The organism is Pseudomonas azotoformans (genome assembly GCF_900103345.1).
Lineage (GTDB): Bacteria > Pseudomonadota > Gammaproteobacteria > Pseudomonadales > Pseudomonadaceae > Aquipseudomonas > Aquipseudomonas azotoformans.
Genome location: NZ_LT629702.1, coordinates 6130777 through 6360211, shown reverse-complemented (window position 1 = coordinate 6360211; position 229435 = coordinate 6130777). Strand labels below are relative to the sequence as shown.

Annotated in this window: 214 protein-coding genes, 1 tRNA gene and 2 pseudogenes (2 of these 217 running past the window's edge); 97 read left to right on the top strand and 120 right to left on the bottom strand. The window is 60.9% G+C overall.

Annotated elements, in window-relative coordinates:
- Window positions 1–472, bottom strand: partial view of a uracil-DNA glycosylase gene (gene ung / locus BLR69_RS28865; protein WP_071496813.1) — the 5' portion only. 221 nt of this gene lie to the left of the window's left edge; 472 of the gene's 693 nt are visible here — the first part of the coding sequence; it begins with the start codon at window positions 470–472; the stop codon falls past the left edge of the window.
- 136 nt (window positions 473–608) lie between these two features.
- Between ung and BLR69_RS28860 the strand changes: the two genes are divergently transcribed.
- Window positions 609–1721, top strand: a complete 1113-nt coding sequence (locus BLR69_RS28860) for an enoyl-CoA hydratase/isomerase family protein (protein WP_071496814.1) — start codon at window positions 609–611, stop codon at window positions 1719–1721.
- A 55-nt stretch (window positions 1722–1776) separates the two neighbouring features.
- Here the strand turns inward: BLR69_RS28860 and BLR69_RS28855 are convergent, their stop codons facing one another.
- On the bottom strand, window positions 1777–2142 hold the full coding sequence (locus tag BLR69_RS28855; protein ID WP_076955212.1) for a hypothetical protein: 366 nt from the start codon (window positions 2140–2142) through the stop codon (window positions 1777–1779).
- Window positions 2143–2404: 262 nt separating this feature from the next.
- On the opposite strand from BLR69_RS28855, the gene BLR69_RS28850 reads away from it, so the two are divergent.
- The 5 genes from BLR69_RS28850 to BLR69_RS28825 all read left to right on the top strand — a co-directional run bounded on the left by BLR69_RS28850 (window position 2405) and on the right by BLR69_RS28825 (window position 6485).
- Window positions 2405–4027 carry a methyl-accepting chemotaxis protein gene (locus BLR69_RS28850; protein WP_071496815.1) on the top strand — a complete coding sequence of 541 codons (1623 nt, stop codon included), beginning with the start codon at window positions 2405–2407 and terminating at the stop codon, window positions 4025–4027.
- A gap of 74 nt (window positions 4028–4101) precedes the next feature.
- Window positions 4102–4314: a cysteine-rich CWC family protein gene (locus BLR69_RS28845; protein ID WP_071496816.1), complete on the top strand. Its 213-nt coding sequence runs from the start codon at window positions 4102–4104 to the stop codon at window positions 4312–4314.
- Window positions 4314–5006 (top strand): 16S rRNA pseudouridine(516) synthase, encoded by a 693-nt coding sequence (locus tag BLR69_RS28840; protein ID WP_071496817.1) that lies wholly within the window; start codon window positions 4314–4316, stop codon window positions 5004–5006. The genes BLR69_RS28845 and BLR69_RS28840 overlap by 1 nt, the downstream gene beginning before the upstream one ends.
- 305 nt (window positions 5007–5311) lie before the next feature.
- Window positions 5312–6196 carry an alpha/beta fold hydrolase gene (locus tag BLR69_RS28835; protein WP_071496818.1) on the top strand — a complete coding sequence of 295 codons (885 nt, stop codon included), beginning with the start codon at window positions 5312–5314 and terminating at the stop codon, window positions 6194–6196.
- Between the two features lie 215 nt (window positions 6197–6411).
- Window positions 6412–6485 (top strand) — tRNA-Gly (locus tag BLR69_RS28825).
- Between the two features lie 279 nt (window positions 6486–6764).
- Here the strand turns inward: BLR69_RS28825 and BLR69_RS28820 are convergent.
- Both BLR69_RS28820 and BLR69_RS28815 read right to left on the bottom strand, forming a co-directional pair.
- On the bottom strand, window positions 6765–7952 hold the full coding sequence (locus tag BLR69_RS28820) for an MFS transporter (RefSeq protein WP_071496819.1): 1188 nt from the start codon (window positions 7950–7952) through the stop codon (window positions 6765–6767).
- Window positions 7949–9112, bottom strand: coding sequence for an MFS transporter (locus BLR69_RS28815; RefSeq protein WP_071496820.1), 1164 nt, complete (start codon window positions 9110–9112; stop codon window positions 7949–7951). The genes BLR69_RS28820 and BLR69_RS28815 overlap by 4 nt, the downstream gene beginning before the upstream one ends.
- 95 nt (window positions 9113–9207) lie before the next feature.
- On the opposite strand from BLR69_RS28815, the gene BLR69_RS28810 reads away from it, so the two are divergent.
- From BLR69_RS28810 to BLR69_RS28795, 4 genes are all read left to right on the top strand, one after another.
- A complete protein-coding gene (locus BLR69_RS28810) occupies window positions 9208–10101 on the top strand; it encodes a LysR family transcriptional regulator (protein WP_071496821.1) in 894 nt (297 codons plus the stop codon).
- Window positions 10102–10269: 168 nt separating this feature from the next.
- Window positions 10270–10452 carry a type II toxin-antitoxin system HicA family toxin gene (locus BLR69_RS28805; protein WP_003189411.1) on the top strand — a complete coding sequence of 61 codons (183 nt, stop codon included), beginning with the start codon at window positions 10270–10272 and terminating at the stop codon, window positions 10450–10452.
- A gap of 22 nt (window positions 10453–10474) precedes the next feature.
- Window positions 10475–10885 carry a type II toxin-antitoxin system HicB family antitoxin gene (locus BLR69_RS28800; RefSeq protein ID WP_071496822.1) on the top strand — a complete coding sequence of 137 codons (411 nt, stop codon included), beginning with the start codon at window positions 10475–10477 and terminating at the stop codon, window positions 10883–10885.
- A gap of 90 nt (window positions 10886–10975) precedes the next feature.
- The gene (locus BLR69_RS28795) at window positions 10976–11476 is read left to right on the top strand and encodes a methylated-DNA--[protein]-cysteine S-methyltransferase (protein WP_071496823.1); all 501 of its coding nucleotides are present in this window, start codon (window positions 10976–10978) and stop codon (window positions 11474–11476) included.
- A 67-nt stretch (window positions 11477–11543) separates the two neighbouring features.
- On the opposite strand, the gene BLR69_RS28790 is transcribed toward BLR69_RS28795, so the two are convergent.
- The 7 genes from BLR69_RS28790 to yiaY all read right to left on the bottom strand — a co-directional run bounded on the left by BLR69_RS28790 (window position 11544) and on the right by yiaY (window position 18730).
- A complete protein-coding gene (locus tag BLR69_RS28790) occupies window positions 11544–12071 on the bottom strand; it encodes a DUF4142 domain-containing protein (RefSeq protein WP_016975135.1) in 528 nt (175 codons plus the stop codon).
- A gap of 223 nt (window positions 12072–12294) precedes the next feature.
- Window positions 12295–13626 carry an MFS transporter gene (locus BLR69_RS28785; RefSeq protein ID WP_071496824.1) on the bottom strand — a complete coding sequence of 444 codons (1332 nt, stop codon included), beginning with the start codon at window positions 13624–13626 and terminating at the stop codon, window positions 12295–12297.
- Between the two features lie 59 nt (window positions 13627–13685).
- Window positions 13686–14627, bottom strand: coding sequence for a hydroxymethylglutaryl-CoA lyase (locus BLR69_RS28780; protein ID WP_071496825.1), 942 nt, complete (start codon window positions 14625–14627; stop codon window positions 13686–13688).
- Entirely contained in the window at window positions 14624–15817 is a 1194-nt protein-coding gene (locus BLR69_RS28775) for a CaiB/BaiF CoA transferase family protein (protein WP_071496826.1), read from the bottom strand. Before BLR69_RS28775 ends, BLR69_RS28780 begins: the two co-directional genes overlap by 4 nt.
- An 89-nt stretch (window positions 15818–15906) precedes the next feature.
- The gene (locus tag BLR69_RS28770) at window positions 15907–16815 is read right to left on the bottom strand and encodes a LysR family transcriptional regulator (protein ID WP_071496827.1); all 909 of its coding nucleotides are present in this window, start codon (window positions 16813–16815) and stop codon (window positions 15907–15909) included.
- Entirely contained in the window at window positions 16815–17489 is a 675-nt protein-coding gene (locus BLR69_RS28765) for an NAD(P)H-binding protein (RefSeq protein WP_071496828.1), read from the bottom strand. The genes BLR69_RS28770 and BLR69_RS28765 overlap by 1 nt, the downstream gene beginning before the upstream one ends.
- Window positions 17490–17581: 92 nt before the next feature.
- Window positions 17582–18730, bottom strand: a complete 1149-nt coding sequence (gene yiaY / locus BLR69_RS28760; protein ID WP_071496829.1) for an L-threonine dehydrogenase — start codon at window positions 18728–18730, stop codon at window positions 17582–17584.
- A gap of 123 nt (window positions 18731–18853) precedes the next feature.
- Here yiaY and BLR69_RS28755 point away from each other — a divergent pair, with 123 nt between their 5' ends.
- The gene (locus tag BLR69_RS28755) at window positions 18854–19870 is read left to right on the top strand and encodes a DUF4917 family protein (RefSeq protein ID WP_071496830.1); all 1017 of its coding nucleotides are present in this window, start codon (window positions 18854–18856) and stop codon (window positions 19868–19870) included.
- 123 nt (window positions 19871–19993) lie between these two features.
- Here the strand turns inward: BLR69_RS28755 and BLR69_RS28750 are convergent, their stop codons facing one another.
- Window positions 19994–20521: a helix-turn-helix domain-containing protein gene (locus BLR69_RS28750; protein ID WP_058425179.1), complete on the bottom strand. Its 528-nt coding sequence runs from the start codon at window positions 20519–20521 to the stop codon at window positions 19994–19996.
- Window positions 20522–20680: 159 nt separating this feature from the next.
- On the opposite strand from BLR69_RS28750, the gene BLR69_RS28745 reads away from it, so the two are divergent.
- From BLR69_RS28745 to BLR69_RS28720, 6 genes are all read left to right on the top strand, one after another.
- Window positions 20681–21463 carry an aldolase gene (locus BLR69_RS28745; protein WP_071496831.1) on the top strand — a complete coding sequence of 261 codons (783 nt, stop codon included), beginning with the start codon at window positions 20681–20683 and terminating at the stop codon, window positions 21461–21463.
- Window positions 21464–21491: 28 nt separating this feature from the next.
- Window positions 21492–22364, top strand: a complete 873-nt coding sequence (locus BLR69_RS28740; RefSeq protein ID WP_071496832.1) for a dihydrodipicolinate synthase family protein — start codon at window positions 21492–21494, stop codon at window positions 22362–22364.
- 200 nt (window positions 22365–22564) lie between these two features.
- Window positions 22565–23104, top strand: coding sequence for an RNA polymerase sigma factor (locus BLR69_RS28735; protein WP_071488898.1), 540 nt, complete (start codon window positions 22565–22567; stop codon window positions 23102–23104).
- Window positions 23101–24069, top strand: a complete 969-nt coding sequence (locus BLR69_RS28730) for a FecR family protein (protein WP_071496833.1) — start codon at window positions 23101–23103, stop codon at window positions 24067–24069. Before BLR69_RS28735 ends, BLR69_RS28730 begins: the two co-directional genes overlap by 4 nt.
- A gap of 128 nt (window positions 24070–24197) precedes the next feature.
- Window positions 24198–26750, top strand: coding sequence for a TonB-dependent receptor (locus BLR69_RS28725; protein WP_071496834.1), 2553 nt, complete (start codon window positions 24198–24200; stop codon window positions 26748–26750).
- Between the two features lie 100 nt (window positions 26751–26850).
- Window positions 26851–27750 (top strand): DMT family transporter, encoded by a 900-nt coding sequence (locus tag BLR69_RS28720; protein WP_071496835.1) that lies wholly within the window; start codon window positions 26851–26853, stop codon window positions 27748–27750.
- 101 nt (window positions 27751–27851) lie between these two features.
- On the opposite strand, the gene BLR69_RS28715 is transcribed toward BLR69_RS28720, so the two are convergent.
- The 4 genes from BLR69_RS28715 to BLR69_RS28700 all read right to left on the bottom strand — a co-directional run bounded on the left by BLR69_RS28715 (window position 27852) and on the right by BLR69_RS28700 (window position 31290).
- Window positions 27852–29054, bottom strand: a complete 1203-nt coding sequence (locus tag BLR69_RS28715; protein ID WP_071496836.1) for a class I SAM-dependent methyltransferase — start codon at window positions 29052–29054, stop codon at window positions 27852–27854.
- Between the two features lie 222 nt (window positions 29055–29276).
- On the bottom strand, window positions 29277–29894 hold the full coding sequence (locus tag BLR69_RS28710) for a TPM domain-containing protein (RefSeq protein ID WP_071496837.1): 618 nt from the start codon (window positions 29892–29894) through the stop codon (window positions 29277–29279).
- A 28-nt stretch (window positions 29895–29922) separates the two neighbouring features.
- Window positions 29923–30660: a TPM domain-containing protein gene (locus BLR69_RS28705; RefSeq protein WP_071496838.1), complete on the bottom strand. Its 738-nt coding sequence runs from the start codon at window positions 30658–30660 to the stop codon at window positions 29923–29925.
- Between the two features lie 18 nt (window positions 30661–30678).
- Window positions 30679–31290 carry a LemA family protein gene (locus BLR69_RS28700; protein WP_025855347.1) on the bottom strand — a complete coding sequence of 204 codons (612 nt, stop codon included), beginning with the start codon at window positions 31288–31290 and terminating at the stop codon, window positions 30679–30681.
- A gap of 225 nt (window positions 31291–31515) precedes the next feature.
- Here BLR69_RS28700 and bglX point away from each other — a divergent pair, with 225 nt between their 5' ends.
- A complete protein-coding gene (gene bglX, locus BLR69_RS28695) occupies window positions 31516–33807 on the top strand; it encodes a beta-glucosidase BglX (RefSeq protein WP_071496839.1) in 2292 nt (763 codons plus the stop codon).
- 113 nt (window positions 33808–33920) lie between these two features.
- On the opposite strand, the gene BLR69_RS28690 is transcribed toward bglX, so the two are convergent.
- The 8 genes from BLR69_RS28690 to BLR69_RS28655 form a co-directional block, all read right to left on the bottom strand.
- The gene (locus tag BLR69_RS28690) at window positions 33921–35078 is read right to left on the bottom strand and encodes a phospholipase D-like domain-containing protein (RefSeq protein ID WP_071496840.1); all 1158 of its coding nucleotides are present in this window, start codon (window positions 35076–35078) and stop codon (window positions 33921–33923) included.
- Window position 35079: 1 nt separating this feature from the next.
- The gene (locus BLR69_RS28685; protein ID WP_071496841.1) at window positions 35080–35670 is read right to left on the bottom strand and encodes a YceI family protein; all 591 of its coding nucleotides are present in this window, start codon (window positions 35668–35670) and stop codon (window positions 35080–35082) included.
- Window positions 35671–35722: 52 nt separating this feature from the next.
- Window positions 35723–36481 carry an IclR family transcriptional regulator gene (locus tag BLR69_RS28680; RefSeq protein ID WP_071496842.1) on the bottom strand — a complete coding sequence of 253 codons (759 nt, stop codon included), beginning with the start codon at window positions 36479–36481 and terminating at the stop codon, window positions 35723–35725.
- 64 nt (window positions 36482–36545) lie between these two features.
- The gene (locus BLR69_RS28675; RefSeq protein WP_071496843.1) at window positions 36546–37988 is read right to left on the bottom strand and encodes an amidase; all 1443 of its coding nucleotides are present in this window, start codon (window positions 37986–37988) and stop codon (window positions 36546–36548) included.
- Complete coding sequence (locus tag BLR69_RS28670; RefSeq protein WP_071496844.1) at window positions 37985–39295, bottom strand: citrate-proton symporter; 1311 nt, start codon at window positions 39293–39295, stop codon at window positions 37985–37987. The genes BLR69_RS28675 and BLR69_RS28670 overlap by 4 nt, the downstream gene beginning before the upstream one ends.
- 108 nt (window positions 39296–39403) lie before the next feature.
- Window positions 39404–40570 (bottom strand): M20 aminoacylase family protein, encoded by a 1167-nt coding sequence (locus BLR69_RS28665; RefSeq protein WP_071496845.1) that lies wholly within the window; start codon window positions 40568–40570, stop codon window positions 39404–39406.
- A gap of 108 nt (window positions 40571–40678) precedes the next feature.
- Window positions 40679–40993 (bottom strand): amidase, encoded by a 315-nt coding sequence (locus BLR69_RS28660; RefSeq protein WP_071496846.1) that lies wholly within the window; start codon window positions 40991–40993, stop codon window positions 40679–40681.
- Window positions 40990–42063 carry a serine hydrolase domain-containing protein gene (locus tag BLR69_RS28655; protein WP_071496847.1) on the bottom strand — a complete coding sequence of 358 codons (1074 nt, stop codon included), beginning with the start codon at window positions 42061–42063 and terminating at the stop codon, window positions 40990–40992. The genes BLR69_RS28660 and BLR69_RS28655 overlap by 4 nt, the downstream gene beginning before the upstream one ends.
- Window positions 42064–42248: 185 nt before the next feature.
- Here BLR69_RS28655 and olsB point away from each other — a divergent pair, with 185 nt between their 5' ends.
- Window positions 42249–43004 carry an L-ornithine N(alpha)-acyltransferase gene (gene olsB, locus BLR69_RS28650; RefSeq protein WP_003172415.1) on the top strand — a complete coding sequence of 252 codons (756 nt, stop codon included), beginning with the start codon at window positions 42249–42251 and terminating at the stop codon, window positions 43002–43004.
- Entirely contained in the window at window positions 43004–43795 is a 792-nt protein-coding gene (locus BLR69_RS28645; RefSeq protein WP_071496848.1) for a lysophospholipid acyltransferase family protein, read from the top strand. The genes olsB and BLR69_RS28645 overlap by 1 nt, the downstream gene beginning before the upstream one ends.
- A 119-nt stretch (window positions 43796–43914) precedes the next feature.
- Here BLR69_RS28645 and BLR69_RS28640 read toward each other — a convergent pair whose 3' ends face one another.
- Window positions 43915–44493 (bottom strand): acyl carrier protein phosphodiesterase, encoded by a 579-nt coding sequence (locus tag BLR69_RS28640; protein WP_071496849.1) that lies wholly within the window; start codon window positions 44491–44493, stop codon window positions 43915–43917.
- A 154-nt stretch (window positions 44494–44647) separates the two neighbouring features.
- Between BLR69_RS28640 and BLR69_RS28635 the strand changes: the two genes are divergently transcribed.
- Genes BLR69_RS28635 through BLR69_RS28625 form a run of 3 tightly spaced genes read left to right on the top strand, consistent with a single transcriptional unit; the run spans window position 44648 to window position 47240 of the window.
- Window positions 44648–44974: an ArsR/SmtB family transcription factor gene (locus tag BLR69_RS28635; protein ID WP_016975101.1), complete on the top strand. Its 327-nt coding sequence runs from the start codon at window positions 44648–44650 to the stop codon at window positions 44972–44974.
- 13 nt (window positions 44975–44987) lie between these two features.
- Window positions 44988–46154, top strand: a complete 1167-nt coding sequence (locus tag BLR69_RS28630) for an MFS transporter (protein ID WP_071496850.1) — start codon at window positions 44988–44990, stop codon at window positions 46152–46154.
- A gap of 30 nt (window positions 46155–46184) precedes the next feature.
- The gene (locus tag BLR69_RS28625) at window positions 46185–47240 is read left to right on the top strand and encodes an alkene reductase (protein WP_071496851.1); all 1056 of its coding nucleotides are present in this window, start codon (window positions 46185–46187) and stop codon (window positions 47238–47240) included.
- 314 nt (window positions 47241–47554) lie between these two features.
- On the opposite strand, the gene BLR69_RS28620 is transcribed toward BLR69_RS28625, so the two are convergent.
- Entirely contained in the window at window positions 47555–48187 is a 633-nt protein-coding gene (locus BLR69_RS28620) for a TetR family transcriptional regulator (RefSeq protein ID WP_010212311.1), read from the bottom strand.
- Between the two features lie 265 nt (window positions 48188–48452).
- Here BLR69_RS28620 and BLR69_RS28615 point away from each other — a divergent pair, with 265 nt between their 5' ends.
- The 6 genes from BLR69_RS28615 to BLR69_RS28590 all read left to right on the top strand — a co-directional run bounded on the left by BLR69_RS28615 (window position 48453) and on the right by BLR69_RS28590 (window position 58203).
- Window positions 48453–49601 carry an efflux RND transporter periplasmic adaptor subunit gene (locus tag BLR69_RS28615; protein WP_071496852.1) on the top strand — a complete coding sequence of 383 codons (1149 nt, stop codon included), beginning with the start codon at window positions 48453–48455 and terminating at the stop codon, window positions 49599–49601.
- Window positions 49602–49604: 3 nt separating this feature from the next.
- Entirely contained in the window at window positions 49605–52766 is a 3162-nt protein-coding gene (locus BLR69_RS28610; protein ID WP_071496853.1) for an efflux RND transporter permease subunit, read from the top strand.
- Window positions 52763–54220 (top strand): AdeC/AdeK/OprM family multidrug efflux complex outer membrane factor, encoded by a 1458-nt coding sequence (adeC, locus tag BLR69_RS28605; protein ID WP_071496854.1) that lies wholly within the window; start codon window positions 52763–52765, stop codon window positions 54218–54220. The genes BLR69_RS28610 and adeC overlap by 4 nt, the downstream gene beginning before the upstream one ends.
- 173 nt (window positions 54221–54393) lie before the next feature.
- The gene (locus tag BLR69_RS28600; RefSeq protein ID WP_071496855.1) at window positions 54394–55644 is read left to right on the top strand and encodes an OprD family porin; all 1251 of its coding nucleotides are present in this window, start codon (window positions 54394–54396) and stop codon (window positions 55642–55644) included.
- A gap of 92 nt (window positions 55645–55736) precedes the next feature.
- Complete coding sequence (locus BLR69_RS28595; protein WP_071496856.1) at window positions 55737–57185, top strand: M91 family zinc metallopeptidase; 1449 nt, start codon at window positions 55737–55739, stop codon at window positions 57183–57185.
- A gap of 118 nt (window positions 57186–57303) precedes the next feature.
- Complete coding sequence (locus BLR69_RS28590) at window positions 57304–58203, top strand: polysaccharide deacetylase family protein (RefSeq protein WP_071496857.1); 900 nt, start codon at window positions 57304–57306, stop codon at window positions 58201–58203.
- 3 nt (window positions 58204–58206) lie between these two features.
- On the opposite strand, the pseudogene BLR69_RS28585 reads toward BLR69_RS28590, so the two are convergent.
- Window positions 58207–58344: pseudogene (locus BLR69_RS28585) on the bottom strand (carboxymuconolactone decarboxylase family protein); the annotation flags it as partial.
- 139 nt (window positions 58345–58483) lie between these two features.
- Between BLR69_RS28585 and BLR69_RS28580 the strand changes: the two are divergent.
- The gene (locus BLR69_RS28580; RefSeq protein ID WP_083365834.1) at window positions 58484–60079 is read left to right on the top strand and encodes a M91 family zinc metallopeptidase; all 1596 of its coding nucleotides are present in this window, start codon (window positions 58484–58486) and stop codon (window positions 60077–60079) included.
- Between the two features lie 37 nt (window positions 60080–60116).
- On the opposite strand, the gene pcaC is transcribed toward BLR69_RS28580, so the two are convergent.
- From pcaC to pcaR, 11 genes are all read right to left on the bottom strand, one after another.
- The gene (gene pcaC / locus BLR69_RS28575) at window positions 60117–60509 is read right to left on the bottom strand and encodes a 4-carboxymuconolactone decarboxylase (RefSeq protein WP_071496859.1); all 393 of its coding nucleotides are present in this window, start codon (window positions 60507–60509) and stop codon (window positions 60117–60119) included.
- A 10-nt stretch (window positions 60510–60519) separates the two neighbouring features.
- Window positions 60520–61311 carry a 3-oxoadipate enol-lactonase gene (pcaD, locus tag BLR69_RS28570; protein ID WP_071496860.1) on the bottom strand — a complete coding sequence of 264 codons (792 nt, stop codon included), beginning with the start codon at window positions 61309–61311 and terminating at the stop codon, window positions 60520–60522.
- A 10-nt stretch (window positions 61312–61321) separates the two neighbouring features.
- Window positions 61322–62677, bottom strand: coding sequence for a 3-carboxy-cis,cis-muconate cycloisomerase (locus BLR69_RS28565; RefSeq protein WP_071496861.1), 1356 nt, complete (start codon window positions 62675–62677; stop codon window positions 61322–61324).
- A gap of 10 nt (window positions 62678–62687) precedes the next feature.
- Window positions 62688–63983: an MFS family transporter gene (locus BLR69_RS28560; protein ID WP_012722673.1), complete on the bottom strand. Its 1296-nt coding sequence runs from the start codon at window positions 63981–63983 to the stop codon at window positions 62688–62690.
- A 210-nt stretch (window positions 63984–64193) separates the two neighbouring features.
- Window positions 64194–64760, bottom strand: coding sequence for a protocatechuate 3,4-dioxygenase subunit alpha (gene pcaG / locus BLR69_RS28555; protein ID WP_071496862.1), 567 nt, complete (start codon window positions 64758–64760; stop codon window positions 64194–64196).
- 1 nt (window position 64761) lies between these two features.
- A complete protein-coding gene (gene pcaH, locus BLR69_RS28550; RefSeq protein ID WP_071496863.1) occupies window positions 64762–65466 on the bottom strand; it encodes a protocatechuate 3,4-dioxygenase subunit beta in 705 nt (234 codons plus the stop codon).
- A gap of 17 nt (window positions 65467–65483) precedes the next feature.
- Window positions 65484–66686 (bottom strand): 3-oxoadipyl-CoA thiolase, encoded by a 1203-nt coding sequence (gene pcaF / locus BLR69_RS28545; protein ID WP_172832169.1) that lies wholly within the window; start codon window positions 66684–66686, stop codon window positions 65484–65486.
- On the bottom strand, window positions 66683–67462 hold the full coding sequence (locus BLR69_RS28540) for a CoA-transferase subunit beta (RefSeq protein WP_071496865.1): 780 nt from the start codon (window positions 67460–67462) through the stop codon (window positions 66683–66685). The genes pcaF and BLR69_RS28540 overlap by 4 nt, the downstream gene beginning before the upstream one ends.
- Window positions 67462–68319: a CoA transferase subunit A gene (locus BLR69_RS28535; protein WP_071496866.1), complete on the bottom strand. Its 858-nt coding sequence runs from the start codon at window positions 68317–68319 to the stop codon at window positions 67462–67464. Before BLR69_RS28535 ends, BLR69_RS28540 begins: the two co-directional genes overlap by 1 nt.
- A 254-nt stretch (window positions 68320–68573) precedes the next feature.
- Window positions 68574–69914, bottom strand: coding sequence for an MFS transporter (locus tag BLR69_RS28530; protein ID WP_071496867.1), 1341 nt, complete (start codon window positions 69912–69914; stop codon window positions 68574–68576).
- 144 nt (window positions 69915–70058) lie between these two features.
- Window positions 70059–70901: a pca regulon transcriptional regulator PcaR gene (gene pcaR, locus BLR69_RS28525; protein ID WP_071488865.1), complete on the bottom strand. Its 843-nt coding sequence runs from the start codon at window positions 70899–70901 to the stop codon at window positions 70059–70061.
- 557 nt (window positions 70902–71458) lie between these two features.
- Here pcaR and BLR69_RS28520 point away from each other — a divergent pair.
- A complete protein-coding gene (locus BLR69_RS28520; RefSeq protein ID WP_071496868.1) occupies window positions 71459–71659 on the top strand; it encodes a hypothetical protein in 201 nt (66 codons plus the stop codon).
- 314 nt (window positions 71660–71973) lie between these two features.
- Window positions 71974–73449 (top strand): inorganic phosphate transporter, encoded by a 1476-nt coding sequence (locus tag BLR69_RS28515; protein WP_071496869.1) that lies wholly within the window; start codon window positions 71974–71976, stop codon window positions 73447–73449.
- 143 nt (window positions 73450–73592) lie between these two features.
- Here BLR69_RS28515 and ccoM read toward each other — a convergent pair whose 3' ends face one another.
- Window positions 73593–73709: a cytochrome c oxidase subunit CcoM gene (ccoM, locus tag BLR69_RS31385; protein ID WP_010212341.1), complete on the bottom strand. Its 117-nt coding sequence runs from the start codon at window positions 73707–73709 to the stop codon at window positions 73593–73595.
- Between the two features lie 143 nt (window positions 73710–73852).
- The gene (locus BLR69_RS30855) at window positions 73853–74047 is read right to left on the bottom strand and encodes a hypothetical protein (protein ID WP_134434970.1); all 195 of its coding nucleotides are present in this window, start codon (window positions 74045–74047) and stop codon (window positions 73853–73855) included.
- 97 nt (window positions 74048–74144) lie between these two features.
- Between BLR69_RS30855 and BLR69_RS28510 the strand changes: the two genes are divergently transcribed.
- The 3 genes from BLR69_RS28510 (at window position 74145) to BLR69_RS28500 (ending at window position 76750) form a co-directional block, all read left to right on the top strand.
- Window positions 74145–75011, top strand: coding sequence for a LysR substrate-binding domain-containing protein (locus BLR69_RS28510; protein ID WP_071496870.1), 867 nt, complete (start codon window positions 74145–74147; stop codon window positions 75009–75011).
- Between the two features lie 90 nt (window positions 75012–75101).
- On the top strand, window positions 75102–75572 hold the full coding sequence (locus tag BLR69_RS28505; protein ID WP_071496871.1) for a RidA family protein: 471 nt from the start codon (window positions 75102–75104) through the stop codon (window positions 75570–75572).
- Complete coding sequence (locus BLR69_RS28500; RefSeq protein ID WP_071496872.1) at window positions 75569–76750, top strand: aminotransferase class V-fold PLP-dependent enzyme; 1182 nt, start codon at window positions 75569–75571, stop codon at window positions 76748–76750. The genes BLR69_RS28505 and BLR69_RS28500 overlap by 4 nt, the downstream gene beginning before the upstream one ends.
- Here BLR69_RS28500 and BLR69_RS28495 read toward each other — a convergent pair.
- Window positions 76747–77088, bottom strand: a complete 342-nt coding sequence (locus BLR69_RS28495; RefSeq protein WP_058425221.1) for a hypothetical protein — start codon at window positions 77086–77088, stop codon at window positions 76747–76749. The two genes, BLR69_RS28500 and BLR69_RS28495, sit on opposite strands and share 4 nt — an antisense overlap.
- Before the next feature lie 219 nt (window positions 77089–77307).
- Between BLR69_RS28495 and rapA the strand changes: the two genes are divergently transcribed.
- A complete protein-coding gene (gene rapA / locus BLR69_RS28490; protein ID WP_071496873.1) occupies window positions 77308–80154 on the top strand; it encodes an RNA polymerase-associated protein RapA in 2847 nt (948 codons plus the stop codon).
- 167 nt (window positions 80155–80321) lie between these two features.
- Here rapA and BLR69_RS28485 read toward each other — a convergent pair whose 3' ends face one another.
- Window positions 80322–81668: a spinster family MFS transporter gene (locus BLR69_RS28485; RefSeq protein WP_071496874.1), complete on the bottom strand. Its 1347-nt coding sequence runs from the start codon at window positions 81666–81668 to the stop codon at window positions 80322–80324.
- Window positions 81669–81919: 251 nt separating this feature from the next.
- Here BLR69_RS28485 and BLR69_RS28475 point away from each other — a divergent pair, with 251 nt between their 5' ends.
- The 3 genes from BLR69_RS28475 to BLR69_RS28465 all read left to right on the top strand — a co-directional run bounded on the left by BLR69_RS28475 (window position 81920) and on the right by BLR69_RS28465 (window position 87071).
- Window positions 81920–82285 (top strand): YkgJ family cysteine cluster protein, encoded by a 366-nt coding sequence (locus BLR69_RS28475; RefSeq protein WP_071496876.1) that lies wholly within the window; start codon window positions 81920–81922, stop codon window positions 82283–82285.
- Window positions 82286–82424: 139 nt separating this feature from the next.
- Window positions 82425–84689 (top strand): putative bifunctional diguanylate cyclase/phosphodiesterase, encoded by a 2265-nt coding sequence (locus BLR69_RS28470; protein WP_071496877.1) that lies wholly within the window; start codon window positions 82425–82427, stop codon window positions 84687–84689.
- 204 nt (window positions 84690–84893) lie between these two features.
- Window positions 84894–87071: a hypothetical protein gene (locus BLR69_RS28465; RefSeq protein WP_071496878.1), complete on the top strand. Its 2178-nt coding sequence runs from the start codon at window positions 84894–84896 to the stop codon at window positions 87069–87071.
- A gap of 36 nt (window positions 87072–87107) precedes the next feature.
- Here the strand turns inward: BLR69_RS28465 and BLR69_RS28460 are convergent, their stop codons facing one another.
- A complete protein-coding gene (locus BLR69_RS28460) occupies window positions 87108–88199 on the bottom strand; it encodes a hypothetical protein (RefSeq protein ID WP_071496879.1) in 1092 nt (363 codons plus the stop codon).
- A 252-nt stretch (window positions 88200–88451) separates the two neighbouring features.
- On the bottom strand, window positions 88452–88763 hold the full coding sequence (locus tag BLR69_RS28455) for a DUF2288 domain-containing protein (RefSeq protein ID WP_071496880.1): 312 nt from the start codon (window positions 88761–88763) through the stop codon (window positions 88452–88454).
- Between the two features lie 341 nt (window positions 88764–89104).
- Between BLR69_RS28455 and BLR69_RS28450 the strand changes: the two genes are divergently transcribed.
- The 9 genes from BLR69_RS28450 (at window position 89105) to BLR69_RS28410 (ending at window position 96719) form a co-directional block, all read left to right on the top strand.
- Entirely contained in the window at window positions 89105–90232 is a 1128-nt protein-coding gene (locus tag BLR69_RS28450) for a branched-chain amino acid ABC transporter substrate-binding protein (RefSeq protein WP_071496881.1), read from the top strand.
- A 229-nt stretch (window positions 90233–90461) separates the two neighbouring features.
- Complete coding sequence (livH, locus tag BLR69_RS28445; protein ID WP_058425229.1) at window positions 90462–91385, top strand: high-affinity branched-chain amino acid ABC transporter permease LivH; 924 nt, start codon at window positions 90462–90464, stop codon at window positions 91383–91385.
- The gene (locus BLR69_RS28440; protein ID WP_071496882.1) at window positions 91382–92635 is read left to right on the top strand and encodes a high-affinity branched-chain amino acid ABC transporter permease LivM; all 1254 of its coding nucleotides are present in this window, start codon (window positions 91382–91384) and stop codon (window positions 92633–92635) included. The genes livH and BLR69_RS28440 overlap by 4 nt, the downstream gene beginning before the upstream one ends.
- Window positions 92632–93399 carry a high-affinity branched-chain amino acid ABC transporter ATP-binding protein LivG gene (gene livG, locus BLR69_RS28435; protein WP_058425231.1) on the top strand — a complete coding sequence of 256 codons (768 nt, stop codon included), beginning with the start codon at window positions 92632–92634 and terminating at the stop codon, window positions 93397–93399. Before BLR69_RS28440 ends, livG begins: the two co-directional genes overlap by 4 nt.
- Window position 93400: 1 nt before the next feature.
- Entirely contained in the window at window positions 93401–94102 is a 702-nt protein-coding gene (locus BLR69_RS28430; RefSeq protein WP_017844798.1) for an ABC transporter ATP-binding protein, read from the top strand.
- Between the two features lie 163 nt (window positions 94103–94265).
- A complete protein-coding gene (locus BLR69_RS28425; protein WP_071496883.1) occupies window positions 94266–94562 on the top strand; it encodes a BufA1 family periplasmic bufferin-type metallophore in 297 nt (98 codons plus the stop codon).
- A gap of 23 nt (window positions 94563–94585) precedes the next feature.
- Complete coding sequence (gene bufB, locus BLR69_RS28420; RefSeq protein ID WP_071496884.1) at window positions 94586–95464, top strand: MNIO family bufferin maturase; 879 nt, start codon at window positions 94586–94588, stop codon at window positions 95462–95464.
- The gene (locus BLR69_RS28415; protein WP_071496885.1) at window positions 95461–96237 is read left to right on the top strand and encodes an HvfC/BufC N-terminal domain-containing protein; all 777 of its coding nucleotides are present in this window, start codon (window positions 95461–95463) and stop codon (window positions 96235–96237) included. Before bufB ends, BLR69_RS28415 begins: the two co-directional genes overlap by 4 nt.
- On the top strand, window positions 96234–96719 hold the full coding sequence (locus tag BLR69_RS28410; protein WP_071496886.1) for a DoxX family protein: 486 nt from the start codon (window positions 96234–96236) through the stop codon (window positions 96717–96719). Before BLR69_RS28415 ends, BLR69_RS28410 begins: the two co-directional genes overlap by 4 nt.
- On the opposite strand, the gene BLR69_RS28405 is transcribed toward BLR69_RS28410, so the two are convergent.
- The gene (locus BLR69_RS28405) at window positions 96716–97624 is read right to left on the bottom strand and encodes a LysR family transcriptional regulator (protein WP_071496887.1); all 909 of its coding nucleotides are present in this window, start codon (window positions 97622–97624) and stop codon (window positions 96716–96718) included. The genes BLR69_RS28410 and BLR69_RS28405 overlap by 4 nt on opposite strands.
- Window positions 97625–97841: 217 nt before the next feature.
- Here BLR69_RS28405 and BLR69_RS28400 point away from each other — a divergent pair, with 217 nt between their 5' ends.
- Window positions 97842–98441: a short chain dehydrogenase gene (locus BLR69_RS28400; protein ID WP_071496888.1), complete on the top strand. Its 600-nt coding sequence runs from the start codon at window positions 97842–97844 to the stop codon at window positions 98439–98441.
- On the opposite strand, the gene BLR69_RS28395 is transcribed toward BLR69_RS28400, so the two are convergent.
- Complete coding sequence (locus tag BLR69_RS28395) at window positions 98426–98806, bottom strand: hypothetical protein (RefSeq protein ID WP_134434971.1); 381 nt, start codon at window positions 98804–98806, stop codon at window positions 98426–98428. The two genes, BLR69_RS28400 and BLR69_RS28395, sit on opposite strands and share 16 nt — an antisense overlap.
- A 181-nt stretch (window positions 98807–98987) precedes the next feature.
- Here BLR69_RS28395 and BLR69_RS28390 point away from each other — a divergent pair, with 181 nt between their 5' ends.
- Both BLR69_RS28390 and BLR69_RS28385 read left to right on the top strand, forming a co-directional pair.
- A complete protein-coding gene (locus tag BLR69_RS28390) occupies window positions 98988–99659 on the top strand; it encodes a COG3650 family protein (protein WP_071496889.1) in 672 nt (223 codons plus the stop codon).
- 106 nt (window positions 99660–99765) lie between these two features.
- On the top strand, window positions 99766–101379 hold the full coding sequence (locus BLR69_RS28385) for an NAD(P)/FAD-dependent oxidoreductase (RefSeq protein ID WP_071496890.1): 1614 nt from the start codon (window positions 99766–99768) through the stop codon (window positions 101377–101379).
- 66 nt (window positions 101380–101445) lie between these two features.
- Here the strand turns inward: BLR69_RS28385 and BLR69_RS28380 are convergent, their stop codons facing one another.
- On the bottom strand, window positions 101446–102540 hold the full coding sequence (locus tag BLR69_RS28380) for a PLP-dependent cysteine synthase family protein (RefSeq protein ID WP_071496891.1): 1095 nt from the start codon (window positions 102538–102540) through the stop codon (window positions 101446–101448).
- Between the two features lie 216 nt (window positions 102541–102756).
- On the opposite strand from BLR69_RS28380, the gene nhaA reads away from it, so the two are divergent.
- Window positions 102757–103932, top strand: a complete 1176-nt coding sequence (nhaA, locus tag BLR69_RS28375) for a Na+/H+ antiporter NhaA (RefSeq protein ID WP_058425241.1) — start codon at window positions 102757–102759, stop codon at window positions 103930–103932.
- 429 nt (window positions 103933–104361) lie between these two features.
- Here the strand turns inward: nhaA and BLR69_RS28370 are convergent, their stop codons facing one another.
- Entirely contained in the window at window positions 104362–104826 is a 465-nt protein-coding gene (locus BLR69_RS28370) for an outer membrane lipoprotein (RefSeq protein WP_003189251.1), read from the bottom strand.
- 157 nt (window positions 104827–104983) lie between these two features.
- Between BLR69_RS28370 and BLR69_RS28365 the strand changes: the two genes are divergently transcribed.
- Window positions 104984–105244 carry a hypothetical protein gene (locus BLR69_RS28365; RefSeq protein WP_071496892.1) on the top strand — a complete coding sequence of 87 codons (261 nt, stop codon included), beginning with the start codon at window positions 104984–104986 and terminating at the stop codon, window positions 105242–105244.
- Window positions 105245–105280: 36 nt separating this feature from the next.
- On the opposite strand, the gene pdxH is transcribed toward BLR69_RS28365, so the two are convergent.
- The 5 genes from pdxH to dinG all read right to left on the bottom strand — a co-directional run bounded on the left by pdxH (window position 105281) and on the right by dinG (window position 113012).
- Window positions 105281–105928, bottom strand: coding sequence for a pyridoxamine 5'-phosphate oxidase (gene pdxH, locus BLR69_RS28360; RefSeq protein ID WP_071496893.1), 648 nt, complete (start codon window positions 105926–105928; stop codon window positions 105281–105283).
- A 27-nt stretch (window positions 105929–105955) separates the two neighbouring features.
- Entirely contained in the window at window positions 105956–107110 is a 1155-nt protein-coding gene (locus BLR69_RS28355; RefSeq protein WP_076955214.1) for an OmpA family protein, read from the bottom strand.
- Window positions 107111–107252: 142 nt separating this feature from the next.
- Complete coding sequence (locus BLR69_RS28350; protein WP_071496982.1) at window positions 107253–108398, bottom strand: serine hydrolase domain-containing protein; 1146 nt, start codon at window positions 108396–108398, stop codon at window positions 107253–107255.
- An 82-nt stretch (window positions 108399–108480) separates the two neighbouring features.
- Window positions 108481–110778: a beta-galactosidase gene (locus BLR69_RS28345; protein WP_071496895.1), complete on the bottom strand. Its 2298-nt coding sequence runs from the start codon at window positions 110776–110778 to the stop codon at window positions 108481–108483.
- Window positions 110779–110867: 89 nt separating this feature from the next.
- Window positions 110868–113012 carry an ATP-dependent DNA helicase DinG gene (dinG, locus tag BLR69_RS28340; protein ID WP_028619241.1) on the bottom strand — a complete coding sequence of 715 codons (2145 nt, stop codon included), beginning with the start codon at window positions 113010–113012 and terminating at the stop codon, window positions 110868–110870.
- Between the two features lie 99 nt (window positions 113013–113111).
- On the opposite strand from dinG, the gene BLR69_RS28335 reads away from it, so the two are divergent.
- Window positions 113112–113576, top strand: a complete 465-nt coding sequence (locus BLR69_RS28335) for a CopD family protein (protein ID WP_071496896.1) — start codon at window positions 113112–113114, stop codon at window positions 113574–113576.
- Between the two features lie 102 nt (window positions 113577–113678).
- On the opposite strand, the gene BLR69_RS28330 is transcribed toward BLR69_RS28335, so the two are convergent.
- Window positions 113679–114437, bottom strand: a complete 759-nt coding sequence (locus tag BLR69_RS28330; RefSeq protein WP_071496983.1) for a collagen-like triple helix repeat-containing protein — start codon at window positions 114435–114437, stop codon at window positions 113679–113681.
- Window positions 114438–114597: 160 nt separating this feature from the next.
- A complete protein-coding gene (locus tag BLR69_RS28325) occupies window positions 114598–115293 on the bottom strand; it encodes an OmpA family protein (protein WP_071496897.1) in 696 nt (231 codons plus the stop codon).
- 190 nt (window positions 115294–115483) lie between these two features.
- On the opposite strand from BLR69_RS28325, the gene BLR69_RS28320 reads away from it, so the two are divergent.
- The 4 genes from BLR69_RS28320 to BLR69_RS28305 are packed head-to-tail and all read left to right on the top strand — an operon-like array spanning window position 115484 to window position 117161.
- The gene (locus BLR69_RS28320) at window positions 115484–115981 is read left to right on the top strand and encodes a DUF6231 family protein (protein ID WP_071496899.1); all 498 of its coding nucleotides are present in this window, start codon (window positions 115484–115486) and stop codon (window positions 115979–115981) included.
- A gap of 4 nt (window positions 115982–115985) precedes the next feature.
- Window positions 115986–116456 (top strand): YchJ family protein, encoded by a 471-nt coding sequence (locus tag BLR69_RS28315; protein ID WP_071496900.1) that lies wholly within the window; start codon window positions 115986–115988, stop codon window positions 116454–116456.
- Between the two features lie 19 nt (window positions 116457–116475).
- Window positions 116476–116958, top strand: coding sequence for an LEA type 2 family protein (locus tag BLR69_RS28310; protein WP_058425251.1), 483 nt, complete (start codon window positions 116476–116478; stop codon window positions 116956–116958).
- The gene (locus BLR69_RS28305; RefSeq protein WP_071496901.1) at window positions 116955–117161 is read left to right on the top strand and encodes an SEC-C metal-binding domain-containing protein; all 207 of its coding nucleotides are present in this window, start codon (window positions 116955–116957) and stop codon (window positions 117159–117161) included. Before BLR69_RS28310 ends, BLR69_RS28305 begins: the two co-directional genes overlap by 4 nt.
- A 15-nt stretch (window positions 117162–117176) precedes the next feature.
- On the opposite strand, the gene BLR69_RS28300 is transcribed toward BLR69_RS28305, so the two are convergent.
- On the bottom strand, window positions 117177–118580 hold the full coding sequence (locus BLR69_RS28300; protein WP_071496902.1) for an ATP-binding protein: 1404 nt from the start codon (window positions 118578–118580) through the stop codon (window positions 117177–117179).
- The gene (locus BLR69_RS28295) at window positions 118577–119287 is read right to left on the bottom strand and encodes a response regulator (protein ID WP_071496903.1); all 711 of its coding nucleotides are present in this window, start codon (window positions 119285–119287) and stop codon (window positions 118577–118579) included. The genes BLR69_RS28300 and BLR69_RS28295 overlap by 4 nt, the downstream gene beginning before the upstream one ends.
- Before the next feature lie 197 nt (window positions 119288–119484).
- On the opposite strand from BLR69_RS28295, the gene BLR69_RS28290 reads away from it, so the two are divergent.
- The 15 genes from BLR69_RS28290 to pdeM all read left to right on the top strand — a co-directional run bounded on the left by BLR69_RS28290 (window position 119485) and on the right by pdeM (window position 138817).
- Window positions 119485–121878, top strand: coding sequence for a TonB-dependent receptor (locus BLR69_RS28290; RefSeq protein ID WP_071496904.1), 2394 nt, complete (start codon window positions 119485–119487; stop codon window positions 121876–121878).
- An 86-nt stretch (window positions 121879–121964) separates the two neighbouring features.
- Window positions 121965–123077, top strand: coding sequence for an ABC transporter substrate-binding protein (locus BLR69_RS28285; RefSeq protein WP_071496905.1), 1113 nt, complete (start codon window positions 121965–121967; stop codon window positions 123075–123077).
- Window positions 123074–124132 (top strand): FecCD family ABC transporter permease, encoded by a 1059-nt coding sequence (locus BLR69_RS28280; protein WP_071496906.1) that lies wholly within the window; start codon window positions 123074–123076, stop codon window positions 124130–124132. Before BLR69_RS28285 ends, BLR69_RS28280 begins: the two co-directional genes overlap by 4 nt.
- On the top strand, window positions 124129–124914 hold the full coding sequence (locus BLR69_RS28275) for an ABC transporter ATP-binding protein (RefSeq protein ID WP_071496907.1): 786 nt from the start codon (window positions 124129–124131) through the stop codon (window positions 124912–124914). The genes BLR69_RS28280 and BLR69_RS28275 overlap by 4 nt, the downstream gene beginning before the upstream one ends.
- Window positions 124915–125019: 105 nt before the next feature.
- On the top strand, window positions 125020–125664 hold the full coding sequence (locus BLR69_RS28270) for a glutathione binding-like protein (RefSeq protein WP_071496908.1): 645 nt from the start codon (window positions 125020–125022) through the stop codon (window positions 125662–125664).
- 228 nt (window positions 125665–125892) lie between these two features.
- Window positions 125893–128334: a penicillin acylase family protein gene (locus tag BLR69_RS28265; protein ID WP_071496909.1), complete on the top strand. Its 2442-nt coding sequence runs from the start codon at window positions 125893–125895 to the stop codon at window positions 128332–128334.
- A 248-nt stretch (window positions 128335–128582) separates the two neighbouring features.
- Window positions 128583–129587: a ligase-associated DNA damage response exonuclease gene (locus tag BLR69_RS28260; protein ID WP_071496910.1), complete on the top strand. Its 1005-nt coding sequence runs from the start codon at window positions 128583–128585 to the stop codon at window positions 129585–129587.
- A complete protein-coding gene (locus tag BLR69_RS28255) occupies window positions 129584–131218 on the top strand; it encodes an ATP-dependent DNA ligase (protein ID WP_071496911.1) in 1635 nt (544 codons plus the stop codon). Before BLR69_RS28260 ends, BLR69_RS28255 begins: the two co-directional genes overlap by 4 nt.
- A gap of 233 nt (window positions 131219–131451) precedes the next feature.
- On the top strand, window positions 131452–132231 hold the full coding sequence (locus BLR69_RS28250; protein WP_071496912.1) for a transporter substrate-binding domain-containing protein: 780 nt from the start codon (window positions 131452–131454) through the stop codon (window positions 132229–132231).
- A 57-nt stretch (window positions 132232–132288) separates the two neighbouring features.
- On the top strand, window positions 132289–133017 hold the full coding sequence (locus BLR69_RS28245; protein WP_071496913.1) for an ABC transporter permease: 729 nt from the start codon (window positions 132289–132291) through the stop codon (window positions 133015–133017).
- A complete protein-coding gene (locus BLR69_RS28240; RefSeq protein WP_058425263.1) occupies window positions 133014–133724 on the top strand; it encodes an ABC transporter permease in 711 nt (236 codons plus the stop codon). The genes BLR69_RS28245 and BLR69_RS28240 overlap by 4 nt, the downstream gene beginning before the upstream one ends.
- Window positions 133725–133733: 9 nt before the next feature.
- On the top strand, window positions 133734–134852 hold the full coding sequence (locus tag BLR69_RS28235; protein WP_071496914.1) for a succinylglutamate desuccinylase/aspartoacylase family protein: 1119 nt from the start codon (window positions 133734–133736) through the stop codon (window positions 134850–134852).
- A 13-nt stretch (window positions 134853–134865) separates the two neighbouring features.
- A complete protein-coding gene (locus BLR69_RS28230; RefSeq protein WP_071496915.1) occupies window positions 134866–135630 on the top strand; it encodes an ABC transporter ATP-binding protein in 765 nt (254 codons plus the stop codon).
- Between the two features lie 56 nt (window positions 135631–135686).
- Entirely contained in the window at window positions 135687–138167 is a 2481-nt protein-coding gene (locus BLR69_RS28225; RefSeq protein ID WP_071496916.1) for a ligase-associated DNA damage response DEXH box helicase, read from the top strand.
- Entirely contained in the window at window positions 138167–138817 is a 651-nt protein-coding gene (gene pdeM, locus BLR69_RS28220) for a ligase-associated DNA damage response endonuclease PdeM (protein ID WP_071496917.1), read from the top strand. Before BLR69_RS28225 ends, pdeM begins: the two co-directional genes overlap by 1 nt.
- Window positions 138818–138820: 3 nt before the next feature.
- Here pdeM and BLR69_RS28215 read toward each other — a convergent pair whose 3' ends face one another.
- A complete protein-coding gene (locus tag BLR69_RS28215) occupies window positions 138821–139018 on the bottom strand; it encodes a hypothetical protein (protein ID WP_058425267.1) in 198 nt (65 codons plus the stop codon).
- Window positions 139019–139126: 108 nt separating this feature from the next.
- Window positions 139127–139693: a dCTP deaminase gene (gene dcd, locus BLR69_RS28210; RefSeq protein ID WP_010212421.1), complete on the bottom strand. Its 567-nt coding sequence runs from the start codon at window positions 139691–139693 to the stop codon at window positions 139127–139129.
- Between the two features lie 389 nt (window positions 139694–140082).
- Between dcd and BLR69_RS28205 the strand changes: the two genes are divergently transcribed.
- The gene (locus tag BLR69_RS28205; protein ID WP_002554837.1) at window positions 140083–140292 is read left to right on the top strand and encodes a cold-shock protein; all 210 of its coding nucleotides are present in this window, start codon (window positions 140083–140085) and stop codon (window positions 140290–140292) included.
- Between the two features lie 317 nt (window positions 140293–140609).
- Here the strand turns inward: BLR69_RS28205 and rpoS are convergent, their stop codons facing one another.
- The 8 genes from rpoS to BLR69_RS28160 all read right to left on the bottom strand — a co-directional run bounded on the left by rpoS (window position 140610) and on the right by BLR69_RS28160 (window position 147730).
- The gene (rpoS, locus tag BLR69_RS28195; RefSeq protein WP_025855149.1) at window positions 140610–141614 is read right to left on the bottom strand and encodes an RNA polymerase sigma factor RpoS; all 1005 of its coding nucleotides are present in this window, start codon (window positions 141612–141614) and stop codon (window positions 140610–140612) included.
- A gap of 106 nt (window positions 141615–141720) precedes the next feature.
- Window positions 141721–142557, bottom strand: a complete 837-nt coding sequence (locus tag BLR69_RS28190; RefSeq protein ID WP_071496918.1) for a peptidoglycan DD-metalloendopeptidase family protein — start codon at window positions 142555–142557, stop codon at window positions 141721–141723.
- Between the two features lie 209 nt (window positions 142558–142766).
- Window positions 142767–143402 (bottom strand): protein-L-isoaspartate(D-aspartate) O-methyltransferase, encoded by a 636-nt coding sequence (locus BLR69_RS28185; RefSeq protein ID WP_010563544.1) that lies wholly within the window; start codon window positions 143400–143402, stop codon window positions 142767–142769.
- Window positions 143403–143443: 41 nt separating this feature from the next.
- Entirely contained in the window at window positions 143444–144193 is a 750-nt protein-coding gene (gene surE, locus BLR69_RS28180) for a 5'/3'-nucleotidase SurE (protein WP_071496919.1), read from the bottom strand.
- The gene (truD, locus tag BLR69_RS28175; RefSeq protein WP_071496920.1) at window positions 144181–145239 is read right to left on the bottom strand and encodes a tRNA pseudouridine(13) synthase TruD; all 1059 of its coding nucleotides are present in this window, start codon (window positions 145237–145239) and stop codon (window positions 144181–144183) included. Before truD ends, surE begins: the two co-directional genes overlap by 13 nt.
- On the bottom strand, window positions 145236–145709 hold the full coding sequence (gene ispF, locus BLR69_RS28170) for a 2-C-methyl-D-erythritol 2,4-cyclodiphosphate synthase (RefSeq protein ID WP_071496921.1): 474 nt from the start codon (window positions 145707–145709) through the stop codon (window positions 145236–145238). Before ispF ends, truD begins: the two co-directional genes overlap by 4 nt.
- A gap of 54 nt (window positions 145710–145763) precedes the next feature.
- Window positions 145764–146609, bottom strand: coding sequence for an S-formylglutathione hydrolase (fghA, locus tag BLR69_RS28165; protein WP_071496922.1), 846 nt, complete (start codon window positions 146607–146609; stop codon window positions 145764–145766).
- Between the two features lie 8 nt (window positions 146610–146617).
- The gene (locus tag BLR69_RS28160; RefSeq protein ID WP_010212435.1) at window positions 146618–147730 is read right to left on the bottom strand and encodes an S-(hydroxymethyl)glutathione dehydrogenase/class III alcohol dehydrogenase; all 1113 of its coding nucleotides are present in this window, start codon (window positions 147728–147730) and stop codon (window positions 146618–146620) included.
- A gap of 110 nt (window positions 147731–147840) precedes the next feature.
- Here BLR69_RS28160 and BLR69_RS28155 point away from each other — a divergent pair, with 110 nt between their 5' ends.
- On the top strand, window positions 147841–148737 hold the full coding sequence (locus BLR69_RS28155; RefSeq protein ID WP_071496923.1) for a LysR substrate-binding domain-containing protein: 897 nt from the start codon (window positions 147841–147843) through the stop codon (window positions 148735–148737).
- A gap of 111 nt (window positions 148738–148848) precedes the next feature.
- On the opposite strand, the gene ispD is transcribed toward BLR69_RS28155, so the two are convergent.
- From ispD to rpsB, 23 genes are all read right to left on the bottom strand, one after another.
- A complete protein-coding gene (gene ispD, locus BLR69_RS28150; protein ID WP_071496924.1) occupies window positions 148849–149556 on the bottom strand; it encodes a 2-C-methyl-D-erythritol 4-phosphate cytidylyltransferase in 708 nt (235 codons plus the stop codon).
- The gene (gene ftsB / locus BLR69_RS28145; protein WP_003172294.1) at window positions 149553–149831 is read right to left on the bottom strand and encodes a cell division protein FtsB; all 279 of its coding nucleotides are present in this window, start codon (window positions 149829–149831) and stop codon (window positions 149553–149555) included. The genes ispD and ftsB overlap by 4 nt, the downstream gene beginning before the upstream one ends.
- 184 nt (window positions 149832–150015) lie before the next feature.
- Entirely contained in the window at window positions 150016–151305 is a 1290-nt protein-coding gene (gene eno, locus BLR69_RS28140) for a phosphopyruvate hydratase (protein WP_058425275.1), read from the bottom strand.
- Between the two features lie 157 nt (window positions 151306–151462).
- Window positions 151463–152308: a 3-deoxy-8-phosphooctulonate synthase gene (kdsA, locus tag BLR69_RS28135; protein WP_071496925.1), complete on the bottom strand. Its 846-nt coding sequence runs from the start codon at window positions 152306–152308 to the stop codon at window positions 151463–151465.
- 5 nt (window positions 152309–152313) lie between these two features.
- On the bottom strand, window positions 152314–153945 hold the full coding sequence (locus tag BLR69_RS28130) for a CTP synthase (protein ID WP_071496926.1): 1632 nt from the start codon (window positions 153943–153945) through the stop codon (window positions 152314–152316).
- Window positions 153946–154218: 273 nt separating this feature from the next.
- Complete coding sequence (gene tilS / locus BLR69_RS28125; RefSeq protein WP_071496927.1) at window positions 154219–155538, bottom strand: tRNA lysidine(34) synthetase TilS; 1320 nt, start codon at window positions 155536–155538, stop codon at window positions 154219–154221.
- 162 nt (window positions 155539–155700) lie between these two features.
- A complete protein-coding gene (locus BLR69_RS28120; RefSeq protein WP_058425278.1) occupies window positions 155701–156648 on the bottom strand; it encodes an acetyl-CoA carboxylase carboxyltransferase subunit alpha in 948 nt (315 codons plus the stop codon).
- 129 nt (window positions 156649–156777) lie between these two features.
- Entirely contained in the window at window positions 156778–160299 is a 3522-nt protein-coding gene (dnaE, locus tag BLR69_RS28115) for a DNA polymerase III subunit alpha (RefSeq protein ID WP_071496928.1), read from the bottom strand.
- 73 nt (window positions 160300–160372) lie between these two features.
- The gene (gene rnhB / locus BLR69_RS28110) at window positions 160373–161005 is read right to left on the bottom strand and encodes a ribonuclease HII (RefSeq protein WP_071496929.1); all 633 of its coding nucleotides are present in this window, start codon (window positions 161003–161005) and stop codon (window positions 160373–160375) included.
- Window positions 161002–162141 carry a lipid-A-disaccharide synthase gene (gene lpxB / locus BLR69_RS28105; protein WP_071496930.1) on the bottom strand — a complete coding sequence of 380 codons (1140 nt, stop codon included), beginning with the start codon at window positions 162139–162141 and terminating at the stop codon, window positions 161002–161004. Before lpxB ends, rnhB begins: the two co-directional genes overlap by 4 nt.
- Window positions 162142–162143: 2 nt before the next feature.
- On the bottom strand, window positions 162144–162920 hold the full coding sequence (gene lpxA, locus BLR69_RS28100) for an acyl-ACP--UDP-N-acetylglucosamine O-acyltransferase (protein WP_071496931.1): 777 nt from the start codon (window positions 162918–162920) through the stop codon (window positions 162144–162146).
- Complete coding sequence (gene fabZ, locus BLR69_RS28095) at window positions 162917–163357, bottom strand: 3-hydroxyacyl-ACP dehydratase FabZ (protein ID WP_003172281.1); 441 nt, start codon at window positions 163355–163357, stop codon at window positions 162917–162919. The genes lpxA and fabZ overlap by 4 nt, the downstream gene beginning before the upstream one ends.
- A 111-nt stretch (window positions 163358–163468) precedes the next feature.
- Window positions 163469–164524: a UDP-3-O-(3-hydroxymyristoyl)glucosamine N-acyltransferase gene (gene lpxD, locus BLR69_RS28090; RefSeq protein WP_071496932.1), complete on the bottom strand. Its 1056-nt coding sequence runs from the start codon at window positions 164522–164524 to the stop codon at window positions 163469–163471.
- Window positions 164525–164527: 3 nt separating this feature from the next.
- Entirely contained in the window at window positions 164528–165031 is a 504-nt protein-coding gene (locus BLR69_RS28085; RefSeq protein ID WP_003219314.1) for an OmpH family outer membrane protein, read from the bottom strand.
- A 45-nt stretch (window positions 165032–165076) separates the two neighbouring features.
- A complete protein-coding gene (bamA, locus tag BLR69_RS28080) occupies window positions 165077–167464 on the bottom strand; it encodes an outer membrane protein assembly factor BamA (protein WP_071496933.1) in 2388 nt (795 codons plus the stop codon).
- A 74-nt stretch (window positions 167465–167538) separates the two neighbouring features.
- A complete protein-coding gene (gene rseP, locus BLR69_RS28075) occupies window positions 167539–168891 on the bottom strand; it encodes a sigma E protease regulator RseP (protein ID WP_071496934.1) in 1353 nt (450 codons plus the stop codon).
- Between the two features lie 53 nt (window positions 168892–168944).
- On the bottom strand, window positions 168945–170135 hold the full coding sequence (gene ispC / locus BLR69_RS28070; protein WP_071496935.1) for a 1-deoxy-D-xylulose-5-phosphate reductoisomerase: 1191 nt from the start codon (window positions 170133–170135) through the stop codon (window positions 168945–168947).
- On the bottom strand, window positions 170132–170938 hold the full coding sequence (locus BLR69_RS28065; protein ID WP_071496936.1) for a phosphatidate cytidylyltransferase: 807 nt from the start codon (window positions 170936–170938) through the stop codon (window positions 170132–170134). Before BLR69_RS28065 ends, ispC begins: the two co-directional genes overlap by 4 nt.
- Window positions 170939–171694, bottom strand: coding sequence for a polyprenyl diphosphate synthase (uppS, locus tag BLR69_RS28060; protein WP_071487451.1), 756 nt, complete (start codon window positions 171692–171694; stop codon window positions 170939–170941). It abuts the gene before it with no gap.
- Window positions 171695–171711: 17 nt separating this feature from the next.
- Complete coding sequence (gene frr / locus BLR69_RS28055) at window positions 171712–172269, bottom strand: ribosome recycling factor (RefSeq protein WP_012722596.1); 558 nt, start codon at window positions 172267–172269, stop codon at window positions 171712–171714.
- Window positions 172266–173009 carry a UMP kinase gene (gene pyrH, locus BLR69_RS28050; protein WP_003189161.1) on the bottom strand — a complete coding sequence of 248 codons (744 nt, stop codon included), beginning with the start codon at window positions 173007–173009 and terminating at the stop codon, window positions 172266–172268. Before pyrH ends, frr begins: the two co-directional genes overlap by 4 nt.
- 212 nt (window positions 173010–173221) lie before the next feature.
- Complete coding sequence (gene tsf, locus BLR69_RS28045) at window positions 173222–174085, bottom strand: translation elongation factor Ts (protein WP_058425287.1); 864 nt, start codon at window positions 174083–174085, stop codon at window positions 173222–173224.
- Between the two features lie 191 nt (window positions 174086–174276).
- On the bottom strand, window positions 174277–175014 hold the full coding sequence (gene rpsB / locus BLR69_RS28040; protein ID WP_003189158.1) for a 30S ribosomal protein S2: 738 nt from the start codon (window positions 175012–175014) through the stop codon (window positions 174277–174279).
- Between the two features lie 387 nt (window positions 175015–175401).
- Between rpsB and map the strand changes: the two genes are divergently transcribed.
- The 4 genes from map to BLR69_RS28020 all read left to right on the top strand — a co-directional run bounded on the left by map (window position 175402) and on the right by BLR69_RS28020 (window position 181350).
- A complete protein-coding gene (gene map / locus BLR69_RS28035) occupies window positions 175402–176184 on the top strand; it encodes a type I methionyl aminopeptidase (protein WP_016975842.1) in 783 nt (260 codons plus the stop codon).
- Between the two features lie 65 nt (window positions 176185–176249).
- The gene (locus BLR69_RS28030; protein ID WP_071496937.1) at window positions 176250–178952 is read left to right on the top strand and encodes a [protein-PII] uridylyltransferase; all 2703 of its coding nucleotides are present in this window, start codon (window positions 176250–176252) and stop codon (window positions 178950–178952) included.
- Window positions 178953–179129: 177 nt separating this feature from the next.
- Complete coding sequence (gene dapC, locus BLR69_RS28025) at window positions 179130–180332, top strand: succinyldiaminopimelate transaminase (protein WP_071496938.1); 1203 nt, start codon at window positions 179130–179132, stop codon at window positions 180330–180332.
- 265 nt (window positions 180333–180597) lie between these two features.
- Window positions 180598–181350, top strand: coding sequence for a M12 family metallopeptidase (locus BLR69_RS28020; RefSeq protein WP_076955216.1), 753 nt, complete (start codon window positions 180598–180600; stop codon window positions 181348–181350).
- 37 nt (window positions 181351–181387) lie between these two features.
- Here the strand turns inward: BLR69_RS28020 and BLR69_RS28015 are convergent.
- Window positions 181388–181660 (bottom strand): annotated as a pseudogene (locus BLR69_RS28015) (Na+/H+ antiporter); the annotation flags it as partial.
- Between the two features lie 170 nt (window positions 181661–181830).
- On the opposite strand from BLR69_RS28015, the gene BLR69_RS28010 reads away from it, so the two are divergent.
- Entirely contained in the window at window positions 181831–182565 is a 735-nt protein-coding gene (locus tag BLR69_RS28010; RefSeq protein WP_071496941.1) for a zinc metalloprotease, read from the top strand.
- Here BLR69_RS28010 and BLR69_RS28005 read toward each other — a convergent pair.
- The gene (locus BLR69_RS28005) at window positions 182555–184198 is read right to left on the bottom strand and encodes a Na+/H+ antiporter (protein ID WP_071496942.1); all 1644 of its coding nucleotides are present in this window, start codon (window positions 184196–184198) and stop codon (window positions 182555–182557) included. The two genes, BLR69_RS28010 and BLR69_RS28005, sit on opposite strands and share 11 nt — an antisense overlap.
- A 268-nt stretch (window positions 184199–184466) precedes the next feature.
- Here BLR69_RS28005 and BLR69_RS28000 point away from each other — a divergent pair, with 268 nt between their 5' ends.
- The 4 genes from BLR69_RS28000 to BLR69_RS27985 all read left to right on the top strand — a co-directional run bounded on the left by BLR69_RS28000 (window position 184467) and on the right by BLR69_RS27985 (window position 187523).
- Window positions 184467–184775 carry an arsenate reductase gene (locus BLR69_RS28000; protein WP_232000998.1) on the top strand — a complete coding sequence of 103 codons (309 nt, stop codon included), beginning with the start codon at window positions 184467–184469 and terminating at the stop codon, window positions 184773–184775.
- A 33-nt stretch (window positions 184776–184808) separates the two neighbouring features.
- A complete protein-coding gene (dapD, locus tag BLR69_RS27995) occupies window positions 184809–185843 on the top strand; it encodes a 2,3,4,5-tetrahydropyridine-2,6-dicarboxylate N-succinyltransferase (RefSeq protein WP_071496944.1) in 1035 nt (344 codons plus the stop codon).
- A gap of 64 nt (window positions 185844–185907) precedes the next feature.
- The gene (locus BLR69_RS27990) at window positions 185908–187113 is read left to right on the top strand and encodes an aminotransferase class V-fold PLP-dependent enzyme (RefSeq protein WP_071496945.1); all 1206 of its coding nucleotides are present in this window, start codon (window positions 185908–185910) and stop codon (window positions 187111–187113) included.
- Window positions 187110–187523 carry a SufE family protein gene (locus tag BLR69_RS27985; protein ID WP_071496946.1) on the top strand — a complete coding sequence of 138 codons (414 nt, stop codon included), beginning with the start codon at window positions 187110–187112 and terminating at the stop codon, window positions 187521–187523. Before BLR69_RS27990 ends, BLR69_RS27985 begins: the two co-directional genes overlap by 4 nt.
- 116 nt (window positions 187524–187639) lie before the next feature.
- On the opposite strand, the gene tcdA is transcribed toward BLR69_RS27985, so the two are convergent.
- Window positions 187640–188449 (bottom strand): tRNA cyclic N6-threonylcarbamoyladenosine(37) synthase TcdA, encoded by an 810-nt coding sequence (gene tcdA / locus BLR69_RS27980; RefSeq protein WP_071496947.1) that lies wholly within the window; start codon window positions 188447–188449, stop codon window positions 187640–187642.
- Between the two features lie 218 nt (window positions 188450–188667).
- Between tcdA and BLR69_RS27975 the strand changes: the two genes are divergently transcribed.
- From BLR69_RS27975 to BLR69_RS27960, 4 genes are all read left to right on the top strand, one after another.
- Window positions 188668–191259 (top strand): glycosyltransferase, encoded by a 2592-nt coding sequence (locus BLR69_RS27975; RefSeq protein WP_071496948.1) that lies wholly within the window; start codon window positions 188668–188670, stop codon window positions 191257–191259.
- A gap of 258 nt (window positions 191260–191517) precedes the next feature.
- The gene (gene dapE, locus BLR69_RS27970; RefSeq protein ID WP_071496949.1) at window positions 191518–192669 is read left to right on the top strand and encodes a succinyl-diaminopimelate desuccinylase; all 1152 of its coding nucleotides are present in this window, start codon (window positions 191518–191520) and stop codon (window positions 192667–192669) included.
- Window positions 192669–193478, top strand: a complete 810-nt coding sequence (locus BLR69_RS27965; RefSeq protein WP_071496950.1) for a putative RNA methyltransferase — start codon at window positions 192669–192671, stop codon at window positions 193476–193478. The genes dapE and BLR69_RS27965 overlap by 1 nt, the downstream gene beginning before the upstream one ends.
- A gap of 54 nt (window positions 193479–193532) precedes the next feature.
- The gene (locus BLR69_RS27960) at window positions 193533–193910 is read left to right on the top strand and encodes a hypothetical protein (protein WP_058425300.1); all 378 of its coding nucleotides are present in this window, start codon (window positions 193533–193535) and stop codon (window positions 193908–193910) included.
- Window positions 193911–194041: 131 nt separating this feature from the next.
- Here the strand turns inward: BLR69_RS27960 and BLR69_RS27955 are convergent, their stop codons facing one another.
- Complete coding sequence (locus BLR69_RS27955) at window positions 194042–194251, bottom strand: cold-shock protein (RefSeq protein WP_003219353.1); 210 nt, start codon at window positions 194249–194251, stop codon at window positions 194042–194044.
- A gap of 182 nt (window positions 194252–194433) precedes the next feature.
- On the opposite strand from BLR69_RS27955, the gene plsB reads away from it, so the two are divergent.
- The 3 genes from plsB to BLR69_RS27940 are packed head-to-tail and all read left to right on the top strand — an operon-like array spanning window position 194434 to window position 198103.
- Window positions 194434–196938, top strand: a complete 2505-nt coding sequence (gene plsB / locus BLR69_RS27950; RefSeq protein ID WP_071496951.1) for a glycerol-3-phosphate 1-O-acyltransferase PlsB — start codon at window positions 194434–194436, stop codon at window positions 196936–196938.
- 51 nt (window positions 196939–196989) lie between these two features.
- Window positions 196990–197391 (top strand): YbaY family lipoprotein, encoded by a 402-nt coding sequence (locus tag BLR69_RS27945; protein ID WP_071496952.1) that lies wholly within the window; start codon window positions 196990–196992, stop codon window positions 197389–197391.
- Window positions 197392–197413: 22 nt separating this feature from the next.
- Entirely contained in the window at window positions 197414–198103 is a 690-nt protein-coding gene (locus tag BLR69_RS27940) for a DUF4197 domain-containing protein (RefSeq protein WP_071496953.1), read from the top strand.
- Window positions 198104–198141: 38 nt separating this feature from the next.
- Here the strand turns inward: BLR69_RS27940 and BLR69_RS27935 are convergent, their stop codons facing one another.
- From BLR69_RS27935 to BLR69_RS27920, 4 genes are read right to left on the bottom strand one after another with little or no spacing between them, the layout of a single operon-like run.
- Window positions 198142–198735 (bottom strand): LysE family translocator, encoded by a 594-nt coding sequence (locus BLR69_RS27935; protein WP_071496954.1) that lies wholly within the window; start codon window positions 198733–198735, stop codon window positions 198142–198144.
- Window positions 198736–198783: 48 nt separating this feature from the next.
- Window positions 198784–199401 (bottom strand): LysE family translocator, encoded by a 618-nt coding sequence (locus tag BLR69_RS27930; protein WP_071496955.1) that lies wholly within the window; start codon window positions 199399–199401, stop codon window positions 198784–198786.
- Window positions 199402–199423: 22 nt separating this feature from the next.
- On the bottom strand, window positions 199424–200740 hold the full coding sequence (locus BLR69_RS27925; RefSeq protein ID WP_083365832.1) for a serine hydroxymethyltransferase: 1317 nt from the start codon (window positions 200738–200740) through the stop codon (window positions 199424–199426).
- 45 nt (window positions 200741–200785) lie between these two features.
- Window positions 200786–201550, bottom strand: coding sequence for a HalD/BesD family halogenase (locus BLR69_RS27920; RefSeq protein ID WP_071496957.1), 765 nt, complete (start codon window positions 201548–201550; stop codon window positions 200786–200788).
- A 169-nt stretch (window positions 201551–201719) separates the two neighbouring features.
- Between BLR69_RS27920 and BLR69_RS27915 the strand changes: the two genes are divergently transcribed.
- Window positions 201720–202175: an Lrp/AsnC family transcriptional regulator gene (locus BLR69_RS27915; protein ID WP_071496958.1), complete on the top strand. Its 456-nt coding sequence runs from the start codon at window positions 201720–201722 to the stop codon at window positions 202173–202175.
- Window positions 202176–202287: 112 nt separating this feature from the next.
- On the opposite strand, the gene BLR69_RS27910 is transcribed toward BLR69_RS27915, so the two are convergent.
- Entirely contained in the window at window positions 202288–205353 is a 3066-nt protein-coding gene (locus BLR69_RS27910) for an efflux RND transporter permease subunit (RefSeq protein WP_071496959.1), read from the bottom strand.
- 6 nt (window positions 205354–205359) lie between these two features.
- Complete coding sequence (locus BLR69_RS27905) at window positions 205360–206460, bottom strand: efflux RND transporter periplasmic adaptor subunit (protein ID WP_071496960.1); 1101 nt, start codon at window positions 206458–206460, stop codon at window positions 205360–205362.
- Between the two features lie 93 nt (window positions 206461–206553).
- Between BLR69_RS27905 and BLR69_RS27900 the strand changes: the two genes are divergently transcribed.
- On the top strand, window positions 206554–207189 hold the full coding sequence (locus BLR69_RS27900) for a TetR/AcrR family transcriptional regulator (protein ID WP_071496961.1): 636 nt from the start codon (window positions 206554–206556) through the stop codon (window positions 207187–207189).
- Window positions 207190–207226: 37 nt separating this feature from the next.
- On the opposite strand, the gene BLR69_RS27895 is transcribed toward BLR69_RS27900, so the two are convergent.
- Entirely contained in the window at window positions 207227–208009 is a 783-nt protein-coding gene (locus tag BLR69_RS27895) for a class I SAM-dependent methyltransferase (protein WP_071496962.1), read from the bottom strand.
- A 96-nt stretch (window positions 208010–208105) separates the two neighbouring features.
- On the opposite strand from BLR69_RS27895, the gene BLR69_RS27890 reads away from it, so the two are divergent.
- Window positions 208106–208726: an energy transducer TonB gene (locus BLR69_RS27890; protein ID WP_071496963.1), complete on the top strand. Its 621-nt coding sequence runs from the start codon at window positions 208106–208108 to the stop codon at window positions 208724–208726.
- Between the two features lie 3 nt (window positions 208727–208729).
- Here BLR69_RS27890 and BLR69_RS27885 read toward each other — a convergent pair whose 3' ends face one another.
- The 7 genes from BLR69_RS27885 to ppc form a co-directional block, all read right to left on the bottom strand.
- Window positions 208730–209428, bottom strand: a complete 699-nt coding sequence (locus tag BLR69_RS27885; protein WP_071496964.1) for an extensin-like domain-containing protein — start codon at window positions 209426–209428, stop codon at window positions 208730–208732.
- A 3-nt stretch (window positions 209429–209431) separates the two neighbouring features.
- Window positions 209432–210259, bottom strand: a complete 828-nt coding sequence (locus BLR69_RS27880) for an isocitrate lyase/PEP mutase family protein (protein WP_071496965.1) — start codon at window positions 210257–210259, stop codon at window positions 209432–209434.
- A 27-nt stretch (window positions 210260–210286) separates the two neighbouring features.
- Complete coding sequence (locus tag BLR69_RS27875) at window positions 210287–211147, bottom strand: DUF72 domain-containing protein (protein ID WP_071496966.1); 861 nt, start codon at window positions 211145–211147, stop codon at window positions 210287–210289.
- Window positions 211147–211437 (bottom strand): hypothetical protein, encoded by a 291-nt coding sequence (locus BLR69_RS27870; RefSeq protein WP_071496967.1) that lies wholly within the window; start codon window positions 211435–211437, stop codon window positions 211147–211149. Before BLR69_RS27870 ends, BLR69_RS27875 begins: the two co-directional genes overlap by 1 nt.
- A gap of 160 nt (window positions 211438–211597) precedes the next feature.
- Window positions 211598–212284 (bottom strand): tRNA (adenosine(37)-N6)-threonylcarbamoyltransferase complex dimerization subunit type 1 TsaB, encoded by a 687-nt coding sequence (gene tsaB / locus BLR69_RS27865; protein WP_071496968.1) that lies wholly within the window; start codon window positions 212282–212284, stop codon window positions 211598–211600.
- Between the two features lie 89 nt (window positions 212285–212373).
- Window positions 212374–213021: an adenylate kinase gene (gene adk, locus BLR69_RS27860; protein ID WP_010212617.1), complete on the bottom strand. Its 648-nt coding sequence runs from the start codon at window positions 213019–213021 to the stop codon at window positions 212374–212376.
- A gap of 279 nt (window positions 213022–213300) precedes the next feature.
- A complete protein-coding gene (ppc, locus tag BLR69_RS27855; protein WP_071496969.1) occupies window positions 213301–215928 on the bottom strand; it encodes a phosphoenolpyruvate carboxylase in 2628 nt (875 codons plus the stop codon).
- Window positions 215929–216112: 184 nt separating this feature from the next.
- On the opposite strand from ppc, the gene BLR69_RS27850 reads away from it, so the two are divergent.
- From BLR69_RS27850 to BLR69_RS27840, 3 genes are all read left to right on the top strand, one after another.
- Window positions 216113–216457 carry a pilin assembly protein gene (locus BLR69_RS27850; RefSeq protein ID WP_071496970.1) on the top strand — a complete coding sequence of 115 codons (345 nt, stop codon included), beginning with the start codon at window positions 216113–216115 and terminating at the stop codon, window positions 216455–216457.
- 287 nt (window positions 216458–216744) lie between these two features.
- On the top strand, window positions 216745–217155 hold the full coding sequence (locus tag BLR69_RS27845) for a DUF4398 domain-containing protein (protein ID WP_172832141.1): 411 nt from the start codon (window positions 216745–216747) through the stop codon (window positions 217153–217155).
- A 55-nt stretch (window positions 217156–217210) separates the two neighbouring features.
- On the top strand, window positions 217211–217996 hold the full coding sequence (locus BLR69_RS27840) for an OmpA family protein (protein WP_058425322.1): 786 nt from the start codon (window positions 217211–217213) through the stop codon (window positions 217994–217996).
- A 29-nt stretch (window positions 217997–218025) separates the two neighbouring features.
- On the opposite strand, the gene BLR69_RS27835 is transcribed toward BLR69_RS27840, so the two are convergent.
- From BLR69_RS27835 to BLR69_RS27775, 12 genes are all read right to left on the bottom strand, one after another.
- Window positions 218026–218220 carry a hypothetical protein gene (locus BLR69_RS27835; RefSeq protein ID WP_071496972.1) on the bottom strand — a complete coding sequence of 65 codons (195 nt, stop codon included), beginning with the start codon at window positions 218218–218220 and terminating at the stop codon, window positions 218026–218028.
- Between the two features lie 185 nt (window positions 218221–218405).
- Window positions 218406–218726: a hypothetical protein gene (locus BLR69_RS27830; protein WP_169716634.1), complete on the bottom strand. Its 321-nt coding sequence runs from the start codon at window positions 218724–218726 to the stop codon at window positions 218406–218408.
- A 166-nt stretch (window positions 218727–218892) separates the two neighbouring features.
- On the bottom strand, window positions 218893–219219 hold the full coding sequence (locus BLR69_RS27825) for a hypothetical protein (RefSeq protein ID WP_071487485.1): 327 nt from the start codon (window positions 219217–219219) through the stop codon (window positions 218893–218895).
- Window positions 219216–220121 carry an alpha/beta hydrolase gene (locus tag BLR69_RS27820; protein WP_071496973.1) on the bottom strand — a complete coding sequence of 302 codons (906 nt, stop codon included), beginning with the start codon at window positions 220119–220121 and terminating at the stop codon, window positions 219216–219218. The genes BLR69_RS27825 and BLR69_RS27820 overlap by 4 nt, the downstream gene beginning before the upstream one ends.
- Before the next feature lie 146 nt (window positions 220122–220267).
- The gene (locus BLR69_RS27815) at window positions 220268–221545 is read right to left on the bottom strand and encodes a flavohemoglobin expression-modulating QEGLA motif protein (protein WP_071496974.1); all 1278 of its coding nucleotides are present in this window, start codon (window positions 221543–221545) and stop codon (window positions 220268–220270) included.
- A gap of 22 nt (window positions 221546–221567) precedes the next feature.
- Window positions 221568–222116: a hypothetical protein gene (locus tag BLR69_RS27810; RefSeq protein WP_071496975.1), complete on the bottom strand. Its 549-nt coding sequence runs from the start codon at window positions 222114–222116 to the stop codon at window positions 221568–221570.
- A 139-nt stretch (window positions 222117–222255) separates the two neighbouring features.
- Complete coding sequence (locus BLR69_RS27805; RefSeq protein ID WP_058425326.1) at window positions 222256–222972, bottom strand: TetR/AcrR family transcriptional regulator; 717 nt, start codon at window positions 222970–222972, stop codon at window positions 222256–222258.
- Between the two features lie 150 nt (window positions 222973–223122).
- A complete protein-coding gene (gene lysS, locus BLR69_RS27800) occupies window positions 223123–224625 on the bottom strand; it encodes a lysine--tRNA ligase (protein WP_058425327.1) in 1503 nt (500 codons plus the stop codon).
- 109 nt (window positions 224626–224734) lie between these two features.
- Window positions 224735–225830, bottom strand: a protein-coding gene (gene prfB / locus BLR69_RS27795; RefSeq protein WP_100215725.1) for a peptide chain release factor 2 whose coding sequence is annotated in 2 segments (ribosomal slippage) — window positions 224735–225757 and window positions 225759–225830 — 1095 coding nt in all. Because the reading frame shifts where the segments join, the coding sequence is not laid out codon by codon here.
- A 650-nt stretch (window positions 225831–226480) separates the two neighbouring features.
- On the bottom strand, window positions 226481–227482 hold the full coding sequence (locus BLR69_RS27785; protein ID WP_012722554.1) for a diguanylate cyclase: 1002 nt from the start codon (window positions 227480–227482) through the stop codon (window positions 226481–226483).
- A 51-nt stretch (window positions 227483–227533) separates the two neighbouring features.
- On the bottom strand, window positions 227534–228544 hold the full coding sequence (gene cheB, locus BLR69_RS27780) for a chemotaxis response regulator protein-glutamate methylesterase (RefSeq protein ID WP_071492630.1): 1011 nt from the start codon (window positions 228542–228544) through the stop codon (window positions 227534–227536).
- A protein-coding gene (locus BLR69_RS27775; protein ID WP_071492631.1) for a hybrid sensor histidine kinase/response regulator crosses the window boundary here: on the bottom strand, window positions 228541–229435 show its 3' end. The gene runs 1379 nt beyond the window's last position; the window shows 895 of its 2274 coding nt (coding positions 1380–2274); its start codon lies beyond the right edge, outside the window; it ends in the stop codon at window positions 228541–228543. Before BLR69_RS27775 ends, cheB begins: the two co-directional genes overlap by 4 nt.

Here is a 229435-nt window from a genome sequence, read left to right as displayed (position 1 = left end):
TGACCACTTCGATGATCCGATCAGTAAAGAACTGCCAGCCCTTGCCCGCATGGGCGTTGGCATTGGCGCGTTCGACGGTCATGGTGGTGTTCAACATCAGTACGCCCTGGTCGGCCCAGCTTTGCAGGCAGCCGTGGTTGGGGATGTCGATGTTGAGGTCGCGCTTGAGCTCTTTATAGATATTGAGCAGCGACGGCGGTGTCGGTATGCCCGGTTGCACCGAGAAGCACAGGCCGTGGGCCTGGCCGGGGCCGTGGTACGGGTCCTGGCCGAGGATCACCACCTTGACCTTGTCCAGCGGTGTGGAGTTGAGCGCGTTGAAAATCAGTGGGCCGGGCGGGTAGATCTCTTTACCGGCGGCGTGTTCCTGGCGCAGGAAGGCGCGCAACTGGGCCATGTACGGCAGCTCGAACTGATCCCGCAGGGCGTGTTTCCAGCTGGGTTCGAGTTTGATACGGTCGTCTTCGGTCATGGTTGAAGGGTCTTGTCAAAAAGAATGAGGCGAACCCTAGGAAAGCCGACCCCGCTTGTCAATTGATCTGACACACCACCCGCACTTTCCTGCGAAGCGATCATACTCATCCTTCACCTTCTCGATTGAGGTCACGATGAACCTGCACTTCGAAGAGCTGACCGGCAGCGACGGCGCCCGCATCGGCATCGCCAGCCTCGACGCTGAAAAGTCCCTCAATGCCCTTTCCCTGCCGATGATCCTCGCGTTGAGCGAACGCCTGGATACCTGGGCCAAAGATCCGAACATCGTCTGTGTGCTGCTGCGCGGCAACGGCCCCAAGGCGTTTTGCGCCGGTGGCGAAGTGCGCAGCCTGGCGCAGGCTTGCCGCGAACAGCCAGGCGTTGTGCCGGCGCTGGCGGCGCAGTTTTTTGCGGCGGAGTATCGCCTGGATTATCGCCTGCACACCTACCCGAAACCGGTGATCTGCTGGGGCCACGGCTACGTGCTGGGCGGCGGCATGGGCCTGTTGCAAAGTGCGGCGATCCGCATCGTCACGCCGAGCAGCCGGTTGGCCATGCCGGAGATCAGCATCGGCCTGTACCCGGACGTCGGCGCCAGTTGGTTCCTGTCGCGCCTGCCGGGCAAGCTCGGGTTGTTCCTCGGCCTGACCGGTGCGCATATTAACGGGCGTGACGCGTTGGACCTGGGCCTGGCCGACCGCTTCCTGCGTGACAACCAGCAGGACGAACTGCTCGATGGCCTGCTGCAACTGAACTGGCAGGAACAGACCCCGATGCAGCTCAACAGCCTGCTCAAGGCGTTGGCCCAGGAAGCCGTCGGTCAGCAACCCGAAGCGCAATGGCTGCGGCGCCGGGCACAGATCGACGATTGGCTGGATGTAGGCGACGTGCGGTGTGCCTGGCGCGCCTTGAGCCTGCTGAGTGAGCATGCCGATCCACTGTTCAGCCGTGCCGGCAAGGCGTTGAGCGAAGGCTGCCCACTGACCGCGCACCTGGTGTGGGAACAGATCCAGCGCGCACGGCACCTGTCGCTGGCCCAGGTGTTCCAGATGGAATACACCCTGAGCCTCAATTGCTGCCGTCATCCTGAATTCAGCGAAGGGGTGCGTGCGCGGTTGATCGACAAAGACCAGACGCCCCATTGGCATTGGCCGGATATCAACACCATCCCTGAGGCGGTGGTGCAGGCTCACTTCGAGAAGGCCTGGGAAGGTCGCCACCCGCTGGCAGACCTGTCCGAGTACTGACGGCTGCGCCCATAAAAAAAGCGGCGCTTCATGCGCCGCTTGCCGTACAGGCCCGTCAACGGTGACCGCCGCGGCCACCTCCATGGTCGGAACCGCGACCGTGCCCACCCCCATTACCCCAATGCCCTCCGCCCCAGCCCTGGTTCGGGTACGCCCGGTAACCGGCACGCGGCCCGTAGTAGCGTGGCGCTGGCTGGTAATAACGCGGGGCCGAGTAGTAACGCGATGGTGGTGCGTAGTAGCGCGGCGCGGGGTAGTAGTCACGGCGGTATTGATACGCCGAGCCACCCCCGTAGTAATACACCGGCGCCGGTGAGGTGTAGACCTCGGATCGATAGTAGCTCTGGCCTCCATCGTAGTAGGGCACACAAGCAGAAAGGGTCAGACCGAGTAAAGCGCTGAGCAGCAGTCGTCGATACATGGCGGCCTCCTGGACCGCGGAAGAGCACCTCCAGCGACGCTGGAGGGCGGCATTCAACTTTCATTGAATGACGAAATATCTGACATCAAAAACCGAATCTGGTGCGTTTTCGCAATAGCTTGAAACATCTACGCAAGCTTTATCGATTCAGTAAATTTATCTGGCTCGCAACTTTGTCAATTGCGATGATGTCACTATGATATCGCCGAGAGCCAGGGAGGCTCTAGCGTGCCACCTTCGCTACCCTGCCCGGACCTGACTCATGAAAATCTCAACCAAACTGCTGCTCTCATTCCTTCTGTGCGCGCTGGTCACCCTGGGGGTGGGCCTGCTGGGCATCAAAGGCGTGGTTCGCCTCTCCACGGCGTTGGAGTCGACGTTCTCCAACAACCTGGTCTCGGTAAGCACCACAGCCGCCACCCTCAACGGGCTGGTGGCCCATAACCGCGGCCTGTACCGCTTGCTGGACGCCAGCAACGGTGACGTTTCCGCCCAGGATCGCGAACGTGTGCGCCAGGATATCGCCCAGGAACTCAAACGCAGCCAGACCGCGTACGCCACCTACCGTGCAACCCCGCTGGAAGACGACGAACGGGCAGCCGGCGACAAACTCGACCAACTCTGGCCCACTTACATCAGCAGCTCGGACCGCATCATGGCGCTGCTCGATGGTGGCCAGCTCGATCAGGCCCGCACCCAGCTCAATACCACCAACAATGAGCTCTTCCGCCAGGCGCGCGAGCTGATCCGCGTGATGGTCGAATCCAATAACCGCCAGATCAAGGAAGGCGCCGCCGCCGCCGATGAGCTGCGCAGCAGCGCGTTGACCTGGATGATCAGCGGCATTGTGCTGGCCTTCATCATCGCCTTGACCATTGGCGTGTTGATCACCCGCCTGATCACCCGCCCCATCGCCCAGGCCGTGGCCAGCGCACAACGTATCGCCCAGGGTAACCTGACCCAAGCCATCATCACCGAACGCACCGACGAAGCCGGGCAACTGCTGATGGCGCTCTCGGATATGCAAGGCGGCTTGAAAAGCACTTTAGTGGAAATCGCCAATGCATCCGACCAGCTTGCATCGGCCGCCGAGGAACTGAGTGCGGTCACCGATGAAAGCAGCCGTGGCCTGACCCGCCAGAACGATGAAATCCAACAAGCGGCCACCGCCGTCAACCAGATGACCGCCGCCGTGGACGAAGTCGCCAGCAACGCCGTCTCGACCTCTGAAGCCTCGCGCCAGGCCACCACCGAAGCCGAAGAGGGCCGCCAGCAAGTGGAACAGGCGGTGTCCGGCATGAGCTCGATGGTGGTTGAGATCAACGACTCCACGCAGTCGGTGGCAGACCTTGCCGGGCAGGTGCGGGAGATCGGCAAGGTGATCGATGTGATCCGTGGCATCGCCGACCAGACCAACCTGCTGGCACTCAATGCGGCCATTGAAGCGGCCCGTGCGGGTGAGCAAGGTCGCGGTTTTGCGGTGGTCGCCGATGAAGTCCGCGCACTGGCCCATCGCACCCAGACGTCCACGGTCGATATCGAAAAGATGATTGGTGAAGTGCAGACCGGCGCCGACGATGCAGTCGCGGCGATGAACAAGAGCCTGACCTGGGCCAACAACACCCAGACCCTGGCGCAGAACGCCGGCGAAGCGCTGCAACGGATCACCACCAGCGTGGCGAAGATCAATGAACGTAACCTGGTGATCGCCTCGGCCTCCGAGGAGCAGGCCCAGGTGGCCCGTGAGGTGGACCGCAACCTGCTGAACATCCAGGACCTGTCCACCCAGACGGCGGCCGGCGCCCATCAGACCAACGCCTCCAGCCAGGACCTGTCGCGCCTGGCCACTTCGTTCAACGTGCTGGTCAGCAAGTTCCAGCTCTAAGTAGCCTGGGCGGGGACGGCCCTGTATCGTACAGGGCCTACCGGGATTATCCGCAACCTTGCCCGAACCTGCCCATGACCACACCCACCCTTTGTCCCGCCTGCGGTGCGCGCAACGACTGCAGCCTGGCTGACCCACGTACGGTCGACCAGGCCTGCTGGTGCTACAGCGTCACCATCGATCCGGCCGTGCTCCGGGCGCTGCCCGATGAACTGCGTAACCAGGCCTGCCTGTGCCCGCGTTGTGCCCAGGTCGATAAGCAGTTGCGTAGGGTTGAGCCGACATAATGCGGGTGGATCGTTTCCTCAGTAACCTGCCGCGTTTCAACCGCAAGCAAGTGCGCCTGCTGTTGGTTGAGCGGCGTGTGGTGGTGGACGGCGTGGCCGTCAGCGATCCCCATCATGAGGTGCGGGAATTCAGCCGAGTGAGCGTTGACGACGAGGTGCTACAGGCAGGCATACCGGCGCGTTACTTCATGCTGCACAAGCCCCGGGGGTGCGTGAGTGCCACGTCTGATCCGCAACATCCAACCGTTCTGGATTTACTCGATGAACCGGACAAAGGCGAATTGCACATTGCCGGCCGTCTGGATTTCAACACCACCGGCCTGATGCTGATCACCAACGATGGCCAATGGTCCAGACGCCTGACGCAACCACAGACCAAGTTGCCCAAGGTGTACCTCGTCGAGACTGAACAGGCTATCGGCCCTGAATACGCAACCACCTTTGCCGAAGGTATTTACTTCGCCTTCGAAGACTTGACCACCCAACCCGCCGAGTTGGAATTGCTCGGGCCGAGAAGCGCACGCCTGAGCATCATCGAAGGGCGTTATCATCAGGTGAAGCGCATGTTCGGGCACTTTGATAACAAGGTCATCGGCCTGCACCGCGAGCGCATGGGTCCCCTGATGCTGGATGCGGCCCTTGCACCGGGCCAGTATCGGGCGCTGACTGACGACGAAATCCGACAGGTCTGACGACCGTTCGGCCGGTGATGGCAAAAAACCGCCAGGTCACCTTGCGAGGTGCCGCCTCGACTGCTTGAATCAGGATCACCAGTTCAACTATGACTGGCGAGTCGCCTATAACCTCCAAGAAACACCTTGCCCCGCCCGCGCTTGATCTACGGGCCTTCCAGGCAAACAGCCCGCCACAACAACAGCCGTCGGCCAGCCGTCATCGGATCGACATGGGCCCTCCTTTTCCAGGCGTATGCCTACCTGTCACAAAGCTCGTGCAGAGTGATCTGCGCGCCCTACCCGCTTGCCAGGAGTCTTACGACATGAGGCCAGAAATCGCTGTGTTGGATATACAGGGTCAGTATCGGGTTTACACGGAGTTCTATCGCGCGGACGTTGCTGCAAAGACCATCATCCTGGTCAACGGCTCCATGGCCACCACGGCATCCTTCGCCCAAACCGTGAAAAGCCTGTACCCGCAGTTCAATGTGGTTTTGTACGATCAGCCCTACGCTGGCCGCTCCAAAATCCATAACCGCCATGAGCAGATGCTGACGAAGGAAGTCGAAGGCCAGATCCTGCTGGAACTCATCGACCACTTCGCCGCTGAACATGTGCTGTCGTTTTCCTGGGGCGGTGCCGCCACCCTGGTCGCCCTCGCCCACCGGCCACGTCGCGTGGAAAAAGCCGTGATCAGTTCGTTCTCGCCAGTGATCAATGCGCCCATGCGCGACTACCTGGAGCGCGGCGTCGACTACCTCGGCAACCTCGACCGCGACCGCGTCGGCCACCTGGTCAACAGCACCATCGGCAAACACCTGCCGTCGCTGTTCAAGCGCTTCAACTACAAGCACGTGAGCAGCCTGGCAGAACACGAGTATGGGCAGATGCACTTTCACATCAGCCATGTGCTCAACAGTGACCGCCTGTGCTACCTCAAGGCGGCCAAGCAGATCGACATTCCGGTGTTGTTTTTGAATGGCGAATGGGACGAGTACACCAGCGCCCAGGATGCCAAGCTGTTTGGCCAGCATGTGGCGAAGAGCAGCTTCAGCACGATCCAGGCCACGGGGCATTTCCTGGACATGGAGCACAAGGCAGCCTGCCGGGACAGCCGAGACGCGGTGGTGGGCTTCCTGAAACCAGAGCGCCAGGTCAGCCGATTGCGCTATCAAACCGGCCAGGCACACCATGCCTTTGCACTCTGAAACACGACCCCTTGTAGGAGCGGGCTTGCCCGCGAAGAACGTCAACGATAACGCTCGTCTCCTGAGAGAACGCGGCGCTCTTGAGTCTTTCGCGAGCAAGCTCGCTCCTACAGAGGGTTCACTTGTCGATGTACGAGACATCTGTAACCCACACATTTTTTTGAAGAAAAACTTCAAATCCCGGCGAACTTCTGGTACAAAGTCAGCCGCTCTGAGCGGGTATAGTTTAATGGTAGAACAGTAGCTTCCCAAGCTTCCGACGAGGGTTCGATTCCCTCTACCCGCTCCACTCAGATTCTCGTTCCGCGTCAGGTTGCTTTTGACGAGGGATGCAAAAAAACCGGTCCTTGGTGGCCGGTTTTTTTATGCGTTGAATTTGATGATGCGGGAGGGTGGCAACTGCACGCAGGCGAGTGAACCGGGTAGCTTTCGGGATACCGGCACACTCCAGGATGCTTTGCGTGCAGTTGCCATCAAGTGCCGATGTAGCGGCTGAGAAACCATAAATAGCCTCCCCATGGTGCACAACCCATCGCGTTCCGACGAGCGTGTAGGCAACTTCGCAAGATCAGACTTCAGCGGTCACCGCATCGCTTGAGTGAATCCCCCGCTGCACCCCCCACGCCAACGGCAACGTCATCCCCAACACCCCGGCCAGCAGCATCACCGCCACCGTCACCCCCAGCGCATCCCCCACCCCGCCGAACACCACGGGCGCCAGCGCCCCGCCACCAATCGTGCCGGTGTAGAACACGGCGAACGCCTGTTCGCGTTTCTCGGCTGGCGCCAGATCGGGCACCGCGCCGTACAGCACTGAAGACGTGCCATTGAGCACCAGCCCCAGCATCGGCAGCATCACCAGCAACCCGCTCAGCGGCAGGTACACCGCCGCCACGCTCAGCAGCGCCGTGCTGCCCTCCGTCAACCACACCGTCTTCAGCATGCCGATGCGTGCGCCCAGGTAGCCGCAGAATAATTTGCCGAACGCCCCGCCGATAAACAGCAGGGTCAGGGCCAGGCCAATACCGGCGGTGCCCGCCCCCTTGCCTTGCAGCAGAAACGGCAGGAAGGTGAGAAAGCCCATGCGCACAGCACTGTCGAGGGTGCCGGTGAGGATCAGTGCACGCAGGCCGGTGACGGAGCCTGTTCCAGTGAAGGATTTGGCTTTATTGGTCGAGGACGATTCGGATGTTTGCGCAGGAATAAGCCACCACAGCAACCCCGCCGCCGCCAACCCCAGCAACCCCAGCAACGTGGCACTGGCGCGCCAACTGATCACCGTGAGCAACAGGCCCACCAGGCCGGGGATCACGGTTTTGCCGATGTCGCCGCAGAAGTTGTACTGGGACAACGCCTGTTTGATTCCGCCACCCTCTTCATAGGCATCGCTGATCATCGAAGACGCCAGCGGGTGTTGACTACTGGCCCCCAGACCGCCGAGCAGCAGCGCCAGCAACAGCATCACCAGCCCGGTGGCCTGGCCCACCAACAGGTAAGCCGCGCCGGCGAGCGCGGTTCCGCCGACCAGCATCGGCACTCGGCCCCAGCGTTTCGCGGCGCGGCTGGCCATGAGCTGGAACACCGCCATCATCCCGGAATAGGCACCGCGCAACAGCCCGACCTGGGCGTAGGACAAGGCGAACTGTGTTTGCCAGATCGGCAGCAGCACGTAGATGACATCGGTCAGGCCATCATGCACGGCGTGGGCGCTGCAGCCGGCGATCAGCGTGCGACGGCGGTTTGCGATGGTGTTCATGGCGTCGGGATCAGTTGAGGTTTGGCGGGCTTCCAGCCGGTCAGGGCGATCAGCAAGGTCAACACCTGGAAGGTAATAATCAGCGCCACACACCCGGCCCAACCCCAGCGTTCCCAGATCAATGCCGGGACAATGGCGCCGCAACTGCCGCCCAGGTAGTAACACGTGAGATAAACGCCCACAGCACCCGTTTTGTTGTCGCGGGCCGTAGCGGTGGTGAACGCGTTGGCCGCCGACTGCGCGAGGAATACGCCGGTAGAACTAAGGGCCAGGCCCACCACGATGCACCACAAGGAAGGCACCAGCGTCAGCACCGAGCCGCTGATACCCAGCAGTGCAGCCACACTCAGCAGTTCGGCATGAGGCCGGGACTTGCTGAGGCGCCCGGCGATGGGGATCACGATCAGCGCCAGCAAAAACACCATATACAGCGTTCCCAACGCCGCGGGCCCCAGGTTGAACGGCGGTAATCCGAGGTACAACCCTGCGTAGGTAAACGCGGCAACCTGGGAGAACAGCACGCAAAATCCTACGGCGTAGGCAGCCAGCAAGGGCTTGCCAAAAACCGCCGAGAACGAGGGTTGAACCTGCTCTGATCGCACCCGACTCATCGGCAACAGAAACTGGATAAACCCACCCACCATCAGGCTCAGCACCGCCAGCCATTCAAAGGCTTCGCGCCAGCCGACATATTCAGTCACGACGCCGGTGACGAAACGCCCGGCAAACCCACCCAGCACGGTCCCTGCCACATACAGGCTGGTGACTTCCGTCACCGTGCCGCCACGCCAGCGGTCGCCGATATACGCCACGCTGGTGGCGAACACCACCGGGATCAACATTCCCGCCACACACCGCCACACCAACACTTCGGCAAAGCTGTCGGCCCAGGCAGTCATCAGCGCCGGCAGCGCCAGCAACAAGGCCGCCGCGCTGATCACCGTACGTGGCTCGAAGCGCCCGGTCAGGCGGCTGACAAACGGCGCAGTGATCGCCACCGCCAACGTCGTCACGGTGATGCTCCACCCCGCCGCCTTGGCACTGATGTGAAACTGCGCGGCAAAGGTCTGGAGAATGCTCTGGGTGGCATACAGGTTGAGGAACGCCGCGCAGCCACACAGGAACAGGGCAAGACGGGCACAATGCAGGCGCGGTTTCATGAAACCTCTCGTTTTATTTTGTGAGGTCTTTATAGAATGGCCGGCAGGTCTTGAACCAATACCGATTTCGGACCGATCGATACCCAAGGACCAGGATGCTCGACCTACGCAAGCTGCGTTACTTTCTGACCGTCGCCGAAGAATTGCACTTCGGCCGCGCCGCCATTCGCCTGCACCTGGCGCAGCCGCCGCTGACGCGACAGATCTCGGCGCTGGAAACCGAGCTGGGCTTCAAGCTGTTCGACCGCACCAGCCGCACGGTCACCCTCACCGCACAAGGCCGCTCATTCCTGCCCTATGCACGCGGCGTACTGGAGCAGGTGGAATTGGCACAGGTGATCGCCGGCAAACTCGCGGCAGGTACGGCCGGGCAACTGGCGTTGGGCTATGTCAGTTCGATCGCACTGTCGGACCTGTTCAGCCAGGCGATCCAGGCGTTTGCCCAACGCTTTCCCGATGTGCAATTGACCCTGGTGGAATGCGCCTCGGGCAGCCTGGGTGCGCAAGTGGCGGATGGGCGGCTGGATATCGGGCTGAGTCGCCTGTTGCCGCAGGACGAAGCGGTGCAAGCGCTGTCCCTGGGCGAAGAACCCTTGGTGGCCGCTGTGTCCAGCGACAGCCCGCTGGCCAATCAACCGGAGGTCAGCCTGGCGCAACTCAGTGCCTACCCGTTGATTCTATTTCCAGCGGATTATGGCTCGGGGCTCAACCAGTCCATCGAACAGTTGTACCGCCACCACGGCCAGCCGCTACGCCCCGGCCCGACCGGGCGGCAGATCACCTCGATCATTGCGCTGGTGGCCGCAGGGCAAGGCGTGGCGCTGGTGCCGGCGTGTACGCAGAGCCTGATGAATAAAGGCGTAACGTACAGGCCGTTGGTGGAAGCAGATGCGTGTGCGCAGTTGTTGGTGCTGACCCGTGCAGAAACAAAAAGTGTCCTGGTTGATGCGTTTCTCGCCGTCATTGCACAGACGCTACCGGCCCGGTAACGCCGCTGCAAAACCTCGCAATACCTCTGTGCAGCGCCATTCCGCCGCGCTCATACACTCCATTGACCACCTGCCGAATTGCCAGTCATCGACAAGTGGTAGGTAGAGTGTTGATAATTTCAATTCAGTGGTTATAGTCACCACCATCACACACCACAAGGAGGTGTTGTGGATAGCCGATATTTGATAGGTCACATCGTTGCGGACGGTTGGTATCTGGTACGCATCAGAGGCAGCCATCACCACTTCAAGCACCCGACAAAACCGGGACTGGTGACGATTCCCCATCCAAAGAAGGACCTGTTGGACAAGACCGCCAAGAGCATTTTGAAACAGGCTCTGCTGAGTTAACCGTCCTTGGAGGACAACAGACATGCTTTACCCGATTGCAATTTCAACCGGCGATGACGACCACGCCTGGGGCGTAGAAGTCCCGGATATTCCCGGCTGCTACTCCGCCGGCGATGACTTGGACGACGCCATGGCCATGGCCCGCGAAGCCATTGAAGGACATTTCGAAATCCTGGCGGAAGACGGTGCACCGATTCCCAGTGCGCAAAAGGTCACCTTGCACGCCGCCAACCCTCACTATGCAGGTTGCACCTGGGCGGTGGTGGACATTGATGTCACCAAGTACCTGGGCAAGGCGCAGAAGCTCAACATCACGCTGCCCGGTTATCTGTTGAACCGCATCGATGAATATGTGCTGCACCACCCGGAAGAAAAAAGCCGCTCCGGCTTTCTGGCCTCAGCGGCGCTTAAAGTGTTGCAGCAGGACCACTGAACAAACCGAATTCAATCGCAAGAAACGTAGTTTCCCGTTGGGCGGCGTGTTCTAGATTCAACGCTACCCCGCCCACCCAGGAGCCCGCTCATGTCCTACGAATACAAGCTCATGCCCTCCCCCGTCGGCGTACTCACCCTCGTGGCGCGTGCTGGCAAGCTCAGTGCCATCCTCTGGGAAGAAGAACGCGCCAACCGCGTGCGCCTGGGTGAGCTGCACGAGGCCAATGACAGCCCGGTGTTGCTGGAAACCGAACGCCAGTTGCACGAGTACTTTGCCGGCACCCGCAACCAGTTCGACCTGGAGCTGGAATTTATCGGCACCGATTTTCAGAAGCAGGTCTGGCAGGCGCTGCTCACCATTCCCTTTGGCGAAACCCGCAGCTACAGCCAGATTGCCCAGCAGATCGGCAACCCGAAGGCCGTCCGTGCAGTGGGCGCGGCCAACGGGCGCAACCCGATTTCGATCATTGCGCCGTGCCATCGGGTCATTGGTGCGTCAGGCGGCTTGACGGGCTTTGCCGGCGGGTTGGAAGCCAAGCAATACTTGCTCGCACTGGAAGGCAGCGGCCAGGCGGAAATGGCGTTCTAGCAAAGTCTGTAAAAAACGGCGGTTGGAGATGATCCAACCGCCGTTTTTTTCAATTCAAGTGACAGGTTCAACCGTCGCCTTGATGGCCTTTGCCATAGGTCGACGCCAAGGCACGAGCCTTTTGCAGACGCTCTTCCAGCTTGGGCAGCGTCTCATCGACCAGGGCTTTGATTTCCGGCACATCCGATGCCGCGCCTTCCTGCTTGAACAAGGCGATGGCGTCTTCATTTTCCTTCACCTGCTGTGCGGTGTAGGCCGCATCGAAGGAGTCGCCGTCCTTGAGTTCGGGCATCAGGGTTTCGGCTTTATCGACGATCTTCTCGCGCGGCGCCACGGGCAGGTCGAGCTTCTTGGCGATAGCCGCCAGGTGCTGGTTGGCCAGGGTGCGCTCGTTGATCACCTCGATGGTGTAGTCCTTGATTTCCTGGGACGAGGTCTTGGCGTGGGCCATGCGACTGGTTTCGATATCGGCCATGCCTTTGGCCGAAGCCTGCTCGATGAATTCAGCAGGCGATTGGGCGAAGGCATTGCTGGCGCCGAGGCCCAGCAGCATCGCGAAACTGGCGGTGCGTAACCGGATAGCCATGCGGCTCATGATGGGTTCCTCCTGGGCAAAAATAGGGGCCGGGGAATACACCCCGCCCTCATTTCGAATTTTCAGGGCCCTAAAGGTTTAGAAAAAACTTGTCAGTGCGACGAACGGTCGTCACCGAACCAGCCAGGTTTGCTGCCAAACACTGCGATAGGCAGAACAGGCGATAAGTCCCCTGTGGTGAGCGGCCTTGCCACCGTTGCAGTGTTCGCCCTTAATGGGCCGATCAACCTTTATCGAGGGTGCGCAACTTCTGCGGCAGTCCCCACAGCAACAGCGCCGCCGCCAACAGCGCACACACACCGATCACGTAAAGCGCCGGGGTGGTACTGCCGGTGAGGTCCTTGATCCGCCCCACCATCACCGGGCTGACAATGCCACCGAACTGCCCGAGGGTGTTGATCACCGCAATGCCCCCCGCCGCGCCGGCACCGGCGCCGGCCAGCAGCTTGGGCGGCAGGGTCCAGAAGGTCGGGATCGAGGCGATGATGCCGGCGCCCAACATGCCCAGGGCAATGATCAGGAAGGTGGTGTGGTCGGCGAAAATCCCGGCACTGAAGAAGCCTATCGCTCCCAGCACCACCAGGCCGCAGACAAACTTGCGCCGCTCACCAGTGGCATCCGACAGCCGTCCGACCACCACCATGCTGATGGCGCCGCACACGTAGGGAATCGCCGTGAGCAGGCCGATCATCACCGGGCTCTGGGTGCCGGCGCTGCGGATCAGTTGCGGCGCCCAGAAGTTGAGGCCGTAGGACGCCACCTGGATTAGGAAGTAGATAAAACCGAGCATCAGGAACCCAGGGATGCGGATCGCCGACAGCAGCGACCCACCGTGTTGGTTCGGCTCATGCTTGGCGATACGGCTCGACAACAACGCCTTCTCAGCCGGCGTCAGCCAATGGGCGTCTTCAATGCGATCCTTGAGCAACGTCAACACCAGGAACCCCAGGCCGATACAGGGCAAGCCGCCGAGCAGGAACAACCAGTGCCAGCCGCGCATTTGCAACACCCCGTCGAGGTGTTCCAGCACCAGCCCAGAAAACGGAGCGCCTACCAGGCCGGCAAACGCCGAGGCCAGGAACAGCATCGACGTAATGCGCCCGCGAAAGTGCTGCGGGAACCACAACGTCAGGTAATACAGCACGCCCGGCGCGAACCCCGCCTCCATCGCGCCGATGATGAAACGCAGCCCGTAGAACTGCCATTCGGCCGTGACAAATACCATGGCCGCCGTCGCCAGGCCCCACGACATCATGATCCGTGCAATCCAGCGCCGGGCGCCGACCTTGTACAGCATCATGTTGCTCGGCACTTCAAAGATCACATATCCCACCACGAACAATCCGGCACCCAGGCCATAGGCGGTGTCGCTCAGGCTCAGGTCCGCTTGCAGCTGGAACTTGGCAAAGCTGATGTTGATCCGGTCAAAAAACGCGAACAGGTAGCACACCATAATCAGCGGCATCAGGCGCCAGGCGACCTTGCTGACCAGGGCTTTTTCGGCATCGATTTCAGCGGCCGGGCGCACGCCAGCCTCCAACGTATTAGTGCTCATGGTTTCTCTCCAGCGGGCTGCTCAGCGGCGCCCGATTGTTTTTGTTGTCTGGTACGGCGTTACAGCGTGGCGATGTAGGCCGGTGGCGCATGCAGGTCGCCATTGCGCCCGGCCTTGGCCACCTGGCCAGGCAGCTCGTGGCCCAACAGGGCTGGCAAGCGGCGGGACAGGTGCAGCAGGTGCGGCAGGTCGATCCCGGTGTGAATCCCGACTTCTTCGCACAGGTTCACCAAGTCTTCCGTGCAGATATTGCCCGAAGCCCCCGGTGCAAACGGGCAGCCGCCCAAACCGCCGAGCGCCGCGTCAAAGCGACGGGCACCGGCCTCATAGGCAGCCAGCACATTGCACAGGCCCAAGCCGCGGGTGTTGTGAAAATGCAGGGTCAGGTCACGGGCGGATACGCGCTGCAGCACGCGCTTGACCAGGCGCTCCACCTGACGCGGATTAGCCATGCCTGTGGTGTCAGCCAGGCTGATGCCCTGGATGCCCAGCTCGAGATAAGCGTCAACGAGTTGCAGCACGCGGTCTTCATCGATCCGGCCCTCGAACGGGCAACCGAAGGTGGTGGCGATGCTGCCGTTGAGCGTCACCGGATGCTCGGCGGCAAACCGTGTGATATCGCCAAACGCCGCCAACGACGCTTCGCAACGCATACGCAGATTGGCCAGGTTGTGGGTCTGGCTGGCAGACATCACCAGGTTCAACTCATCGGCGCGGGACTCGATGGCGCGCTGGGCGCCCTTGAGGTTGGGGATCAGCGCGACGTAGATCACACCCGGCTTGCGCGCGATACCCTGGAACACTTGCTCGCCATCGCGCAACGCCGGGATGGCCTTGGGCGACACGAATGAACCGGCCTCGATCCGCGAAAAACCGGCGAGGGACAGTTGGTCGATCAAGGCGATCTTGTCCGCTGTTTCGACCCAGGTCGGCTCGATTTGCAAGCCGTCGCGCGGGGAGACTTCCTGCACGATCAGCGGGTCGCAATAGTCTGTAATCATTGCACCACTCCCGAGGTTTTCAGGCGTTGGATATCGGCGCCGGCCAGGCCCAGGCTGCCAAGAATTTCGTCGGTGTGTTGGCCCAGGGTCGGGCCTTGCCAGTTGACGCCGCCGGGGGTCTCCGAGAGTTTCGGCACGATGCCCGGCATCTTCACCGATACACCGCCGGGCAGCTCGGCATTGAGCAACATTTCACGCGCCTGGTAGTGCGGGTCGCTGACGATATCCGCCACGGAGTAGATGCGTCCGGCCGGCACTTCAGCGGCTTCCAGGGCGCTGAGCACCTGCTCGATAGGCAGGCTGCTGGTCCAGTGGGTGATCGCGGCGTCGAGCACGCCACTCTTGGCGGCGCGGCCATCGTTGTGGGCAAACTCGGGGGCTTCGGCCAGGTCGGCGCGGCCTATGGTGTGCATCAGGCGCTTGTAGATCGGGTCGCTGTTGCCGGCGATCACCACGTAGGCCCCGTCGGCGGTCAGGTAGGTGTTGGACGGCGCAATGCCCGGCAAGGCGCCGCCGCTGCGTTCACGCACATGGCCGAGCATGTCGTATTCCGGCACTAGGCTTTCCATGAGGTTGAACACGCTTTCGGCCAGCGACACATCGACAATCTGCCCATCGCCCTGACCGGTCTTGACCCGCAGCAGCGACATCAGCGCGCCGATCACGCCGTGCAGTGACGCCAACGAATCGCCCAGGCTTACGCCGACCCGCGCCGGTGGCGAGTCCGGGTTGCCGGTGGTGTAGCGGATGCCGCCCATGGCCTCGCCGATGGCACCGAAGCCGGGGCGGTCGCGATACGGGCCGGTCTGGCCATAGCCGGAGATCCGCACCAGGGTCAGCTTGGGATTGAGCGCATGCAGCACGTCCCAGCCGAGGCCGAGCTTTTCCAGGCCGCCGGGGCGCAGGTTTTCGATAAGCACGTCGGCGTCGCCGAGCAATTGCTTGATCAGGTCCAGGCCTTCCGGCGACTTGAGGTCCAGCGCCAGGGACTTCTTGTTGCGCGATTGCAGGTACCACCACAGCGACGTGCCTTCGTGCAGCTTTCGCCATTTGCGAAGTGGGTCGCCCTGGCCCATGGCTTCGATCTTGATCACCTCGGCACCAAACTCGGCCATCAGCCGGGCGGCGAACGGTGCGGCAATCAGGGTGCCGATCTCGATCACCTTGATACCGCTCAGGGGAGCCGTCATGGGGTGCACCTCTTATTCTTGGAATGTGCGGCCAAGACTAGAGGCCAGGTGCAGGAGAAATCCAACCGTCAGTTGGCAAGCAGCGTTCGCTAAACGCGAACGCTCAAATAATCGAACAACAATCGACTGACCGGTGACAGCTGGGTTTCATCACGCACCACCAGGATCAGGCTGCGATCCGACCAATCGTCCGTCAGCGGTACGGCATGCAAACCCAGTGCGCGACCAAATAATTCATAGGCTTTCTGCGGCAGGATGCCGATGCCCATATTGGCCTGCACCATCCGGCACATCGCATCAAACCCCGGCACATGAATGCGCAGGCGCAGCAGCTTGCCCGCCTCGCGTGCGGCGGCGTGGGTGCGCATGTTGATGGAGCTGGCGGCGTGCAGGCCGACGTAGTCGCTGTCGAGGGTTTCGACGAACGCCAGGCTTTCGCGCGTTGCCAGCGGGTGATCCTTCGGCATCAGCACCACCAGTTTGTCGTGGCGATAGGTCACGCTGGGCAGGCCTTTGGTGTCGGTGTCACTGGAGCAGATCCCCAGGTCCGCCACGCCATCCAATACGCCCTGAACTACGCCCTTGCTGGGGCGCTCTTCGAGGTCGGTTTTGACTTCGGGGTGTAGTTTGGAAAAGTCCCGCAGGTCTTCCGGCAGGAACTGAATGATCGCCGACAGATTGGCCAGCATCCGCACGTAGCCGCGCACACCGTGGATATGTTCGCCCAGTTCCAGGCCCATCTTTTCGACGTTGAACAGCATCTGCCGCGCATGGTGCAACAGGGTTTCACCGGCGGCCGTCAGGTCCATGCCCTTGGCGCGCCGCACGAACAGGCTCACGCCCAGCACCTGCTCCAGTTCCATCAGGCGCTTGCTGGCGGCGGACACGGCGATGGCTTCGCGGTTGGCGGCACGGGTCAGCGTGCCCTCCTCGAACACCGCGACGAACAGCTGCAGCGTGATCAGGTCCAGCCGACGCACCAGGCTCTTGTGCAGCATCAGCGACGCTCGCTGGCCAGCCGGTTGATCTCGGCCTGCTCCACCACTGGCTGCGGCGCGCCGTGGCTGGCTGCCTGCAACATCGCCCGGCCCACTGTCTCGGTGCTCACCACCCAACCCGGTTTCAGCCGCCGTACACACGACAACAGGGGGCCAAGCACCGAGTAGAAGGATTGGTAAAGCGGCGTCTTCGAACGCACGCCATGCAAGGGTTGGATGACGCCCGGACGGAACAGGTACACCGCCTTGAACGGCAGGCGCAGCAAGGCGTTCTCGGTCTTGCCCTTGACTCTTGCCCACATCGACTTGCCCGCCTCGGAACTGTCGGTTCCAGCGCCGGACACATAGATAAAGGTCATCTGCGGATTGAGCCGCGCCAGGGTGCTGGCGGCGACCAGGGTGAGGTCGTAGGTGAGGTGGGTGTACCGGGTTTCATTCATGCCCGCCGATGAAACGCCGAGGCAGAAGAAGCACGCATCAAAGCCTTGCAGCAGGTTTTCCAGGGGTTGGAAATCCAGCATGTCGCTGTGCAGCACCTGGTGCAGCTTGCCATGCTCCTGGGTCAGGGCCGTACGGCCGACGGCGACCACTTCCTGCACGTCGGCGGCCAGCAGGCACTCACGCAGCACGCCCTGGCCGACCATGCCGGTGGCGCCGAATAACAGAACTCTCATAAGGGGACCTCAGCGGCAAGCCGCAAGCTTCAAACGCAGGTTGAGCGCATCCAGCTTGTAGCTTACCGCTTGCAGCTCAAGGCTGCCCCTATTCAGAACGCGCTGCGAAAGATCTCCTCGATCTGCCGCTGGTCCGCGCGCCGTGGGTTGGTCAGGCCGCACGCATCCTTCAATGCGTTGGTCGCCAGCAGGGGAATGTCCTGCAACTTGGCGCCCAGTTCGCGCAACCCCGCCGGGATTTCGACGTCGTGGGCCAGGCTGCGAATCGCGGCGATGGCGGCCTGGGCGCCCTCTTCATCGGTGATGCCCTTGATGTCCGCGCCCAACGCTCGGCCTACGTCGCTCAGGCGTTTGGCGCTGACGCTGGCGTTGAAGCTTTGTACGTGGGGCAACAACACCGCGTTGCACACACCGTGGGGCAGGTCGTAGAAACCGCCCAGTTGGTGGGCCATGGCGTGTACGAAACCCAAGGACGCATTGTTGAACGCCATGCCCGCAAGGAACTGCGCGTAGGCCATGTTTTCCCGTGCGGCCTTGTCGGTGCCGTCGCGAACGGCCAGGCGCAGGTTGGCGCTGATCAGTTCGATGGCCTTGATCGCACAGGCGTCGGTGATCGGTGTGGCGGCGGTGGACACGTAGGCTTCGATGGCGTGGGTCAACGCATCCATGCCGGTGGCGGCGGTGAGGCCCTTGGGCATGCCGACCATCAGCGCCGGGTCGTTGACCGACAGCAGCGGCGTGACGTTGCGGTCGACGATGGCCATTTTCACGTGGCGGCTTTCGTCGGTGATGATGCAGAAGCGGGTCATCTCGCTGGCGGTGCCGGCGGTGGTGTTGATGGCCACCAGCGGCAGTTGCGGCTTGCTCGATTGGTCGACGCCTTCGTAGTCGCCGATATGCCCGCCGTTGGTGGCGCACAGGGCGATACCCTTGGCGCAGTCATGGGGCGAGCCGCCGCCGAGGGACACCACGAAGTCGCAGGCGCTCTGCTGCAACAGCGCCAGGCCTTTCTCGACGTTTTCCACATTGGGGTTGGGCTTGGCGCCGTCGTAGATCACGGAGTCGATGTCCTGCATCGCCAGTTTCTCGGCGATCATGCTGGCCACGCCGGCCTTGGCCAGGCCGGCGTCGGTGACGATCAGCGCCTTGCTGAAGCCGTAGTTACGGATGGCGGTCATGGCTTCGTCGAGGCAGTCGGTGCCCATGATGTTGACGGCGGGAATAAAGAAGGTGCTGCTCATGGTCAATCCTCAGAGGCTTTATGCCTACAGAATCAACCCGTGACGAATGGTGCATCTTGATCAGGATCAACGCCTCGCCGTGATAAAGTCACCGTCCAGCCGATTTCGAGTAGACCCGCCCCGATGAAGGATTTCCAGGATATAGACGCCCACCTTGAAGACTGGAGCGCACTGCGCGCGAGCCGCGACTTCAGTGGGATTCTGATCGGCAACGGCGCCAGCCGCACGATTTGGGAAGACTTTGCCTACGACTCACTGTTCGAAAACGCCCGCACCGTCGAAGAAAAGCCCCTGAGCCAATCCGAACTCAGCGTGTTCGATGCCCTGCAAACCCGCAGTTTCGAGCAGGCGCTGGGCGCATTGAAAACCACCAGCCGGGTCAACAAGGCGCTGGCGGTCAGCTCGGCAGCCCCGCGCAACCGCTATTACGCGATCAAGGAAGCGTTGATCAATACCATCCACGCCGTGCATATCCCGTGGCGCCTGGTGCAGCCGTCGACGCTGGCGACCCTCAACACTGAGTTGAAACAATACGCCACGGTATTCACCAGCAACTACGACTTGCTCAACTATTGGGCGATCCTGCACGCGCCGGGCATCGACGACCTGTTCCGCAGCGCCGATGCCAGCTTCGACCTGCGCAACACTCGCACCGACGCCACACGTATTTTGTACCTGCACGGCGGCCTGCACCTGGTGCGCAACCTCGACGGCACTGCGCGCAAACTGCCGACCACCGACAGCACCTTGCTCAGCAGTTTTGCGATCAACAACACCATCAAGACCCTGGATGATGTGCCGCTGTTCGTCAGCGAGGGCGCGGTTGCAGAGAAGCTCAAGACCATCCGCAGTTCGGATTACCTGTCGTTCTGTTATGAGCAGTTGCTGAGCCACGAGGGCGCACTGTGCATCTTTGGCCACGAACTGGGGGCACAGGATCAGCACTTGGTGGATGCGATTCGCCAGGCCAACGTGACGACGCTGGCGATCTCGGTGTCGGGACGCAGCGATGGGTTTATTCGCCAGCAGAAGCGGCGGTATTCGCAGTTGTTCGACGGGGCTGGAGTGGAGCTGAAGTTCTTTGCGGCGCGTACCCATCCACTGGGTAATCCGGCGCTGTCAGTCCCTGTCGAACGCTGATCAAATGTGGGAGCGGGCTTGCTCGCGAATGCGGTGGATCAGTTAACAAATCCGGTACTGACCCACCGCATTCGCGAGCAAGCCCGCTCCCACATTGGCCCTTATTTCAATCCTGCATCGTGGTCATTCTTCCGCGCTGTGCACTACCACCAATAGCTGCGCCTGCACCGGCCCCACCGAACGCAACCGATGGGGTTTCTGCGCATTGAAGTGCAATGCATCGCCCCGCTCCAGGATCACCCGTTCATTCATGAAGTCCACCTCCACCTGGCCTTCATGCACGAACAGAAACTCTTCCCCCATGTGTTCCTTGAAGGTCTTGTCGGTGAATTCCGCCGGCGGGTAGATGATGAACGGCAGCAGGCTGCGTTCACTGACCTGGTGGGCCAGGACCGCATAACCGGGGGAGGTGTCGGGCCGCTCATGGCTGCGCACCAGGCTGTAGCTGTCCAGGCTAACGCTGTCTTCGCTGAACAGTTCCTCGACCTTCACGTTCAATGCCTTGGCCAGTTTCAGCGCGGCGGCAATCGACGGCGTGTTGAGCCCGCGCTCGACCTTGGACAGGTAACTCTTGGTCATCCCGGACTTTTCGGCCAGGGCTTCCAAGGTGACGCCAAGTTTTTTTCTCAATAATTTCAAACGGATAGACATGCGCCGCGGTTAATCCATGCAGTAAGCGATGAGCTGTGCTTGCCAATGACACAAAGTGTCATATAGCATCTTTAGTGTCATTTGCCTTCACCCAACGACCTTGCGAGCAGCGGGAGACAGCAAATCCGACGTCCATTGAACCACCCAAAGGACACCGATATGGCCAAGACATTAGCACTCCCGAAAGACCAACTGGTCAAGCAAGCGCTGATCCAGATGCAAAACACCCTGGCGGATAATACGTGGACCGACCGGCAAAAGCTGGCGCTCACGTGTCGCATCCTGTTCGAGAACGGCCATGACTCCGGCCTGGCCGGGCAGATCACCGCGCGCGGGCCGGAACAGGGCACCTATTACACCCAGCAACTGGGCCTGGGGTTTGATGAGATCACCGCCAGCAACCTGTTGCTGGTGAATGAGGACCTTGAAGTCCTGGAAGGCCACGGCATTCCCAACCCGGCCAACCGTTTTCACAGCTGGGTGTACCGTGGGCGGCCGGATGTGAATTGCATCATCCACACGCACCCCACGCACATCGCCGCGTTGTCGATGCTGGAAGTGCCGCTACAGGTGTCCCATATGGACCTCTGCCCGCTGTACGAAGACTGCGCGTTCCTGGAGGCCTGGCCGGGGGTGCCGGTGGGCAACGAAGAAGGCGAAATCATCACCACGGCTTTGGGCGACAAACGCGCCATCCTGCTCTCGCACCACGGGCAGTTGTCCACTGGAGCGAGCATCGAGGAAGCCTGCGTGATCGCGCAGTTGATCGAGCGCGCAGCCAAGTTGCAGTTGCTGGCGATGGCGGCCGGCACCATCAAGCCGATCCTGCCGGAGCTGGGTCGCGAGGCCCATGACTGGATCTCCCGGCCCAAGCGCCACGGCGCCGCGTTCAACTACTACGCCCGGCAGAACCTGCGCCAACACGCCGATTGCCTGAACTGACTTGCCCTTTTTCGACCGGAGACTTTCCATGTCCAGCCCAACCATTCACGGCATCATCGGCTACACCATCACCCCGTTCAGCGCCGACGGCCAGCGCGTCGACCTCGATGCTTTAGGCCGCTCCATCGACCGCCTGATCGCCAGCGGCGTGCACGCCATCGCGCCATTGGGCAGCACCGGCGAAGGCGCGTATTTGAGCGACGCCGAGTGGGATGAAGTCAGCGCCTTCAGCCTGGCCAAGATTGCCCGGCGCGTACCGACCATCGTCAGCGTTTCCGACCTGACCACTGCCAAGGCCGTACGCCGTGCGCGCTACGCCGAGGCCAATGGCGCCGATGCGGTGATGGTGCTGCCAACGTCTTACTGGAAGCTCAGCGAAGCGGAAATCCTCGCTCACTATGCCGCAATCGGCGACAGCATCGGCGTGCCGATCATGCTCTACAACAACCCGGCCACCAGCGGCACGGACATGTCGGTGGAGCTGATCCTGCGCATCATCAAGCAGGTCGCCAACGTGACCATGGTCAAGGAGAGCACCGGGGATATCCAACGCATGCACCAGTTGCATCGCCACAGCGATGTGCCGTTCTACAACGGCTGCAACCCGCTGGCACTGGAAGCCTTCGTGGCGGGCGCCAGGGGCTGGTGCACGGCAGCGCCGAACCTGATCCCACAGCTCAACCTGGATTTGTATGAGGCGGTATTGAGCAATGATCTGACCCAGGCCCAGGCGCTGTTTTACCGCCAGTTGCCATTGCTGGAGTTCATCCTCAAGGGCGGGTTGCCTGCGACGATCAAGGCGGGATTACGTTTGACGGGGCTGGAAGCGGGTGATCCTCGGTTGCCAGTGTTCCCGCTGGGTGACGTGGGGATCGAACAACTGAAAGCATTACTGCGCTAACCCACGATCCCCTGTGGGAGCGGGCTTGCTCGCGAAAGCGGTGTGCCAGTCACCGGATAAATCGACTGACACACCGCTTTCGCGAGCAAGCCCGCTCCCACATTTTTTGCTGTGTACATCCGTAAAATAGAGACAAATGACAATGGTTCTCGATACCATTCACGACTTTTCCACGTCGTGCTTCGTCAAGAAGGTTATCCATGTCTCGTCCCAAGCCCGACCCGCTGTCGGCCGATGCCTTTCGCGGGTTTTATACAGATATCCTGTATTTCCTGCGCAAACGCACGGACAACGCCAGCGACGCGGCGGACATGACCCAGGATGTCTTTACTCAGTGGCTGGACTACCGCGACCGGGCCAAGGTCGAGCAGCCACGGGCGTTTCTGTTCCAGATGGCGCGCAACCTGCTGCGCGATCACTGGCGCAAACAGAAGGTACGGCACACCGTCCACTCTGATCAGGCCGAAATGGACGCGGAGCCTGTCACCGACGAGCAAAACGATCCCATGGCCGCCGCGCAACGCTTGCAACGCCTGGAACAGTTGAAAGAAGTCCTCGCCGAACTCTCGCCCCGCAGGCGAGAAGCCCTTATGCTGCACCGCTTCGAAGGCCTGAGCCAGGCGCAGATCGCCGAGCGCATGGGCATTTCGACCAGCATGGTGGAAAAGCACATCGCGTTTGCCCTGCTGCATTGCAAGCGACGCCTTCAACACGAACCCGGCACGGAGCAGCCAGAATGAACCGCCTGAGCGACACTGACGTGCTGGACATCGAAGACAGCGACGCCATCGATGCCCAAGCCGCCAGCTGGTTTGCGCGCAACCGCAGCGAAACCGGGCGTGCCGAGCGCAAGGCCTTTGCCGCCTGGCAGGCCGATCCCGCCCATGCCCGCGCCTACGCCGAATTCGAACAGCTGTGGGCAGACCTGGCCCAGTTGCAACAACTGAACAAACCCGTGGCGCTGCCCCAGCGCAAACCGTCGGTATGGCGCCCTGCCCTGGCCGTGGCCGCTGCTCTGCTGTGCGCGGTGTTGGCCACCCATATCGGCGCGCCCCGCGAGCTGTATCACACCCAGGTGGCGGCCCATGCCAAAGGCATGCGTACCCTCAACCTGCCCGATGGCAGCACTTTGTATGTGAATGCCAACACCCGCGTACGCGTGGATTTCACCGCGCACCAGCGCATCCTGCACCTGGACAAGGGCCAGCTGTACATTGAAGTGGCCGCCGACAAGGAACGGCCGCTGTTCGTGCAAGCCGGCGAAGCCAATGTGCGCGTGGTCGGCACCGGCTTCGATGTGCGCCGCAGCCAGCAGCAACTGGTGGTCAGCGTCGCCCATGGCCAGGTTGCCTTCGAGCCGGATGCAAAGAGCGCCGTGACCTTGCTGGGCGCTCGGCAACGTGCAATCTACAGCTACGCCAAGGGCACATTGCAGCAGCAGACCCTCACCGCCGAAGAGGTCGCCGACTGGCGCAGCGGTCACCTGTCATTTCGCAACCGAGAACTGGCCAGCCTGATCGATGAACTGAGCCTGTATCGCCCCCAGGCGCCGCTGCAGGTCAGCAACGCCGTGGCGCATTTGAAGGTGTCGGGCAATCTGGATGTGAATGATCCCGACGCCATGCTCAACGCCCTGCCTGCCCTGCTGCCGGTAAAAACCGTGGCGTCCGCCGACGGCATCATGCGCATCGAACCGAGCAAATAACTCCACCGGATTCTTATTTGAGAATATTTTGCATTCGCAGGTGTGGTTTTTTTTACCTGCCCCGTCTTCCTCCGGTCTGCACCTGATACGCACACCTTTTCGGCCATTTGGCCACACCGGGGGATTTCATGTTTCGCGCGCCTTGCCACGCTTCGCACCTGTTTCTTCGACCGACCCTGATCGCCACCTGCCTGGCATACAGCCTCAGCGCCCAGGCCGAAACATTCACGCTGCCTGCCCAGGCGCTGGCCACATCCCTGAGCCAGGTGGCGCAACAGGCGAAAATCCAGCTGCTGTTCGACGAAGCATTGCTCAAGAACGTGCATGCGCCGGCGCTCAACGGCGACTTCACGCCGGAAGTGGCGATTCGTACCCTGCTGAAAAACGGCGAGTTCACTCTGATCAAGGTCGGCAGCACTTATGTCGTGCGCCCCGATGAGGGCAAGACCACCAACAGCGGCGCAATCCAACTGGACGCCTTGAGCGTGATAGGCACTGGTACTGAGGTCGACTCCAGCACCGTAGGCCGCTCGACCCTGAGCCAGGAAGACATCGACCGCTACCAGTCCAACAACATCCCCAGCCTACTGCAGACCCTGCCCGGCGTGAGCCAGGGCGGTTCGCTGAAGCCTGGCGGCCAGACCATCAACATCCGTGGTTTTGGCGATGCCGAAGACGTGCCGCTGACCGTCGATGGCGCCACCAAGAGCGGCTTTGAGCGCTATCAACAAGGCACCGTATTCATCGAGCCCGAGCTGATCAAGAGCATTGAGGTGGAGAAAGGCCCCAACTCGCCATTCACTGGCAACGGCGGTTTCGGCGGCACGGTCAACATGACCACCAAGGACGCCCCCGACCTGCTCAAGGACGGCCGCAACAGCGGTGCGATGCTCAAATACGGTTACTCCAGCAACGACCACGAGCAGGTCTACAGCAGCGCCGTGTATGGTCGCACCGACGACGGACGCTTCGATGCCCTGGCTTACCTGACCCAACGCGACGGCGACGACATGAAGGTGGCCGCCAAATTACCCAACGAGAACAACCAATACCCGATCAACCCCCAGCGCCTGCCGAACTCCGCCCAGAACGTCGACGGCAAGCTGTTCAAGGTCAACGCCCACTTCACCGAAGAGCACGCCGTTGGCTTGTCCTACTCGCGTTCACACAGCGACCGTTGGACACCGTTTTCTGCCGCCAGCTATCCCACGCCGCCCACCCAGGCGAATATTGACCGCTATGGCTACGAAGCGGCACTCAAGCGTTTTCTGGCCCACCGCGACACCGTCGACACCACCTGGTCCGGCAAATATGAATACACCCCGCTGGACAACCCGCTGGTGGACCTGACCGTCAAGTACTCCCAGTCCAACACCGACCAGACCGACGAACGCGACGCCACGGCGTTTTTCCAATTGGCCACCGGCGGGCGCAAGATGGACACCGCCTACACCGACAAGAACCTCGACATACGCAACGTCAGCCTGTTTGATACAGGTCCCTTGCAGCATGCCGTCACGGTCGGCGGCCAAATCCGCAAGCACATCCGCGAAACCGAGATGTGGATGCCGGGTACCACGTACAACACCCCACGCTATAACTATGGGCATTTCCAGCCAGGCTTTATGCCCCATGGCAAGGTCGATACCAACAGTTTCTTCGTACAGGATGCCGTCACGCTGGGCGACGTCACCATCACGCCATCGATGCGCTACGACCATGTCCGCAACCGTGGCGAAGCCAACGATGCGCCGTACTACAGCAATCCCGCCCCGTCCGTCGGCCACGATTACAGCGACCGCACCTACACCGGCTGGTCGCCGCGCCTGGCGGTGTTTTGGACCGTCAACCCGAACCTGGGGCTATTCGCCAACTGGAGCAAGACCTGGCGTGCGCCGGTGATCGACGAGCAGTACGAAGTTCAAGGCCTGGGCAACCGCACCGCCACCAGCGTCGACCTCGACCCGGAACGCATCACCTCTATCAGCGTGGGCAGCGTCAGCAGCTTCGACAACCTGATCGCCCATGACGACAACCTGCAGCTGCGCACCACCTTCTTCCACAACAAAGTCGAAGACGAGATTTTCAAGGCTACGGGTGTCGGCTGCCAGAACCAGGCCATCAATGGCGGGACCATCTCTACCGCCTGCCCGCCGGGGGCCATGTCCAACTACCGCAACATCGGCGGGCTGACCATCAAGGGCTTCGAGCTCGAATCGTTCTACAACTCCACCTACCTGTTCGGCTCGGTATCGTTCGCTTATGCCAAGGGTGACCACGAAGGTGCGTACACCAACCCGTGGGGCCCGAACGTGGCCGCGCGCGATATTCCGCCGACCAAATGGGTGCTGGTGGTGGGCACCAATATTCCGGCGTGGGATGCCCAGGTCGGCTGGACGGGCCAGTTCATCGGGGCAACCACACGTTTGCCCAGTGATAAATACTCCGGCGGCCCTGGCAGTAGCGTGGGTGATCTGTTCTACGACCAGTACGGCAACAAGCGCTACAACACCCAGGGCCTGTTCGCCAAATGGAAACCCCAACAGGCTTATCTGAAAGGCACCGAGGTGAACTTCACCGTGGACAACCTGTTCAACAACAACTTCCGCCCGGCACTGAGCGGCGACCGCGCCTACACTAAGGGCCGTGATGCCAAAATCAGCATCACGCGCTTCTTCTGAAAAACTGTACGGATAAATCCGCACCCAGCTGTAGGCCCGCAACCGGCGGGGGATGTGGCTAGATGGGCTTCCCTTGAAGCCCTCTCGTTTTGGTTGCCCCATGAGCTCGCGCGAAAACACCGGCATGGCCCTCGGCCTGCTGGGCGTCATCATCTTCAGCCTGACCCTGCCCTTCACCCGCATCGTGGTGCAGGAAATCCATCCATTGCTCAACGGCCTGGGCCGCGCACTGTTTGCGGCGATTCCGGCGGCGGCTCTGTTGCTGTGGCGTCGCGAACGCTGGCCCACCTGGCGCCAGGTGCGCGGGCTGTGCCTGGTGATCGCGGGCGTGATTCTCGGTTTCCCGGTGCTGTCGGCCTGGGCCATGCAAACCTTGCCAGCATCCCACGGCGCGCTGGTCAACGGCCTGCAACCGTTGTGCGTGGCCCTGTACGCGGCGTGGTTGTCCCATGAACGGCCATCGAAAGCCTTCTGGGCCTGCGCGGCATTGGGCAGTGGCCTGGTGTTGAGTTACGCCTTGATCACCGGCGCCGGCAGTATCCAGGCCGGTGATCTGCTGATGCTCGGCGCGATTGCGGTGGGCGGCCTGGGGTATGCCGAAGGCGGACGATTGGCCAAGGAGATGGGCGGCTGGCAGGTGATCTGCTGGGCGCTGGTGCTGTCGACACCAGTGCTGATCGGCCCGGTGTGGTACCTGGCGGCACAGCATCAAGGCGCGATTTCGATGCGCGCATGGTGGGCATTTGGCTATGTGTCGCTGTTCTCGCAGTTCCTGGGGTTCTTTGCCTGGTACGCCGGGTTGGCCATGGGCGGGATTGCGCGGGTCAGCCAGATCCAGCTGTTGCAGATCTTCTTCACCATCGCGTTTTCGGCGTTGTTCTTTGGAGAACACATCGAGCCGATTACCTGGGTGTTTGCGTGCGGGGTGATCGTGACGGTGATGCTGGGGCGCAAGACGGCGGTGCAGCCTGCCCCAGCCCCCAAGCCAAGCACAGTCTAATGTGGGAGCGGGCTTGCTCGCGAAAGCGATGTGTCAGTCACCTCTATTCAGACTGATCTGACGCTCTCGCGAGCAAGCCCGCTCCCACAGGGGTGGTGTGGTCAACTTAAGAAGCCATCCGCGCGCAGCAGGGTTTCCAGGCAGTGTTCGGTGATGTGGTAGAACGCCTTCAGCTCCTGGATTTTTTCCAGCAACTGCGCATTGTCCAGCGGCTCGGCACGCTTCACGGCCAGAATCATCTTGTTCTTGTTGGTGTGCTCCAACGAGATGAACTCGAACACCTTGGTCTCATAACCACAGGCTTCCAGGAACAACGCACGCAAACTGTCGGTGACCATTTCCGCCTGCTGGCCCAGGTGCAGGCCGTATTGCAGCATCGGCTTGAGCAGCACCGGGCTCTGGATCTGCAGGCGGATCTGCTTGTGGCAGCACGGCGAGCACATGATGATCGACGCACCGGAGCGAATGCCGGTGTGAATCGCGTAGTCCGTGGCAATGTCGCAGGCATGCAGGGCGATCATCACATCCAGCTCACTGGGTGCCACACTGCGCACGTCGCCACATTTGAACACCAGCCCCGGGTGCTCCAGGCGGGCGGCGGCGGCGTTGCACAGGGTCACCATGTCTTCGCGCAATTCAACGCCGGTCACTTCGCCCTCGGCCTTGAGGGTGTTACGCAGGTAGTCGTGGATGGCGAACGTCAGGTAGCCCTTGCCCGAGCCGAAGTCGGCGACGCGCACCGGCTGGTCCAGCTTCAGCGGTGACGAGGTCAGCGCATGGCTGAACACTTCGATGAACTTGTTGATCTGCTTCCACTTGCGCGACATCGACGGGATCAGCGCCTGCTTGGCGTCGGTCACGCCCAGGTCGGCGAGGAACGGCCGGCTCAGGTCGAGGAAGCGGTTTTTCTCGCGGTTATGCTCAGCCGATGGCGCTTCGCGCAGTTGCTGCGGCTTGCTTTTGAACAGCGAGCTTTTGTTCTTCTTGCTGTATTCCAGCTGGGCTTCGTCGGTCAGTGACAGCAGGTGCGCGTTCTTGAACTGGGCCGGCAGCAACGCGGCAATCGCTGCCACACCCTCGGCCACCGGGAAGTTCTTGGTGATATCGCGGGTCTTGTAGCGATAGACGACGGACAGGCACGGCTGCTCCTTGACCGTTACCGGCTTGATGATCAGCCGCTGCAACTCGGCTTCATCGCCGACGTACTTGGCCAGCACCAGCTTGATAAACGCATTCTGCGCGAGGCTTGCGCTCAGCAGTTCGATGAACTGGGCATGATGATCCGGTTGAGCAGTGACAGACATGAACAAAAACGCCTCGGGCAGGGAATGCCGGGCATTTTAGGGGGGATAGTGATTCAGGGCACGGGGTTATTTGATCAGTGGTCATTGGATGGAACACCACAGAACCCAATGTGGGAGGGGGCTTGCCCCCGATGGCGGTGTGTCAGTACTCGATTTATTGGCTGATCCACCGCTATCGGGGGCAAGCCCCCTCCCACATTTTTTTGCCCAGTGTTGAGTTTTTTATTCGAGTACGACCAGGCGATTGGGCAGTTCATTGCGGGTTTGCGTCACCGGCACATGCACCTTCAACAACTCGCCACAGGCCTCGATACACGCCACAAACCCCGCCAACGTCTGCCCCTGTTTCACCTGCTGGGTAAACGCCTTGACGATTCCATCCCAGTTGCTGTCATCCAGGCGGCTGGAGATGCCGTCATCCACCAGGATCTCCACATACCGCTCGGCCTCACTGACAAAAATCAGCACACCGGTGCTGCCCAGGGTGTGGTGCAGGTTCTGCTCCAAAAACTGGCGCCGCGCCAGGTTGGACGCGCGCCAGTGGCGCACCGAACGCGGGATCAACCGTGTCGTCACCTTGGGCAAGCGGAACACCAGGCACAGCACAATGAAGGTCGCCCATTGCGCCAGCAGCAAGGTGTACATGGTCAGGTAGCCCGACAGGTAATGCACCACACCCGGCACTACCAGCGCGATCAGGCTGGCCCACAACAGCGGGATGTAGGCGTAGTCATCGGCGCGGGCGGCCAGCACGGTCACCAGCTCCGCGTCGGTGGTCTTTTCCACCCGGGCGATCGCTTGCGCGACCTGGCGCTGCTCGTGTTCAGTCAGTAATGCCATGGTTGTGCTTGCTCTCTCATTATTATCATCACCAGCCGCCTGAAGCCCCGCCACCGCCAAAGCCGCCACCGCCGCCACCGCCGCCGCGGAAACCACCGCCGCCGCCCCCGCCACCACCGCCACGGCCACTGCTGCTGAGAATTGCCAGCAGGATCGCGCCCACCGGCAGGCCCAGGCGGTTGCACAGCCACAACACGCCGATCAGCAGGATAAACAGACCGATAGAAAACCCGGGATTATCCTTGGCAAAGTTGGCGTCCGCCACATGGGCCGGCACGGCCAGGGGTTCGCCGCCCACCACCTGAATCATCGCCGCCACGCCGTCGCTGATGCCCTGGCTGAAGTTGCCGGCCTTGAACTTGGGTGCAATCACCTGGTTGATGATCACCCACGACTGCGCATCGGTGAGCACACCTTCCAGGCCGTAACCGACTTCGATGCGCAATTTGCGCTCATCGCGGGCGACGATCAACAGCGCGCCGTTGTCCTTGCCCTTCTGGCCGATGCCCCACTGACGGCCCAGCTGATAACCAAAGTCCTCAATCGGCACGCCTTGCAGGTCGGGCACGGTGACCACCACGATCTGGTCGCCGGAGGTCTGCTCCAGAGCCTGCAACTGCTGAGTGAGTTGCTGGCGCGTGGCCGGGTCGAGCATCTGGGCGTTGTCCACCACCCGCCCGGTCAGCGCCGGGAAGGTCAGCGCCGCCTGGGCCACGCCCACGCAGGCCAACAGCCACAGCGCCAGACCTATCCGTAATAAACGCATCGACACCTCAATGCAGCCTTATTTGAACTTCACTTGCGGCGCTTTATCGGCATCGGCACTGGTGGCTTCAAACGTGGCGCGGATCGGCAAGTCGCTGTACATCACGCTGTGCCACAGGCGGCCCGGGAACGTACGGATCTCGGTGTTGTAGGCCTGCACCGCCTGGATGAAATCGCGGCGGGCCACGGCGATACGGTTTTCGGTGCCTTCAAGCTGGGACTGCAGGGCCAGGAAGTTCTGGTTGGCCTTCAGGTCCGGGTAGCGCTCGGACACCACCATCAAACGGCTGAGTGCGCCGCTCAACCCGTCCTGGGCTTGCTGGAACTGCTTGAGTTTTTCCGGGTTGTCGAGGGTGCTGGCATCCACCTGGATCGAAGTGGCCTTGGCCCGCGCTTCGATCACGGCGGTGAGGGTGTCCTGCTCATGGGCGGCATAGCCCTTGACCACTTCCACCAGGTTGGGGATCAGGTCAGCGCGGCGCTGGTACTGGTTCTGCACCTGGCCCCAGGCAGCCTTGGCCTGTTCGTCCAGGGTCGGGATGTTGTTGATGCCGCAACCGCTGAGCACCGTGCCGATCAATAGCAGAACCGCGGCTTTCAAGCCCCAGCGATAACCTTGTGCTGCTTGCATGGTGTTTCTCCTGGCGAACCTTGATGGAATTGGGCACCGGTAAGGCATAATCCGTTGCCACGACTGGATTGCATCGAATCAATCAGCTAAAAAGATGCCCACCGCTAATAAGAGTTCCGAAGTGTGCGGCATTTGTCGGTATAACACTCGAACAACAACATACGTTCCCCACATTTTGGCAGAACAGCGCATTTTCGCTGTGCAGTGAGCCGAAAAAGGATATTCATGAAGAAGCTGTGTTTGCTCGGCCTTGTTGCCACGCTGGCCACCCACCCCGTCTGGGCAGAAACAAAGCCTGCTGCGCTCAAGGACAAGGACGCCTTCGTCAGCGACCTGCTCAAGCAGATGACCCTCGATGAGAAGATCGGCCAATTGCGCCTGATCAGCATCGGCCCCGAAATGCCCCGCGAGCTGATCCGCAAGGAAATCGCCGCCGGCCGCATCGGTGGCACGTTCAACTCCATCACCCGTCCGGAAAACCGTCCGATGCAGGACGCGGCCATGCGCAGCCGCTTGAAGATCCCGATGTTCTTCGCCTATGACGTAATCCACGGCCATCGCACCATCTTCCCGATCAGCCTGGCCCTGGCCTCCAGCTGGGATATGGACGCCATCGGCCGCTCCGGGCGCATCGCCGCCCAGGAAGCCGCCGCCGACAGCCTCGACATCACCTTCGCGCCGATGGTCGACATCTCCCGCGACCCGCGCTGGGGGCGTACCTCCGAAGGTTTCGGTGAAGACACCTACCTGGTCTCGCGCATTGCCGAAGTGATGGTCAAGGCCTTTCAGGGCGTCAGCCCCGCGAATGCCGACAGCATCATGGCCAGCGTCAAGCACTTCGCCCTGTATGGCGCAGTGGAAGGCGGCCGCGACTACAACGTGGTCGACATGAGCCCGGTCAAGATGTACCAGGATTACCTGCCGCCGTACCACGCGGCGATCAAGGCCGGTTCCGGCGGCGTGATGGTGGCGCTCAACTCGATCAACGGCGTGCCCGCCACCGCCAACACCTGGCTGATGAACGACCTGCTGCGCAAGGACTGGGGCTTCAAGGGCCTGGCCGTGAGCGACCATGGCGCGATCTTCGAGCTGATCAAGCACGGCGTGGCCAAGGACGGGCGTGAAGCCGCCAAGCTGGCGATCAAGGCCGGCATCGACATGAGCATGAACGACTCGCTGTACGGCAAGGAATTGCCCGGCCTGCTCAAGTCCGGTGAGATCGAACAAAGTGACATCGACAACGCCGTGCGCGAAGTGCTCGGCGCCAAGTACGACATGGGCCTGTTCAAGGACCCGTACCTGCGCATCGGCAAGGCCGAGGATGACCCGGCCGACACCTACGCCGAAAGCCGCCTGCATCGCAGCGACGCGCGCGATATTGCACGCCGCAGCTTGGTGTTGCTGAAAAACCAGGACAACACCCTGCCGCTGAAAAAATCCGCGACCATCGCCTTGGTCGGCCCGTTGGCCAAGGCGCCGATCGACATGATGGGCAGTTGGGCCGCCGCCGGTAAACCCGCGCAATCGGTGACCCTGCTCGACGGCATGAACGCGGTGATCGGCGAAAAAGGCAAGATCATCTATGCCCGTGGCGCCAACATCACCAACGACAAGGCGGTGGTGGACTACCTGAACTTCCTCAACTTCGATGCGCCGGAAGTGGTGGATGACACCCGCCCAGCCCAAGTGATGATCGACGAAGCGGTGAAAGCCGCCAAGGATGCCGATGTGGTGGTAGCCGCCGTGGGCGAGTCCCGTGGCATGTCCCACGAGTCGTCCAGCCGCACCGACCTGAACATCCCGCAAAGCCAGCGCGACCTGATCAAGGCCCTCAAAGCCACCGGCAAGCCGCTGGTATTGGTGCTGATGAACGGTCGCCCGCTGTCGATCCTGGAGGAGAACCAACAGGCCGACGCCATCCTGGAAACCTGGTTTGCCGGCACCGAAGGCGGCAACGCCATCGCCGACGTGCTCTTCGGTGACTACAACCCGTCGGGCAAGCTGCCGATCACCTTCCCACGTTCGGTAGGGCAGATTCCCACCTATTACAACCACCTGACCATCGGCCGGCCATTCACCCCAGGCAAGCCGGGCAACTACACGTCGCAGTATTTCGATGACACCACCGGTCCCCTGTTCCCGTTTGGCTATGGCTTGAGCTACACCACGTTCGGCCTGTCGGACATGGCGCTGTCTTCCACCACCCTGAACAAGACCGGCAAGCTGGACGCCAGCGTGACGCTGAAGAACACCGGCAAGGTGGATGGCGAAACGGTTGTGCAGCTGTATATCCAGGACGTGGCCGGTTCGATGATTCGCCCGATCAAGGAGTTGAAGAACTTCCAGAAGGTCATGCTCAAGGCGGGTGAAGAGCGCACCCTGCACTTCACCATCACCGAGGAAGACTTGAAGTTCTACAACACTCAGCTCAAGTACGCGGCGGAACCAGGCGAGTTCAATGTGCAGATCGGGTTGGATTCCCAGGACGTACAACAGCAAACCTTCGAGCTGCTGTAAACATGTGAGAGGGGGCTTGCCCCCGATAGCGGTGGTTCAGTCAATATTTTCAGTGACTGACACCCTGCAATCGGGGGCAAGCCCCCTCCCACATTTGCCTCCCAGTGAACTGGCTAGCCGCGTCGATCGAGCAAGTTCACCACCAGCCGATCAATCCACCCCCACACCCGCTGCTTCACCCGCCGCCACAAGGGCCGCGACTTCCACGCCTCCAGGCTCACCGCCAGGCTTTGCGCGAAATCCCGTTCGAAACTACCCGCCACCGCCTTCGTCAATTCAGGGTCCAACGCTTCCAGGTTGGCATCCAGGTTGAAGCGCAGGTTCCAGTGGTCGAAGTTGCACGAGCCCACGCTGACCCAGTCATCCACCAGCACCATCTTCAGGTGCAGGAAACACGGCTGATATTCAAAAATCTGCACGCCCGAGCGCAGCAAGCGCGGGTAATAGCGGTGCCCGGCATAGCGCACGGACGGGTGATCGGTGCGCGGGCCGGTGAGCAGCAAACGCACATCTACGCCACGCCCTGCGGCCCGACGTAGCGCACGGCGAACGCCCCAGGTGGGAAGAAAATACGGGGTTGCCAACCAGATCCGCTGTTGGCCGCTGTTCAATGCACGGATCAGCGATTGCAAAATGTCCCGGTGCTGGCGGGCATCGGCATAGGCGACGCGGCCCAGCCCCGGTCCGGTGGCGGGCATCCTGGGCAAGCGTGACAGGCCGAAATGGGTGGCGGGTTTCCACGCGCGACGCGCGTTGTTGGCGTGCCATTGGCGGTCGAACAATGCTTGCCAGTCCTGCACCAACGGGCCGCTGATCTGCACCATCACTTCGTGCCAGTCGGCGCTGTCGTTGCCCGGCGTCCAGAATTCATCGGTCACGCCGGTGCCGCCGACAAACGCGATGTCCTGGTCGATCAACAGCAGTTTGCGATGGTCGCGGTACAGGTTGCGCATCCAGCGGCGCCAGCGCAGGCGATTGTAGAAGCGCAGTTCCACACCGGCATCGATCAAGCGCCTGCGCAGCCCGAGGGTAAACGCCAGGCTGCCGTAATCATCGAACAGGCAGCGCACCTGCACGCCGCGTTCGGCGGCCAGCACCAGCGCCTGCACCATGGCCTCGGCGCAGGCGCCGGCTTCCACCAGGTACAACTCCAACTCGACTTGCCGCTCGGCACGGGCAATACCTACCAGCATCTGCGGAAAAAAATTCGGCCCGTCGATCAACAACTCGAAACGGTTGGCGCTGCGCCACGGGAACACCGCGCCACTCACGTCAGCGCGCCGTAAAGATCAGCACCGCACCCACCGGCACCGACAGACTGATCGACTTGAGCCCCGCCGCTTTACGCAGCACGGCCACACCCGGCGCCAGGTCGAAGTCCTCGGCATGCACCACCAGCGGCTCCAGGGTGACCACCTGGAAACGCCGGTCATCCAGGCGCGTGGCCAACAACTCGGCGCTGTAAGTCTGGGTCTTGCCGTGCAGCATCACGGATAACGGCAGGCGCAATTCAAGCTGCGCACCGGGCGCCAGGTCGTTGATGGGTTGCAGGTTGATTTGCGCGTTGATCAGCGCCTCGGGGAACGTCTTGAGCTCGAACAGCTGATTGCGCATGCGCTCATCGCGCAAAGGGATGCCGCTGTTGACCGACTCCAGCTCCACTTCCAGTTGCGCCGCGCCTTTGCTGTCGACCTTGCCGTGCAACACCAGGAAGCGCAGCACCTCGGCGACTTCGGTGTTCTTGGTGGTGACGAAGGACAGGCGCGAGGACTCGTTATCCAGGTACCAGTCGGCATGGGCGGGCACAGCCACGGCGGCCAACAGGGCGAAGGCCAGGGGTTTGATGACGCAAGCGTTGAACATTGAAGACTCGTGGGGCGAAAAACCTGAACGAACCTTAACCGGATCGCGAGGGTTACGCCAATGCGCGCTGCACTTCGCGCACCGTCTCTTCCAGGCTGGCCATGTGCAGGTTCAACACCCGCTCCACCGGCGCCTGATGCATCGGCCAATGCAACGCCATGCTGCCAACCAGGCGCCCATTGGCGCGCACCGGCAAGGCCACGGCACGAATCAGAAACGGCAGGCGCACCGGGTATTCCCAATAGCCCTCGGTGCGCTGGCCGAAGCCCTGATGCTGGGTTTGTTCGCAGGCCTGGTATTGCTCGTCCGCCGCCACCTGGTCGCGGCCCGCCAGGCGCTGCACTTCTTCAGCCGGTAACTGGGTCAGGCAGGCCTTACCCATCGCAGAATGAAACAGGCTGGCGTGCTGGCCGACGATCTGGCAATTGTTCGGGTAGAGTTTGCGCAACACACTGGGGATCGCGCTTTCCATGACCTCCAGGCGCTCGCCATCAAAGCAGGACAAATCCACCACCAACCCGGTGCGCTCGCTGAGTTCCAGCAGCCACGGCGCCGCGCTCTCCACCACTTGGCGTTTGAAGCGTTGCTGGGTGTCTCCGAACAGGCGCTGGGCGCGCAGGCGGTAACGGCGATCGCTCAAGCCGCGATAGACCCAACCCTGTTCCTGCAACGTCAGCAACATACGCGACACTGTGGCCTTGGGCAGGCGGGTGAGGTAATGCAACTCCTCCAGCCCCAGGGCCTGGTGCTCGCCCAGCAACTCGACGATTGCCAGTGCGCGCTCGACCGAGCGTACGGTGCCTGTCTCCATGTTCGATCTCCCTGTTGCCGATGGATGATCATTGTTCACAGCAAGATACAGGCCCGGTCGCGGCTCAACCCGTCGATTCAAGGCACGTCGGCGGCCGACGCTGCACCCATTGCGTCAGCTGTTCATGAGCATAGGCCAGTTGCAGCACTGCCCGATCCGCCTGGGCCGGGCCGATGATCTGCAGGCCCATGGGCAGGCCCTGGGGGTTGAAGCCCACCGGGATACTCATGCTCGGCAGCCCCGCCAGGGTCGGGCCTATCACCACTTCCATCCAACGGTGATAGGTGTCCATTTCGCGCCCGCCGACGAGGCGCGGCCAGGGTTGTTGTGCCTCGAAAGGGAACACTTGGGCCGTCGGTAACAGCAGGAAATCATAATGCTCAAACAGTTTGGCGAGGGCGCGATACCACTCACTGCGATCCACAGACGCCTGGTACACCTGCTGGGCCGTCAACCCCAGGCCGCCCTCCACCTCCCATTGCGCTTCAGGCTTGAGCAACGCACGCTTTTTCGGGTTGGCATAGGCCGCGCCGAGGTTGCCGTGCACCAGCCAGTGGCGATGCACCAACCAGCTGCGCCACAGCCGTGCCATGGAAAAGCCCGGCTGACAGCTTTCCACTGTGCACCCCAGCGCGGTGAAATCGCCAAGGGCCGATTCGCACAGGCTCAGTACACCGTCGTCCATCGGCAGATAACCGTTGTAATCCCCCAGCCAACCCAGGCGTGCGCCCTTGAAGTCACGCTGCAAGGGTTGATCGAACACTGCCGGATCTTCCTTGGACGACAACGGCACCCGAGGGTCGTAACCCGCCTGGATGCCCAGCAACCGCGCCACATCCATCACGCTGCGGCCCATCGGGCCTTCGGTACCCAACTGTTGTACGAACAGTTCAGGCATAGGCCCGTGAGGTACGCGGCCTTGCGACGGACGCAAGCCAAACACATTGTTGAACGCCGCCGGGTTGCGCAGCGAGCCCATCATGTCGCTGCCATCGGCCACCGGCAGCATACGCAGCGCCAGGGCCACCGCCGCCCCGCCACTGCTGCCGCCAGCGACCAGGCCGGGGTCATAGGCATTGCCGGTGGTACCGAACAGAGTGTTGTAGGTCTGCGAGCCCAAGCCGAATTCCGGCACATTGGTCTTGCCGATGATGATCGCGCCACTGGCCCGTACCCGCGCCACGCTGATGGCGTCTTCGGTGGGCACGTGCTCGGCGAACAAGGGCGACCCCAGCGTCGTACGCAAGCCTTTGGTCGCCGCCAGATCCTTTATCGCCTGGGGCATGCCGTGCATCCAGCCGCGGGACTTGCCTTGGTCCAACTCGCGATCACATACGCGCGCCTCAGCCAGCACGTCATCGGCATCACGCAGCGACACCAGCGCGTTCACACCTGGGTTGAAGCGCTGGATCTGCGCCAGGTACGCCTGCATCACTTCTTCGCACGACACCTCACGCCCATGAATCGCCCGCGACAGTTCGGTGGCATCCCAATCAACAATACTCAAGGCTTCACCTCTTTGGAAAACGGCAGCGGTTGCTTGGCCCGCGGTGCCTCATGCATGCAGTAAGTGCCCAGCAGCGTCAGCACGCAAGCGAACAAGACATAGAAGGATGGCGCGACTGGCGTGCCCAGTACTTTGGTCAGCCAAGTGACGATCAACGGCGCGAAACCGCCGAACACCATGACCGCCACGTTATAGGCGACCGATACACCGGTCGAGCGCACTTCGATGGGAAACTGCTCAGCCAATGCCGTCGGTGCCGGCCCGAAAAAACCACCGATAGCCGTACACAGCAGCACCTGCATCACCAGCAGCCGCTCGATGGACGGTGCGGCGGCGACCCACACGTACAGCGGATAAACCATGACGAAGAATGCGAGGGTGAATGCCATCAACACCGGCCGCCGCCCCAGGCGATCCGAGAGCAGCCCGGACAGCGGAATCACCACGGTCATCAGCGCCACCGCAAACATCTGCACCATCAATACCTGGTCCAGCGGCAAACCAAGGCTTTTGTGGGCGAAGGTCGGCATGTTCACCAGCACCACATAGAACGACACCGTCGCACCACAGGCCAGGCCCATGGATACGAGGATGCTGCGTCTGTGCTCGCGTACCACCTGCATCAGGCTCGGCGCCGGGCCGGTCGCCTGTTTGCGTGCCTCGATGAACTCCTCTGGATCTTCCATGTGCCGACGAATCCACAGGCCCACCGGGCCAATCAGCAAACCGAACACGAACGGCAGGCGCCACCCCCACAGGTCGAGGGTTTGCGGCGAAAAGAAATGCGTGACCGCCGCCACCATCGCTGCGCCGCCGAACACGGCCAGGCATTGCCCCACCAATTGCCAGGAGCCATATAAGCCCTTGCGATGGGCCGGCGCGCTTTCCACCAGAAACGCTGTGGCGCTCGCGTATTCACCGCCGGTGGCAAACCCTTGAAGCATGCGCGCCACCACGATCAACAACGGTGCGCCCATGCCGATGGCGGCGTAGTTGGGCGCGAACGCGATCAATGCGATGGACACGGTCATCAGCCGGATAATCAACTGCATCGCCGCCTTGCGACCTTTACGGTCGGCATAGATCCCCAACAGGATGCCACCCACCGGACGCATGAAAAAACCCACGCCAAAGGTGGCCAACGCCATCAGCAGCGAGGCGTACTCGTCATCTGAAGGAAAAAACTGCCGGGCAATGATGCTCGCCAGAAAGCCGTAGACAATGAAGTCATACCATTCCAGCGCATTGCCGATGACGGCCGCCACCACTTGGCGGGTGCGGGACACACCTGGTTTTGCAGTCTGCATGAGGAACACTCCTGTAGGAGCGAGCTTGCTCGCGAAAAACGAACAAGCGACGCGGGCTATCTGAAAGCGCTGCGTTATCGTTAACGACCTTCGCGAGCAAGCTCGCTCCTACAACCAGCTCTCGGCCAGCGCGCCCCAATAGGCGGCGCCCGTCAGCAGGATGTCGTCGTTGAAGTCATAGGCGGGGTTATGCACCATCGGCCGCGACACGCCGTTGCCGATGAACAGATAGCTGCCGGGGCAGCGTTGCAGCATCCAAGCGAAGTCTTCGCTGCCCATCAGCGTGCGGGTGTTACCGTCCACCGCATCGGCGCCGAGCAAGGCGACGCCGACCTGGCGGGCAAACTCGGTTTCTTTAGCGTGATTGACCAGCACCGGATAGGCCGGGCGGTGTTCGATCTGCACCGTGCAGCCAAAACTGGCGGCCTGGGTGTGGATGATGGCGAACACGCGTTCCAGCATCTGCTCACGCACCTTGGGGTTGAGCGCGCGCAGGCTCAAACGCAACAACGCCTGCTGGGGAATCACATTGGCCGCCTGGCCCGCCTGAAGGGCACCAACCGTGACCACGGCGGCTTCCTGGGTGTCGATATTGCGCGCCACCACGGTCTGCAACGCCATGACCAGGCTCGCCGCCGCCACCAGTGGGTCCACCGTCAGATGCGGCATGGAACCGTGGCCGCCGACGCCTTCGAGGGTCACGGTGAGCAAGTCCTGGGACGCCATCATCGGCCCGACTCTCAACCCCAGGTGTCCGGCCGGCAAGCCCGGCATATTGTGCATGCCGAACAGGGCATCACAGGGAAAACGCTCCAGCAAACCATCGGCCAACATGGCTTCGGCACCACCCTGGCCTTCTTCGGCGGGCTGGAAAATCAGGTTCAACGTACCGTCGAATTGCCGCGTGGCCGCCAGGTAGCGGGCGGCGCCGAGCAACATGGTGGTATGGCCGTCATGGCCGCAGGCGTGCATGCAACCGGCGTGCTGGCTGGTGTAGGCCGCTCCGGTATTTTCGATGATGGGCAACGCGTCCATATCTGCGCGGATGCCCAGGGTGCGTGAGCTGCTGCCATTGCGCATTACACCGACTACGCCCATCTTGCCGATGCCGGTGTGCACCTCGTAACCCCATTCCCTCAAGGACTGCGCAACCAGGGCCGAGGTACGGTTCTCTTCAAAACCGAGTTCAGGATGGGCGTGAATGTCATGGCGCACGGCGCGCAAGTCGCCGGCAACGTCGCTGAGCCAATCCAGTATGTGCTGGTGGGGGCGCATGGTGATTTTCCTCGCAGGCGGGTATTCCCGTTCTTGTTTGCTGCACATCGCCAGATAACCGCGAAGTGCGCAGGAGGACAATCAAAGGTGGTTCCACCCTGTGGAACCTCAGGGGGATAAGCGACAGCCTTGGCGGTCGCCAAGCCACCTCGCCGTGTGTGTGCGCCCCAGCCCACTCGCCGTCACCTCGCTACGCTCCGGGTTATCGCTGAACGCACTCGTCGGCACGTACTGCTTCACATACCCCAGGCAATACGCCGCCGGGTTGTTCTCTACATACCGGCACGAACAATATTCCTTGGCCGTGTACGCCGCGATGATGTCGGGGAAGGCTTGCAGGTTGACGCGCTCGTGCCAGATCCACCCCAGCAGGGCGAGCAACAGCAGCAGAAACAGGCTGGTAAACGGCCGACGGCGGATCATGGTTGCACCGCCGCCAGCACGCGCTTGAGCAGTTCGTTATGGCGATAGCTGCCGTCGCGATCATCGCCGTAGCGCACGATCACCAGGTGTTCATCGGGCATCACGTACAACGCCTGGCCCCAGTGGCCGAGGGCGGCGAAGGTGTCGGCGGGCGCGTCGGGCCAGGGCCGCGGTTCGCCTTTGTTAAGCCACCAATGACCACCCGGCACCGCTTCATCCTGACCGACCTTGTATTTGTCGAACGGCTGGCGGTTGAAGGCGACCCAGTCTTTAGGCAGCAACTGCTGATCGCCCCATCGCCCGTCCCGCGCCATCAGCAGGCCGACCCGTGCCAGGTCGCGGGTGGTGAGATAGGCGTAGGACGAGGCGACGAAGGTTTCGTCGGCGTCGGTTTCCCAGGTGGCGTTGCGAATACCCAACGGCTTGAACAGCGCATCCCACGGGTAACTCATATAGGCCTTGTGGCCGAGCATGCCTTTGAGGGCAGCGGACAGGATGTTGGTGTCGCCGCTGGAATACCGGAACGCCTGACCCGGCGCAGCAGCGGCCTCGGTGTCGGCGGCAAAGTCAGCCATATCGCCACGGCCTCGGGTGTAGAGCATCGCTACCACCGAGGATTTCAGCGGGGCGTATTCGTAGTTTTCCTGCCAGTCCAGGCCCGAGGCCCAGTGCAGCAAGTCAGCCATGGTTACCTTGGGGTGCTGTTTCATCGGCGGGTAAAAGCGTGCGGCGGGGTCGGTGAGTTTGAAGCGGTTTTCGCCATAGGCCACGCCGAGCACCGTGGCCATCAGGCTTTTGCTGACCGACCAGGTCAGGTGCGGCGTGCTGGCGGTGGTGGGAGCGCCGTAGCGTTCATAGATGATCACGCCATCGCGGATCACCAGCAGCGCGTCGGTGCGGATGCCTTTGCGGGTGGTGTCGTCACGCGGTGGGAAAGCGTAGGCATTGAGGGCGTCGACAGCCGGGCCTTCGAGCGGTGTGCCCTTGGCCCAGTCCTTGTCAGGCCAGGTGTCGGCATGGGCGGTGACGGTGACGAACAGCAGGGCAACACACAACAAGCCTCTGACCATGGACGCAGACTCAAGGGGGGCATTCGTGCCCGCGAGCCTAGCCGAGGGTGATGACAGATTTGCTACACAAGGCCTGTCATCCAAGCGTCACCATAACTTCATGGAGATGACACCGAGCCTACATAGCCTGAGTTTGGACAAACAAGTCGACCGGCCGAAAGGTGGCTGGCACTCGGAGATTCGCCATGACTCAGATCGCCCGCATCAGCGACACCGGCAATGAACGCCGTCTGCAAGCCGAACGCCTGGTTGGCGCGCAGGCGTTGCAGGAAGCCCAGGCCCTGCGGTTCAACGTGTTCAGCGGCGAGTTCAACGCCAAGCTGAAAGGCGCGGAACTGGGCCTGGACATGGATGACTATGATGTTCACTGCAGCCACATCGGTGTGCGGGACTTGAACAGCGGTCGACTGGTGGCCACCACCCGCTTGCTGGACCACCAGGCCGCCAGCACCCTGGGCCGGTTCTACAGCGAAGAAGAATTCAGCCTGCATGGCCTGCTGCACCTGCAGGGCCCGATCCTGGAGATCGGCCGCACCTGCGTCGACCCCGCCTACCGCAACGGCGGCACCATCGCGGTGCTGTGGGGCGAGTTGGCCGAGGTGCTCAACCAGGGTGGCTACAGCTACCTGATGGGCTGCGCGAGCATCCCGATGCACGACGGCGGGATCCAGGCCCACGCGATCATGCAGCGCCTGCGCGAGCGCTACCTGTGCAACGAACACCTGCGCGCCGAACCGAAAAAACCACTGCCGGCGCTGGACCTGCCGTCCAACGTGATCGCCGAGATGCCGCCATTGCTCAAGGCCTACATGCGCCTGGGTGCGAAGATCTGCGGCGAGCCGTGCTGGGATGAAGACTTCCAGGTGGCCGACGTGTTCATCCTGCTCAAGCGCGACGAACTGTGCCCGCGTTACGCGCGCCACTTCAAGGCTGCAATGTGATGAGCCGCCTGCGCGTGTACGGGCGCATTGCCCGGGTGCTGGTGGTGGTGGCGTTGGGTTTGAGCATGGCCAGTGTGTTTGGGGTGTTCGAGCGTTTGGGCATCGCCAATTCGATGGTACGGCGCCAACGTTGGTCGCGTTTTTTCATGGCGCGGCTGACCAACGCCCTGCCCTTTCGCGTGACGGTGCACGGTGAATTGCCGACGCAGCCGATGCTGTGGGTGAGCAATCACGTGTCCTGGACCGATATTCCGCTGCTCGGCGCCGTGGCGCCGATGTCATTCCTGTCCAAGGCCGAAGTGCGCACCTGGCCGGTGGCAGGTTGGTTGGCGGCCAAGGCCGGTAGCCTGTTTATCCGCCGTGGTTCGGGCGACAGCCAGTTGATCCGCAAGCAGATGACCCGTCACCTGGAGCAAGAGCATCCGTTGCTGATGTTCCCCGAAGGCACCACCACCGACGGGCGCAGCCTGCGCACCTTCCACGGGCGCCTGCTGGCCAGTGCGATTGATGCGGATGTGTCGCTGCAACCGGTGGCGATCCGTTACCTGCGTGAGGGGCAAGTGGACCCGCTGGCTCCCTTTATTGGCGATGATGATTTGCTCTCGCACCTGATGCGCTTGTTTGCCAATGACCAGGGCGATGTGGAAATCCACGTACTCAAGCCGATTGCCTGTGCCGGGCAGGAACGCGCGGCGCTGGCGTATCAGGCGCAGCAGGCGGTGCAGAAGGCGTTGTTTGGGCCGGTGCCGGAAGCGGAGCACGTGGATGCTCGACCAGCATTCGCTGCCTGAACTCAAGTGAACACCGTTCAAATGTGGGAGGGGGCTTGCCCCCGATTGGGGTGTGTCAGTCACTGCATGCTTTGACTGAACCATTGCTATCGGGGGCAAGCCCCCTCCCACATTCAGCTTTACCTTGTCAGTTGGATCTGTGCGAATGCTTGCAGCTCGGGGTAGAACCGTCGGAAATCTTCACTCAGCGGCTCGTACAACTCTCGCAACTCCTGCATGGCATGCCCCAGCTCCTCGGGCTGTGTCAGCCGACGCGAAATCCCCCGCAACACCTGCCCCATCACCGCAAATTCACGGTACGAACCCAACCAATCATCCGCTGCCATATACGGCGCAATCTGCGCGAGCCGGCCCGGCAATTGCGGTTCGGCCGCCAGCACGCGGTACACCTGCGAGGTGAAGTGCTCCAGCGGCTGGTCGGCATACAGCGCCCAGTCCCGCGCCAGACAGTGGTCGAAAAACACATCGAGGACGATCCCGGCATAACGCCTGCGGGTCAGGCTGAAGCGCGACAACGCCTCACCTACCAGCGGATGGCTGTCGGTGAAGCGGTCGATGGAACGATGCAACTGGATCGCCGCTTCGATTTGCGGGCTGAACTGGCCCTGCAGGCGGCCTTTGACAAAGTCGCCATACAGGCTGCCCAGCAGTTGCGCAGGAAGTTGGCCGCCCAGGTGCAGATGTGCGAGATAATTCATGGCGCGCAGTCTATCACTGCCGTCAACGTATCGTTATAACCCGATATACCGATTGAGCCTAGGCTCAGATCAAAATCATATTGGTATATCGGGATAGACCGATTTAAAGTTCGCCTCATCGCGATATAACGCTGCACGCAAACGAGCACCTGCCATGTCCATCGACCTCGACGAAATAATAAAAGCCCTGGCGCACCCAGTACGACGAGACATCCTCACCTGGCTGAAAGACCCGAAAGTGCAATTCCCCGAGCAACTGCACAACCACGAATACGGCATCTGCGCCGGGCAGATCGACCAGCGCTGCGGCTTGTCCCAGTCGACCGTGTCGGCCCACCTGGCCACCCTGCAACGCGCCGGGTTGATCAGCAGCCAAAAGGCCGGCCAGTGGCACTTTTTCAAACGCAACGAGGACACCATCCAGGCCTTCCTCGCAGCGCTCACCACCGAACTCAGCGCGCACGACAGCGCAGCGCTGTAACAAGGAACCACGAATGCCCCTCTCGCTACTCATACTGGCCCTCAGCGCCTTCGCCATCGGCACCACCGAGTTCGTCATCATGGGCTTGCTGCCCGATGTGGCGGCGGACTTGGGGGTGTCGATTCCCGGCGCCGGCTGGCTGGTCACCGGCTACGCCCTGGGCGTAGCGATCGGTGCGCCGTTCATGGCACTGGCCACTGCCAGGCTGCCACGCAAGGCGGCCCTGGTAGCGTTGATGGGGATCTTCATTGTCGGCAACCTTTTGTGCGCCCTGGCCAGTGACTACAACGTGCTGATGTTTGCCCGTGTGGTCACCGCGCTGTGCCACGGTGCGTTCTTTGGGATCGGTTCAGTGGTGGCGGCCAACCTGGTGCCGGCCAACAAGCGTGCTTCGGCCGTGGCCCTGATGTTCACCGGCCTGACCCTGGCCAATGTGCTCGGCGTGCCGCTGGGCACCGCACTGGGCCAGGCAGCCGGCTGGCGCTCGACATTCTGGGCGGTGACGGTGATTGGGGTAGTGGCGCTGATCGGCCTGATCCGCTTCCTGCCGGCCAAGCGTGATGAAGAAAAACTCGACATGCGCGCCGAACTGGCCGCCCTCAAGGGCGCCGGCATCTGGCTGTCGCTGAGCATGACCGCGCTGTTCGCCGCGTCCATGTTCACCCTCTTTACCTACGTCGCGCCGCTGCTGGGCGATGTCACCGGTGTGTCGCCCAAGGGCGTGACCTGGACCCTGCTGCTGATCGGCCTGGGCCTCACCGTGGGCAACATCATCGGCGGCAAGTTGGCGGACAAACGCCTGGCCGCCACCCTGGTCGGCGTGTTCATCAGCATGGCGGTGGTCTCCACGGCGCTGGCATGGACCAGCATCGCGGTGATCCCAACTGAAATCACCCTGTTCCTCTGGGCCACCGCCTCGTTTGCCGCCGTGCCGGCGTTGCAGATCAACGTGGTGACCTTCGGCAAGGCTGCACCGAACCTGGTGTCCACCCTGAACATCGGCGCTTTCAACATCGGCAACGCCCTGGGTGCCTGGGTCGGCGGCAGTGTGATTGCCCACGGTTTCGGCCTGACCAGCGTGCCCTTGGCCGCAGCCGCCCTGGCGATTCTCGCGCTGCTGGTGACGCTGATTACCTTCCGTCAGGGCGGCGATGCCGACCTGGCCCCCGCGACCCACTGATCAACCACTTAAAGAGAAAGGTGTTATCCCATGACGACTATTTTCGATCCAATCAAACTGGGCGACCTGGAACTGTCGAACCGCATCATCATGGCGCCGCTGACCCGCTGCCGTGCCGACGCCGGTCGCGTACCCAATGCGCTAATGGCCGAGTACTACGTGCAACGCGCTTCCGCCGGGCTGATCCTCAGCGAAGCCACCTCGGTGACGCCACTGGGCGTGGGCTACCCGGACACCCCGGGCATCTGGTCCAACGACCAGGTGCGCGGCTGGGCCAACGTGACCAAGGCCGTGCACGGCGCAGGCGGCAAGATCTTCCTGCAACTGTGGCACGTGGGCCGTATTTCCCATGAGTCGTACCTGAACGGCGAAACCCCGGTCGCACCGAGCGCGATCCAGCCCAAAGGCCACGTCAGCCTGGTTCGCCCGCTGGCCGACTACCCGACCCCACGCGCCTTGGAAACCGCTGAAATCGCCGACATCATCGACGCCTACCGCACCGGCGCCGAGAACGCCAAGGCCGCCGGTTTCGACGGCGTGGAAATCCATGGCGCCAACGGCTACCTGCTCGACCAGTTCCTGCAGAGCAGCACCAACCAGCGCACCGACCAGTACGGCGGCTCCCTGGAAAACCGTGCACGCCTGCTGCTGGAAGTGACCGACGCCGCCATCGAAGTCTGGGGTGCTGGCCGCGTGGGTGTGCACCTCGCACCGCGCGCCGACTCCCATGACATGGGCGACGACAACCTGGCGGAAACCTTCACCTACGTCGCCAGTGAACTGGGCAAGCGTGGCATCGCCTTCATCTGCTCCCGTGAGAAAGAAGGTGCGGACAGCCTTGGCCCGCAATTGAAGAAAGCCTTCGGCGGCACCTACATCGCCAACGAGCGCTTCACCAAGGACAGCGCCAACGCCTGGCTGGCCTCGGGCAAGGCGGATGCGGTGGCCTTTGGTGTGCCGTTCATTGCCAACCCGGACCTGCCGGCGCGCTTGAAGGCTGATGCGCCGCTGAACGAAGCGCATCCGGAAACCTTCTATGGCAAAGGCCCGGTCGGCTACATCGACTACCCGACCCTGGCGCTGTAATCGTTATTCCGAAGTAGTACGACTACCCAATGTGGGAGGGGGCTTGCCCCCGATAGCGGCGTGTCAGCCAATGAACCGGGTGACTGACACTGTGCTATCGGGGGCAAGCCCCCTCTCACATTTTGATTTGTAGCGTCCAGGAGGAAACATTCCTTCACAGCCCTGCAACAAAATCGCTACAAAATACTTAGGCGGCTACCTATCAACCGCCCGCCAGCCCGTATATAAAGTCACCCCACTAATCAGGCGTAAGGACGATTGACGGTCCTTGGGCTTTACTGTTGACACAACCTGATGCAATTACGCATTTTGTCTTAATTGCGCAGGCTTGGGCTCCAGCGCAGCATGTCCAGCCCGGCGTCCACCCAACGTTCGGCTTCCTGATGCAGTTGGAAGCTGTCGGGTACCAGTAGCCACTGGCCGATCAGCCCGTTGATGTAGGCGTGGATGCACACCGCGCCACGGGTGGTGTCGAGGTTTTCCGGAAGTTGCCCGCGATGGACCGCGTTACGCAATGTCAGGCCGATGCGCAGGTTGCATTCCAGGCTGTGGGTCTGGCGCTGGCGGCGCATGTCGCACATTTCATCGGTGAATTCGCACTTATGGAACAAGATCTCGTTGATGCGCCGGGTTTTCGGGTCCAGGGCCACTTGATGGAACAAATGAATCAACAACTTGCGCATACAGCCCAGCGGGTCGAGTTCATCCTCGCTTTCACTGGCCCTGGCCAACTCGTCCAGCGGCTCATGCAGCGTGTCGAGCAGTGCCTGCAGCAAATCGGATTTATTGCTGAAATGCCAGTAGATAGCACCCCGCGTCACACCGGCCAGCGCGGCGATATCCGCCAGCGTGGTCCGCGCAACGCCACGCTCATAGAAGGCTTGCTCGGCGGCTTGGAGAATCTGGCTGCGCGTTTCCTGAGCTTCCTCTTTGGTGCGACGAACCATGGCAGTAAAACCTCAATCGGGACACGGTGGGTGGTGGTTGGCCACCGTCTGAATACTTGTGGGACGACACCGTCATGGGCGCCGAACGTACTAAAATCGAGGCTTTGGACGTTGCTTTGTCAACATTCCGCGAAGCCTGTCAAGAGTTTACAAACAACCATGAACGTAAGTATATTGCGTAGCAAGCTACTTATCCACTCACAGCTTGTTTTTTACCCTTCCACACTTCTTGTGCGCACCCTGCGCGCCTGACCCGAGGATCTTCATGCAACTTAAGCCAGCTGTTACCGCTCTGGTCACTGCCGTCGCCCTGGCATCGCTGCTCAGCGGATGTAAAAAGGAAGAAGCGGCTCCGCCCGCCCAAACCCCTCAGGTCGGCGTGGTCACCATTCAACCGCAAGCCTATACCCTGACGACCGAGCTGCCAGGCCGCACCACCGCCTACCGCATTGCGGAAGTTCGCCCACAGGTCAACGGCATCATTCTCAAGCGCCTGTTCAAGGAAGGCGGCGACGTGAAGGAAGGGCAACAGCTCTACCAGATCGACCCGTCGGTGTATGACGCCACCCTGAAAAGCGCACAAGCCAGCCTGACCCAGACCAAGTCCATCTCCGACCGCTACAAGCAGTTGGTCGATGAGCAGGCCGTCAGCCGTCAGGAATACGACACCGCCGTTGCCAACCGCATGACCGCGGAAGCAAACGTTCAAACCGCCCAGATCAACGTGCGCTACACCAAAGTGTTCGCGCCGATCTCCGGGCGTATCGGCCGTTCTTCGGTGACCGAAGGTGCGCTGGTCAGCAACGGCCAGACCGATGCCATGGCCGTCATCCAGCAACTGGACCCGATCTACGTCGACGTCACGCAGTCCTCGGCTGAAATGCTGAAACTGCGCCGCGACCTGGAAAGCGGCCAGCTGGAAAAAGCCGGCGCCAACGCGGCCAAGGTCAAGCTGACCCTGGAAGACGGCACTGCTTATGGCCAGGACGGCAAGCTGGAATTCTCCGAAGTGTCGGTCGACCAGACCACTGGCTCCGTGACCCTGCGCGCCGTGTTCCCCAACCCTGACCACACCCTGCTGCCGGGCATGTTCGTGCACGCCCAATTGCAAGCCGGCGTGAACAGCAAGGCCATCCTGGCGCCACAACAAGGCGTGACCCGCGATATCAAAGGTATCCCGACCGCCATGGTGGTGAACAAGGACAACAAGGTCGAGCAGCGTCAACTGGTGGCCAACCGCACCGCCGGCGCCTACTGGCTGGTGGAAAAAGGCCTGGACGCCGGTGACCGCGTGATCACCGAAGGCCTGCAATTCATCAAGCCGGGCATCGAAGTCAAGGTCAAGGACGCCGACAACGCCAAGCCTGCCGGTTCTGCTCCAGCTCCTGCCGCAGCTGCTGGCCAGGGGGAGTAACCCATGTCGAAATTTTTTATCGACCGTCCCATTTTCGCCTGGGTAATTGCCCTGGTGATCATGCTGGTCGGGGCACTGTCGATCCTGAAGTTGCCCATCAACCAATACCCGGCCATCGCGCCAACCGCCATCGACATCCAGGTGACCTACCCAGGCGCGTCCGCACAAACCGTGCAGGACACCGTGGTGCAGGTGATCGAGCAGCAACTCAACGGTATCGACAACCTGCGTTATGTCGCCTCGGACAGTAACTCCGACGGCAGCATGACCATCACCGCGACGTTCAACCAGGGTACCAACCCGGACATCGCCCAGGTTCAGGTGCAGAACAAGCTGAACCTGGCGACCCCACTGCTGCCGCAAGAGGTGCAGCAGCAGGGTATCCGCGTGACCAAGTCGGTGAAGAACTTCCTGATGGTGATCGGTCTGGTGTCGGAAGACGGCAGCATGACCAAGGACGACCTGTCCAACTACATCGTGTCCAACATCCAGGACCCGATCTCGCGGACGGCAGGTGTAGGTGACTTCCAGGTGTTCGGTTCGCAGTACGCCATGCGTATCTGGCTCGACCCGGCCAAGTTGAACAACTTCCAGTTGACCCCGGTCGACGTCAGCAGCGCCATTGCGGCACAGAACGTCCAGGTGGCCACCGGCCAATTGGGCGGCCTACCTGCCCTGCCCGGCACCCAGCTGAACGCAACCATCATCGGCAAGACCCGCCTGCAGACCGCAGAAGAGTTCGGCAAGATCCTGATGAAGGTCAATACCGACGGCTCGCAGGTTCGCCTGCGTGACATCGCGCGGATCGAACTGGGCGGCCAGAACTACAGCATCAGTGCGCAGTTCAACGGCAAGCCGGCATCGGGTATGGCGATCAAGCTCGCCTCGGGCGCCAACGCCCTGGACACCGCCAAGGCCATCCGTGCCACCGTGGCGTCCCTGGAACCGTTCTTCCCGCCAGGCATGAAGGCGGTGGTGCCGTATGACACCACGCCGGTGGTGACCGAATCGATCTCCGGTGTAGTCCACACCCTGGTCGAAGCGATCGTGCTGGTGTTCCTGGTGATGTTCCTGTTCCTGCAGAACTTCCGCGCCACCATCATCACCACCATGACCGTACCGGTGGTATTGCTGGGGACCTTCGGGATCCTGGCCGCGTTCGGCTTCACCATCAACACCCTGACCATGTTCGGCATGATCCTGGCCATCGGCCTGCTGGTGGACGATGCCATCGTCGTGGTGGAAAACGTCGAGCGGGTAATGGCCGAGGAACACCTGTCGCCCAAAGAGGCGACGGTCAAGTCCATGGGCCAGATCCAAGGCGCACTGGTCGGTATTGCCCTGGTGCTGTCGGCGGTACTGTTGCCGATGGCATTCTTCGGCGGCTCCACCGGTGTGATCTACAAACAGTTCTCCATCACCATTGTTTCGGCCATGGCGTTGTCGGTACTGGTTGCCCTGATCTTCACCCCGGCCTTGTGCGCCACCATGCTCAAGCCGATCGACCCTGAGAAGCACGGCCAACCCAAGCGTGGTTTCTTCGGCTGGTTCAACCGCACCTTCGACCGTGGCGTACTGAGCTACGAGCGCGGCGTGGGCAACATGATCAAGCACAAGTTTCCTGCATTCTTCGTGTACCTGATCATCTTCGCCGGCATGATCTGGCTGTTCACCCGCATTCCGAGCGCGTTCCTGCCGGAAGAAGACCAGGGCGTAATCTTTGCCCAGGTGCAGACCCCGGTCGGCTCTTCAGCCGAACGTACGCAGAAAGTCATCGACGACATGCGTGCCTTCCTGCTCAACGACAAGGAAGGCGAGCCGGGCGAAGGCAAGGCGGTGAAATCGGTATTTACCGTTAACGGCTTCAACTTCGCCGGTCGTGGCCAGAGTTCGGGCCTGGCGTTCGTGATGCTCAAGCCGTGGGATGAACGGGATGCATCCACCTCGGTATTCGAAGTGGCCAAGCGTGCCCAGGGTTACTTCTTCGGTGCCTTCAAGGACGCCATGGTGTTCGCCATCGTGCCGCCTTCGGTACTGGAGTTGGGTAACGCCACCGGTTTCGACGTGTTCCTGCAAGACCAGGGCGGCGTTGGCCACCAGAAGCTGATGGATGCACGCAACCAGTTCCTCGGGGCTGCCGCGCAAAGCAAGATCCTCGCGGGTGTGCGCCCCAACGGCGTGAACGATGAGCCGCAGTACGAGCTTACCGTCGACGACGAGAAGGCCAGTGCCCAGGGCATTACGCTGTCGAGCATCAACCAGACCCTGGCGATTGCCCTGGGTGGCAGCTACGTCAACGACTTCATCGACCGTGGTCGGGTGAAGAAGGTGTACGTGCAAGGTGAAGCCGCTGGCCGGATGTCCCCTGAAGACCTGGACAAATGGTACGTGCGCAGCGACTCCGGGAAGATGGTGCCGATGTCGGCCATTTCCTCGGGCAAGTGGATCTACGGTTCGCCCAAGCTCTCGCGCTACAACGGTGTAGCGGCGATGGAAATCCTCGGTACCCCGGCCCCGGGCTACAGTACCGGTGACGCCATGGCCGAAGTCGAACGTATCGCCAAGCAACTGCCGGCCGGTATCGGCTACGCGTGGACGGGCCTGTCGTACGAAGAACGCCTGTCCGGCTCCCAGGCGCCTGCGCTGTACGCGTTGTCGCTGCTGGTGGTGTTCCTGTGCCTCGCGGCCCTGTACGAAAGCTGGTCGATCCCGATTGCGGTGGTGCTGGTAGTGCCACTGGGTGTGGTGGGTGCGTTGATCGCCACCAGCATGCGTGGGCTGTCCAACGACGTGTTCTTCCAGGTGGGCCTGTTGGTGACGGTGGGCCTGGCGGCGAAAAACGCCATCCTGATCGTGGAGTTCGCCAAAGAACTTCACGAACAGGGTAAGGGCATTGTCGAGTCGGCCATCGAGGCCTCGCGGATGCGTCTGCGCCCGATCATCATGACCTCCATGGCGTTCATCCTCGGCGTATTGCCGCTGGCGATCTCCTCGGGTGCAGGTTCGGGCAGCCAGCACGCCATCGGTACCGGTGTAATCGGCGGTATGATCACGGCCACTGTGCTGGCGATCTTCTGGGTGCCTCTGTTCTTCGCAACCGTATCCGCCGCCGGCGAACGTAAAAAGACTGACACAACTGAAACCCCTAAAGAGGCTGGCCAATGAGCAAGTCGCTACTTTCCCTAGCCGTCACCGCATTCGTGCTCAGTGGCTGCTCGCTGATACCTGACTATCAGCGCCCCGAAGCGCCGGTGGCCGCACAGTTCCCGCAGGGGCCGGCGTATTCGTCGGCCCAGGCGCCGAGCCAGGCCGCTGTCGAGCAGGGCTGGAAGCAGTTTTTCCATGACCCTGCCCTGCAACAGCTGATCCAGACCGCGCTGGTGAACAACCGTGACCTGCGTGTCGCGGCCCTGAACATCGACGCCTATGCCGCGCAGTACCAGATCCAGCGCGCCGACCTGTTCCCGGCCGTGTCGGCCACGGGCAGCGGCAGCCGCTCGCGTACTCCGGCCCGCTTGTCGCAGACCGGCGAATCGAGCATCAGCAGCCAATACTCGGCCGGTCTCGGGATCAGCTCGTATGAGCTGGACCTGTTCGGTCGCGTACGCAGCCTGAGCGAAGAAGCCCTGCAAAAGTACTTCGCCACCGAAGAAGCACGGCGCAGTACCCAGATCAGCCTGGTGGCCAGTGTGGCCAACGCCTACCTGACCTGGCAGGCCGACAAGGAACTGCTCAAGCTGACCCAGGACACCCTGGACGCGTACGAGCAAAGCTTCAAGCTCACCTCGCGCAGCAACGAAGTCGGCGTGGCCTCGGCCCTCGACCTGAGCCAATCGCGTACCTCGGTGGAAAACGCCCGGGTCGCCCTGGCGCGTTACACCCGCCAGGTGGCACAGGACGAAAACAGCCTGACCCTGCTGCTGGGCACCGGGCTGCCGGCGAATATCGCCAGCAAGCCGCTGTCGGATAACCTGCTCAGCGAAGTGCCGGCCGGCTTGCCATCGGACCTGCTGCAACGTCGTCCCGACATCATGCAAGCCGAGTACAACCTCAAGGCCGCCAACGCCAACATCGGTGCGGCCCGCGCAGCGTTCTTCCCGAGCATCAGCCTGACCGCCAGCGCCGGCACCGCGAGCCCTAACCTGGGCGGCCTGTTCAAAGGCGGTTCGGGCACCTGGTCGTTCGCCCCGCAGATCAACATCCCGATCTTCAACGCCGGTAGCCTGCGCGCCAGCCTGGACTACTCGAAGATCCAGAAAGAGATCAACGTGGCCAACTACGAGAAGGCGATCCAGACCGGCTTCCAGGAAGTCTCCGACGGCCTTGCCGCACGTGAGACCTACAAGCAGCAACTGGACGCCCAGCGTGGCTTCGTCGCGGCCAACCAGGATTACTACCGCCTGGCCGAGCGTCGCTACCGCATCGGTGTCGACAGCAACCTGACGTTCCTCGATGCCCAGCGCCAACTGTTCAGTGCCCAGCAATCGCTGATCACCGACCGCCTGGCGCAGCTCACCAGCGAGGTCAACCTGTACAAGGCCCTCGGCGGTGGCTGGAACGAGCAGACCGCGAAGAACGAGCCGTTGAAAGAAGAAGCACCGGCACTGAAGTTGTTCTGATAACAACCGCGTCAACGAAGCCCACCTTTTGGTGGGCTTTTTACTTTTCTGCACCGGTCAACTTGCGTTCGATCATCGCCCACAACCCGCTCTCCCCCACTTTCATCGCCCCCGCACTGCCCCGCACCATGGCCGCCACCTGCATAAACCCAATAACAACAGGTCCTTACGCCATGAGCACTCTCCACCCGCGCCGGCTCTTGCTGGCAACCGCTGTCGCCAGTCTTGCCCTGCCCGTCCTCGCCGAGGAACACGGCTTTGTCGAGGACGCCAGCGCCAACCTCAACCTGCGCAATTTCTTCTTCAACCGCAATTTCACCAACCCGACCAAGACCCAGGGCGGCGCGCAGGAGTGGACGCAGAGTTTCATCCTTGACGCCAAGTCTGGCTTTACCCAGGGCACGGTGGGCTTCGGCGTGGATGTGCTGGGGTTGTACTCGTTGAAGCTCGATGGCGGGCGTGGCACCGGGGGGACCCAACTGCTGCCGCTGGACCACGACGGCCGCCCGGCGGATGAATTCGGGCGCCTGGGCGTGGCGTTCAAGGCGCGGATCTCGAAGACGGAAGTGAAGGTCGGCGAATGGATGCCGGTGCTGCCGATCCTGCGCTCGGACGATGGCCGCTCCCTGCCGCAAACCCTGCGCGGCGGGCAGATCACCTCCAAGGAGATCGACGGCCTGACCCTCTACGGTGGCCAGTTCCGCGCCAACAGCCCGCGCGACGACAGCAGCATGAGCGACATGTCGATGTTCGGCAAAGCCGCGTTCACCTCGGACCGCTTCAACTTCCAGGGCGGCGAATACCTGTTCAACGACAAACGCACCCAGATCGGCCTGTGGAATGCCCAGCTCAAGGACATCTACAGCCAGCAGTTTGTCAACCTGACCCACAGCCAGCCGTTGGGCGACTGGACCCTGGGCGCCAACCTGGGCTTTTTCTACGGCAAGGACGATGGCAGCGCCCGCGCCGGCGAGCTGGACAACAAGACCTGGTCTGGCCTGTTCTCTGCCAAATACGGCGGCAACACCTTCTACGTCGGCCTGCAAAAGCTCACTGGCAACAGCGCCTGGATGCGCGTCAACGGCACCAGCGGCGGCACCCTGGCCAACGACAGTTACAACAGCAGCTACGACAATGCCCAGGAGAAGTCCTGGCAAGTGCGCCACGACTACAACTTCGCCGCCCTCGGCGTGCCCGGCCTGACCCTGATGAACCGCTATATCAGCGGCAGCAACGTACACACCGGCACCCTCACTGACGGCAAGGAATGGGGCCGCGAAAGCGAATTGGGCTACACCGTACAGAGCGGCAGCCTGAAGAACCTGACCGTGCGCTGGCGCAATTCCAGCATGCGTCGCGACTACAGCAACAACGAGTTCGACGAGAACCGGTTGATCGTCAGTTACCCGATCAGCCTGCTGTAAAGCCGCACAACATTTATCCTGGGAACGATTTAAAGCGTCCGGCCGACTTCACGAGACAGGGCCAATGCCTGGCTCTCCCACAGGGATCTCACATGGACGCTTTAAATCGTATTGCATGCTCCACGGTCTTCAGCAACAGTTGCTATACACCCGACACGCCTCCTCAACTGGCGTTCACGCCCGACAATCCGGTTCAAGCGCATCGGCATCCGTTTCTGGATGATGGAAATTTGAAGGCCGGCGGGCAATCAGTCTGGGACTTTGACAACAGCCTCAGCAACAGCCTGATCCTTGAAACCGGCGACAAAGCGGACCGGGTCCACATCAGCCAGACCCTGCCAGGCCAGTTGGACGTGAAGGTCAATGGCCGGTTGTATCGCTTTGACAGCCACGATAAAAACGGCGAGCCACTGACCTTTCACCTCAAGACCCACGGCGGTAACGACAACATCCGCATTGACGCCAACGTGACCCAGCCCATCACGGTGGATGCCGGGGACGGCAATGATCGGGTGCGCGCCGGCGGTGGCTACACCCGCCTGTTCGGCGGTCCTGGCAACGACGTACTTCACCTCGGCAGCGGCCTTGGCTACGCCGAAGGTAACGACGGCGATGACATGATCTTTGGCGGTAGCGGCGACAACGTGATCTATGGCAACAACGGCAATGACCGCCTTTACGCCGGTGCCGGGCCAAAAAGCAAAACCAGCTACCTGGATGGCGGCAACGGCAATGACCGCCTGTATGCCGGCAACGGCCATACCGTGCTGCATGGCGGCGCTGATAATGACCGCTTGATCGGCCACGACCGCAGTACGTTCTATACCGGCAGCGGTCGTGATGCAGTGGTTGCCAATCGCCCCGGCGACCTGATCTACGCTCAATCCGGCGATACGATCCGACACCTCAACGGCTCGAGATTAACCACCGTCACGCCTGACCACGCGCCACTTGAAGGGTTTGTCATAAAAGGCTCGGCCGACTTCATCCAACGGGTCGAAGACGATCTGGCCTTGCTGCGCAGCTCCCCTCAGGGCAAACAGATGCTTGCCGAAATGAACGCGATAGCCCGGCGCAACGGCGCACCGGTGACAGTGGTGGAGGACCTGCTCGACACAGGAAGCGGCTACACCTATGGCAGCCTGGAACTTAAAGACTTGTTGCAACACGAACGCCCGCCGGTGGACGGCGACGACCCCAAGTGGGGTTTCATGGTCGACGGCGTGCCAGGGTCGCGGGCTGACCGGGCTGAAATCTCCTACAACCGCTCAGCCCTGGAAGTACTGTCCGGCGTGACGTACTCACCTATCACCGTTCTCTATCACGAAATGGTCCACGCCTATGACGCCGGTAACGGCACTGCGCTGGCAGGCTCGACCGTGGAGACGTTCAAGGGTGAATCATTCGATGTCCCCAACAGCGAACGTCAAGCCGTAGGGTTGCCGACCACGCCCGAGTTTCCCCCCAACCCCAAACCTTTCACTGAAAATGCCTTGAACGAAGAGATGGGCAAGCCGCTGCGCACCCAATACGTCGGTTGAGCCTGAACCGCGCTCGTTGGTCAGGCGGTAACCTCACACCAACCATCTTGCTGTATCGTGCGCGCCTGCCGCTGCTGATCCACCCAGCAGCGGCCTCCTATTCGAGCCCGCGCCCACCATGAAACCCTTCGCCATCGCCTCCGCCGTGCTTGCCCTGGCCCTGAGCCTCAGCGGCTGTATTGGCGCGCCCATCGCCCTGACACCGCAGACCGAGCAGCGCCTGCAAAGCCAGGCGCCGATCCGCTTTCTGCTGACGTTCGACGACGGTCCCAGCGCGTCGGGCTACAACAACCCGAGCCGCTCAGTGGTGGCGGACCTGGCGCAAAACCCGGTACTGCCGGGGATCAAGGCGGTGTTCTTCCTGCAAACCGAAGCCTCGCGCTCCGGCGGCAGTTCAAGGGGCCGCAAGACCATGGAGCGCGAGTATGCGGCGGGCCACATCCTCGCCTTCCACACCGCCACGGCGTTTCACACCAACCATCGCTGGCTGAATGACGCCGAACTGGAACGCACCCTCACCCAGGGTGCCGCTGACATTGCGGCGATCACCGGCAACCCGCCGGTACTGGTCCGCCCGCCGTTCTGGAATTACGACCGCCGCACCTTCGCCGCCTACCAGCGTCACGGCATGCAGGTGCTGCTCACGGATTTGAGTGCCAATGACGGCAAGATCTGGGGCTTCAACGGCAGCCCACGGCGCCGGGCCAATTTGTATCGGCAACTGTCGGTGGTGCGCGAACACATTGCGCTGGGCGAGCTGCCAACGGTGGATGGCGTGATCCCTGTGGTGGTGACCTTCCACGACATCAATCGCTACACCGCACGGCATATGCAGGAGTACTTGCAGATCCTGCTGGACAGTGCACGGATCAACGGCATGAAGACCGCCGCTGAACCGTTCTACACCGATACGGCAGCTCTGCAACGTGCGGCACTGGCGCGCACGGTGAAGGATGTGAGTGAGCCGGTGCATCTGCCGGGCGTGTGGAATTGGGTATGGGATGCCGACTCCCACTGACGCCTATTCGCGCGATTCAACCCCCAACTCATCCCACACCGATTCAGCCAGGTGAAACGTCGCATTCGCCGCCGGAATCCCGCAGTAGATCGCGCTCTGCATCAGCACTTCCTTGATCTCGGCGCGGGTCACGCCATTGCTGGCGCCGAAGTGGAGGTACCTAACCGACCTGCATGCAATTGGATCGGGGATTCTGACTCTCGCTAAACTGAAAACGGAACTATTACGTAAAAAAAACCAATCAGGAGGTACCTCACGTTTTTAATTTAATGGTCAACCGATGATTAAAAATTACCCGACCCTGCCCTCACCCGCTGAAAAATATAAATTATCAGAGTCTACTGAAAACTCTGACACTCCTGTATTTATCAGCGGAGAACGCAACAGCTCAAGTGCGCATACTGAGCGACCAGGAACACCTCGTCCCACCATAGACCAAGAACCTTTATATACAACCATCATTCAACCAACCCTTGTGTATCAAGATGAAAATATAAAAGTCACTAGGGAAGAAACCATAACATCAATGAAAAACTACCCCTCCAATGGCGCTGAGCTAAAGTCCGACAACCTTATTATAGAAACCGGCAACAAAGCCGACTCTATTCGCGTGCGCAAAGGCAAAGATGAAACCCTCGACATCGTAGTTAACGAAAAGCGCTACACTGTACAGCCTAACCGTTACACGACAGGTGACGCTGTTCAAAAAATAACTATTCGAACTCACAGAGGAAACGACACCATCAAAGTCGACAAAGATGTATCAACTGAAATCATTATAGAAAGCGGAGACGGTGATGACGACATCACTGCACGCGGGGCCCGCTCCCGCATCTTTGGCGGAGGGGGTAATGACACAATAAGACTTGGTTCCGGAACTTATTATGTTGAAGGCAATGACGGCAACGATACCATACGTGCGGGCCGGGGCATAAGTTATCTATACGGCAATAAGGGTAACGACCGTATATTCGGAGCCAAGGCGAAAATGGTCTACATGAATGGAGGCCCTGGAGATGACAAACTTTATGGTAGTAAACGTGGACACACCGTGATGAACGGAGGCTTAGGTGACGACCTATTACAAGGTAAAGCTTTGACTACCTTCTATGCAGGTGCAGGCAATGACAAAATAGAATCAAACCATCGCTTTGATGCTATCTACGCGAAGCCAAGCGACTCAGTACAAAAACATCCAGACAATATTGTCAACCCTATTAACTACCTGCACGTCGGAGCCACAGGAATTAAAGTTGAAGGCTCGCCTGAATTTAAGCAGCGCGTCCAAGATGACTTGGAAATGCTGAGATCCTCGCCTACAGGTCAAAAAATGCTGCAGTTTCTAGATTCGAAAGCAGCAGTAAATGGTGTGCCACTAAAAATATTCGAAGTTGAATCCCAGGAAAGCAGCTATTACTACGGGCACAACCCAAACGAGATGAAACTCACAGAAGAAGGCAGAGCGTCCGAACACGCAGAAACATCAGATTTTGGTTTTATTCAAAATGGAAAAAGTGGCACACCCGACAGGGGAGGCGAAGTAGGCTACAATCGCTCCTTTATCGATTCCGAGCCCAACCCTGTCATTGGACCTCACAACTTCCTATATCATGAACTGTCGCATGCTTGGAACGGTATGAATGGTACAAAGCAACCCGACTACAACTCCGGCGAACAGAACATCGAACTTCAAGCCGTCGGCCTACCCACCAACAAACCCGACTTTGATTACGATAACGATCCAAAAACACCGCTCACTAATACCAACCCGGCCCCCTTCAATGAAAATGCTCTTCGTAAAGAGATGAGGGAGCCAAAGCGGGAAAGGTACGCACACGTTAGGGATTACAATGGCGATTACGATAGCGATGAATAAATCCAACCGGATATCACGTTTGTCTCAGGTCCCAAGCTTACGCTTGTGACTCGACCCCCAGCTCATCCCACACCGATTCAGCCAGGTGAAACGTCGCATTCGCCGCCGGAATCCCGCAGTAGATCGCGCTCTGCATCAGCACTTCCTTGATCTCGGCACGGGTCACGCCGTTGCTGGCGGCGGCGCGCAGGTGCAGCTTGAGTTCTTCGCTGCGGTTCATGCCGATCAGCATGGCGATGGTGATCAGGCTGCGGGTGTGCCGCGGCAGTCCCGGGCGGGTCCAGATGTCACCCCAGGCGTGACGGGTGATCATTTCCTGGAATTCGCTGTTGAACTCGGTCAGGGCATTGAGGCTGCGGTCGACATGAGCATCGCCCAGCACTTCGCGGCGCACTTGCAGGCCTTCGGCGTAACGTTGTTTCTCGTCCACAAACAGCTCCTCAGCGGGCCAGCAGGAATTCAATGACGCAGTCGCTGAACGCAGCGCCCGCCTGCACATTGGACAGGTGCGCCGCATAGAACTCGGCGTACTCGGCGCCCTGCACATGGTTCTGGATAAAGTGGCTGCCGGCCGGTGGGGTGACCGCATCGTCGGTGCCGGCAATCACTAACGTCGGCACTTTGATCACGGCCAGTTGCTCACGAAAATCCGCATCGCGCACCGCCGCGCAATTGGCGGCGTAACCTTCAGGCGAGGTCGCCGCGAGCATGTCGGTAATCTGCTTGGCCTGATGCGGGTTGGCCGCTGCGAAATCAGCCGTGAACCAGCGTGCAATCGATGCGTCACGCAGCGCCACCATCGCGTCGGCGCCGTCACGCAGAACCATCTCGATGCGTGGGTTCCACACCTCGGGCGTGCCGATCTTGGCGGCGGTGTTGCATACCACCAGGCGGTTCAGGCGCTCGCCTGCGTTGATCCCCAGCCATTGACCGATCAGGCCCCCCATGGACAAACCGCAGAAATGCGCGCGTTGGATATCCAGCGCATCCAGCAGCGCGATCACGTCGCGACCGAGCTGCTCGATGCTGTACGGCCCCGGAGTGACCAGGGATTTGCCATGGCCACGGGTGTCGAAACGCAGCACGCGAAAGTGCTGGGTGAAGGCCGGGATCTGGATGTCCCACATATGCAGGTCGGTGCCCAGTGAGTTGGACAGCACCAGCACAGGCGCATCCACAGGCCCGTCCAGTTGGTAATGCAGGTCGCCTTCGGCGAGGTGTACAAATGCCACGGTGGTCTCCTCAAGCAAAGTGTTCGGCTACGGCGCGGGTGACCCAGGTGCGGGCCTGGCCCAGGTAGTGGGCCGGGTCGAGCAGGCGGTCCAGTTCGGCCGCCGACAGCTCGGCGGTGACTTGCGGCTCATCCGCCAGTACCGCACGCAGATGCCGTTGCTCGGCAACCGCGCGTTTGCAGCAGTGTTCCAGCAGGTGATGCGCAGTCTCCCGGCCGAGGCGTTGGGCGAGCACGATGCTGACGGCTTCGGCCAGCACCAGGCCTTGGGTCAGGTCGAGGTTTTGGCCCATGCGCTCGGGGTCGACTTCCAACCCTTCGCTCACCAGCAGCGCCTGCTGCAACGCGCCGGAGACCAAGCAGCAGATCTGCGGCAGGGTTTCCCATTCGGCATGCCACAGACCCAGGCTGCGCTCGTGCTCCTGGGGCATGGCGCTGAACATCGTCGATACCAGGCCCGGCACGCGGGTCGCCGCGCTGATCAGCACGGCCGCGCCCACCGGGTTGCGCTTGTGCGGCATGGTGGACGAACCACCCTTGCCCGGTGCGGACGGCTCGAACACCTCCGCCGCTTCGGTCTGCATCAACAGGCTGATATCGCGGCCCAGTTTGCCGAGGCTGCCGGCGATCAAGCCAAGCACAGCGGCGAACTCCACCAGTCGATCACGCTGGGTGTGCCAAGGTTGTTCGGGCAGGGTCAGTTGCAGCTCGTTTGCCAAGGCTTCAGCCACCGGCATGGCCTGTTCGCCCAGCGCGGCCAAGGTGCCGGACGCGCCGCCGAACTGCAGCACCAGCAAACGCGGCTTCAGCTGCGCCAATCGTTGCCGACTGCGCGTGACCGCCCCCAGCCAACCGGCGATCTTCATCCCCAGGGTGACCGGCGTCGCGTGTTGCAACCAGGTGCGTCCAGCCAACGGCACGGCGGCGTAACGCTGGGCCTGGGCGGCCAGAATATCCCCCAGGCGCGCCAGGTCGGTTTCGATCAGCGCCAGCGCCCGTCGCAGCTGCAACACCAGGCCGGTGTCCATCACATCCTGGCTGGTCGCGCCCAAATGCACATAACGTTCGGCCCCGGCATCTTCACTGGCAATCAACTTGCCCAGCGCCTTTACCAACGGAATCGCCGAATTCCCCGCCGTGGCAATCGCCACGCCGAGGGCATCCACGTCGTACAGCGAGGCCAGGCAGGCCTGGGCAATCGGTGCGACAGCGGCCTGGGGAATCAACCCGACCCGGGCCTGGGCCCGAGCCAATCCGGCTTCGAAATCCAGCATGCCCTGCAGGCGTCCGCTGTCGCAGAACACCTCGGCCATGCTGTCGGCCGTGAAGTAAGCGTCGAACAATTGATTGCTCGTGCGCAGTGTCATAACGCGTCCCTTATAGATCGTGGTGCAAGTACTCCGCCTGTTTCGGCAGGCGCAAGCTGAACAGGAAGGCCACCGCCATCATGCCGGTGACGTACCAGTAGAAGGTGTTTTCCATGCCCATGGACTTGAGGCCCAGGGCCACGTATTCCGCCGAGCCACCGAAGATCGCGTTGGCCACTGCGTAGGCCAGGCCCACACCCAGGGCGCGGACGTGAGGCGGGAACATTTCCGCTTTCACCAGGCCGCTGATAGAGGTGTAGAAGCTGACGATGGCCAGGGCCAGGGAGATCAGCACGAAGGCCAGGAACGGGCTGGTCACGGTTTTCAGGGTCAGCAGGATCGGCACGGTGCACAAGGTGCCGAGGGCGCCGAACCAGAGCATCGAGTTACGACGGCCGATCTTGTCCGAGAGCATGCCGAACAGCGGCTGCATGCACATGTACACGAACAGTGCGCCAGTCATGATGTAACTGGCGGTCTTGGCGTGCATCCCGGCGGTGTTCACCAGGTACTTCTGCATGTAGGTGGTAAAGGTGTAGAAAATCAGCGAGCCGCCGGCGGTGTAGCCGAGCACCGTGATAAACGCCGCCTTGTGGTTGCGAAACAGCGCGGCGATGCTGCCGGCGTCCTTGTCCTGGCGCATTTCCTTGCTGGTGGTTTCCTTGAGGGTGCGCCGCAGCAGCAGAGAGATCACCGCCGCGATGGCGCCGATCACGAAGGGAATCCGCCAGCCCCAGGCGCGCAGTTCTTCTTCGGTCAGGATCTGTTGCAGGATCACCACCACCAGTACCGCCAGCAGTTGCCCGCCGATCAGGGTCACGTATTGGAACGAGGCGAAGAAACCGCGCTGGCCCTTGAGCGCAACTTCACTCATGTAGGTCGCCGTGGTGCCGTATTCGCCACCCACCGACAGGCCCTGGAACAATCGGGCGACCAGCAACAATGCCGGAGCCCAGGCTCCGATGTCTTTGTAAGTGGGCAGGAAGGCAATGACCAAGGAACCGGCACACATCATCAGCACCGAGATCATCATCGAGTTCTTGCGCCCGTGCTTGTCGGCCACCCGGCCAAACAGCCAGCCGCCGATAGGTCGCATCAGGAAGCCGGCGGCGAACACGCCAGCGGTGTTGAGCAGTTGCACCGTGGGGTCGTCCGACGGGAAAAACGCCGGGGCAAAGTAAATGGCGCAGAAGGCATAGACGTAGAAGTCGAACCATTCGACGAGGTTGCCGGAGGATGCCCCGACAATCGCAAAAATCCGTTTGCTGCGTTCTTCTCCGGTGTAGTGACTGGTTGTTGTTGTCATGTTTTTTTCACTCAGTGGGAACGGTTATAGCCTAGACATACTTTGCAACAACCATGTTCCGCAAGAAGACTTTTGGATGTGTGTTACCTGAAGCCTGATTCCTGTAGGAGCGAGCTTGCTCGCGAAAATCGCCAACGATGACGCGGGCAGCCTGAATGAATGCGGCGCTCTCAGGTTTTTCGCGAGCAAGCTCGCTCCTACAGGGCTGGGTCAATAATCGAAGAACACCGTCTCTTTATCCGTCCCCTGCAGAATCACATTCCACTGATACACCCCCGCCGCATCCTGCCGGGCGATCAAGGTACTGCGACGCTCTGCTGGCACACACGCCAGCAACGGGTCATCCCCATTCAGCGCCTCGCCCTCGAAATAAATCCGCGTAAGCAAGTGCTTCACCAACCCACGGGCAAACACCAGTACCACCAGGTGCGGCGCCTGGGTGGTGCCCTTCAGGCCCGGCACGGCGCCCGGCTTGATGGTGGTAAAGCGGAACCGCCCTTCGGCATCCACCGGCACCCGGCCGAAACCGTCGAAGTTCGGGTCAAGCGCTTTGTCCTGCTCATCTTCCGGGTGGTCATACTTGCCGGCGGCGTTGGCCTGCCAGACTTCGAGCATGGCGTCGTTGACGACATCGCCGTTGCCATCCACCACTTGCCCGCTGATCGCCACGCGCTCGCCAAGGGTGGCGGCCACGGTGAGGTCTTCGCGGTTCAGCCAGGTCAGGCCGATGTGGTAATACGGCCCGACGGTGTGGGACGTGGTCGCGTTGAGTGTCATCTCATTTCTCCATCGGCGTAGCGTCGCGGCCGCGCAGGACGATGTCCCAGCGGTAGCCGAGGGCATAGGAAGGAATGGTTTTTTCCAGGTCGAAGCGGGCGATCAAGCGTTCCTTGGCCGAAGTGTCCGGTACGCAGTTGTAGATCGGGTCGTACGCCAGCAGCGGGTCGCCGGGGAAGTACATCTGCGTGACCAGGCGCGTCAGCACGCTCGGGCCGAACAGCGAAAAGTGGATATGCGCCGGGCGCCACGCATTGTGGTGGTTGCCCCACGGGTAGGCGCCGGGCTTGATGGTCTGGAACTGGTACCAGCCATCAGCGTCGGTGACCGTGCGGCCGGTGCCGGTGAAGTTCGGGTCCAGCGGTGCGTCGTGCAGATCGCGCTTGTGGTTGTAGCGCCCGGCAGCGTTGGCTTGCCAGATCTCTACAAGAATGCCCGGCACCGGCAGACCGTTTTCATCGAGCACACGACCATGAATGATGATGCGTTCGCCCTGGGGCTCGCCTTCATGCTGGGCGGTGAGGTCGTTGTCCTTCTCGTTGACCCGCTCGGCACCGATGGTCGGGCCGGTGATTTCCGACAAGGAATGGGGCAGGAACACCAAAGGCTGCGACGGCGAACGCAGGTTCGTCGACTGGTAGGCCGGGTGCAGGTAATCCGGTTGAGTGCCCGCTTGCGGGCGCCGGTATCCGGGCTTGTCACTCATGGAGCAATCCTCTCTTGTTAGATGCGTTCAATCGCCAGGGCCAGGCCTTGGCCGACGCCCACACACATGGTCGCCAGGCCTTTGCGGCCGCCGGTTTTTTCCAGCTGGTGCAGCGCGGTCAGCACCAGCCGCGCGCCGCTCATGCCCAGCGGATGGCCGAGGGCGATGGCGCCGCCGTTCGGGTTGACCTGGGGTGCGTCGTCGGCAATGCCCAATTCACGCAACACCGCCAGGCCTTGGCTGGCGAAGGCTTCGTTGAGTTCGATCACGTCAAAGTCAGTGACCGCCAAGCCAAGGCGCTCGACCAGTTTGCGCACGGCCGGCACCGGGCCGATGCCCATTACCCGTGGCGCGACACCGGCGCTGGCCATGCCCAAGACGCGGGCGCGGGCGGTCAGGCCATGTTTCTTGACGGCTTCGGCGGAAGCCAGGATCAACGCTGCCGCGCCGTCGTTCACACCCGACGCATTGCCGGCGGTGACGGTCTTGTCGGGGCCATTGACTGGCTTGAGTTTGGCCAGGGCTTCCAGGGTGGTGTCCCGGGGATGCTCGTCCTGCTCTACCACGGTTTCGCCTTTTTTATGGGCGACCCGCACCGGCACGATTTCTTCAGCGAAGAAGCCGGCGGCTTGTGCGGCGGCAGTGCGTTGCTGGCTGCGTAGGGCAAAGGCGTCCTGGTCGGCACGGGACACCTGGTAATCGTCGGCGACGTTATCGGCGGTCTGCGGCATTGCATCCACGCCGTACTGCTCTTTCATCAACGGGTTGATAAAGCGCCAGCCGATGGTGGTGTCTTCCAGCTTCATGTTGCGCGAAAACGCCGCGTCGGCCTTGCCCATCACGAACGGCGCGCGGGACATCGACTCGACGCCACCGGCAATCGCCAGCTCCATTTCGCCGCAGGCAATCGCACGAAATGCGGTGCCGATCGCATCCATGCCCGAGGCACACAAGCGGTTGAGGGTCACCCCCGGAATGCTCTCCGGCAGACCTGCCAGCAACAGCGCCATGCGCGCCACATTGCGGTTGTCTTCACCGGCCTGGTTGGCGCAACCGAGGAACACCTCGTCGACGGCATTCCAATCCACCGACAGGTTGCGCTCGATCAGGGCCTTGATCGGCAGCGCGGCCAGGTCATCAGCCCGCACGGTGGACAGGCCACCGCCAAAACGGCCGATGGGGGTACGAATGGCGTCACAGATAAATACATCGCGCATCAGGCTTCTCCCGGTGCTTGGCCATGGGCGGCCGCGGTGCGTGCTTCAAGGTCACGCAGGGCGGTCAGCTCAACTTCAGTGGGTTCGGCGGTGGTGTCGACCTGCTCGGCAAACCGAATCGCCCAACCGGTGGCGGCCACCACTTGCTCACGGGTCACGCCCGGGTGCAGCGCGGTGACTACGAACTCATTCGTGCCCGCTTCCGGCTCCATGATGCACAGGTCGGTAATAATCCCTACAGGCCCTGCGCCCGGCAGGCCCAGGCGCTTACGCGAGTCGCCGCCTTCGCCGTGGCCGACCGAGGTGATGAAGTCCAGCTTGTCGACAAACGAACGCGCCGACTGCTTGAGGATGATCAGCACGCTTTTGGCGGAACCGGCGATCTCCGGCGCGCCACCGGCACCCGGCAGGCGCACTTTGGGCTGGTGGTAGTCACCCACCACAGTGGTGTTGATGTTGCCGAAGCGGTCGACCTGGGCGGCGCCGAGGAAGCCCACGTCGATACGCCCGCCCTGCAGCCAGTAGCGGAAGATCTCGCCGGTCGGCACCACGGTGTCAGCGGTTTCTGCCAGTTCGCCGTCACCGATGGACAGTGGCAGTACCGATGGCTTGGCGCCAATCGGGCCGGACTCGTAGATCAGCACCACATCCGGCGACGACGTCAGGCGCGCCAGGTTGGCCGCCTTGGACGGCAGGCCGATGCCAACGAAGCACACGGAGCCGTTCTTGAGGCGGCGCGCGGCGGCGACGGTCATCATTTCATTGGTCGAGTAAGCCATTACTTGGCCTCCTGCGCGGTGGCCAGCTTGGCCTGGAATTCGGTGAAGTCGGCGGTGCCGTGGATGTATTCGTTGATCCACGCGGTAAAGGTCCCACGGTCGCGGGCGATCGGGTCCCACGCCTGGTAGAAGCGGTTGTCACGCTCGTTGTAGCCGTGGGCGTAGGACGGGTGCGCGCCACCGGGCACATGGCACACCGCCGTCAGGGCCCAGGTCGGCAAGACGCAGCTGTTCATCGGCGCATTCAGGTCATCGACGACTTCTTCGACAGTGACAATGCAGCGCTTGGCCGCCAGGGCCGCTTCCTTCTGCACGCCGAGGATGCCCCACAGCAACACGTTGCCCTTGCGGTCGGCTTTTTGCGCGTGGATCACGGTGACGTCCGGACGCACCGAAGGCACCGCCGCCAGCACTTCGCCGGTGAATGGGCAGGTGACGGTCTTGATCAGCGGGTTGACCTTGGGCAGGTCGGAACCGGCGTAGGCACGCAGCACCGCGAACGGCAAGCCCGATGCGCCGGCGACGTAGGCATTGGCCAGGTCGGCGTGGCTGTGTTCTTCGATTTCCAGCGGTTGCGGCCATTGCTTTTCTACCGCGTCACGCAGGCGATGCAGGGAGCCCACGCCGGGGTTACCGCCCCAGGAGAAAATCAGCTTGCGGGCGCAACCGGCACCGATCAACTGGTCGTAGATCAGGTCAGGCGTCATACGCACCAGCGTCAGGTCTTTCTTGCCCTGACGAATGATTTCATGACCCGCTGCCGTAGGGATCAGATGGGTGAAGCCTTCGAGGGCGACGGTGTCGCCGTCGTGCACAAATTGCTTCACCGCGTCACGCAGCGCGAGGATTTCAGCCATGGGGTTCGGGCTCCCGGTGTGGATCGAAAAAGGCGCTGAGGTGGCGCCGAAGTGCTTGAAGATTAAGCCGGGGAAATGGGTCAAACAATCCGATAATCGACTCAGCGTTCGATTATCGAACGGATTGTTATCTACCTAACAATTTCTGCAGGAGCGAGCTTGCTCGCGAAAAACCGCAGTGCGCCACCGTGAATCAGGCACCCCGCGTTATCGTTAACGACCTTCGCGAGCAAGCTCGCTCCTACAAGGGTGGATCAGGTGGCGTCGGCATGGCTGACCATGCCCTTGATCACCACGGCCGTGGTGGCCAATGCGGCCGGGATCACCAACGCGGTGAGCACTTGCTCGAAGTTCCAGCCCAGGCCCAGCAAGGTCGCGCCCATCCACGCGCCGAGGATCGCGCCGAAACGGCCGATGCCGAGCATCCACGACACACCCGTGGCACGGCCCTGAGTGGGGTAGAAACGTGCGGCCAGGGACGGCATCGCCGATTGCGCACCGTTGACGCACATGCCGGCAATCAGCACCAGGGTCGCGAGCAAGGTGATATTGCCCAGGCTCTGCCCGACCGCGTAGGCAAACACCCCGGCCAGCAGGTAGAACGTGCCGATGACCTTGTGCGGATTGAACCGGTCCATCGCCCACCCCACGCCCACCGCGCTCAACACGCCACCGAACTGGAACAACGCGCCGATAAACGCCGCCTGCTCCATGCTCGCGCCGCTGTCGCGCATCAGGGTCGGCAGCCAGCTGGTGAGCAGGTACACGATCACCAGGCCCATGAAGTAGGTCAGCCACAGCAACAACGTGCCAGCGCTGTAGGTGCCGGAGAAGATCACCGCAAACACGTTGCGCGCCTTCACGGTTTTTTGCTCGGGCACGCTGAAACTGCTGGCTTGGGCGACGATGTTCGGCTCGATGGGTGACAGGGTTTTGCGCACCTTGTCGGTCCCCCGGTTGCGCACCACCAGGTAGCGCGCCGATTCCGGCAGCCACACCAGCAACACCAGTGCCAGGATCAACGGCAGGATGCCGCCGATCAGCAACAGACTGTGCCAACCAAACGCCGGAATCAGTTTGGCCGAGATAAACCCGCCGCCGGCCATGCCCAGGTTGAAACCGCAGAACATGCTGGTCACCAACAACGACTTGTGGCGTTCAGGGGTGTATTCGGACAGCAGCGTGGTGGCATTCGGCATGCCAGCACCCAGGCCGAGCCCGGTCAGGAAGCGCAGCACCAGCAGTTGATCGACGTTGCTGCTGTAGGCCGACGCCAGGCTGAACGCGCCAAACACCAGCACCGCACCCACCAGCACCACTTTGCGACCAAAGCGATCCGCCAGCGGGCCGGAACCGAGTGCGCCGAAGACCATGCCGATCAACGCGGCACTCATCACCGGGCCGAGGCTGGCGCGATCGATCCCCCAATCCTGGGACAGCGCCGGCGCGATAAAGCCCATGGCGGCAGTGTCGAGGCCGTCGAGAAAAACAATCAGGAAACACAGGATCACCACGCGCCACTGATAGCGCGACAGTGGCTGGGTGTTGATGAAGGACTGCACGTCCAAGGGGGTACCGACAGAGGGCTGATTCATTGTTTTTATTTCCACACCGATGGCGGGCTGACGACCTTGGGCCGTCGTTATTATTGCGCGCTCCCTAGAGCGCTGCCGCACAGTAATAAGCCAGGGAAAACAGCGCAATTGACCAAACCGGGATCTGTGCGGTCACCGAACAGCTTAGGCAAACAGTTGCGCACTCAACTCGCGGCTGGCGCTGAGCATGCTCGGCAGGAAGCGCTGCTCCAGCTCGCTGCGGCTGACCCGGCCGGCGTGGGTGCTGACGTTCAGCGCAGCCAGTACCTGGCCCGAGGCGTCATACACCGGCACCGCGATGGAGCGCAGGCCCTGCTCCAGTTCCTGGTCGACGATGCACCAGCCTTGCTGACGCACCTGTTGCAGGCAGTCGAACAGTGCGGCGGGCGTAGTCAGGGTGCGACTGGTCTTGGTCTGCAGGTCGGCGTGGTCGAGGTAATCCTGCAGCGAGGCGTCATCCAGCGCCGCGAGCAGGATGCGGCCCATGGAGGTGCAGTAGGCCGGCAGCCGTCCGCCCACCGACAGGTCCACCGAAATCAGACGCTGGGTCGTGGCCGAACGGGCGATGTAGAGAATGTCGTCGCCTTCGAGGGTCGCCATGTTGCAGGCTTCGTGGAGTTGCTCGCTCATGCGGTCCAGATAAGGCTGGGCCGACACCGCCAGTGGCGTGGACGACAGGTAGGCGTGGCCCAGGGTCAGGACCTTGGGCAACAGCGAATAAGTACGCCCGTCGGTGGTGGCGTAGCCAAGCTTGATCAAGGTGTGCAGGCACCGGCGCACGGCGGCGCGGGGGATTTCGGTGCGGTGGCTGATCTGGGCAATGGTGAGGTGGCGCTTGCGTTCCTGGAACGCCTGCACCACGGCCAGGCCACGGGCCAGGGAGGTCATGAAGTCCGGATCACCGGTAAACGCCTGGATACGCTTGGCCGGGGACGCAACGATCGGCGGCGCCACTGACGCGAAAGAGTTGCGCAATTGATCGTTCATGTCGGGATCCTTTGTCTTATTGTCAACCGAGGGGGAGGTTTTGCCACTATTACAAGCCGCGTCAGCCGAGATGCACAAGGCAGGGCCGACAACGTTGTGCGATTATCGGACGATCATTCGATTATCGCAATTTGCTCACAACCTCCCCCTCATCCACGGCGGATTGAAAAAAACCAGAGGCGTCTTATTAACGTCTGAAGTTTGGATGGATTCATGACACCCAATGTGTGCAATTACCAACCGGCGCGTGTAACAAAACACTCATACAAAGTTGACGGTTTTTAACTTTATACCGATAGTGTTGTTCAAATGCGCCGCTATAATGCACCCTGTGTACTGGTCCGCCCGGCTTCATTATCGCCAACGGAGCTGGCCACGTGATGCATAGGCCGTGCATCGTCGATAGCAACTACCTGCCTTGAATGACGGCACTAACAAGTGTTCACCCATGTCTGTTTCAAACTTGAACGCTACGGCGGTTCGACTTGAAACACCCCGAGGGCGCATTCCGGCATAACGCTGCAACGTATTTACACTCAACTCAATTAGGTAACGATGTGACAAAAGATGAACTGCGCGCGGAACTTGAGCGCCAGGAGCAACGTTACAAGGACGTTTACGGCGGGGAAGTCACCACCTACGCCGCCCAGCCTGAACCTGAACGCAAACCATGGCGCAAGCGCGCCAGCCTGCTCGACCAGGCATTTGCCCAGGAAATCCACAAGATTGAACAGGAACTCAAAACCGAAGAGCCCTGAGCGATTCGGTTTGAGCCTCGAGGTTTTGGCCCAGGTTGCTGGCACTTAGCTAGCAGCCAGAAATCTTGCACCCTACCAAGAACGGTAAAATTTCATACAAATGTTTCAGCCGTGACGTTTTTGTGACAATCCCCCGCTTCCGGCGCCCTCTGCTATATAAATCAAAGACTTGCCTAAGCCCCGAAAACCCTGGGATGCACGCCTTTTCCGGGATTTTTTTCAGGGAAGATTGTTACCGATGAGCAGCTAGTGCATCGATTACTGAGGTTTTCTGGCATAATCGCGCCCCCTTACGACCGGGTCAGAAAACCTTCATGATCGATTTATTCAGCGGACTGGATGCTTGGGTTCTCGTGAGCCTGTTGCTCGCCCTGGCCTTTGTCCTCGCCTTCGAGTTCATCAATGGCTTTCATGACACCGCTAACGCGGTGGCCACAGTCATCTATACCAAAGCCATGCCGCCACACCTGGCCGTGTTCTTCTCCGGGGTGTTCAACTTCCTCGGCGTGTTGCTCGGCGGTGTGGGTGTCGCCTACGCCATCGTGCACTTGCTGCCGGTGGAGTTGCTGATCAATGTGAACACCGGCCATGGCCTGGCGATGGTCTTCTCTTTATTGGCAGCAGCGATCACCTGGAACCTGGGCACCTGGTACTTCGGGATCCCGGCTTCCAGCTCCCACACGCTGATCGGCTCGATCCTCGGTGTCGGCCTGGCCAACGCCCTGATCAACGACATTCCCCTGGCTGACGGTGTGAACTGGCAGAAAGCAGTGGATATCGGTGCCTCCCTGATGTTCTCGCCGATGGCCGGTTTCCTCGTCGCAGCCCTGGTGCTGATCGGCCTGAAGTGGTGGCGTCCGCTGTCCAAGATGCACAAGACCCCGGACCAGCGCCGCAAGCTCGATGACAAGAAACACCCGCCGTTCTGGAACCGCCTGGTGCTGGTGATTTCCGCCATGGCCGTGAGTTTCGTGCACGGCTCCAACGATGGCCAGAAAGGCATCGGCCTGATCATGCTGGTGCTGATCGGTATCGTACCGGCGCAATTCGTGCTCGACCTGGGCAGCACCACCTACCAGATCGAACGGACCCGCGACGCCACCGTGCATTTGAGCCAGTTCTACCAGCGCAATAACGCCACGCTCGGCGAGTTCCTGGCCCTGGGCAAGAGCGTGCAGAACGACCTGCCAGGCAAGTTCCAGTGCAATCCACAGCAGACCGAGCCGACCATCAACGCGCTGGTCGACACGCTCAAAGGCGTGTCGGACTATCACTCGCTGACGGCTGACCAGCGTATTGAAGTGCGCCGCTATCTGCTCTGCCTGGACGACACCGCGAAGAAAGTCGGCAAGCTGCCAGGCCTGGATGCCCGTGAGAAATCCGACCTCGACAAGCTGCGCAAAGACCTGACCGCCACCACCGAATACGCCCCATTCTGGGTGATCCTTGCCGTCGCACTGGCCTTGGGCCTGGGCACCATGGTGGGCTGGAAGCGTGTAGTACTGACCATCGGCGAGAAGATCGGCAAGCAGGGCATGACCTATGCCCAGGGCATGTCGGCACAGATCACCACCGCGACCATGATTGGCTTTGCCAACATCTTCGCGCTGCCGGTATCCACTACTCACGTGCTGTCGTCGGGCGTGGCCGGCACCATGGTCGCCAACAAAAGCGGCCTGCAGGGCGGCACCGTGAAGACCATTCTGATGGCATGGGTACTGACCCTGCCAGCAACCGTGGCCCTTTCGGCCGGGTTGTTCTGGTTGGCTTCCAAGGCCTTGGGCAGCTGATAAGCCGCCTGCAATAAAAAAGGTGCGATCCGCGAGGGTCGCACCTTTTTTTATGCCGATCACTATTGCGTTAATTCCGGCGCAAAAAAAAGGGCGACCGAAGTCGCCCAAAATGCCTTGCGTGCTCATGTAACCTGGAAAAACTATGGTTTTTTCCGCTTGTTCGCGTCTTTCCAGATAAAAATTCCAAACCCTACAAAAAACATCACCATGAGGCTTACGGTCAGCACTCCGGCGAACACCACATTATCGATAAACATGACCGGCCTCCTGCGCTTGCCCTGTTGCGATAGGGCTAAGTTAATGGAGAAGGCGGATTGGAAAATTGACGGGGATCAATGTCGCCCGCGACGGGGCGTAAAGAAGGGCAATAACTGACCTGCATCAATGGATGCAGGCTGTTTCAACGCTTTTTGGGTTTGTTCTTCGGTTTTTTCTTCACTTTGCCGAGGGGCATTGCCTGTTCAAATGCCTGGCGGACTTCATTCAGGCGTTTGTCATTGAGGTCATGCACGCGCTTGGCACGCTCGGCATTCAGGTCGATCAGCTTGTCGTCTTCACTCATGGCTTGGCTTACGTCGTGGAGGGAATGGTCCAATAATGCGGCCTCCCCCGCTCAACGGCAAATCAGCGGGCGACAAAAGGCAGGTCATCGCACAAAATCGCTATTTTTCCGAACCAGGAGATTCACCCAGGTGGCACTGCACAAGGACCTTCCGCCGCTGCTGGCGCTGCGCGCCTTCGAAGCCGTGGCGCGGCACTTGAGTTTTATCAAGGCCGCCAGCGAGTTGTCTGTGACCCAGAGCGCGCTGAGCCATCAGGTGCAAAAGCTTGAGCAGCATCTGGGCAAACCCTTGTTTATCCGACGCACCCGTGCGATCGATCTGACCACAGACGGCCAACAGTACTACGACGAAATCCGCCCAGCCCTCGATGCCATCGCCGCCGCCACACGCGCCCAACGGGTCACCCCCAGCGCCACCGTGCTGCGCATCGGCTTGCTGGCCTCCTTTGCGACCCTGTGGCTGGCGCCCCGCCTGGCAGGCTTCCTCAATCGCTACCCACATATCCAGGTGGAATTGTTGCCGGCCATTCAACTGGCAGACGTGGCAGGTGCGGAGGTCGACCTGGCCATCCGTTATGGCAAAGGCGACTGGCCCGATGTGCAGGCCACGCGACTGATGCCGGAAATCATCTCGCCGGTGTGCAGCCCGACGTTCAAGGCAACGCAAGACAGCCCATTGCTGATGGCCACTTCGCACCGCCCCTTTGAATGGACCGACTGGTCCGAGCACTATCAGGTCGACCTCGGTCACCACCCCCGCGTGATGCTGCACGACTACAACATCGTGGTCGAAGCCGCCGTTGCCGGCCAGGGCATCGCCATGGGCCGTCATCGCCTGATCGAGCGCAGGCTGCAGGACGGCAGCCTGGTGGAGGCCTTCGATTGGCCGCCCTATCACAGCGACATCGGCTACTGGCTGATCGCACCTCAAGGCACCCCCAGCGAAGCCGCCGCGTGTTTCAGCCAATGGCTGAAGGAAACCTGCACAGACACGTGAGTTTTTTCGATACATCGCGTGAGATCTATCCGTTTGTCGCCCTTCAATACAGCCAACATGCTGAAGCCTCCCGACCCAAGAGGATTCATCATGAGCGACTCCCTCCGCCAACGCGCGCAAGCCCTGGGCCTCACGCTGCCCACCCCCAGCCAGCCGATCGCCAATTACATCAACCACGTGATCAGCCAGAATCATCTGTACGTCTCCGGGCAAATCCCGCTGGTGGAGGGTAAACCCGCCTACGTGGGCCGACTGGGGGAGTCCGTCAGCGATGAAGAAGGCACACAAGCAGCGGAACTCGCTGCCCTGGGCCTGTTGGGGCAGTTGAGCAATGCCCTTGGCGATGACCTGTCGCGCCTGGTGCGCACCGTGCGCCTGGGTGTATTCATCGCCAGCAGCGGAGACTTCAAGCAACAGAGCGTGGTCGCCAACGGCGCATCCAACCTGCTGGTCAATGCCCTTGGCGAGAAAGGCCGGCATGTGCGCACCGCCGTCGGCGTGTCCAGCCTGCCGGCCGGTGTGGCCGTGGAGGTTGATGCGATTTTCGAGCTGCGACCATGAGCCCGCTCGAAGTTCAGCACCTACGGGATGACACGCCCGGCTGCCAATCCGGCATCGTGCACTTCAACCATGCCGGCGCCTCGCTGCCCAGCCAGGCAACCCTCGACGCGATCTTCGAACAACTGCAACGGGAGGCTCGCGACGGCCCGATGGAAGCCGGCGAACATGGCGCCGTGCTGGTGGAAAGAGCCCGCCGCGCCGCCGCACAACTGCTCAACGCTCCGGCCTCATCCATCGCGTTTGCCAGCAGTGGTTCGACCGCCTGGAGCCTGGCGTTCCAGGCCCTGGGCCCCTGGCAACCCGGCGACCGAATTCTGGTAGGCCGTCACGAATGGGGCGGCAACCTGGCCAGCATGGAACTGGCGGTGCAAGCGGGTGCCCACGTGGAAGTCATCCCCTGCGATGCAAGCGGCGCGGTCTGCCCGGTGGCGTTGGAGTCGATGCTCGATGCCAAGGTGAAGCTGATCGACCTTACGTGGCTCCCCGCCAACGGCGGCCTGATCAACCCCGCCCAGGCCATCGGTGACCTGGCCAGGCGTCACGCCATCCCCTACTTCATCGACGCCGGCCAGGCCGTCGGCCAGGTGCCGGTGGACGTACAAGCATTGCAGTGCGATGTGCTCAAGTCCGCCGGAAGAAAGCATCTGCGCGGTCCACGCGGGACGGCGCTGTTGTATGTGCGGCCGGATTTCCTCGGGCGCCTGAACCCGGCCCAACGCGATGTGTTTTCGGCGCCCTGGACCGCCCAGGGTTTCGACCTGCGCAATGACGCACGGCGTTTTGAAACCAGCGAGGCATCCTTCGCCTTGCTGGCCGGGCTGGGCAATGCGCTGCAGGAGATGAATCGGCTGGGTATCGAACGCGTGTGGGAGAGGGTTTCGCAGACCAGCGCGCGAATTCGCGAAGCGTTACGTGGGATCGCGGGCATTACCCTGCATGACCTGGGCACTCGCCAGTCCGGCCTTATCGCCTTCAACCTGGCTGGCTGGGATGCCTTTGAACTCAAGCGGCGCCTGGGCTTGAAGCGCATCAACATCGGCGCCAACGGCGTGGCCTACACTCCGCTGGATATGCAGGCGCGTGGCCTGCAAAGCGTGGCGCGGATCTCGGTGAGCCCGCTCAACAATGAGGACGATATAGAGTTGCTGCTAGCGGCCCTGAGGGAACTGCGCGACTAAACCTCGACGTCCACCCACAGCCCCTGGCGCGGCGCATCTTCGATCAGCGGCGCCACTGGCACGGTGTTGTCGGCATTCAACACATCGCCCGGAATGGCCAGGTGCTGCTCCGGGTCTTCATCGGCTTCACGCCGGCGTCTCTGCTGTTCCTGCTGACGGCGCTGTTCTTCGCGCAGCAAAAAGGTCGACGTCTCGGCATCGCCCTTTTTCAGGTCGATGGTGCTCTCGTTGGAGCCCGGCTGGACCGGCACCACGGGCGGGATGTCCGGCTTCTGGCGCACCGGATCGAGTTGCGACGTGACCGGCACAACGCTGACGGGCAGCATGGGTGGCAGCATAGTGATTATTCTCCTGATCAACAGGCTGTCGGCGGGTTGCAGGGTGACTTGAGCACAGGCTCGCAAACCTGTGACCCAGTCGACACTCCCAAGTGCCCGCCACCCGTCGATTCAACTTCCGATGCATGCCGCCAAGGGAGTAGTTTTTGTCAGAGTCCTTGGGCGTGGGGGCTTGTTCCGTTAAGATAGTCGGCTTTTTCACGGCGGGAGTCAGGCAGCATGGCGCAGCAGTATCAACCGGGGCAACGCTGGATTAGTGACAGCGAAGCAGAGCTGGGGTTAGGCACCGTTCTGGCACAGGACGGGCGCTTGTTGACCGTGCTCTATCCGGCCACTGGCGACACTCGTCAGTATGCGCTACGGAATGCGCCCCTCACCCGCGTGAGGTTCTCGCCGGGCGACACCATCACCCATTTCGAAGGCTGGAAAATGACCGTGCAGGAAGTCGACGACGTCGACGGCCTGCTGGTGTACCACGGCCTCAATGGGCAAAACGAGCAGGTCACCCTGCCAGAAACCCAACTCTCCAACTTCATCCAGTTCCGCCTGGCCAGCGACCGTCTGTTCGCCGGGCAGATCGACCCGCTGGCCTGGTTCTCGCTGCGCTATCACACCTTGGAACACACCAGCCGCCAATTGCAGTCCTCGTTGTGGGGCCTGGGTGGCGTGCGTGCGCAACCTATTGCACACCAACTGCACATCGCCCGAGAAGTCGCCGACCGTATCGCGCCACGGGTCTTGCTGGCCGACGAAGTGGGCCTGGGTAAAACCATCGAAGCCGGCCTGGTGATCCATCGCCAACTGTTGTCGGGCCGCGCCAACCGCGTGTTGATCCTGGTTCCGGAAAACCTGCAGCACCAATGGCTGGTGGAAATGCGCCGCCGTTTCAACCTGCAGGTGGCGCTGTTCGACGAAGAACGCTTTATCGAAAGCGATGCCACCAACCCGTTCGAAGACACCCAGTTGGCCTTGGTGGCCCTGGAGTGGCTGGTCGACGACGAGAAGGCCCAGGACGCGCTGTTTGCCGCCGGTTGGGACCTGCTGGTGGTCGACGAAGCCCACCACCTGGTGTGGCATGAAGACAAGGCCAGCCCGGAATACGCGCTGGTCGAGCAACTGGCCGAAGTGATTCCCGGCGTGCTGCTACTCACCGCCACCCCCGAACAACTGGGCCAGGACAGCCACTTCGCGCGCCTGCGCCTGCTGGACCCGAACCGTTTCCATGACCTCGCCGCCTTCCGCGCCGAGAGCGAGAACTATCGCCCGGTAGCCGAAGCCGTGCAGGAGCTGCTGGACAAGGGCCGCCTGTCCCCTGCCGCACACAAGACCATCCAGGGTTTCCTCGGCGACGAAGGTGAAGCCCTGCTCACCGCCGTCAACGATGGCGACACCGAAGCCAGTGCACGCCTGGTGCGCGAGCTGCTCGACCGTCATGGCACCGGCCGCGTGCTGTTCCGCAACACCCGCGCTGCGGTGCAAGGCTTCCCCGAGCGCAAGCTGCACGCCTATCCGCTGCCGAACCCGGACGAGTACCTGGAACTGCCGCTGGGCGAACACGCCGAGCTGTACCCGGAAGTCAGCTTCCAGTCGCAGCCGGATGTCGAAGAAGAAAACCGCTGGTGGCGCTTCGACCCACGGGTCGAATGGCTGATCGACCAGTTGAAGATGCTCAAGCGCACCAAAGTCCTGGTGATCTGCGCCCACGCCGAAACCGCCATGGACCTGGAAGACGCCCTGCGCGTGCGCTCGGGCATTCCGGCCACGGTGTTCCACGAGGGTATGAACATCCTCGAGCGTGACCGCGCCGCCGCCTACTTCGCCGATGAAGAGTTCGGCGCCCAGGTATTGATCTGCTCGGAAATCGGCAGTGAAGGCCGCAACTTCCAGTTCTCCCACCACCTGGTGCTGTTCGACCTGCCGTCCCACCCCGACCTGCTGGAACAGCGTATCGGCCGTCTGGACCGGATTGGCCAGAAACACGTGATCGAACTGCACGTGCCGTACCTGGAAACCAGCCCGCAAGAGCGCCTGTTCCAGTGGTACCACGAAGCGCTGAACGCGTTCCTCAACACCTGCCCGACCGGCAACGCCTTGCAGCATCAGTTCGGCCCGCGCCTGCTGCCGCTGCTGGAAAACGCCGACGACGGCGAGTGGCAAGCCCTGATCGACGAGGCCCGTGCCGAGCGCGAGCGCCTGGAAGAAGAGCTGCACACCGGTCGCGACCGCCTGCTGGAACTCAATTCCGGCGGCGCGGGTGAAGGCGATGCCCTGGTCGAAGACATCCTCGAGCAAGACGACCAGTTCGCCCTGCCGATCTACATGGAAACCCTGTTCGATGCGTTCGGTATCGACAGCGAAGACCATTCGGAAAACGCGCTGATCCTCAAGCCCAGCGAAAAAATGCTCGACGCCAGCTTCCCCCTGGGAGACGACGAAGGCGTGACCATCACCTACGACCGCAACCAGGCGCTGTCCCGTGAAGACATGCAGTTCATCACCTGGGAACACCCGATGGTGCAGGGTGGCATGGACCTGGTGCTGTCCGGTTCCATGGGCAACACCGCCGTGGCACTGATCAAGAACAAAGCGCTCAAGCCGGGCACCGTGTTGCTGGAACTGCTCTACGTCAGCGAAGTAGTTGCACCGCGTTCACTGCAATTGGGGCGCTACTTGCCGCCGGCCGCCCTGCGCTGCCTGCTGGATGCCAATGGCAACGACCTGTCGAGCCGTGTGTCATTCGTGACCCTCAACGACCAGCTGGAAAGCGTGCCACGGGCCAGCGCCAACAAGTTCGTGCAGGCCCAGCGCGACCAGCTAACGCCACGGATCAACGCCGGCGAAGAGAAGATCACTCCGCAACATGCCGAACGCGTGGCCGAGGCCAAGCGTCGCCTGGCGGCGGACACCGACGAAGAACTGGCGCGCCTGACTGCGTTGCAAGCGGTCAACCCGACCGTGCGTGACAGTGAGTTGGTGGCCCTGCGCAATCAGCGCGAGCAAGGTCTGGCCATGCTGGACAAGGCAGCGCTGCGGTTGGAAGCGATTCGGGTGTTGGTGGCGGGTTGATCACTGTCCTGTCCTGTTAAATGAAAAGGCCCGCGCAATGCGGGCCTTTTTCATTGGCCTTCGAGGCCCCATCGGGGGCAAGCCCCCTCCCACATTTGACGGTGTTGTCATGTCGATCACCGATCAATGGTGGGAGGGGGCTTGCCCCCGATGGCGTCACCTCAGTATCAAGCCGTCACCGCCGAAGCCGGCACCTCAACCGCCCCCAGCCCATCCTTCATCCGCTTGGCATCGCGCACAAAACTGCGCGACGCCTGGAACAGGAACAGCATGGTCAAAAACAACGCCACCGGAATCAGGTACATGGCGTCGTGCAATCCCACGGCCTTGTAAGCCTCGGTCATCTGCTCTGCCCCCGCCGCGTACATCGCCGAATGGGCAAAGTGGTCGGACAAGCCACCCACCACGATCGGCCCCATGCCACCGCCCAGCAAGTACAGGCCGGCGAAGAACAGCGCCATCGCCGTGGCCCGCAGGCGCGGCTCGACCACGTCCTGGATCGCTGTATACACGCAGGTGTAGAAGTTATAAGCGAACAACCAGCCCACACTGAACAGCGCCACAAACACACCAATCTCGATGCGCCCGGCGTGTAACGCCCACGCGGTGGTCACGGTAGAGATGATCAGGCTGAACGCCGCAAACAATAGGCGGCCATTGGCGACGCGCTGATGGATTTTGTCAGCAATCCAGCCGCCCAGGGTCAGGCCCACCAGGCCGGTCAGGCCGACAATCACACCCGTAGCAACCGCAGCATCCTGCAATGGCATCAGGAAGTAACGCTGCAACATCGGCACCAGGAACGAGTTGCAGGCATACGTCGCGAAGTTGAAGCACAACCCGGCCAGCACCAGCCACAGAAAGGTCGGCACCGCCAACACGCGGCGGATCGGGCGGTCGACGCGTTCCTGGGATACTTGTACGGTCTCTGCCGCGCCGCGCTTGGGTTCCTTGATATAGAACATGAACACCGCCAGGATCAGCCCCGGCACCGCAGCGATAAAGAACGGCGCACGCCAGCTGTCGAATGCCTTGACCATCCAGCCAATGGTGAAGAACGCCAGCAACAGCCCCAACGGCAGGCCCAGCATGAAGATCCCCATGGCCCGGGCGCGGCGGTGTGCCGGGAACAGGTCGCCAATCAGCGAGTTGGCAGCCGGGGCATAGCTGGCTTCGCCAATGCCGATGCCCATGCGCACCAGTAGAAACGTCCAGAAGCTGCCGACCAGGCCATTGACCGCCGTCAGCCCGCTCCAGGCGAACAGGCCCCACCCCATCAGTTTGCTGCGCGAGCCGGTGTCGGCCAGGCGCCCGAGCGGCAGCCCGGCAATGGCGTAGACGATGGTGAAGGCGGTGCCGATGATGCCGAGCTGGAAGTCGCTCAGGTGCCATTCCATGCGGATTGGCTCGATGATGATCGCCGGGATGGTGCGGTCGAAGAAGTTGAACAGGTTGGCGAGGAACAGCAGGAACAGAATGCGCCAGGCATTCGCCGCTTGGGTCGAGTTCTGCATGGGTCCGTCTCTTTTATTGTTATGAGAGCTGCGATGCCCGATGCATCCTGCCCGGTACCTGCAACATAGTCAGGCAGGGCCCGGTTGTCTGTAATGATTCGTAAAGCTGATAGGGCATGATTTCGCCCGGCAACACGGGACTTTCCCCACAAAAATATAAGTGCGCGCCCCCCTTCCCAATGGCCATGGCACGGATAGAATGGCGAGCCTTCCGTAGCATCCCCAACCTACTTTTCTTATCGATGACGCCCATGTCCGAAGCCAGTCCGTGTCTGAATTGCGGTGCCTGCTGTTCACACTTTCGTGTGTCTTTCTTCTGGGGTGAGTGCGCCTCGTCGGGGGGCACGGTGCCCGATGACCTGGTGGTGCAGATCAACCCGACCCGCGTGGCCATGATCGGCACCGACCAGAAACCCGCGCGCTGCTGCAGCCTGGAGGGTGAAGTGGGCGAAGGCACCCGCTGCACGATCTACGAAAAGCGCTCAAGCGTGTGCCGTGAGTTCGAGTCCTCGTGGTACCAGGGCGTGCACAACGCCGATTGCGATGCAGCCCGAGCCGCCTTTGGCCTGGCACCGCTGGAAGAGCCTTTCGAACTGGCGTTGCCGATCAGCGCTTAGCATCAAACGCTATGGACGGCATGCCAAAATCGTAGAGAAGCAAAGTGCCATTACGACTTGCGAAATCTCCTACGCTTCTATACTCGACCTCATAGGTCATCGCCTAAGGCAGTGACGTGACTCTATGACGGGACATGCTATGGAATGGCTAGGTCTGCATTTTTTTACCGAGCTTCCAGAGAGCGGGCACTTATTACTCAATTGCAGTCATAACCCCTTTTTGGTGCTGCTCGCCTATCTGGTCGCATGCGCGGCCGGCTTCGGCACGCTGGACATGGCCGAACGTGTCGGCCATGTCGAGGACGCCACCGCCAGGCGCCATTGGCGCTGGCTCGGTGCCGGTTGCCTGGCAGGCGGGATCTGGTCAACCCACTTCATCAGCATGCTGGCGTTCCAGGCCCCCATCGCAATCCACTACGAATTGTTGATGACATTTGCTTCGCTGTTGATTGCGTTGGTCGCCTCGTTGTTCGCCATGCAGACCCTCAGTCATTCCAACCTGCGTTTCCACCAGTACCTGCTGGCGTCGGTGTGGATGGGCATTGGCATCGCCCTGATGCACTACGTCGGTATGTCAGCCATGCGCTCGCAGGCCCAGGTCTATTTCGAGTCGGGACTGTTCATGGCCTCGGTGGGTATCGCCATCGGTGCCAGCCTGGCTGCGCTGTTGCTGTCGAGCTACCTGCGTACCGGCGCCGGTGTGTTCCATCAACTGCTCAAGTACGCCGCCAGCCTGGTACTCGGCGCAGGGATCCTGAGCATGCACTTTACCGGCATGGCCGCCATGCAACTCATCGTTCCCACCGGGGCCGACCTTTCGTTGCCACTGGATAACAACCCCATTCAACTGGGCTTGTCGGTGGCCGTCATCACCCTGCTGGTGATCGGCAGCAGCATCAGCGCCGCCCTGGCCGACAAAAAACTGCAGCACAAGGAACGCGACCTGCGGCGGGTCAACGCCCTGCTCAGCGAACTCGACCAGGCCCGCGCGTCGCTGCAACAGGTGGCGCATTACGACGCCCTCACCAGCCTGCTCAATCGTCGCGGTTTCAACCAGATCTTTGCGGAGAAGCTCGCCGAAAAAACCGCGTCAAACGGCATGATGGCTGTGATCTTCCTCGATATCGACCACTTCAAACGCATCAATGACAGCCTCGGGCATGACGCCGGCGACCAGTTGCTCACCGCGCTGGCCGGGCATATCAAGGGCTCGGTACGCAGCCACGCGGATGTGGTGGCACGCTTTGGCGGCGATGAGTTCTGCATCCTGATCAGCATCCATCACCGCGACGAAGCGCGGCACCTGGCCCAGCGCATCATGCAGCAGATGAAAGAACCCATCGAACTGGCCGGCCGGCGCATGGTGATGACCACCAGTATTGGCATCAGCCTGTTCCCCGATGATGGGCTGACCTGCGAAGAGCTGCTGAAAACCGCCGACCTGGCGCTGTACCAGTCCAAGGACGCCGGGCGTAATAGCCTGAACTTCTTCAGCTCCAACCTGAAGACCCGCGCCTTCCTGGAACTGCAATTGGAGGAAGAACTGCGCGGCGCACTGCGCACCCGCAACCAACTGGTGTTGTTCTACCAACCGATCTTTGACATGAGACTCGGCAAGGTCACGCGGCTGGAAGCCTTGGTGCGCTGGCAGCATCCCCAGCATGGGTTGCTGGCGCCAGACCGGTTTATCGGCATCGCCGAAAGCAATGGGCTGATTGCCGAACTGGACCACTGGGTACTGCGCCAGGCCTGTCATGACCTGAGCCTGCTGTCTGACCGGGGCTACACCGATCTGACCATGGCGGTGAACTGCTCGGCGCTGAACCTGGCCCGTGATGAGTTGGCGGATGAAATTGAAGACGCCTTGCGCTTCAGCGGGATCGGCGCGAACCGCCTGGAACTGGAAGTCACCGAAAATGCGCTGATGGGCAACATCAGCAGCACCCTGGCATTGCTGCGGCAAATCCGCGCGCTGGGCGTGTCGCTGGCCATCGATGACTTTGGCACCGGCTACTCCTCCCTCGCCTACCTCAAGCGCCTGCCCCTCAACACGTTGAAGATCGATCGCTCGTTTATCCAGGATATTCCCAAGTCCACCGCCGATATCGAGATCGTCCAGGCAGTGATCGCCATGGCTCACACCCTGCACCTGGAGGTCGTGACCGAAGGCGTGGAAACCCAGGATCAGTTCGAACTGCTGCTCAAGCATGGCTGCGATTTCGTCCAGGGTTACCTGCTGAGCCCGGCAGTGCCGGCCAGTGACATTATTGGTGTGATGCAGGGCATCAACCTGCGTAACCCGCTGTACCCGCATAGCACACAGGGCGCCAAGGACAGCAGCGCACCCAAAGAGCATTCCCCAGGCCGCGGCGGCTCCACGTCCATCGTCAGGCCAATTCGCTGACGCCGAATCTTTGGCATTTCGCCATCACTTGCCTAAAGAACCCCGACGAACGGCCGATTCATCAGAGTCCGGCCGTGTTTTCCCTGAAATCATCGGGGTAAAACCCAATCGTCCAGGACAAGGACGCACTGTAAAGTCGCGAACACCCATTCCGTGATGGCCCCTTGATTTTCTTCAGCCATCCGCCCAGGCACATGGCGCACAATGACTTCTAAAAATAACTCTGCCACCGTGGTATCCGACGTGTTGCTCCCAGCTCCTGCGGACACACCCTCAGGTTCAAAGTCATTGAGCACCGCCCGCCCGCTGGCCACTCAGCAATACCTGTACTTCACCGAAACCAATACCGACCGCATCCTCGACAACCTCGACGGCCTGCGCGACATGGTGTTCCCGCGCCCGCCCCACCTCGAAGGCGACAGCGATCCGCGCAACGAACAGGAATTTCCCTCGGTGTGCCTGATCGGCCTGGGTCGCTGCGGTTCGAACATCGCGCTGGACGTGGCGGAACTGGTGTACAACGCGCGAAAGTTCTACCTGAACGAATTCAGCAACGAAGACAAGTCACAGGACAAGGGCTACAGCCCGGCCCAGTGGATTCGCAACAACCTGCGCCTGGGCAGCGGCAAGGCCAGCAAACCGGTGTTCCTGGTGGAACCGCTGGTGATGCTGGGTGACCTGGACAAAGACATCGCCGGGCGCATCCGTTTCTCGCGCAAAGGCGAGAAAAGCGGTTTCCTGCGCGATTACAGCAAGATGAAAATCATGGACCTGTCGGAAGTCCATGCCGGCGGCGCCGGCAATGCGCCGATCCTCGGCCAGTACCTGGCCAAGATCATCCTGAACAAAGACACCCAGCGGTTTTCCAGCCCCGACTGGAAGATGATCCACTCGTACCTGATCGACTCCTGCGGCATCAAGGCCAACCAGTCGCGCCTGTACTTCTCGATCTTCAGCGCCGGCGGCGGAACGGGTTCAGGTATGGCCTCGGAGTTCGGCCTGGCCCAGCAACACTCGTACATGAACAAGACCTTCGACACCAAGCCCGCCGATGAGCACGACAGCAAGAGCGGCCACGCCTTTGTGTTCGAGCCGATCTTCACCAGCGGCATCTGCGTGCTGCCGAACATTTCCGACCACCGCAGCGAAATGTCCGAGGCGCTGCACATCAACGCCGGGCGACTGCTGTGCAAATACCTGTCGGAAGAATGGGATTTTTCGTACAACTTCGCCAATGAAGACAGCAGCGAAGCCAGCGTGAAGGGGCGTATCCGGCCGTGGAACGCGATGATGCTGATCTCCAACGACATCATGCGTTATGCCGAAGAAAGCGATGACGGCAATATCCAGAACATCGACGTCAATGCCATGGAAAAGCACGCCAACCAGTACATTTCCCAGCAGATCTTCAACATCCTCACCGCCCAGGCCGTGACCACCGACTACGACCAGAACTACTTCCGGCGCGCCGGCATCGACATCGGCGAAACCATTCGCCTGGATGCCAACGACCTGTTCATGAGCCTGGCCGGCCCGGTGGCGATTGCCTACGCCGAGTCCGTGGTCCCGGAAACCCCCGCGCCGTCGAACGACAAGTTCAAGGTGTTCGAGAAAGAGCCGCAGCGCCTGAACATCGACGACCTGTTCTTCCGTTCCATCGACCTGCCGCACTTCAACAAGGTCACCCAGGCCATCGAAGGCATCAGCCTGTTGCCAATCGAATCCAAGCGCTACAAGGCGTCCCTGGAACAGTACAAGAACTCTGGCTACGACGCCGCCGCGCTGCATGACCTGCACTTCTTCAAGAACTGCTCGTCGGTGGTGTCGATTGTGTCGCTGCCCAAGGACTACAAGCTGTCCTACATGGACTTGAACCGGCTCAAGACCCACCTCAACAGCCTGTTCCCCAACACCACGCTCAAGCGCTACGCCCTGGTGATCGGCGCCTCGGCCAACCTGTCGCTGACCACCCTGATCGCCAAGAGCCCGTGCCTGTCGGATGACTTCCTCACCTTGATCGTGGCCTTCATCAAACGCTGCTTTGCGCGTAACCCGTACCGCTTCGATGACACGCTGGACAACTCGATCCTGGACTTCATCATCCACGAGGACTTTGACGAAGACCGTATCGACGAGTTGCTCAACGAGTTCGAGAACCCGGCGAAAATCCTCGATACCAACTGGTACGCGATCAAGCCGATGTATGAGAAGAAGTACCGCGAGTTGATCAACGACAAAGAGAAGTTTGTGTCGATCAACGATATTCGCCTTTCACGGGACTGTGTGAAGAAAGCGATCAAGTACTTGCGCGAGATCTACCGTCATCGCATCGGCAAGACCAAAGTGATTTCGTTGAACAACCACACCGGCAAGACCGGCTGACCCCTGGCGACGGCGCCATTCGGCGCCGTCACTGCTTCACTGGGCCATGCGTTGCTGCAGGTAGGCGACGATGGCTTGCTCGTCTGCGGACTTCGTCGGCCGGGGCAGTTGCTGCGGCCACCTGGCGTCGTGTGCGTCGAAGAACTTCCTCTGTTCAGCTTCATCCCAACCACGAATTTCACGCGAAGCTGATTCCCACCAACCGTGTCGGCACACGTCGTAATAGGGATGCTCAGGTGCCGCACTGCCATAAAGCAAGTCGCGACCTACCCGTTTCACGTGCTTGCGTTGATTGCGCAGTTTCCATTTGATGCACAGCCGCTGCCAGGCTGACGGCACTGGCTTGAACTGCGGTACGTCCAGGCAACGCGCAAGCAGTTCGGTGCCGAAGGCTTCACCGTGAAGGCTGAAAAAATGCGCCTGCATGGCGTGGAAAAAACGCTTGTCGGCGTAATAGTGATGAACGAACTTCCTCGACTCGCACACCTTCTTGCCGTGCATGGCAAAGGAAATCGCGACTTGCTCGATGGTGTGGATGTCGAACGAATCCTGTGTCCACTCGTCGATCCAGCGGATCGCGGTTTCGAGCAGCGACGCATCACTGGCTTGCACACCACACAGGCCACTGTTGTAGAGTTTGAAGCTGTTGCCGGCAGAAACGCCATAGGCGCTCAGGTGCCGGCCAAGCTTGAGGTAATCCGGGCGCTTGCACACGTAGTGCCAGTCGTATTCGAACTCGTCCATCACATACTGATCAGGCTGGATAAGCTCAAACACGCGATGCGGGGATTTGAGGAACACGGTGTCGGTATCAACGAACAGGGTTTTGTCCGCCAGCGTCAACCCTTGGGCGATTGCGCAGGCCTTGCGCCGGTGCAGGTAGCCATTCTCACCCTGCCATTGGGTCAGGGTCTGTTCGTCCAGCTCAATGGTCTCCACCGGCCAGCCGATGAAATCCTGGGGGCGGTCGGTCATGACCCGGATGCACAGCGACTCGCCCTGCTTGAGCTGCGCCAGGGCTGTAAGGATGCTGAACTTGGCCTCGCGCCGATAAACATCTTGTTCACCGTAGATAAGGTAAAGCAACTGATGCGAGGGTTTCGCTGAAGTGGGCAGCGCTGGCGACATGACGGGCTCCGTGTGACAGGCCGCGCACTTTACCGGAAATTCAGCGCTTCCTACTGCCCCAATCCGACAATCGCCAGACATTTTAAACGCCGAGAAACAATTCTCCTGCCTTTTCAGCCGTGGAAAAACTGTTCCCATGACGTGCGCGTCACCCTGGGCTGTGACGTTTCTCCACGGCAAGGTGCCATCACGGTACGAGCGGTTACTCCGCTACACACTTTTAAAGCGAAAAACCACGCACTGTTTTAGTGCTCACATTGCCGCCGCCGCCCTTTCCTGGATCAGGATCCAAGGCGAAACCACCACCGCCCACAGCCTCGGGTCGCGCTCCACCAGGTCCAATGCCCGCGTCGCAGACACTTCGCCAAGCGTCCCTGCGGCCAGCCAGGCAGCGACTTTATCGCGGTTGTCTTCGGCCATACCCTCGGCGGCTTCTATCAAATCCAGGCTCGCGTCGACCCACAATAGGGCACCCTTGGCAAAGAACGGCTCAAGCTCCTTCCAGGAAATTTCGGCGGTTTCACCGAGCAGCTTGGCATAGAGGGTGCTAGGTTCTTGCGTCATGGGAGTTCACCTGAATAAAAAATCGGCGCAATCATAACGTCGGGCGTCAGGCAGAAAAACCCAGTTGCAAATGCGTCATCGATTGAAAGTGTCAGGAAAGCCAAGGATTGCCCGAAACTCTGGCATCACCCCGCCGCAATTCTGTCTTTTTCTTTCATTTAAGCGACATACCCGGGTTTTGCCCCCAGCAGCCAGCTTGTCAAGCGATCAACCGGCGCTCTACACTGTACCGGTACAGTTGCCAGGGCACTGCCGGGGGGATATCCGAGATATCCGATCCGGTTCTGCAGCTCACAAGGCCGCTAGAACTATAAAAAATACAACAGTAAGAGTGGAGCACTATGAATAAGGCTACTAAGCAGATTTCCAAACTGTTTGCCGCTATGGTCCTGGCTGGGGTTGCCGGCCATTCGTTCGCAGCCGACACCATCAAGATCGGTATCGCAGGTCCTAAAACCGGTCCTGTGACGCAATACGGCGACATGCAATTCATGGGTGCCAAGCAAGCCATCGCCGACATCAACGCCAAGGGCGGCGTCGACGGCAAAATGCTTGAAGCCAAGGAGTACGACGACGCTTGCGATCCTAAACAAGCCGTTGCCGTGGCCAACAAAGTGGTCAACGACGGCGTCAAGTTCGTGGTCGGCCACCTCTGCTCCAGCTCCACTCAGCCAGCCTCCGACATCTATGAAGACGAAGGCGTGATCATGATCACCCCGGCTGCCACCAGCCCGGAAATCACTTCCCGTGGCTACAAACTGGTCTTCCGCACCATCGGCCTGGACAGCGCCCAAGGCCCTGCGGCCGGTAACTACATCGCCGATCACGTGAAGCCAAAAGTCGTTGCAGTCATTCACGACAAACAGCAGTACGGTGAAGGCATCGCCACCGCCGTTAAACAGACCCTCGAGAAGAAAGGCGTGAAAGTTGCCCTCTTCGAAGGCATCAACGCTGGCGACAAAGACTTCGGTTCGCTCATTCAGAAGCTCAAGCAAGCCAACGTCGACTTCGTCTACTACGGCGGCTACCACCCTGAGCTGGGCCTGATCCTGCGCCAAGCCAAGGAAAAAGGCGTGAACGCCAAGTTCATGGGCCCGGAAGGTGCCGGCAACGACTCCATCTCGCAAATCGCCCAGGGCGCTTCCGAAGGCCTGCTGGTTACCCTGCCGAAGTCGTTCGACACCGATCCAGCCAACAAGGCGATCGTTGAAGAGTTCACCAAGAACAAGCAGGACCCAACCGGTCCGTTCGTGTTCCCGGCCTACTCGGCTGTTGAAGTCATCGCCGGCGGTATCGCTGCCGCGAAGTCCGAAGACACCGCCAAAGTGGCAGCCGCCATCCACGCAGGCACCTTCAAGACCCCAACCGGCGACCTGAGCTTCGACGCCAAGGGCGACCTGAAGGACTTCAAGTTCGTGGTCTACGAATGGCACTTCGGTAAACCAAAAACCGAAGTTTCCCCTCAGTAAGCCAGGCATTACTGGTCCAGCAAGCCCACTGTGAAAGCAGTGGGCTTTGTTTTACGAGGTTTATGGGCCTGACACCCGCGATCCGGGCGCTGGCTCACCTGAAAATCTTAAAACCGTCACCAGCGGTTCGCTGGCAAACGCTTTGTGCAAATGTGCTCACAGAACACAGCACGGGGCCGGAACATGACTCCACCAGTGAAATGCGTATCGGGTTTTTAGGAGCGCTGTAATGCCTGAGATCTATCATTTTTTCCAAACGCTGGTTAACGGCATGACCGTTGGCAGCACCTATGCCTTGATAGCCATTGGCTACACAATGGTTTACGGCATCATTGGAATGATTAACTTCGCCCATGGCGAGGTGTACATGATTGGCTCCTACGTGGCCTTCATCGCCCTTGCCGGGCTGGCCATGCTGGGTATCCACTCCCTGCCGCTGTTGATGACCGCTGCGTTCCTTGCGTCGATCGTCGTGACCAGTGCCTATGGCTACAGTATCGAGCGCGTTGCCTACCGTCCCTTGCGTGGCAGCAACCGTTTGATCCCGCTGATTTCCGCCATCGGCATGTCGATTTTCCTGCAGAACACTGTACTGCTGTCCCAGGACTCCAAGGACAAGTCCATTCCCAACCTGATTCCGGGGAGCTTCTCCTTCGGCCCAGGCGGCGCACAAGAAGTGCTGATTTCGTACATGCAGGTCCTGGTCTTCGTCGTCACCCTGGTGGCGATGCTGGGCCTGACCCTGTTCATCTCCCGCTCCCGTCTGGGGCGTGCCTGCCGGGCCTGCGCCGAAGACATCAAGATGGCCAACCTGTTGGGCATCAACACCAACAACATCATCGCCCTGACCTTCGTGATCGGTGCTGCGCTGGCCGCCGTCGCGGCGGTGCTGCTGAGCATGCAGTACGGCGTGATCAACCCCAACGCCGGTTTCCTGGTAGGCCTCAAGGCTTTCACTGCGGCGGTATTGGGCGGCATCGGCAGTATCCCGGGCGCGATGCTCGGTGGCCTGGTGCTGGGTGTGGCTGAAGCCTTTGGCGCCGATATCTTCGGCGACCAATACAAGGACGTCGTGGCGTTCGGCCTGTTGGTTCTGGTGCTGTTGTTCCGTCCGACCGGCATCCTGGGCCGTCCGGAGGTTGAGAAAGTATGAGCAGATATCTTAAATCGGCGTTTTTCAGCGCCTTGCTGGTATGGGCCGTGGCCTTCCCGGTACTCGGCCTCAAGCTGAGCATTGTCGGCATCAACCTTGAAGTGCATGGCACAGGTCCCGTGACCCTGACCGTCATCGCCCTGTGTTCGGTGCTGATGTTCCTGCGCGTGTTGTTCAGCGATCAGTTCAATGCCTTGCTCAAGAGCAACCGTGGCCCGTTGGTATCGCCCAAGGTCAGCCAATTCCTGACCCTGCCGCGCACCCAGCGCTACATCATCATTGCCCTGATCATCGCCGCGTTGATCTGGCCGTTCTTCGGCTCGCGCGGTGCGGTCGACATCGCCACCCTGATCCTGATCTACGTGTTGCTGGGCCTGGGCCTGAACATCGTGGTGGGCCTGGCCGGCCTGCTCGACCTGGGTTACGTGGGCTTCTATGCCGTGGGTGCCTACACCTATGCGCTGCTCTCGCATTACCTGGGCTGGAGCTTCTGGGTCTGCCTGCCGCTGGCGGGAATGGCGGCGGCGACGTTCGGCTTCCTGCTGGGCTTTCCGGTGCTGCGCCTGCGCGGTGACTACCTGGCGATCGTGACCCTGGGCTTCGGTGAAATCATCCGCCTGTTCCTGCGCAACCTCACCGATATCACCGGTGGCCCCAACGGCATCAGCAGCATCCCCAAGCCGACGTTCTTCGGGCTGTCGTTCGACCGTTCCGCCGCTGAAGGCATGCAGACGTTCCACGAGTACTTCGGGATCGACTACAACCCGGTGAGCAAAGTGGTGTTCCTGTATCTGGTGGCGCTGCTGCTGGCATTGGCCGCCCTGTTCGTGATCAACCGCCTGCTGCGCATGCCCATCGGCCGTGCATGGGAAGCGCTGCGCGAAGATGAGATCGCCTGCCGCGCACTGGGCCTGAACCCGACCATCATCAAGCTCTCCGCCTTTACCCTGGGCGCTGCGTTCGCCGGTTTCGCCGGCAGCTTCTTCGCCGCGCGCCAAGGCCTGGTGACCCCGGAGTCGTTCACCTTTATCGAGTCGGCGATCATCCTCGCCATCGTGGTACTGGGGGGCATGGGCTCGCAACTGGGCGTGATCCTGGCGGCGATCGTGATGATCCTGCTGCCGGAGATGATGCGTGAGTTCAGCGAATACCGCATGTTGATGTTCGGCGCCATGATGGTGCTGATGATGATCTGGCGTCCTCAAGGTTTGCTCCCGATGCAACGCCCACACATGGAGCTGCGCAAATGAGCCGCGAGATCCTGAAAGTCGAAAACTTGAGCATGCGCTTCGGCGGCTTGCTGGCGGTCAACGGCGTGGCCCTGACCGTGAAAGAGAAACAGGTTGTAGCGCTGATCGGCCCCAACGGTGCCGGCAAGACCACGGTGTTCAACTGCCTCACCGGCTTCTACAAGCCGAGCGGTGGCAGCATTCTGCTGGACGGCCAGCCGATCCAGGGCCTGGCCGGTCACGAGATCGCCCGCAAGGGCGTGGTGCGGACCTTCCAGAACGTGCGCTTGTTCAAGGACATGACGGCGGTCGAGAACCTGTTGATCGCCCAGCACCGTCACCTGAACACCAACTTCTTTGCGGGATTGTTCAAGACCCCTTCGTTCCGCAAGAGCGAGCGCGAGGCCATGGAATACGCCGAGTACTGGCTGGACAAGGTCAACCTCACCGAGTTTGCCAACCGCCCTGCTGGCACCCTGGCCTACGGTCAGCAACGTCGCCTGGAAATCGCCCGCTGCATGATGACCCGCCCGCGGATCCTGATGCTCGACGAACCGGCCGCCGGCCTGAACCCCAAGGAAACCGAAGACCTCAAGGCGCTGATCAGCGTATTGCGTGAAGAAAACAACGCCACGGTGCTGTTGATCGAACACGACATGAAGCTGGTCATGAGCATTTCCGACCACATCGTGGTGATCAACCAGGGCACGCCTTTGGCCGACGGGACACCGGAGCAGATCCGCGACAATCCTGAAGTGATCAAAGCCTATTTGGGGGAAGCGTAAAATGCTGCAATTCGAAAACGTTTCCACTTTCTACGGCAAGATCCAGGCCCTGCACAGCGTCAACGTGGAAGTGCGCCAAGGTGAAATCGTCACGCTGATCGGCGCCAACGGTGCCGGCAAATCAACCCTGCTGATGACCTTGTGCGGGTCGCCCCAGGCCCACAGCGGCAGCATCCGCTACATGGGTGAAGAGCTGGTGGGGCAGCAGTCGTCTCATATCATGCGCAAGAGCATTGCGGTTGTGCCGGAAGGCCGCCGCGTGTTCTCGCGCCTGACGGTCGAAGAAAACCTCGCCATGGGCGGTTTCTTCACCGACAAAGGCGACTACCAGGAGCAGATGGACAAGGTGCTGCACCTGTTCCCTCGGCTCAAGGAACGCTTCAGCCAGCGCGGCGGCACCATGTCCGGCGGCGAGCAGCAAATGCTCGCCATCGGCCGGGCGCTGATGAGCAAGCCCAAGCTGTTGCTGCTGGACGAACCTTCCCTGGGCCTCGCGCCGATCATCATCCAGCAGATCTTCGATATCATCGAACAGCTGCGCAAGGACGGTGTGACGGTGTTCCTGGTGGAGCAGAACGCCAACCAGGCCTTGAAGATTGCTGACCGCGCCTATGTGCTGGAAAACGGCCGGGTGGTGATGCAGGGCACGGGCGAGCAGTTGCTGACCGATCCGAAGGTGCGCGAGGCGTACCTCGGCGGCTAGGCGAACCGGCTCTGAAATGTGGGAGGGGCTTGCCCCTCCCACATTTGTTTCGCGTCGCCTGAAATTATTTTTGATCGACTTGTAACGGATTCCACCCTGCCGTCTCTAGTGGTACAAGCAGGCACTCAAGCCCGCCAACTCAACCCACTGCTGGAGATACACCATGACTACCAAACTGTCTGCCGCTACCCTCGTCCTGGCCCTCGGTTCTGCCCTGAGCCTGTCCGCCCTGACCACCACCGCCCACGCTGCCGACGACATGCAGAAATGCTTCGGCGTCGCTGAAGCTGGCAAGAACGATTGCGCCGCGGGCGCCGGCACTTCCTGCGCCGGTACCTCGAAAGTCAAAGACCAGGCCAACGCCTGGAAGCTGGTCCCTGCCGGCACCTGCCTCAAAACCCCAAGCTCCACCTCGCCGACCGGTTTCGGCCAGGAAACGGCCTTCACCGCAAAATCCTGATCCCTCGCAAAACCTGAGTACCGATGATGACTCTTTCATCCCTGCAAGCCGTCTCCCAGGCTCAGGCGCCCGGCCTTCCCGGTCGGGCCGGACTGGGTCTCAAGCATGAGCACTTCATTGAAGTACTTGAGACCTCACCCGATATCGGTTTTTTTGAAGTGCACGCCGAAAACTACATGGTGGCCGGCGGCCCTTTTCATCATTACCTGGGGTTGATCCGCGCGCAGTACCCACTGTCCTTGCACGGTGTAGGCTTGTCCATCGGTGGCGAAGCCCCGCCGGACCGTGAGCACCTGGCACGGTTGGCGGCACTGATCGAGCGCTACCAACCTCACTCCTTTTCCGAACACCTGGCCTGGTCCAGCCACGGCCCGGTGTTCCTTAACGACCTGCTGCCCCTGGCCTACGACCACGCCACCCTGCAACGGGTATGCGAACACGTCGACCAGGTGCAAAACACACTCAGGCGGCCGATGCTGCTGGAAAACCCGTCGACCTACCTGCAGTTCCAGCGCTCCACCCTGGACGAAGCCGACTTCATCAGCGAAATCATCCGCCGTACCGGCTGTGGCTTGCTGCTGGATGTGAATAACGTGTACGTGTCATGCATCAATCATCAACGTGATCCACAGTCCTACATCGATGCGTTGCCGTTGCACGCGGTGGGAGAGCTTCATCTGGCCGGGTTTGCCGAAGACACCGACAGCCTTGGCGACCGCTTGCTGATCGATGACCACGGCGCCCCTGTCGATAACGCCGTGTGGCAACTCTACGAGTCGGTACTGGCGCGCATCGGTCCAGTGGCGACGCTGATCGAGCGGGATAACCAGTTGCCCGCGTTCAGCGTGCTGCAAGCCGAGGCCCGACAAGCCGAATGGCATCTTTCACAGGTGACCCCATGAGCCGGCATGATGCTTTTACCGCCGCCTTGTTGGCACCTGAACTGCCTTGCCCCGACGGCCTGTTCAGTAGTAATGGCGCCGAGCCGGCCAGCCGCTTCGCGGTGTACCGCAACAATGTGCACAGCTCACTGGTCAACGCATTGGCTGCGGCTTATCCGGTGACGTTGCAACTGGTGGGTGATACGTTTTTCCGCGCGATGGCCGGCCTTTATGCACAGGCGCACCCGCCCACCAGCCCATTGATGAGCGAGTACGGTAGCGCGTTCGCCTGCTTCATCGAGGGGTTCGAACCGGCAGCCAGCGTACCTTATCTTGCCGACATGGCCCGGCTGGAGCGTTTGCGGGTACAGGCCTACCACGCGGCAGACAGCCAACCCCTGGATCAACAGACCGTACTGCAAGCACTGCAAGGTCAGACGGACCTCAGTGGACTGCGCGTGCAATGGCACCCCTCCCTGGCCACGCTGGACTCAGCCTATGCCGTCGTAGCGCTGTGGGCGGCACACCAGACCGAGGGGGGCCTGGAAAACCTGGATCCCTGGCAGCCACAGAGTGCCCTGGTGTTGCGCCAGGGTCTGGAGGTCAAGGTATTCGCCGTCAACCCTGATGCTGTCGCGTTGATCAACAGCCTGGCCCGGGGCGCGACCTTGGAAAACGCCGTGGAGCACGCGCTTGAGGCGTGCGCCGAGTTTGACCTGCACCAATGCCTGGCGCTGCTGATCAGCCACAACGCCATTACTCATCTGCATCCAGAACAAAAGGTATCGCCATGAACACTCGCCCTTCGGGCCTGATCAATCAGGTCATCGCGCTTTTCGAGCAAATTCCCTACAGCCTGATCGCCTTTCTCGCGCGCTTTTCGATTGCCGCGGTGTTCTGGAAGTCCGGGCAAACCAAAGTCGAAGGCTTTGCCATAGACCTGATCAACGGCACCTTCCAGTTCGGTGAACCGCGCCTGGCCGCCTCGACACTGCCGCTGTTTCGCAGCGAATACCATGTGCCGTTGCTATCGCCGGAAGTCGCAGCGCACTTGGCTGCGTTTGCCGAGCACTTTTTCCCGGTGCTGATCCTTGTCGGGTTCGCCACGCGCTTCTCGGCCCTGGCCCTGGTCGGCATGACCCTGACCATTCAATTGTTTGTCTACCCGGACGCCTACCCAACCCATGGCACCTGGCTCGCGTTATTGCTGTTGCTGGTCGCCAAGGGCCCGGGTCGCTTGTCGATCGATCACCTGATCGCTCGCCGCTACCGTTAAAGGCGGTCCAGGGCTTCGCCGCTGCGCTTGAACCACTCCACCAGGTAGTCGGCCAACACCTGGGTGCGACGCGGCAAGCCGCCCTGATACGGATGCACCAGGTACATCGGCATGCTGCGCGTCTGATAATCGCGCAGGAGCCAACGCAGTCGGCCATCTGCCAATTCCGCTGGCAGCACGTAGGACGGCAACCGTGCAATACCCGCCCCCACCAGCGCGGCTTTTTTGAGCAGGTTGTAGTGGTTGGAGGCAAACGTGCCGCTGACTCGTACCCGCAGTAACTCGTGCTGTTGGTGGTACAACCACTCTTCACGGCCGCTGTAGTGGCTGTTGAGCAGGCAAGCATGGCTGGCCAGGTCGGCCGGCGTCGCCGGTTCGCCGTGTTGCTCAAGATAAGCCGGGCTGGCGCAGGTCATCTCACGCCAGGCCAGCAACGGCTTGACCACCAGGCGCTCGTTCTCAATGGAGCCTGAGCGCACCCCCAGATCGAACCCATCTCGCGCCAGGTCCCGATAGTTGTTATTGAGCTCCAGCTCGATCTGCACCTGCGGATATTGCTTGGAAAACTCCAGCAGCAGCCCATCAAAAAAGGTTTCCCCCAAGGACACTGGCACCGTCATACGCACCGGCCCGGCAAGGTCGTCCTTGAGCCGGGCCAATGCCTGACGGGCGCGATCCACCTGTACCACCAGGGCCTGGGCCTGGGGCAACAAGGCCGCACCGGCTGCGGTCAGGCTGAGCTTGCGCGTGGTGCGGTGCAGCAACACTACAGAGAACCGCGCTTCCATCTGGCTGATACGTTTGGACAATTGCCCTTTGCTACAGCCCAGTTGCTCGGCGGCGACGGTAAAACTGCCGGCTTCGATCAGCACGGCGAAGGCCGCCAAGTCGTCCGTCTCGCTCATGGATTGTTTCCGAAAGAAAACCAAAGGTTGCCTATTAGTGCGTTTATCAAGCAAAAAAGCCAGCCTAAACTTGATGACACCCCCCTACTGTAGGAGCGAGCTTGCTCGCGAAAATCGTCACCGATAGCGCGGCCAACCTGGTACACGGCGGTGCTCGTTGGTTTCTCGCGGGCAAGCCCGCTCCTACAGGTCATGACAAACCCGGAGGAACAGCACCATGAAAATCCTATTGATTGGCGCCAGCGGCACCGTCGGCTCGGCGGTCAAGGCGGAACTGGCTCAGCGTCACGAGGTGATCAGCATTGGCCGCAGCAGCGGTGACTTCCAGGTGGATATCAGCGACAGCGCGTCGATCCGCAAGCTGTTCGAGCAGACCGGCAAGTTCGATGCCCTGGTCTGTGCGGCGGGCAGCGTAAACTTCGTGGCATTGGGCGAAATGAGCGAGAGCGATTTCGAGTTGGGCTTGCGTGACAAGCTGATGGGCCAGGTCAATCTGCTGCTGATCGGCCGTGAGTACGCCAACGATGGTGCTTCGTTCACCTTCACCAGCGGCATCCTCAACCGCGACCCGATCCGCACCGGCGCCTCGGCCGCACTGGTCAATGGTGCATTGGATGCGTTCGTCAAAGCCGCTGCCATCGAGCTGCCACGGGGCCTGCGCGTCAACGCCGTCAGCCCGACAGTTCTGGTGGAGGCCATGGGCAGCTACGCGCCGTATTTCCGTGGTTTCAAACCCGCGGCAGGTGCTGACGTGGCGTTGGCCTACGCGAAGAGTGTCGAGGGTTTGCAGACCGGGCAGACCTACATCGTCGGTTGAGCAGCAACTGTCTCAGATGAGAACTGAGACATCCACTCAACCACCAGCGCACGCGGGGCTAAAAACCTGAACGCCCCGCCCACTTGGCTGTGAACCCTGGACGTAGTCAACTGATACCCGTCTACAGAAAGTGTTACGTACTTTTGATAGGCCAGCAACGTGATGGATTTTGTCCTTGCTGTCGCCTCTGGGCCCAGTGACACATTCACTTCAACATAAGCTGGCGCAGAATTCGCAGCCCCCTTGAGTGACACCGAAATTTCCGTGAAGTCAGTGGCTGAAGAGTAGGAGAGCTGGGCAGGCTCGTCTGAAAAGGCTGCATTTGCCCAGAGCATAAGAACGCAGATAGACCATTTGGTGTTCATTGCTGCTCCCAATCAAAAGAGCTCGACACTCTCACATCGCTTCAAGTCCACGTGTAGGAAACGTCCAATCGGCAGTGCTACTTTTCCCATGCGTTCCGGGCCGACGGTTCAAACCATGTCACGGGCTTGTGATGCAGCTCCGGCCTGCGTAACGTGGCGGCACTTGCCTGGAGACCCGATAATGCGTGCCGCCCATACCCTGTTCCTGTTTGCCCTGCTTCCGCTGTTTGCTGCCTGCCAGATGTTCGAGAGTGATCCTGCCAAGCCGTCGCTCGCCGGGCTGACCCGCATGCAGGGTGAACTCACCGCTGTCGGCGGCAAACTGCTGTTCCAGCCGTGCAACGACAAGCGCAACTACGTGGTCAACGACACCGGTGGCACCAGCATCCTGCAGGAAGCGGCCTCCCTGGCCGGCCAGCAAGGCGCGTTGTTTGCCGACCTGCGCGGCAAGTTCTCCGGGGTTGCCAGCGGTACCCAGGGCAGCGTCGACCTGCAACAACTCTACCGCGTCGAGCGCTCGACCTCGGCCTGCGGCGACCCGGACTTCAAGCGCATGATCCTGCGCGCCAACGGCCACAAGCCGACCTGGGTGATGAACGTCACCGCCAAGGGCCTGGTGCTGGATCGTGAAGGCCAGCCGCCACTGGCGGTGCCTTATGTGGAAGAGCAAATCGGTGACGGCCGCTTCAACCTGATGACCGAGGCCAACAATCAGCACGTGGAATTGTGGGTAGCGCCGCAGCGTTGTGTCGACCCGGTCAGTGGCAGTTTGCAGCACATGACCGCCGAGTTGCGCGTCAATGGCCAGGTACAGCGCGGTTGCGCATCGTTCGGCGGCTCGCGCGACGACTGACGCGACGCCATGCTGTTTTAACATGACGGGAAACGGTCATTGGGGCTTATAATCGCCGGTTTGCAAAACAGCCGGCCTCTCTGCCCGCCGCCTACCGGATCCCGTCATGTTACGAATCACCGAACTCAAGCTGCCCATCGACCATCCCGAAGAAGACCTGCGGCCTGCCATCGTGCAGCGCCTGGGCATCGCCAGTGATGACCTGCTCGATTTCACCCTGTTCAAACGCAGCTACGATGCGCGCAAGAAGTCCTCGGAGCTGTGCTTCATCTACACCATCGACTTGAACGTAAAGGGCGAAGCCGCCCTGCTGCTCAAGTTTGCCGATGACCGCAACGTCAACCCGGCACCGGATGTCAGCTATAAAGTCGTGGGCCAGGCGCCGCAAGGCCTGACCGAACGCCCGATCGTCGTCGGCTTCGGCCCGTGCGGGATCTTCGCCGGGCTGTTGCTGGCCCAGATGGGCTTCAAGCCGATCATCCTCGAGCGCGGCAAGGAAGTGCGCCAGCGCACCAAGGACACTTGGGGCCTGTGGCGCAAAAGCGTGCTCAACCCCGAGTCCAACGTGCAGTTCGGTGAAGGCGGAGCCGGGACTTTTTCCGACGGCAAGCTGTACAGCCAGATCAAGGACCCGAAATTCCACGGTCGCAAAGTGCTGCACGAGTTCGTCAAGGCCGGTGCGCCGGAAGAAATCCTCTACGTCAGCAAACCGCATATCGGTACGTTCCGCCTGACCGGCGTAGTGGAGAACATGCGCGAGCAGATCATCGCCCTTGGCGGTGAGGTGCGCTTCGAGCAACGAGTGACCGATGTGTTGATCGAAGACGGCCAGTTGAACGGTGTCGTCATCGATGGCGGCGAGCAGATCCTCTCCAAACACGTGATCCTGGCCCTGGGGCACAGCGCCCGCGATACGTTCCGCATGCTCCATTCCCGTGGCGTGTACATGGAGGCCAAGCCATTCTCGGTAGGGTTCCGTATCGAACACCCGCAGTCGCTGATCGACGCCGCGCGCCTGGGCAAATACGCCGGCCACCCGAAACTCGGTGCCGCCGACTACAAGCTGGTACACCACGCCAAGAACGGCCGCTCGGTCTACAGCTTCTGCATGTGCCCAGGCGGCACCGTGGTAGCGGCGACTTCCGAGCCGAACCGCGTGGTCACCAACGGCATGAGCCAGTACTCGCGCAACGAACGCAATGCCAACTCCGGCATCGTCGTCGGCATCACGCCTGAAGTCGACTATCCAGGTGGCCCGCTGGCAGGTATCGAGTTACAGGAACGCCTGGAGTCTCACGCCTACATTCTCGGCGGCAGCAACTACGAGGCCCCCGCGCAACTGGTGGGTGATTTCATCGCCGGCAAGCCATCCACCGCGATTGGTAGCGTAGAGCCGTCCTACAAGCCTGGCGTGTCGTTGGGTGACTTGGCCCTGGCCTTGCCTGACTTCGCCATCGAAGCGATCCGTGAAGCGTTGCCGGCGTTCGAGAAGCAGATCAAGGGCTACTCGTTGCACGACGCGGTGTTGACGGGTATCGAGACGCGCACCTCTTCGCCCCTGCGGATTACCCGTAACGAATCGATGCAGAGCTTGAACGTGAAAGGCCTGTTCCCGGCTGGTGAGGGCGCTGGTTACGCCGGTGGGATTCTGTCGGCGGGCGTGGATGGGATTCGAATTGCCGAGGCGTTGGCGCGGGATATGTTGGGCCTGGAAGCCTGACGCATTGCCCTGCCGGCTATGGCGTCTTCAAGATCGCCATCGCCGGCAAGCCGGGCTCCTACAAGGTTAGATATTTGCCCGCAGGATGCTGTCCGGCAATGGCTCGCCCCGCTCGACACTGTCCGCAACAGCCGTAATCAAACCGTCCAACGCATAACCCTGCCCCGCCAGCCAGGCCTGGTCGTAATAGGTTGTGGCATACCGCTCCCCCCCGTCGCACAAGATCGCCACGATCGAGCCGGACTCCCCTGCCGCTTTCATCTGTTGCGCCGCGACCAGTGCGCCAATCAGATTGGTCCCGCTGGAACCTCCAACCCGTCGTCCCAGCCGCTCGGCCAGGTAATGCATGGCCGCCAGTGACAGGGCATCCGGCACCTTGACCATCGCATCGATCACCTTGGGCAAAAACGACGCCTCGACCCGTGGTCGGCCAATGCCTTCAATCCGCGAACCACAGTCCAGGCGCAAGCTGGCATCACCACTCTGGTAGAAATCAAAGAATACCGAACGCTCGGCATCGGCACACAACACGCGGGTGCAATGCTGGCGATAACGCACATAACGACCGAGGGTGGCAGTGGTGCCACCGGTGCCGGGGCTGGAGATCAACCAGCTCGGTTCCGGATGCTGTTCGAAGCGCATCTGCTGGAAGATCGACTCGGCGATGTTGTTGTTCGCCCGCCAGTCAGTGGCGCGTTCGGCGTAGGTGAACTGGTCCATGAAATGACCACCGCTTTCTCGCGCCAGGCGCTCGGATTCAGCGTAGATCTGCGTGGGATCCTGTACCAGATGACTCTTGCCACCGTAAAACGCTATCTGTGCGATTTTTTCCTGGGAGGTGGTGGCCGGCATCACCGCAATAAACGGCAAACCCAGCAGACGAGCAAAATAAGCCTCGGAAATCGCCGTCGAACCGCTGGACGCTTCGATCACCGGCGCGCCAGGTTTGAGCCAGCCATTACACAGTGCGTACAGGAACAACGAGCGGGCCAGCCGATGCTTCAGGCTGCCGGTGGGATGGCTGGACTCATCCTTGAAGTACAACTCGATGCCCGGCAACCCTGGTAACGGCAAGGGAATCAGGTGCGTGTCGGCGCTGCGCTGGAAGTCTGCTTCAATGATACGAATGGCTTCGCGGGCCCAGGGACGGTGGTCGCTCATGGAGAGTTTCTCTGAAGGTGTCAGCCCTGATTTTAGGGGGGTTCCTACAGACCACACAGATACAGTACCGACGCAATCGGACACACAATTGCTAGGCTTAGCCGCAACATCACCCCAGCCAGCCTCTTATAACAAATAAGAATATAACTTTTGTTTTAACAACTAACGGTACGGGTTAGGGTACCCACCTATTGAACCTGGATTGGAGAGCATCCCTTGCCTCTGCGTAGCACTTTCACTCGTTTCTTCCAGCTGGAAGCCGCCAGCGGTCTGTTGTTGATCGCGGCTGCCGCCTTGGCGCTGATCATCAACAATTCACCTTTGTCGCACCTGTACAGCGCGTTTCTCGACGTACCGGTGGTGGCACAGATTGGCGCGCTGAAAATCGCCAAGCCCGCGCTGCTGTGGATCAACGATGGCCTGATGGCCCTGTTCTTCCTGCTGATCGGCCTGGAGGTCAAGCGCGAGTTGCTCGACGGCCACCTGTCCAAGCCCTCGCAAGTAGTGCTGCCCGGCGCTGCCGCCATCGGCGGCATGGTGGTGCCGGCGCTTATCTACTGGGCGATCAACAAGGACTACCCTGCCGCGCTTTCCGGCTGGGCGATTCCCATGGCCACCGACATTGCCTTCGCCCTCGGCGTACTGGCCTTGCTAGGCAAGCGCGTGCCGGTGTCGCTGAAACTGTTCCTGATGACCCTGGCGATCATTGACGACCTCGGTGCGATCATCGTGATTGCCGTGTTCTATTCCGCCGATTTGTCCGGTGCAGCCCTGGCGGGTGCGGGCGCCTGCCTGATTGCGTTGATCGCGATGAACCGCTTGGGCGTGATCAAGCTCGGGCCGTACCTGATCGTCGGGCTGATCCTGTGGGTGTGCGTCCTCAAGAGCGGTGTGCACGCGACGCTGGCCGGTGTGACTTTGGCGTTCTGCATCCCGATGCGCACCAAAAACGCCGAGCCCTCGCCGTTGCTCACGCTGGAACATGCCCTGCACCCCTGGGTGGCCTACGGCATCCTGCCGTTGTTCGCCTTCGCCAACGCTGGCGTGTCCCTGACCGGCGTGAGCCTGGAAAGCTTCACCCACCACGTGCCCATGGGTATCGCCGCGGGCCTGCTGATCGGCAAGACCATCGGTGTGTTCGGCCTTACCTGGCTAGCCATCAAGACCGGCCTGGCCGCCCTGCCCAGCGGTGCGAACTGGGGCCAGGTGTTTGGCGTGGCGATCCTGTGTGGTATCGGCTTTACCATGAGCCTGTTTGTTGGCTCGCTGGCATTTGTGCCGGGGGCCAGTGAATTTGCCGGGGAAGACCGGATGGGGATTTTGACCGGGTCGATTCTGGCGGCGTGTATCGGGTATGCGGTGACGGCGATGGCGAGTCGTAAAAAGGCCTGAAACACCTGACGAAGCACAATCATTGTGGCGAGGGAGCTTGCTCCCGTTGGGTCGCGAAGCGGCCCTTCTCAGGTGATCACGATATTGCATCAGGCGCTAGGCAAGTACTTTGGGGCTGCTACGCAGCCCAAAGGGAGCAAGCTCCCTCGCCACAGGCAAACTTAGACATACTCGGCCCTCCTAACGTTGAGCCGTACCTCCAGCACACTTACCGGAACATGTGAGCCTTCGGATGCAGGTCGATGCATCCTTGAGGTTGCAACCCCAGCCACTAACTGGGCAGGCAATAAAAAACCGCCCTATCGAGGCGGTTTTTTATTGCCTGCCATTTATGCACTTTCAAGTAGCCGCTGCAGGAGTTTCCCACCCATAAAACCAAAAACCCCAACCAGTCACCCGGTTGGGGTTTTGTATTTCTACAACCGACGTTTAGCGAGTAACGCGGCTGGTACCGTCAACGGTCATGATGCGTACGCGGTCGCCGATGCGGAAGATTTCATTCTCCTGCACAGCCTGCACGTAGGCACGCATGCTGCCGTCGTCTTCGCGAACGGTGATTTCCACACCCTGGGTGCGGGTCAGGCCTTCTTCGGTGGCCGAGCCCAGCAGGCCGCCGGCGACGGCGCCGATCACGGCGGTCACGATGCTGCCACGGCCGCCGCCGATGGCACTGCCGCCAACACCGCCGATGACTGCACCGGCAGCGCCGCCGATTGGGGTCTTGGTGCCTTCGATTTTCACCGGACGCAGGGATTCGATGGTACCCATGCGCACGGTCTGGACACGACGCGCCTCGTCACGGGAGTACGAGTCGCCGGTCAGACTCGAGGCGCAGCCACCCAGCAGCAAAGACAGGGTGGTAAAGCAGGCAACCAGTAAAACAGACTTACGCATAGCATCAACTCCAAAGGACAGGTGGTCATTAAACGCTGCAGCTTGACGCCTGTCACGGCAAGCACCGCAGAAAATTGCTTTCATTCAGCCTTAGTACAGACTGCCCACACCAGAAAAACAGACGAACGGTAGCGCTGTTCTCTCAACCGGGATCTTCATGGATTACTTCATCATTGTAGTCACAACCCTTGCTGGACTGTATTTCCATGGCTGGTTGTACCTGCGCATCAGACATTGGATAGGCCGTGACCTGGCCCTGTCGCTGGCGGGTAATGACCTGCACAAGCGCACCTTCATGCTGCAGCAGCTGGAAAAGGCTCGCAGCTTGAAAATCAAACGGTCCGACTTGCCTCACTGGCTGAAGACTGCGGCGCAGCAGTACACACCCGAAGCCTCTGTTCAAAAGACTTCGGGGTGATGGGCAACATTCAAGCGAAGTGACGAAAGGTGCAGCTCAGGGTGCCAGGCGTTCGCGGGTCCAGTCGACCCCTTGCAGGCGATAGTTCAGGCGGTCATGCAAGCGGCTGGCACGGCCCTGCCAGAACTCGATGCGCTCGGGTAACAGGCGATAGCCACCCCAGTGCTCCGGGCAGTCAGGCTGGGTATCGCTGAAACGCTGCTCGGTAGCCTTGAGCAGGTCCTGCAGCTCTTCCCGGTCACGGATGACTTGGCTTTGCGGAGACGCCCATGCGCCCAGGCGGCTGCCCAAGGGACGAACCTGGTAATAAGCATCCGACTCTTCAGGCGTGACCTTCACCACCCGACCCTCAATGCGCACTTGGCGCTCCAGGGTCGGCCAGAAAAACGTCATGGCTGCAAACGGCCGCGCCGCAAGCTGTTGGCCCTTGGCGCTCTGATAATTGGTGAAGAAGGTAAAGCCCTGCGCATCCAGGCCCTTGAGCAACAGGATGCGGCAGTGCGGGCGACCGTCCTGGTCGACGGTGGCCAAGGTCATGGCATTGGCTTCCACCGGTGGCTGCTCGGTTTTCACCGCGTCGGCAAACCACTGGTGGAACAAGGCAAACGGCTCGCTCGGGGCCTGGGCCTCGCTCAAGCCATCCCGTGTGTAGTCACGGCGCATATCGGCCAGTGCCTGGGTCATGCGGCTTTATCCTTCTGGTTCAGCGGATCAGTTTTTCGCCTGGTCGTTTGCCGGTGCAGCGGCCTTGGCTTTGGCGGGTGCCGCTTTTTTCGCCGCTGGCTTGGCCGGGGCTTTCTTGGCCGCTGGCTTGGCAGCCGCTTTCTTGGCGGTCGAAGCCTTCTTGGCCGGGGCCTTGGCGGCTGGAGCCGGGGCTGGAACGTCCTGCACTGCCACCATTTCGGCTACAGGCGGGGTTTTACCCGACTGATATTTGCTCAGCAGCGCCAGCATGGTGGTGCGCTGGGTGAACATGATTTCCATGCGACGGTTCAGGGCACGGCCCTGGCTGCTGTCGTTGGCCGCACGTGGCATCAGGTCGCCCATGCCGCGCAGCATCAGGCGGTCCTGCTTCAAGCCACTGAGGCTGAAGATCGAGGCGATGGACTGTGCACGTTCCTTGGTCAACGCCTGGCTGGCCGGGGCGGTGCCGGTGGCATCAACGTGGCCCAGTACCAGTACTGCGGTCTTCGGATCGGCTTCAACCGCCTTGGCCACTCGGGTGAACGGGCCGAGGGTGACCGGCAGCAGCATGGCCGGGCGTTTCGGGTTGTAGGAACCATCAACCGGGGCAATCACCACAAGAACGTTGTCACGACGCTCGAGTTGCAGGTTGCTGTCCTTGATGGCCGCACGCAGACGCGGCTCATAGTCGTCCAGCCAGGCTTGGGTGATTTTCGGGTCGGGCATCGGCACGTTGGTCACGTCGACCTTGGCCAATGGCTTGGGTTTGCTTTCGAACGGCCACCACCAGTGGGTTTCGGTGTCGGTCTTGGCAACCGCTGGTGCAGGTTCTGCGGCCTTGAGGTCGGCTTTCAGGTCGGCCTTGGCATCGGCAGCCTTTTCGTCGGCGGTTTTGGAAGAGAATGGCCACCAGCTGGACCCGGTGTCAGCCTTGGCGGCTGGAGCCGGGGCTGGCGCAGCAGCCGCAGCGGCTACCGGTGCGACAGGCTTGGCGCCGGCAGCCGGCTTGGTGTCCGGTTTAGCCTCCGGCTTGGCATCGGCTTGCGTCACTGCGTCCTTGGTCGTGGCCTTATCGGATCCAAATGACCACCAATGCCCGCCCTCGGCATCATTTTGTGGAGTTTGTGCGCAACCGGTAATAGTGAGGCATAGCGCAAGAGCCAAGGACTTGTTCGATAACATGAGATATCCACAAAATGAGAAAAAACCAGGGATCTAAATGATCCGTTAAACAGACGCTTGTAGATGAATAAAGTTACGACTATTCCTACAGCGTCTTCTTATAGTTGCCTTTGTAACAAAAAAACGTGAAACAGCAAGGGGTTTACAGACAACCGGCCAATATTCTGACCAACTTCTGTGCCCGCGGGTCCATAAGTACATAAGGTCCGAGTGTATTAGTCACGAAACCGAACGCTACATCATGTTCAGGATCGGCAAACCCCACCGAACCGCCAGCGCCCGGATGCCCGAATGCACGTGGGCCAAGGCCGAAGGTGGCATTGGCCAACTGCGGCTGATCCAACATGCAGCCGAGGCCGAAACGGGTTTGTGTCAATAAAGTTTTATCCGGGCCGATGCTGTGCTCGCGGGTCAATTGTTCGAGCATGTCGGCCTCCAGCAAACTACCGTCCAACAATCCACTATAAAAACCCGCCAGGCTGCGCGCATTGCCGTGACCATTTGCCGCCGGCTGCTGCATACGACGCCATTCGGGTTTATTAGTGCTGGTCAGAATAGACGGTGGATTGGCAAATGCACGGGTGGTCATGGCGGTCGGTTCGCGCATCATTACTTGCAGTAAACGTTGCGCGGCTTCATCGCCCATATTGCCTTTGCTGCGTGCTATATGCGCCACGCGATAAAACTCTTCGTCCGCCAGGCCCACATGGAAGTCCAAGCCCAATGGCCGTGCGACCCGCGCCACGATGGACTCTCCCGGCCCGCGACCATCGGCACGCCGCAGCAATTCACCGACCAGCCAGCCGTAGGTGATCGCCTCGTAGCCATGGCCCTGGCCCGGCGTCCACCAAGGGGCTTCTGCCGCCAGGGTATCGACCATCAATTGCCAGTCGTACAGGGCTTCGGTGGGCAGCATCTCGCGGATCGCCGGCAACCCGGCCTGGTGGCACAGCAACTGGCGCAGGGTGATGGCTTCTTTCCCAGCGGCGGCGAATTCCGGCCAGTAATTGGCGACCGGCGCATCCAGTTGCAATTTGCCTTCGGCCACCAATTGCAGGGCTGTGACGGCGGTGAAGGTCTTGGTGCAGGAGAACAGGTTGACGATGGTGTCGCTGTGCCAGGCCTCGGCGCCGTCCTTGTCGGCGGTGCCGGCCCACAGGTCGACGACTGTTTCGCCGCCGATCTGGATGCAGAGCCCGGCACCACGCTCCTGCGGGTCATCAAACAACGCGGCGAACGCTTCACGTACCGCTTCGAACTGGAGTTCGTAATGACCCTGGATCTGCACCTGAGCGCCCTCGGAAAACATCGAAAAAAGTGGCCGACATTGTTCCAGCCCTGGTGGGTTTTGTGAACCCGTCAGCGCTCAATCAATGACCATTCCCTGAGTGCCCGCCTGCATGCCCGGCGCCCTGCCCCGGGCCTTTGCCTTCATGCCCGGCCCTGCCACCTTCACTTTCACGCGCGGCGCCTGCCACCTTGGCCTTTTGCGCTTCCTGGCCCAGTTGGTCGACGGCTGCCAGGTTGCTTTTGCGCACGCTGTCAACAAAACCCTGGAATGGTACGTCGGTGATGCCCACCAGGCCAAAATGACCATTCTCACCGTCCAGCAGACGCCCGGTCACCGGCTGGTCCAGGTACTGGAACCAATGCACGCCGACAATCGACGGCTCGGCCATGGCCTGCTTGAGGAAGTTGGCATACGCCGCGCCGCGATCTTCTTCCCTGGCCAACTGCGTCACGCCGCCCCAGAACGGCCCACGGTCGGCCGAGCCGAAGTTGAATTCGGTGATCAGCACCGGCTTGTCCAACTCCCGCAACGCGGCAAAGTCATAACCGTCCTGGGGTTTGAGGGTGTACATGTTGAAACTCAACACATCGCAATATTGCGCACAGGAGGCCACGGCTTCCGGCGTGCTGACCGCATAACGGCCGCCCAGCAGCAGTTGATGGGGAGCGTGCCATTTCAGCGAGTCGGAAATGGTCTTGAAGTAGGCATCGGCGAAGGTCTTCTGGAAGTATTTGAAGTCCGCCTCGATTTCCGGGTGCTCGGGATTCGGCATCGGCGGTTCGAAACCCGGGTCTTCCATCAGCTCCCAGCCCTTCAATTCGATACCCCAGGCTTTCGACAAACCTTCTTCGTTGCGGTACTTGTCGCGCAGTTGCTTGAGGAACGCGCGCTTGGCCGGCACGTCGGTGGTCATGCGCAACGTGCCGTACGCCAAGGCGTAGCGGGATTTCGGATCATCGCCGGGGCCGGCCCAGGCCAGCTCGTTGTCGGCAAAGAAGCCGATCAACCAGGGGTCATCACGGTGGTCACGGGCGGCAATCGCCACGGCGCGCTCGGTGGCCATGGCGAAACGCGGGTCGAACGGGTCGGGCATGCCGCCCCACCAGTCGGTGCCGGTGCTGATACTGGCGTAATCACCGACGATCGACAGCGGCAAGGTGTAGGGAACCCGGTCAGCGGTGGCCAGACTCTCGTCGCTCCAATTGCCGACGGTGTTGAAACCCCATGCCTGCAAGCGGTCGAGGGTGTGAGTGACCCAGCGTTTCTGGTCGAAGCCGTCACCGCCATAGGTGCGCTGCAAGTTGGCGCCGTAAAAGTCATACCAACGCCCGGCACCAAAGCCACGGCCTTCCCCCGCGCCGTTGCCGCTGCGGTTGTCGCCGCTGCCGTAGTACTTATCGAAGGGTTCGCCGCCCTTGGGCAGCGCGGCGAACATCCATTCACGGCCGGCCACGTAGGTCTGGCTGTTGTCCGGGGCCACGGTATTGACGCCCAGGGAGTAGAACGGATGCCCCTCCGGCGTCACCAGGTACCAGCGCCCATCGCGCTTCTCGGTACGGAAAAAACCGCTGGCGTCGAATGCCGGGCCTTTGTTCCAGCCGCCGTATTGGTCCAAAGCGGATTTATCCCGCGTGGCCAGCCAGCCCTGGAGCTGCTGTTGCTCCTTGGCGGCGGCGGCCTTGAGCTGTTCGTCACTGCTGACCTTTTCCGGCCACCGCGCACGGGTGGATTGACCGTAGGCATCCACCAGCTCGCTGTAGGCCGCCTTCAGCACCGGCTCGCTGTCCTGCACGCCAAAGCGCTCAAGCAGGATGCTTTGGGCGGCATTAGGCTTGAGCATCGACACGGTCACCGACACCACCTGGCTGCGGTCGATTTCACCTGCACTGCTGGCCAGCAGCACACGCTGGCCGTCCATGGTGATCGGCATCGGTGGGCCGGCCTTCATGCCCTGGCTCAGCGGCGAATTGGCCTGCAGCGGCACCAGCAAGGTCTGGGCCGGGCCGGCGGGCAGGTCGATGCGGCTGACCAGGGTCTTGCCATCCGCGCTCTGCACCTTGACGTAGAGGGTCAACGCCCAGTCCATTGCACTCTGGATACGCAGGCTCATGGCACCCGACTGAGACCAGTCCCAGGTGCCGGTCTGCGGGCTCAGCACCAGGCTTGGTTCGGCGGCCGGGTTGAACGTGATGCGGCGCAGCACTTCGCCTTCGGGGGTTTGTTCGGCGTTGTATTGCGGCAGGCTGGCGTCCTGGGTCGCCACCTTGACCACATCGGCAGGCCGGACGAAGTTGAACAGAGTCTGTTGCCCAACGGGCGCGGCCATCAGGGGCGCGGCGAACAGCAAGGCAAAAACGGCGGGCAGCGTGCGAATCATACGAACAAGGTTCTCCCAGACGGCCGATGAATGGCCTGTTGAAATACAGTGAGATAGACCACGAAGTGGGCGAAAACGCCCACAGTGGCTTAAGAAATTTCGCGCCTGAACGGCGGCAAGGCATTCAGGATAGCCTTGCCATAACGCTGGGTGACCAAACGGCGGTCGAGCAAGGTGATGGTGCCCCGGTCTTCTTCGGTACGCAGCAAGCGACCGCAGGCCTGGACCAGCTTCAAGGAAGCATCCGGCACCGAGATCTCCATGAACGGGTTACCGCCCCGCGCCTCGATCCACTCGGCCAGGGCCGCCTCGACCGGATCGTCCGGCACCGAGAACGGGATCTTGGCAATCACCACGTGTTCGCAGTAGGCACCCGGCAAGTCCACGCCTTCGGCGAAGCTGGCCAGGCCGAACAGCACGCTGGAGTCCCCGCCGTCTACACGCGCCTTGTGTTTGTTCAAGGTCTCCTGCTTGGACAGGTTGCCCTGGATAAACACCTGCTTGCGCCAGTCACGGTCGAGGCCGTCGAATACGTCCTGCATCTGTTTGCGTGACGAGAACAGCACCAGGGTACCGCGCGAGCCTTCGACCAGCTCCGGCAGGTCCCGGATGATGGCGGCGGTGTGCGCCGCTGCGTCCCGTGGGTCGGCCTTGAGGTCCGGCACCCGCAGCACGCCCGCATCGGCGTGATGGAACGGGCTTGGCACCACGGCGGTGACGGCCTTTTTCGGCAGGCCGGCGCGCATGCGGAAGCGGTCGAAGGTGCCCAGCGCGGTCAGCGTGGCGGAGGTCACCAGGCAACCGTAGGCCACATTCCACAGGTTGCGACGCAGCATTTCGGCGGCCAGGATCGGGCTGGCGTTGACCTCGATATCGAACAGCGCACCGCTTTCCGACAGGGTCAGCCAGCGCGCCATGGGCGGGTTGTCTTCCGGGTCTTCGACGGTGAAGGCGGTCCACAGCTCCCAGTTGCCCTGGGAACGGGACAACAGGCTGCCGAACAGCGGGTACCATTCCTCGGCCTGGTTACTGGCGATGCCGATGTTGACCTCGCCGTCCATGCCTTCTTTAAGCAAATCGGTAAGACGGGTGAACAGGTCGGTCAGGCGTGAAAAGCCTTTCTTCAGCTCGATGCCCATTTCGCGCATATGCTCGGGGATCAGGCCGCCGACAAAACGATGGCGGGGACGCTCACGACCCTCCACATCTTCACCCGGCTTGAAATCGGCGACCTGTTCGCAGGCACTGAACATGAACTGCTGCTGGGTCTTGATCTCGCGCGCCAGCTCCGGCACCTGCTCGATCAGCTTGCCCAGGTCGCCCGGCAGCGGGTGCTGGGCCAGCAATTTGGTGAGGTTCTTCGCGGTGGTTTCGAGCCAGTCGGCGGTGGAGCGCAGGCGCGTGTAATGGGCGAAATGGCCGATGGCCTTGTCGGGCAGGTGGTGGCCTTCGTCAAACACATAAAGGGTGTCGCGCGGGTCCGGCAACACCGCACCGCCGCCCAGGGCCAGGTCGGCCAGCACCATGTCGTGGTTGGTGACGATCACATCGACCTTGCCCATGCCTTCGCGGGCCTTGTAGAAGGCGCACTGGCCAAAGTTGGGGCAATGGCGGTTGGTGCATTGGCTGTGGTCGGTGGTCAGGCGTGCCCAGTCGGAATCTTCCAGGGCAGTGGGCCAGCTGTCGCGGTCACCGTCCCATTTATTGCCGGCCAGTTTCTCGATCATGCTGGTAAACAGCTTCTGGCTGGCCTCATCGACTTCGATCTTGAAGCCTTCTTCTTCGAACAGCTGGGCGGTGGCGGTTTGCGCGTGACCTTCCTGCAACAGCACATCGAGCTTGGACAGGCACATGTAGCGCCCACGCCCCTTGGCCAGGGCAAAGGTGAAGTTCAGGCCGCTGTTGCGCATCAGGTCGGGCAGGTCTTTGTAGACGATCTGCTCCTGCAGGGCGACGGTGGCGGTGGCGATCACCAGGCGCTTGCCAGCGGCCTTGGCGGTGGGGATCGCGGCCAGGCTGTAGGCCACGGTCTTGCCGGTACCGGTGCCGGCCTCGACGGCCACGACCGCGGGCTCACCCTCGCGGCGGCCTTCGTCGTCGGTGTCGATATCCCCGAGGACCTTGGCCACTTCGGCGATCATCAGGCGTTGGCCGTAGCGCGGTTTCAAGCTCTTGGCTTCGAGAAAACGCGAATAGGCACCCTGGATCGTGGTTTTGAGTTCAGTGCTGATCATGGATAGTCGGGCGCAAAAAACGCTGGATAAATTTTCAGTGGTTCGGATCGGCGGCTATCATACCCCGCTAATGAATCCCGCGCAGAACGGAGTACCACAATGACCGCGTTTAGCCTCGCTTACACCCTGCATGTATTGGCCGCCCTGGTATGGGTCGGCGGTATGTTTTTCGCCTGGATGATCCTGCGCCCCGCCGCTGTGGCGGCACTTGAAGGCCCTGCCCGGCTCAAGCTGTGGGCAAATGTGTTTCAACGTTTTTTCGTATGGGTGTGGGTTGCCGTGGCGGTTTTGCCGATCAGCGGCATTGGCTTGCTGCACTTGCGCTTCAACGGGTTCGAGACGGCGCCGCGTTATGTGCAGGTGATGATGGGCTTGTATCTGGTGATGACGGCGTTGTTTATCCGTATCCAGGCGTTGAAGTTCCCCGAACTGCGCAAGGCAGTGGCGGCTGAGGATTGGCCGGCGGGCGCGGCGGTACTGGGGCAGATTCGTCGGTTGGTGGGGATCAACCTGATTGTGGGGTTGGTGGTGGTGGCGATTGCTTCGGCTCGGCCGATGTTGTGAGGCGATAGGTATATCGCCATCGGGGGCAAGCCCCCTCCCACAGTTGGAATGCAGTCCAATTGTGGGAGGGGGCTTGCCCCCGATAGCGTCAGGCCAGGTAATTCAAAGCCGCTGGATGGTCACAGTCCCCGCAGGCCCAGCTGGCCCCGGCTGCCCTTCCAAGCCCGGACGGCCCTTCTCGCCGCCGTCGGCGCGGTACACCAGGCAGCCTTTGGACTGGCCGCCTTTGCCAGGCTTGCCCGCCGTACCGGCCAAACCGCCGGGACCACCGTCCACCCAGACCTTGATCTGTTGCGCCGGGAAATCCTGCGGCAACTCGACCCGTACCTGCGCGCCCGACGCCCCCGGCAAGCCATCGCCGCCGTTATCACCATTGGCGCCACGACCGGCCGAGCCCCAGGTGCAACCCGGATCCACGCCATTGGCACCGTCCAGCCCGGCATAACCTTGGGCACCGGCGCCGCCACGGGCATCAACCGAGAGTTCTTCTGCGGCCAGGGAATTGATGCGCAGGGTCAGGTCACGCCCGGCCTTGGCCGGTTTTTCGTGAGTACCGGGAGCACCGCGGGAGGTGATCTGGCTGCCGTGCTCCAACTGCGCATGGCGCACCTGCAATTGCAGCGCGGTGCTACCGGGCACAATGGCGATACGGGCGTCGCGGCCCAAGCGCAACTCATCCACGCTGACCTGGCTGATGTTGGCGGGGATCAGCAAGGTGCCGTAGTCCGCCACCTCCAGGCGCTCCAGCTGCAACACGCTGGTGCTGTTGGGCAGGCGCATCAGCGAGTTGGGTTCAACACTGACGCTCTGGGCCAGGGCAACGGGGCTGACCAACAGGGCCAACAGAAAAACCTTACGCATCATGGAGCTCCCCTGAATTTTTTCAAAAAATATTTCTAGTTTTTCTTTGGACGCACAGTAACGACTTCCGCAGGCGCTTTGCCAGTGAAGGATCAAAAAAGTTAATAAAGGGGAGGATCGGCAGCATTGCCCCTGTGGGATTCCACAGGGGCAAGGGCCGTCAGCGGTTGATCTGGATTTCCGTACGACGGTTCAAGGCACGGCCTTCAGCGGTTTTGTTGTCGGCTACCGGATGGCTCTCGCCTGCACCGGTCACCGATACAAAACTGCTGCGCGGCACACCGGACTTGATCAGGTACTCGACCACCGAATGCGCGCGTTTTTCCGAGAGTTTCTGGTTGTAGGCGTCTTTACCGACGCTGTCGGTGTGACCGCTGACACGTAGTTGAGCGCCTGGGGCTTCCTGTTTCAGGCGGGTGGCGACGGTGTCGAGCTTGGCGGTATCCGCCGCCGTCAACTTGGCCGAGTCGAACTGGAAGTGCACGTCACGGATCACAATGGTTTCTTCCTTGACCACCACCACTTCCTCTACCACAGCCGGCGGCGGCGCGGGTGGGCAGCCATTGGCATCCACCTGCACGCCTTTTGGCGTACCTGGGCACTTGTCGCGGCTATCCGGCACACCGTCGCCGTCTTCGTCACCATCGCCATGCACCCAGCAATAGGCGCCGGCCATACCGCCGACCAACAACGCGCCGTAGCCCGCATAGGCCGAGCTTTCAGTGGCACCGATCGCCGCACCGGTCACGCCGCCAACGGCGGCACAGGTGGGCCAATCGGTTTTTTGCAAACCTGCGCAACCTGTCAATACTCCGGTTAGCAGAACCAAGGGTAGAGCTGTCCGCATGATGCTCATTGAGTTTCTCCTGAGGGGATCGGCGGGGGCCGATGACTGGAGTAAAGACGGCTCTTTTCATCTGCGCCACTACGCCGCGCCCCTGTATTCATTGGGGATCATCGCCCTTGTAGGACTTTTCGCCACCGCCCGCTCTAGGCCCGCACGCTCAGCCGCGCTAGTCTCTACGGTCCTGATGTGAGGATCTCTGATGACCGCCGGTATTTCTGACCGTACACCCCAGCAAGCCCTGGCCGCCTTGCTCGACTTGCACCAGCCCAAACGCCTGTTGCTGTTGGGCGCCAGCCAGTTCCCGGCGCTGGAGGCTTTTCAAGCAGCACATCCCGACACCCAGGTTGCTCTTGCCCCACCCGGCCCACTGTCGGCGGAGCTGGCGGCGCAGCGTTTTGACCTGGCACTGGTGGTGGACTGCCTGGAGCACCTGTCAAAACCGCAAGGCCTGACCCTGCTCGGCGGCATCCGCAACCTCAATGCCAGCCGCATTGCGGTGCTGGTGGACCTGGGCGCCTGCGACTGGAAGGACACCGACTTCTTCTCCCTGGCCCTGCAGGCCGGCGAGCGTTTCCAGCGTGACGAGCAGGTTCTGACGCTGTTTACCTACGATCTGCTTGACTATAAACAAGTGCCGGACTGGCTCAACGCCCGCTTCTGGGCCAACCCGGAAAACTTCGGAAAGTATTGGTGGTAACCCGATGAGTACATCCATTTGCCCCTGCGGCAGTGGCAACCTGCTGGATGCCTGCTGCGGTCATTATCACGCCGGGCACCCGGCGCCCTGTGCCACCGCGTTGATGCGCTCGCGCTACAGCGCCTACGTACTCGGCCTGGTGGACTACCTGGTGGCGACCACCCTGCCCGCGCAACAACCCGGTCTGGACCGTGCCGCCATCGCCGCGTGGAGCGCCCAGAGCACCTGGCTCGGCCTTGAAGTAGAAAGTTCCGAGGTGTTCGGCGGCCAACCGGAACACGCGTTTGTGACCTTCACCGCGCGCTGGCATGACAGTACCGGTGAACATAGCCACCGCGAGCAGTCTTCTTTCGTACAGAATGACGGGCGCTGGTACTTCATCGACCCGACCGTGGAAGTGAAGGCCGGACGCAACGATGCCTGCCTGTGCGGCAGTGGGCAAAAATTCAAGAAGTGTTGTTCCAGCTACCTCTAGCCACCACAGGACTCACGCCATGCTCCGGATCTACAGCTTGATGCTGGCGTTAACCCTTGGCCTGACCGGCTGCGCGTCGTGGTTCGAAGACGACGCGCCGCCGCCCCACGTCTCCCTGGTAAAGGTCGAAGTGGTACGGGCCAAGCTGCTGGAGCAGAAATTCAAGCTGTACTTTCGTGTGGACAACCGCGACGACGCCGACCTGACCGTGCGTGGCCTGATCTACAAGGTGACGCTGGATGACTTTGTGCTGACCGAGGGCGAGTCCAACGAATGGCTCACCGTGCCGCCACGAGGCCATGCCTTTTTCAAGGTGTCGGTGCGCACCAACCTCTGGCCGCAGATCCGCGATGTGGTGCAGATGCTGAAAAAACCCGACCGCCCCGTGCCCTATCGCCTCGAAGGCGAGCTGAAAACCGGATTATTCATCGGTTATGACGTGCAGGTGAACCACAATGGCGAGATAATCCCCGGCGATTTTATTCCGGAGCGACATCGATGACTCAGCAACCCCATGTCCATGGTCCTGACTGCAACCACGATCACGATCACCATGATCACGACCACGGCCACGGCCATGTCCACGGCCCGAACTGCGGCCACGCTCACCAGGAGCCGGTGCGCAATGCCCTGAAGGACGTGGGTCGCAACGATCCTTGCCCGTGCGGCAGCGAGAAGAAATTCAAGAAGTGCCACGGGGCGTAAAGCCTGGCTCTGTAGCTAGCAGGCTTGCTGTGGCAAGCCCGCTCGCCACAGCTGCAACACCACCTCAAGCCCCCCGCCTTCCCGATTGTGCAACGCCAAACGCCCGCCATGCGCCTTGGCGATGGTGTGGGCAATGCTCAATCCCAAGCCATACCCGCCGGTCTCGGCATTGCGTGAACCTTCCACCCGATAGAACGGTTCCATCACCTGCTCCAATTGTTCCTGGGGAATCCCGGGGCCACGGTCACTGATGACGATCTTCAAGCTGTCCGCCTTGTCCTCGACCCGCACCACCACATCACGGCCATACCGCACGGCGTTCTCCAGCAGGTTCTGCACGCAACGTTTAAGGCTGCGGGCATACCCGGGCAATGGCTGCTTCGCCCGGCCGTCAATCACCACCTGTTCGCCAACGTCCTGTAGGTCCGCCTGCAAGCTTTGCAGCAAGGCGTTGATATCGATGTTCTGTCGCGTCTCGTTGATTTCGCCGCTGCTGACAAAATCCAGCGTGCTGGACACCATGTGCTCCATTTCTTCCAGGTCGCTGCGAAAACGCTCTTTGGTACGGTTGTCTTCCAACATTTCGGTGCGCAAGCGCAAGCGTGTGATCGGTGACCGCAGGTCGTGGGAAATGGCCGCAAGAAACCGCGTGCGCTCGGCAATATTGGCGATCAGCCGCTGCTGCATGGCATTGAACGCCTGGGCGGCGCGGCGCACTTCGGTGGGGCCGTCCACCGACAATGGCGGACGCTGGATGTCCCGGCCCAGCGCTTCGGCCGCCTTGGCCAGGGCATTGAGTGGACGGATGGCCAGGCGCACCGCCACCAGGGCGATCAGCACCAGCACCAACACCCGCAGCAAATAAATGCGCATGACGTAATCGAACAAAAGGTCCAACGGCGAGGTACTGGTCCAGCCCTGTTCCTCACTGGCATCCACCTGCAACCAGCGTCCGTCGGGCAGGCGCAGGTCGATCAAAAATTGCCCCACCACCGGCTTGGAGCCGAGCAGGGTCGACAGCCCGGCGGTCTGCCCATCGCCATCGACCAACGACAAGCGCAACAGGATCAGACTCTGGGCATAACCGGTTTTTTCCGACAGCACTTTCTTGATCAGCTGTTCGGTGGGCCGGTCACTGTCGTGCAGGGTGCTCGGGGTGTTGCTGGCCTGATCACTGAGGGTCAGGCGGAAGTTCGGCGTGTCGAGCAGTTTGATCAGCACATCTGCCTGCTGCGGATCGCTGTGCACCAGGCGCACCACGTCCGCCAGGCGCGTGGCGATCAACCGCGCGGGAATTTCCAGCACCTGCCCATGGCGCCGGTCGTACCAGATGCTGCTGGTCAGGGCCTGCGCGGCAAGCATGCCACTGACCAGGATCAATACCAGCCGGCCGAACAGCGAACGCGGCAGCAGTCTCACGACTCCAGCACCACGTCATGGGCGGTGAGCATGTAGCCCTCGTTGCGCACGGTCTTGATCAACCCCGCCGGCAGTTGCGAGCGCAGACGGCTGACGCACACATCGATGGAGCGGTCGAACGGTGTGCTGTCCTTGTCGAACACATGGTTGAGCAGAAAATCGCGGTTCAACGGGCGGTTGGGGTGCTGCAACAACAGGCGCAGCACGCGGTAGTCCGAGTTGCCCAGGCTGACCACCACGCCCTGCGGCGACAGCAATTGCCGCGCCCGTGTGTCGAGTTGCCAGCCTGCAAAACGAATGCTCGGCGCTTCATCCAGGCGCGCGCGGTCGGGAAAACTCTGCACCCGGCGCAGCACCACCTTGATCCGTACCAGCAGCTCGCGCGGGTCGAAGGGTTTGGGCAGGTAGTCGTCGGCGCCGATTTCCAGGCCGACGATACGGTCGATCAACGAGCCCTTGGCGGTGAGCATCACCACCGGCGTGTTGGAGTTCACCCGCAGTTCGCGGCACAGGCTCAGGCCGTCTTCGCCGGGCAGCATCAGGTCGAGCACGATCAGGTCGATGACATTCAGCGACAGGCGGCGGCGCATTTCCTTGCCATCGGCGGCGGTGGACACCTGGAAGCCGGCGTCGCTCAGGTAGTCGCAGAGCAATTGGCGGATTTGCGGGTCGTCATCAACGATCAGCAGGTGGTCTTGCTTGGCCATGGGCAGTCAATCCGAAAAACGATGAAACGCAGCAAATAGCCGAAAGTTCAGCCAGCAGCGCAGGCAAATGTAATGGAATGTTGTAGGAAACCCTAATCACGCATCAGCGATACAAACCCGGGGTATGGCAGGCGGAATCGCTCTTTAGACTACCGAACCTAAATGAGAGTAATTGTAATTTAGACTCGGACGTTACCATGTCATTGCCCCTATCATTGCCCACGCCTCACCGCCACACGTTGCACACCACCCTCGCACCGATGTTCGGTTTGCTGGCTGCCGGCAGCGTCGCACCGGTTGCCCTGGCTGACGCCCCAACCGCCACGTCCAGCGATTCGGTGTTGAACCTGCCGGAAATCAAGGTCGACGGCGAAGCCACTTCCACCTTCAAGGTGGACCGCGTCACCTCGGCCAAAATCAGCCAGCCGCTGCTGGACGCACCGCAAAGCGTAACCATCGTGCCGCAACAGGTGCTCAAGGAGCAGAACGCGCAGACCTTGCAGGAAGTGTTGCGCAATGTGCCGGGCATTACCTTTATGTCCGGCGAGGGCAACCTGGGCTGGGGCGATCTGTTTTCGATCCGCGGGTTTTCTTCCGAGCAGAGCCTGACCGTCGACGGTGTGCGCGATGCCGGCATGTCCACGCGCACCGACACCTTCAACCTGCAACAGGCCGAAGTGTTCAAGGGCACCGGTTCCATCGAGTCCGGGGTCTCGGCCGTGGGTGGCAGCGTCAACCTGGTCAGCAAGGAAGCGCACCTGGGCGATGCCAACAAAGTTTCGGCCGGGATCGGCACCGACAGCTACCGCCGCCTCACCGCCGACCTGAATAAACAGCTGAACGACACCACTGCCGTACGCATCAACCTGATGAAGCACTACAACCAGGTGGCCGAGCGCGACGATGTGGACTACGACCGCTGGGGCATCGCCACCTCGTTCGGCTTCGGCCTGGGCACCGACACGCGGTTGTTCATCGACACCTTCTACCAGAAAGACACCAACACCCCGGACGGCGGTGTGCCGATCCAGCGCGGCACCAACGGCGACCGCATGCCAGGCGTGAAACGCTCCAACTGGTACGGCGACTCCCGCCTCTACACCCAAGAGAACAAAACCACCTCGCTCACGGCGCGCTTCGAGCATGACTTCGCCTGGAACGACGCCAACCTGCGCAACCAGACGCGCTGGGAACGCAGCGACAACTTCGCCGTGCTCTCGCCGGCGCGCTTCTTCGCCGCCAACGCCAACGGCCAGAAGACCTGCACCGGCACCCGCTGTGCGACCTTGGGTTACACCGGCGTAGGCCCGATCAGCCAAGTGCCCGGCAGTACGGTGAATGCCTACACCGACTACGTGAACAACAGCAACACCGGCTACGGCATCCTGCGCGGCAGCGACTTTGGTTTGTCCAAGCGCTACACCATCTTGGACAACCAGACCGACTTCAATTTCAACCTCACCACCGGCAGCCTGCAGCACGCGGTGGTCAGTGGCCTGGAGTTCTATCACGAGACCTACGGCGGCCTGAAACGCAACGCCGAAGTGCCGGCCGGCAACATGCTGTTTGACATGCACGACCCCAGCCACAGCTTCGCCAGCACCTACGTGACCAAAGGCGAAGGCGACCCGCGCTCGGTGATCGACAACGCCGGTCTCTACCTGGGCGACACCATCACCCTCAACGAGCAATGGCAAGTACTCGGCTCGCTGCGCTACGACAACTGGCGTGCCGAAACCCGCCAACGCGGCCAGGCGACGATCAGCAGCACCGATGGTGCCGTCAGCGGTCGGGTCGGCGCGGTGTTCAAGCCGTTGCCCAACGGCAGTATCTACGTGTCTTACAGCGAGGCCGCGCAACCGTCGGCGCTGGGCGCGTCCACCAACAACCAGATCTACGGCGCGGCCAGCACCAGTAGTTACAGCCCGGCCAAATCCAAGACCTATGAACTGGGCACCAAGTGGGACATTGCCCACGACAGGCTCAACGTCACGGCGGCGATCTTCCGCACCGAACTGGACAACGCCTGGGAATACCAGGACGGCGAATCCGCCCCGGTACGCGCCCTGCCCGCCAAACGCGTCGACGGCATCGAACTGGGCCTGCAAGGCAATATCACCCCGCGCTGGACCGCCTACAGCGGTTTCTCGGCCCTCAAGAGCACCCAGACCAAAGGCATCAACAAAGGCGCCGAAGCCAAGAACGTCCCGGACCTGACCGCCAACCTGTGGACCACCTACGCCGTCACCGACGCCCTGAGTCTCAGCTACGGCGAGCAATACGTGGGCCGGCGCCGCTACACCGACAACAAATACGTCGGGGGTTTGAACAACAACAGCAGCTACGCCAACGGCCCGTCCGGGGTCTACGCGATCTACGCCCGCGACCACGAAAAAGCCCCTGGCTACTGGCTGAGCAACCTGGCCGCACAATACAAGGTGAACAAGGACACCACGGTCAACCTCAACCTCAACAATGTGTTCAACACCTTCTATTACAGCCAGGTCGGCGCGTCCCTCGATGGCTTCCAGCTCTACGGCATTCCGGGCGCCGGGCGCACCCTCACCGCCAGCGTCGACTACGAGTTCTGAACCATGCTGATCGAGATCCCTGCCTCACAACCCATTGCGGCGCTGGAGCAATACCTGATGCGCCGCCTTCACCTGGAGTCCCTGCCATGTTGAAACCCCGTAATGTGCTCAAACTGGGCGTGCTGTTCGCCGCGTTGGTCCTCGGCCATGCCGAGACCGCTGCCGCCCATGAAGTCACCGATGTGCTGGGCCGCAAGGTCGAGGTGGCGGACAACGTCAAGCGCGTGGTCCTCGGTGAAGGCCGCTTGATTTCGGCGTTTGCCCTGCTGGACCGCGATGCGCCGTTCCAGCGCATCGTCGGTTGGCAGAACGATTTGAAGCTGCTCGACCAGCACACCTATAACGCCTACGTGGCGAAATTTCCGACGGTCAAAGACATCCCCCTGATCGGCCAGGCGTCGGAACAAAGCGTCAGCGCCGAGGAAATCCTCTCGCTCAAACCCGACCTGGCCGTGTTCAGCATTTCCGGCCATGGCCCGACCGAACACAGCCCGGTGGCCGACGTGCTGGCCAAGGCGGGCATCCCGGTGCTGTTCGTCGACTTTCGCATCAACCCGGTGCAAGGCACTCACACCAGCATGAACGCGCTGGGCCAGGCGCTGGGGCGCGAAGCCCAGGCCAAGGCTTTCCTGGACTTCTATGACCAGCACCTCAAGGTCATCACCGATGCCGTCGCCACCTTGCCGGCCGGACCGCGTCCTAGCGTGTTCCTCGAACTGCTGGCCGGCGCCTGGCAAGCGCCGGGGCACACCACCGGCAAGAGCGGCATGGGGGAAGTGATCAAGCTGGTGGGCGGGCGCAACATTGCCGCCGATGTGGTGCCGGGGGCACTGGGGGATATCAGCGTGGAATACGCCTTGAAAGCCGATCCGGATATTTATGTTGCGACCGGCAACCACAAGCCGGGGCTGGTCCTCGGTGCCGGCGTGAGCCATGACGAGGCGCGTGAAGCCTTCGACCGCGTATTGGCGCGTCCCGAGTTCGCCAACCTGCATGCCATCCGCGCAGGCAATGCCCACGGCCTGTGGCATGACTTCTACAACTCGCCGTACAACCTGTTGGCGATTGAGTCACTGGCCAAGTGGGTGCACCCAGAGCTGTTCGCCAAGCTGGACCCGCAGGCGACCATGGAACAGATCAACCAGCAGTTCCTGGGGATGCCGTTGCAGGGTGCCTATTGGATCGACATGCCTAAATGACCACGCAAACCCTTGACCTCGCCTCAGCCACCCACGGCTATCGCCGCCTGCTGGCGCGGCGTGCCTGGCTATTGGCGCTGCTCGGCACGGCGCTGGTCTGCGCCCTGCTGGTGGACCTGGCCAGCGGCCCGTCCGGCATGGGCCTTTGGGCGTTGCTTGACGGGATTGCGCACCCGTCCCACCTCAGCGCCACCGACCAGGTGATCATCTGGAACGTGCGCCTGCCCTACGCGTTGATGGCGGTGCTGGTGGGCTGTGCGTTGTCGCTGGCCGGCGCCGAGATGCAGGCGATCTTGAACAACCCGCTGGCCAGCCCGTTTACCTTGGGCGTGTCGTCGGCGGCGGCGCTGGGGGCATCCCTGGTGATTGTGTTCCCGGTGACGACCCTGTGGGTGTCGGCCAACACCGCGATTTCCATTTCGGCGTTCATCTTCGCCGCCGCCTCGGTGTTTTTGCTGCAAGCCATGTCGCGCCTGCGGGGCGCCGGGGTGGAGAGCCTGGTGCTGTTCGGCATCGCGCTGGTGTTCAGTTGCAACGCGGTGGTGGCTTTGTTGCAACTGGTGGCCACCGAAGATGTGCTGCAGCAACTGGTGTTCTGGACCCTGGGCAGCGTGACCCGCGCCAATTGGGACAAGCTCGGCATCCTGGCGCTGGTAGTCGTGGTGGTGCTGCCGTTTTCCTTCGCCGCCGCACCGCGCCTGACCCTGCTGCGCATGGGCGAAGACCGCGCACAAAGCTTCGGCGTGGACGTGAAACGCTTGCGGTTTTTCTCGTTGTTGCGCATCAGCCTGTTGTCGGCCACCGCCGTGGCCTTCGTCGGCACCATCGGCTTTATCGGCCTGGTGGGTCCGCATATCGCACGGATCCTGGTGGGCGAAGACCAACGGTTCCTGCTGCCGGCCAGCGCCCTGACCGGCGCGCTGTTGCTGGCGCTGTCGTCGATTGCCAGTAAGCTGATCATGCCCGGTGTGATCGTGCCGGTGGGCATCGTCACCGCGTTGGTGGGCGTGCCGATTTTCGTGGTGCTGGTGTTCAAGCGCGGGAGGCAGTTATGAACCAAGGGTTGAGCGTACACAACGCCAATGTGAGTTATGGCCGCCGGCAGATCGTGCATGACCTGAGCCTGCCGACCTTGCCGCCCGGCAGCCTGACCGCCCTGATCGGCCCCAACGGCGCCGGCAAGTCCACCTTGCTGCGCGCCGTGGCCGGGCTGGAAAAGATGCATGGCGTCGTAAGCCTGGGTGACCTCGACCTGTCGGCCATGTCCGTGGCCGAACGCGCCCGGCGCGTGACCTACATGCCGCAGAACCTGCCACCGGGCCTGAGCCTCAGCGTGATGGAAAGTGTGATTGCCGCGCTGCGCGTCGCCAGTGTGGACGGCATTCCATTGTCCAACGACGCCTGCCTGCGCGAAGCCTTTGCAGCGTTGCAACGCATTGGCATCGCCCATCTGGCCGATCAGTGGCTAAGCACGCTGTCGGGCGGCCAACGCCAACTGGTCAGCCTCGCGCAGCTGATTGCACGGAGCCCCCAAGTGATGCTGCTGGACGAACCCACCAGCGCCCTCGACCTCAACTACCAATTGAAAGTCATGGAGTGCGTACGCGACCTGGTGCGCGAACACCACCTGATCGCCGTGGTGGTATTGCACGACATCAACCTTGCCGCACGTTTTGCCGACCATATTGCCGTGCTGCGCCAGGGTCGCTTGTATGCCAGCGGCGCGGCGAACGACGTGCTCAACCCGCTGTTGTTTGCCGAGGTGTATCGCGTGCGGGCGCGCATCGAACGTTGTTCTGAGCAGTCGTTGCAGGTGTTGGTGGATGGCGCTTTCTGATTGGCTTCTAAGGGTATGCATAAATGTTTCATTGAATTTTCGCACGCCCAACATTACCTATACCTACAGGCATCCGTTCAAGCATCACCACTTTTGGAGAGCTTCATGATCGACCTGTATTACTGGACCACCCCCAACGGCCACAAAATATCGTTGTTCCTGGAAGAAGCCGGCCTGCCCTACAAGGTGCACCCGATCAACATCGGCCAGGGTGAACAGTTCAAGCCTGACTTCCTGAAGATCGCTCCCAACAACCGCATCCCCGCCATCGTCGACCAGAACCCGACCGACGGCGGCGCACCGATTTCGCTGTTTGAATCCGGCGCGATCCTGTTGTACCTCGCGGAAAAAACCGGCCAGTTCATTGCAAAAGACCTGCGCGGTCGCCAGGAAGTGCTGCAGTGGCTGTTCTGGCAAATGGGCGGCTTGGGCCCGATGGCGGGGCAGAATCATCACTTCAGCCAGTTCGCCCCGGAAAAAATCCCCTACGCGATCAAACGCTACGTGGATGAAACCGCACGCCTTTACGGGGTGCTCGACCGGCGCCTGGCGGACCGTGCGTTCGTGGCCGGTGAGGACTACAGCATTGCCGACATGGCGATCTACCCCTGGATTGTTTCCCACAAATGGCAGAGCCAGCGCCTGGAAGATTTCCCACACCTGCATCGCTGGTTCAACAGCATCAAGGAACGGCCGGCGACGGTCCGGGCGTATGAGCTGCTGCAGAAAGTGAACCCGCCCAAATCCTGAACTGAAGCCTTACTCGATCAAAATGTGGGAGCGGGCTTGCTCGCGAATGCGGAGTGTCAGTCACTGAATATGTCGACTGACACTCCGCATTCGCGAGCAAGCCCGCTCCCACACTGATTCGTGCAAGACTCAAGATCTAACGCTTAACCCAAACTCCCGCTTGCGTCGTTTCGCCGCGCTCACTAACGTAGCGCCTTTACTGACGCTACCCCCCGCAGGAGCTTTGCCATGGCCTCGCCAGCCCTCTCACATTTTCTTCCCCGGTTCGGCGTTGCCGCGGCAGTGGCCAGTGCGTTAAGCCTGGCCGGTTGCCAGCTCCAGAGCACCCAGGACACCCTGCCGCCGGTCGCCGGCGTACAGCCGATCAAAGGCCTCGCGCAGAACGTATCGGTACGGCGCAATGCCCAGGGTATGCCGTTGATCGAAAGCAACACCTTCCACGACGCGCTGTTCAGCCTCGGTTATGTGCACGCCAGTGATCGCATCACCCAGATGGTGACCCTGCGCCTGCTGGCCCAGGGCCGCCTGGCGGAAATGTCGGGGCCAGAGGTGCTGGATGTCGACCGCTTCATGCGCGCGGTCAACCTGAAGAAAAGCGCCGGCGAGCTGTACAACGCCTCCAGCCCGCGCCTCAAGCGCTTCTTTGAAGTGTATGCACGCGGCGTCAACGCCTACCTGTTCCGCCACCGCGACAAGCTGCCGCCGGACCTGGCACAGACCGGCTACAAGCCCGAGTACTGGAAGCCGGAAGATTCGGCGCTGCTGTTCTGCCTGCTGAATTTCAGCGAGTCGGCCAACCTGCAGGAAGAAATTTCGTCGCTGGTGCTGGCGCAGAAAGTCGGCGTCGACAAACTCGCCTGGCTCACCCCCAGCGCGCCGGACGAAGCGATCCCACTGGCCGAGGCCGAAAAACTCAAGGGCGTGAACCTGGGCCAGATCACCGGCCTGGCCGGGCTGGACGCGGTCAGCCAGCAACTGAGCAGCCTCAATTCGCTGGCGGTGACCACCTCAAGCAACTGGGCGATTGGCCCGCAGCGCAGCCGCAGCGGTAAAAGCCTGCTGGCAGGCGACCTCGCCGCCCAGCCGCAGGCACCGTCGCCGTGGAGCTACGTGCAGATCCGTGCACCGAAATACCAGGCCGCCGGCGCTTCGATTGCCGGCCTGCCGACGCTGCTGTCCGGCTTCAACGGCAAAGTCGCGTGGAGCATGAGCACGGTCAAGGGCGACACCCAGGACCTGTTCCTGGAGAAGGTCAAGCGCCAGGGCAGCGCGCTGTACTACGAGAACAACGGCAAGTGGCTACCGGCAGGCGTGCGTAACGAAACCTTCTTCATCAAGGGCCAACGCTCGATCCGCGAGGTGGTGTACGAAACCCGTCACGGCGCCCTGCTCAACAGCAGCCAGGCACTGACCACCGGCCTGGGCCTGGCCCTGCAAACCGCCGACTTCAAGGACGACAAGAGCCTGGACGCGTTCTTCGACCTGTCCCGCGCACAATCCATCGGCAAAGCGTCGGACGCGACCCGGGAAATCCGTGCCATCGCCCTGAACATGATCTTCGCCGACGCCGGCAGCATTGGCTGGCAAGTCACCGGCCGCTTCCCTAACCGCCGCGAAGGCGAAGGCTTGCTGCCGTCGCCGGGCTGGGACACGCGGTTTGACTGGGATGGCTACGCCGACGCCATGCTGCATCCCTATGACCAGGACCCGGCCCAAGGCTGGATCGGCACCGCCAACCAGCGCACCGCGCCGCGTGGCTATGGCATGCAACTGTCCAACTCCTGGGACGCCCCGGAGCGCAGCGAGCGCCTGGCGCAACTGGCCAATGCCGGCAAGCACGACAGCCGCAGCATGATCGCCATGCAGTACGACCAGACCACGACCTTCGCCGCCAAGCTCAAGAGCATGTTCCAGGCGCCGGGCATGGCCCAGCCGCTGAAACAGGCGATTGACGCACTGCCTGCGGCGGAACAAGCCAAGGCCCGTGAGGCGCTGGGGCGCCTGATGGCGTTCGATGGTCGCCTGGTGTCCACCTCTGCCGATGCGGCGCTCTATGAACTGTTCCTGCAGGAGAGCACCAGACAGATCTTCCTCGACGAGCTCGGCCCGGAAAACAGCGCGAGCTGGAAAGCCTTTGTCAGCAACGCCAGCCTGTCCTACGCAGCCCAGGCCGACCACCTGCTGGGCCGCGAAGACAGCCCGTTCTGGGATGACGTGCGTACCCCACAGAAGGAAGACAAACCGGCGATCCTCGCCCGCAGCCTGGCCGCTGCGATCAGCGCCGGCGACAGCCAGTTGGGCGCCGACCACAAGGCCTGGCAGTGGGGCAAGCTGCACACCACCACCTGGAAAAACACCAGTGGCCAAGTCATTCGCGGCCCGCTGGCCTCCGGCGGCGACCACAACACCTTGAACCCGGCGCCCTACAACTGGGGCCAGGACTTCACCACCACCCAGGTGCCGGCGCTGCGCCTGATCGTGGATTTCGGCCAAGTAGAGCCAATGATGGGCCAGGGTGGCATCGGCCAGTCCGGCAACCCGGCCAGCCCGAATTATGCCAACGGCATCGACCCAGCGCTCAAGGCGCAATACCTGAGCTTCCCGATGCAGCCGCAGAACTTCGAGAAGGTGTATGGGAAGGCGCGGTTGACCCTGACGCCGGGCAAATAATCCGGCAAGTGTGGGGCGGGCTTTTACTGTGGTGAGCGGGCTTGCCCCGCGCTGGGTGGCGAAGCCGCCCTAAAACCAGGCGACCTGTGTCTGACTGGAAGCATGCATTGACTGGATTGGGGCCGCTTCGCGCCCCAGCGCGGGGCAAGCCCGCTCACCACAACAAGCCCGCTCACTACAATAGTTAATCGAACTTCTCATCGCCCGCCCACCTCCTACCTGATAAGCCCATCGCCCCCGGCACGCCAATGGACCTTGTCATCGCCCGCCCCGAAGGCCTCTACTGCCCCGCCGGAGATTTCTACATCGACCCCTGGCGCCCGGTGGAGCGTTCGGTCATCACCCACGCCCACGGCGACCACGCCCGCACTGGCAACCAGCACTACCTGGCGGCAGCCCCCGGAGAAGGCATCCTGCGTTCCCGGCTGGGCCAGGACATCAACCTGCAAACCCTGGCCTACGGCGAGCCACTGGAGCATCACGGCGTCACCCTGAGTTTTCACCCGGCCGGGCATGTGCTTGGCTCGGCCCAGGTGCGCCTGGAATACCAGGGTGAAGTCTGGGTCGCGTCCGGCGACTACAAGGTCGAACCCGACGGCACCTGCGCGCCCTTCGAGCCGGTGCGTTGCCACACCTTTATCACCGAATCCACCTTCGGCCTGCCGATCTACCGCTGGCAGCCCCAGGCGCAGATCTTCGCCGGGATCAACGACTGGTGGCAGGCCAACATCGCCGCCGGCAAGGCCAGCGTGTTGTTCTGTTATTCGTTCGGCAAGGCCCAGCGCATCCTGCACGGCATCGACGCCAGCATCGGGCCCATCCTCAGCCATGGCGCGGTCGAACCGTTGAATCGGGTGTACCGCGAGGCCGGCATCCATATCCCTGAGACCCTCTACGCCGGCGACTTCAACAAGACCGACCCGTTGCTGCGCCAAGCCCTGATCATCGCCCCGCCCTCCGCTGGCGGCAGCAGTTGGATCAAGCGCTTCGGCGACTACAGTGACGCCTTCGCCAGTGGCTGGATGCGCCTGCGTGGCACCCGTCGACGACGCGGGGTCGACCGGGGCTTTGTGCTCTCGGACCACGCCGACTGGCCCGGCCTGTTGTGGGCCATCGAGCAGACCGGCGCCGAGCGGGTGATGGTCACCCACGGTTCCGTCGGCGTATTGGTGCGCCATCTGCGGGAAAAAGGCCTGGATGCCCAGGGCTTCACCACCGAATACGGCGATGACGAAGAAGAGGCTGGCGCATGAAGGCCTTTGCCGAGCTGTACGCCAACCTCGATGCCACCACCTCCAGCAATGCCAAGCTGGCGGCGTTGCAAGCCTACTTCCGGGTGGCCGCGCCAGAAGATGCCGCCTGGGCCGTGTATTTCCTGTCCGGCGGACGACCACGGCAATTGGTGCCGACGCGCCTGTTGCGGGACATGGCCACCGCAGCGTCCGGCATCGAGCCGTGGCTGTTCGAGGAAAGCTACCAGTCTGTGGGTGACCTGGCGGAGACCATTTCCCTGCTGCTACCGGAATCTGCCTACACCTCGGAGGATGGCCTGGCCGTGTGGCTGGAGGAAAAACTCCTGCCGTTGCGCGGCTTGCCTCCCCTGGAATTGGCTGAGCGCCTGCCGGCGTTGTGGGCGCAACTGGATCAACCCAGCTTGATGGTGTGCATCAAATTGATCACCGGCAGCTTTCGCGTGGGCGTGTCCAAGCTGTTGGTCACCCGTGCCCTCGCCGCCATGGCCGACCTCGACAGCAAGCGTGTGGCGCAGCGGTTAGTGGGCTACACCGACCTGTCCAATCGTCCGACCGCTGAGGGCTACCTCAAGCTGATCGCCGCCGAATCGTCCGACGAGCATGCACAACGGGGCGGCCAGCCTTATCCGTTTTTTCTGGCTCATGGCTTGGCGCAACCGGTGGAGCAATTCGACGCGCTGCTCGGTGCCCCCGCCGACTGGCAGGTGGAGTGGAAGTGGGATGGCATCCGCGCGCAACTGGTCAAGCGCGACGGCCGCCTGTGGATCTGGTCCCGTGGCGAAGAGCTGGTCACCGAACGTTTTCCTGAACTTCATAGCCTGGTGAGCGGCTTGCCCGATGGCACAGTGATCGACGGTGAAATCGTGGTGTGGAAGGGGGCAGTACAACCCTTCGCCCTGCTGCAGCAGCGAATCGGCCGCAAGACCTTGAGCAAAAAAGTGCTGGAGGATGCGCCGGTGGCGGTACTGGCCTACGACTTGCTGGAACATCAGGGTGAGGACTGGCGCAACCACACCCAGGCCGAACGCCGCGCCCAGCTTGAGCAGGTGGTCACCCAGTGCGACCAGCCGGTACTGCTCGCCTCACCACTGCTGACCGCAACCACCTGGGAAGCACTGGCCGAACAGCGTAAAGCCTCTCGCAGCCTCGGAGTAGAAGGCATGATGCTCAAGGCCCGCGATGGCCTGTACGGCGTCGGCCGCACCAAGGACATGGGCGTGTGGTGGAAGTGGAAAGTCGACCCGTTCAGCGTCGACGCGGTACTGATCTACGCCCAGCGCGGCCACGGCCGGCGCGCCAGCCTCTACAGCGACTACACCTTTGCGGTGTGGGACGGCCCGCCCGGCAGTGAACGCTCACTGGTGCCGTTTGCCAAGGCCTATTCCGGGCTGACCGATGAAGAAATGCGCAAGGTCGACGCGATTGTGCGCAAGACCACCGTGGAGAAATTCGGCCCGGTGAGCAGTGTCACGCCGAGCCTGGTGTTCGAGCTGGGGTTCGAGGGTATTGCCCTGTCCAAGCGGCACAAGAGCGGAATTGCCGTACGGTTTCCACGGATGTTGCGCTGGCGACAGGATAAGGCGGTGGATGAGGCCGACAGCCTTGCCACCCTGCAAGACCTGCTTACCTGACACCTCCCACATTTAAATTTGCTTATGACCCGAAATGGTGCGCTCATTTTTCAGCGCCCATTTTCGGGCATCTCCTACACTCAGATCTCCCTCATCCCACCTTTTAAAACGCTCATTCGGAACTACATTCGGAACTATGGTGCAGAAATTGCTACTTGTGATCCGTCTGACACCGTTCAGTAACAGTCCTAAACGCGCCACAAGCGCTTATCTTGGTTTCCAGGGATTACATAATGAAAAAAGCATTGCTGACCCTTTCTGCACTGGCTCTGTGCATGGCCGCGGGTGTAGCCACGGCCAAGGAATACAAGGAACTGCGTTTTGGTGTCGATCCGTCCTACGCGCCATTCGAATCCAAGGCAGCGGACGGCAGCCTGGTGGGCTTCGATATCGACCTGGGCAATGCGATCTGCGCCGAGCTGAAAGTAAAGTGCAAGTGGGTAGAAAGTGATTTTGACGGCATGATTCCGGGCCTCAAGGCCAACAAGTTCGACGGCGTGATTTCGTCCATGACCGTGACCCCGGTGCGTGAAAAGGCCATCGACTTCTCCAGCGAACTGTTCTCCGGCCCGACCTCGCTGGTGTTCAAGAAAGGCGCGGGCTACTCGACGCCGGAGTCCCTCAAGGGCAAATCCGTAGGCTACGAGCAGGGCACCATCCAGGAAGCCTACGCCAAGGCCGTGCTGGATAAAGCCGGTGTGACCACCAAGGCCTACGCCAACCAGGACCAGGTGTACGCCGACCTGACCTCCGGCCGTCTCGACGCCTCCGTGCAGGACATGCTGCAAGCCGAACTGGGCTTCCTGAAGTCGCCGGCCGGTGCCGACTACGAAGTGAGCAAGGCCATCGACGATCCATTGCTGCCGTCGAAAACCGCGGTCGGTATCAAAAAAGGTAACACTGAACTGAAGGCGCTTTTGGATAAAGGTATCAAAGCGTTACACGATGATGGCACCTACGCCACCATCCAGAAGAAACACTTTGGCGATCTGAACCTGTACAGCGGCAAATAATGCCTGGAGCGCCCTTCCCCTGGAGGGGTGCTTTTTTATCGCCATAGGTCCTGATTTATGTTCGAAGAATTGTTGCAAACCCTCGGGTTGAGCGCGCTCAGCCTGAAGGGTTTCGGCCCGCTGTTGCTGCAAGGCACCTGGATGACCATCAAGTTGTCGGTGCTGTCCCTGGCCGTCAGCGTGTTGCTGGGCCTGCTCGGCGCCAGCGCCAAACTTTCCAGCCTGCCCTTCCTGCGCATCCCCGCCCAGCTTTACACCACGCTGATTCGCGGTGTGCCCGACCTGGTGCTGATGCTGCTGATTTTCTACAGCCTGCAAACCTGGCTCACCGGCCTGACCGACTTCATGGAATGGGAATACATCGAGATCGACCCATTCAGCGCCGGGGTGATCACCCTGGGTTTTATCTACGGGGCGTATTTCACCGAGACCTTTCGCGGGGCGATCCTCGCGGTACCGCGCGGCCAACTGGAAGCCGCCACGGCTTACGGGCTCAAGCGCGGTCAGCGGTTTCGCTACGTGACCTTCCCGCAAATGATGCGCTTTGCCCTGCCGGGCATCGGCAATAACTGGATGGTGATGCTCAAGGCCACGGCCCTGGTGTCGATCATCGGCCTGGCCGACCTGGTCAAGGCCGCTCAGGATGCCGGCAAGAGCACTTATCAGCTGTTTTACTTCCTGGTCATCGCCGCGTTGATCTACCTGTTGATCACCAGCGCGTCCAACTTCGTTTTGCGCCGCCTTGAACGTCGCTACTCCGCCGGCGCCCGGGAGGCCGTACGATGATCGAACTCTTGCAGGAATACTGGCGCCCCTTCCTTTATAGCGACGGCCAGCACATCACCGGCCTGGCCATGACGATGTGGCTGCTCAGCGCCGCCCTGGTCATCGGCTTTCTGGTGTCGATCCCGCTGTCCATCGCCCGCGTGTCGCGCAAGCGCCTCGTGCGCTGGCCGGTGCAGTTCTACACCTACCTGTTCCGGGGCACGCCGCTCTATATCCAGTTGCTGATCTGTTACACCGGCATCTACAGCCTCGCCGCCGTGCGCGAGCAACCGCTGCTGGATGCGTTCTTTCGCGATGCGATGAACTGCACCATCCTGGCCTTCGCCCTCAACACCTGCGCCTACACCACAGAGATTTTCGCCGGGGCGATCCGCAGCATGGCCCACGGCGAAGTCGAAGCGGCCAAGGCCTACGGCTTGAGCGGCTGGAAGCTCTATGCCTACGTGATCATGCCGTCGGCGCTGCGGCGCTCGCTGCCCTACTACAGTAATGAAGTGATCCTGATGCTGCACTCGACCACGGTGGCTTTCACCGCGACGATCCCCGACATCCTCAAAGTGGCGCGGGATGCCAACTCGGCCACCTTCATGACCTTTCAATCATTCGGTATCGCTGCGCTGATCTACCTGACCGTGACCTTTGCCCTGGTCGGTCTGTTTCGTCTGGCGGAGCGCCGTTGGCTGGCCTTTCTCGGGCCGAGCCATTAAGGAGCGTTCATGCGGCATCAGATTCATGAGTTGATCGCGCCGGTGCCCGGCACGGCGCGGCAGATCCACAGTTTTCACTTCGGCCCGGAACAGGCCGAAGGCAAGATCTACATCCAGTCGTCGCTGCATGCCGACGAACTGCCCGGCATGCTGGTGGCCTGGCACCTCAAGGTGCAGCTGGCGAAGTTGGCCGCCGCCGGGCGCCTGCGCAGCGAGATCGTGCTGGTGCCCATCGCCAACCCGGTGGGCCTGGAACAGGTGTTGATGGATATCCCGCTGGGCCGCTATGAATTGGAAAGCGGGCAGAACTTCAATCGCCTGTTTGTCGACCTCAGTGACGCGGTGGGCGACCAGATCAAAGACTTGCTCGGGGACGACCCCCAGCGCAACGCCAAACTGATCCGCAGCGCGCTGTCCACTGCCCTCGCCGCGCAAAGTGCCGACACCCAACTGCAGTCCCAGCGCCTGGTCCTGCAACGCCTGGCCTGCGACGCCGATATGGTGCTGGACCTGCATTGCGACTTCGAAGCCGTGGCGCACCTGTACACCACGCCCGAAGCCTGGCCACAGGTGGAACCGTTGGCGCGGTATATCGGTTCGGAGGCGAATTTGCTCGCCACCGACTCCGGCGGGCAATCCTTCGATGAGTGCTTCACCCTGGTGTGGTGGCAGTTGCAGCAACGCTTCGGCGAGCGCTTCCCGATCCCCATGGGCAGCTTTTCGGTGACCGTCGAGTTGCGCGGCCAAGGTGACGTCAACCATGGCCTGGCGGCGCTCGACTGCCAGGCGATCATCGATTACCTGGTTCACTTCGGCGCCATTGCCGGCGATGTCGCACCACTGCCGGACCTGCCCTACCCCGCCACGCCGCTGGCCGGCGTTGAACCGGTGGCGACGCCGGTGGGCGGCCTGCTGGTGTTCAGCGCCCTGCCCGGCGAATACCTGGAAGCCGGGCAACTGATCGCTGAAATCATCGACCCCATTACCGACCGCGTAACGCCCGTGCACTGCCAGAAGGCCGGCCTGCTTTACGCCCGCTCGCTACGCCGCATGGCCACTGCCGGGATGGTCATCGGCCATGTCGCAGGCACCGAGGCCTATCGCAGCGGCTATCTACTTTCGCCTTGAGGATGCACGCCCCATGTACAAATTGACCGTTGAAGGCCTGCATAAAAGCTATGGCGACAATGAGGTGCTCAAAGGTGTTTCGCTCAAGGCCAGGACCGGCGACGTGATCAGCCTGATCGGCGCCAGCGGCTCGGGCAAGAGCACCTTCTTGCGCTGCATCAACTTCCTCGAAACCCCTAACGACGGCGCCATGACCCTCGATGGCCAGCCGATCCGCATGGTCAGCGACCGCCACGGCATGCGCGTGGCCGATGACGCCGAATTGCAGCGCCTGCGCACACGCCTGGCCATGGTGTTCCAGCACTTCAACCTGTGGAGCCACATGAGCGTGCTGGAAAACATCACCATGGCCCCGCGCCGAGTGCTGGGTTGCAGCAAGAAGGACGCAGAAGACCGTGCGCGTCGCTACCTCGACAAGGTCGGCCTGCCGGCACGCGTGGCCGATCAATACCCGGCATTCCTGTCCGGCGGCCAGCAACAACGCGTCGCCATCGCCCGCGCCCTGGCGATGGAACCGGAGGTGATGCTGTTCGACGAGCCCACCTCGGCCCTCGACCCGGAGCTGGTGGGCGAAGTATTGAAGGTGATCCAGGGCCTGGCCGAGGAAGGTCGCACCATGATCATGGTGACCCACGAGATGAGCTTTGCGCGCAAGGTGTCGAGCCAAGTGCTGTTCCTGCATCAGGGCCTGGTGGAAGAACAAGGCGCGCCGGAAGACGTGCTGGGCAATCCGAAGAGCGAGCGTTTGCAGCAGTTCCTGAGTGGCAATTTGAAGTAAACCTTTGGGCGCGCTGGAAGGTCTGTGGAATAGACCTTCCAGAGTTGCGCCGCCCCATGGCAAAACCCATCGACTTCGCCAGACAGTGGTTTGCCGCCAAAGGCTGGAAGCCGTTTGCGTTCCAGAAAGAGGTGTGGGCGGCGGTCAAGGGCGGCCAGTCGGGCTTGCTGCACGCCAGCACCGGCGCCGGCAAGACCTACGCGCTGTGGTTCGCGGCGCTCAATCGCTTCGCCATCACTCGCCCGCCCGTGACCGGTAAACGCAAACCACCCGCTGAACCGCTGACGGTGCTGTGGATCACGCCCATGCGGGCCCTGGCGGCCGACACCGCACGCGCCCTCGAAGCACCGCTGGAAGCCCTGCAGATTCCCTGGAGCGTCGGCCTGCGCACCGGCGACACCAGCAGCAGCGAGCGCGCCCGCCAGACACGGCGCCAGCCCACCGCGCTGGTGACCACCCCGGAAAGCCTGACCCTGATGCTCGCCCGCGCCGACAGCGAAATGAGCCTGGCGCAGGTGCGCATGGTGATCGTCGATGAATGGCATGAATTGATCGGCAACAAACGCGGCGTGCAGTTGCAACTGGCGCTGGCGCGGCTGCGGCACTGGCATCCGGGTTTGATGGTGTGGGGCATTTCAGCGACCTTGGGTAACCAATCCCACGCTTTGGAGGTGTTGGTTCCACAAGGCGACGGGATCAATGTACAGGGGCAAACAGCCAAAGAGTTGAAGGTCGACACCTTGCTGCCGCCGGTTGCCGAGCGCTTTCCCTGGGCCGGGCACATCGGCTTGAAAATGTTGCCCCAGGTGGTGGCCGAGGTCGAAAGCAGCAGCAGTTGCCTGGTGTTTACTAATACGCGAGCGCAGTCGGAAATCTGGTACCAGGCGTTGCTGGACGCCCGGCCCGACTGGGCTGGGGTGATTGCCTTGCACCATGGCTCGCTGTCACGGGAGACCCGCGACTGGGTGGAACGGGCGTTGAAGGACGGCCAACTCAAGGCCGTGGTGTGCACCTCCAGCCTGGACCTGGGGGTGGACTTCCTGCCGGTGGAGCGCGTGTTGCAGATTGGCTCGGCCAAAGGTGTTGCACGCCTGATGCAACGCGCCGGGCGCTCGGGGCATGCGCCGGGGCGGCCCTCGCGGGTGACGCTGGTGCCGACCCACAGCCTGGAACTGGTGGAAGCGGCGGCGGCCCAGGATGCAATTGCCCAGCGACGCATTGAAGCGCGGGAATCACCGCACAAACCGCTGGATGTACTCGTACAACATTTGGTGAGCATGGCGCTGGGCGGCGGGTTTACGCCGGATGCGTTGCTGACGGAAGTGCGCGGCGCGTGGGCGTACCGCGACCTCACGGACGACGACTGGGCGTGGGCCCTGGGGTTTGTGCGCCATGGCGGCCTGTCGCTGACCGCCTATCCGGACTACCGCCGCGTGGAGCCGGATGAACAGGGCGTCTGGCGTGTCCCCGATGCCCGCCTGGCGCGCCGTCATCGCATGAGCGTGGGCACCATCGTCAGTGACGCGAGCATCCATTTGAAATACTGGAGCAAGGGCGGTGGCGGCAAGAACCTGGGCAGTGTCGAGGAAGGTTTTATCGCGCGGCTCAAGCCCGGTGATGGTTTCCTGTTTGCCGGGCGCCTGCTGGAGCTGGTGCGCGTGGAAAACATGACCGCCTACGTGCGCCGCAGCAACGCCAAAAAAGCCGCCGTGCCGCGCTGGAATGGCGGGCGCATGCCGCTTTCCAACGAGCTGGCCCAGGCGGTGGTGGAGCGTTTTGATGCGGCGGCGCACGGGCAGTTTAAAGGCCCGGAGATGCACGCGGTGCAACCCCTGTTGCAGACGCAGTTGCGCTGGTCCGGCCTGCCGACGCGCGAGCATCTGCTGGCCGAAGCGCTGAAATCCCGGGAAGGCTGGCACCTGTTTCTCTATCCGTTCGCCGGGCGCCAGGTGCATCTGGGACTGGCGAGTCTGTTGGCGTGGCGGGTGAGCCAGGGGCAGGCAGTGACCTTTTCGATTGCCGTGAATGACTACGGGCTGGAGTTGTTGAGCGCCACGCCTGTGGATTGGCCGGTGTTGTTGAATGACGCGCTGCTGAGTCCTGAGAACCTGCTGGAAGACGTGGCCGCCAGCCTGAATGCCGGGGAACTGGCCCTGCGCCGTTTTCGTGAGATCGCACGCATCGCCGGGTTGGTGTTTGCCGGCTACCCCGGCGCACCGAAAAGTACGCGGCAGGTGCAGGCGTCCAGTGGTCTGTTCTTCGAGGTGTTCAAGCAGTATGACCCGCAGAACCTGTTGCTGACCCAGGCCGGGGAAGAAGTCCTGCGCGATGAGTTGGATATTCGTCGGCTGGAAGCGACGTTGCGTCATCTGTCGGCGCTGAAGCTGGACCTGCACCGGATCGAACGGCCGACTCCCCTGGCCTTTCCGCTGCTGGTCGAGCGGATGCGCGAAAGCATGAGTTCGGAAAAACTCTCGGAGCGCATTGCGCGAATGGTCAAGGACCTGGAAAAGGTCGCGGATAACGGGAAGCGCTGATGGTCTGTTCAATAACGCTTGAAGGTGAGCAATTGTGGTTGCTGGCAGACAAGGCGATCTACTGGCCTGCGCGCGGGTGCCTGTTGATTGCCGATGCGCACTTTGGCAAGGCCTCGGCGTACCGCAGCCTGGGGCAGCCGGTGCCGCAAGGGACCACCACTGCCAACCTTGAGCGGCTGGACCGGCTGCTCGCTACCCATGGGTGCGCGCAGGTGATCTTTCTTGGCGACTTCCTGCATGGCCCCGGCTCCCACGCCAGCGGCACACTGGGCGCGTTGCGGGCTTGGCGCGAGCGTCATCCCTCGTTGCCCATGACCCTGGTGCGCGGCAATCACGATAAACGCGCCGGTGACCCACCGCCGGACCTGAAGATTGAAGTGGTGCCGGAACCGCTGCTGATGGGCCCCTTTGCCTTGCAGCACGAACCGGATGCCCACCCCAGCCACCACGTGCTGGCGGGGCATGTGCATCCGGTGTATCGCTTGCGTGGCAAGGGTCGGCAACGCCTGCGGCTGCCGTGCTTTCAGATCGGGACGCGGGTCAGTTTGTTGCCGGCGTTTGGCGCGTTTACCGGTGGCTTTGCGGTGGAGCAGGCCGATGACCACCGACTCTTTGTGGTCGGCGATCAGGAGGTGTGGCCAGTGGGTTAGGTATCAGGCAACAGGTGCGGGTGGTGGCTCGTCCGGCAGGGTCGGCTCACCGGGTTCTGTGGGTTGCGGATAGTCCGGCTCGGGTTGGCCGGGGATGCCGCCCCCGTATGCGGGGTCGGCCATCAGGGACCAGGCCAGAACGCCAATCTGGTTGGGTTCAAGCCGGGCAAGTTCTGCGCTGATTCGCGGGTCAAGCTTCATAAGGTACTCCTCAAGCGTGGCCCGGCGCGTTTTACACGCGCCGAGGCAGTACACCTAGATAGAGTCACTTTCCGCAGACTAATTCCCTTTGCGTGTAAGACCTTTCGATCAAGCGCGTGGGAGGGTGACGCCGCGCTGGCCCTGGTACTTGCCGGCACGGTCTTTGTAGGACACTTCACAGGCCTCGTCGGACTGTAGGAACAGCATCTGCGCCACACCTTCGTTGGCGTAGATCTTCGCCGGCAAGGTGGTGGTGTTGGAGAACTCGAGGGTCACGTGGCCTTCCCACTCCGGCTCAAGCGGCGTCACGTTGACGATGATGCCGCAACGCGCGTAGGTGCTTTTACCCAGGCAGATGGTCAGCACGTCACGCGGGATACGGAAGAACTCCACGGTGCGCGCCAGGGCGAAGGAGTTGGGCGGGATGATGCACACGTCGCTCTTGACGTCGACGAAGCTCTTTTCGTCGAAGTTCTTCGGATCGACGATCGCCGAGTTGATGTTGGTGAACACCTTGAACTCATCGGCGCAGCGCACATCGTAGCCGTAGCTGGAAACGCCGTAGGAAATCACCGGGGCATCGCCTTGGCCACGGATCTGGCGCTCGACGAACGGTTCGATCATGCCGTGTTCCTGCGCCATGCGGCGAATCCACTTGTCCGATTTGATGCTCATGGCGGGTGTCCTGAATAGCGAGGTGGAAAAATTCTGTGGGGCATCTTACCGGGGCCAGCGTTGGGGTTCAAAGGCCACGCGGCTTTTCTTGATGAACGCGCCTGCTGCTATAAGCCACAGCCAGCGGGGCCGGGACCAATATTGCCGTGCAAGGTGACCGCAAACACCACCGCCAGTCACGAAAATGGAGAAACCTTCGGAAATACCATTGGCACGTTCCGGAAAAAGGGTTAAGGTGGCGCCACTGTGCTGCTTGTGTCACTGAGAATCTCTACACGATATGTTGAATTTCGATCCAACCATCTCCAAGAATTTTTCCTGCTCTTTGCACTCAGTCTCGGCCAGGGCTTTTCCTGAGTCGCAGTTAACTTTGTCCAAGGAGATACACCATGTCTAATCGCCAAACTGGTACCGTTAAGTGGTTCAACGATGAAAAAGGCTTCGGCTTCATCACTCCACAATCCGGTGACGACCTGTTCGTTCACTTCAAAGCTATCCAATCCGACGGCTTCAAAAGCCTGAAAGAAGGCCAACAGGTTTCTTTCATCGCTACCCGCGGTCAGAAAGGCATGCAAGCTGAAGAAGTTCAAGTTATCTAACTTGTACTGACTTAGTCGAAAAGACCCCGCCCTTAAAAGCGGGGTTTTTTTATGCCTATCGTTCCCATGCCCTGCGTGGGAATGCCTCTTGTGACGCTCTGCGTCATGCCTTGGGACGCAGAGCGTCCGGGGCTGCATTCCCACGCGGAGCGTGGGAACGATCAGTACCTGGGATTTGGCCCTGCCCCCCATATCAGACATTGCATAAAACCAATGTGGGAGGGGGCTTGCCCCCGATTTCAGTGTGTCAGTCAATACAGATTTGACTGAACCACCGCCATCGGGGGCAAGCCCCCTCCCACATTCAAGCCAGTTCGTTATTGAAACAACGACTCACTCGACAAGCCATTCTTCTCCAGGATCTCGCGCAGGCGCTTGAGCCCTTCTACCTGGATCTGCCGCACCCGCTCACGGGTCAAGCCGATCTCCAGGCCTACATCCTCCAGGGTGCTGCTCTCATGGCCGCGCAGGCCGAAGCGGCGAATCACCACCTCGCGCTGCTTGTCCGTGAGCTCTGACAGCCACTGGTCAATACTTTGGGACAGATCATCATCCTGCAACAGCTCACAAGGGTCCGTAGGACGATCATCGGTCAGGGTGTCCAGCAGGGTTTTATCCGAATCCGGACCCAGCGAGACGTCGACCGAAGACACACGCTCATTGAGACCCAGCATGCGCTTGACCTCCCCTACCGGTTTTTCCAGCAGGTTGGCGATTTCTTCGGGCGAAGGTTCATGATCGAGTTTTTGGGTAAGCTCACGCGCTGCCCGCAGGTAGACGTTGAGCTCCTTGACCACATGGATCGGCAACCGGATCGTGCGGGTCTGATTCATGATCGCCCGTTCGATGGTCTGGCGAATCCACCAGGTGGCATAGGTCGAAAAGCGGAAGCCCCGCTCAGGGTCGAACTTCTCCACCGCCCGGATCAGGCCCAGGTTGCCTTCCTCGATCAGGTCCAACAGGGACAGCCCACGATTGACATAGCGCCGGGCGATTTTCACCACCAGGCGCAGGTTGCTTTCAATCATGCGCTTGCGCCCAGCCGGATCGCCCTTCTGCGACAATCGCGCAAAATGGACTTCTTCTTCGGGGGTCAGCAGAGGGGAAAAACCGATTTCATTGAGGTACAGCTGGGTCGCATCGAGCGCCCGAGTGTAGTCAATGTACTTGTGTTGCTTTAACGCGGTGGAGTTCTTGGATTTGGTGCGAACTGAAGGTACAGCAGGTCCCTCATTCGACATCGATTCCGTAGCGATACCGGTCTCCATCAGGAGAACCTCATCGTCGATGTCAAACTCCGGCGCTTCTTTACTGAGAGCCATTGTTATAGTCCTTTGGTGAGTTCGACCTCAAGCTCAAGCGGCGCCTTTATCCTTGGCAACGCTGGAGCCTGTTCCTTCTACGTGAGGGAACAGGCTGTGCAACACATCAACGACGGGGTAGGAATTGCAGCGGATCTACAGGCTTCCCTTGACGGCGAATCTCAAAGTGCAGTTTCACCCGGTCTGTACCAGTTGACCCCATTTCGGCAATTGTCTGTCCGACTTTGACCTGCTGCCCCTCCCGAACCAACAGCCTGCGGTTGTGACCGTAGGCACTGACGTAGGTATCGCTGTGTTTGATGATGACCAGCTCGCCGTAGCCCCGTAAACCACTCCCGGCGTACACCACTGTCCCATCAGACGCAGCTAAAACAGGCTGTCCCAAATCCCCGGCGATATCAATGCCTTTATTCAAACTACCGTTTGAAGAGAATTTTCCAATCAGCACTCCATTTGAAGGCCATCCCCAACCGGTCGGAGCAGGTCCGGCAGGTGGCAGCGGCGCGGGCGCCGGCTTGTTCGCAGGGGCCGGTGTGGCGGTGCCTGCAGGGCGGGTAATGATGGTGGTTTTGCTGGAGGACGACGGCGAAGATCCAGTGTTTGTCACAACTGTCGTAGGCGTTGAACCGGTACGACCGTCGAAGCGAATCGTCTGACCGGGATGTATCGTATAGGGCACAGGAATATTGTTACGGGCTGCGAGCGCCTTGTAGTCCCAGCCATACCGGAAGGCAATCGAGAACAAGGTGTCGCCCTTGCGCACCACGTATTGCCCGGTGGTCACCGTCGGCTTTTGCGGTACGGCATTGTTACGGTCAACCACCCGTGCGCCGCTGCTTGGCGAGCTGGAGCAGCCGACCAGCACGGAACTGAAGACGAGGCCAAGCACCAGTCGATGAAAGCTTGTTTTACTCATACGCTGCGCAAGACCTGTGAGACTCACCCGCCGCTCCCTTTGTGGTGGCTGAACATGAATGCCTGTATCAGGCTTGAAATATGACGCAAGTATAACTGGGCATTGGAGTTTTACCGGCACACGACAGAAACGAAACATTCATCGCGTTTAATTCCGACTCCCGATCATGTTGACTCGGTGACCCCCGCCGTAAGACACATCCCCGCCAACAGAATTCACTGCCCGCGAACAAATGATCAGGCCAACGGCCCATTGAGCAGCGGCACAAAACGCACGGCCCCCAGCACATGCCGGGAAAAGCCTTCGTCCTCACGGATAATGAGCATCAATTGTTGCACTTCGCCGGAGCCTACCGGGATCACCAGCCGTCCGCCGGGAGCAAGTTGATCGAGCAACGCTTGCGGAACATCGGTGGCCACGGCGGTCACAATGATGCCGTTGTAAGGCGCCAGCGCCGGCCAGCCTTCCCAGCCGTCCCCCCAGCGGAACACCACGTTGCGCAGGTTCAACTCCACCAGGCGCTCCTTGGCCCGGTCTTGCAGCACCTTGATGCGCTCGACCGAGAACACCCGCTCCACCAGTTGCGCCAGCACGGCAGTCTGGTAGCCAGAGCCGGTGCCGATTTCCAGCACCTTGTCCAACGGACCCGCCGCCAGCAGCAACTCGCTCATGCGCGCCACCATGTACGGCTGGGAGATAGTCTGGTTGTGGCCGATGGGCAGCGCCGTATCTTCATAGGCACGGTGGGCCAGGGCTTCATCGACAAACAGATGGCGAGGCGTACGCCGGATCACTTCCAGCACCTGGGCGTTGGACAAACCTTCTTCGTACAGGCGTTGGATCAGGCGTTCGCGGGTTCGCTGGGACGTCATCCCGATGCCCCGGCGCAGCAAGTCGTCTTGTTCACGGCCCATCAGCGCAGCCCCTCCAGCCAGCCATCGAGACCACTGAAGGCGTCGCTGAAGGTGCGATCAAATTGCAATGGGGTAATCGACACATAGCCTTGCATCACCGCATGAAAGTCCGTGCCTTCACCGCCATCTTCAGCATCACCTGCCGCTGCGATCCAATAGCCTTCCTTGCCACGCGGGTCGACCACCTTCAACGGCGCCGCCGCACGGGCGCGATGGCCCAGCCGCGTCAGCTTGATGCCGCGAATATGATCGAGGGGCAGGTTGGGAATATTGACGTTGAGCACCGTACGCGGTGGCAGGTCCAGCGAGCCATGGGCCTCCACCAGCTTGCGCGCGAAATGCGCGGCGGTTGCCAGGTTATCCAGTTGCCGCGAGGCAAACGAAAAGGCGAACCCAGTACGGCCCAGGAAGCGCCCCTCAAGGGCTGCCGCCACGGTCCCGGAATACAGCACATCATCCCCCAGGTTTGCACCGAGGTTGATGCCCGACACCACCAGGTCCGGCGCCTGGTCCAGCAGGCTGTTGATTGCCAGGTGGACACAGTCGGTAGGCGTGCCGTTCACACTGATAAAGCCATTGGCCAGGACTTGCGGGTGCAGCGGACGGTCGAGCGTCAGCGAACTGCTGGCGCCACTCTTGTCCTGGTCAGGGGCAACCACCACGCACTCGGCATAATCCTGCAGCGCAGCATAGAGCGCGGCAAGACCGGGTGCGGTGGCACCGTCATCGTTTGATATCAAAATACGCATGGGTTGTCCGTCTGCCCCACCGGCACCAGATCAACAAGCTCGCGCACCAACACAGTGGCGAAGCATCCGGCCGGCAGGACGAATTCCAATTGCAGAATGTCCAGCGAGGGATAATGCCACGTCAAACCGCCAATGGGCAGTCGAAGAATGCGACGTTCCTGGCTCATGCCGGCATTCACCAGCCAATCACGCAGGTCGGCCTCCTCGGCGGCAACCGCTTGTTCCAGCTCGAAGGTTGCACCACTGGCAGGCGAGTCGCCTTCGCCCCACTGCGGCCCGGTCGGGTGCAGGTCCAGAATGGCCAGGCGCGGGTCACTGCATTCCGCTTCGCCAGCCGGGAAAAAACTGCGGCTGTCGGTAAACGCCAGCAGGTCGCCGACCTGCGCACGTTGCCACGACCCATCGGCCACCCGCGCGGCCAGCACTTTGTTGAACAAAAAGCTGCGGGCGGTGGACAGCAGCCGCGAACGCACATTGCGCTGCTCCGGCAAGGCTTTGCGAGCGGCCCACTCGCGAGCGTCCACGACATTGCCGCCATTGTGGCCAAAGCGCTGGGCACCGAAATAGTTGGGAATGCCATTTTGGGCAATCTGTTGCAACCGCGCATCGATGGCGGCGGTATCACCGGCCAACTGCGTCAGGCGCAAAGTGAACCCATTGGCCGAATGCGCGCCGCGCTGCAACTTGCGCTTGTGGCGACCGGTCTTGAGAATCTTGAGCGTGTCGTTTTCTGCCGCGCTCATGTCCGGGTCGGACTTGCCCGGCAATTGCACGCTGAACCATTGGCGGGTCAACGCCTGGCGATCCTTGAGCCCGGCATAGCTTACGGTACGCAACGGCACGCCGGCCGCCTTGGCGATACGCCGCGCGGCTTCCTCGGTGTTGAGGCCACGCTTCTCCACCCACAACCACAGGTGCTCGCCCTCACCGGTCAACGGGATATCCAGCACTTCATCAACCTGGAAATCTTCGGCGGTCGCCTTCAGGACCGCGCTGCCCAAGGCCTCGCCATAGGCCCGTGGCCCCAACAGTTGCAGGTCATTCATGCGCGAAGCAACAAGGCAACGGAGTGCACGGCAATGCCCTCTTCACGGCCAGTGAACCCGAGTTTTTCGGTGGTGGTGGCTTTCACGTTGACTTGATCCAATTCAATTTGCAGGTCGGCGGCAATCAGCACGCGCATCGACTCGATATGCGGGGCCATCTTCGGCGCCTGGGCCACGATGGTGTTGTCGACGTTGCCAACCTTCCAGCCCTTGGCATGGATGAGGCCGACCACATGGCGCAGCAGTACCCGGCTGTCCGCGCCCTTGAAGGTCGGGTCGGTGTCCGGAAAGTGCTTGCCGATATCGCCCAATGCCGCTGCGCCAAGCAACGCATCGCTCAAGGCATGCAACAGAACATCGCCGTCGGAATGAGCCAGCAAACCATGGTGGTGCGCAATGCGCACGCCGCCCAGGGTGATGAAATCGCCTTCGGCGAAACGGTGCACATCGTAGCCGTGGCCAATACGCATAAAAAAACGCCCCGATTTAATTCAGGGCGTGATTCTACCTACTTTTGCTTCACATTAACCGAGCAAAGCACGGCCATGGTGTCGCAAATGGTCTTCGATGAAGCTGGCGATAAAGAAGTAGCTGTGGTCGTAGCCAGGTTGCAGGCGCAGTTCCAGCGGATGGTTGGCTGCCTTGGCCGCTTGTTGCAGGGCTTCAGGCTTGAGTTGCACGGCGAGGAAATCGTCGCGGTCACCCTGGTCCACCAGCAGTGGCAGCTTTTCCGAGGCTTCGCCGATCAGTACACAGGTATCCCATTCGCGCCACTTGGAACGCTCTTCACCCAAGTAGCGGGAGAAGGCTTTCTGGCCCCACGGGCAATCCATCGGGTTATTGATCGGCGAAAACGCCGACACCGACAGGTAGCGCCCAGGATTGCGCAATGCACACACCAGCGCACCATGGCCGCCCATGGAATGCCCGCTGATGCCGCGTTTATCCGACGCAGGGAAATGCGCTTCAACCAAGGCGGGCAATTCCTGCACCACGTAGTCATGCATCCGGTAGTGCTTGGCCCAGGGTTCCTGGGTGGCATTCAGATAGAAGCCGGCGCCGAGGCCGAAATCCCACGCGTTGTCCGGATCACCCGGCACACCCGGGCCACGGGGGCTGGTGTCCGGCGCGACGATGATCAGCCCCAACTCGGCGGCCATGCGCTGGGCGCCGGCCTTCTGCATGAAGTTCTCATCGGTGCAGGTGAGACCCGACAGCCAGTACAACACCGGCAACTTGCCGCCCTGCTCCGCTTGCGGCGGCAGATAGACGGCGAAGGTCATGTCGCAACCGAGCACATCGGAATGGTGCTTGTAGCGTTTATGCCAGCCGCCGAAGCTCTTCTGGCACGACAGGTTTTCCAGACTCATGGCCGACCTCAGAAGTGGATGACGGTACGAATGCTCTTGCCTTCATGCATCAGGTCAAACGCTTTGTTGATGTCTTCCAGGCCCATGGTGTGGGTGATGAAAGTATCCAACGGGATCTCGCCGGTCTGGGCCATTTCCACATAGCTTGGCAATTCGCTGCGACCACGCACGCCACCGAAGGCCGAACCGCGCCAGACGCGACCGGTCACCAACTGGAATGGACGGGTAGCGATTTCCTGGCCGGCACCGGCCACGCCGATGATCACCGACTCGCCCCAGCCTTTGTGGCAGCACTCGAGGGCGGCGCGCATCAGTTGCACGTTGCCGATGCATTCGAAGGAGAAGTCCACACCGCCGTCGGTGAGGTCGACGATCACGTCCTGGATCGGGCGATCGTAGTCTTTCGGGTTGATGCAGTCGGTCGCACCCAGTTGCTTGGCGATTTCAAACTTGGCCGGGTTGATGTCGATGGCAATGATGCGACCTGCCTTGGCTTTAACCGCACCGATCACTGCCGACAGGCCGATACCGCCGAGACCGAAGATCGCTACGGTATCGCCTGGCTTGACCTTGGCGGTGTTGATGACCGCGCCGATGCCAGTGGTGACGCCGCAACCGAGCAGGCAGACCTTTTCCAGCGGCGCTTCTTTAGGAATCTTGGCCACGGAAATTTCCGGCAGCACGGTGTACTCAGAGAAGGTCGAGGTGCCCATGTAGTGGAAAATCGGCTGGCCTTTGTAGGAGAAACGCGTGGTGCCGTCCGGCATCAGGCCTTTGCCCTGGGTGGAACGGATGGCCTGGCACAGGTTGGTCTTGCCCGACAGGCAGAACTTGCACTTGCCGCATTCCGGGGTGTACAGCGGGATCACATGATCGCCCACGGCTACCGACGTCACGCCCTCACCGATCGCTTCAACCACCGCACCGCCTTCATGGCCGAGGATCGACGGGAAGATGCCTTCCGGGTCGGCGCCCGACAGGGTGTAGGCGTCGGTATGGCACACGCCGGACGCGACCACGCGCAGCAGCACTTCACCCGCCTTGGGCATGGCGACATCTACTTCGACGATCTCAAGGGGCTTCTTGGCTTCGAAGGCTACGGCGGCGCGGGACTTGATCATCCGGGTTTCTCCATCGGGGTTAAAAACTGAGGCGACGAGTGTAAAACATGGCTGACTGATGAATAATCCAGGCAAAAGCAAAACTTTATTGCTGCACAGGGATAATCGACATGCTTGAGAACCGCTGGGAAGGTATCGATGAGTTTGTCGCAGTGGCCGAATGCAGCCAATTCACGGCGGCGGCGGAACGGCTGGGGGTGTCGTCCTCCCATATCAGCCGGCAGGTGGCGCGCCTGGAAGAACGCCTGCAAACAAGGTTGCTGTACCGCAGTACGCGCAAGGTGACCCTGACCGAAGCCGGCCAGACGTTCCTGCAACACTGCCAACGCCTGCAGGACGGGCGTGAAGAAGCGCTGCGTGCGGTGGGCGATCTCACCAGCGAGCCCAAGGGCATGTTGCGCATGACCTGTGCCGTGGCATATGGCGAGCGCTTTATCGTGCCGCTGGTGACACGCTTCATGGGGCTGTATCCGCAGTTGCGGGTGGATATCGAGCTGAGCAACCGCCAACTGGACCTGGTGCATGAAGGCCTCGACCTGGCGATCCGCCTGGGGCGCTTACAGGATTCGCGCATGGTCGCCAGCCGCCTCGCACCTCGACGCATGTACCTGTGTGCGTCGCCGTCCTACCTCGCTCGGTATGGTCGGCCACATAGCTTGTCGGAATTGAGCCGGCATAACTGCCTGATCGGCAGCTCGGATATCTGGCAACTGGCCCAGGACGGGCGGGAATTTTCCCAGCGCGTGCAGGGAAACTGGCGCTGCAACAGTGGGCAAGCGGTGTTGGATGCGGCGTTACAGGGCGTCGGGCTGTGCCAGTTGCCGGACTATTACGTGCTCGAGCATCTGCACAGTGGCGCGTTGGTGTCGTTACTGGAGGCGCATCAACCGCCGAATACGGCGGTGTGGGCGCTGTATCCGCAGCAGCGGCATTTGTCACCGAAGGTCAGGAAGTTGGTGGATTTTTTGAAGGAGGGGTTGGCTGAAAGGCCAGAGTACAGCCGTTGACTGTTGGTGGTTTGGACGGGCCTTATCGGGGGCAAGCCCCCTCCCACACTTGGAATGCATTTCAATGTGGGAGGGGGCTTGCCGCCGATGAGGTCGACACGGTATCGCGGATTACCTGCGGTTGGCCCACCGCAAGCGCAACCACTCGAGATCCTCGGGGCGGGTCACCTTGATGTTGTCCGAGCGCCCTTCGATCAATCGTGGCGCCTGGCCAGACCATTCCATCGCCGACGCCTCGTCGGTAATCACCGCATCCGCCACCAGGCTGTCGGCCAAGGCACGATGCAAAGCCCCCAGGCGGAACATCTGCGGTGTATAAGCCTGCCAGATCAGGCTGCGATCGACGGTCTCGACTACGCGGCCATGTTTGTCGACGCGCTTGAGGGTGTCGCGGGCCGGCACGGCCAGCAGACCACCCACAGGGTCGTTCGCCAGCTCATTTAATAACTTGTCGAGATCATCGCGGCTCAGGTTCGGGCGTGCCGCATCGTGGACCAGCACCCAATCGTCATCGCTGGCGCCCAGGGCATTGAGTTGCAGCAGCGCATTGAGTACAGACCCCGAACGCTCGTCGCCGCCGTCCGCACGCACAATGCGAGGGTCGTTGGCGCAAGACAGGTTGGGCCAGTAAGGATCATCTACAGCAAGACTGACCACCAACCCTTTAAGGTCCGGATGGTCAAGAAAACAGCCAAGGCTGTGTTCGAGAATAGTGCGCCCGCCCAGTTGCAGATATTGCTTGGGACGGTCCGCGGCCATACGGGCACCAACGCCCGCGGCAGGAATCACGGCCCAGAAGGCCGGCAAACGGCTACTCATTGGGCCAACTGGTAGAGGGTTTCACCCTCCTTGACCATGCCCAATTCATGACGAGCCCGCTCTTCAACGGTCTCCGTACCTTTTTTCAGCTCAAGCACTTCGGCATCGAGGACGCGGTTGCGCTCCAGCAGGCGTTCGTTTTCGGCGTGCTGGTCGGCAATTTGCTGGGTCAGGTCTTTTACCTGCGCAAAGCTGCCATTACCCACCCATAGGCGGTACTGCAGGCCAGCCAGCAACAAGAGCAAGACGAGGAACAACCAATTGGGACTGCGCATCGAATATCGGGTATCCAGTGAAAAAAGACCGCCATGCAAAACTTTTGCAGCAACTGATAGCACGAAGCCTGGAAAAACCAGGCTTGTGCTTGATAGCCATCAGATTAGCGCCGAAATCCACACTGTCGTGAGTTTTCCGACGCAATCCGCCGACTTTTTACCATGCTTTACCATCAACTTGCGATCAACCGCGAAACTCGCCGCGACCGTTGTACTTGGCCTTGCCAGCCAGTTGCTCTTCGATACGCAGCAATTGGTTGTACTTGGAAACACGGTCGGAACGGCACAGGGAACCGGTCTTGATCTGGCCAGCCGAGGTGCCCACGGCCAGGTCGGCAATGGTCGAATCTTCGGTTTCACCGGAACGGTGCGAGATCACGGCGGTGTAGCCCGCAGCCTTGGCCATCTGGATGGCTTCAAGAGTTTCCGTCAGGGTGCCGATCTGGTTGAACTTGATCAGGATCGAGTTGGCGATCTTTTTATCGATGCCTTCTTTCAGGATCTTGGTGTTGGTCACGAACAGGTCGTCGCCCACCAGTTGGATTTTCTCGCCGATCTTGTCGGTGAGGATTTTCCAGCCGTCCCAGTCGGACTCGTCCAGGCCGTCTTCGATCGAGATGATCGGGTAGCGCTGGGTCAGGCCCTTCAGGTATTCGGCGAAACCTTCGGAGTTGAACACCTGGCCTTCGCCGGACAGGTTGTACTTACCGTCCTCGTAGAACTCGCTGGCCGCGCAGTCCAGGGCCAGGGTCACGTCGGTGCCCAGCTTGTAGCCAGCATTGGCCACGGCTTCGGAGATCACTTTCAGTGCATCTTCGTTGGACGCCAGGTTCGGTGCAAAACCACCTTCGTCACCCACCGCAGTGCTCAGGCCACGGGCCTTCAGCACAGCCTTGAGGTGATGGAAAATCTCGGTGCCCATGCGCAGGCCTTCGGAGAAGGACTTGGCGCCGACCGGCTGCACCATGAATTCCTGGATGTCGACGTTGTTATCGGCGTGCTCGCCACCGTTGATGATGTTCATCATCGGCACCGGCATCGAGTAGACACCCGGGGTGCCGTTCAGGTTGGCAATGTGCGCGTACAGCGGCAGGTCCTGGTCCTGTGCGGCGGCCTTGGCAGCGGCCAGGGACACGGCGAGGATGGCGTTGGCGCCCAGGCTGCCTTTGTTGTCGGTGCCGTCGAGCTTAATCATCGCGTGGTCCAGGGCTTTCTGGTCCAGCGGGTCCTTGCCCAGCAACAGGTCACGGATCGGGCCGTTGATGTTGGCTACGGCTTTCAGTACACCTTTGCCCAGGTAACGGCTCTTGTCGCCATCACGCAGTTCCAGCGCTTCGCGCGAACCGGTAGAAGCACCGGACGGCGCGCAGGCGCTGCCGATGATGCCGTTATCGAGAAGCACGTCGGCTTCGACGGTGGGGTTGCCACGGGAGTCGAGAACTTCACGACCTTTGATGTCGACGATTTTTGCCATTGTTGTAAACACTCCAAAGTTGACGAAAACGACGCAGCTGAAGGGAATCTTTTGACCGACCGCAAGGGTGGAACAACGGGGCAGGCTTGCAGGCGACAAGGCCCAGGCCCGCAGGCCTGAGCGTAAAGCGTGGGAAAGTCTACCGGAGAAACGACGCTTACGCGGTCTCTACCGTCGGAAAACTCTTGACCAGTTCGTCCAACTGCTTGAGCTGGGCCAGGAACGGCTCCAGCTTGTCCAGGCGCAGGGCGCAGGGGCCGTCGCATTTGGCGTTGTCCGGGTCCGGGTGGGCTTCCAGGAACAGGCCAGCCACGGACTGGCTGATGCCTGCCTTGGCCAGGTCCAGCACCTGGGCACGGCGCCCGCCCGCGGAATCGGCGCGACCACCGGGCATTTGCAGCGCGTGGGTCACGTCGAAGAACACCGGGTATTCGAACTGTTTCATGATGCCGAAACCAAGCATGTCCACCACGAGGTTGTTGTAGCCGAAGCTCGAACCGCGCTCGCAGAGGATCAACTGGTCGTTACCCGCTTCCACGCACTTGTTCAGGATGTGTTTCATCTCCTGGGGCGCGAGGAACTGGGCTTTCTTGATATTGATCACAGCGCCGGTCCTGGCCATCGCGACAACCAGGTCGGTCTGGCGCGACAGGAAGGCCGGCAACTGGATGATGTCGCACACCTCGGCGACCACGGCAGCCTGTTCAGGCTCGTGGACGTCGGTGATGATCGGCACACCGAAGGCTTGCTTGATGTCCTGGAAGATCCGCATGCCTTCTTCAAGGCCCGGGCCGCGATAGGAGGTCACGGACGAACGGTTGGCCTTGTCGAAGCTGGCCTTGAACACGTAGGGGATACCGAGTTTCTCGGTGACCTTCACGTACTCTTCACAGACCTGCATCGCCATGTCGCGGCTTTCCAGCACGTTCATGCCGCCGAACAGCACCATGGGCTTGTCGTTGGCAATCTCGATGTCGCCTACGCGAATGATCTTCTGGGCCATCAGGGTTACGCCTTCTTCTGGTGTTGCGTCAGGGCTGCCTTGACGAAACCGCTGAACAACGGGTGACCGTCGCGCGGCGTCGAGGTGAACTCAGGGTGGAACTGGCACGCCACGAACCACGGATGATCCGGCGCCTCGACCACTTCAACCAGCGCGCCGTCACCGGAGCGACCGGAGATTTTCAGGCCGGCCTCTTTGATCTGCGGCAGCAGGTTGTTGTTCACTTCGTAGCGGTGACGGTGACGCTCGACGATCACGTCCTTGCCGTAGCAACCGTGAACCAGCGAGCCCGGTTCCAGCAGGCAGTCCTGCGCGCCAAGGCGCATGGTGCCGCCCAGGTCGGAGGCTTCGGTACGGGTCTCGACGGCACCGGTGGCATCTTCCCACTCGGTGATCAAGCCCACGACCGGGTGGCCGCTCTTGCTGTCGAACTCGGTGGAGTTGGCATCTTTCCAGCCCAGCACGTTACGGGCGAACTCGATAACGGCCACTTGCATGCCCAGGCAGATACCCAGGTAAGGCACCTTGTTTTCACGAGCGTACTGAACCGCGGTGATCTTGCCTTCCACGCCACGCAGGCCGAAACCGCCCGGCACGAGGATCGCGTCGACACCTTCGAGCAGCGCGGTGCCCTGGTTCTCGATGTCTTCGGAGTCGATGTAGCGCAGGTTGACCTTGGTACGGTTGCTGATACCGGCGTGGCTCATCGCTTCGATCAGCGACTTGTACGCGTCCAGCAGTTCCATGTACTTGCCGACCATGGCGATGGTGACTTCGTGCTCAGGGTTGAGCTTGGCGTCAACCACGGCTTCCCACTCGGACAGGTCTGCGCCGTTGCATTGCAGGCCGAAGCGCTCGACCACAAAGTCATCCAGGCCTTGCGAATGCAGGATGCCCGGGATCTTGTAGATGGTGTCGGCGTCTTCCAGCGCGATCACCGCACGTTCTTCAACGTTGGTGAACTGCGCGATCTTGCGGCGCGAGGAAATGTCGATCGGGTGATCGGAGCGGCAGACCAGCACGTCCGGCTGCAGGCCGATGGAACGCAGTTCCTTGACCGAGTGCTGGGTAGGCTTGGTTTTGGTCTCGCCGGCGGTGGCGATGTACGGCACCAGGGTCAGGTGCATCAGCATCGCGCGCTTGGCGCCGACTTCGAAACGCAACTGGCGGATAGCTTCGAGGAACGGTTGGGATTCGATGTCACCGACGGTGCCGCCGATCTCGACCATCGCCACGTCGGCATCGCCAGCACCCTTGATGATGCGGCGCTTGATTTCGTCGGTGATGTGCGGGATCACCTGGATCGTTGCACCCAGGTAGTCACCACGGCGCTCCTTGCGCAGCACGTGCTCGTAGACACGGCCGGTGGTGAAGTTGTTGTTCTGGGTCATGGTCGTGCGGATGAACCGCTCGTAGTGGCCCAGGTCCAGGTCGGTTTCGGCGCCGTCGTGGGTGACGAACACTTCACCGTGCTGGAACGGGCTCATGGTGCCCGGGTCAACGTTGATGTACGGGTCCAGCTTGAGCATGGTGACCTTAAGTCCCCGCGCCTCCAGGATGGCCGCCAATGAAGCGGAGGCAATGCCTTTCCCCAATGAAGAAACAACACCGCCCGTGACGAATATGTAGCGCGTCATGAAAAACCCTAGAAGTCTGCGTTAAAGCGGTCCGAGCCGCCGGGGAAAGCGAAGGAAGGCCGAAGCCCCCGATCACCTGCATTAATCACAGTGCACCTTTCAAAAAAACCGCCGCGTGGTGACAGACCAGCAATGAAACACCGGTACGTTGATCGCTACACATTTTTTGGAATCGCCCAGCAAAGACTGCTTGGTAATCGGCAACTGCTGCGATTCAGTCGAATCCACAGAAGTTGTATCAAGAAGGGAGCGTAGTCTACCGGAAAGGCGCTATCAGCTCAAACCTTGATCGCAGATCTGTGGCATCCAATGTAATTGCCAGTCATCACTCGGTGCCGGCCACAGTCCTGCAAGGCTGGGCGCACCCAGCAACTGCGGGCCTCGATACAGCAGCGGCAATCTGCCACGGACGAAGCCCGGCAGGCCACTTTCGTTAAGCAGGCGCTTCAAATCACGTCGGCCGCGACCGGGTACTTCGATGATTTCGCCGCCCTGGCGGTAACGAATCTCCAGCGGCCCTTCGGGCACCTTGCCGGTGAACGTCAACTGGCCATTGCCGGGTAACTCTAGTGGGTTTTGCCGATCGGGCCAGCTCAGCGATGCGTCAGAAAATTCCGAGCATGCGATAGGCAGCCACCAGATGCGTTCGCCGCTACGGTGCAACTCGCCGTCGGCCAGGCGCCATAGAGGTTGTGCGTCACCCTTGGCATCGCGCAGGGAATACCAGCCTGCCCAGTGATCGCTGTCGGGCAGTCGCGTCAGCGGCGTCAGCCAATGACGTAGGGCGTTGCGCTGACGGGCGTCGGAAAGCTCGCGCAGCGGTGCAAGGGCCAAGGACGGTAGAGGCAGCCACGGAAAGGGGGACGGTTGGTCGGCGGCCTGCAGGTCCATCTGCGCCAGCTCATCGAGCAGGCCTTGGGCTTCACTCAGGTGTTCGGCGGTGCGCGCCAGGCTTGAGACGGCCTGGGGCCAACGCTCCATCAGTACAGGAAGCACGCGGTGTCGCAGGTAATTACGGGAGAACCGCGAATCTGCGTTGGAAGGGTCTTCGATCCATTGGAGCTGATGCGTGTGGGCGTAGGCTTCCAACTCCGCCCTGGAGACATTCAACAGCGGCCGCACCAAGTCGCCACCTGCCAATCGACGCTGCACGGGCATCGCTGCCAGCCCACGCACCCCAGCCCCACGCAGCAGTCGAAACAACAGGGTTTCAGCCTGATCATCGCGATGCTGGCCCGTCAGCACTACCTGCCCTGCCCCGGCCACCTCGGTAAAAGCCTGGTAACGCGCGTCACGGGCGGCACGCTCAAGACTGGCGCCGGGTCGCACCTGCACACGCATCACGCGCAAACGCACGCCCAGACTGTCACAGATCGATTGGCAATGAGCCGGCCACGCGTCGGCGGCAGCTTGCAGGCCATGGTGGACATGCACAGCGCTGAGGGGGGGCAGGGTTTCGGTTTGGGCCAGGTTGGCCAGGAGGTGCAGCAGGACGGTGGAATCAAGGCCACCGGAGAATGCAATGTGCCAGGCCGGGGCGCTGCGCCAGGGGGCCAGGGTTTGCAAGAGTCTGGCGGGCAGAGCCGGCTTCATAACAAGTTACCGCCTGTGATCTGGAATACGCCCACCAAGCATACACAAAGCAAATGTGGGAGGGGGCTTGCCCCCGATCGCGGTGGTTCAGCCCTGGATACATTGACTGACACTCAGCAATCGGGGGCAAGCCCCCTCCCACATTTGGGTATTGCGTGGGTCTTAGAGACCGTAGCTCATCAGACGCTCGTAACGACGGGCCAGCAGCGCTTCGTTATCCAGCTTCTTGAGCATCGCCAGTTGCGAGCCCAGTTCGGCACGGATGGTCGCCGCAGCGGCAGCCGGGTCACGGTGGGCGCCGCCCAATGGCTCGGCGATCACTTTATCCACGATCCCCAGGCCTTTGAGGCGATCGGCGGTGATGCCCATGGCTTCGGCAGCGTCCGGTGCCTTTTCGGCGGTTTTCCACAGGATCGAGGCGCAACCTTCCGGCGAGATCACCGCATAGGTCGAGTATTGCAGCATGTTCAGCTGGTCGCAGACGCCGATTGCCAGGGCACCGCCGGAACCGCCTTCACCGATCACGGTGGCGATGATCGGGGTTTTCAGGCGCGCCATGACGCGCAAGTTCCAGGCGATGGCCTCGCTCTGGTTGCGCTCTTCGGCGTCGATCCCAGGATAAGCGCCTGGGGTGTCGATAAAGGTCAGGATCGGCATCTTGAAGCGCTCGGCCATTTCCATCAGGCGGCACGCCTTGCGGTAGCCCTCTGGACGTGGCATGCCGAAGTTGCGGCGGACTTTCTCGCGCACTTCACGGCCTTTCTGGTGACCGATCACCATTACCGGCTGGTCGTCCAGGCGGGCGATACCGCCCACGATGGCGGCGTCGTCGGAGAAGTGGCGGTCGCCATGCAGCTCGTCGAACTCGGTGAAAATGTGCTGAATGTAGTCCAGGGTGTACGGACGGCGCGGGTGGCGAGCCAGGCGCGCGATCTGCCAGCTGGTCAGCTTGCCGAAGATGTCTTCGGTGAGCGTTTTGCTCTTGTCTTGCAGGCGGGAGATTTCATCGCCGATATTCAGCGAATTGTCATTGCCGACCAGGCGCAGCTCTTCGATCTTGGCTTGCAGGTCAGCGATCGGCTGTTCGAAATCAAGAAAATTCGGGTTCATAAGCGTCCGTCTTGGGTCGACGGCCAGGGCGTGCCTGGCCAGCCGGTTGTCTATTCGCGCCCTACCTTAAGGGAGAGGCGCGTTTAGGTCGAGATTAAATGTTCAGCCGAGGTCAGACGTATCTGACCGTCAACGGTATTGGAGGAAGACGTTGTCTCGCCCGAACTGGTCACGCAAAGCTTGAATCAAGCCATCCGCAGGATCAATTCGCCAGGTCTCGCCAAACTGCAACATGGCCTTGGCGTCATTGCCGGTGTATTCCATGGTCACCGGGCATGCACCACGGTGGCGTTTGAGCAGGTCGCCCAACCAGCGTAGCTGATCGCCCTTGAGCGCTTCGGTTTTCACCTTCAAACGCAGGCTTTCGGCCAGATTGGTGCGCGCATCTTCCATGCTCATCACCCGCTTGATGCGCAGGCGCAGGCCACCGGAGAAGTCATCGTTGCTGACCTCCCCTTCCACGACCACCATGGCATCGGTCTGCAACAACGACTGGGCGGAGTGGAACGCGTCGGCAAACAGCGATGCTTCGATGCGGCCCGAGCGGTCGTCGAGGGTGATAAACCCCATCTTGTCGCCCTTCTTGTTCTTCATCACACGCAGGGCAATGATCATGCCGGCGACGGTCTGGGTGTCCCTCGCCGGTTTCAGGTCGATGATGCGCTGACGGGCGAAGCGGCGGATTTCACCTTCGTATTCGTCAATCGGATGGCCGGTCAGGTACAGGCCCAGGGTGTCTTTCTCACCCTTGAGGCGCTCCTTGAGGGTCAACTCCTTGGCCTTGCGGTGGTTACCGTAGACGTCCGCGTCTTCTTCGACGAACAACCCGCCAAACAGGTCGGCATGGCCGCTGTCATGGGTGCGTGCAGTCTGCTCGGCTGCCTTGATCGCTTCTTCCATGGCGGTGAGCAGCACCGCACGGTTACGGTCGATGTTCGCCTGATAAGCCTTGGGCTCATCATGGAAATACGGGCCGAGACGGTCGAGCGCGCCGCTGCGGATCAGGCCATCGAGGGTTCGTTTGTTGATGCGCTTGAGGTCAACCCGTGCGCAGAAGTCGAACAAGTCTTTGAACGGACCGTCCTGGCGCGCTTCGGTGATGGCTTCCACCGGCCCCTCGCCTACGCCCTTGATCGCGCCCAGGCCATAGATGATGCGACCTTCGTCGTTCACCGTGAACTTGAACTCCGAGGCGTTCACGTCCGGTGCGTCGAGGCGCAGCTTCATGGTGCGCACTTCCTCGATCAAGGTCACGACCTTGTCGGTGTTGTGCATATCCGCCGAAAGTACCGCCGCCATGAACGGCGCCGGGTAGTGGGCTTTCAGCCAGGCGGTCTGGTACGACACCAGGCCGTAGGCGGCGGAGTGAGACTTGTTGAAGCCGTAACCGGCAAATTTTTCTACCAGGTCAAAGATGTTACCCGCAAGGTCGGCGTCGATATTGTTGGTCGCACAGCCTTCAATGAAACCGCCGCGCTGCTTGGCCATTTCCTCGGGTTTCTTCTTACCCATGGCTCGGCGCAGCATATCCGCGCCACCCAGGGTATAACCAGCCATCACCTGGGCAATCTGCATCACCTGTTCTTGATACAGGATGATGCCGTAGGTCGGCGCCAATACGGGCTTGAGGCCTTCGTATTGGTAGTCCGAGTGCGGGTAGGCCAGTTCGGCACGCCCGTGCTTACGGTTGATAAAGTCATCCACCATGCCCGATTGCAGAGGGCCCGGACGGAACAGGGCCACCAATGCGATCAAGTCTTCCAGGCAGTCGGGCTTGAGCTTTTTGATCAGCTCTTTCATGCCGCGGGATTCAAGCTGGAACACCGCCGTGGTTTCGGCTTTTTGCAGCAGGGTGTAGGTCGGCTTGTCGTCCAGCGGGATGAAAGCGATGTCCAGAGGTTCTTCGCCCACCTTGGCGCGGTCGCGGTTGATGGTCTTGAGCGCCCAATCGATGATCGTCAGGGTCCGCAGACCGAGGAAGTCGAACTTCACCAGGCCGGCCGCCTCCACATCATCCTTGTCGAACTGGGTGACCAGGCCGTCGCCCTCTTCATCGCAATAGATCGGCGAAAAGTCAGTCAACTTTGTCGGCGCGATGACCACGCCACCGGCGTGCTTACCGACGTTACGCACCACGCCTTCAAGCTTGCGGGCCATCTCCCAGATCTCGGCCGCTTCTTCATCGACCTTGATGAAGTCGCGCAGGATTTCTTCCTGCTCGTAGGCCTTTTCCAGGGTCATGCCGACTTCGAACGGGATCATCTTCGACAGGCGATCCGCCAGGCCGTAGGACTTGCCCTGCACCCGGGCCACGTCGCGGATTACCGCTTTGGCCGCCATGGAACCGAAGGTGATGATCTGGCTTACCGCGTTGCGGCCGTATTTCTCGGCCACGTATTCGATCACACGGTCACGGCCATCCATGCAGAAGTCGACGTCGAAGTCGGGCATGGAAACCCGTTCCGGGTTCAGGAACCGCTCGAACAGCAGGTCATATTCCAACGGATCAAGGTCGGTGATCTTCTGCACGTAGGCCACCAGCGAACCGGCACCTGACCCCCGGCCCGGGCCAACCGGCACGCCGTTGTTCTTGGCCCACTGGATAAAGTCCATCACGATCAGGAAGTAACCGGGGAAGCCCATCTGGATGATGATATCCAGCTCGAAATTCAGCCGGTCTACATAGACCTGGCGCTTGGCCTCGTAATCTTCGGTGGTGTCCTTGGGCAGCAGGACTGACAAACGCTCTTCCAGGCCGTCGAACGAGACTTTGCGGAAGTACTCGTCGATGGTCATGCCATCCGGAATCGGGAAGTTGGGCAGGAAGTGCTTGCCCAGCTTCACTTCGATATTGCAGCGCTTGGCGATCTCGACGGAGTTTTCCAGGGCCTCGGGCAGGTCGCTGAACAGCTCGGCCATTTCATCGGCGCTTTTGAGGTACTGCTCTTCGCTATAGTTCTTCGAGCGACGCGGGTCATCCAGGGCCCGGCCTTCACCGATGCACACGCGGGTTTCGTGGGCTTCGAAGTCTTCCTTCTTGATGAAGCGCACATCGTTGGTCGCCACCAGAGGCGCGCCCAGCTTGTCGGCCAGGGCCACGGCCGCGTGCAGGTGTTCTTCATCGTTGGGGCGGTTGGTGCGCTGGACTTCCAGGTAGAAACGGTCGGGGAAGACCTGCATCCATTCCTTGGCCAGCACTTCGGCTTCTTGAGGGTTGCCGCCCAACAATGCAATGCCGATCTCGCCCTCTTTGGCGGCCGACAGCATGATCAGGCCTTCGCTGGCCTCGGCGACCCATTCGCGCTCGATGATGATCGAACCATTGCGCTGGCCGTCGATGAAGCCACGGGAAATCAGCTCGGTGAGGTTGCGATAACCCACGCCGTTCATCGCCAGCAGGCTGATGCGGCTCAGGGGGTTGTCCGGGTCTTTGTTGGACAGCCACAGGTCGGCACCGCAGATCGGCTTGATGCCGGCCCCCATGGCGTTCTTGTAAAACTTGACCAGGGAACACATGTTGTTCTGATCGGTGACCGCTACCGCAGGCATGTTCATGCCCACCAGGGTTTTGACCAGCGGTTTGATCCGTACCAGGCCGTCGACCAGGGAGTATTCAGTGTGCAGGCGTAGGTGAACGAATGAAGCCGGCATAGTGATCTCTTATACGTGGAAAACAACAAGGCCCGGATTGTACCGGGCCTTGAGCAAAACATCAGCCTTGCGACTACACCTCGTTGAGGCTCTCGCGCAGCTCATAGGCCTGGCGAACCGGGGCGAACGAGCGGCGGTGGATCGGCGTCGGCCCCAGCCGAGCCAGGGCTTCCAGATGAACGGGCGTTGGATAGCCTTTATGGCCGCTAATGCCGTAGCCGGGATAGATCAATTCGAAGGCGGCCATTTCACGATCACGGCTGACTTTGGCCAGGATCGAGGCGGCTGCGATGGCAGGCACCTTGCTGTCACCCTTCACCACCGCCTCAGAGGGCATGGCCAGCTTGGGGCAACGGTTACCGTCGATCATCGCCATTTTTGGCGTTATATGCAGGCCTTCAACGGCACGCTGCATCGCGAGCATGGTGGCGTGGAGAATGTTCAGCTCGTCGATTTCTTCGACTTCAGCCCGTGCGATATGCCAGCTCAGGGCTTTTTCGATGATCTCGTCGTAGAGCTTTTCGCGGCGCGCTTCAGTGAGCTTCTTCGAGTCGTTGAGGCCGAGAATCGGGCGGTTCGGATCAAGGATCACCGCCGCCGTGACCACGGCACCGCACAAAGGCCCGCGCCCGACTTCGTCGACACCGGCGACCAGTTCGTGGGCTTCGGCAACCAGGCTGAAATCAAGGCCCATTTGCGTCGTCATAAGGCTTCCTGTTTCTGGCCAATCAAGCTCAACACGGCGTCGGCTGCCTGGTTCGAGGCATCACGGCGCAGTATGCGATGGATGTCGTCGAAACCGCGGGTCTGCTCTTCGCCGCCGTCGATCAAGGGCAGTAGGGTTTGCGCAAGGGCCTCAGGCGTCGCATCGTCCTGCAACAACTCCGGCACCAACAGGCGTTGGGCCAGCAAATTGGGCAGCGAGATGTAAGGGCTTTTGACCATGCGCTTGAGAATCCAGAAGGTCAACGGGGCCAAGCGGTAGGCCACCACCATCGGCCGCTTGTACAGCAAGGCCTCCAACGTGGCTGTACCCGACGCGATCAGCACGGCATCACAGGCCGCCAGGGCCAGGTGCGACTGGCCGTCGAGCAAGGTCAACGGCAGGTTGTGCCCTTCCAGCAATGTCTCGATCTGCACACGACGCTGCGGGCTGGCGCAGGGCAACACGAAACGTACGCCTGGCTTCAGGGCCTGCAGACGCTCGGCAGCGTCGAAAAACACCGAGGCCAGGCGACCGACTTCGCCGCCCCGGCTGCCCGGCATCAACGCAACCAAGGGGCCGTCGGGCAAGCCCAACTCGGCACGCGCGGCCGCGCGATCCGCCTGCAAAGGAATAGTGTCGGCCAGGGTGTGCCCGACAAACCGCACCGGCACGCCCTTTTCTTCATAGAACCGCGCTTCGAACGGCAGCAAGGTCAGCATCAGGTCGCAGCCTTCGCGGATCTTCAGCACGCGCTTCTGCCGCCACGCCCAGACAGACGGACTGACGTAGTGCACGGTCTTGATCCCGGCCTGACGCAACTTGAGTTCAATATTGAGGGTGAAGTCCGGCGCGTCGATGCCGATGAACACGTCGGGCTTTTCTTCGATCAGGGTCTGGATCAGCAGCTTGCGACGGGCCAGCAGCTCGCGCAGGCGACCCAGCACCTCGACCAGCCCCATGACCGACAAACGCTCCATGGGGAAGTAGGACGTAAGCCCCTCCGCCTGCATCAGCGGACCGCCGACACCGATGAATTCGACTGCCGGATGCTGAGCCTTGAGGGCCCGCATAAGACCTGCGCCCAGAATGTCGCCGGAAGCTTCCCCGGCCACCAGCGCGATACGCACATTAGCCATGATCAGCGGGTGATGCCGCGAGTCGACGCCTGGATCGAGTCACGGAACACCGCGACTTCCGGAAACAACGCTGCCGGCTCGGTCAGTTGGGTCAACGCCTGGTCCACCGTGAGCCCCTGGCGGTAAACCACCTTGTAGGCGCGGCGCAGCGCATGGATGGCTTCTTCGCTGAAACCCCGACGACGCATGCCTTCGAAATTCATGCTACGGGCTTCGGCGGGGTTGCCGAATACCGTGACGAATGCCGGAACATCCTTGCCGATGGCGGTGCCCATGCCGGAAAAGCTGTGGGCGCCGATATGGCAGTACTGATGCACCAGGGTAAAACCGGACAGGATCGCCCAATCATCAACATGCACATGGCCGGCCAACGCCGTGTTGTTGACCAGGATGCAATGGTTGCCGATCACACTGTCGTGGCCGATATGGGCATAGGCCATGACCAGGTTGTGGTCACCCAGCGTGGTCTCGGCCCGATCCTGCACGGTGCCACGGTGAATGGTCACGCCTTCACGGATGATGTTGTGATCACCGATTACCAGACGAGTCTCTTCACCCTTGTACTTCATGTCCGGGGTGTCTTCGCCTACCGAAGAGAACTGGTAGATGCGATTGTGTTTGCCAATGCGGGTCGGACCTTTGAGGATCACGTGCGGCCCGATGACAGTCCCCTCGCCGATTTCCACACCTGCGCCGATGATCGACCAGGGGCCGACCTCAACGTCGGCGGCCAGAATGGCCGACGGATCGATGATTGCGCGAGGGTCAATCAAACTCATAGTTTGCGTTCCGCACAGATGATCTCGGCGGAGCACACCGGCTTGCCATCTACCGAGGCCTGGCATTCGAATTTCCAGATCTGGCGCTTGCAACTGATGAACTTGGCTTCCAGGATCAACTGGTCACCCGGGGTAACCGGGTTGCGGAAACGCAACTTGTCGGAGCCCACGAAGTAGTAAAGCGTGCCGTCGGCGGGCTTGAGGTCAAGCATTTTGAAACCAAGGATACCGGCAGCCTGGGCCATCGCTTCGATGATCAACACGCCCGGCATGATGGGATGCGCCGGAAAGTGACCATTGAAGAACGGTTCGTTGATGCTGACATTCTTGTAGGCACGAATGCGCTTTTCCTCGACGTTGAGGTCCACTACGCGATCCACCAGCAGGAACGGGTAACGGTGAGGCAGGTATTCGCGAATCTCGTTGATGTCCATCATTTCGGGGGGAAGCCTGTAATAAAGATTGGGGGCGGGCGAACTAAAAGCACGCCCCGCTAGCAAATCAAGGAGGCAGTCTAGCGGCTGTGCACACTTGATATGGAAATGGTATCAGCCTTCTGATGAAGCATTACCGCCAGGGGTCACGTCCCCAACACGCTTTTCCAGCTGTTTGAGACGTCGAGCCATGTCGTCGAGCTGCCTCAACCGCGCTGCACTCTTGCGCCATTCAGCCGCAGGCTGCATGGCGGTACCGGAAGAATAGGCCCCGGGCTCGGTAATCGAGTGGGTGACCATGGTCATGCCGGTGATGAAGACGTTGTCGCAAATATCGATGTGCCCCACCAGCCCGACGCCACCCGCGAGCATGCAATGCTTGCCGATTCTGGTGCTGCCGGAGATACCCACACATGCTGCCATGGCGGTGTGATCGCCAATCTGCACGTTGTGGGCGATCTGGATCTGGTTGTCGAGCTTCACGCCGTTGCCGATCACGGTATCGGCCAGGGCCCCGCGATCGACAGCGGTGTTCACGCCAATTTCCACGTCGTCGCCGATCAATACACCGCCGACCTGAGCAATCTTGTTCCAGATGCCCTTGGAATTGGCAAAGCCAAAGCCTTCACCACCGATCACGGCACCCGACTGGATGACCACACGCTCACCGATACGCACGTCGTGGTACAGGGTTACGCGGGGCGCCAGCCAACCGCCTGCGCCGATTTCGCAGCGCGCACCGATAAAGCAATGGGCACCAATGGTCACACCCGCCGCAATGCGCGCACCACTCTCGATCACCGCAAAGGCACCGATGCTGGCAGCAGGGTCAACCTGGGCATCACCGGCGATCACAGCAGACGGGTGAATACCGCCGGCGGCCTTGGGTTTCGGATCAAACAGATGCGACACCCGCGCATACGCAAGGTACGGGTCGGCCACCACCAGCGCATCCCCGGCAAACCCTTCGGCGTCAGCAGCCTTCAGCAACACGGCTGCGGCTTGGCTGTCGACCAGGTATTTACGATATTGGGGGTTTGCGAGGAAGCTCAACTGAGCTGGGCCAGCCTCCTGCAAGGTGGCTAGCCCAGTAATTTCCTTCTCCGGGGAGCCACGTAAGGCGGCCCCCAGGAACTCGGCCAACTCGCCGAGTTTGATAGTCGCGGTCATGGCTTACTTCAGCTGGTTCATGCGCTCGATCACCTGACGGGTGATGTCGTATTGAGGCTTGACGTCGATCACAGCGCCACGCTCGAACACCAGGTCAAAGGCACCTTTCTTGATGACTTCTTCCACAGCGCTGTCGAGTTTCGGCTTCAGCTGTTTCAGCATTTCGCGGTCAGCAACAGCTTTGGCTTCGTTCAGTTCTTTGGACTGGAACTGGTAGTCACGGGCCTTTTGCTTGAATTCAAGCTCCAGACGCTCGCGCTCGCCTTGCTGCATCTTGTCACCACCGGCGACCAGACGATCCTGGATGCCCTTGGCGCTGCTTTCCAGGGTCTTGAGCTTGGTCAGTTGCGGACCGAATTTCTTCTCGGCATCCACGGCGTATTTCTTGGCCGCATCGGATTCCAGTAGGGCCATCTGATAGTTCAGGACGGCGATTTTCATTTCGGCGAAGGCCGGGGTTGCTACCAGCACGGTTGCCAGCAGCACCAATTGAGTCAACTTACGCACGATGTACTCCTACAGAATCCGTTGTCGTTATCTTGGGTCAGACGCTTAGAACGTCTGGCCGAGGGAGAATTGGAAAATCTGGGTTTCAGCGTTATCCGGTTTTTTGATCGGCATGGCCAGAGCAAAGCTCAATGGGCCAAGCGCAGTCACCCAGGTCACACCCACACCCACGGAGCTTGCCAAGTTACTGAGGCTCACGTCGTTGCACTCGGTTTTGGACTTCACACCGCTTGGGTTGGTGATCTGCTCGCACTTGGAGTCGAACACGTTACCCACGTCCCAGAATACCGAAGTACGCAAGGAACGCTGATCTTTCACGAACGGTAGCGGGAACAGGATCTCCGCACCACCCTGGATCAAGACGTTACCACCGAACGGCAGTGGATCGTTGTCGGAGTCAACCACAGTGCCCTGGTTACCGGTTACACCCACACCACGGCTCGGAGTACCACGCGGGCCCAGTGTGCTGTCTTTGAAACCACGTACGGAGTTGAAGCCACCCGCATAGTAGTTCTCGTAGAACGGAAGACCGTTGGTGGAACCATAACCATCGCCATAACCCAACTCAGTGTGCAGGCGCATGGTGTAGTTGTCGCTCAATGGCTGGAACAGCTGGCCGCGATAGTCGAGCTTGAAGAACGACAGGTCGCTGCCCGGCGTGGTGGTTTCCAGGGTCAGGCTCTGGGAATGACCACGGGTTGCCAGTACACCTTTGTTCAGGGTCGACTCGGACCAGCCGGCGGACGCCTTGAAGTTGAGGAACTTGTCACCTTCGCGACGGGTGAAATCGAAGATTTCGTCCACGGTGTAGACACCGGTCTTGATTTCATCCTGTTGCGCAGTCAGGCCGAACGTCAGACGCGAGGTCTCGCTGATCGGGTAACCAACGTTGACACCAGCACCAAGACTGTCGATTGCATAGCTGGCTACGTCAACGTCGAGGTCTTTGTAGTCGGTGGTGCGATAGAAGGCGTTGTAGCCCAGGCTCACACCGTCAGCAGTCCAGTAGGGGTCGGTATAACCAAAGTTATATCGGCTCTGGTATTCACTTCGGGTCAGGCCAATGGACACTCGGTTACCGGTACCCAGGAAGTTGTTCTGGGTGATCGAACCACCGAGGATCAGGCCGGCGCTCTGTGCAAAGCCGACGCTGGCGGTGATGGAGCCCGATGCCTGTTCTTCCACGGCATAGTTCACGTCAACCTGATCATCCACACCCGGTACGGCCGGGGTTTCGACGTTGACTTCCTTGAAGAAACCCAGACGCTCAAGACGGGTCTTGGACTGGTCGATCAGGTAGGTCGAGGCCCAGCCACCTTCCATCTGACGCATTTCACGACGCAGCACTTCGTCCGCAGACTTGGTGTTGCCACGGAAGTTGATACGGTTTACGTAGGCACGCTTGCCTGGATCGACCACGAAGGTGATGTCCACGGTGTGGTCATCATCATGGGGCGTCGGCACGCCATTGACGTTGGCGAAGGTATAGCCCTCGTTGCCCAGGCGACGGGTGATCAGTTCGGACGTGGTGGTCATCAGCTTGCGCGAGAACACCTGGTCTTTCTGCACCAGCAGCAGCGCCTTGACCTGGTCTTCAGGCACTTTGAGGTCGCCGCTCAGTTTCACGTCACGAACCTTGTACTTCTCGCCTTCGTTGACGTTGACGGTGATGTAGACGTGCTTCTTGTCCGGGGTGATGGACACCTGGGTCGAAGCGATATCCATGTTGATATAGCCACGGTCCAGGTAGTAGGAGCGCAGGCGCTCCAGGTCACCGGAAAGCTTTTCACGGGCGTACTTGTCATCGTTCTTGAAGAACGACAGCCAGTTGGTGGTCTTGAGTTCGAACAGGTCGATCAGGTCGTCATCAGAGAACTTGGTATTGCCCACCACGTTGATGTGCTGAATCGCCGCAACGGTACCTTCGTTGATGTTGACCTTGAGGCCGACACGGTTGCGCGGCTGCGGCACCACTTCCGTTTCCACGGTCGCGGAGTAGCGGCCCTGGGCAACGTACTGGCGTTGCAGCTCGTTACGCACACCTTCGAGGGTGGCGCGCTGGAAGATCTCGCCTTCGGCCAGGCCGGATTGCTTCAGACCTTTCATCAAGTCTTCAGTCGAGATCGCTTTGTTGCCTTCGATCTCGATACTGGCGACGGAAGGTCGCTCGACGACGGTGATGACCAGGACGTTGCCTTCGCGACCCAGTTGGATGTCTTGAAAGAAACCGGTTTTGAACAGCGCACGAGTGGATTCCACCAGGCGACGGTCATCAGCCTGTTCCCCAACGTTCAACGGCAAGGCACCAAAGACGCTACCCGCGGAAACCCGCTGGAGGCCGTTGACGCGAATATCGGAGATGGTGAAGGACTCGGCGTGAACTTCGGCGATCATCAATACGGTGAGAACCGCAGTTAGCAGCAGACGTTTCATGAAGTCCTTTCTTATTCCAACTGGCAATAAACAAACTGCCGCAAAATGCGGCAGATTCGCAATTCAGCGAAGCGTTACAGTCGACCCAGATCGTTGACCAGGGCTAACAACATCACCCCGACCACCAAACTGATACCGATCTGTATCCCCCAACCCTGCACCCGATCCGACAAGGGGCGACCACGCACCCACTCGACCAGATAAAACAACAGATGCCCCCCATCCAATACCGGAATGGGCAGCAAATTCAGAACCCCCAGGCTAATACTCAGATAAGCCAGGAAATTCAGGAAATCCGCGACACCCGACTGGGCAGAAGCGCCCGCCACTTTAGCAATGGTTATCGGTCCACTCAAGTTTTTTACCGAGAGCTCGCCGAACAACATTTTCTTGAGGGATTCCAGGGTCAGCACACTCATGGTCCAGGTGCGTTTCGCACCCTCGCCAATCGCCGCCAACGGCCCGAAACTCACCTCACGCACCATCGATGGCGGCCAATCGACACCTTTGACTCCAGCGCCCAGGTAACCCCCGGCCGCCTTGGCTTCCCCGCGAACCGACAAGGTCACAGCGACGTCGATTTGAGCACCGTCGCGTTCAACTTTCAGCACAATTTTGGTATCAGGACGTACACGAACCAGATCGACTACCTGCTGCCAATCACCCAACGGTTGACCATCCAGGGCCAACAGGCGATCGCCGGTTTTCAGCCCCGCAGCCTGGGCCGGGCCCTTCGGGTCCAGCTCGGCAAGCACCGGCGGCAAGGCCGGACGCCATGGACGTATACCCAGGGATTTGATCGGATCAGGCTCATCAGCGCCCTTGAGCCAGTGGTCGAGAGCCAGCTCACGCGGGCTCTCGGCCGTGGAGTCCTGCTCGCGTACCACTACATTCACGGTGCCGCTTTCACCCAGGCGACGCACCAACTGCAAATTGACTGCCCCCCAACCTGTGGTGGGTTCGCCATCAATGGAAACAATTTCTTGTCCAGCAACCAGCCCTGCCTTGGCGGCGATGCTGTCCGATTCAACTGCACCGATGACCGGGCGAACCTGCTGGCTACCCAGCATGGCCAATACCCAGAAGAACACCATCGCCAACAGGAAGTTGGCGATCGGACCAGCGGCAACAATGGCAATACGCTGACGAACGGTCTTGCGATTGAAAGATTGGTCCAACTGGTCTGCGGGCACTTCCCCTTCGCGCTCATCGAGCATCTTGACGTAGCCACCCAACGGGATGGCTGCAATCACAAACTCAGTGCCACGACGGTCGTGCCAGCGCAACAGCGGCATGCCGAAGCCGACGGAAAAGCGCAATACCTTGACGCCGCAACGACGTGCCACCCAGAAGTGACCGAATTCGTGGAAGGTAACCAGCACACCCAGAGCAACCAGGGTGCCGACAATCATGTAAAGCGCACTCATCTAATTTCTCCGCATTCCAATCCAGTGCCTGAAGGCTCGAACCTGCCCACAGACTAACGCGCGTTGCGGCTCAACCATTGCTCTGCCAGGGCGCGAGCCTTGGTATCGGCTTCGAATACCGCCGCCAGGTCATTCACCGCCACGACAGGCTCAAGCGCCAGGACGTCCTCGATGATACTCGCGATCTGCGGAAAGCGGATGCGCCGTTCGAGAAACGCCGCCACAGCCACTTCGTTGGCCGCATTCAGCATTGCCGGCGCACTGTTACCCACTTCGGCCGCTTGCCGGGCCAGGCGCAGGCAAGGAAAGCGCTGCTCGTCCGGCGCTTCGAAGTCCAGGCGGGCCACGGCGAACAGATCCAGAGGGGCAACACCGGAATCAATCCGCTCCGGCCAGGCCAGCGCGTTGGCAATCGGCGTGCGCATATCGGGGTTGCCCAGTTGGGCCAGGACCGAACCGTCTACATAGTCGACCAGGGAATGGATCACACTTTGCGGGTGAATAACCACTTCGACCTGATCCGGCCGTGCATCGAACAACCAGCACGCCTCGATCAGTTCCAGCCCCTTGTTCATCATGCTCGCCGAATCCACCGAGATCTTACGCCCCATGGACCAGTTCGGATGAGCGCACGCCTGGTCGGGCGAAACATGCTCAAGCTCGGCCAGAGGAGTTTGCCGGAACGGACCACCGGAGGCGGTCAGCAGGATTCGACGCACGCCAACCTGGCTCAAGCCACGCGCATAGTCGCCGGGCATGCACTGAAAGATCGCGTTGTGCTCGCTGTCGAGCGGCAGCAGCACGGCTCCGCTTTTGCGCACCGCCTGCATGAAGAGCGCGCCAGACATGACCAGCGCTTCTTTGTTGGCCAGCAGGATCTTCTTGCCGGAATCTACAGCGGCGAGGGTTGGACGCAGGCCGGCGGCACCGACGATAGCGGCAACCACGGTATCCACCTCGGCGTCAGCCGAGACCTGACACAACCCCTCCTCGCCCACCAACACTCGAGTCGCCAGCCCAGCAGCCCGCAGATCATCCTGCAAGCCACGCGCCGCTCCCGCCTCAGGCACTACGACGAAGCGCGGTGCGTGGCGCACGCACAAGGCCAACAGCTCGCTCAGACGGCTAAAACCAGTAAGGGCAAAGACCTGATAGCGATCAGGATGACGCGCAATCACGTCCAAGGTGCTCAGCCCCACCGAGCCGGTTGCACCCAGCACGGTCACTTGTTGAGGGCGGCTCACGAAGCAGTCATCCATAGCAGCACAGCGAAGATCGGGATAGCCGCAGTCAGGCTGTCGATACGGTCCAATACACCACCGTGCCCGGGCAGCAGGTTACTGCTGTCCTTGATCCCCGCCTGACGCTTGAACATGCTTTCAGTGAGGTCACCCACCACCGAAATAAACACGACAATGGCTGTGGCCAGTAGCGCCAGGAAGATTTCCTTCGCCGCCCAGCCACGCACCACACCGACAACCAGCGCGATCACCAGTGTCAACGCCAAACCACCATAGACGCCTTCCCAGCTCTTGCCCGGACTGACCGCCGGCGCCAACTTGCGCTTGCCGAAGGCCCGACCGGAGAAATAGGCACCGATGTCTGCCCCCCACACCAGCACCATGACTGCCAGGATCAACCCGTTACCCATTGGATAACGCTTGATCTCCACCAGCCCTTGCCAAGCCGGCAGCAGGATCAGCAAGCCAATCACCAGCTTGCAGGCGACACTGGTCCATTGGCCGCTAGTGCGCGGATAGGTCAGCACCAGGAACGTCGCCAGCGCCCACCACAACACTGCCGCCCCCAACACCCAGGGCGCGAGGTCCGGCAGGATGTACAAGAGGAACGCCAAGGCAGCCACGACGGCGGCATACACCACACGCGGCAACTGCGTACTGAACCCGGCCAGGCGCGCCCACTCCCAGGCGCCCAGGGTGACGACCAGGCCAATAAACAGCGCAAAGCCGGAACCCTCGAGCAGGAAAAACCCGCACAAGGCGATCGGCAACAGGATCAGTGCGGTGATGATTCGTTGTTTAAGCATTTAAACCCGGGCTCCAGCTTCGATCTGCTCGCTCGTTTTACCGAAACGACGCTGACGGGAAGCGAAATCGGCCAGCGCATTACGCATGGCATCGTGTTTGAAGTCCGGCCAGAACAGGTCGGAGAAGTACAGCTCGGTATAGGCCAGCTGCCACAGCAGGAAATTGCTGATGCGGTGCTCACCACCGGTGCGGATGCACAGGTCCGGCAACGGCAGGTCGCCGGTCACCAGACAGGTTTGCAACAGTTCGGGCGTGATGTCCTCGGGACGGAGATGGCCGGCCTGCACTTCACGCGCCAGCCGCTGGGCCGCCTGGGCGATATCCCACTGGCCGCCGTAGTTGGCTGCGATCTGGAGCACAAAACGGTTGGCACCCGCCGTGATTGCCTCAGCCTCACGCATGGCAGCTTGAAGTTCCGGGTGGAAGCGCGAGCGGTCGCCAATGATGCGCAAGCTGATGTTGTTGTCGTTAAGGCGCTTGGCCTCACGACGCAGGGCCTTGAAGAACAGATCCATCAAGGCACTGACTTCTTCGGCGGGTCGCTGCCAGTTCTCACTGGAGAACGCAAACAGGGTCAACACTTCGACCTTGGCTTCGGCACACACCTCGATCACAGCCCTTACCGCATCGACACCCGCTTTATGCCCGGCGACACCCGGCATAAAGCGCTTCTTCGCCCAGCGATTATTCCCATCCATGATGATCGCGACATGGCGCGGCACCACGGAGGGCACAGTCTGCTTGGTCTTTTCCATGAAGGCGTCCTGACCCCTTATACGGCCATCAGGTCCTTTTCTTTTTCTTCCGTGGCCTTGGTGATCTGGGCCTCGGCATCTTTGGTCAGCTTGTCGATATCGGCGGTGGCACGACGCTCTTCGTCTTCACTGATTTCCTTGTCCTTGACCAGCTTCTTCAGGTCACCCAAGGCATCGCGACGGATGTTGCGCACGGCAACACGCGCGTCTTCTGCAGCGCTGCGAGCCTGCTTGGTGAAGCCCTTGCGGGTCTCTTCAGTCAAGGCCGGCATGGAGATCAGCAGCAACTCACCCAGGTTGGTCGGGTTGAGGTTCAAACCGGCGCTCTGGATGGCCTTGTCGACAGCACCCAGCATGTTGCGCTCAAACGCTACGACTTGCAGGGTGCGCGAGTCTTTAACGGTAATGTTGGCAACACTGCTGATAGGCGTATCGGAGCCGTAGTAAGGCACCATCACGCTGCCCAGGATGCTCGGGTGCGCCTTGCCGGTACGAATCTGGCCGAATGCATGGCTCAGAGACTCCAGGGATTTCTGCATACGCGCTTGGGCGTCTTTCTTGATTTCGTTGATCATTGTTGGCCTTCCTCGATCAGAGTCCCTTCTGCGCCGCCGTGTACGATATTCAGCAGGGCGCCGGGCTTGTTCATGTTAAATACGCGCAGTGGCATCTTGTGGTCGCGGCACAGGCAAATAGCCGTCAGGTCCATCACGCCCAGCTTGCGATCCAGCACTTCATCGTAGGTCAGATGATCGAACTTCTCGGCATGCGGGTCTTTGAACGGGTCTGCGGTGTACACGCCATCCACCTTGGTCGCCTTGAGCACCACGTCCGCATCGATCTCGATGGCACGCAGGCAGGCTGCCGAATCGGTGGTAAAGAACGGATTACCCGTGCCGGCCGCGAAGATCACCACTTCCTTGGAGTTCAGGTGGCGCATGGCTTTGCGGCGATCATAGTGATCGGTCACGCCGACCATGGAAATAGCCGACATCACGATAGCCGAGATATTGGCGCGCTCCAGGGCGTCGCGCATGGCCAGGGCGTTCATCACAGTGGCCAGCATACCCATATGGTCGCCGGTAACCCGGTCCATGCCAGCAGCGCTCAGGGCCGCGCCACGGAACAGGTTGCCACCACCGATAACCAGGCCGACCTGTACGCCGATACCGACCAGCTGGCCGACTTCCAGCGCCATGCGGTCGAGCACCTTGGGATCGATCCCGAACTCTTCCGAGCCCATCAGGGCCTCGCCGCTAAGCTTGAGTAGAATGCGTTTATAGCGAGCCTGATAACCACTGCCCTGCTGAGCCATTGCGAATCTCTCCTGCGGCGTATTTTTTAAAAATTCTTGGCGAGCCGTTTTACGGCTTGCGTTCACTCTAGCTGGACGCTGTCACAGCGCCATCGGAACACGGCTTTGTAAGCCAGTTCCGAAAGGAAGCCAATTAAAATCGGCCTTCCCATTTGAAAAGAGGCTGCGCGCGTGAGCGGGCAGCCTCTTTCGGGCGACAGTTGAAAACTGTCTTATTGCTTGGCGGCAGCCAGCTGGGCAGCAACTTCTTCAGCGAAGTTGTCGACCGGCTTCTCGATGCCTTCGCCTACTTTGTAGTAGGTGAAGGAAACGATTTCAGCACCGGCTTTCTTGGCCAGTTCGCCAACCTTGATTTCAGGGTTCTTGACGAACGCCTGCTCAACCAGACTCGCTTCAGCCAGGAACTTGCTGATACGGCCTTTGATCATGTTTTCAACGATGTTTTCTGGCTTGCCGGCGATCTTGTCGGCGTTCAGGCTCAGGAACACAGCTTTTTCACGCTCGATCGCTTCGGCAGACACTTCCGAAGGCAGCAGGAACTCAGGGTTGCTGGCAGCAACGTGCATAGCGATGTCTTTGGCCAGCTCAACGTCGCCGCCTTTCAGAACAACAGCTACACCGATCTTGTTGCCGTGCAGGTAACCACCGACAACATCACCTTCAACGCGAGTCAGGCGACGGATGTTGACGTTTTCGCCAACCTTGCCAACCAGAACCAGGCGATCAGCTTCTTGGGCTTCGATCAGAGGCTCAACGGTAGTCAGCTTCTCATCGAATGCTTTCTTGACGCTGGCAGCAACGAATGCCTTGAAGTCGTCTTGCAGGGCCAGGAAGTCGGTCTGCGAGTTCACTTCCAGCAGAACGGCAGCCTTACCATCTTCAACCAGCGCGATAGCGCCTTCAGCCGCTACGTTGCCGGCTTTCTTGGCAGCCTTGATGGCGCCGGAGGCACGCATGTCGTCGATGGCTTTTTCGATGTCGCCGCCGGCCTTGGTCAAGGCCTTTTTGCAATCCATCATGCCTTCGCCGGTACGCTCACGCAGTTCTTTAACCAACGCTGCAGTAATCTCTGCCATTTCAAAATCCTCTTGGATAGGTTTTCAACCATTCCACCCGATCAAACGGGCGATCAATTCTTCCCGAATCTCCCTTGTAGGCCGCTGCACGTTACAGATGATGTAGCTGCGCTGCCGACAAATGGTTTTCGAGGTGGCAAAAAGGGGGCCAAGCCCCCTTTTTGCTTACTGAGTCAACGCCAGGGCGCTAATTACTCAGCGGCAGCTACCGGAGCTTCTTCAACGAACTGCTCGGTACCGCCAGCAACGTGGTTGCGACCACGGATTACAGCGTCAGCCATCGAACCCATGTACAGCTGGATAGCGCGGATTGCGTCATCGTTGCCTGGGATGATGTAGTCAACGCCTTCCGGGCTGCTGTTGGTATCGACTACGCCGATAACAGGGATGCCCAGCTTGTTGGCTTCGGTGATCGCGATGCGCTCGTGATCAACGTCGATAACGAACAGTGCGTCAGGCAGACCGCCCATGTCCTTGATACCACCCAGGGAACGATCAAGCTTTTCCAGGTCACGGGAGCGCATCAGCGCTTCTTTCTTGGTCAGCTTGGCGAAAGTACCGTCTTCGGCTTGCACTTCAAGGTCACGCAGACGCTTGATGGAAGCACGGATGGTTTTGAAGTTGGTCAGCATGCCGCCCAACCAGCGGTGATCGACGTACGGCGAACCGCAACGTGCTGCTTCTTCAGCAACGATCTTGCCAGCGGAACGCTTGGTGCCGACGAACAGAATCTTGTTTTTGCCCTGGGCCAGGCGTTCTACGAAAGTCAGTGCTTCGTTGAACATTGGCAGGGTTTTTTCAAGGTTGATAATGTGGATCTTGTTACGCGCGCCGAAAATGTATTTACCCATTTTCGGGTTCCAGTAACGGGTCTGGTGACCGAAGTGCACACCGGCCTTCAGCATATCGCGCATGTTGACTTGGGACATGATAGTTCCTTAATAAGTCGGGTTTGGCCTCCACGTATCCCAATGACCAACCAGCGGCATCAAGGCCTCCGGCACCCAGGTCATCGTGTCGACACGTGTGTGGATTTAAGCTTTGCGGGGTATCCCCGGAAAGCGGCGCATTTTATACCACAGCATCGGCAAAAACGGAACACGCAATCACATTTGCCGTAGCGCGCCTTCATGTAACCCCTTGAATAGAGCCGACATAGCCCTACCTTATAGACAGAAGCGATCATCAGAGGCTCATGATTTGACGCCATGGTCTGTTAGAATCGCGTTTTCTGTGGCTTGTGCGAATTCTGCAACCTTTTGTCGCACGCCCGTAAACCGTATTGATTTCAGCGCGTCGCGCTAGAGAGAGCCTGTATGACCGTTAGCTTGAAAACCGCCGAAGACATCGCTGGCATGCGCATCGCCGGCAAACTGGCTGCCGACGTGCTGGAAATGATTGCCGAACACGTCAAGCCCGGCGTCACCACCGAAACCCTCAACCAGATCTGCCACGACTATATCGTCAACGTGCAGGGCGCCATCCCTGCGCCGCTGAACTACAAGGGCTTCCCCAAGTCGATCTGCACCTCGGTCAACCATGTGGTCTGCCACGGGATTCCGGGCGACAAGCCGTTGAAGGATGGCGACACCCTGAACATTGATGTCACCGTGATCAAGGACCGCTACTTTGGCGACACCAGCCGCATGTTCCACGTCGGCAACGTGCCGGTCTGGGCCGAGCGCCTGTCCCAGGTCACCCAGGAATGCATGTACAAGGCCATCGAGATCGTCAAACCCGGCTGCCGCCTGGGCGACATCGGCGAAGTGATCCAGAAGCACGCTGAAAAGAACGGCTTCTCGGTGGTACGTGAATTCTGCGGCCACGGTATCGGCACCGTCTTCCATGAAGAGCCGCAGATCTTGCACTACGGCCGCGCCGGCACCGGCATGGAACTCAAAGCAGGCATGACCTTCACTATCGAACCGATGATCAACCAGGGCAAGGCAGACACCAAGGTACTGGGCGACGGCTGGACCGCCATCACCAAGGACCGCAAGCTCTCGGCCCAGTGGGAACACACCTTGCTGGTCACCGAAACCGGCTACGAGATCTTTACCCTGCGCGCTGACGACACGATCCCACGCGTTTCGGCCTAAAGGTTGCTTTGGTTTTCCCCCACTGTGTTGTGACTGACTGAATAGATAGAAAGGAAAGCCGATCGATGCCCCAGGTGGATCCCGAACTCTTCGACCGTGGCCAGTTCCAGGCCGAACTGGCCCTGAAGGCGAGCCCCATCGCCGCGTTCAAGAAGGCTATCCGCCAGGCCCGCGAGGTACTCGACGCGCGCTTTCGCAGTGGTCGGGACATCCGCCGGCTGATCGAGGACCGGGCCTGGTTTGTCGATAACATTCTGCAAAAGGCCTGGGAACAGTTCAGTTGGAGCGAAGACGCAGACATCGCCCTGGTGGCGGTCGGCGGCTACGGGCGCGGCGAGCTGCACCCCTACTCCGACATCGACCTGCTGATCCTGCTGGACAGCGCCGACCATGAGATCTTTCGCGATTCCATCGAGCGCTTTCTCACACTGTTGTGGGACATCGGCCTGGAAGTCGGCCAAAGCGTGCGCTCGGTGGACGAATGCGCCGAAGAGGCGCGCGCCGACCTCACCGTGATCACCAACCTGATGGAAAGCCGCACCATCGCCGGCCCCGAGCGCCTGCGCCAGCGCATGCTCGAAGTCACCAGCACCGCACACATGTGGCCGAGCAAGGACTTCTTCCTGGCCAAGCGCGCCGAGCAAAAGGCCCGGCACCACAAGTACAACGACACCGAATACAACCTGGAGCCCAACGTCAAAGGCTCGCCGGGCGGGCTGCGGGATATCCAGACGATTCTGTGGGTTGCGCGTCGCCAGTACGGCACCCTGAACCTGCGCGCCCTGGCCGGCGAAGGCTTCCTGGTAGAAAGCGAAAACGCTCTGCTGGCCTCGTCCCAGGAGTTCCTCTGGAAAGTGCGCTACGCCCTGCACATGCTGGCCGGGCGTTCCGAAGACCGCCTGCTGTTCGACCACCAGCGCTCCATCGCCACCCTGCTGGGTTTTGAAGGCGAAGACGCGAAGACCAGCATCGAAAGCTTCATGCAGCAGTATTACCGGGTGGTCATGAGCATTGCCCAGCTCAGCGACCTGATCATCCAGCATTTCGAAGAAGTGATCCTGGCCCCTGAAGACGAAGCGCCGCCACAACCGATCAATGCGCGCTTCCAACTGCACGACGGCTATATCGAGGCGCGCAACGACAACGTGTTCCGTCGCACGCCGTTCGCCATGCTGGAAATCTTCGTGCTGATGGCCCAACAGCCGGAAATCAAAGGCGTGCGCGCCGATACCATTCGCCTGCTGCGGGAAAACCGGCACCTGATCGACGACGACTTCCGCAACGATATCCGCAACACCAGCCTGTTCATCGAGCTGTTCAAGTGCAAGATCGGCATCCACCGCAACCTGCGGCGCATGAACCGTTACGGCATCCTCGGGCGCTACCTGCCGGAGTTCGGTTTTATCGTCGGACAGATGCAGCACGACCTGTTCCACATCTATACCGTGGACGCCCACACCCTAAACCTGATCAAGCACCTGCGTAAGTTGCAATACACTCAGGTGTCGGAGAAATTCCCGCTGGCCAGCAAGTTAATGGCCAAGCTGCCCAAGCCCGAGCTGATCTACCTGGCCGGCCTGTACCACGACATCGGCAAGGGCCGGCATGGCGACCACTCCGAGGTCGGCGCCGTTGACGCCGAAGCCTTCTGCCAGCGCCACCAATTGCCACTGTGGGACAGCCGCCTGATCGTCTGGCTGGTGCAGAACCACCTGGTGATGTCGACCACCGCCCAGCGCAAGGACTTGTCCGACCCGCAGGTGATCCACGACTTCGCACAGATCGTCGGTGATGAGACCCGTCTCGACTACCTGTACGTGCTGACCGTCTCCGACATCAACGCTACCAACCCGACGCTATGGAACTCGTGGCGCGCCAGCCTGCTGCGCCAGCTGTATACCGAGACCAAGCGCGCCCTGCGCCGCGGCCTGGAAAACCCGGTGGACCGCGAAGAGCAGATTCGGCGCACGCAGAGCGCAGCCCTGGATATCCTGGTGCGCGGCGGCAACGACCCCGACGATGTCGAGCAACTGTGGTCGCAACTGGGCGACGATTACTTCCTGCGTCACACCGCCGGTGATGTGGCCTGGCACACCGACGCGATCCTGCAGCAACCGGCCGATGGCGGCCCGCTGGTGCTGATCAAGGAAACCACCCAGCGCGAATTCGAAGGCGGCACGCAGATTTTCATCTACGCGCCGGACCAGCATGACTTCTTCGCCGTGACCGTGGCCGCCATGGACCAGCTCAACCTGAACATCCATGACGCCCGGGTGATCACCTCCAGCAGCCAGTTCACCCTCGACACCTATATCGTGCTCGACACCGATGGCGACTCGATTGGCGACAACCCGGCGCGCGTGAAGAAGATCCGTGAAGGCCTGACCGAGGCCCTGCGCAACCCTGATGACTATCCGACCATCATCCAGCGCAGGGTACCGCGCCAGCTCAAGCATTTTGCATTTGCGCCCCAGGTCACCATATCCAATGACGCCCAACGGCCGGTCACGGTACTGGAACTCAGCGCGCCGGATCGCCCAGGCCTGCTGGCACGCATCGGCGGGATCTTCCTGGAGTTCGACCTGTCGTTGCAGAACGCCAAGATTGCGACCCTCGGCGAGCGCGTAGAAGACGTGTTCTTCATTACCGACGCCGATAACCAGCCGTTGTCCGACCCGGAGCTGTGCCTGCGGTTGCAGGAGGCCATCGTCCAGCAACTGAGCGTGACCCAGGAACCCGGCGTCGAACTCACGCGCCTGACTATTTGAATACGCGGATTAATCTGTGAACCAGGGCTTGTGTGGGAGGGGGCTTGCCCCCGATAGCGGTGGGTCAGCTACAAATATTTCAACTGACAGTCAGCAATCGGGGGCAAGCCCCCTCCCACATAAGAATCGCTGCGCCCAGCAGACCGCATGCTTTCAACCGAATTGAACGAGATTTCCATGAATAACGCCCTGAACCAGCTACAGCCCTACCCGTTCGAGAAACTGCGCGCCCTGCTCGGCAGCGTCACGCCAAACCCGGACAAGCGCCCGATTGCGCTGTCCATCGGCGAACCCAAGCACAAATCCCCGGAATTCGTGGCCAAGGCCCTGGCCGATAATCTCGACCAGATGGCCGTGTACCCGACCACCCTGGGCATCCCAGCGCTGCGTGAGGCCATAGGCGCCTGGTGCGAACGCCGTTTCAACGTGCCCAAGGGCTGGCTCGACCCGGCGCGTAATATCCTGCCGGTCAATGGCACCCGTGAAGCGCTGTTCGCCTTCACCCAGACCGTGATCAACCGTGGCGACGACGCGCTGGTGGTGAGCCCGAACCCGTTCTACCAAATCTACGAAGGTGCGGCGTTCCTGGCCGGGGCCAAGCCGCATTACCTGCCATGCCTGGACGCCAATGGCTTCAACCCGGACTTCGACGCCGTGACCCCGGACATCTGGAAACGCTGCCAGATCCTGTTCCTGTGCTCCCCCGGCAACCCGACCGGCGCACTGATCCCGGTCGAGACGCTGAAAAAACTCATCGCCCTGGCCGACGAATATGACTTCGTCATCGCCGCCGACGAGTGCTACAGCGAGCTGTACTTCGACGAACAAACCCCGCCGCCGGGCCTGCTGAGCGCCTGCGTCGAACTGGGGCGCCAGGACTTCAAGCGTTGCGTGGTGTTCCACAGCCTGTCCAAGCGCTCCAACCTGCCGGGCCTGCGCTCAGGCTTTGTGGCCGGCGACGCTGACATCCTCAAGGCGTTCCTGCTGTACCGCACCTACCACGGCTGCGCGATGCCAGTGCAAACCCAGTTGGCGAGCATTGCCGCCTGGCAGGATGAAGCCCACGTGCAGGCCAACCGTGACCTGTATCGCGAGAAATTCGACGCGGTGCTGGCGATCCTCAAGCCGGTGCTGGATGTGCAGAGCCCGGACGGCGGCTTCTACCTGTGGCCGAATGTGAATGCCGACGATGCTGCGTTCTGCCGCGACTTGTTCGTGGAAGAACACGTGACCGTGGTGCCGGGGTCGTATCTGTCACGCGAAGTCGACAGCACCAACCCAGGCGCGGGCCGTATACGCCTGGCACTGGTTGCGCCGCTGGCCGAGTGCGTGGAAGCGGCTGAGCGGATTCGCGACTTTATCGTAAGGCGAAACCAGTAATGTACTGAAACGCCTGCACCGTGCAATGCGGTGCAGGTATCTCGTATACCCGCACGATACCCGCAGAACCCAACGCCATCGCCCCCCCTTGCGGCGCGCATCTCACGACTTCACGTCCTACTGGCGTATTTTTCCAATAGATACATTAATTAATAATCTTCGCCGAAACCTTTAGGCACTCCAAGACCACTACATGTCTGCTCCCACAATCAGTGCGTAGTTTTCTTACGCAACAACATCAGCATTCATAACGCAAAAAATCATTATGACTATCAACTTACACCCCAACTCTTACTCAGCAAATACCTACTCCACTGACGTACCCTCACCAGAGCGAGCAGCCGAGTCAGACACAAAAACATCGGCCCTCCATAGAGGAAAACGGGGCGCAACCTATAATGCTGACCTATGGCCACAACACTCGACGATAAAAATTTCGCTCCTCAACATGACTGACAAACAAAAAGAACTTACGAAAGACAGCATCAACAAATGGGCACCCCACATAAATTTGAAACTTGAGTTCGTCGACGGACCAGACGGGGATATTAGAATAGCCGCTAATAACCAAACCGGCGGAAACTCTGCAATTGGCAGACAGGCAAATGACATTCCAAAAAGTGAGCCCACCATGGTCATTGGATTTGGAGGAGAGAATGATAACTATACAGCCGGCACCATAATGCATGAATTCGGGCATGCCTTAGGCTTGCAGCATGAACATCAACATCCAGACAACACACTCGACTTCGACAGAGAGAGAGTGTATCAAGAGTACGCCAAGCACGGCCTCACAAGGGAGGAAACGGATGCGTTTGTCCTCAATCCACTTAATCGCGAAAACTTGATATTTTTAGGTTACGACAAAGACTCAATAATGAACTACGGCTTTGCCGAAGGTACAATAAGAAATCGCGGCGCAATCCCTAGGGGTAATGATCTATCGAAAGGTGATAAAGAGTTTGCGGAGTTTATCTACCCTAAGTCCAAGATAAAAACCTTGGACCAAAGTCGCTGACCCCGACCTCAACATTTGCTCAAACCCACGTTAGCCTTCACTTGGCAAGCACCAAGTGAGCCTCACTCATATCCAGCTCCGCCAACACTTCCATCAACACGTCATCACCAATCTGGTGATGACGGCTCGGGCTATACAACTCCAACCGCTGCGCCCGCAGGGCCTTGAGACGCAACTTGCGTTCAAGTAGGTCCATCTGTTGCGCCAGCGCCTGGGCCTTGGCCGAGTCGTTGAATACCCCCAGTTGATGACGATATTCCGACATCAACCGCGCCTTCAGTTCGGTGGCGAGTGCGGCTTGGGCTGCCTCCAGGGCGGCGGAACGGATTCGCGATGTTGTTCAGCGTCGCCGCTGAACACCCTGCCCGCGCCCACATCAGGTGAACGCGGGCTTACACACTCAGGCGGTCGAACCGGAACCTTCCTACGATCTGGACGAATAAACCATTACATTCGCCCACCTATCACAGGTAAGAACCCATGCCAAGTATCACGCCTAAAACCAGCTTTCAGTACCAACCGACCAACCTCTCCGTCGAAACTGCCACGGACTCTACGCAAACTCTTTCCAGAAGCCGTCGCAACATCGGCGAACCGGATAGATACTGGCCCCAGAACACCACTATCAGAATCGCCACGTACGAGTACGACACGGATGATGAATACGTACTCGCCGTCAAAGAAGCCGCCAGCGAATGGCTGCCCCACATCAATCTCAAGTTTGAGTTTGTATCAGGAGAAGAAGGCGATGTTCGCATTACACAGAATATTGGCAACAGCGATGGAGGCCAATCAGCCATAGGCACGCAAGCACTTGACGTGTCTCCCAGCGCCCCTACGATGTCGCTACCAAAGGACCACACGCATCCCCGATTCGCCTACGTGGTAATGCACGAGTTCGCGCACATGCTCGGCGCTCATCATGCCCATCAACACCCGGATGCCAACATTCCGTGGGACATGGACAAGGTCTATGAGGGCTTCAACCGTATCGCAGGGTTGGACCGGTCAGGGGTGCAAGCCAACGTGCTCCCTCTGCCTCGGTCCAGCACTTACGACTTCATGGACTACGATGGCGACTCAGTCACGCACTATGCAGTCAGCCCTTACCTGACCCAAGGCGGCTGGGGCCAATCCGAGACATGGTCCCTGAGCGACGGAGATATCGCCTGGGCAAAAAAAGCCTACCCCAAGACCGCCCCCGCTATTTCTTGAGGCCCAGATTAGCCTCACTCATATCCAGATCCGCCAACACCTCCCTCAGAACGTCATCACCAATCTGGTGATGACGACTCAGGCTGTATAACTCCAGGCGCTGCGCCCGCAGCGCCTTGAGCCGCAGTTTGCGCTCGAGCAGGTCCATCTGCTGCGCCAGCGCCTGGGCCTCAGCCGAGTCGTTGAACACCTCCAATTGATGGCGATATTCCGACATCAGCCGTGCCTTGAGCTCAGTGGCAAGTGCCGCCTGGGCGGCATCCTGGCTTTCGGGCTCAGCGGGTTCTTCTGCTTCCAGCGCATGGATCGCAGCCACAGCCGTTTTTTTCCAGGCCTCACGGACCTCTTTGTGGCGTTTCTCGTCCGGGCTCTTTTCAATGCCGCGTAACAACAACGGCAAGGCGATACAGGCGGCGATCAGCGACAGGAGGATCACGCCTGCCGCGATGAAGATCAGCAGATCACGCTCGGGAAAGTCCTGGCCCGGCGCCAGCAGCAACGGCACCGACATGACACCGGCCAACGTCACGGCACCGCGCACACCGCCGACGGTCAGCAGCCAGCAGGAACGGGCGGTTGGCACCAGCGTCAGTTCGCTTTTCCCACGAACTCTGCGTAACAGGCCTGACAGCCGCCAGATGCTTTGCACCCAGATAAAACGCAGCACCACCAACACCAGGAAGATCGCGATCACATCCAGGCAGCGATAAAACAAGGTCGGCCATAGCGTTGTCTCGTGGCTGACCACGGCCTTGATGATGTCCGGCAGTTGCAGGCCCAGCAGCAGGAAGATCAGGCCGTTGAAGGCAAACTCCAGCAGCGACCAGACGCTGCGATTGAGCAAGCGCGTGCTGGTCTGGCGCGGTAGCAGGTCGAGCCAGCTTTGCATCATGCCTGCGGCGACCGCCGACAAGATGCCCGAGGCGCCCAGGCGCTCGGCCAGCACGTAGGCGGCGAATGGCAGCAACAACATGAACACCACGTGGGTCGCCGGGTCGTCCCAACCACGGGCGATCATCCACGCGCGCAATCGGCCGACCAGCCAGCTCAGGGCCACGCCAACGGCCAAGCCACCGACGGCGACCAACACAAAGGTCAGGCTGGCATCCGCCAGGGAAAACACCCCGGTCAACGCCGCCGCCAAGGCAAACTTGAACGTCACCAGGCCCGACGCATCGTTCATCAGGGCCTCGCCCTGCAACATGTGCATCAGCGGCGTAGGTAGACGGTTCTGGGAAATCGCCGACACCGCCACGGCATCCGTCGGCGACAAAACAGCTGCCAAGGCGAAGGCCACCGGCAGTGGGATCGTAGGCAATATCCAGTGAATGAAATAACCCGCCCCCACCACCGTGAACAGCACCAACCCCACCGCCAACGTCAGGATCGGCCCACGCAACCGCCACAACTCACGCTTTGGCATGCGCCAGCCATCCGAAAACAGCAGCGGCGGCAGGAACAGAAACAGGAACAACTCCGGGTCCAGCGCCACGTGCAGGCCCAGCGTCGGCCAGGCCAGCAAGGCACCGGCGGCGATCTGCACCAGGGGCAACGGCAGAGGAATGACACGCCCGACCAGACGCGAAACGCTGACCAGCATCAGCAGGATAAGAACGGTGTAGGCGGTTTGCATAAAGCGGGTTTCCCGGACAATCGACTTGCAACGACACACATCAGGCAACACCTGGCCGTTGAAGTGCCATATTACCCGGCTATGTTAACCGCCTATGCTGCCGGCCGGCCTTTGCACATAAGTCGCACGCCAGCATGACGAGGGGCACGGTCCCGCTGGTCGTGGCATAATCCGTGACCTTTAATTTTCACTTGGTCCAAAGGGGGGCAATTCCTTGACCGCTTCAAGCAAAACGTTGCACCTTTTCGGCATCAAAGCCTGCGACACCATGAAAAAGGCGCGCACCTGGCTCGATGAGCAAGGCGTCAACTATGAGTTCCACGACTACAAAACGGCCGGAATCGACCGCGAACACTTGACCCAATGGTGCAATGAGCACGGTTGGCAGGTGGTTTTGAACCGTGCGGGCACCACCTTTCGCAAACTCGAAGACGAACGCAAAGCCGATCTCGATCAGTCGAAAGCCATTGAATTGATGCTCGCACAACCTTCGATGATCAAGCGCCCGGTGCTCGATCTCGGTGACAGAACCCTGATTGGCTTCAAGCCAGACACATATTCGGCGGCCCTCAAGTAGGCCAGCCCTTTCCATTTTTGTAGAGGTAACAGCATGTCCAATTCCCTGTTCAGCCTGGGCTTCGGCGTCGGCACTCAGAACCGCCAAGGTGCTTGGCTGGAAGTGTTTTACGCACAGCCGCTGCTCAACCCATCGGCTGAAATCGTCGCGGCCATCGCGCCGATCCTCGGTTACACCGAAGGCAACCAGGCCATCACCTTCACCATCAGCCAAGCGCTGCAACTGGCCGATGCCCTCAAGAATGTCGACGCCACCCAAGCCGCGCTGCTCAACCGCCTGGCTGAAAGCCACACCCCGCTGGTTGCCACCCTGCTGGCAGAAGACGCCGCACTGACCTCCACGCCTGAGGCCTACCTCAAGCTGCACCTGTTGTCCCATCGCCTGGTCAAGCCCCACGGCCTGAGCCTGGCCGGTGTGTTCCCGCAGTTGCCGAACGTGGCCTGGACCAGCCAGGGCGCGATCGACATCAACGAACTGGCCGAACGCCAGCTCGAAGCCCGCCTGCGCGGCGAGTTGCTGGAAGTGTTCTCGGTGGACAAGTTCCCGAAAATGACCGACTACGTAGTGCCGAGCGGCGTGCGTATCGCGGATGCCGCGCGTCTGCGCCTGGGTGCCTACGTGGGCGAAGGCACCACCGTGATGCACGAAGGTTTCGTCAACTTCAACGCCGGCACCGAAGGCCCGGGCATGATCGAAGGCCGTGTATCAGCGGGCGTATTCGTCGGCAAGGGCTCGGACCTGGGTGGCGGTTGCTCCACCATGGGCACCCTGTCGGGTGGCGGCAACATTGTGATCAAGGTCGGCGAAGGCTGCCTGATCGGCGCCAACGCCGGTATCGGTATCCCGTTGGGCGACCGCAACACCGTGGAATCTGGCCTGTACGTCACCGCCGGCACCAAGGTCGCGCTGCTGGACGAAAAGAACCAACTGGTCAAAGTGGTCAAGGCGCGTGAACTGGCCGGCCAGCCGGACCTGTTGTTCCGTCGCAACTCCGAGACCGGTGCCGTGGAGTGCAAAACCCACAAATCGGCCATCGAACTGAACGAAGCGCTGCACGCTCACAACTAAGCAGCCACTCGATGCCACTAGCGGGCCCCGCCCCTGGGGCTCGCTTATACGAGTCTTGAACCCCATGCTAGTGCCCTCCCCCTGGCGCGCCGATTTCCCGGCCATCGCCACCCTGCAACGGCAAGACCAGACGTACCTGGACAACGCCGCCACCACACAAAAGCCCCAGGCCCTGTTGGATGCCATCAGCCATTACTACGCCAATGGCGCAGCCAATGTGCACCGTGCCCAGCACTTGCCCGGCGCCCATGCGACCCAGGCGTTCGAAGACAGCCGCAGCAAGGTCGCGCAGTGGTTGAATGCAGGCGACAGTGGGCAGATCGTGTTCACCCACGGCGCGACTTCTGCGCTGAACCTCTTGGCCTACGGCCTTGAGCATTTATTCAATGCGGGCGATGAGATTGTGGTCAGCGCCCTGGAACACCACGCCAACCTGCTGCCGTGGCAGCAACTGGCCAAACGCCGCGCCGCCACGCTGGTGGTGCTGCCGTTGAATGATGACGGCGTGATCGACCTGCAAGCCGCCGCCGCGCTGATCGGCCCGCGCACACGCCTGTTGGCGGTGAGCCAGTTATCCAACGTGCTCGGCGCCTGGCAGCCTCTGGAAGCGCTGATCACCACGGCCAAGGCCCACGGCGCACTGACCGTGGTCGATGGCGCCCAGGGCATCGTCCACGGCCGCCACGACGTGCAGGCCCTGGGCTGCGACTTCTACGTGTTTTCCAGCCACAAGTTGTACGGCCCGGACGGCGTCGGCGTGCTGTTTGGCCGCAACGAAGCCCTGCACCACCTGCGCCACTGGCAGTTTGGCGGCGAGATGGTGCAACAGGCCGACTACCACAGCGCCAGTTTCCGTCCGGCACCGCTGGGTTTCGAGGCCGGCACCCCGCCGATTGCCAGTGTGATCGGCCTGGGGGCGAGCCTGGATTACCTGAGTTCGCTGGACCAACAGGCGGTAGTGGCCCATGAAGCGGCGTTGCATGACTACCTGTTGCGTGGGCTCAAAGCGCGTAATGGCGTGCAGGTGCTGGGCTCCCCGCTGGTGGCGTTGGTCAGCTTCGTCGTCGACGGCGTGCATAACGCTGATCTTGCGCACTTGCTCACCGAGCAAGGCATTGCCGTGCGCGCCGGGCATCACTGCGCCATGCCGTTGCTCAAGGCGATGCACTTGTCAGGGGCGATCCGTGTGTCTCTGGCGCTGTACAACGATTCGGATGACCTGGAACGCTTCTTTGAAGCGCTGGACCAGGCGCTGGATATGCTGCGATGAGCCTGCCGATGGAGGCGGTTGCTGCGCTGGAAGCCTTTCAGTCCGTCGGCAGTTGGGAACAACGCGCGCGGATGCTGATGCAGTGGGGCGAACGGCTGCCTGCCCTGGCCGCCGAGGACAAAGTCGACGCCAACCTGGTACAGGGCTGTGAAAGCCTGGTGTGGTTGGTGGGGCGTTTGCAGGACGGCCACTGGCAGTTCGCCGCCAGCAGCGATGCACGGATGATTCGTGGGTTGGTGGCGCTGCTGCTGACGCGGGTCAATGGGCTTTCTGCTGCCGAGCTGCTGGCCGTGGACTTGCCCGACTGGTTCAATCAATTGGGGCTTTCCCGTCAACTGTCACCGTCGCGCAGCAATGGCCTCAACGCGGTGCTGCAACGCATGCGCGAAATCAGCCATACACAAAGCTAAATGTGGGAGGGGGCTTGCCCCCGATTGCAGGGTGTCAGTCACTGAACAAGTTGGCTGATCCACCGCTATCGGGGGCAAGCCCCCTCCCACATTTGAATTGTGTAGGGTTCCGAGATTTAAGTGGGCTTGACTCGCTCCGACGGCCTACGCACCCCGGCCACAATCTTGTCCACCGCCTTGGTCGCCGCCACCATGCCGAACGTGGCGGTCACCATCATCACCGCGCCAAACCCACCCGCGCAGTCCAGCTTCACGCCATCCCCGACAAAACTCTTCTGCAGGCAAATGCTGCCGTCCGGCTTGGGATAACGAAGCTGTTCGGTGGAGAACACGCACGGCACGCTGTAGTGGCGGGTCACTGTGCGCGAAAAACCGTAGTCGCGACGCAATGTTGAGCGCACTTTCGAGGCCAGCGGGTCGTTGAATGTACGGTTCAAGTCGCACACCTGGATCAGCGTCGGGTCAATCTGCCCGCCCGCGCCGCCAGTGGTGATGATCTGGATCTTGCGGCGCTTGCACCAGGCAATCAGCGCGGCCTTGGCGTTAACCGCGTCGATGCAGTCGATCACGCAATCGATGTTGGGGGTGATGTATTCGGCCATGGTGTCGCGGGTTACGAAGTCGGCCACCGCATGCACCGTGCAGTCCGGGTTGATGCCGCGCAGGCGCTCGGCCATCACCTCGACCTTGGGTTTGCCTACGGTGCTGTCCAGGGCATGCAACTGGCGGTTGCTGTTGCTGACGCAGACATCGTCCAGGTCAAACAGCGAAACCTCGCCCACCCCGCAACGGGCCATGGCTTCGGCCGCCCAGGAGCCCACGCCGCCGACGCCGACGATCGCCACATGGGCCGCTTTCAAGCGTTCCAGGCCTTCAATGCCATACAAGCGGGCAACGCCTGCAAACCGCGGATCTTCTGTGCTCATGACCTTTACCCCAAAAACCGGCGCGCATTATAGGGCTACGCAGCGACAAGTTCGAAGCCTCAAGCTACAAGTTAAGAACTAAGATGGCCTTTCGCTGACTAATGTCCGGTTTTTCTCTGCTTGCTGTACGGTCAGGGAAGGGCCGGTGTAGGATGCGCGCCGTTCGGCGCAGGCCGACACCTCTTTTCGTTCCACACCTTTTGGAACCCGAAATAGCCATGGCATCGCGTAAATTTGGACTCAACCTGGTGATCGTGCTGGCAATTGCCGCGCTGTTCACCGGCTTCTGGGCGCTGATCAACCGCCCCGTCACCACCCCCAACTGGCCTGAACAGATCTCCGGTTTTTCCTACTCGCCGTTCCAACAAGGCCAGTTCCCACAGAAAGACCAGTACCCAACCGACGACCAGATGCGTCAAGACCTTGCAATCATGAGCAAGCTGACGGACAACATCCGCACCTACTCGGTCGACGGCACCCTGGGGGACATCCCCAAGCTGGCGGAAGAGTTCGGCCTGCGCGTGACGCTGGGGATCTGGATCAGCCCGGACCTGGAACGCAACGAGCGGGAAATCCAGCGCGCCATCGAAATCGCCAACAGCTCGCGCAGTGTGGTGCGGGTAGTGGTGGGTAACGAAGCGCTGTTCCGGGAAGAAATCACCCCTGAGGCGCTGATTGTGCTGCTGGACCGGGTGCGCGCCGCCGTGAAAGTACCGGTGACGACCTCCGAGCAGTGGCACATCTGGGAAAAGAACCCGCAACTGGCCAAGCACGTCGACCTGATTGCTGCGCACATCCTGCCATTCTGGGAATACATCCCGATGGACAAGGCCGGCCAATACGTACTCGACCGTGCCAGGGACTTGAAGAAACTGTTCCCGAAAAAGCCGCTGCTGCTGTCGGAAGTGGGCTGGCCGAGTAACGGCCGCATGCGCGGGGGTAACGAAACCTCACCGGCCGACCAGGCGATTTACCTGCGCACGCTGGTGAACAAGCTGAACCGCCAGGGCTACAACTACTTCGTGATCGAGGCGTTCGATCAGCCGTGGAAAGTCAGCGACGAAGGCTCGGCGGGCGCTTACTGGGGCGTGTACAACGCCGCGCGCCAGCAGAAATTCAACTTTGAAGGCCCAGTTGTCGCGATCCCGCAATGGCGCGTGCTGGCCATCGGCTCAGTGGTGCTCGCGCTGCTGTCGCTGACCCTGCTGATGATTGACGGCTCGGCCCTGCGCCAGCGTGGCCGTACCTTCCTGACCTTTATCGCATTCCTGTGCGGCTCGGTACTGGTGTGGATCGGCTACGACTACAGCCAGCAATACAGCACCTGGTTCAGCGTGACCGTGGGCATTCTCCTGGCCCTCGGCGCCCTGGGCGTGTTTATCGTGCTGCTGACTGAAGCCCATGAACTGGCGGAAGCGGTCTGGACCCACAAGCGTCGGCGTGAATTCCTGCCGGTCGAGGGGGATTCGGACTACCGCCCGAAAGTGTCGATCCATGTGCCGTGCTACAACGAGCCACCGGAGATGGTCAAACAGACCCTCGACGCCCTGGCTGCCCTCGATTACCCGGATTACGAAGTCCTGATCATCGACAACAACACCAAGGACCCGGCGGTGTGGGAGCCGGTGCGCGATTACTGTGAAACCCTGGGACCGCGCTTCAAGTTCTTCCATGTCGCGCCCCTGGCCGGTTTCAAGGGCGGCGCACTGAACTACCTGATCCCGCACACCGCCAAGGATGCCGAAGTGATCGCGGTGATCGACTCCGATTACTGCGTCTCGCCAAATTGGCTCAAGCACATGGTGCCGCACTTCGCCGACCCGAAAATCGCGGTGGTGCAGTCACCGCAGGACTACCGCGACCAGAACGAAAGCACCTTCAAGAAGCTCTGCTACGCGGAATATAAAGGCTTCTTCCACATCGGCATGGTCACCCGCAACGACCGCGACGCGATCATCCAGCATGGCACCATGACCATGACCCGTCGCTCGGTGCTCGAAGAACTGGGCTGGGCCGACTGGTGCATCTGCGAAGACGCCGAACTGGGCCTGCGGGTGTTCGAGAAAGGCCTGTCGGCGGCGTATTACCACGACAGCTACGGCAAGGGCCTGATGCCGGATACCTTTATCGACTTCAAGAAACAGCGTTTCCGCTGGGCCTACGGCGCGATCCAGATCATCAAGCGTCACACCGCAAGCCTGTTGCGCGGCAAGGACACCGAGCTGACCCGTGGCCAGCGCTACCACTTCCTGGCGGGCTGGCTGCCGTGGGTGGCGGACGGCATGAACATCTTCTTTACCGTGGGCGCGCTGCTGTGGTCGGCGGCGATGATCATCGTGCCGACGCGGGTCGATCCGCCGCTGCTGATTTTCGCGATCCCGCCGTTGGCGCTGTTCGTGTTCAAGGTGGGCAAGATCATCTTCCTGTACCGTCGTGCGGTAGGCGTGAACTTGAAGGACGCATTCTGCGCGGCGCTGGCCGGCCTGGCGTTGTCCCACACCATCGCCAAGGCGGTGCTGTATGGCTTCTTCACCACCAGTATTCCGTTCTTCCGTACACCGAAAAACGCCGATAACCACGGCTTCTGGGTGGCGATTTCCGAAGCCCGCGAAGAAATGTTCATCATGCTGCTGTTGTGGGGCGCGGCGCTGGGGATCTACCTGGTGCAGGGCCTGCCGAGCAATGACATCCGCTTCTGGGTGGTGATGTTGCTGGTGCAGTCCCTACCGTATGTGGCGGCGCTGGTCATGGCGTTCCTGTCTTCGCTGCCGAAACCGGCGGCGGCAGCGGAACCCGCACCGGCTGCGTAAAAACTTGCGCAATGCACTAAACGGCGGCCTCTGGCCGCCGTTTTGCTATAAGATAACGGCCGTTTTGTTGGATCAGGCAAGCGCCGATTGCCTTATGTGGGAGCGGGCTTGCTCGCGAATGCGGTGTATCAGCCAATACATGCGCAGCTGACACTCCGCATTCGCGAGCAAGCCCGCTCCCACATTAGGATTTCGCCATTTCAAGTTCTGTATTCCACATTCGCCCTGCGCCCATTACACGCATTCCGGAGTTCCCCCATGACGGCCCATGCCGACCTTTCGCCGACCCTTCAACTTGCCATCGACCTGATCCGTCGCCCCTCGGTGACGCCGATCGACGCCGATTGCCAGAAGCTGATGATGCAGCGCCTGGGCGACGCCGGTTTTGCGCTTGAGCCGATGCGCATCGAAGACGTGGACAACTTCTGGGCCACCCATGGCAAGCACGATGGCCCGGTGCTGTGCTTTGCCGGTCACACCGACGTGGTACCGACCGGCCCGGTGCAGGCGTGGCAGAACGACCCGTTCGACGCGTTGATCGACGAAAACGGCATGCTCTGCGGCCGTGGTGCGGCGGACATGAAAGGCAGCCTGGCCGCCATGCTGGTAGCCTCGGAGCGTTTTGTCGCCGACTACCCGGACCACAAGGGCTCAGTCGCCTTCCTGATCACCAGCGATGAAGAAGGCCCGGCGCACCACGGCACCAAGGCTGTGATCGAACGCCTGGCTGCACGCAAGGAACGCCTGGACTGGTGCATCGTCGGCGAACCGTCGAGCACCACGTTGGTGGGCGATGTGGTCAAGAACGGCCGTCGCGGCTCCCTCGGCGCCACCCTGACCGTACGCGGTGTGCAAGGCCACGTAGCCTATCCACACCTGGCAAAGAACCCGATCCACCTGGCCGCGCCGGCCCTGGCCGAACTGGCCGCCGAGCACTGGGATGACGGCAACACCTTCTTCCCGCCGACCAGCTTCCAGATCTCCAACCTCAATTCCGGCACCGGCGCGACCAACGTGATCCCGGGTGACCTGACGGCGGTGTTCAACTTCCGTTTCTCCACCGAGTCCACCGTTGAAGGTCTACAGCAGCGCGTTGCACAGATTCTCGACAAGCACGGCCTGGATTGGCACGTGGAGTGGGCGTTGTCGGGCCTGCCGTTCCTCACCGAACCCGGCGCGCTGCTGGATGCGGTATCCGCCAGCATCAAGGCGATCACCGGGCGTGAGACCCAGGCGTCCACCAGCGGTGGCACCTCCGATGGACGGTTCATCGCCACGTTGGGCACCCAAGTGGTCGAGCTGGGCCCGGTCAATGCAACCATCCACCAGGTCAACGAGCGCATCCTCGCCAGCGACCTCGATGTGCTGACCGAAATCTACTACCAGACCCTGATCAAGTTGCTCGCCTGATGCTCGCTTGCCCCCTTTGCAATGCCCCGCTCAATGCGGTGGACAATGGCGTCGCGTGCCCGGCCGGGCATCGTTTCGACCGTGCGCGCCAGGGTTATCTGAACCTGTTGCCGGTGCAGCACAAGAACAGCCGCGACCCGGGCGATAACCTGGCCATGGTCGAAGCGCGCCGCGACTTCCTCAACGCCGGGCACTACGCCCCGGTGGCCAAGCGCCTGGCCGAACTCGCCGCTGAGCGCGCGCCGCAGCGCTGGGTCGATATCGGCTGTGGCGAGGGCTACTACACCGCACAGATCGCTGAAGCCCTGCCCCACGCCGACGGCTACGCACTGGATATCTCCAAGGAAGCGGTCAAGCGTGCGTGCAAGCGCAACCCGGCGCTGACCTGGTTGATCGCCAGCATGGCCCGCGTGCCATTGGCGTCAGGTAGCTGCCAGTTTCTCGCCAGCGTGTTCAGCCCACTGGACTGGGAAGAGGCCAAGCGCCTGCTCAGCCCCGGCGGCGGTTTGATGAAGGTCGGCCCGACCAGCGGCCACCTGATGGAACTGCGCGAGCGCCTGTACGACGAAGTGCGTGAATACACCGACGATAAACACCTGGCCCTGGTGCCGGACGGCATGAGCCTGGCGCACAGCGAAACGCTGGAATTCACCCTGAGCCTGGCCGAGCCCCAGGACCGCGCCAACCTGCTGGCGATGACGCCCCATGGCTGGCGTGCCAGCGCCGAGCGCCGTACACACGTGATCGAGGCGGCCGAGCCGCTGGTGGTCACGGTGTCGATGCGCTACGACTATTTCGTGCTTCAATAAACAACTTTCCAGTATCCGCGAATGGATTTTCGAATCCCGCAACGAGGAACATCCATGCGCCAACCCGATATCGAGATTTACCTGAAGGACGCCGACGTCGACCACAAGGCCATTGCCGCCTGGCTGGGCGCTGCCCTTGGCCCGTGCACCGACTGGGTCCAGAAAGGCCAGACCTACAAATGCAAGGCCGGCAACGTGCCGGTCACCTGGCTGCCCAAAGCCGTCGGCAAATGGAACAGCCTGTACCTGGAAAGTGACCAGACGCCGTGGGACGACGACATTGCCTGCGCCCGTGCTGCCTTTGCTGCACTGAATGTGGAAGTGCGTTGTGCACCGGGGACCTGGGTCGAGGAAGAAGGCGAAGAAAGCGCCGACACCTGGATTCGGATCAGCGTGGACGGTGAAGAGCAGATCACCTGGAAAACCGCATAACCCTTGATGTGCGAACCCAATCAAAATGTGGGAGGGGGCTTGCTCCCGATAGCGGTATATCAGCAACAGATTAGCTGACTGACACACTGCAATCGGGGGCAAGCCCCCTCCCACATTGGTTTTGCGTGGTCCTAAAGCCCCACCACATCCTCCGCCTGCAACCCCTTCTCGCCGGTCACCACGGCGTATTCCACCTGCTGGCCCTCGGCCAGGGAGCGGTGGCCTTCGCCGCGAATGGCACGGTAATGCACAAACACATCCTTGCCGTCTTCGCGTTGAATGAAGCCATAGCCCTTTGCATCGTTGAACCACTTCACATTGCCGGTTTCACGCGTTGCCATTCTGTTTTTGCTCCCACTGTTTTTTATTGTTGAGTCAGTCGCATTGAACTGCCGAGTATAAGACAGGCTCAAAAACGATCAACTCAAGTTTACTTCGCTGCTTTTTTGCCGATTTTCGGCGAATACGGCACACTACCCACCCGAGCGCCTGCTCGGTTTTTTCCACTTGAAGCAGCACGCCTATGACCCGCTCCCCGTTCCGCCGTCTAGTGTTTGGCACCTTGCGCCGACTGTTGTACCTCTGGGTTCGCTCGGAGACGATCAACCAGTCGTCCCTAACCCTTAACCTGGACCGCAGCCGGCCGGTGTTCTACGTCCTGCAATCGCCCTCCCTCACCGAATTGGCCGTGGTCGATGCCGAGTGCACCAAGGCCGGCCTGCCACGCCCGGTGCTGCCGGTGTCGGTCGGCCCGCTGATGGAACCGGCGGCATTCTTCTACCTCACCCCGGAGCCGGACTGGCTCGGCCGCCAGGACAAGCGCGGCGCACCGCCCACGCTGACCCGCCTGGTGGATACCCTCAGCGAACACGCCGAAGAGAATGCACAAATCATTCCGGTCAGCGTGTTCTGGGGCCAGTCCCCCGAAAGCGAGTCCAGCCCGTGGAAGCTGTTGTTTGCCGACAGTTGGGCGGTCACCGGGCGTCTACGTCGCCTGTTGAGCATCCTGATTCTGGGTCGCAAGACCCGCGTGCAATTCTCTGCGCCAATCAACCTGCGTGAATTGATCGAGCACAATAAAGGGCACGAACGCACGGTGCGCATGGCCCAGCGCATCCTGCGTGTGCACTTTCGTAACCTGAAGACGGCGGTGATCGGTCCCGATCTGTCCCACCGGCGCAATCTGGTGAAGGGCCTGGTCAACATGCCGCTGGTGCGCCAGGCCATCATCGACGAGGCCGAACGGGAAAAGATCAGCCCGGAAAAAGCCAAGGCCCAGGCGTTGCGCTACGGCAACGAAATCGCCTCGGACTACACCTACACCGCGATCCGCTTTCTCGAAGTGGTGCTGAGCTGGTTCTGGAACAAGATCTACGACGGCATCAAGGTCAATAACATCGAAGGTGTGCAGAAGGTCGCCCAGGGCTACGAGGTGATCTACGTGCCTTGCCACCGCAGCCATATCGACTACCTGTTGCTGTCCTATTTGCTGTTCAAGAATGGCCTGACCCCACCGCACATCGCCGCCGGGATCAACCTGAACATGCCGGTAATCGGCAGCCTGCTGCGTCGTGGCGGTGCGTTTTTCATGCGCCGCACCTTCAAGGGAAACCCGCTGTACACCTCGGTGTTCAACGAATACCTGCACACTCTGTTCACCAAAGGCTTCCCGGTGGAGTACTTCGTCGAAGGCGGGCGCTCGCGCACCGGGCGCATGTTGCAACCGAAGACCGGGATGCTGGCGATCACCCTGCGCAGCTTCCTGCGCTCCTCGCGCATGCCGATCGTGTTCGTGCCGGTGTACATCGGCTATGAGCGCGTGCTCGAAGGTCGCACCTACCTCGGCGAGCTGCGCGGTGCGAGCAAGAAGAAAGAGTCGATCTTCGATATTTTCAAGGTGGTCGGCGCGCTCAAGCAGCGCTTTGGCCAGGTCGCGGTCAACTTCGGCGAGCCGATCAAGCTGGCCGAATTCCTCGACAGCGAACAACCGGACTGGCGCGCCCAGGAACTGGGCCCGAACTACAAGCCAGCCTGGCTCAACGAGACCACCAACCGCCTCGGCGAACAGGTGGCGCGTCACTTGAATGAAGCCGCCGCCGTGAACCCGGTGAACCTGGTCGCCCTCGCGCTGCTGTCCACCACGCGCCTGGCCCTGGACGAACAAGCCATGGCACGCCAGTTGGACCTGTACCTGGCGCTGCTGCGCCGCGTGCCGTATTCGCCGCACACTACGCTGCCCGAGGGCGATGGCCTGGCGCTGATCAAGCACGTCAAAGACATGGACCTGCTGTCGGAGCAGAGTGATGCCCTGGGCAAGATTCTGTACCTGGACGAGCAGAATGCCGTCCTGATGACCTACTACCGTAACAACGTGCTGCACATCTTCGCCCTGCCGGCGCTGCTGGCGAGTTTCTTCCAGAGCAGCTCGCGGATGAGCCGCGAGCAGATCCAGCGCTACACCCACGCGCTGTACCCGTACCTGCAATCGGAGCTGTTTATCCGCTGGTCGCTGGAAGAACTCGACAGCGTGATCGACCAGTGGCTGGAAGCCTTTGTCGAACAAGGCCTGCTGCGTTTCGAAAACAACGTGTACCTGCGCCCGGCGCCGAGTTCGCGGCACTTTGTGTTGCTGACGTTGCTGTCCAAGAGCATCGCCCAGACCCTGCAACGCTTCTACATGGCGATTTCGCTGCTGCTCAACAGCGGCCAGAACAGCATCAGCGCCGAAGAGCTGGAAGACCTGTGCACGATCATGGCCCAGCGCCTGTCGATCCTGCATGGCCTCAACGCCCCGGAATTCTTTGACAAGAGCCTTTTCCGACATTTCATCCAGACCTTGCTGGAGCAAGATGTGCTGCGCCGTGATGAAGCTGGCAAGTTGAGCTACCACGACCTGCTCGGCGAACTGGCCGAGGGCGCAGCCAAGCGCGTATTGCCGGCGGAGATTCGCCTGTCGATCCGCCAGGTGGCGTTGCATCGTGTGGATGGCGCAGCGGATGCACCTGTCGAACCTGAAGAAAGCCGCTAGATTTAAGAAGGCGCCGGTTGGATGCCGGCGCCGCTGAAAAGGAGCTGTACCATGAAAAAGATCATCCTCCTGGGCCTTACCGCCCTGCTCGGAGCCTGCCAGTCCATGAGCCCCACGCCCAAGGCCAGCCTCGATGGCGAAGTGTTCTACCTGCAACGCATCGCCCTGCCGCCGACCGCGACCTTGAGTGTCAGCCTGCAAGACGTTTCCCTGGCAGATGCACCGGCCGTGACCCTGGCCGAGCAGAAAGGCCCGGTCAAAGGCCAGGTGCCGCTGCCGTTTCACCTGAACTACGACCCGGCGCACGTCAAACCCGGCCACACCTACTCGGTGAGCGCTCGCATCGAAGTGGATGGCAAGCTACTGTTTATCACCACCGAGCGGCACGCTGTGCAGCTCAATGGTCAGGATCCTCAACCATTGCGTCTGCGCGTTGACGCGGTGGCCCACTGAATTCGATAAAAAGGAAGCGTCCATGCTCCGTAACTCCCTTCGCCTGACTGCCCTGTGTGCCGGCCTGCTGCTCGGTGCCAACGCCATGGCCCTGGACCTCAGCAGCCTGTCCCAGGGCGATGCCAGCGGCGGCCTCAAGGACGCCCTGACCCAAGGCGCGCAGATCGCCGTGAAGCAACTGGGTGTACCTGGTGGTTTCAGCAACAACCCGGAAGTGAAGATCGGCCTGCCAGGCAAGCTGGGCAAAGTCGCCGACAAGCTGAAAATGTTCGGCATGGGTGACCAGGTCACGCAGCTGGAAACCAGCATGAACAAGGCCGCTGAAACCGCCGTGACCCAGGCCCAGCCGATTCTGGTCAACGCCGTGAAGAACATGAGCGTGACCGACGCCAAGGGCATCCTCAGCGGCGGCCAGGATTCCGCCACCCAGTACCTGAACAAAAGCAGCCGTGAACAGATCCGCGCCAAGTTCCTGCCCATCGTCAAGGCCGCTACCGACAAGGTCGGCGTAGCTCAGCAGTACAATGCCCTGGCCGGCAAGGCTGCGGCTTTCGGTGCGGTGGACGCCAAGAGCGCCAATGTCGAGAACTATGTGACCGAGCAGGCACTGGACGGCCTGTTCAAGATGATTGCCAAGCAGGAAGAAACCATTCGTGAGAACCCGGCGGCGGCGGCCACCAGCCTGGCGAAGAAGGTGTTCGGCGCATTGTAATGCCCTGAAAGGATCGTTCCCTGCAATGGGGAGCGATCCTAATGCATCACTGAATCCGCAAGCCGCCCCACCATGATCGCCGCAAAACAGCCAATCGCGATGGAGGTTGCCCGATTGATCTTCAGCGGGGTCAGCCAGTTTCCTCGAATTCCCGCGAACCGACTGCCGAACAGAATCCACGCAGCCCCCACGGGTAAGATGACCAACGCCAGCGTACTCATGAAAGCCACATAACCCTGTAGCGTCACGAAAGCATCCATCGGCGCGATAAACGAAACAATCAGCAAGCCTTTGGGATTCATCACCGTCAGCAAAAAGAAATAGGGCCCTGAAAAACGGTCACAGGTCGGGCTGGCCACGCTGTTCTTGCGCTGCCACAGCATGCAGGAGAGATACAGCAGGTAAGCGGCTGCGACCAGTTGCGTGGCTTTGACAGCCCATGGCGACCAGGCGGCAATATAGAGCAGAGCACCGCCCCACACCGACACTTGAAGCAGATAGGCCAGGCACTCGATGAGTGCCAGGCGCCAGGAGGCTGCGAAGCCAAACAACACCCCTGCGCGCAGTAACAGGGTGTTGGTCGGGCCGGGCACTACCAGCAGCAACACCAATGCAGAAACGGTCCCTAACATGGGTTTATCCTCGGTCGGAAATGATCAAACGTCTTTCCACCGATAGCGCTACTGCGTCAGCGTGAACGACCAGGCGACCGTCGCTATCATCAAAAGCGCGAAGCTTACGTTAAGTACACGACTCCAAGTGGGATGGATGAACAACTTGCGCAACTTGCTGCCCACCAATAGCCACAAGAAGTCGAACACCACACAGACCAACAGGCAGATCGATGCCTTGGCAGCTTGCTCCCAGGCTGGCGCAGTGCCCAGGGTGAAACTGCCCAACAACGCCGCAAACGCTGCATACGCCTTGATGTTGGCGGCTCCCAGCACAAACCCCGCGCCCCAGCCAGGCGAAACGACAGCCTGTTCATCCTTGATGGGCGGCGCCGTGCCAATGCGATAGGCCAGCGACAAAATATACAGAATGGAAATACCGGTCAGTACCGTCGCCACTACCGGAAAGCTGTGCAGCACCACATACAGGCCCGTGCCCACCACTGTCATGGCAACCACCAGGCCCAACGTAATGCCCAGGAAAAACGCAACCGAACGCTTCATGCCATAAGCGGCACCGCTCGCCGCGAGCGCCAGCGTGGCCGGACCTGGGCTGGCCAGCAGGGCGATGGCAGCGACCGCGAATGTCAGCGTCGCCTGGTAAATGGAAACAACCGTGTCGGGCATACAAGTGTCCTGGGTTAATGACTTAGCGCGGCAGCCCATTTTCATGGCAGAAGTAGACCGTCCTGTGGTTCTTCATGAAATCGATCACACCGTTGGCGACCGCCATGGGGTCCTCCCTATGCAACAGCACCTTGGCAATCTGTTCGGCTATCCACGCCATCTCCCGCTCTTTCATCCCTAGCCGGGTGACTTCTACAGTGCCCAATCGAATGCCCGTTTCCTTGTAGGGATTGGCGTCCCAAGGCAGCGGCATTTCATTGGCGATGATGTTCGCCGCCTCCAGGCGCTGCACCGCCTCGCGGCCGCTGGCGAAGGGTTTTGAATCGATCACGATCTGATGGGTTCGGGTGTAGCCCTGGTCTCGATAAAAGGCCGTCACGCCCCGCAGGTCCAAGTGCCGGGCCAACGCCTGTGCGTTGCTCACCACTTGCTTCATATAGGCCGGCCCATACGCCAGCATCTCGGTCGCCGCCACCGCGAGCGCCGCAACCCGGTTGATCTGATGGCTGCCGGTCAGGGTGGGGAAAATCGCCTCATGCACAGGTGCCGTCAACGCGTCATCGTTCCACACCATCACGCCGCCCTGAGGGCCACTGAAGGTCTTTCCGGAAGAGCCGGTCATCAGGTCCGCCCCTTCGGCCAGTGGGTCTTGGAACAACCCGGCGCTGATCAAGCCCAGTTGATGGGCGGCGTCAAAATAGACCTTGCCTCCCCAGGGCGAGACGATCCCCTTGATGTCTGCCACGGGCAGGGGGAACAGGGTCAACGTCATGCCCAGCCCGATGACGGCAGGTTTCAAGGCCTGGGCAACCTCGCTGAAGCGGTTGAGATCGATATCCGCAGTCTTGTGTACGAAGGGAATATCCCAGACCTTGAGCCCGCGTACCCCGGGAGGTCCATTGGTTCGGTTGCTGGTATCACCGCCCCTGATCACCGGAACGGTCATGACATTGTCGCCTGGACGGGCCAATGCCGTGTAAGCCGCCAGCACAGCGGCCATACCGCCCAGCAATCGATGATCGGCATGCCGGACGCGCAAGGTGGTTTTCAACAGCTCCACACACAGCGATTCCAGTTCGTCGATATTCTTCATGCCAGAGAAAAACCGGTTGTCACGCCCAATGTGCCCACCTGAGGCGCGCGTGCCGACTTCACTGGACAGCAACGCGCGCACAGAGGGACTGGTTGGAGACTCGGCAGCCACGAGATTGATGCACTGTTGCCCGCGCCACTGGTCATTTCGAGCCACGGCCGCCCGGACCAGGTCAGCCATGGCTGCATGAGAGTGCGCCTGTGCAAGCAAGGCATTGGCGCGTTGGAGACATTGGATATCGTGCATGATCGTGCATCCCATGGGTTCAACTGACAACCAGGCAGACGTGTCCTACGTCAGGCTTTTTGCGGCCTCGGCGTGCTTGTCTTCCCACCAGCGGTCATTGCCGTGAAGGTTTCGGGCAAGATCTTTTTCTGCGGCCCACGTCATATTGAGGATGATCCGCGTGGCATCTTCATTCAGCGGAATGGTGCGGTGCAGGGTGGTGTCGGTGCGCAGGAAATAGATATCTCCCGTCTTGAAGCCGTAGGTCGCAATCGGATTACTGCACAGCAGTTCGTGGATCCGCGGGTTGGATTTGTCCCAAGAGGTGTGAGGCACACATTGCAGCATCCCGCCCTTGGCAATCGGGGGTGTTTCGATAATCCAGATCAGGGCAAAACTGTAATCGCCCCAGTGCCAGCCGTGGGTATCCCCCTTGCGTTCCTGTTTGGTGATCAGGAATTCCTCGTCCTTGGAGACGGATGCCACGATTGGCGTGCCTGCAATCAGGGACAAAGTACCGAGCAGTACTTCGGACTTCGACAGCGCGTTGATCAACGGACTGTTTTCAGCAATGAACTCGCTGCGCACCACGCTCATGTAGCGCGGTGTGTTATCGGTAGTTGCCAGATGCAAGTCGCGACGTTCAAGTTGATGATCAATCAAACTGTTAACTTCTGCCGTGATGAAGTTGCGCAGCTCATCATCGACGATATTACGCAGTTTTATAAAGCCGTCGCGAGAAAACTCATGACGCAAGGAAAACAGTTTCTCTTCGGTAAAATTATTATGGTGATGTTGTTGCAGGCGGGCCTCATCAAGTACGTAGTTCATTTCAATCCCTCGATAAATAGATCACGTTTAAATAACCGTGCAGTACTACGTATCACTGCACGCAAAAAAAACAATAGGCAGAGCGATTGAAAAAATCCATTCTTTTTTTATAGATCTATGGTATGTAAGATTTTCATGCTGTTTCATCAATGTTCGTAAGGTCCATCTAATGAAAAAGCTTACAAAGAGCGGCCACAAACTAGACCCGATCGACCGCGCTCTGATTGTTGCCCTTCACCAGAATGCCCGCACGTCTATCCGCGCGCTGAGTCGAGAGGTAGGTTTGTCTGCGCCGGGTTGCAGCGAACGCCTTAAGCGCCTGGAGATGGCGGGTGTTATATGCGGGTTTAGCGTAGAACTGGGCGCCGAGGCGCTGGGCTATGCACTTCAGGCATTAGTCAGAGTCAAACCCCTGACCGGGCAATTCCAAGAGGTTGAACTGTTACTCGCTACGATGGCGGAATGTGTGGTTTGTTACAAAATCACCGGAGACGACAGTTTCGTCTGTCATCTCTATACCGACTCCGTCAGCCACCTGGATTTGACACTACAAAAAATCGCCCCGCTGGCCGACACCAATACGTCAATTATAAAAACTGTCGACAAGAAACTACCTGCCCTTTAAGTAAACCGGTGGGAGATATTCAGGCTTTAACAGCAGTTATCGGATCTCAGGCTTTTCCCACTTTATCCAGTCGTTATCGGGCGCGGCGATAACACACACGCCCGACAATACGTTAATGCACTGGCTTCCTGACCCTGAACCAGGCCGCGTAAAGTGCGGGCAAAAACAGCAACGTCAACGCAGTCGCCACAATCAACCCGCCCATGATCGCCACGGCCATTGGCCCGAAGAACACACTGCGCGACAACGGGATCATCGCCAATACCGCCGCGAGGGCTGTCAGCACAATCGGACGGAAGCGCCGGACGGTGGCTTCAATGATTGCTTGCCATGGCGCCAGGCCGGCCTTGATGTCCTGCTCGATCTGGTCCACCAGGATCACCGAGTTACGCATGATCATCCCCGACAGGGCGATGGTGCCGAGCATGGCAACGAAACCGAAGGGCTGGCGGAATACCAGCAGGAACAAAGTCACCCCGATCAAGCCCAGCGGTGCCGTCAGAAACACCATCGCGGTGCGTGAGAAACTGCGCAACTGCAGCATCAACAAGGTCAGCACGACCACGATAAACAGCGGCACCCCGGCTTTCACCGAGTTCTGTCCTCGAGCGGAATCCTCCACGGTCCCGCCCACGTCGAGCAGGTAGCCATCCGGCAGTTCGGCACGCACGCCTTCCAGGGTCGGCAGGATCTGCTGGACCAATGTCGCGGGCTGTTCCTTGCCATAGATATCGGCGCGTACGGTCACCGTCGGGAGGCGGTTGCGGTGCCAGATGATGCCTTCTTCGAAGCCGTATTCGAGGGTGGCGATCTGCGACAGCGCGACGCTTTTGCCGTTGTCCGTCGGCACAGCCAGGCTCGGCAGCAACGAGAGTTCGGTGCGTTCGTGGACGGTGCCGCGCAGCAGGATTTCGATCAACTCGTTGTCCTCGCGGTATTGGCTGACGCTGGAGCCGGTCAACGAACTCTGCAGAAATTTCGACAGGTTGGCCGTACTCACGCCAAGGGCACGGGCGCGGTCCTGGTCGATATTGAGGTAGACGATCTTGCTCGGCTCTTCCCAGTCCAGGTGCACGTTGACCACGTGAGGGTTTTCACGAACCTTGGCCGCCACTTTACGGGCGAGCGCGCGGACCTCTTCGATATGTTCGCCGGTCACCCGGAACTGCACCGGGTAACCCACGGGCGGGCCGTTTTCCAGGCGGGTAACCCGTGAACGCAGGTCGGGGAATTGTTCGTTGAGGGTTTCGATCAGCCAGGTGCGCAGGCTTTCGCGCTCTTCGATGGTTTTGGCCAGCACCACGAACTGGGCAAAACTGGCGGCCGGCAGTTGTTGATCCAGCGGCAGGTAGAAACGCGGCGATCCAGTACCGACATAGGCCACGTAGTTGTCGATGCCAGCGTGATCCTTGAGCAGCTTTTCCAAGCGTTTGACCTGGTCAGCGGTGTTGCTCAGCGAGGCGCCTTCGGCCAGTTTCAGGTCGACCATCAATTCCAGGCGACCGGAGGCCGGGAAGAACTGCTGTGGCACAAAACGGAACAGCGCGACCGAGCCGATAAACAGCAACAGGGTCAGGACGATCACGGTTTTGCGGCGACGCACGCACCACTCCACCAAACGTCTTACGCGCTGGTAGAACGGTGTGCCGTAGGGATCAGGACCATCGGTGCCATGTTTGGCTGCGTGAATTTTCGCCAGGTCCGGCAGGAGCTTTTCCCCCAGGTAGGGCACAAACACCACAGCGGCAACCCACGAGGCGAGCAGCGCAATGGTCACCACCTGGAAGATCGAACGGGTGTATTCGCCGGTGCTCGACTGCGCGGTGGCAATCGGCAGGAAGCCGGCGGCGGTGATCAACGTACCGGTGAGCATCGGGAACGCGGTGCTGGTCCAGGCAAAGCTGGCGGCCTTGAGCCGGTCGTAGCCCTGCTCCATTTTGATCGCCATCATCTCCACGGCGATGATCGCGTCGTCCACCAGCAGGCCCAACGCCAACACCAGTGCGCCCAGGGAAATCTTGTGCAGGCCGATGCCGAGGTAATACATGGTGGCAAACGTCATCGCCAGCACCAGCGGAATCGCCAGGGCCACCACCATGCCGGTGCGCACGCCGAGAGAGAAGAAACTCACCAGCAACACGATGGCCAGCGCCTCGGCCAGTACCTGCACGAATTCGCCGACGCTGGTTTTCACCGCCGCCGGTTGGTCCGACACCTTGCGCAACTCCATACCCGCAGGGAGGTTCTTCTGCAGGCGTGCGAATTCACCTTCCAGGGCTTTACCCAATACCAGGATGTCTCCGCCGTCGCGCATCGCCACGGCCAGGCCAATCGCGTCTGCGCCCATGTAGCGCATGCGTGGTGCCGGTGGGTCGTTGAAACCCCGGTGGATGTCGGCCACATCGCCGATGCGGAAGGTGCGGTCACCCACGCGAATCGGGAAATTGCGGATCTCTTCCACGCTCTTGAAGTTGCCCGATACACGCAGTTGCACACGTTCACTCGGGGTTTCGAAGAAGCCCGCAGTGGAGACCGCGTTCTGCTCTTGCAACGCTTGTTGCACCGCTGCCAAAGGCAAACCGAGGGTGGCCAGCTTGAGGTTGGACAGCTCGATCCAGATTTTTTCGTCCTGCAGGCCGAGCAGCTCGACCTTGCCCACATCAGCCACGCGCTGCAGTTGAATCTGGATGCGGTCGGCATAGTCCTTAAGCACGGCGTAGTCGAAACCGTCGCCGGTCAGGGCGTAGATATTGCCGAAGGTGGTGCCGAATTCATCGTTGAAAAACGGCCCCTGAATGTCCGGCGGCAAGGTCTGGCGGATGTCGCTGATCTTCTTGCGCACCTGGTACCACAGTTCGGGAATCTGCACAGAGTGCATGGAGTCGCGAGCAATGAAGGTGACAGTGGACTCACCTGGGCGAGAAAAAGAGACGATGCGTTCGTACTCGCCGGTCTCCATGAGTTTTTTCTCGATGCGTTCGGTGACCTGCCGCGAGACTTCCTGCGCCGTTGCGCCAGGCCAGTTGGTCTTGATGACCATGGCCTTGAAGGTGAACGGCGGGTCTTCACTTTGCCCCAGCTTGGAGTAGGACAAGGTGCCGACCACTGCCAGCAGGATCATCAGGAACAGTACGATCTGGCGATTGCGCAACGCCCATTCGGAAAGATTGAAACCCATCGGGGACTACTCCTTGGCCGCCAGATTCACCACACGGTTGGAGCGGTCCACCGGGCGTACTTGCTGGCCCTCGTGAAGCACGTGTACACCGGCAGCGATCACCCAATCTGTCGGGGCCAGGCCTTCCAGGACCGGGACGGTTTTTTCACCGAAGGCACCAATGCGCACCGGCGTGCGCTTGAGCGTGTTGTCGGGCTGCACGCGCCAGACGTAGGACGCACCGTTCTCCGCACTGAGGGCAGACAGCGGCACCGACAACGGAACATCGCCGTCGACCTGTATGAATACGCGCGCGCTCTGGCCCAGTTCAGCCGGGACCTTGCCGCCGGTAAATGCCACGCGAGCCGCAAACGTCCGCGACTTGGGGTCGGCCGCCGGTGACAGCTCGCGAATACGCCCGGTAAAACGCTGATCCGGCTGGCTCCACAGCTCTACCGACACCGGCTGGCCGATCTTGAAGCGGCCAAAACCTTGTTCCGGCAGACTGATCAGCACTTCGCGCTCGCCATCGGTAGCCAGGGTGAACACGGTTTGCCCGGCGGACACCACTTGGCCGACTTCCACCGCACGCTTGGCCACCACCCCGTCCTGAGGCGCACGTAGAACGGCATAGCCGGCCTGGTTGCTGGCCACGTCGAACTCGGCCTTGATCTGCTTGAGGCGTGCTTCACCGGATCGGTAGAGGTTTTCGGAGTTGTCGTACTGGGAACGGCTGACCATCTGACGGTCCATCAGGGTCTTGTAGCGGTCGCGCTCGGCGCGGACCAGGCTCAGGTTGGCTTCGGCGGCGGCGACTTGGGCACGGGTCGCTTCCAGCTGCAGGCGCACGTCCTGAGGGTCGAGTTCCGCCAGCGGCTGGTTGGCCTTGACCCGTTCGCCCTCCTCCACCCAGCGCTTGCTGACTTTGCCACCGATGCGAAAGGCCAGATCCGGTTCATAGCGCGCACGCACTTCGCCGGGGTAGCTGTCCGTCGATTGCGAAGAAGGCTGTGGCTGCACCACCATGGCCGGGCGGATGGTAATCTGGGCCGCTTCTTCATGGCCGCAGGCGGCCAACAGCACGACCAAACTGACAGGCAAAGCAAAGGGCAGGAAAGTACTGCGCATGCTGTAGGACCTTTCGCAAGTAGAGCTAGGAATAATTATACTGGCGGGTATGGTATTAATACCAAACTCACCAGTCCAGTATTAAAGGTGAAAATGTCCGACAATCCTCTGAACACCAATAGCCCCGGGCGCCCCAAGGACATGGCAAAACGCCAGGCAATCCTCGAAGCAGCGAAAATCCTGTTTTTGAGCAATGGCTACGCCAGTACCAGCATGGACGCGGTGGCACTGGAAGCCGGCGTGTCGAAACTGACCGTCTATAGCCACTTCAACGATAAAGAGACCTTGTTCACCGCCGCCGTGGTGGCCAAGTGCGAAGAACAACTGCCGGTGATGTACTTCGAGTTGCCCGAGGGCATACCCGTACAAACTGTGCTGTTGAATATCGCGCGGGGGTTCCATCGGCTGATCAACAGTGAAGAGTCGGTCAACCTGCATCGCCTGATGATGACCACCGGCAACCAGGACGTGAAACTCTCGCAGATCTTCTTCGAGGCCGGCCCCATGCGCATGCTGCAGGGCATGGAACGCCTGCTCGGCAAGATCGACCAGAGCGGCGCGCTGAGCATCGACAAGCCCTTTACGGCGGCCGAGCATTTCTTCTGCCTGCTCAAGGGCACGGCGAATTTCTGCTTGCTGTATGGCTGCGGCGGGCAACTGAGTGAAGAGGCCGCCGAAGCCCATGTGCAAGAGGTGGTGGGGTTGTTTATGCGGGCCTACAGGCCGTAACCCATTCTCTGTGGCTCACCACAGGGCATTTTCAGTCTTAGGGCTTGAGCGCTTTTTTAGGGTAGATGTCATAGCGACTGGATTTGCCATCCAGCGCATGACTCGGCTTGGGTCCCTCGATGCACGGCGCCTTGCGCGGGCGCTTGACCACCACGCGGTGGCTGGCCAGGGCCAGGGCGGCAGCCAGCAGCGCCGGCGCATCGGGATCATCCCCCACCAACGGCCGGAACAGGCGCATTTCCTTCTTCACCAGGGCAGTTTTCTCACGGTGCGGGAACATCGGGTCGAGGTAGATCACCTGGGGCGGCTCGCCTTCCCAGTTGCGCATTACGTCGATGGAGTTGCCCTTGAGCAGCTTCATGCGCGCCACGATCGGTGCCACTTCAAAATCATCCGCGCCGCGCGCCAGGCCATCTTCGAGCAAGGCGCCGATCAGCGGCTGGCGCTCGATCAGGCTCATCTCGCACCCCAGGCTGGCCAGTACAAAAGCGTCCTTGCCCAGGCCGGCCGTAGCGTCGAGCACTCGTGGGCGCACGCCTTGAGCGATGCCCACGGCCTTGGCGATCATCTGCCCGCTACCGCCACCATAGAGGCGCCGATGCGCCGCGCCGCCTTCGACAAAATCCACGCGCACCGGCCCTGGCGCGTCAGCCCCGAGCTGTTGCAATTGCAGGCCATGCTCCCCCACTTGCAGGGAAAAGTCCGCATCTGCCTGCTGCAAAGGCAAGCCAAGCCGCTGCGCCCATTGCTCGGCGCGGGCCTGGAAAACCTCGCCCAAGGCCTCGACCTGGATGCGGCTGGCCGCTGGTTGTTCGCTCATCAATCGCTACGCTCAAAAATATTAAGGATCGGCAAACAGCGGCCGATAAAAACAACAGTCAGGTATTTTGCCAGAGCTGAGCGTCGACCGAGAAAAATGTCAGACATTCTTCCCCTAACCATCGGTGTACTGCCGACCCACAACCACTACGGCCTGCGCAATACTCAAGCGCTGGCCGGGGTGAGTCATGTGTGGCAGGACTTCTTCGCCCGAGCACTGGCCGAACAGCTCGGCGATACGCCCGACGCACTCACCGTGCAGACGCCAGCACCGGCGGACCCAGCGGTAGAGCCCAGCGCCGGTGCCGACCTGCTGTCGCAGATTCTCACCCAGCGTGAGTGCGACGTGAAAGACACCGAGATTGCTCCACCGGAGCCGCTGTTCCTGCCGATTGCCGAGTTCGAGACCGACCTGTTGCCACCGGCCGCCACACCGTTCCCGGAAGAAGAAATCGTCGCCCAGCAACGCCAGCAGAACTTCGAAAGCGGATGGGTCCGCCCCATCGTACTGACGGCCGGCCAGCCGTTGCCGGAACCGGGTCCAGCCCCGGAGCCGCGCCCTCTGCACCTGCCCATCGCAGAATTCGAACTGGACCTGCTGCCTCCAGCCGCCACGCCGTACCCAACCGAAGAACTGGTCGCGCAACAAAAAGCCCTGGACTTCGACTACTACTGGGCTCGCCCACTGGTCACCCAGAACCTGCGCCTGGCCGCCTAAGCCTCAGCGACACACCCACCAACGCCCCATATCCAGATGGAAATGGTTGCGGTGCGCGGCGTTGTAGTCAGGGCTGAGCACGACATTGAAATCATCACAGGCGCTATCGCGGACCTGACGCAGGAACCGTGCCTTATCGCCCTCCCCTGGCCAGTCCTTGAGCACGCTGATGCTGCGCCCATCCGCCAGGCGAAAACCGGCGATGTCGAGCGCGTTGGCTGACGCATGCTGGCTGAGTCGCCCTTCGGCACGGTTATAGATAGTGCGACAGGCAAAGCTGCCCAGGTGATCGACCCGCGTCACTGCCTGGCCGAATACCGCCTGGGCCGCCGGTTGCAAGCTGTGCCGCTCAAACAGGGCGAACGCCACCGCCAGTGGGCAACTGGCGAGAAAGCTACTGCTCAGCCCAACCGCCGCACTCTGTACGCGCAAGGTATTGCGCAAGGGGCAAGCGGCATCTGCCGGCGAATCCGCCTGATGACTGACGCGCAGGCCCGAGGTTTCCAGCACCTGTTCGCACAATGCCGGGTCATCCTGTAGACGGCCCAGCTTGTAGCGAGTCAAGAAGTTCGGGTTGGCGCGTACGTCCAGCGGTGCCCACGGGTTCCAATCGGCCGGTAGTGGCACCCATCCACGCCAGACCCCCACGGCAACGGCACCCGCCAGGATCAGCAGCAGGCCCAGCACTTTGAAAAAACGCACCGCTTAGCCCTTGAAGAATTGGTTGGCCTGGCTGAACGGCATCTTGCGCTCGGTGAAGGTAAACGTGCCCAACTCATACACTTCCTGCGCGGCGCGGTAGAACTCGCCGTAGGCCGCCAACGCCAGGGCCGAGCCGACGCTGATCCGCCGCACGCCCATCTCGCTCAACTGCGCGACACTCAGGTTCAAGCCGCCGGACATCAGCACATTCACCGGTTTGGGCGCCACCGCCTTGACCACCGCCAGCACTTCCTCGGCACTGCGCAGGGCCGGGGCATACAGCACGTCGGCACCGGCTTCGGCGTAGGCTTGCAGGCGGCGGATGGTGTCGGGCAAATCCAGGCGGCCATGCAGGAGGTTTTCCGCACGGGCCGTCAGGGTGAACGGGAATGGCAGGCTGCGCGCGGCAGCCACCGCGGCTTCGACGCGCTCGACGGACAGATCGAAAGGATAGATCGGATCAGCAGCAATGCCCGTGGCGTCTTCGATGGAGCCGCCGATGATACCGGTGGCGGCGGCACGCAGGATGGTCTGGGCGCAGCCTTCGGGAGTGTCGCTGAAGCCGTTTTCCAGGTCCGCCGCTACCGGCAACGCCGTGGCATTGGCAATCATGCCGGCGTTGATCAAGGTGTCTTCCAGGGATAACGCTCCTTCCGCATCCGTGCGCCCCAGGCTGAACGCGTACCCCGCACTGGTGGTGGCCAGCGCTTCAAAACCCAGGCTGGCCAGCATCACCGCGGAGCCTGCGTCCCACGGGTTGGGCATCACGAACGCACGGTCGCGCTCATGCAAGGCTTTGAAGGTTTCGGCGCGAAGGGTTTGGGCATCCATGTCGGGCTCCTGGCGGAAAAAGGAACCCTAGAGTAACCCCAGTTGCTCCACGGCGGGGGCACGATCCAACACTGGCAATGCGGGCAAACCCGGCAGGCGGGCCATCAACTGATCATGGAAACGCAGCGCCAGTTGGGCGGCAAGGCGATTATCCGAAGTGTGCAGGAACACGTAGGGTGTGCGGCCTTCTTCAATCCAACCGGCGACTTTTTCCACCCACGGCACCAGGAACGGGTCGTTGGCTTCCAATTCGGGATGCCCGATAAAACGCACTTGGGGAAACTGCGTCAGGGCCGCCGGCCGGGTTGGCACCTTGGGCTTTTTCGATTGGGCGTGCAGCACGGCGGCTGACGTGGACGTGCAACTGAACAATGCGCGGGGGTCCAGGCAGATGCGCTCAACGCCCCGATCCCGTAGCAAGCGGTTAAGCATGCGCTCGGCGTCGCCTTTGGCGAAGAATTCCGAATGACGCACTTCCACCGCCATCGGCCGCTCCAGGCCATCGATGAAACCTGCCAACTCCCCCAGGCGCTGCGGGGTGAACGTCGCGGGCAGTTGCAACCACAGGGGCGATACCCGCTCGCCCAACGGGCTCATCAGGCCCACGAAGCTTTCCGCTGCCGGTAGTTGCTCGATCAGGTTGCCGCTGTGGCTGATGTCACCGGGAAATTTGGCCGTGAAGCGGAAGTCGTCAGGCATGATTTCGGCCCAGCGCTGCACGGTGGCGGCTGAGGGGCGGGCATAAAACGTGGTGTTGCCTTCGACGGCGTTGAAGACTTGGGAGTAGAGCGCGAGGTAGTCGCTGGAACGGGCATCGGCGGGGTACAGGTATTCACGCCAGGCGTTTTCACTCCAGGACGGGCAACCGAGGTAATAAGGCAGACGCATCAGATGTGGATATCGAGACCCAGCACTTCCATATCCCATTCGACAAAGCCGGCAGTGGTCAGGTAGCTGGCCAGGGCGGTGGCAACGCTTTTGCTCATGGAGCGTGGGAAGACCATATCTTGCTGACGGGCGGGAAGACCGCTGATACGCGCTTGGGCATTGGCCTGTGCATCGGCTTGGACGTCGATGAAATCCGGCGAGTCCTCGACGGAGTCGTCCACCGTGACGTTCGCCTTACGCGGCTTGCGCTTGATTGGGTAAGACTGTGAGGAAAAGCCATCAATACGCATGGGCGCGAACTCGCTATCAGTAATGGCATTTTAGTGGCGCAATCCGTAGCGCGCAAATGCTCTGGTGATAACTAGAACACATAATTTGAAAAAGGTTTAAAACCAGGGGCAAATTCTGACGATTGGTGAATTTAGCCCCAAACTGCCATCATTTTTGGCGTCAAATAATCCCGCGCTCTGCCTTGGTCTGCGCCACTTTATCGCGCAGATAGACCGGCGCCGCCTGGTCCGCCGGAATCGCCTCGCCACGCTCAAAAGCAAAACGTGCCAGTGTCAGCAAGTCCTCGGCGTGAGGCAACATCGTCGCGTCCTGGCCCACCAACGGCACAACGATGCGCTCCCCATACCCCCAACCGGTGCCAGCACCGAACCAATCGCCGCTGGCGTCAGCAGGCAGTTGCGATGACTCCGGCGGCTGCACGGCTTCCACGCCGACCAGACGCATCTCGCCCGCCGTTTCGCGGTAGCAACCCCAATACACTTCATCCATGCGCGCATCGATAGCGGCCGCCACCTGCCGGGCGCCATGTTCACGCAAGGCGCGCTGGGCCAGCACGGCCAGGTTGGACACCGGCAACACCGGACGCTCCAGCGCAAACGCCAGGCCCTGCACCACGCCGATGGCGATGCGCACGCCGGTAAACGCACCCGGGCCGCGACCGAAAGCGATTGCATCGACCGCGGCCAGCGTGGTGCCGGCGTCTTCCAGCAGTTGCTTGATCATCGGCAACAGCTTCTGCGCGTGCAGGCGCGGGATCACCTCGTAGTGGCTCGTTACCTTGCCATCGTGCAGCAAGGCAACGGAGCAAGCTTCAGTCGCGGTGTCCAGGGCCAGCAGGGTGCTCATCGGTGTAGGTGTCCAAGTCGAAAAAAGTGCGCCAGTATAAACAACAACGGCCCGCAAGCGGGCCGTTATCCGTGAAGCCGGTCGAGAGATCAGCTCAGTGCTTGCAGCACTTTGGCAGTGATCGCTTCAACCGAGCCGACGCCAGGAATGTGGCTGTACTTCGGCTTGCCCTGGGCGGCGGACAGCTTCTGGTAGAAGTCCACCAGCGGCTTGGTCTGGGAGTGGTAGACCGACAGGCGATGACGCACGGTTTCTTCGGTGTCGTCTTTGCGCTGCACCAGGTCTTCACCGGTGACGTCGTCCTTGCCTTCAACCTTCGGCGGGTTGTAGACGGTGTGGTACACGCGGCCCGAGGCTTCGTGAACGCGACGACCGGCAATACGCTGGACGATTTCTTCGTCTTCAACCGCGATTTCGACCACGGCATCCAACTCGACGCCCGCCTTCACCAGGGCTTCAGCCTGGGGAATGGTGCGCGGGAAGCCGTCGAACAGGAAACCGTTCTTGCAGTCTTCCTGGCTGATGCGTTCCTTGACCAGGTTGATGATCAAGTCATCGGAAACCAGGCCACCGCTGTCCATCACGCTCTTGGCGATCAGGCCCAGCTCGGTGCCGGCCTTGACGGCCGCACGCAGCATGTCGCCGGTGGAGATTTGTGGAATGCCGAATTTTTCAGTGATGAACTTTGCCTGAGTACCTTTACCGGCCCCGGGAGCTCCCAGCAGAATGACGCGCATTGATGTGCTCCTCAATTTTTTATAGAGATGACGCTCGGATTCGCCGCGGCGGGCCAATCGCGTAAAAATAGAATTCGGGCCGCCCAAACGGCCAAAGGCTGATCAAGATACACAGCAGGCCTTAAGCACACAAGCCGCCAAAAGTCGCAGGAACCCGTGCTGCCTCTACGTCATAGGTAGGGTGCGCCTGGGTGCAACCTGGCCCCACAAACGCCAGCCGCCCGTTTCAGGGCGGCCGCCATGGTTTATCTGCAAGCCGTTGAGAACACGCAAAAAACCTTAGCCGGTGTTACGCAAACCGGCGGCAATACCGGCCACGGAGACCAGCAGCGCCTGTTCCAGAGGGCTGTCCTGTGCCGCTTCCTGTTGGCGCGAACGCGCCAGCAACTCGGCCTGCAACAGGTGCAACGGGTCGAGGTAGGTGTTGCGCAGGCGGATGAACTCCAGGGTGTCCGGGCTATGGGCCAGCAGCTGCGACTGGCCAGTCAGGCCAAGCACCACCTTGCAGGCCTGCGACAATAGGTCGCGCAGATGCGCACCCAATGGCAACAGGTCCGGCTGCACAAGACGCTCGTCATACAGGCGGGCGATATCGGCATCGGCCTTGGCCAGCACCATTTCCAGCATGTCGATGCGGGTACGGAAGAACGGCCACTGCTCACGCATCTGCCCCAGCAAGTCGCCTTCGCCACGTTCCAGGGCCTTGCTCAGCGCCGCTTCCCAACCCAGCCAGGCGGGCAGCATGAGGCGGGTCTGGGTCCAGCCGAAGATCCACGGAATCGCACGCAGGCTTTCAATGCCGCCCGCACGGCGCTTGGCCGGGCGGCTGCCCAACGGCAAGCGGCCCAATTCCTGTTCCGGCGTGGACTGGCGGAAATACTCGACGAACTGCGGATTCTCGCGCACCACGGCGCGGTAAGCGCTGACACCGTCTGCCGCCAATTCGTCCATCAAATGGCGCCAGGCTGGCTCGGGTGGCGGCGGTGGCAACAGGGTCGCTTCCAACACGGCGGCCAGGTAAAGGTTGAGGTTCTGCTCGGCAATATCCGGCAGGCCGAACTTGAAGCGGATCATCTCGCCCTGTTCGGTGGTACGGAAGCGTCCCGCCACCGAGCCCGGCGGTTGCGACAGGATCGCCGCGTGGGCCGGGCCGCCGCCACGGCCAACGGTGCCACCACGGCCGTGGAACAACAGCAGTTCCACTTGCTGTTCACGGCAGATATCCACCAGGCGTTCCTGCGCCCTGTATTGCGCCCAGGCAGCGGCGGTGGTGCCGGCGTCCTTGGCCGAGTCCGAGTAGCCGATCATCACTTCCTGCGGGCCTTGCAGCCGCGCGCGGTACCCGGGCAGCAGCAACAGTTGCTCGATCACCGGGCCTGCGTTATCCAGGTCGGCCAGGGTTTCGAACAGCGGCACCACGCGCATCGGCCGTTGCACGCCCGACTCTTTAAGCAGCAACTGCACCGCCAGCACGTCCGACGCAGCGCCGGCCATGGAGATGACATACGAACCCAGGGACGCCGCAGGCGCGGCGGCAATTTCCTTGCAGGTGTTGAGCACTTCGGCGGTATCCGCCGACGGTTTGAAATAACCCGGCAGCAACGGTCGACGGTTGGCCAGCTCCTTCATCAGGAAGCTGATGCGCATCTCTTCGTTCCAGTCTTCGTAACGCCCAAGCCCCAGGTAATCGGTGATTTCGGTCATCGCCGCCGTGTGGCGACTGGAATCCTGGCGGACATCCAACCGCACCAGGAACAGGCCGAACGTCACCGCACGCCGCAGGCAATCAAGCAACGGCCCATCGGCGATCACGCCCATACCGCATTCGTGCAGCGACTGGTAGCACAGCTCCAGCGGCTCCAGCAGATCGCGGTTGTTCTGCAACACCTCGGCAGGTGCCGGCGTGCTACTGCTCAACGCCGTATGCGCCCATTGGCGCGTGGCACGCAGGCGTTCACGCAATTGCTTGAGCAAGGCGCGATAGGGTTCGACGCTATCGCCGACCTTGGCCTGCAACGCCGGGCTGGCGCGCTGCATCGACAGTTCGGAGGCCAGGTGATCGATATCGCGCAGGTACAGATCGGCAGCCATCCAGCGCGCCAGCAGCAAGACTTCACGGGTGACCGGTGCAGTGACATTCGGGTTGCCGTCACGGTCGCCGCCCATCCACGACGCAAAGCGGATCGGCGCCGCCTCCAGCGGCAAGCGCAGGCCGGTGGCGGCGTGCAGGGCCTGGTCGGCCTTGCGCAGGTAATTGGGAATCGCGTGCCACAGCGAATGTTCGATGACCGCAAAGCCCCACTTGGCTTCGTCCACCGGCGTGGGCCGGGTGCGGCGGATTTCCTCGGTGTGCCAGGCCTCGGCGATCAAGCGTTGCAGGCGTTGGCGGATCTGCTCACGCTCGGCCGTGGTGAGGTCGCGGTGATCCTGCAGGGCCAATTGGGCGGCGATGGCGTCGTACTTCTGGATCAGGGTGCGGCGCGCCACTTCGGTGGGGTGGGCGGTGAGGACCAGTTCAATCTCCAGGCGCCCCAATTGGCGCGCCAGGGATTCGTTGCTGTGGCCTTCGGCTTGCAGCCGCGCCAGCAACTCAGGCAATACACGGGCTTCGAAAGGCGCCGGTTGCGACTCGTCGCGGCGGTGAATCAGTTGGTATTGCTCGGCTATGTTGGCCAGGTTGAGGAACTGGTTGAAAGCACGGGCCACGGGCAGCAGTTCATCTTCCTGCAACTGGTTGAGGCTGGTGCTCAGTTCATCGCCTGCGCCACGGCGGTCGGCCTTGGCGCCCTTGCGGATCTGCTCGATCTTGTCGAGGAAATCATCGCCGTACTGCTCTCGAATGGTGTTGCCCAACAGCTCACCCAACAGGTGAACATCCTCACGCAAGCGTGCATCGATATCACTCATCAGCCAATCTCCAGCCAGAAATCCGGGACGCGCAGGTTTGCCAGAGTGCCGCCAGCGCCCATTTATGACAAGACTTTAAACCTTGTGAGTTGCAGCTAGTCTCAACACTAAGTCGTCGCGTTTGTCCGTGCGGGCGACGGGTCACTCATCACCGCCTGCTATCGCGGGCTTTATTGAGGTTGCCATGAAAATCCGAGAACTGGCCCAGCATTGGGAAGAGAACGCCAAGGGTCGCCTGACCAAGACCGAGTACGCCATCCACCTGGATGTGGAAGCTGCGGCACGCCTGGCAGCGATCGCCGAGATGTACCCCAAGCGCAGCACCGAAGAACTGCTCGGCGAACTGATCGGCGCCGCACTGGAAGAGCTGGAAGCCAGCTTTCCGTACATCAAGGGGCAGCAGGTGATCGCCACTGATGAAGAGGGCGACCCGCTCTATGAAGACGTCGGCCCTACCCCGCGTTTTCTGACGCTGTCGCGTCGCTATCTGCATGACTTAGCAGCGAGCGGCGACAAACCGAAACACTGAAACCCTAGGGCAAACCCCTTGTATTCCGGGCTCTTTACGAGCCCGGCGTACCGCTGCGCAACGCAGAAGTTCCAAGTTTTTTCGCTGACCGAACAGTCAGATATTTTTTTAGGCAAATCGCCATCTTCTCTGAACTTTTGAAAAAAGCCTCCGGTCACAGCCAGTAAGCCATCACTTGGAACGGCCGTTTTAAAGGGCAATTTGTGCGTGAGTACCAAGCCCCCAGCCGCAGACCAGTGACATGGATTTTGATGTTTTTCAGGAGTTATCCAATGGAGTTGAAGACGATGAAGACCAGCACTGCCAAATCCTCGTTTAACCACCTGCGCGGGCTCAAATTGGCCGCGCTGGCAATCGGCACCAGCTTCGTTCTGGCGGGCTGCGCCGGCAACCCTCCGACAGAGCAGTACGCCGTTACCCAATCTGCGGTGAACAGCGCTGTCAGCGCCGGCGGCACCGAGTACGCAGCGGTAGAAATGAAGTCGGCTCAGGACAAGCTCAAGCAAGCCGAGATTGCCATGCACGACAAGAACTACGACGAAGCCCGTCGCCTGGCTGAACAAGCCGAGTGGGACGCTCGTGTCGCTGAGCGCAAATCCCAGGCCGCCAAGGCCGAACAGGCTGTGAAGGACTCCCAGAAAGCTGTTCAGGAGCTGCGTCAGGAAGGCATGCGCCCGGCTGCTATCCAGCAGAAATAAGCCGCCGCCCCTGATTGCATTGCACCCGATATCGAATTGAAAGGACGACACGACTATGCGTAAACAATTGATGATCCCTGCCCTGCTGGCGATGAGCGTTGCCCTGGCGGCCTGCTCCACCCCGCCGAACGCGAACCTGGAAAACGCACGGACCAACTTCTCGTCCCTGCAGACCAACCCGCAGGCCACCAAGCTCGCGGCGCTGGAAACCAAGGACGCCAGCGACTGGCTGGACAAGGCTGACAAGGCCTACCGCGACAAGGAAGATCAGAAGAAAGTCGACCAACTGGCTTACCTGACCAACCAGCGCGTTGAAGTAGCCAAAGACACCATCGTGCTGCGCGAATCCGAAGCCAAGCTGAAAAACGCCGGTGACGAACGCGCCCGCGCCCTGCTCGACGCCCGTGATGCGCAGATCAAGCAGCTGCAGGACAGCTTGAACGCCAAGCAGACTGATCGCGGCACCCTGGTGACTTTCGGTGACGTGCTGTTCGCCACCAACAAGTCCGACTTGAAATCCAGCGGCCTGGTGAACATCACCAAACTGGCGCAGTTCCTGCGCGACAACCCGGACCGTAAAGTGATCGTCGAAGGCTACACCGACAGCACCGGCTCCGATTCGTACAACCAGAGCCTGTCCGAGCGTCGTGCGGCCTCCGTACAACGTGCACTGGCACAACAGGGCGTGGATATCTCGCGCATCGTGACCCAGGGCTATGGCAAGGAATACCCGGTTGCCGACAACGGCAGCGTCTCGGGCCGCGCCATGAACCGCCGCGTTGAGGTGACCATCTCCAACGACAACCAGCCGGTCAAGCCACGGTCTTCCGTTGCTAACTGATTGATTGGCATTGGATAAGAAAACCCACCTCACGGTGGGTTTTTTTTTGGCTCATCAAACTGAATAGTGCGACTCATGTCCTCGACGGGCATTTCAATCTTCGCGCTCGCCTGCTTATCCATCCCTTGATCGCGCTTGTTCCTGCGAGCGGCGTCATGTTCCAGCGCCACATGCTGCCTTGCCATGGCCAACATGTTTTCCAATACAGGAATATGTATTTTCATCCTCGACCCGATCTATATAGGTAGCCGCATTTTATGTGGCATTTAAGTCGAAACGGTTCCAGACATTTCAATTTCAGCTGCATGACGTTCGGCATCCTGTGTTACGCCACACACGTCGTGAAAGTCTGAACAGCAGATTGAGCATAAAAAAACGCCCTGAAAGGGCGTTTTTTGAGAGGTGCCGTTTAACCGCCGACTTTGCCTGAGCCCTGGGTCTCCGGCATTTGGATCTGCCCCTGACCGCCACCCTGATCACCCTGTGCCCCCTGCCCGCCTTGATCATTTTTTTGTTTAAGCAGCTTTTCCAGCAGCCTCATCAATTCTTCAAGCTCACTTCCGCCTTGGCTGCCCTGACCGCCTTGGGCACCCTGTGACTGCAAGTCTTTAATTTTATTTTGAAGGTCCTGGATCTGCTGATCAACGCCTTGGCTTGACGGAGCGTCACCGCCGACATTTCCAACATTGCCCGTGCTCCCTATGCCCGACATTCCGTTTATACCCGCCATATATGCTCACTCCAGACTAATAAAAATGGACCGATCAGCATTGCCGATCAGCCCATGATGAGTGGTAAGCAAGCGAGACTGGTTCCGGCCGGCAGAACACCTGACGTTCGTTAAATAATTAGTCGCTACGCAAAACCGAACTTTCCCACACCGTCAAAAAGAGTATTCACTCCTGCAATTGCGGGGTTTCCTGCCCCATGCAACGCACGGCCTGCTTTTTGTTGTTCACCAGCACACCGCTGAGGCCTTTCTGTTCGGTGTCGAACATCACCAGCACGCCATCCACGCACTGCGCCACTTGCGCGGCCGGGGTCAGGGAAATCTTGTAGTCCTCGCCCGGCACCGTCTTGAGCATGGTGAAATCACTGAGCAGCAACGCATCTTCTGGCTTGGCAAAGTGCAGGTAGCCGTAGTACCACAGGCAACCGACAGTACCGATGATGGTGCCGATACCGGTGAGGATCAGCGGGATCATGTTGCGTTCTTCGCTCATTGCGGGCTCTCTGATGAGTCAATTTTAGGAATCGGGTAATTCGGAATTTCGCCCAGGCGACGCAGACCGTTGAAGTGCCGGGGGTCATCCAGGTAACGCAGCATCACGGTTTGCCAGGTCTTGTCGGCAAAGGTCTGCACATGGCCGCCTCGGGTCAGCTGTAACACCCTGGGTGGCGGTGCGGCCTGGTACAGGCGGATCCCGTTGGCCACCGGCACAATCGGGTCATCCAGGCTGTGGAACAGCAGTTTGGGTACACCCGTCAGCCGGGGCATGGCGTAGATGGCACTGTCGGCGTCCGGGACCAGCCAGGACAAAGGCACCTGAAATGGCCATGTTAACCAGGAGGTGCTCAGGGCGAATTGTCCTACGTCACGATAACTGGCGGGCACGCCGTCCAGCACCAACGCCTTGAGCCGCGATTGGCGCTCAGGGTGGGCGGCCAGGTAGTGCACTGCCAACGCGCCCCCCAAGCTCTGCCCCAGCACGATCAACGGCTGGCCCTGGGTTTCGGGTGCCTTGTCGATCCATTGGAACGCCGCGTCCACATCCTGATAGATCGCCGGCAACGACGGTTTGCCTTGCGACAGCCCATAGCCGCGATAATCCAGCAACAGCACTTGATACCCCTGTTCCGGCAGCCACCAACTCCCCCCCAGGTGCCAGGCCAGGTTGCCGCCGTTGCCATGCAGGTGCAGCACCGTCCCCTTGAGTGGCACGCCGGGTTTGGCCGGTAGCCACCAGGCGTGGAGCTTTACACCGTCGGCAGTGGTGAGGGTGACATCACGGTATTGAAGGTGAGCTTTTTCCGGCGTGAACGGCAGGCCGGGCTCGGGGTAGAACAGCAGGGAACTGCAGCCGTTCAATGTGAGTAGCAGGCACAGAATGCCGAGGATTCTCATCCGTTGAAGCCTCATCATCAATGGCGCCCATTCTGTAGGAGCGAGCTTGCTCGCGAAAAACATCAACGATGACGCGGGCCTCCTGGAAGCACGCAGCGTGCTCAGGTTTTTCGCGAGCACGCTCGCTCCTACAGAGAAGACGCTAGTTATAGGATATTGGAGTAATCCGCCTCGATCCGATCCAGGCTCAGGTGGTTGAGGAAGTTGGAGAAGCACATCCAGGCCGCCAGCGCGTTCATGTCGCGGAATTGCTCCGGCAGGTACTTGGGCGGCACCACCAGGCCTTCGTCGACCAGTTGGCGCAGGGTGCGCATGTCTTCCAGGGTGGTCTTGCCGCAGAACAACAGCGGCACTTGTTCCAGCTTGCCTTTGCGCACGGCCAGCTGAATGTAGTTGTAGACCATGATAAAGCCCTTGAGGTAGGACAGGTCCTTGGTGAACGGCAGACCGGTCGGCACCGAACCACGGAAGACGCGACTGGCGTTACCGTAGCTTTCAGCCATCTCGAAGCCTTGCTCGCGGAAGAACTCGAACACCTGCAGGAAGTCTGCGCCCTCTTCCACCATATGGATGGCGCGCGTGCGGTTGGTCAGCTTGCGCAGGCGACTCGGGTAGGAGGCGAAGGTGATGATCTCCATCAAAATCGCCAGGCCTTCCTGGGTCACGGTGGACGAGGGCGGGCCCTTGGACAGGAAGGTGCAGATCGGCTGGTTCTGGCCATTGAGGGTGGTGCCCACATGCACCAGGCCTTCATGCACTTCCAGGGCGCGCACGTCGCGGTCGTTGAACATCGCGTCGGCGCGGATCTTGATGTAGTCGGCGCCCGCTGCGGCGTCAGCGACAATACCGTCGGACTCGAACACCCGGATGGTCTCTTCGGCCTCGCCAAATACCTTGTTCAGGCGGGTTTGCAGCAGGGCGACGGCGTCCTTGGCGGTGAGGGTCTTGGCCTCGTCCTTCAAGTCGCCTCGGCCGTCTATATTGTTCAGGTAATCGGAGAGCATCAGCCCCAGGTCAGCCAGGGTCGGATCGCCGGCGTGAAACGCATCGGAGGCAGCGCCGTACAATTCCTGGGAGATCAGGCCGAAATCCTCGGTACCACGCGCTTCGAGCATGCGCACCACCATGCGGTATTCCTTGCACATGCGGCGCATGATCTGCCCCACCGGGCTGAACTGGCCAAGGCGGCGGGTGATGTCGCGCTCGATGTTCTGGAACTCCAGCTTCACCGCGCTGGAGTCGAATGACAGTGGCCGATTGAGGTAGTAGTCACGGCTCACCGCCGGCATTTCCCTGCCCTTGGCCTTGAGGAATCCCTGGCGAATGTTCTCGTCCCATTTCACGGCGTCGAGGACGCGAATCGGTGTTTGCGCCAGCACAATGCGATCAGACAAGGTGCGTATCGTCTGCTGGTAATCGTCCACCCGGTGCTTCCTCTTTTAAACGTTATTTGCCCGTGTGCTGATAGCGCACGGCTTCCACGAATACATCGGCATTGGCCGGGTCATCCAGGTACGCAAACACCTGGTCCAAGGGGCTGTCCACCAACACGCCGGCGCCCTCAACGGTGTCCACGGTGCTGCCGTGCAATGCCTGTTGGCCTATGGCTTGATGGATCTGCTCAAGGTCGAGGGTGTAGACCACTAATTCGTGCTTTTCGTTGATCTCGAATCCCGCCAGGATGAAATGCCCACCGAGCTTGGCCGGCAGCGGCGCCGACAAATACCAGCGGCTGCCATGGCGCGAAACGGTAAACCGGTATTCGTCACGCTGGCCGGGCTTGGCTGTAGGGTAGCTCACGGCTTTATAGCGGTGTTCACCGACGGCGCTGATATGCAGGTTGAGCGGCTCGCCCCAGGCGTTTTTGCTCGCCCATTGGCCCAGCAGGGCTGGCAGCGCGGCGTCATGGGCCGGCAGCGGGTCCTTGAAGGTCACCAGGCAACCGCTGAGCAGCAGGAACGACAAGGCGGTTAGCACAATACGCCAGCGATTCATGGAGAGCTCCCAATCAAAACACATCCCTGTAGGAGCGAGCTTGCTCGCGAAGAACTCACAAACACCGCGTACATTCAAAATGCCCGCGCCATCGTTAACGACCTTCGCGAGCAAGCTCGCTCCTACAAAGTGGGCGGTGTCAGACCGAGGCCAACACCAAATGCATATAGCGCTTGAGGATCTCAAGCATCTCTTCACCGGTCAGAGGCTCTGCGCTGCCCAGCAGGCCCTGATATTCCATCCGACTGATTATCGCCGTCAACACTTTGGCATCCTGTTGCGGCTCGCGGGAGCCCAATACCTGGAAAAACTGCCCGGTACCCTGCAACAGAATTTGCTGGTGGGAGCGCACCAACTCCGCCAGGCGCGGGTTGAGCAAGGCTTCCTGGCGAAACGCCTGCTCGGCCATCAGGTGTTCACGGCGGTTGGTCAATTGGCGCAAGACGTAATCAGCGGTCAGCCGTGCAATGTCATCGGCCAGTTGTGAACGGGATTCGGGGCTGCCATCACCATAGGCGACCATTTCACGCAACAGGCCTTCGTTACGCACCCACAGCTTGCCCATGAACGCGGCGCTGCGTTCGACGTATTGGGCGAAGGTATCGGTGAGCAGGTCATCGATATCCTTGAAGTAATAGGTGGTGGCCGACAGGGGCACGCCCGCCTCCGCCGCCACCGCTCGATGGCGCACGGCCCGCACGCCGTCACGTACCACGATGCGCATGGCCGCATCGAGAATGTCTTGCCTGCGTTGCTCGCTGCCCCGACGACTGGCCTTGCGGCCCTGGTACTGGACGCTTTCAGCCACGGCAGCGGCAATGCCGGCGGCGCCTTCTTGAGCGGTTACGCGGTTCACGACAGATTTCCTTATTAGGTGACGCGGAGCGTCACGGTATGCGTTACCACGCCGAGCGTGGGAACGATCTCCTGGCGCTGTTTGCTTGACGCTTATTAACGCCACATAAAAAAGCCGCCTTATAAAAGGCGGCTTCGGATTTCGCTACGGTTACGCTTGTGGCCGCATGTGCGGGAACAAGATCACGTCGCGGATCGACGGCGAGTTGGTCAACAGCATCACCAGGCGGTCGATGCCGATGCCTTCACCGGCGGTCGGCGGCATGCCGTACTCCAGGGCGCGGACGAAGTCGGCGTCGTAGTGCATGGCTTCATCGTCGCCAGCGTCCTTGTCCGCCACCTGGGCCATGAAGCGCTCGGCCTGGTCTTCCGCGTCGTTCAACTCGGAGTAGGCGTTGGCGATCTCACGGCCACCGATGAACAGCTCGAAACGGTCAGTGACGTTCGGGTTGTCGTCGTTGCGACGGGCCAGCGGCGACACTTCGAACGGGTACTGGGTAATGAAGTGCGGCTGTTCGAGTTTGTGCTCGACCAGCTCTTCGAAAATCATCACCTGCAATTTGCCCAGGCCTTCGAAGCCCAGCACCTTGGCGCCGGCTTTCTTGGCGATGGCGCGGGCCTTGTCGATGTCGTTCAGATCGTCGGCCGTCAGCTCAGGGTTGTACTTGAGGATCGAATCGAACACCGACAGGCGCACGAACGGCTCGCCGAAGTGGAACACCTTGTCGCCGTACGGCACGTCGGTGCTGCCCAGGACCAGCTGCGCCAGTTCGCGGAACAGTTCTTCGGTCAGGTCCATGTTGTCTTCGTAGTCGGCGTAGGCCTGGTAGAACTCCAACATGGTGAATTCAGGGTTGTGACGGGTCGAAACGCCTTCGTTACGGAAGTTGCGGTTGATCTCGAAGACTTTTTCAAAGCCCCCCACCACCAGGCGCTTGAGGTACAGCTCCGGCGCGATGCGCAGGAACATTTCCATGTCCAGCGCGTTGTGGTGGGTCTCGAACGGCTTGGCCGCGGCGCCGCCAGGAATGGTCTGCAGCATCGGCGTTTCGACTTCGAGGAAGTCGCGCTTCATCAGGAAGCTGCGGATGTGCGCGATCACTTGCGAACGCACGCGGAAGGTCTGGCGCACCTCTTCGTTGACGATCAGGTCAACGTAGCGCTGACGGTAGCGCTGCTCGGTGTCGGTCAGGCCGTGATGCTTGTCCGGCAGCGGGCGCAAGGACTTGGTCAGCAGGCGCACATTGGTCATTTCGACGTACAGGTCGCCCTTGCCGGAACGGGCCAGGGTGCCTTCGGCGGCGATGATGTCGCCCATGTCCCAGGTTTTCACCGAGGCCAGGGTTTCTTCCGAAAGCGTCTTGCGGTTGACGTAGACCTGGATACGCCCGGTCATGTCCTGGATCACCATGAACGAGCCACGGTTGAGCATGATGCGACCCGCCACCTTGACCGGGATCGCTGCCTCTGCCAGTTCTTCCTTGGTCTTGTCCGCGTACTGTTTCTGCAAGGCATCGCAGTAGTTTTCGCGGCGGAAGTCGTTGGGGAAGGCATTGCCCTTGGCGCGCTCGGCAGCAAGCTTTTCCTTGCGCAGGGCGATCAGGGAGTTTTCTTCCTGTTGCAGGGCTTGCGGGTCGAGTTGTTGGTCGCTCATGTCTTTAGATTTTCCATCAGGTTCGTTGCCCCAGCCTGCGGCTGGGGATCGCGGGCAAGCCCGCTCCCACAAGGGTCGAGGGGTGCCAGGCAATCCCGCATTGCATGTGTTACAGGCCAGATTTCAGGCTGGCTTCCAGGTATTCGTCGATATCGCCGTCGAGCACCTTGTCACAGTCGCTGCGTTCGATGTTAGTGCGCAGATCCTTGATCCGCGACGCATCGAGCACATAAGAGCGGATCTGATGACCCCAGCCGATGTCCGACTTGGTGTCTTCCAGCGCCTGGGAAGCGGCGTTGCGCTTCTGCATTTCCTGCTCGTACAACTTGGCCCGCAGCATTTTCATGGCGGTGTCCTTGTTGGCGTGCTGGGAACGTTCGTTCTGGCAGCTGACCACGGTGTTGGTCGGTACGTGGGTGATCCGTACGGCCGAATCGGTGGTGTTTACGTGCTGGCCACCGGCACCGGAGGAGCGGTAGGTGTCGATGCGCAGGTCGGCCGGGTTGATCTCGATTTCCACTTTGTCGTCGATCTCTGGCGAGACGAAAACGGCGGAGAACGAGGTGTGGCGACGGTTGCCGGAGTCGAACGGGCTCTTGCGCACCAGGCGGTGCACGCCGATTTCGGTCCGCAGCCAGCCAAAGGCGTACTCACCCTTGATGTGCACGGTCGCGCCCTTGATGCCGGCGACTTCACCGGCGGACAGCTCCATGATCGTCGCTTCGAAACCGCGCTTGTCCGCCCAGCGCAGGTACATGCGCAGCAGGATGTTGGCCCAGTCCTGAGCCTCGGTGCCACCGGAACCGGCCTGGATGTCCAGGTAGGCGTTGTTCGGGTCCATTTCATGGCTGAACATGCGGCGGAATTCGAGCTTGGCGAGGTTTTCCTCGAGACGGGCCAACTCGGCGACGACATCGCCCACTGCGCCTTCGTCGTTTTCTTCGACGGCCATGTCCAGCAGGTCACGGCAATCGGCCAGACCGGTGTTCAGTTCGTCGAGGGTGTCGACGATCTGCGCCAGCGCAGCGCGCTCGCGGCCCAGTTCCTGGGCATATTCAGGTTTGTTCCAGACAGCAGGATCTTCAAGCTCGCGATTGACTTCGGTCAGACGCTCATGCTTTTGATCGTAGTCAAAGATACCCCCGAATAGTTTCGGAGCGCTCGGACAGGTCCTTGATGGTGTTAAGGATCGGGTTGATTTCCATGGCGGGCAGCACTCGTTGGCGAACTTTTGAAAGCCGGCGAGTATAACGGCAAATGGGGGGGAACGGCAGCCCGCTGGGCGAAAAGGCGTGGGGTTGGTGGTGGGCATATCCGTTATTTGGGTAACGGCCACCTATGGTTCCGCCCTTACGGCGGCTCATTTTTGAAAAGCCGGAATGCCGGCCCAGTCAAAAGTAAGCAAAACGCTCTTGCCCCAACACTCGGCACCTCGCCTAGGCTCGGTGTGCCCGTAATCCGACAGTGATTTGGGGGGCTGCCTTAGATCAAAATCAAAAGCCAGAGCCAGAGCCAGAGCCAGAGCCAGAGCCAGAGCCAGAGCAAGCCCCCCTTCAACTGATACATGAAGATCAAACTGTGGGAGGGGGCTTGCCCCCGATGGCGGTGTGTCAGCCAACTCATCAGTGACTGACCCACTGCCATCGGGGGCAAGCCCCCTCCCACACTTTGACCGAGTACCGGCCATACAATCCGGTCGGCTCTAAGGCCGCCGCGCTCTTGCTTTTGATCTGGGGCGCCCCGTCAACCATGTGTCCGGTCCGTACAGCGCTCTTCAAAAAGTGACCCGCTGTAAGAGCGGAACCAATAGCTGCCATGACCCAAAAAACGGATATGTACACAGCAATGCAAAGCCCTACTCAATCCCCACCTGATTGCGCCCATTATGCTTGGCCGTATACAACCCCTTGTCCGCCGCCACAATCACCTGCCGACAATCCGTCCCCTGCTGCGGCGTCATAGTTGACAGCCCAATGCTAATCGTAAGGCTGGACCCCTCGGTCGGCGCAATGTGCGGAATTTTCAGCGCAGCCACCGCCATCCGCAGCTTCTCAGCCACCAACCGCGCCCCGCCCGGCGAAGTATTAGGCAGCACCAGGGCAAACTCCTCCCCCCCATAGCGCGCCGGCAAATCCGAAGGCCGACTGCTGGCCTCACGGATGGTCGCCGCAACCTTGCGCAACGCCTCGTCACCTTCAACATGCCCAAAACTATCGTTGTAGGTCTTGAAGAAATCCACATCAATCATCAACAACGACAACTGGGTCTGGTCACGCATGGCACGCCGCCACTCCAGCTCCAGGTATTCATCAAAGTGACGACGATTGGAAAGCCCCGTCAGGCCGTCGGAGTTCATCAACCGTTGCAGCACCAGATTGGTGTCCAACAGTTGCTGCTGGCTGACCCGCAACGCACGATAGGCCGCGTCCCGTTGCAACAACGTCATGTACGAGCGCGAGTGATAGCGGATACGCGCCACCAGCTCGATGTTATCCGGCAACTTGACCAGGTAATCATTGGCCCCGGCCGAAAACGCCGCACTCTTGATCAACGGGTCTTCCTTGGTCGAAAGCACGATGATCGGGATGTTCTGCGTGGCCGGGTGGTTGCGGTATTCGCGCACCAGGGTCAAGCCGTCGAGGCCGGGCATTACCAGGTCTTGCAGGATAACGGTCGGCTTGATGCGGATCGCCTGGGCAATCGCCTGGTGCGGATCGGCGCAGAAGTGGAAATCGATGTTCTCCTCATGGGCCAGGCCACGCCGCACGGCTTCGCCGATCATGGCCTGGTCGTCGACCAGCAACACCATGGCGGCATTTTCGTCGGTCTTGATGTCGTCGATCTGTAAATCATTCATCTGCAGTCACCTGAATTACTACCTGCAAGCCAGCACCGCGAGAGGCCTTGTTCATTTGGCAAAGACCTCCAACAGTCGGGGCGCAATTCTATCCAGTGGGCGAATTTCAACAGCAGCATCAATCGCCGCCGCCGCTTTGGGCATGCCGTACACCGCCGAGCTGTGCTGATCCTGGGCGATGGTCAAATAACCTTGTTCACGCAGCAATTTGAGGCCCTGGGCCCCGTCGCGCCCCATGCCGGTCAGCAGTACGCCGACGGCATCGCCATTCCAGTGGCTGGCCACGCTTTCGAAAAACACGTCGATCGAAGGCCGGTAAATCTCGTTCACCGGTTCAGCGGTATAGGCTAGCGTGCCATTCTTCAATAAACGAATGTGATGGTTGGTGCCGGCCAGCAGGACCACGCCGCTTTGTGGCGGCTCACCTTCACGGGCCAGGCGTACCGGCAGGCCGGAGGCGCTGCTCAGCCATTCGGCCATACCGGCGGCGAACACCTGGTCCACATGCTGCACCAGCACGATGGCGGCGGGAAAGTCCCGGGGCAAGCCCTTGAGCAGGATTTCCAGGGCAGCCGGGCCACCCGCCGAAGACCCAATGGCCACCAGGCTCTGGCGCTTGCCGGTCATGCGCGGCGCGACGGTTTCGGCGCGTACACGGCTGCCACGCTGGCCGATCAGCCAGCCGATATTGAGGATCTTGCGCAGCAGCGGCGCCGCTGCATCCTTGGGGTTGCCCACGCCCAGGGTCGGCGTGTCCACCACGTCCAGGGCGCCATGGCCCATGGCTTCGAACACCCGGCTGACATTGGCCTGGCGGTCGACGGTCACGATGACGATGGCGCACGGGGTCTCGGCCATGATCTGGCGCGTGGCCTCCACGCCGTCCATCACCGGCATGATCAGGTCCATCAGGATCAGGTCCGGGGTCAGTTCGGCGCAGCGCTGCACCGCCTCCAGGCCGTTGCTGGCCACCCACACCACTTCGTGCGCGGGCTCGAAGCTCAAGGCGCGGCGCAAGGCCTCCACCGCCAGGGGCATGTCATTGACGATCGCAATCCTCATGCCCGTGCGCCTCCGATCAGTTCCACCACGGCGTCCAGCAGGGCGTCATCGTGGAAACTGGCTTTGGCTAAATAATAGTCGGCGCCGGCGTCCAGTCCACGACGTCGGTCTTCTTCACGGTCTTTGTAGGACACCACCATCACCGGCAACGATTGCAGGCGACTGTCACGGCGCAAGAGTGTGACCAATTCAATACCGTCCATACGAGGCATATCAATATCAGTGATCAACAGGTCAAAGTCTTCGGAGCGCAAGGCGTTCCAGCCGTCCATGCCATCGACCGCCACGGCCACTTCATAACCACGATTAAGCAGCAATTTGCGTTGCAGTTCGCGCACGGTCAGCGAATCGTCCACCACCAGCACCCGCTTGCGCGGCGCCTCGGTGGTTTGCTGGCTGCGCCGGGCAATGCGTTCCAAGCGGCCGGTGTTGAGCAACTTGTCCACCGAACGCAGCATATCTTCGACGTCGACGATCAACACCACCGAGCCGTCGTCCAGCAAGGCACCGGCAGAAATATCCTGGACCTTGCCCAGGCGATCATCCAGCGGCAGCACCACCAGCGTACGCTCGCCGATAAAACGCTCCACGGCAATCCCGTACACGGCATCGCGCTCGCGAATCACCACCACTTTCAGGGTGTCCGACTGACTCTGCCCCGCCGGGCGTTGCAACAACTGGCTGGCGGCGACCAGCCCGACATGCCGGCCCTCGTGCCAGAAATGCTGGCGGCCTTCCAATTGCACGATGTCGTCAGGCGCCAGGTCGCACATGCGTTCGATATGGGCCAGCGGGAACGCATAGGCTTCTTCGCCGACTTCCACCACCAGACTGCGCACCACCGACAGGGTCAGCGGCACTTCCAGGTGGAAACGACTGCCCTGCCCCGCC

Excerpts from the sequence above, each read along its gene's own strand:
- BLR69_RS28660 (WP_071496846.1), bottom strand. The coding sequence starts at position 40,993 with ATGATCCGCCGTCGGCCGTTTACCAGCCTGTTTCTGCTGCTGTTGCTC.
- BLR69_RS28250 (WP_071496912.1), top strand. The coding sequence starts at position 131,452 with ATGAAAAAAGCATTGCTGACCCTTTCTGCACTGGCTCTGTGCATGGCC.
- BLR69_RS27840 (WP_058425322.1), top strand. The coding sequence starts at position 217,211 with ATGCGTAAACAATTGATGATCCCTGCCCTGCTGGCGATGAGCGTTGCC.
- surE (WP_071496919.1), bottom strand. The coding sequence starts at position 144,193 with ATGCGTATTTTGATATCAAACGATGACGGTGCCACCGCACCCGGTCTT.
- BLR69_RS28640 (WP_071496849.1), bottom strand. The coding sequence starts at position 44,493 with ATGAATTATCTCGCACATCTGCACCTGGGCGGCCAACTTCCTGCGCAA.
- BLR69_RS28405 (WP_071496887.1), bottom strand. The coding sequence starts at position 97,624 with ATGAGCGAGACGGACGACTTGGCGGCCTTCGCCGTGCTGATCGAAGCC.
- BLR69_RS28030 (WP_071496937.1), top strand. The coding sequence starts at position 176,250 with ATGCCCCAGGTGGATCCCGAACTCTTCGACCGTGGCCAGTTCCAGGCC.
- BLR69_RS28460 (WP_071496879.1), bottom strand. The coding sequence starts at position 88,199 with ATGTCGCCAGCGCTGCCCACTTCAGCGAAACCCTCGCATCAGTTGCTT.
- BLR69_RS27975 (WP_071496948.1), top strand. The coding sequence starts at position 188,668 with ATGGCATCGCGTAAATTTGGACTCAACCTGGTGATCGTGCTGGCAATT.
- BLR69_RS28505 (WP_071496871.1), top strand. The coding sequence starts at position 75,102 with ATGAGCGACTCCCTCCGCCAACGCGCGCAAGCCCTGGGCCTCACGCTG.
- rpsB (WP_003189158.1), bottom strand. The coding sequence starts at position 175,014 with ATGTCCCAAGTCAACATGCGCGATATGCTGAAGGCCGGTGTGCACTTC.
- bufB (WP_071496884.1), top strand. The coding sequence starts at position 94,586 with ATGATGACTCTTTCATCCCTGCAAGCCGTCTCCCAGGCTCAGGCGCCC.
- BLR69_RS28835 (WP_071496818.1), top strand. The coding sequence starts at position 5,312 with ATGAGGCCAGAAATCGCTGTGTTGGATATACAGGGTCAGTATCGGGTT.
- BLR69_RS28665 (WP_071496845.1), bottom strand. The coding sequence starts at position 40,570 with ATGCGCCCCCACCAGCACATACTGGATTGGCTCAGCGACGTTGCCGGC.
- BLR69_RS27880 (WP_071496965.1), bottom strand. The coding sequence starts at position 210,259 with ATGGATGCCCAAACCCTTCGCGCCGAAACCTTCAAAGCCTTGCATGAG.
- BLR69_RS28290 (WP_071496904.1), top strand. The coding sequence starts at position 119,485 with ATGTCATTGCCCCTATCATTGCCCACGCCTCACCGCCACACGTTGCAC.
- BLR69_RS28810 (WP_071496821.1), top strand. The coding sequence starts at position 9,208 with ATGCTCGACCTACGCAAGCTGCGTTACTTTCTGACCGTCGCCGAAGAA.
- BLR69_RS28325 (WP_071496897.1), bottom strand. The coding sequence starts at position 115,293 with ATGAGCATCATGCGGACAGCTCTACCCTTGGTTCTGCTAACCGGAGTA.
- BLR69_RS28765 (WP_071496828.1), bottom strand. The coding sequence starts at position 17,489 with ATGAGAGTTCTGTTATTCGGCGCCACCGGCATGGTCGGCCAGGGCGTG.
- BLR69_RS27820 (WP_071496973.1), bottom strand. The coding sequence starts at position 220,121 with ATGAGAATCCTCGGCATTCTGTGCCTGCTACTCACATTGAACGGCTGC.
- tilS (WP_071496927.1), bottom strand. The coding sequence starts at position 155,538 with ATGAAGCCGGCTCTGCCCGCCAGACTCTTGCAAACCCTGGCCCCCTGG.
- BLR69_RS28780 (WP_071496825.1), bottom strand. The coding sequence starts at position 14,627 with ATGATTACAGACTATTGCGACCCGCTGATCGTGCAGGAAGTCTCCCCG.
- BLR69_RS28595 (WP_071496856.1), top strand. The coding sequence starts at position 55,737 with ATGGACGCTTTAAATCGTATTGCATGCTCCACGGTCTTCAGCAACAGT.
- dnaE (WP_071496928.1), bottom strand. The coding sequence starts at position 160,299 with ATGCCGGCTTCATTCGTTCACCTACGCCTGCACACTGAATACTCCCTG.
- BLR69_RS28710 (WP_071496837.1), bottom strand. The coding sequence starts at position 29,894 with ATGGCATTACTGACTGAACACGAGCAGCGCCAGGTCGCGCAAGCGATC.
- BLR69_RS27935 (WP_071496954.1), bottom strand. The coding sequence starts at position 198,735 with ATGTTAGGGACCGTTTCTGCATTGGTGTTGCTGCTGGTAGTGCCCGGC.
- rnhB (WP_071496929.1), bottom strand. The coding sequence starts at position 161,005 with ATGACGACGCAAATGGGCCTTGATTTCAGCCTGGTTGCCGAAGCCCAC.
- ispF (WP_071496921.1), bottom strand. The coding sequence starts at position 145,709 with ATGCGTATTGGCCACGGCTACGATGTGCACCGTTTCGCCGAAGGCGAT.
- BLR69_RS28285 (WP_071496905.1), top strand. The coding sequence starts at position 121,965 with ATGTTGAAACCCCGTAATGTGCTCAAACTGGGCGTGCTGTTCGCCGCG.
- BLR69_RS28335 (WP_071496896.1), top strand. The coding sequence starts at position 113,112 with ATGACCGCGTTTAGCCTCGCTTACACCCTGCATGTATTGGCCGCCCTG.
- BLR69_RS27890 (WP_071496963.1), top strand. The coding sequence starts at position 208,106 with ATGTCAGACATTCTTCCCCTAACCATCGGTGTACTGCCGACCCACAAC.
- BLR69_RS27810 (WP_071496975.1), bottom strand. The coding sequence starts at position 222,116 with ATGAATCGCTGGCGTATTGTGCTAACCGCCTTGTCGTTCCTGCTGCTC.
- BLR69_RS28735 (WP_071488898.1), top strand. The coding sequence starts at position 22,565 with ATGTCTCGTCCCAAGCCCGACCCGCTGTCGGCCGATGCCTTTCGCGGG.
- livG (WP_058425231.1), top strand. The coding sequence starts at position 92,632 with ATGAGCCGCGAGATCCTGAAAGTCGAAAACTTGAGCATGCGCTTCGGC.
- BLR69_RS28740 (WP_071496832.1), top strand. The coding sequence starts at position 21,492 with ATGTCCAGCCCAACCATTCACGGCATCATCGGCTACACCATCACCCCG.
- BLR69_RS28275 (WP_071496907.1), top strand. The coding sequence starts at position 124,129 with ATGAACCAAGGGTTGAGCGTACACAACGCCAATGTGAGTTATGGCCGC.
- BLR69_RS28005 (WP_071496942.1), bottom strand. The coding sequence starts at position 184,198 with ATGCAAACCGCCTACACCGTTCTTATCCTGCTGATGCTGGTCAGCGTT.
- BLR69_RS28000 (WP_232000998.1), top strand. The coding sequence starts at position 184,467 with ATGAAAAAGGCGCGCACCTGGCTCGATGAGCAAGGCGTCAACTATGAG.
- BLR69_RS28330 (WP_071496983.1), bottom strand. The coding sequence starts at position 114,437 with ATGCGTAAGGTTTTTCTGTTGGCCCTGTTGGTCAGCCCCGTTGCCCTG.
- BLR69_RS27785 (WP_012722554.1), bottom strand. The coding sequence starts at position 227,482 with ATGAATGATTTACAGATCGACGACATCAAGACCGACGAAAATGCCGCC.
- BLR69_RS28530 (WP_071496867.1), bottom strand. The coding sequence starts at position 69,914 with ATGAATCAGCCCTCTGTCGGTACCCCCTTGGACGTGCAGTCCTTCATC.
- BLR69_RS28680 (WP_071496842.1), bottom strand. The coding sequence starts at position 36,481 with ATGGAGACAGGCACCGTACGCTCGGTCGAGCGCGCACTGGCAATCGTC.
- BLR69_RS28685 (WP_071496841.1), bottom strand. The coding sequence starts at position 35,670 with ATGTTCAACGCTTGCGTCATCAAACCCCTGGCCTTCGCCCTGTTGGCC.
- bamA (WP_071496933.1), bottom strand. The coding sequence starts at position 167,464 with ATGAAACGTCTGCTGCTAACTGCGGTTCTCACCGTATTGATGATCGCC.
- pdxH (WP_071496893.1), bottom strand. The coding sequence starts at position 105,928 with ATGACCCAGGCACTGGCCGATATGCGCCGTGACTACACACGGGATGGC.
- BLR69_RS28255 (WP_071496911.1), top strand. The coding sequence starts at position 129,584 with ATGAAGGCCTTTGCCGAGCTGTACGCCAACCTCGATGCCACCACCTCC.
- BLR69_RS28755 (WP_071496830.1), top strand. The coding sequence starts at position 18,854 with ATGAAGGATTTCCAGGATATAGACGCCCACCTTGAAGACTGGAGCGCA.
- BLR69_RS28470 (WP_071496877.1), top strand. The coding sequence starts at position 82,425 with ATGGAATGGCTAGGTCTGCATTTTTTTACCGAGCTTCCAGAGAGCGGG.
- BLR69_RS28205 (WP_002554837.1), top strand. The coding sequence starts at position 140,083 with ATGTCTAATCGCCAAACTGGTACCGTTAAGTGGTTCAACGATGAAAAA.
- tsaB (WP_071496968.1), bottom strand. The coding sequence starts at position 212,284 with ATGAGCACCCTGCTGGCCCTGGACACCGCGACTGAAGCTTGCTCCGTT.
- BLR69_RS28725 (WP_071496834.1), top strand. The coding sequence starts at position 24,198 with ATGTTTCGCGCGCCTTGCCACGCTTCGCACCTGTTTCTTCGACCGACC.
- BLR69_RS28225 (WP_071496916.1), top strand. The coding sequence starts at position 135,687 with ATGGCAAAACCCATCGACTTCGCCAGACAGTGGTTTGCCGCCAAAGGC.
- BLR69_RS27870 (WP_071496967.1), bottom strand. The coding sequence starts at position 211,437 with ATGCGTATTGATGGCTTTTCCTCACAGTCTTACCCAATCAAGCGCAAG.
- lysS (WP_058425327.1), bottom strand. The coding sequence starts at position 224,625 with ATGAGCGACCAACAACTCGACCCGCAAGCCCTGCAACAGGAAGAAAAC.
- uppS (WP_071487451.1), bottom strand. The coding sequence starts at position 171,694 with ATGGAAAAGACCAAGCAGACTGTGCCCTCCGTGGTGCCGCGCCATGTC.
- BLR69_RS28775 (WP_071496826.1), bottom strand. The coding sequence starts at position 15,817 with ATGACGGCTCCCCTGAGCGGTATCAAGGTGATCGAGATCGGCACCCTG.
- BLR69_RS28855 (WP_076955212.1), bottom strand. The coding sequence starts at position 2,142 with ATGTATCGACGACTGCTGCTCAGCGCTTTACTCGGTCTGACCCTTTCT.
- pcaR (WP_071488865.1), bottom strand. The coding sequence starts at position 70,901 with ATGAACGATCAATTGCGCAACTCTTTCGCGTCAGTGGCGCCGCCGATC.
- BLR69_RS28560 (WP_012722673.1), bottom strand. The coding sequence starts at position 63,983 with ATGACAACAACAACCAGTCACTACACCGGAGAAGAACGCAGCAAACGG.
- BLR69_RS28815 (WP_071496820.1), bottom strand. The coding sequence starts at position 9,112 with ATGAAACCGCGCCTGCATTGTGCCCGTCTTGCCCTGTTCCTGTGTGGC.
- BLR69_RS28130 (WP_071496926.1), bottom strand. The coding sequence starts at position 153,945 with ATGACGCGCTACATATTCGTCACGGGCGGTGTTGTTTCTTCATTGGGG.
- BLR69_RS28065 (WP_071496936.1), bottom strand. The coding sequence starts at position 170,938 with ATGCTTAAACAACGAATCATCACCGCACTGATCCTGTTGCCGATCGCC.
- pyrH (WP_003189161.1), bottom strand. The coding sequence starts at position 173,009 with ATGGCTCAGCAGGGCAGTGGTTATCAGGCTCGCTATAAACGCATTCTA.
- BLR69_RS28590 (WP_071496857.1), top strand. The coding sequence starts at position 57,304 with ATGAAACCCTTCGCCATCGCCTCCGCCGTGCTTGCCCTGGCCCTGAGC.
- BLR69_RS27850 (WP_071496970.1), top strand. The coding sequence starts at position 216,113 with ATGAAAATCCGAGAACTGGCCCAGCATTGGGAAGAGAACGCCAAGGGT.
- fabZ (WP_003172281.1), bottom strand. The coding sequence starts at position 163,357 with ATGATGGACATCAACGAGATTCGCGAATACCTGCCTCACCGTTACCCG.
- BLR69_RS28495 (WP_058425221.1), bottom strand. The coding sequence starts at position 77,088 with ATGCTGCCACCCATGCTGCCCGTCAGCGTTGTGCCGGTCACGTCGCAA.
- BLR69_RS28430 (WP_017844798.1), top strand. The coding sequence starts at position 93,401 with ATGCTGCAATTCGAAAACGTTTCCACTTTCTACGGCAAGATCCAGGCC.
- eno (WP_058425275.1), bottom strand. The coding sequence starts at position 151,305 with ATGGCAAAAATCGTCGACATCAAAGGTCGTGAAGTTCTCGACTCCCGT.
- BLR69_RS28465 (WP_071496878.1), top strand. The coding sequence starts at position 84,894 with ATGACTTCTAAAAATAACTCTGCCACCGTGGTATCCGACGTGTTGCTC.
- lpxB (WP_071496930.1), bottom strand. The coding sequence starts at position 162,141 with ATGGCTAATGTGCGTATCGCGCTGGTGGCCGGGGAAGCTTCCGGCGAC.
- BLR69_RS27925 (WP_083365832.1), bottom strand. The coding sequence starts at position 200,740 with ATGCACGATATCCAATGTCTCCAACGCGCCAATGCCTTGCTTGCACAG.
- rapA (WP_071496873.1), top strand. The coding sequence starts at position 77,308 with ATGGCGCAGCAGTATCAACCGGGGCAACGCTGGATTAGTGACAGCGAA.
- pdeM (WP_071496917.1), top strand. The coding sequence starts at position 138,167 with ATGGTCTGTTCAATAACGCTTGAAGGTGAGCAATTGTGGTTGCTGGCA.
- tcdA (WP_071496947.1), bottom strand. The coding sequence starts at position 188,449 with ATGAGCACAGAAGATCCGCGGTTTGCAGGCGTTGCCCGCTTGTATGGC.
- BLR69_RS28310 (WP_058425251.1), top strand. The coding sequence starts at position 116,476 with ATGCTCCGGATCTACAGCTTGATGCTGGCGTTAACCCTTGGCCTGACC.
- BLR69_RS27830 (WP_169716634.1), bottom strand. The coding sequence starts at position 218,726 with ATGGCGGGTATAAACGGAATGTCGGGCATAGGGAGCACGGGCAATGTT.
- BLR69_RS28620 (WP_010212311.1), bottom strand. The coding sequence starts at position 48,187 with ATGGTTCGTCGCACCAAAGAGGAAGCTCAGGAAACGCGCAGCCAGATT.
- lpxD (WP_071496932.1), bottom strand. The coding sequence starts at position 164,524 with ATGACCGCGACTATCAAACTCGGCGAGTTGGCCGAGTTCCTGGGGGCC.
- ccoM (WP_010212341.1), bottom strand. The coding sequence starts at position 73,709 with ATGTTTATCGATAATGTGGTGTTCGCCGGAGTGCTGACCGTAAGCCTC.
- BLR69_RS28265 (WP_071496909.1), top strand. The coding sequence starts at position 125,893 with ATGGCCTCGCCAGCCCTCTCACATTTTCTTCCCCGGTTCGGCGTTGCC.
- BLR69_RS27835 (WP_071496972.1), bottom strand. The coding sequence starts at position 218,220 with ATGAAAATACATATTCCTGTATTGGAAAACATGTTGGCCATGGCAAGG.
- BLR69_RS28425 (WP_071496883.1), top strand. The coding sequence starts at position 94,266 with ATGACTACCAAACTGTCTGCCGCTACCCTCGTCCTGGCCCTCGGTTCT.
- BLR69_RS28020 (WP_076955216.1), top strand. The coding sequence starts at position 180,598 with ATGACTATCAACTTACACCCCAACTCTTACTCAGCAAATACCTACTCC.
- BLR69_RS28455 (WP_071496880.1), bottom strand. The coding sequence starts at position 88,763 with ATGACGCAAGAACCTAGCACCCTCTATGCCAAGCTGCTCGGTGAAACC.
- BLR69_RS28790 (WP_016975135.1), bottom strand. The coding sequence starts at position 12,071 with ATGAGCCGCATGGCTATCCGGTTACGCACCGCCAGTTTCGCGATGCTG.
- BLR69_RS28280 (WP_071496906.1), top strand. The coding sequence starts at position 123,074 with ATGACCACGCAAACCCTTGACCTCGCCTCAGCCACCCACGGCTATCGC.
- tsf (WP_058425287.1), bottom strand. The coding sequence starts at position 174,085 with ATGGCAGAGATTACTGCAGCGTTGGTTAAAGAACTGCGTGAGCGTACC.
- BLR69_RS28705 (WP_071496838.1), bottom strand. The coding sequence starts at position 30,660 with ATGCGTTTATTACGGATAGGTCTGGCGCTGTGGCTGTTGGCCTGCGTG.
- BLR69_RS28645 (WP_071496848.1), top strand. The coding sequence starts at position 43,004 with ATGAGCCGCCTGCGCGTGTACGGGCGCATTGCCCGGGTGCTGGTGGTG.
- BLR69_RS27955 (WP_003219353.1), bottom strand. The coding sequence starts at position 194,251 with ATGGCAACGCGTGAAACCGGCAATGTGAAGTGGTTCAACGATGCAAAG.
- BLR69_RS28120 (WP_058425278.1), bottom strand. The coding sequence starts at position 156,648 with ATGAACCCGAATTTTCTTGATTTCGAACAGCCGATCGCTGACCTGCAA.
- BLR69_RS28400 (WP_071496888.1), top strand. The coding sequence starts at position 97,842 with ATGAAAATCCTATTGATTGGCGCCAGCGGCACCGTCGGCTCGGCGGTC.
- BLR69_RS28580 (WP_083365834.1), top strand. The coding sequence starts at position 58,484 with ATGATTAAAAATTACCCGACCCTGCCCTCACCCGCTGAAAAATATAAA.
- BLR69_RS28270 (WP_071496908.1), top strand. The coding sequence starts at position 125,020 with ATGATCGACCTGTATTACTGGACCACCCCCAACGGCCACAAAATATCG.
- BLR69_RS28500 (WP_071496872.1), top strand. The coding sequence starts at position 75,569 with ATGAGCCCGCTCGAAGTTCAGCACCTACGGGATGACACGCCCGGCTGC.
- BLR69_RS28260 (WP_071496910.1), top strand. The coding sequence starts at position 128,583 with ATGGACCTTGTCATCGCCCGCCCCGAAGGCCTCTACTGCCCCGCCGGA.
- BLR69_RS28635 (WP_016975101.1), top strand. The coding sequence starts at position 44,648 with ATGTCCATCGACCTCGACGAAATAATAAAAGCCCTGGCGCACCCAGTA.
- BLR69_RS28475 (WP_071496876.1), top strand. The coding sequence starts at position 81,920 with ATGTCCGAAGCCAGTCCGTGTCTGAATTGCGGTGCCTGCTGTTCACAC.
- BLR69_RS28415 (WP_071496885.1), top strand. The coding sequence starts at position 95,461 with ATGAGCCGGCATGATGCTTTTACCGCCGCCTTGTTGGCACCTGAACTG.
- BLR69_RS28515 (WP_071496869.1), top strand. The coding sequence starts at position 71,974 with ATGATCGATTTATTCAGCGGACTGGATGCTTGGGTTCTCGTGAGCCTG.
- BLR69_RS28215 (WP_058425267.1), bottom strand. The coding sequence starts at position 139,018 with ATGAAGCTTGACCCGCGAATCAGCGCAGAACTTGCCCGGCTTGAACCC.
- BLR69_RS28315 (WP_071496900.1), top strand. The coding sequence starts at position 115,986 with ATGAGTACATCCATTTGCCCCTGCGGCAGTGGCAACCTGCTGGATGCC.
- BLR69_RS28410 (WP_071496886.1), top strand. The coding sequence starts at position 96,234 with ATGAACACTCGCCCTTCGGGCCTGATCAATCAGGTCATCGCGCTTTTC.
- dinG (WP_028619241.1), bottom strand. The coding sequence starts at position 113,012 with ATGATCAGCACTGAACTCAAAACCACGATCCAGGGTGCCTATTCGCGT.
- BLR69_RS28840 (WP_071496817.1), top strand. The coding sequence starts at position 4,314 with ATGCGGGTGGATCGTTTCCTCAGTAACCTGCCGCGTTTCAACCGCAAG.
- pcaG (WP_071496862.1), bottom strand. The coding sequence starts at position 64,760 with ATGACACTCAACGCGACCACGTCCCACACCGTCGGGCCGTATTACCAC.
- BLR69_RS28365 (WP_071496892.1), top strand. The coding sequence starts at position 104,984 with ATGGATTACTTCATCATTGTAGTCACAACCCTTGCTGGACTGTATTTC.
- BLR69_RS28345 (WP_071496895.1), bottom strand. The coding sequence starts at position 110,778 with ATGATTCGCACGCTGCCCGCCGTTTTTGCCTTGCTGTTCGCCGCGCCC.
- BLR69_RS28485 (WP_071496874.1), bottom strand. The coding sequence starts at position 81,668 with ATGCAGAACTCGACCCAAGCGGCGAATGCCTGGCGCATTCTGTTCCTG.
- yiaY (WP_071496829.1), bottom strand. The coding sequence starts at position 18,730 with ATGAGCAGCACCTTCTTTATTCCCGCCGTCAACATCATGGGCACCGAC.
- adeC (WP_071496854.1), top strand. The coding sequence starts at position 52,763 with ATGAGCAAGTCGCTACTTTCCCTAGCCGTCACCGCATTCGTGCTCAGT.
- cheB (WP_071492630.1), bottom strand. The coding sequence starts at position 228,544 with ATGAGGATTGCGATCGTCAATGACATGCCCCTGGCGGTGGAGGCCTTG.
- lpxA (WP_071496931.1), bottom strand. The coding sequence starts at position 162,920 with ATGAGTTTGATTGACCCTCGCGCAATCATCGATCCGTCGGCCATTCTG.
- BLR69_RS28820 (WP_071496819.1), bottom strand. The coding sequence starts at position 7,952 with ATGAACACCATCGCAAACCGCCGTCGCACGCTGATCGCCGGCTGCAGC.
- kdsA (WP_071496925.1), bottom strand. The coding sequence starts at position 152,308 with ATGGCCCAGAAGATCATTCGCGTAGGCGACATCGAGATTGCCAACGAC.
- frr (WP_012722596.1), bottom strand. The coding sequence starts at position 172,269 with ATGATCAACGAAATCAAGAAAGACGCCCAAGCGCGTATGCAGAAATCC.
- BLR69_RS28355 (WP_076955214.1), bottom strand. The coding sequence starts at position 107,110 with ATGTTATCGAACAAGTCCTTGGCTCTTGCGCTATGCCTCACTATTACC.
- map (WP_016975842.1), top strand. The coding sequence starts at position 175,402 with ATGACCGTTAGCTTGAAAACCGCCGAAGACATCGCTGGCATGCGCATC.
- BLR69_RS28670 (WP_071496844.1), bottom strand. The coding sequence starts at position 39,295 with ATGCAGACTGCAAAACCAGGTGTGTCCCGCACCCGCCAAGTGGTGGCG.
- BLR69_RS27965 (WP_071496950.1), top strand. The coding sequence starts at position 192,669 with ATGCTCGCTTGCCCCCTTTGCAATGCCCCGCTCAATGCGGTGGACAAT.
- BLR69_RS28450 (WP_071496881.1), top strand. The coding sequence starts at position 89,105 with ATGAATAAGGCTACTAAGCAGATTTCCAAACTGTTTGCCGCTATGGTC.
- BLR69_RS27900 (WP_071496961.1), top strand. The coding sequence starts at position 206,554 with ATGTCCGACAATCCTCTGAACACCAATAGCCCCGGGCGCCCCAAGGAC.
- BLR69_RS28160 (WP_010212435.1), bottom strand. The coding sequence starts at position 147,730 with ATGATCAAGTCCCGCGCCGCCGTAGCCTTCGAAGCCAAGAAGCCCCTT.
- BLR69_RS28745 (WP_071496831.1), top strand. The coding sequence starts at position 20,681 with ATGGCCAAGACATTAGCACTCCCGAAAGACCAACTGGTCAAGCAAGCG.
- BLR69_RS28845 (WP_071496816.1), top strand. The coding sequence starts at position 4,102 with ATGACCACACCCACCCTTTGTCCCGCCTGCGGTGCGCGCAACGACTGC.
- dapE (WP_071496949.1), top strand. The coding sequence starts at position 191,518 with ATGACGGCCCATGCCGACCTTTCGCCGACCCTTCAACTTGCCATCGAC.
- dapC (WP_071496938.1), top strand. The coding sequence starts at position 179,130 with ATGAATAACGCCCTGAACCAGCTACAGCCCTACCCGTTCGAGAAACTG.
- BLR69_RS28720 (WP_071496835.1), top strand. The coding sequence starts at position 26,851 with ATGAGCTCGCGCGAAAACACCGGCATGGCCCTCGGCCTGCTGGGCGTC.
- dcd (WP_010212421.1), bottom strand. The coding sequence starts at position 139,693 with ATGAGCATCAAATCGGACAAGTGGATTCGCCGCATGGCGCAGGAACAC.
- BLR69_RS28185 (WP_010563544.1), bottom strand. The coding sequence starts at position 143,402 with ATGACGTCCCAGCGAACCCGCGAACGCCTGATCCAACGCCTGTACGAA.
- BLR69_RS28390 (WP_071496889.1), top strand. The coding sequence starts at position 98,988 with ATGCGTGCCGCCCATACCCTGTTCCTGTTTGCCCTGCTTCCGCTGTTT.
- livH (WP_058425229.1), top strand. The coding sequence starts at position 90,462 with ATGCCTGAGATCTATCATTTTTTCCAAACGCTGGTTAACGGCATGACC.
- BLR69_RS27960 (WP_058425300.1), top strand. The coding sequence starts at position 193,533 with ATGCGCCAACCCGATATCGAGATTTACCTGAAGGACGCCGACGTCGAC.
- BLR69_RS28715 (WP_071496836.1), bottom strand. The coding sequence starts at position 29,054 with ATGTCTGTCACTGCTCAACCGGATCATCATGCCCAGTTCATCGAACTG.
- fghA (WP_071496922.1), bottom strand. The coding sequence starts at position 146,609 with ATGAGTCTGGAAAACCTGTCGTGCCAGAAGAGCTTCGGCGGCTGGCAT.
- olsB (WP_003172415.1), top strand. The coding sequence starts at position 42,249 with ATGACTCAGATCGCCCGCATCAGCGACACCGGCAATGAACGCCGTCTG.
- BLR69_RS28245 (WP_071496913.1), top strand. The coding sequence starts at position 132,289 with ATGTTCGAAGAATTGTTGCAAACCCTCGGGTTGAGCGCGCTCAGCCTG.
- BLR69_RS27945 (WP_071496952.1), top strand. The coding sequence starts at position 196,990 with ATGAAAAAGATCATCCTCCTGGGCCTTACCGCCCTGCTCGGAGCCTGC.
- BLR69_RS27895 (WP_071496962.1), bottom strand. The coding sequence starts at position 208,009 with ATGAGCGAACAACCAGCGGCCAGCCGCATCCAGGTCGAGGCCTTGGGC.
- BLR69_RS27905 (WP_071496960.1), bottom strand. The coding sequence starts at position 206,460 with ATGCGCAGTACTTTCCTGCCCTTTGCTTTGCCTGTCAGTTTGGTCGTG.
- BLR69_RS27910 (WP_071496959.1), bottom strand. The coding sequence starts at position 205,353 with ATGGGTTTCAATCTTTCCGAATGGGCGTTGCGCAATCGCCAGATCGTA.
- BLR69_RS28010 (WP_071496941.1), top strand. The coding sequence starts at position 181,831 with ATGCCAAGTATCACGCCTAAAACCAGCTTTCAGTACCAACCGACCAAC.
- BLR69_RS28440 (WP_071496882.1), top strand. The coding sequence starts at position 91,382 with ATGAGCAGATATCTTAAATCGGCGTTTTTCAGCGCCTTGCTGGTATGG.
- BLR69_RS28730 (WP_071496833.1), top strand. The coding sequence starts at position 23,101 with ATGAACCGCCTGAGCGACACTGACGTGCTGGACATCGAAGACAGCGAC.
- rseP (WP_071496934.1), bottom strand. The coding sequence starts at position 168,891 with ATGAGTGCGCTTTACATGATTGTCGGCACCCTGGTTGCTCTGGGTGTG.
- BLR69_RS28295 (WP_071496903.1), bottom strand. The coding sequence starts at position 119,287 with ATGGCCAAGCAAGACCACCTGCTGATCGTTGATGACGACCCGCAAATC.
- BLR69_RS28370 (WP_003189251.1), bottom strand. The coding sequence starts at position 104,826 with ATGCGTAAGTCTGTTTTACTGGTTGCCTGCTTTACCACCCTGTCTTTG.
- BLR69_RS28700 (WP_025855347.1), bottom strand. The coding sequence starts at position 31,290 with ATGCAAGCAGCACAAGGTTATCGCTGGGGCTTGAAAGCCGCGGTTCTG.
- BLR69_RS28395 (WP_134434971.1), bottom strand. The coding sequence starts at position 98,806 with ATGAACACCAAATGGTCTATCTGCGTTCTTATGCTCTGGGCAAATGCA.
- BLR69_RS28535 (WP_071496866.1), bottom strand. The coding sequence starts at position 68,319 with ATGGCTGAAATCCTCGCGCTGCGTGACGCGGTGAAGCAATTTGTGCAC.
- BLR69_RS28610 (WP_071496853.1), top strand. The coding sequence starts at position 49,605 with ATGTCGAAATTTTTTATCGACCGTCCCATTTTCGCCTGGGTAATTGCC.
- BLR69_RS28240 (WP_058425263.1), top strand. The coding sequence starts at position 133,014 with ATGATCGAACTCTTGCAGGAATACTGGCGCCCCTTCCTTTATAGCGAC.
- BLR69_RS28380 (WP_071496891.1), bottom strand. The coding sequence starts at position 102,540 with ATGAGCGACCACCGTCCCTGGGCCCGCGAAGCCATTCGTATCATTGAA.
- BLR69_RS28235 (WP_071496914.1), top strand. The coding sequence starts at position 133,734 with ATGCGGCATCAGATTCATGAGTTGATCGCGCCGGTGCCCGGCACGGCG.
- BLR69_RS28800 (WP_071496822.1), top strand. The coding sequence starts at position 10,475 with ATGCTTTACCCGATTGCAATTTCAACCGGCGATGACGACCACGCCTGG.
- truD (WP_071496920.1), bottom strand. The coding sequence starts at position 145,239 with ATGAATGACCTGCAACTGTTGGGGCCACGGGCCTATGGCGAGGCCTTG.
- ispD (WP_071496924.1), bottom strand. The coding sequence starts at position 149,556 with ATGAGTAGCCGTTTGCCGGCCTTCTGGGCCGTGATTCCTGCCGCGGGC.
- BLR69_RS27985 (WP_071496946.1), top strand. The coding sequence starts at position 187,110 with ATGAGCCTGCCGATGGAGGCGGTTGCTGCGCTGGAAGCCTTTCAGTCC.
- dapD (WP_071496944.1), top strand. The coding sequence starts at position 184,809 with ATGTCCAATTCCCTGTTCAGCCTGGGCTTCGGCGTCGGCACTCAGAAC.
- BLR69_RS28655 (WP_071496847.1), bottom strand. The coding sequence starts at position 42,063 with ATGGTCAGAGGCTTGTTGTGTGTTGCCCTGCTGTTCGTCACCGTCACC.
- BLR69_RS28600 (WP_071496855.1), top strand. The coding sequence starts at position 54,394 with ATGAGCACTCTCCACCCGCGCCGGCTCTTGCTGGCAACCGCTGTCGCC.
- BLR69_RS28385 (WP_071496890.1), top strand. The coding sequence starts at position 99,766 with ATGTTACGAATCACCGAACTCAAGCTGCCCATCGACCATCCCGAAGAA.
- BLR69_RS27920 (WP_071496957.1), bottom strand. The coding sequence starts at position 201,550 with ATGAACTACGTACTTGATGAGGCCCGCCTGCAACAACATCACCATAAT.
- BLR69_RS27990 (WP_071496945.1), top strand. The coding sequence starts at position 185,908 with ATGCTAGTGCCCTCCCCCTGGCGCGCCGATTTCCCGGCCATCGCCACC.
- BLR69_RS28230 (WP_071496915.1), top strand. The coding sequence starts at position 134,866 with ATGTACAAATTGACCGTTGAAGGCCTGCATAAAAGCTATGGCGACAAT.
- ppc (WP_071496969.1), bottom strand. The coding sequence starts at position 215,928 with ATGAGTGATATCGATGCACGCTTGCGTGAGGATGTTCACCTGTTGGGT.
- BLR69_RS28615 (WP_071496852.1), top strand. The coding sequence starts at position 48,453 with ATGCAACTTAAGCCAGCTGTTACCGCTCTGGTCACTGCCGTCGCCCTG.
- BLR69_RS28795 (WP_071496823.1), top strand. The coding sequence starts at position 10,976 with ATGTCCTACGAATACAAGCTCATGCCCTCCCCCGTCGGCGTACTCACC.
- BLR69_RS27845 (WP_172832141.1), top strand. The coding sequence starts at position 216,745 with ATGAAGACCAGCACTGCCAAATCCTCGTTTAACCACCTGCGCGGGCTC.
- BLR69_RS27875 (WP_071496966.1), bottom strand. The coding sequence starts at position 211,147 with ATGCGTCTGCCTTATTACCTCGGTTGCCCGTCCTGGAGTGAAAACGCC.
- BLR69_RS27930 (WP_071496955.1), bottom strand. The coding sequence starts at position 199,401 with ATGCCCGACACGGTTGTTTCCATTTACCAGGCGACGCTGACATTCGCG.
- BLR69_RS28305 (WP_071496901.1), top strand. The coding sequence starts at position 116,955 with ATGACTCAGCAACCCCATGTCCATGGTCCTGACTGCAACCACGATCAC.
- bglX (WP_071496839.1), top strand. The coding sequence starts at position 31,516 with ATGAAGAAGCTGTGTTTGCTCGGCCTTGTTGCCACGCTGGCCACCCAC.
- BLR69_RS28750 (WP_058425179.1), bottom strand. The coding sequence starts at position 20,521 with ATGTCTATCCGTTTGAAATTATTGAGAAAAAAACTTGGCGTCACCTTG.
- plsB (WP_071496951.1), top strand. The coding sequence starts at position 194,434 with ATGACCCGCTCCCCGTTCCGCCGTCTAGTGTTTGGCACCTTGCGCCGA.
- BLR69_RS28155 (WP_071496923.1), top strand. The coding sequence starts at position 147,841 with ATGCTTGAGAACCGCTGGGAAGGTATCGATGAGTTTGTCGCAGTGGCC.
- BLR69_RS28770 (WP_071496827.1), bottom strand. The coding sequence starts at position 16,815 with ATGCTGCACAAGAGCCTGGTGCGTCGGCTGGACCTGATCACGCTGCAG.
- BLR69_RS28860 (WP_071496814.1), top strand. The coding sequence starts at position 609 with ATGAACCTGCACTTCGAAGAGCTGACCGGCAGCGACGGCGCCCGCATC.
- rpoS (WP_025855149.1), bottom strand. The coding sequence starts at position 141,614 with ATGGCTCTCAGTAAAGAAGCGCCGGAGTTTGACATCGACGATGAGGTT.
- BLR69_RS27940 (WP_071496953.1), top strand. The coding sequence starts at position 197,414 with ATGCTCCGTAACTCCCTTCGCCTGACTGCCCTGTGTGCCGGCCTGCTG.
- adk (WP_010212617.1), bottom strand. The coding sequence starts at position 213,021 with ATGCGCGTCATTCTGCTGGGAGCTCCCGGGGCCGGTAAAGGTACTCAG.
- BLR69_RS27915 (WP_071496958.1), top strand. The coding sequence starts at position 201,720 with ATGAAAAAGCTTACAAAGAGCGGCCACAAACTAGACCCGATCGACCGC.
- BLR69_RS28320 (WP_071496899.1), top strand. The coding sequence starts at position 115,484 with ATGACCGCCGGTATTTCTGACCGTACACCCCAGCAAGCCCTGGCCGCC.
- ftsB (WP_003172294.1), bottom strand. The coding sequence starts at position 149,831 with ATGCGCAGTCCCAATTGGTTGTTCCTCGTCTTGCTCTTGTTGCTGGCT.
- BLR69_RS28850 (WP_071496815.1), top strand. The coding sequence starts at position 2,405 with ATGAAAATCTCAACCAAACTGCTGCTCTCATTCCTTCTGTGCGCGCTG.
- BLR69_RS27825 (WP_071487485.1), bottom strand. The coding sequence starts at position 219,219 with ATGAGCGAAGAACGCAACATGATCCCGCTGATCCTCACCGGTATCGGC.
- BLR69_RS28565 (WP_071496861.1), bottom strand. The coding sequence starts at position 62,677 with ATGACACTGCGCACGAGCAATCAATTGTTCGACGCTTACTTCACGGCC.
- pcaH (WP_071496863.1), bottom strand. The coding sequence starts at position 65,466 with ATGAGTGACAAGCCCGGATACCGGCGCCCGCAAGCGGGCACTCAACCG.
- BLR69_RS28625 (WP_071496851.1), top strand. The coding sequence starts at position 46,185 with ATGACGACTATTTTCGATCCAATCAAACTGGGCGACCTGGAACTGTCG.
- BLR69_RS28785 (WP_071496824.1), bottom strand. The coding sequence starts at position 13,626 with ATGAGCACTAATACGTTGGAGGCTGGCGTGCGCCCGGCCGCTGAAATC.
- BLR69_RS28540 (WP_071496865.1), bottom strand. The coding sequence starts at position 67,462 with ATGGCTTACTCGACCAATGAAATGATGACCGTCGCCGCCGCGCGCCGC.
- BLR69_RS28630 (WP_071496850.1), top strand. The coding sequence starts at position 44,988 with ATGCCCCTCTCGCTACTCATACTGGCCCTCAGCGCCTTCGCCATCGGC.